214 protein-coding genes and 3 tRNA genes (1 of these 217 running past the window's edge) are annotated in these 226096 nt (G+C 64.9%); 113 read left to right on the top strand and 104 right to left on the bottom strand.

All coding sequences use genetic code 11. The features are described 5' to 3' along the window. Positions 1 to 180 precede the first annotated feature (180 nt). Positions 181 to 459, top strand: a complete 279-nt coding sequence (locus U5782_RS10860; RefSeq protein ID WP_322043809.1) for a hypothetical protein — start codon at positions 181 to 183, stop codon at positions 457 to 459. A gap of 25 nt (positions 460 to 484) precedes the next feature. Here U5782_RS10860 and fabI read toward each other — a convergent pair whose 3' ends face one another. Together fabI and U5782_RS10850 are read right to left on the bottom strand one after the other, a co-directional pair. Continuing rightward, entirely contained in the window at positions 485 to 1264 is a 780-nt protein-coding gene (gene fabI, locus U5782_RS10855) for an enoyl-ACP reductase FabI (protein ID WP_322043808.1), read from the bottom strand. A 180-nt stretch (positions 1265 to 1444) separates the two neighbouring features. After that, positions 1445 to 4360, bottom strand: a complete 2916-nt coding sequence (locus tag U5782_RS10850; protein WP_322043807.1) for a DUF3141 domain-containing protein — start codon at positions 4358 to 4360, stop codon at positions 1445 to 1447. A 523-nt stretch (positions 4361 to 4883) separates the two neighbouring features. Between U5782_RS10850 and U5782_RS10845 the strand changes: the two genes are divergently transcribed. Then, the gene (locus tag U5782_RS10845) at positions 4884 to 5825 is read left to right on the top strand and encodes a bifunctional enoyl-CoA hydratase/phosphate acetyltransferase (RefSeq protein WP_322043806.1); all 942 of its coding nucleotides are present in this window, start codon (positions 4884 to 4886) and stop codon (positions 5823 to 5825) included. Continuing rightward, complete coding sequence (locus U5782_RS10840; protein ID WP_322043805.1) at positions 5826 to 7112, top strand: acetate/propionate family kinase; 1287 nt, start codon at positions 5826 to 5828, stop codon at positions 7110 to 7112. Between the two features lie 30 nt (positions 7113 to 7142). On the opposite strand, the gene U5782_RS10835 is transcribed toward U5782_RS10840, so the two are convergent. Further along, entirely contained in the window at positions 7143 to 7805 is a 663-nt protein-coding gene (locus U5782_RS10835) for an alpha/beta hydrolase (protein WP_322043804.1), read from the bottom strand. Between the two features lie 234 nt (positions 7806 to 8039). Between U5782_RS10835 and U5782_RS10830 the strand changes: the two genes are divergently transcribed. From U5782_RS10830 to U5782_RS10805, 6 genes are read left to right on the top strand one after another with little or no spacing between them, the layout of a single operon-like run. Continuing rightward, entirely contained in the window at positions 8040 to 8990 is a 951-nt protein-coding gene (locus U5782_RS10830; protein ID WP_322043803.1) for a glyoxylate/hydroxypyruvate reductase A, read from the top strand. 40 nt (positions 8991 to 9030) lie between these two features. Then, a complete protein-coding gene (locus tag U5782_RS10825) occupies positions 9031 to 9975 on the top strand; it encodes a hydroxymethylglutaryl-CoA lyase (RefSeq protein ID WP_322043802.1) in 945 nt (314 codons plus the stop codon). A gap of 26 nt (positions 9976 to 10001) precedes the next feature. Then, positions 10002 to 10523: a YbaK/EbsC family protein gene (locus U5782_RS10820; RefSeq protein WP_322043801.1), complete on the top strand. Its 522-nt coding sequence runs from the start codon at positions 10002 to 10004 to the stop codon at positions 10521 to 10523. After that, positions 10520 to 10735 carry a DUF1289 domain-containing protein gene (locus U5782_RS10815; protein WP_322043800.1) on the top strand — a complete coding sequence of 72 codons (216 nt, stop codon included), beginning with the start codon at positions 10520 to 10522 and terminating at the stop codon, positions 10733 to 10735. Before U5782_RS10820 ends, U5782_RS10815 begins: the two co-directional genes overlap by 4 nt. Further along, entirely contained in the window at positions 10732 to 11190 is a 459-nt protein-coding gene (locus U5782_RS10810) for a MaoC family dehydratase (RefSeq protein ID WP_322043799.1), read from the top strand. The genes U5782_RS10815 and U5782_RS10810 overlap by 4 nt, the downstream gene beginning before the upstream one ends. Continuing rightward, positions 11187 to 12125 (top strand): MBL fold metallo-hydrolase, encoded by a 939-nt coding sequence (locus U5782_RS10805; RefSeq protein ID WP_322043798.1) that lies wholly within the window; start codon positions 11187 to 11189, stop codon positions 12123 to 12125. The genes U5782_RS10810 and U5782_RS10805 overlap by 4 nt, the downstream gene beginning before the upstream one ends. Before the next feature lie 228 nt (positions 12126 to 12353). Here U5782_RS10805 and U5782_RS10800 read toward each other — a convergent pair whose 3' ends face one another. Next, the gene (locus U5782_RS10800; RefSeq protein ID WP_322043797.1) at positions 12354 to 13655 is read right to left on the bottom strand and encodes a DUF445 domain-containing protein; all 1302 of its coding nucleotides are present in this window, start codon (positions 13653 to 13655) and stop codon (positions 12354 to 12356) included. 91 nt (positions 13656 to 13746) lie between these two features. Next, positions 13747 to 14649, bottom strand: coding sequence for a DMT family transporter (locus U5782_RS10795; RefSeq protein WP_322043796.1), 903 nt, complete (start codon positions 14647 to 14649; stop codon positions 13747 to 13749). A 131-nt stretch (positions 14650 to 14780) separates the two neighbouring features. Between U5782_RS10795 and U5782_RS10790 the strand changes: the two genes are divergently transcribed. Then, on the top strand, positions 14781 to 15251 hold the full coding sequence (locus U5782_RS10790) for an Lrp/AsnC family transcriptional regulator (protein ID WP_322043795.1): 471 nt from the start codon (positions 14781 to 14783) through the stop codon (positions 15249 to 15251). Positions 15252 to 15284: 33 nt separating this feature from the next. Here the strand turns inward: U5782_RS10790 and U5782_RS10785 are convergent, their stop codons facing one another. Further along, on the bottom strand, positions 15285 to 16178 hold the full coding sequence (locus tag U5782_RS10785; RefSeq protein WP_322043794.1) for an alpha/beta hydrolase: 894 nt from the start codon (positions 16176 to 16178) through the stop codon (positions 15285 to 15287). Between the two features lie 243 nt (positions 16179 to 16421). On the opposite strand from U5782_RS10785, the gene U5782_RS10780 reads away from it, so the two are divergent. After that, positions 16422 to 17381: a nitronate monooxygenase family protein gene (locus U5782_RS10780; protein ID WP_322043793.1), complete on the top strand. Its 960-nt coding sequence runs from the start codon at positions 16422 to 16424 to the stop codon at positions 17379 to 17381. A gap of 39 nt (positions 17382 to 17420) precedes the next feature. Here U5782_RS10780 and U5782_RS10775 read toward each other — a convergent pair whose 3' ends face one another. The 3 genes from U5782_RS10775 to U5782_RS10765 all read right to left on the bottom strand — a co-directional run bounded on the left by U5782_RS10775 (position 17421) and on the right by U5782_RS10765 (position 20871). Then, a complete protein-coding gene (locus tag U5782_RS10775) occupies positions 17421 to 18377 on the bottom strand; it encodes a LysR family transcriptional regulator (RefSeq protein ID WP_322043792.1) in 957 nt (318 codons plus the stop codon). A 207-nt stretch (positions 18378 to 18584) separates the two neighbouring features. Then, a complete protein-coding gene (locus U5782_RS10770; protein WP_322043791.1) occupies positions 18585 to 19694 on the bottom strand; it encodes a porin in 1110 nt (369 codons plus the stop codon). A 640-nt stretch (positions 19695 to 20334) separates the two neighbouring features. Further along, positions 20335 to 20871, bottom strand: coding sequence for a hypothetical protein (locus tag U5782_RS10765; RefSeq protein WP_322043790.1), 537 nt, complete (start codon positions 20869 to 20871; stop codon positions 20335 to 20337). Positions 20872 to 21489: 618 nt separating this feature from the next. Here U5782_RS10765 and U5782_RS10760 point away from each other — a divergent pair. After that, complete coding sequence (locus U5782_RS10760) at positions 21490 to 22533, top strand: bile acid:sodium symporter family protein (protein WP_322043789.1); 1044 nt, start codon at positions 21490 to 21492, stop codon at positions 22531 to 22533. A 49-nt stretch (positions 22534 to 22582) separates the two neighbouring features. Here U5782_RS10760 and U5782_RS10755 read toward each other — a convergent pair whose 3' ends face one another. Further along, entirely contained in the window at positions 22583 to 23521 is a 939-nt protein-coding gene (locus U5782_RS10755) for a DUF1828 domain-containing protein (RefSeq protein WP_322043788.1), read from the bottom strand. A gap of 114 nt (positions 23522 to 23635) precedes the next feature. Between U5782_RS10755 and U5782_RS10750 the strand changes: the two genes are divergently transcribed. Next, positions 23636 to 25558, top strand: coding sequence for an EAL domain-containing protein (locus tag U5782_RS10750; protein ID WP_415914297.1), 1923 nt, complete (start codon positions 23636 to 23638; stop codon positions 25556 to 25558). Positions 25559 to 25704: 146 nt separating this feature from the next. On the opposite strand, the gene U5782_RS10745 is transcribed toward U5782_RS10750, so the two are convergent. Further along, complete coding sequence (locus U5782_RS10745) at positions 25705 to 25860, bottom strand: DUF3309 family protein (protein ID WP_042296285.1); 156 nt, start codon at positions 25858 to 25860, stop codon at positions 25705 to 25707. 243 nt (positions 25861 to 26103) lie between these two features. Here U5782_RS10745 and U5782_RS10740 point away from each other — a divergent pair, with 243 nt between their 5' ends. From U5782_RS10740 to U5782_RS10710, 7 genes are all read left to right on the top strand, one after another. Next, positions 26104 to 27156 carry a LacI family DNA-binding transcriptional regulator gene (locus tag U5782_RS10740; RefSeq protein WP_322043787.1) on the top strand — a complete coding sequence of 351 codons (1053 nt, stop codon included), beginning with the start codon at positions 26104 to 26106 and terminating at the stop codon, positions 27154 to 27156. 7 nt (positions 27157 to 27163) lie between these two features. Next, positions 27164 to 28474, top strand: a complete 1311-nt coding sequence (locus U5782_RS10735; protein WP_322043786.1) for an AGE family epimerase/isomerase — start codon at positions 27164 to 27166, stop codon at positions 28472 to 28474. Positions 28475 to 28574: 100 nt separating this feature from the next. Continuing rightward, complete coding sequence (locus U5782_RS10730; RefSeq protein WP_322043785.1) at positions 28575 to 29543, top strand: carbohydrate kinase; 969 nt, start codon at positions 28575 to 28577, stop codon at positions 29541 to 29543. Positions 29544 to 29712: 169 nt separating this feature from the next. After that, positions 29713 to 29934 carry a hypothetical protein gene (locus U5782_RS10725; RefSeq protein ID WP_322043784.1) on the top strand — a complete coding sequence of 74 codons (222 nt, stop codon included), beginning with the start codon at positions 29713 to 29715 and terminating at the stop codon, positions 29932 to 29934. A 140-nt stretch (positions 29935 to 30074) separates the two neighbouring features. Continuing rightward, complete coding sequence (locus U5782_RS10720) at positions 30075 to 30320, top strand: hypothetical protein (protein ID WP_322043783.1); 246 nt, start codon at positions 30075 to 30077, stop codon at positions 30318 to 30320. A 134-nt stretch (positions 30321 to 30454) separates the two neighbouring features. Then, complete coding sequence (locus U5782_RS10715) at positions 30455 to 31426, top strand: ion channel (RefSeq protein ID WP_322043782.1); 972 nt, start codon at positions 30455 to 30457, stop codon at positions 31424 to 31426. A gap of 197 nt (positions 31427 to 31623) precedes the next feature. Next, complete coding sequence (locus U5782_RS10710) at positions 31624 to 35238, top strand: indolepyruvate ferredoxin oxidoreductase family protein (protein WP_322043781.1); 3615 nt, start codon at positions 31624 to 31626, stop codon at positions 35236 to 35238. Between the two features lie 81 nt (positions 35239 to 35319). Here U5782_RS10710 and U5782_RS10705 read toward each other — a convergent pair whose 3' ends face one another. Then, positions 35320 to 36597 carry an EAL domain-containing protein gene (locus U5782_RS10705; RefSeq protein WP_322043780.1) on the bottom strand — a complete coding sequence of 426 codons (1278 nt, stop codon included), beginning with the start codon at positions 36595 to 36597 and terminating at the stop codon, positions 35320 to 35322. A 401-nt stretch (positions 36598 to 36998) separates the two neighbouring features. Here U5782_RS10705 and U5782_RS10700 point away from each other — a divergent pair, with 401 nt between their 5' ends. Then, positions 36999 to 38666: a Na+/H+ antiporter gene (locus tag U5782_RS10700; protein WP_322043779.1), complete on the top strand. Its 1668-nt coding sequence runs from the start codon at positions 36999 to 37001 to the stop codon at positions 38664 to 38666. 99 nt (positions 38667 to 38765) lie between these two features. Here U5782_RS10700 and U5782_RS10695 read toward each other — a convergent pair whose 3' ends face one another. The 6 genes from U5782_RS10695 to U5782_RS10670 all read right to left on the bottom strand — a co-directional run bounded on the left by U5782_RS10695 (position 38766) and on the right by U5782_RS10670 (position 45034). Beyond that, positions 38766 to 40070, bottom strand: coding sequence for a solute carrier family 23 protein (locus U5782_RS10695; RefSeq protein WP_322043778.1), 1305 nt, complete (start codon positions 40068 to 40070; stop codon positions 38766 to 38768). 484 nt (positions 40071 to 40554) lie between these two features. Beyond that, positions 40555 to 41193, bottom strand: coding sequence for a DUF2239 family protein (locus U5782_RS10690; RefSeq protein ID WP_322043967.1), 639 nt, complete (start codon positions 41191 to 41193; stop codon positions 40555 to 40557). An 81-nt stretch (positions 41194 to 41274) separates the two neighbouring features. Further along, positions 41275 to 42780 carry a sensor domain-containing diguanylate cyclase gene (locus tag U5782_RS10685; protein ID WP_322043777.1) on the bottom strand — a complete coding sequence of 502 codons (1506 nt, stop codon included), beginning with the start codon at positions 42778 to 42780 and terminating at the stop codon, positions 41275 to 41277. 349 nt (positions 42781 to 43129) lie between these two features. Beyond that, positions 43130 to 43918, bottom strand: coding sequence for a DNA-binding domain-containing protein (locus U5782_RS10680; RefSeq protein WP_322043776.1), 789 nt, complete (start codon positions 43916 to 43918; stop codon positions 43130 to 43132). Further along, on the bottom strand, positions 43915 to 44766 hold the full coding sequence (locus U5782_RS10675; RefSeq protein ID WP_322043775.1) for a DUF692 domain-containing protein: 852 nt from the start codon (positions 44764 to 44766) through the stop codon (positions 43915 to 43917). Before U5782_RS10675 ends, U5782_RS10680 begins: the two co-directional genes overlap by 4 nt. Before the next feature lie 19 nt (positions 44767 to 44785). After that, on the bottom strand, positions 44786 to 45034 hold the full coding sequence (locus tag U5782_RS10670; protein WP_322043774.1) for a DUF2282 domain-containing protein: 249 nt from the start codon (positions 45032 to 45034) through the stop codon (positions 44786 to 44788). Positions 45035 to 45310: 276 nt separating this feature from the next. Here U5782_RS10670 and U5782_RS10665 point away from each other — a divergent pair, with 276 nt between their 5' ends. Further along, positions 45311 to 45622 carry a DUF4148 domain-containing protein gene (locus U5782_RS10665; protein WP_322043773.1) on the top strand — a complete coding sequence of 104 codons (312 nt, stop codon included), beginning with the start codon at positions 45311 to 45313 and terminating at the stop codon, positions 45620 to 45622. A 508-nt stretch (positions 45623 to 46130) separates the two neighbouring features. Here U5782_RS10665 and U5782_RS10660 read toward each other — a convergent pair. The 6 genes from U5782_RS10660 to U5782_RS10635 form a co-directional block, all read right to left on the bottom strand. After that, positions 46131 to 46424, bottom strand: a complete 294-nt coding sequence (locus U5782_RS10660) for a hypothetical protein (protein ID WP_322043772.1) — start codon at positions 46422 to 46424, stop codon at positions 46131 to 46133. Positions 46425 to 46981: 557 nt separating this feature from the next. Further along, a tRNA-Ala gene (locus U5782_RS10655) sits at positions 46982 to 47057 on the bottom strand. A gap of 77 nt (positions 47058 to 47134) precedes the next feature. Further along, on the bottom strand, positions 47135 to 47458 hold the full coding sequence (locus U5782_RS10650) for a c-type cytochrome (RefSeq protein WP_322043771.1): 324 nt from the start codon (positions 47456 to 47458) through the stop codon (positions 47135 to 47137). Next, the gene (locus tag U5782_RS10645; RefSeq protein WP_322043770.1) at positions 47458 to 48246 is read right to left on the bottom strand and encodes a BON domain-containing protein; all 789 of its coding nucleotides are present in this window, start codon (positions 48244 to 48246) and stop codon (positions 47458 to 47460) included. The genes U5782_RS10650 and U5782_RS10645 overlap by 1 nt, the downstream gene beginning before the upstream one ends. Before the next feature lie 38 nt (positions 48247 to 48284). Next, on the bottom strand, positions 48285 to 48872 hold the full coding sequence (locus U5782_RS10640; RefSeq protein ID WP_322043769.1) for a phosphoheptose isomerase: 588 nt from the start codon (positions 48870 to 48872) through the stop codon (positions 48285 to 48287). A 162-nt stretch (positions 48873 to 49034) separates the two neighbouring features. After that, the gene (locus U5782_RS10635) at positions 49035 to 49547 is read right to left on the bottom strand and encodes a YraN family protein (protein ID WP_415914296.1); all 513 of its coding nucleotides are present in this window, start codon (positions 49545 to 49547) and stop codon (positions 49035 to 49037) included. Here U5782_RS10635 and rsmI point away from each other — a divergent pair. After that, a complete protein-coding gene (gene rsmI / locus U5782_RS10630) occupies positions 49546 to 50454 on the top strand; it encodes a 16S rRNA (cytidine(1402)-2'-O)-methyltransferase (RefSeq protein WP_322043767.1) in 909 nt (302 codons plus the stop codon). The two genes, U5782_RS10635 and rsmI, sit on opposite strands and share 2 nt — an antisense overlap. Positions 50455 to 50638: 184 nt before the next feature. Here the strand turns inward: rsmI and U5782_RS10625 are convergent, their stop codons facing one another. Beyond that, entirely contained in the window at positions 50639 to 51247 is a 609-nt protein-coding gene (locus tag U5782_RS10625; RefSeq protein ID WP_322043766.1) for a septal ring lytic transglycosylase RlpA family protein, read from the bottom strand. A gap of 772 nt (positions 51248 to 52019) precedes the next feature. Here U5782_RS10625 and U5782_RS10620 point away from each other — a divergent pair. The 3 genes from U5782_RS10620 to U5782_RS10610 all read left to right on the top strand — a co-directional run bounded on the left by U5782_RS10620 (position 52020) and on the right by U5782_RS10610 (position 53964). Further along, positions 52020 to 52688: an MBL fold metallo-hydrolase gene (locus tag U5782_RS10620; RefSeq protein WP_322043765.1), complete on the top strand. Its 669-nt coding sequence runs from the start codon at positions 52020 to 52022 to the stop codon at positions 52686 to 52688. Positions 52689 to 52743: 55 nt separating this feature from the next. Beyond that, on the top strand, positions 52744 to 53403 hold the full coding sequence (locus U5782_RS10615; RefSeq protein ID WP_322043764.1) for an exonuclease: 660 nt from the start codon (positions 52744 to 52746) through the stop codon (positions 53401 to 53403). A gap of 90 nt (positions 53404 to 53493) precedes the next feature. Next, entirely contained in the window at positions 53494 to 53964 is a 471-nt protein-coding gene (locus U5782_RS10610) for an Lrp/AsnC family transcriptional regulator (RefSeq protein WP_173816881.1), read from the top strand. A gap of 76 nt (positions 53965 to 54040) precedes the next feature. Here U5782_RS10610 and U5782_RS10605 read toward each other — a convergent pair whose 3' ends face one another. From U5782_RS10605 to U5782_RS10595, 3 genes are all read right to left on the bottom strand, one after another. Continuing rightward, positions 54041 to 55201, bottom strand: coding sequence for a cation diffusion facilitator family transporter (locus U5782_RS10605; RefSeq protein WP_322043763.1), 1161 nt, complete (start codon positions 55199 to 55201; stop codon positions 54041 to 54043). 274 nt (positions 55202 to 55475) lie between these two features. Further along, complete coding sequence (locus U5782_RS10600) at positions 55476 to 55784, bottom strand: H-NS histone family protein (RefSeq protein ID WP_322043762.1); 309 nt, start codon at positions 55782 to 55784, stop codon at positions 55476 to 55478. A 436-nt stretch (positions 55785 to 56220) separates the two neighbouring features. Beyond that, positions 56221 to 56889: a HugZ family protein gene (locus tag U5782_RS10595; RefSeq protein WP_322043761.1), complete on the bottom strand. Its 669-nt coding sequence runs from the start codon at positions 56887 to 56889 to the stop codon at positions 56221 to 56223. A 288-nt stretch (positions 56890 to 57177) separates the two neighbouring features. On the opposite strand from U5782_RS10595, the gene U5782_RS10590 reads away from it, so the two are divergent. Then, positions 57178 to 58404, top strand: coding sequence for an MFS transporter (locus U5782_RS10590; RefSeq protein ID WP_415914306.1), 1227 nt, complete (start codon positions 57178 to 57180; stop codon positions 58402 to 58404). Positions 58405 to 58534: 130 nt separating this feature from the next. Here U5782_RS10590 and U5782_RS10585 read toward each other — a convergent pair whose 3' ends face one another. Both U5782_RS10585 and U5782_RS10580 read right to left on the bottom strand, forming a co-directional pair. After that, positions 58535 to 59680: a branched-chain amino acid ABC transporter substrate-binding protein gene (locus U5782_RS10585; protein ID WP_322043760.1), complete on the bottom strand. Its 1146-nt coding sequence runs from the start codon at positions 59678 to 59680 to the stop codon at positions 58535 to 58537. A gap of 572 nt (positions 59681 to 60252) precedes the next feature. Then, positions 60253 to 61353: a nitronate monooxygenase gene (locus tag U5782_RS10580; protein ID WP_322043759.1), complete on the bottom strand. Its 1101-nt coding sequence runs from the start codon at positions 61351 to 61353 to the stop codon at positions 60253 to 60255. Positions 61354 to 61616: 263 nt separating this feature from the next. On the opposite strand from U5782_RS10580, the gene U5782_RS10575 reads away from it, so the two are divergent. Both U5782_RS10575 and U5782_RS10570 read left to right on the top strand, forming a co-directional pair. After that, complete coding sequence (locus tag U5782_RS10575) at positions 61617 to 62315, top strand: dienelactone hydrolase family protein (RefSeq protein ID WP_322043758.1); 699 nt, start codon at positions 61617 to 61619, stop codon at positions 62313 to 62315. Between the two features lie 117 nt (positions 62316 to 62432). Continuing rightward, positions 62433 to 63947: an amidase gene (locus U5782_RS10570; RefSeq protein WP_322043757.1), complete on the top strand. Its 1515-nt coding sequence runs from the start codon at positions 62433 to 62435 to the stop codon at positions 63945 to 63947. A 48-nt stretch (positions 63948 to 63995) separates the two neighbouring features. On the opposite strand, the gene U5782_RS10565 is transcribed toward U5782_RS10570, so the two are convergent. From U5782_RS10565 to U5782_RS10555, 3 genes are all read right to left on the bottom strand, one after another. Beyond that, positions 63996 to 64307: a high-potential iron-sulfur protein gene (locus U5782_RS10565; protein WP_103702669.1), complete on the bottom strand. Its 312-nt coding sequence runs from the start codon at positions 64305 to 64307 to the stop codon at positions 63996 to 63998. Positions 64308 to 64507: 200 nt separating this feature from the next. Further along, complete coding sequence (locus U5782_RS10560) at positions 64508 to 65614, bottom strand: NAD(P)/FAD-dependent oxidoreductase (protein ID WP_322043756.1); 1107 nt, start codon at positions 65612 to 65614, stop codon at positions 64508 to 64510. Positions 65615 to 65872: 258 nt separating this feature from the next. Continuing rightward, positions 65873 to 66115, bottom strand: a complete 243-nt coding sequence (locus U5782_RS10555; protein WP_322043755.1) for a DUF4148 domain-containing protein — start codon at positions 66113 to 66115, stop codon at positions 65873 to 65875. A gap of 620 nt (positions 66116 to 66735) precedes the next feature. On the opposite strand from U5782_RS10555, the gene U5782_RS10550 reads away from it, so the two are divergent. From U5782_RS10550 to U5782_RS10535, 4 genes are all read left to right on the top strand, one after another. Continuing rightward, a complete protein-coding gene (locus U5782_RS10550) occupies positions 66736 to 67188 on the top strand; it encodes a hypothetical protein (RefSeq protein ID WP_322043965.1) in 453 nt (150 codons plus the stop codon). Positions 67189 to 67252: 64 nt separating this feature from the next. After that, entirely contained in the window at positions 67253 to 68056 is an 804-nt protein-coding gene (locus U5782_RS10545; protein ID WP_415914295.1) for an endonuclease/exonuclease/phosphatase family protein, read from the top strand. Between the two features lie 151 nt (positions 68057 to 68207). Then, positions 68208 to 68861, top strand: coding sequence for a LysE family translocator (locus U5782_RS10540; protein WP_322043754.1), 654 nt, complete (start codon positions 68208 to 68210; stop codon positions 68859 to 68861). 603 nt (positions 68862 to 69464) lie between these two features. After that, positions 69465 to 70235, top strand: a complete 771-nt coding sequence (locus U5782_RS10535) for a ferredoxin--NADP reductase (RefSeq protein WP_322043753.1) — start codon at positions 69465 to 69467, stop codon at positions 70233 to 70235. Positions 70236 to 70250: 15 nt separating this feature from the next. Here U5782_RS10535 and U5782_RS10530 read toward each other — a convergent pair whose 3' ends face one another. Then, positions 70251 to 70421, bottom strand: coding sequence for a hypothetical protein (locus U5782_RS10530; RefSeq protein ID WP_322043752.1), 171 nt, complete (start codon positions 70419 to 70421; stop codon positions 70251 to 70253). A 250-nt stretch (positions 70422 to 70671) separates the two neighbouring features. Here U5782_RS10530 and U5782_RS10525 point away from each other — a divergent pair, with 250 nt between their 5' ends. The 10 genes from U5782_RS10525 to U5782_RS10480 all read left to right on the top strand — a co-directional run bounded on the left by U5782_RS10525 (position 70672) and on the right by U5782_RS10480 (position 82019). After that, complete coding sequence (locus U5782_RS10525) at positions 70672 to 71667, top strand: sensor histidine kinase (protein WP_322043751.1); 996 nt, start codon at positions 70672 to 70674, stop codon at positions 71665 to 71667. Next, positions 71664 to 72320 (top strand): response regulator transcription factor RqpR, encoded by a 657-nt coding sequence (gene rqpR, locus U5782_RS10520; protein WP_322043750.1) that lies wholly within the window; start codon positions 71664 to 71666, stop codon positions 72318 to 72320. The genes U5782_RS10525 and rqpR overlap by 4 nt, the downstream gene beginning before the upstream one ends. A 345-nt stretch (positions 72321 to 72665) precedes the next feature. Beyond that, positions 72666 to 74069: an amino acid permease gene (locus tag U5782_RS10515; RefSeq protein ID WP_322043749.1), complete on the top strand. Its 1404-nt coding sequence runs from the start codon at positions 72666 to 72668 to the stop codon at positions 74067 to 74069. 394 nt (positions 74070 to 74463) lie between these two features. Then, entirely contained in the window at positions 74464 to 74979 is a 516-nt protein-coding gene (locus U5782_RS10510) for a (2Fe-2S)-binding protein (RefSeq protein WP_322043748.1), read from the top strand. Between the two features lie 14 nt (positions 74980 to 74993). Beyond that, entirely contained in the window at positions 74994 to 77390 is a 2397-nt protein-coding gene (locus tag U5782_RS10505; protein ID WP_322043747.1) for a xanthine dehydrogenase family protein molybdopterin-binding subunit, read from the top strand. A gap of 13 nt (positions 77391 to 77403) precedes the next feature. Continuing rightward, on the top strand, positions 77404 to 78201 hold the full coding sequence (locus U5782_RS10500) for a xanthine dehydrogenase family protein subunit M (RefSeq protein WP_322043746.1): 798 nt from the start codon (positions 77404 to 77406) through the stop codon (positions 78199 to 78201). 92 nt (positions 78202 to 78293) lie between these two features. After that, on the top strand, positions 78294 to 79181 hold the full coding sequence (locus tag U5782_RS10495) for a MoxR family ATPase (RefSeq protein ID WP_322043745.1): 888 nt from the start codon (positions 78294 to 78296) through the stop codon (positions 79179 to 79181). Positions 79182 to 79186: 5 nt separating this feature from the next. After that, positions 79187 to 80461, top strand: a complete 1275-nt coding sequence (locus U5782_RS10490; RefSeq protein WP_322043744.1) for a VWA domain-containing protein — start codon at positions 79187 to 79189, stop codon at positions 80459 to 80461. Further along, positions 80452 to 81024 (top strand): carbon monoxide dehydrogenase subunit G, encoded by a 573-nt coding sequence (locus U5782_RS10485; RefSeq protein WP_322043743.1) that lies wholly within the window; start codon positions 80452 to 80454, stop codon positions 81022 to 81024. Before U5782_RS10490 ends, U5782_RS10485 begins: the two co-directional genes overlap by 10 nt. Then, positions 80997 to 82019, top strand: a complete 1023-nt coding sequence (locus tag U5782_RS10480) for an XdhC family protein (protein ID WP_322043742.1) — start codon at positions 80997 to 80999, stop codon at positions 82017 to 82019. The genes U5782_RS10485 and U5782_RS10480 overlap by 28 nt, the downstream gene beginning before the upstream one ends. A gap of 12 nt (positions 82020 to 82031) precedes the next feature. On the opposite strand, the gene U5782_RS10475 is transcribed toward U5782_RS10480, so the two are convergent. The 4 genes from U5782_RS10475 to U5782_RS10460 form a co-directional block, all read right to left on the bottom strand. Continuing rightward, a complete protein-coding gene (locus U5782_RS10475; RefSeq protein ID WP_322043741.1) occupies positions 82032 to 83405 on the bottom strand; it encodes a DUF308 domain-containing protein in 1374 nt (457 codons plus the stop codon). A gap of 171 nt (positions 83406 to 83576) precedes the next feature. After that, positions 83577 to 83717 carry an MFS transporter small subunit gene (locus tag U5782_RS10470; protein ID WP_322043740.1) on the bottom strand — a complete coding sequence of 47 codons (141 nt, stop codon included), beginning with the start codon at positions 83715 to 83717 and terminating at the stop codon, positions 83577 to 83579. A gap of 13 nt (positions 83718 to 83730) precedes the next feature. Then, positions 83731 to 85134 (bottom strand): OFA family MFS transporter, encoded by a 1404-nt coding sequence (locus U5782_RS10465; protein ID WP_322043739.1) that lies wholly within the window; start codon positions 85132 to 85134, stop codon positions 83731 to 83733. 299 nt (positions 85135 to 85433) lie between these two features. Further along, the gene (locus tag U5782_RS10460; protein WP_415914305.1) at positions 85434 to 86138 is read right to left on the bottom strand and encodes a PepSY-associated TM helix domain-containing protein; all 705 of its coding nucleotides are present in this window, start codon (positions 86136 to 86138) and stop codon (positions 85434 to 85436) included. A 354-nt stretch (positions 86139 to 86492) separates the two neighbouring features. Between U5782_RS10460 and U5782_RS10455 the strand changes: the two genes are divergently transcribed. Beyond that, positions 86493 to 88457 carry a DUF3857 and transglutaminase domain-containing protein gene (locus U5782_RS10455; protein WP_322043738.1) on the top strand — a complete coding sequence of 655 codons (1965 nt, stop codon included), beginning with the start codon at positions 86493 to 86495 and terminating at the stop codon, positions 88455 to 88457. Between the two features lie 33 nt (positions 88458 to 88490). Here U5782_RS10455 and U5782_RS10450 read toward each other — a convergent pair whose 3' ends face one another. Both U5782_RS10450 and U5782_RS10445 read right to left on the bottom strand, forming a co-directional pair. After that, complete coding sequence (locus U5782_RS10450) at positions 88491 to 89540, bottom strand: serine/threonine protein kinase (protein WP_322043737.1); 1050 nt, start codon at positions 89538 to 89540, stop codon at positions 88491 to 88493. Between the two features lie 188 nt (positions 89541 to 89728). Beyond that, a complete protein-coding gene (locus U5782_RS10445) occupies positions 89729 to 89941 on the bottom strand; it encodes a hypothetical protein (protein WP_027815839.1) in 213 nt (70 codons plus the stop codon). Between the two features lie 683 nt (positions 89942 to 90624). Here U5782_RS10445 and U5782_RS10440 point away from each other — a divergent pair. Next, complete coding sequence (locus tag U5782_RS10440; protein ID WP_322043736.1) at positions 90625 to 91866, top strand: MFS transporter; 1242 nt, start codon at positions 90625 to 90627, stop codon at positions 91864 to 91866. Between the two features lie 171 nt (positions 91867 to 92037). Continuing rightward, positions 92038 to 92223: a hypothetical protein gene (locus U5782_RS10435; RefSeq protein ID WP_322043735.1), complete on the top strand. Its 186-nt coding sequence runs from the start codon at positions 92038 to 92040 to the stop codon at positions 92221 to 92223. A gap of 76 nt (positions 92224 to 92299) precedes the next feature. Here the strand turns inward: U5782_RS10435 and U5782_RS10430 are convergent, their stop codons facing one another. Both U5782_RS10430 and mgrA read right to left on the bottom strand, forming a co-directional pair. Continuing rightward, on the bottom strand, positions 92300 to 93319 hold the full coding sequence (locus U5782_RS10430) for a fatty acid desaturase (RefSeq protein WP_322043734.1): 1020 nt from the start codon (positions 93317 to 93319) through the stop codon (positions 92300 to 92302). Positions 93320 to 93494: 175 nt separating this feature from the next. Then, entirely contained in the window at positions 93495 to 94538 is a 1044-nt protein-coding gene (gene mgrA, locus U5782_RS10425; protein WP_322043733.1) for an L-glyceraldehyde 3-phosphate reductase, read from the bottom strand. Positions 94539 to 94809: 271 nt separating this feature from the next. Between mgrA and U5782_RS10420 the strand changes: the two genes are divergently transcribed. Further along, entirely contained in the window at positions 94810 to 95016 is a 207-nt protein-coding gene (locus tag U5782_RS10420; RefSeq protein WP_027815843.1) for a DUF3185 family protein, read from the top strand. Positions 95017 to 95063: 47 nt separating this feature from the next. Here the strand turns inward: U5782_RS10420 and U5782_RS10415 are convergent, their stop codons facing one another. Beyond that, positions 95064 to 95828 carry a phytanoyl-CoA dioxygenase family protein gene (locus U5782_RS10415; protein ID WP_322043732.1) on the bottom strand — a complete coding sequence of 255 codons (765 nt, stop codon included), beginning with the start codon at positions 95826 to 95828 and terminating at the stop codon, positions 95064 to 95066. Between the two features lie 524 nt (positions 95829 to 96352). Between U5782_RS10415 and U5782_RS10410 the strand changes: the two genes are divergently transcribed. Beyond that, entirely contained in the window at positions 96353 to 96712 is a 360-nt protein-coding gene (locus U5782_RS10410) for a hypothetical protein (protein ID WP_322043731.1), read from the top strand. Positions 96713 to 96840: 128 nt separating this feature from the next. On the opposite strand, the gene metK is transcribed toward U5782_RS10410, so the two are convergent. Beyond that, the gene (gene metK / locus U5782_RS10405; RefSeq protein ID WP_322043730.1) at positions 96841 to 98028 is read right to left on the bottom strand and encodes a methionine adenosyltransferase; all 1188 of its coding nucleotides are present in this window, start codon (positions 98026 to 98028) and stop codon (positions 96841 to 96843) included. Positions 98029 to 98306: 278 nt separating this feature from the next. On the opposite strand from metK, the gene U5782_RS10400 reads away from it, so the two are divergent. Next, on the top strand, positions 98307 to 99191 hold the full coding sequence (locus tag U5782_RS10400) for a lipid A biosynthesis lauroyl acyltransferase (RefSeq protein ID WP_322043729.1): 885 nt from the start codon (positions 98307 to 98309) through the stop codon (positions 99189 to 99191). 89 nt (positions 99192 to 99280) lie between these two features. Then, entirely contained in the window at positions 99281 to 99619 is a 339-nt protein-coding gene (locus U5782_RS10395; RefSeq protein WP_322043728.1) for a YggL family protein, read from the top strand. 53 nt (positions 99620 to 99672) lie between these two features. On the opposite strand, the gene U5782_RS10390 is transcribed toward U5782_RS10395, so the two are convergent. The 3 genes from U5782_RS10390 to U5782_RS10380 are packed head-to-tail and all read right to left on the bottom strand — an operon-like array spanning position 99673 to position 100917. Beyond that, the gene (locus U5782_RS10390) at positions 99673 to 99885 is read right to left on the bottom strand and encodes a hypothetical protein (protein ID WP_322043727.1); all 213 of its coding nucleotides are present in this window, start codon (positions 99883 to 99885) and stop codon (positions 99673 to 99675) included. Continuing rightward, entirely contained in the window at positions 99885 to 100367 is a 483-nt protein-coding gene (locus U5782_RS10385) for a hypothetical protein (protein WP_322043726.1), read from the bottom strand. The genes U5782_RS10390 and U5782_RS10385 overlap by 1 nt, the downstream gene beginning before the upstream one ends. A gap of 25 nt (positions 100368 to 100392) precedes the next feature. Further along, positions 100393 to 100917 carry a PAAR domain-containing protein gene (locus U5782_RS10380; RefSeq protein ID WP_322043725.1) on the bottom strand — a complete coding sequence of 175 codons (525 nt, stop codon included), beginning with the start codon at positions 100915 to 100917 and terminating at the stop codon, positions 100393 to 100395. Between the two features lie 357 nt (positions 100918 to 101274). Here U5782_RS10380 and dapF point away from each other — a divergent pair, with 357 nt between their 5' ends. The 8 genes from dapF to hslU all read left to right on the top strand — a co-directional run bounded on the left by dapF (position 101275) and on the right by hslU (position 109847). Beyond that, complete coding sequence (dapF, locus tag U5782_RS10375; protein WP_322043724.1) at positions 101275 to 102141, top strand: diaminopimelate epimerase; 867 nt, start codon at positions 101275 to 101277, stop codon at positions 102139 to 102141. Between the two features lie 163 nt (positions 102142 to 102304). Then, positions 102305 to 102988, top strand: coding sequence for a DUF484 family protein (locus U5782_RS10370; protein WP_322043723.1), 684 nt, complete (start codon positions 102305 to 102307; stop codon positions 102986 to 102988). 45 nt (positions 102989 to 103033) lie between these two features. Then, the gene (gene xerC / locus U5782_RS10365; RefSeq protein WP_322043962.1) at positions 103034 to 103978 is read left to right on the top strand and encodes a tyrosine recombinase XerC; all 945 of its coding nucleotides are present in this window, start codon (positions 103034 to 103036) and stop codon (positions 103976 to 103978) included. 100 nt (positions 103979 to 104078) lie between these two features. Further along, positions 104079 to 105281, top strand: a complete 1203-nt coding sequence (locus U5782_RS10360; RefSeq protein WP_322043722.1) for a class I SAM-dependent rRNA methyltransferase — start codon at positions 104079 to 104081, stop codon at positions 105279 to 105281. 188 nt (positions 105282 to 105469) lie between these two features. Then, a complete protein-coding gene (locus tag U5782_RS10355) occupies positions 105470 to 106576 on the top strand; it encodes a CobW family GTP-binding protein (protein ID WP_415914294.1) in 1107 nt (368 codons plus the stop codon). A 599-nt stretch (positions 106577 to 107175) separates the two neighbouring features. Beyond that, positions 107176 to 107595, top strand: a complete 420-nt coding sequence (gene dksA, locus U5782_RS10350) for an RNA polymerase-binding protein DksA (RefSeq protein ID WP_322043721.1) — start codon at positions 107176 to 107178, stop codon at positions 107593 to 107595. A 333-nt stretch (positions 107596 to 107928) separates the two neighbouring features. After that, positions 107929 to 108465, top strand: a complete 537-nt coding sequence (gene hslV / locus U5782_RS10345; protein WP_103702740.1) for an ATP-dependent protease subunit HslV — start codon at positions 107929 to 107931, stop codon at positions 108463 to 108465. A gap of 29 nt (positions 108466 to 108494) precedes the next feature. Further along, positions 108495 to 109847 carry an ATP-dependent protease ATPase subunit HslU gene (hslU, locus tag U5782_RS10340; protein WP_322043720.1) on the top strand — a complete coding sequence of 451 codons (1353 nt, stop codon included), beginning with the start codon at positions 108495 to 108497 and terminating at the stop codon, positions 109845 to 109847. A 105-nt stretch (positions 109848 to 109952) separates the two neighbouring features. Here hslU and U5782_RS10335 read toward each other — a convergent pair whose 3' ends face one another. Together U5782_RS10335 and U5782_RS10330 are read right to left on the bottom strand one after the other, a co-directional pair. Beyond that, positions 109953 to 110495, bottom strand: coding sequence for a response regulator transcription factor (locus tag U5782_RS10335; RefSeq protein WP_322043719.1), 543 nt, complete (start codon positions 110493 to 110495; stop codon positions 109953 to 109955). A 76-nt stretch (positions 110496 to 110571) separates the two neighbouring features. Continuing rightward, positions 110572 to 111918 carry an ATP-binding protein gene (locus tag U5782_RS10330; RefSeq protein WP_322043718.1) on the bottom strand — a complete coding sequence of 449 codons (1347 nt, stop codon included), beginning with the start codon at positions 111916 to 111918 and terminating at the stop codon, positions 110572 to 110574. Between the two features lie 128 nt (positions 111919 to 112046). On the opposite strand from U5782_RS10330, the gene U5782_RS10325 reads away from it, so the two are divergent. Then, entirely contained in the window at positions 112047 to 113681 is a 1635-nt protein-coding gene (locus U5782_RS10325; RefSeq protein WP_415914293.1) for a hypothetical protein, read from the top strand. Between the two features lie 16 nt (positions 113682 to 113697). Here the strand turns inward: U5782_RS10325 and U5782_RS10320 are convergent, their stop codons facing one another. Beyond that, entirely contained in the window at positions 113698 to 113910 is a 213-nt protein-coding gene (locus U5782_RS10320; RefSeq protein ID WP_322043717.1) for a cysteine-rich CWC family protein, read from the bottom strand. Between the two features lie 366 nt (positions 113911 to 114276). Between U5782_RS10320 and argB the strand changes: the two genes are divergently transcribed. The 8 genes from argB to U5782_RS10280 all read left to right on the top strand — a co-directional run bounded on the left by argB (position 114277) and on the right by U5782_RS10280 (position 122324). Further along, on the top strand, positions 114277 to 115176 hold the full coding sequence (argB, locus tag U5782_RS10315) for an acetylglutamate kinase (RefSeq protein ID WP_322043716.1): 900 nt from the start codon (positions 114277 to 114279) through the stop codon (positions 115174 to 115176). A gap of 158 nt (positions 115177 to 115334) precedes the next feature. Continuing rightward, positions 115335 to 116102 carry a pyrimidine 5'-nucleotidase gene (locus U5782_RS10310; RefSeq protein ID WP_322043715.1) on the top strand — a complete coding sequence of 256 codons (768 nt, stop codon included), beginning with the start codon at positions 115335 to 115337 and terminating at the stop codon, positions 116100 to 116102. 173 nt (positions 116103 to 116275) lie between these two features. Beyond that, positions 116276 to 116968, top strand: coding sequence for a nucleoid occlusion factor SlmA (gene slmA, locus U5782_RS10305; protein ID WP_322043714.1), 693 nt, complete (start codon positions 116276 to 116278; stop codon positions 116966 to 116968). A 61-nt stretch (positions 116969 to 117029) separates the two neighbouring features. Next, entirely contained in the window at positions 117030 to 117614 is a 585-nt protein-coding gene (locus U5782_RS10300; protein WP_322043713.1) for an HdeD family acid-resistance protein, read from the top strand. 265 nt (positions 117615 to 117879) lie between these two features. Next, positions 117880 to 119025 carry a homoserine O-succinyltransferase MetX gene (gene metX / locus U5782_RS10295; RefSeq protein ID WP_322043712.1) on the top strand — a complete coding sequence of 382 codons (1146 nt, stop codon included), beginning with the start codon at positions 117880 to 117882 and terminating at the stop codon, positions 119023 to 119025. Further along, entirely contained in the window at positions 119022 to 119630 is a 609-nt protein-coding gene (gene metW / locus U5782_RS10290) for a methionine biosynthesis protein MetW (RefSeq protein WP_322043711.1), read from the top strand. The genes metX and metW overlap by 4 nt, the downstream gene beginning before the upstream one ends. 67 nt (positions 119631 to 119697) lie before the next feature. Continuing rightward, a complete protein-coding gene (locus U5782_RS10285; RefSeq protein ID WP_322043710.1) occupies positions 119698 to 121134 on the top strand; it encodes an AmpG family muropeptide MFS transporter in 1437 nt (478 codons plus the stop codon). Further along, entirely contained in the window at positions 121131 to 122324 is a 1194-nt protein-coding gene (locus U5782_RS10280; protein WP_322043709.1) for a M48 family metallopeptidase, read from the top strand. Before U5782_RS10285 ends, U5782_RS10280 begins: the two co-directional genes overlap by 4 nt. A 21-nt stretch (positions 122325 to 122345) precedes the next feature. On the opposite strand, the gene U5782_RS10275 is transcribed toward U5782_RS10280, so the two are convergent. From U5782_RS10275 to gatC, 5 genes are all read right to left on the bottom strand, one after another. After that, complete coding sequence (locus U5782_RS10275) at positions 122346 to 123128, bottom strand: exodeoxyribonuclease III (protein ID WP_322043708.1); 783 nt, start codon at positions 123126 to 123128, stop codon at positions 122346 to 122348. A gap of 46 nt (positions 123129 to 123174) precedes the next feature. After that, the gene (locus U5782_RS10270) at positions 123175 to 124011 is read right to left on the bottom strand and encodes a PPK2 family polyphosphate kinase (RefSeq protein ID WP_322043707.1); all 837 of its coding nucleotides are present in this window, start codon (positions 124009 to 124011) and stop codon (positions 123175 to 123177) included. Between the two features lie 105 nt (positions 124012 to 124116). After that, positions 124117 to 125592: an Asp-tRNA(Asn)/Glu-tRNA(Gln) amidotransferase subunit GatB gene (gene gatB, locus U5782_RS10265; RefSeq protein ID WP_322043706.1), complete on the bottom strand. Its 1476-nt coding sequence runs from the start codon at positions 125590 to 125592 to the stop codon at positions 124117 to 124119. A 3-nt stretch (positions 125593 to 125595) separates the two neighbouring features. Next, a complete protein-coding gene (gene gatA / locus U5782_RS10260) occupies positions 125596 to 127086 on the bottom strand; it encodes an Asp-tRNA(Asn)/Glu-tRNA(Gln) amidotransferase subunit GatA (RefSeq protein ID WP_322043705.1) in 1491 nt (496 codons plus the stop codon). A 168-nt stretch (positions 127087 to 127254) separates the two neighbouring features. Then, the gene (gene gatC, locus U5782_RS10255) at positions 127255 to 127554 is read right to left on the bottom strand and encodes an Asp-tRNA(Asn)/Glu-tRNA(Gln) amidotransferase subunit GatC (protein WP_322043704.1); all 300 of its coding nucleotides are present in this window, start codon (positions 127552 to 127554) and stop codon (positions 127255 to 127257) included. Between the two features lie 382 nt (positions 127555 to 127936). Here gatC and U5782_RS10250 point away from each other — a divergent pair, with 382 nt between their 5' ends. The 5 genes from U5782_RS10250 to rodA all read left to right on the top strand — a co-directional run bounded on the left by U5782_RS10250 (position 127937) and on the right by rodA (position 134527). Next, the gene (locus tag U5782_RS10250) at positions 127937 to 128980 is read left to right on the top strand and encodes a rod shape-determining protein (RefSeq protein WP_004189550.1); all 1044 of its coding nucleotides are present in this window, start codon (positions 127937 to 127939) and stop codon (positions 128978 to 128980) included. Positions 128981 to 129221: 241 nt separating this feature from the next. Continuing rightward, positions 129222 to 130331, top strand: a complete 1110-nt coding sequence (gene mreC / locus U5782_RS10245) for a rod shape-determining protein MreC (RefSeq protein ID WP_322043703.1) — start codon at positions 129222 to 129224, stop codon at positions 130329 to 130331. Next, complete coding sequence (gene mreD, locus U5782_RS10240; RefSeq protein WP_322043702.1) at positions 130331 to 130843, top strand: rod shape-determining protein MreD; 513 nt, start codon at positions 130331 to 130333, stop codon at positions 130841 to 130843. Before mreC ends, mreD begins: the two co-directional genes overlap by 1 nt. 105 nt (positions 130844 to 130948) lie before the next feature. Then, positions 130949 to 133351, top strand: a complete 2403-nt coding sequence (mrdA, locus tag U5782_RS10235) for a penicillin-binding protein 2 (protein WP_322043701.1) — start codon at positions 130949 to 130951, stop codon at positions 133349 to 133351. Between the two features lie 9 nt (positions 133352 to 133360). After that, positions 133361 to 134527 (top strand): rod shape-determining protein RodA, encoded by a 1167-nt coding sequence (rodA, locus tag U5782_RS10230; protein WP_322043700.1) that lies wholly within the window; start codon positions 133361 to 133363, stop codon positions 134525 to 134527. 98 nt (positions 134528 to 134625) lie between these two features. Here rodA and U5782_RS10225 read toward each other — a convergent pair whose 3' ends face one another. The 14 genes from U5782_RS10225 to def all read right to left on the bottom strand — a co-directional run bounded on the left by U5782_RS10225 (position 134626) and on the right by def (position 147733). Then, entirely contained in the window at positions 134626 to 135285 is a 660-nt protein-coding gene (locus tag U5782_RS10225) for a tetratricopeptide repeat protein (RefSeq protein WP_322043959.1), read from the bottom strand. Positions 135286 to 135353: 68 nt separating this feature from the next. After that, positions 135354 to 136136 carry an HpcH/HpaI aldolase family protein gene (locus U5782_RS10220; protein WP_322043699.1) on the bottom strand — a complete coding sequence of 261 codons (783 nt, stop codon included), beginning with the start codon at positions 136134 to 136136 and terminating at the stop codon, positions 135354 to 135356. Between the two features lie 283 nt (positions 136137 to 136419). Further along, a complete protein-coding gene (gene queD, locus U5782_RS10215; RefSeq protein ID WP_027815874.1) occupies positions 136420 to 136863 on the bottom strand; it encodes a 6-carboxytetrahydropterin synthase QueD in 444 nt (147 codons plus the stop codon). A gap of 29 nt (positions 136864 to 136892) precedes the next feature. Beyond that, complete coding sequence (queE, locus tag U5782_RS10210; protein WP_322043698.1) at positions 136893 to 137525, bottom strand: 7-carboxy-7-deazaguanine synthase; 633 nt, start codon at positions 137523 to 137525, stop codon at positions 136893 to 136895. A gap of 276 nt (positions 137526 to 137801) precedes the next feature. Then, positions 137802 to 138536, bottom strand: coding sequence for a 7-cyano-7-deazaguanine synthase QueC (gene queC, locus U5782_RS10205; RefSeq protein WP_322043697.1), 735 nt, complete (start codon positions 138534 to 138536; stop codon positions 137802 to 137804). A 261-nt stretch (positions 138537 to 138797) separates the two neighbouring features. Beyond that, positions 138798 to 138873, bottom strand: a tRNA-Phe gene (locus U5782_RS10200). Between the two features lie 106 nt (positions 138874 to 138979). Further along, on the bottom strand, positions 138980 to 139669 hold the full coding sequence (gene esaR / locus U5782_RS10195) for a response regulator transcription factor EsaR (RefSeq protein ID WP_322043696.1): 690 nt from the start codon (positions 139667 to 139669) through the stop codon (positions 138980 to 138982). Further along, positions 139670 to 142111 carry a PAS domain-containing sensor histidine kinase gene (locus tag U5782_RS10190; RefSeq protein WP_322043695.1) on the bottom strand — a complete coding sequence of 814 codons (2442 nt, stop codon included), beginning with the start codon at positions 142109 to 142111 and terminating at the stop codon, positions 139670 to 139672. Then, positions 142101 to 142691 carry a DUF4390 domain-containing protein gene (locus tag U5782_RS10185; RefSeq protein ID WP_322043694.1) on the bottom strand — a complete coding sequence of 197 codons (591 nt, stop codon included), beginning with the start codon at positions 142689 to 142691 and terminating at the stop codon, positions 142101 to 142103. Before U5782_RS10185 ends, U5782_RS10190 begins: the two co-directional genes overlap by 11 nt. Next, positions 142688 to 144148, bottom strand: coding sequence for a 16S rRNA (cytosine(967)-C(5))-methyltransferase RsmB (gene rsmB, locus U5782_RS10180; protein WP_322043693.1), 1461 nt, complete (start codon positions 144146 to 144148; stop codon positions 142688 to 142690). The genes U5782_RS10185 and rsmB overlap by 4 nt, the downstream gene beginning before the upstream one ends. Before the next feature lie 204 nt (positions 144149 to 144352). Continuing rightward, a complete protein-coding gene (gene htpX / locus U5782_RS10175) occupies positions 144353 to 145210 on the bottom strand; it encodes a zinc metalloprotease HtpX (RefSeq protein ID WP_322043692.1) in 858 nt (285 codons plus the stop codon). A gap of 150 nt (positions 145211 to 145360) precedes the next feature. Beyond that, positions 145361 to 146005, bottom strand: a complete 645-nt coding sequence (locus tag U5782_RS10170; protein ID WP_322043691.1) for a LysE family translocator — start codon at positions 146003 to 146005, stop codon at positions 145361 to 145363. Between the two features lie 174 nt (positions 146006 to 146179). Next, entirely contained in the window at positions 146180 to 147178 is a 999-nt protein-coding gene (gene fmt, locus U5782_RS10165) for a methionyl-tRNA formyltransferase (protein WP_322043690.1), read from the bottom strand. A gap of 51 nt (positions 147179 to 147229) precedes the next feature. Continuing rightward, positions 147230 to 147733: a peptide deformylase gene (def, locus tag U5782_RS10160; protein ID WP_322043689.1), complete on the bottom strand. Its 504-nt coding sequence runs from the start codon at positions 147731 to 147733 to the stop codon at positions 147230 to 147232. 315 nt (positions 147734 to 148048) lie between these two features. On the opposite strand from def, the gene dprA reads away from it, so the two are divergent. The 3 genes from dprA to U5782_RS10145 all read left to right on the top strand — a co-directional run bounded on the left by dprA (position 148049) and on the right by U5782_RS10145 (position 152707). Beyond that, the gene (gene dprA / locus U5782_RS10155) at positions 148049 to 149248 is read left to right on the top strand and encodes a DNA-processing protein DprA (protein ID WP_322043688.1); all 1200 of its coding nucleotides are present in this window, start codon (positions 148049 to 148051) and stop codon (positions 149246 to 149248) included. 134 nt (positions 149249 to 149382) lie between these two features. Continuing rightward, entirely contained in the window at positions 149383 to 149760 is a 378-nt protein-coding gene (locus tag U5782_RS10150; RefSeq protein ID WP_322043687.1) for a thioredoxin family protein, read from the top strand. A 280-nt stretch (positions 149761 to 150040) separates the two neighbouring features. Then, a complete protein-coding gene (locus tag U5782_RS10145; RefSeq protein WP_322043686.1) occupies positions 150041 to 152707 on the top strand; it encodes a DNA topoisomerase III in 2667 nt (888 codons plus the stop codon). A 116-nt stretch (positions 152708 to 152823) separates the two neighbouring features. On the opposite strand, the gene U5782_RS10140 is transcribed toward U5782_RS10145, so the two are convergent. After that, positions 152824 to 153954: a LysR family transcriptional regulator gene (locus U5782_RS10140; protein WP_322043685.1), complete on the bottom strand. Its 1131-nt coding sequence runs from the start codon at positions 153952 to 153954 to the stop codon at positions 152824 to 152826. Between U5782_RS10140 and U5782_RS10135 the strand changes: the two genes are divergently transcribed. Next, positions 153946 to 154290: a hypothetical protein gene (locus U5782_RS10135; protein WP_322043684.1), complete on the top strand. Its 345-nt coding sequence runs from the start codon at positions 153946 to 153948 to the stop codon at positions 154288 to 154290. The genes U5782_RS10140 and U5782_RS10135 overlap by 9 nt on opposite strands. A 29-nt stretch (positions 154291 to 154319) precedes the next feature. Here the strand turns inward: U5782_RS10135 and U5782_RS10130 are convergent, their stop codons facing one another. Beyond that, positions 154320 to 156170, bottom strand: a complete 1851-nt coding sequence (locus tag U5782_RS10130) for a phosphoenolpyruvate carboxykinase (GTP) (RefSeq protein ID WP_322043683.1) — start codon at positions 156168 to 156170, stop codon at positions 154320 to 154322. 428 nt (positions 156171 to 156598) lie between these two features. Between U5782_RS10130 and U5782_RS10125 the strand changes: the two genes are divergently transcribed. Further along, on the top strand, positions 156599 to 157612 hold the full coding sequence (locus tag U5782_RS10125; RefSeq protein ID WP_322043682.1) for a D-2-hydroxyacid dehydrogenase family protein: 1014 nt from the start codon (positions 156599 to 156601) through the stop codon (positions 157610 to 157612). A 78-nt stretch (positions 157613 to 157690) separates the two neighbouring features. Here the strand turns inward: U5782_RS10125 and U5782_RS10120 are convergent, their stop codons facing one another. Together U5782_RS10120 and U5782_RS10115 are read right to left on the bottom strand one after the other, a co-directional pair. Then, positions 157691 to 158572, bottom strand: coding sequence for a patatin-like phospholipase family protein (locus tag U5782_RS10120; protein ID WP_322043681.1), 882 nt, complete (start codon positions 158570 to 158572; stop codon positions 157691 to 157693). 36 nt (positions 158573 to 158608) lie between these two features. Beyond that, the gene (locus tag U5782_RS10115) at positions 158609 to 159013 is read right to left on the bottom strand and encodes a PaaI family thioesterase (RefSeq protein ID WP_322043680.1); all 405 of its coding nucleotides are present in this window, start codon (positions 159011 to 159013) and stop codon (positions 158609 to 158611) included. Positions 159014 to 159265: 252 nt separating this feature from the next. Between U5782_RS10115 and U5782_RS10110 the strand changes: the two genes are divergently transcribed. Further along, positions 159266 to 159341, top strand: a tRNA-Lys gene (locus U5782_RS10110). 109 nt (positions 159342 to 159450) lie between these two features. Here U5782_RS10110 and U5782_RS10105 read toward each other — a convergent pair. Continuing rightward, a complete protein-coding gene (locus U5782_RS10105) occupies positions 159451 to 159735 on the bottom strand; it encodes a hypothetical protein (protein ID WP_322043679.1) in 285 nt (94 codons plus the stop codon). Positions 159736 to 160023: 288 nt separating this feature from the next. Between U5782_RS10105 and U5782_RS10100 the strand changes: the two genes are divergently transcribed. Continuing rightward, complete coding sequence (locus U5782_RS10100; RefSeq protein ID WP_322043678.1) at positions 160024 to 160341, top strand: hypothetical protein; 318 nt, start codon at positions 160024 to 160026, stop codon at positions 160339 to 160341. A 26-nt stretch (positions 160342 to 160367) separates the two neighbouring features. Here the strand turns inward: U5782_RS10100 and U5782_RS10095 are convergent, their stop codons facing one another. Beyond that, positions 160368 to 160553 carry a hypothetical protein gene (locus U5782_RS10095; RefSeq protein ID WP_322043958.1) on the bottom strand — a complete coding sequence of 62 codons (186 nt, stop codon included), beginning with the start codon at positions 160551 to 160553 and terminating at the stop codon, positions 160368 to 160370. Positions 160554 to 160925: 372 nt separating this feature from the next. On the opposite strand from U5782_RS10095, the gene adh reads away from it, so the two are divergent. From adh to U5782_RS10080, 3 genes are all read left to right on the top strand, one after another. Then, positions 160926 to 162446, top strand: a complete 1521-nt coding sequence (gene adh, locus U5782_RS10090) for an aldehyde dehydrogenase (RefSeq protein ID WP_322043677.1) — start codon at positions 160926 to 160928, stop codon at positions 162444 to 162446. Positions 162447 to 162517: 71 nt separating this feature from the next. After that, on the top strand, positions 162518 to 162898 hold the full coding sequence (locus U5782_RS10085) for a DUF779 domain-containing protein (protein WP_322043676.1): 381 nt from the start codon (positions 162518 to 162520) through the stop codon (positions 162896 to 162898). A 123-nt stretch (positions 162899 to 163021) separates the two neighbouring features. Continuing rightward, positions 163022 to 163501 carry a GyrI-like domain-containing protein gene (locus tag U5782_RS10080; protein WP_322043675.1) on the top strand — a complete coding sequence of 160 codons (480 nt, stop codon included), beginning with the start codon at positions 163022 to 163024 and terminating at the stop codon, positions 163499 to 163501. A 498-nt stretch (positions 163502 to 163999) separates the two neighbouring features. Here the strand turns inward: U5782_RS10080 and gyrB are convergent, their stop codons facing one another. From gyrB to dnaA, 3 genes are all read right to left on the bottom strand, one after another. Then, positions 164000 to 166474, bottom strand: coding sequence for a DNA topoisomerase (ATP-hydrolyzing) subunit B (gene gyrB / locus U5782_RS10075; protein WP_322043674.1), 2475 nt, complete (start codon positions 166472 to 166474; stop codon positions 164000 to 164002). A 114-nt stretch (positions 166475 to 166588) separates the two neighbouring features. Further along, positions 166589 to 167692, bottom strand: coding sequence for a DNA polymerase III subunit beta (gene dnaN, locus U5782_RS10070; protein ID WP_322043673.1), 1104 nt, complete (start codon positions 167690 to 167692; stop codon positions 166589 to 166591). A gap of 242 nt (positions 167693 to 167934) precedes the next feature. Further along, a complete protein-coding gene (gene dnaA, locus U5782_RS10065) occupies positions 167935 to 169560 on the bottom strand; it encodes a chromosomal replication initiator protein DnaA (RefSeq protein WP_322043672.1) in 1626 nt (541 codons plus the stop codon). A 445-nt stretch (positions 169561 to 170005) separates the two neighbouring features. Between dnaA and rpmH the strand changes: the two genes are divergently transcribed. From rpmH to yidC, 4 genes are all read left to right on the top strand, one after another. Continuing rightward, positions 170006 to 170140, top strand: coding sequence for a 50S ribosomal protein L34 (gene rpmH / locus U5782_RS10060; RefSeq protein WP_004198824.1), 135 nt, complete (start codon positions 170006 to 170008; stop codon positions 170138 to 170140). A gap of 62 nt (positions 170141 to 170202) precedes the next feature. After that, positions 170203 to 170694: a ribonuclease P protein component gene (gene rnpA, locus U5782_RS10055; protein WP_415914292.1), complete on the top strand. Its 492-nt coding sequence runs from the start codon at positions 170203 to 170205 to the stop codon at positions 170692 to 170694. Positions 170695 to 170801: 107 nt separating this feature from the next. Next, positions 170802 to 171032 (top strand): membrane protein insertion efficiency factor YidD, encoded by a 231-nt coding sequence (gene yidD / locus U5782_RS10050; RefSeq protein WP_322043671.1) that lies wholly within the window; start codon positions 170802 to 170804, stop codon positions 171030 to 171032. A 30-nt stretch (positions 171033 to 171062) separates the two neighbouring features. Next, complete coding sequence (gene yidC, locus U5782_RS10045; RefSeq protein WP_322043670.1) at positions 171063 to 172733, top strand: membrane protein insertase YidC; 1671 nt, start codon at positions 171063 to 171065, stop codon at positions 172731 to 172733. A 192-nt stretch (positions 172734 to 172925) separates the two neighbouring features. On the opposite strand, the gene U5782_RS10040 is transcribed toward yidC, so the two are convergent. Beyond that, on the bottom strand, positions 172926 to 173348 hold the full coding sequence (locus tag U5782_RS10040) for a transcriptional regulator (protein ID WP_322043669.1): 423 nt from the start codon (positions 173346 to 173348) through the stop codon (positions 172926 to 172928). 356 nt (positions 173349 to 173704) lie between these two features. Here U5782_RS10040 and mnmE point away from each other — a divergent pair, with 356 nt between their 5' ends. From mnmE to U5782_RS10020, 4 genes are all read left to right on the top strand, one after another. Continuing rightward, positions 173705 to 175105 (top strand): tRNA uridine-5-carboxymethylaminomethyl(34) synthesis GTPase MnmE, encoded by a 1401-nt coding sequence (gene mnmE, locus U5782_RS10035; protein WP_322043668.1) that lies wholly within the window; start codon positions 173705 to 173707, stop codon positions 175103 to 175105. 191 nt (positions 175106 to 175296) lie between these two features. Then, positions 175297 to 175503: a hypothetical protein gene (locus U5782_RS10030; RefSeq protein ID WP_322043667.1), complete on the top strand. Its 207-nt coding sequence runs from the start codon at positions 175297 to 175299 to the stop codon at positions 175501 to 175503. A 217-nt stretch (positions 175504 to 175720) separates the two neighbouring features. Next, a complete protein-coding gene (locus U5782_RS10025) occupies positions 175721 to 175939 on the top strand; it encodes a hypothetical protein (RefSeq protein ID WP_322043666.1) in 219 nt (72 codons plus the stop codon). Between the two features lie 427 nt (positions 175940 to 176366). Beyond that, positions 176367 to 177392 (top strand): S1C family serine protease, encoded by a 1026-nt coding sequence (locus tag U5782_RS10020; RefSeq protein WP_322043665.1) that lies wholly within the window; start codon positions 176367 to 176369, stop codon positions 177390 to 177392. Positions 177393 to 177445: 53 nt separating this feature from the next. On the opposite strand, the gene U5782_RS10015 is transcribed toward U5782_RS10020, so the two are convergent. From U5782_RS10015 to U5782_RS10005, 3 genes are all read right to left on the bottom strand, one after another. Beyond that, positions 177446 to 177793, bottom strand: coding sequence for an ecotin precursor (locus U5782_RS10015; RefSeq protein WP_322043664.1), 348 nt, complete (start codon positions 177791 to 177793; stop codon positions 177446 to 177448). A 406-nt stretch (positions 177794 to 178199) separates the two neighbouring features. Next, a complete protein-coding gene (locus tag U5782_RS10010; protein WP_322043977.1) occupies positions 178200 to 178547 on the bottom strand; it encodes a hypothetical protein in 348 nt (115 codons plus the stop codon). Further along, positions 178526 to 179152, bottom strand: a complete 627-nt coding sequence (locus tag U5782_RS10005) for a LysE family translocator (RefSeq protein ID WP_322043663.1) — start codon at positions 179150 to 179152, stop codon at positions 178526 to 178528. The genes U5782_RS10010 and U5782_RS10005 overlap by 22 nt, the downstream gene beginning before the upstream one ends. Before the next feature lie 315 nt (positions 179153 to 179467). Between U5782_RS10005 and sap1 the strand changes: the two genes are divergently transcribed. Then, positions 179468 to 179809: a surface attachment protein Sap1 gene (sap1, locus tag U5782_RS10000; protein ID WP_322043662.1), complete on the top strand. Its 342-nt coding sequence runs from the start codon at positions 179468 to 179470 to the stop codon at positions 179807 to 179809. A 150-nt stretch (positions 179810 to 179959) separates the two neighbouring features. Next, on the top strand, positions 179960 to 180514 hold the full coding sequence (locus tag U5782_RS09995; RefSeq protein WP_322043661.1) for a YaeQ family protein: 555 nt from the start codon (positions 179960 to 179962) through the stop codon (positions 180512 to 180514). 31 nt (positions 180515 to 180545) lie between these two features. On the opposite strand, the gene U5782_RS09990 is transcribed toward U5782_RS09995, so the two are convergent. Further along, positions 180546 to 180947, bottom strand: a complete 402-nt coding sequence (locus U5782_RS09990; protein WP_322043660.1) for a VOC family protein — start codon at positions 180945 to 180947, stop codon at positions 180546 to 180548. A gap of 466 nt (positions 180948 to 181413) precedes the next feature. On the opposite strand from U5782_RS09990, the gene ada reads away from it, so the two are divergent. The 5 genes from ada to U5782_RS09965 all read left to right on the top strand — a co-directional run bounded on the left by ada (position 181414) and on the right by U5782_RS09965 (position 187161). Beyond that, positions 181414 to 182589, top strand: coding sequence for a bifunctional DNA-binding transcriptional regulator/O6-methylguanine-DNA methyltransferase Ada (gene ada, locus U5782_RS09985; protein WP_322043659.1), 1176 nt, complete (start codon positions 181414 to 181416; stop codon positions 182587 to 182589). Beyond that, positions 182586 to 183599, top strand: coding sequence for a DNA-3-methyladenine glycosylase family protein (locus U5782_RS09980; protein WP_322043658.1), 1014 nt, complete (start codon positions 182586 to 182588; stop codon positions 183597 to 183599). The genes ada and U5782_RS09980 overlap by 4 nt, the downstream gene beginning before the upstream one ends. A gap of 281 nt (positions 183600 to 183880) precedes the next feature. Continuing rightward, positions 183881 to 185503, top strand: a complete 1623-nt coding sequence (gshA, locus tag U5782_RS09975) for a glutamate--cysteine ligase (protein ID WP_322043657.1) — start codon at positions 183881 to 183883, stop codon at positions 185501 to 185503. A gap of 224 nt (positions 185504 to 185727) precedes the next feature. Next, complete coding sequence (locus U5782_RS09970; RefSeq protein WP_322043656.1) at positions 185728 to 186210, top strand: hypothetical protein; 483 nt, start codon at positions 185728 to 185730, stop codon at positions 186208 to 186210. Positions 186211 to 186444: 234 nt separating this feature from the next. Further along, entirely contained in the window at positions 186445 to 187161 is a 717-nt protein-coding gene (locus U5782_RS09965; protein ID WP_322043655.1) for an OmpA family protein, read from the top strand. Between the two features lie 43 nt (positions 187162 to 187204). Here the strand turns inward: U5782_RS09965 and U5782_RS09960 are convergent, their stop codons facing one another. Both U5782_RS09960 and U5782_RS09955 read right to left on the bottom strand, forming a co-directional pair. Beyond that, positions 187205 to 188773 (bottom strand): DHA2 family efflux MFS transporter permease subunit, encoded by a 1569-nt coding sequence (locus U5782_RS09960; protein WP_322043654.1) that lies wholly within the window; start codon positions 188771 to 188773, stop codon positions 187205 to 187207. Positions 188774 to 188970: 197 nt separating this feature from the next. Continuing rightward, positions 188971 to 189483 carry a MarR family transcriptional regulator gene (locus U5782_RS09955; RefSeq protein ID WP_322043653.1) on the bottom strand — a complete coding sequence of 171 codons (513 nt, stop codon included), beginning with the start codon at positions 189481 to 189483 and terminating at the stop codon, positions 188971 to 188973. Positions 189484 to 189653: 170 nt separating this feature from the next. Here U5782_RS09955 and U5782_RS09950 point away from each other — a divergent pair, with 170 nt between their 5' ends. Further along, complete coding sequence (locus U5782_RS09950; RefSeq protein ID WP_322043652.1) at positions 189654 to 190127, top strand: hypothetical protein; 474 nt, start codon at positions 189654 to 189656, stop codon at positions 190125 to 190127. Between the two features lie 163 nt (positions 190128 to 190290). After that, positions 190291 to 191862, top strand: coding sequence for an efflux transporter outer membrane subunit (locus tag U5782_RS09945; RefSeq protein ID WP_322043651.1), 1572 nt, complete (start codon positions 190291 to 190293; stop codon positions 191860 to 191862). Between the two features lie 55 nt (positions 191863 to 191917). Here the strand turns inward: U5782_RS09945 and U5782_RS09940 are convergent, their stop codons facing one another. The 8 genes from U5782_RS09940 to gspG form a co-directional block, all read right to left on the bottom strand. Further along, positions 191918 to 192697, bottom strand: a complete 780-nt coding sequence (locus tag U5782_RS09940) for a type II secretion system protein N (protein WP_322043650.1) — start codon at positions 192695 to 192697, stop codon at positions 191918 to 191920. 23 nt (positions 192698 to 192720) lie between these two features. Then, positions 192721 to 193260: a type II secretion system protein M gene (locus tag U5782_RS09935; protein WP_322043649.1), complete on the bottom strand. Its 540-nt coding sequence runs from the start codon at positions 193258 to 193260 to the stop codon at positions 192721 to 192723. Beyond that, a complete protein-coding gene (gspL, locus tag U5782_RS09930) occupies positions 193236 to 194606 on the bottom strand; it encodes a type II secretion system protein GspL (protein WP_322043648.1) in 1371 nt (456 codons plus the stop codon). Before gspL ends, U5782_RS09935 begins: the two co-directional genes overlap by 25 nt. 46 nt (positions 194607 to 194652) lie before the next feature. After that, positions 194653 to 195771, bottom strand: a complete 1119-nt coding sequence (gene gspK / locus U5782_RS09925; protein ID WP_415914290.1) for a type II secretion system minor pseudopilin GspK — start codon at positions 195769 to 195771, stop codon at positions 194653 to 194655. After that, entirely contained in the window at positions 195768 to 196445 is a 678-nt protein-coding gene (locus U5782_RS09920; protein ID WP_322043646.1) for a type II secretion system protein J, read from the bottom strand. Before U5782_RS09920 ends, gspK begins: the two co-directional genes overlap by 4 nt. A 7-nt stretch (positions 196446 to 196452) precedes the next feature. Beyond that, positions 196453 to 196866: a type II secretion system minor pseudopilin GspI gene (gspI, locus tag U5782_RS09915; RefSeq protein WP_322043645.1), complete on the bottom strand. Its 414-nt coding sequence runs from the start codon at positions 196864 to 196866 to the stop codon at positions 196453 to 196455. 1 nt (position 196867) lies between these two features. Then, on the bottom strand, positions 196868 to 197380 hold the full coding sequence (locus tag U5782_RS09910) for a GspH/FimT family pseudopilin (protein WP_322043644.1): 513 nt from the start codon (positions 197378 to 197380) through the stop codon (positions 196868 to 196870). 116 nt (positions 197381 to 197496) lie between these two features. Next, positions 197497 to 197973, bottom strand: coding sequence for a type II secretion system major pseudopilin GspG (gene gspG / locus U5782_RS09905; protein WP_322043956.1), 477 nt, complete (start codon positions 197971 to 197973; stop codon positions 197497 to 197499). Between the two features lie 234 nt (positions 197974 to 198207). On the opposite strand from gspG, the gene U5782_RS09900 reads away from it, so the two are divergent. Next, the gene (locus U5782_RS09900; RefSeq protein ID WP_322043643.1) at positions 198208 to 198621 is read left to right on the top strand and encodes a hypothetical protein; all 414 of its coding nucleotides are present in this window, start codon (positions 198208 to 198210) and stop codon (positions 198619 to 198621) included. Positions 198622 to 198650: 29 nt separating this feature from the next. On the opposite strand, the gene gspF is transcribed toward U5782_RS09900, so the two are convergent. Genes gspF through gspD form a run of 3 tightly spaced genes read right to left on the bottom strand, consistent with a single transcriptional unit; the run spans position 198651 to position 203690 of the window. Then, on the bottom strand, positions 198651 to 199868 hold the full coding sequence (gene gspF, locus U5782_RS09895; protein ID WP_322043642.1) for a type II secretion system inner membrane protein GspF: 1218 nt from the start codon (positions 199866 to 199868) through the stop codon (positions 198651 to 198653). A 22-nt stretch (positions 199869 to 199890) separates the two neighbouring features. After that, positions 199891 to 201369 carry a type II secretion system ATPase GspE gene (gene gspE, locus U5782_RS09890; protein ID WP_322043641.1) on the bottom strand — a complete coding sequence of 493 codons (1479 nt, stop codon included), beginning with the start codon at positions 201367 to 201369 and terminating at the stop codon, positions 199891 to 199893. Continuing rightward, on the bottom strand, positions 201366 to 203690 hold the full coding sequence (gene gspD, locus U5782_RS09885) for a type II secretion system secretin GspD (protein WP_322043640.1): 2325 nt from the start codon (positions 203688 to 203690) through the stop codon (positions 201366 to 201368). The genes gspE and gspD overlap by 4 nt, the downstream gene beginning before the upstream one ends. Before the next feature lie 571 nt (positions 203691 to 204261). On the opposite strand from gspD, the gene U5782_RS09880 reads away from it, so the two are divergent. Next, entirely contained in the window at positions 204262 to 204705 is a 444-nt protein-coding gene (locus U5782_RS09880) for a lytic transglycosylase domain-containing protein (RefSeq protein WP_322043639.1), read from the top strand. A 196-nt stretch (positions 204706 to 204901) separates the two neighbouring features. Next, a complete protein-coding gene (locus U5782_RS09875; protein WP_322043638.1) occupies positions 204902 to 206275 on the top strand; it encodes a GTP-binding protein in 1374 nt (457 codons plus the stop codon). A gap of 118 nt (positions 206276 to 206393) precedes the next feature. Here U5782_RS09875 and U5782_RS09870 read toward each other — a convergent pair whose 3' ends face one another. Together U5782_RS09870 and U5782_RS09865 are read right to left on the bottom strand one after the other, a co-directional pair. Next, positions 206394 to 206672 (bottom strand): HU family DNA-binding protein, encoded by a 279-nt coding sequence (locus tag U5782_RS09870; protein WP_027815965.1) that lies wholly within the window; start codon positions 206670 to 206672, stop codon positions 206394 to 206396. Between the two features lie 20 nt (positions 206673 to 206692). Then, on the bottom strand, positions 206693 to 207001 hold the full coding sequence (locus U5782_RS09865) for a hypothetical protein (RefSeq protein WP_322043637.1): 309 nt from the start codon (positions 206999 to 207001) through the stop codon (positions 206693 to 206695). 63 nt (positions 207002 to 207064) lie between these two features. Here U5782_RS09865 and mnmC point away from each other — a divergent pair, with 63 nt between their 5' ends. From mnmC to U5782_RS09830, 7 genes are all read left to right on the top strand, one after another. Then, positions 207065 to 209041, top strand: a complete 1977-nt coding sequence (gene mnmC, locus U5782_RS09860) for a bifunctional tRNA (5-methylaminomethyl-2-thiouridine)(34)-methyltransferase MnmD/FAD-dependent 5-carboxymethylaminomethyl-2-thiouridine(34) oxidoreductase MnmC (protein WP_322043636.1) — start codon at positions 207065 to 207067, stop codon at positions 209039 to 209041. A 979-nt stretch (positions 209042 to 210020) separates the two neighbouring features. Continuing rightward, on the top strand, positions 210021 to 211226 hold the full coding sequence (locus U5782_RS09855; protein ID WP_322043635.1) for a cation:proton antiporter: 1206 nt from the start codon (positions 210021 to 210023) through the stop codon (positions 211224 to 211226). Positions 211227 to 211343: 117 nt separating this feature from the next. Beyond that, on the top strand, positions 211344 to 212459 hold the full coding sequence (locus tag U5782_RS09850; RefSeq protein WP_322043634.1) for a YbdK family carboxylate-amine ligase: 1116 nt from the start codon (positions 211344 to 211346) through the stop codon (positions 212457 to 212459). Between the two features lie 696 nt (positions 212460 to 213155). Beyond that, positions 213156 to 213794, top strand: a complete 639-nt coding sequence (locus tag U5782_RS09845; RefSeq protein WP_322043633.1) for a MarR family winged helix-turn-helix transcriptional regulator — start codon at positions 213156 to 213158, stop codon at positions 213792 to 213794. Between the two features lie 248 nt (positions 213795 to 214042). Beyond that, positions 214043 to 214780, top strand: a complete 738-nt coding sequence (locus U5782_RS09840) for a glutamine amidotransferase (protein WP_322043632.1) — start codon at positions 214043 to 214045, stop codon at positions 214778 to 214780. A gap of 138 nt (positions 214781 to 214918) precedes the next feature. Beyond that, positions 214919 to 216031, top strand: coding sequence for an NADH:flavin oxidoreductase/NADH oxidase (locus U5782_RS09835; protein ID WP_322043631.1), 1113 nt, complete (start codon positions 214919 to 214921; stop codon positions 216029 to 216031). 289 nt (positions 216032 to 216320) lie between these two features. Next, on the top strand, positions 216321 to 216821 hold the full coding sequence (locus U5782_RS09830; protein ID WP_322043630.1) for an SET domain-containing protein: 501 nt from the start codon (positions 216321 to 216323) through the stop codon (positions 216819 to 216821). A 115-nt stretch (positions 216822 to 216936) separates the two neighbouring features. On the opposite strand, the gene U5782_RS09825 is transcribed toward U5782_RS09830, so the two are convergent. Together U5782_RS09825 and U5782_RS09820 are read right to left on the bottom strand one after the other, a co-directional pair. Continuing rightward, positions 216937 to 218514 (bottom strand): sensor histidine kinase, encoded by a 1578-nt coding sequence (locus U5782_RS09825; protein ID WP_322043629.1) that lies wholly within the window; start codon positions 218512 to 218514, stop codon positions 216937 to 216939. Between the two features lie 227 nt (positions 218515 to 218741). Then, positions 218742 to 219428, bottom strand: coding sequence for a response regulator transcription factor (locus U5782_RS09820; protein WP_091999860.1), 687 nt, complete (start codon positions 219426 to 219428; stop codon positions 218742 to 218744). 123 nt (positions 219429 to 219551) lie between these two features. Between U5782_RS09820 and U5782_RS09815 the strand changes: the two genes are divergently transcribed. Beyond that, positions 219552 to 219782, top strand: coding sequence for a DUF3717 domain-containing protein (locus U5782_RS09815; protein ID WP_322043628.1), 231 nt, complete (start codon positions 219552 to 219554; stop codon positions 219780 to 219782). A 151-nt stretch (positions 219783 to 219933) separates the two neighbouring features. Here the strand turns inward: U5782_RS09815 and U5782_RS09810 are convergent, their stop codons facing one another. Both U5782_RS09810 and phhA read right to left on the bottom strand, forming a co-directional pair. After that, the gene (locus U5782_RS09810) at positions 219934 to 220266 is read right to left on the bottom strand and encodes a 4a-hydroxytetrahydrobiopterin dehydratase (protein ID WP_322043627.1); all 333 of its coding nucleotides are present in this window, start codon (positions 220264 to 220266) and stop codon (positions 219934 to 219936) included. Between the two features lie 142 nt (positions 220267 to 220408). Beyond that, positions 220409 to 221305 (bottom strand): phenylalanine 4-monooxygenase, encoded by an 897-nt coding sequence (gene phhA, locus U5782_RS09805; RefSeq protein WP_322043626.1) that lies wholly within the window; start codon positions 221303 to 221305, stop codon positions 220409 to 220411. A 140-nt stretch (positions 221306 to 221445) separates the two neighbouring features. On the opposite strand from phhA, the gene U5782_RS09800 reads away from it, so the two are divergent. After that, positions 221446 to 221937 (top strand): Lrp/AsnC family transcriptional regulator, encoded by a 492-nt coding sequence (locus U5782_RS09800; protein WP_027815978.1) that lies wholly within the window; start codon positions 221446 to 221448, stop codon positions 221935 to 221937. A 32-nt stretch (positions 221938 to 221969) separates the two neighbouring features. On the opposite strand, the gene U5782_RS09795 is transcribed toward U5782_RS09800, so the two are convergent. Together U5782_RS09795 and U5782_RS09790 are read right to left on the bottom strand one after the other, a co-directional pair. Next, positions 221970 to 222497: a class IV adenylate cyclase gene (locus tag U5782_RS09795; RefSeq protein ID WP_322043625.1), complete on the bottom strand. Its 528-nt coding sequence runs from the start codon at positions 222495 to 222497 to the stop codon at positions 221970 to 221972. A gap of 216 nt (positions 222498 to 222713) precedes the next feature. Beyond that, positions 222714 to 223601 (bottom strand): LysR family transcriptional regulator, encoded by an 888-nt coding sequence (locus U5782_RS09790; RefSeq protein ID WP_322043624.1) that lies wholly within the window; start codon positions 223599 to 223601, stop codon positions 222714 to 222716. 149 nt (positions 223602 to 223750) lie between these two features. On the opposite strand from U5782_RS09790, the gene U5782_RS09785 reads away from it, so the two are divergent. After that, positions 223751 to 225274: a CoA-acylating methylmalonate-semialdehyde dehydrogenase gene (locus tag U5782_RS09785; RefSeq protein WP_322043623.1), complete on the top strand. Its 1524-nt coding sequence runs from the start codon at positions 223751 to 223753 to the stop codon at positions 225272 to 225274. Positions 225275 to 225289: 15 nt separating this feature from the next. Beyond that, positions 225290 to 226096: the 5' end (the start) of a GMC family oxidoreductase gene (locus tag U5782_RS09780; RefSeq protein ID WP_322043622.1), read on the top strand. 897 nt of this gene lie beyond the right edge of the window; the window shows 807 of its 1704 coding nt (coding positions 1–807); the start codon lies at positions 225290 to 225292; the stop codon falls past the right edge of the window.

Below are 226096 nucleotides of genomic sequence, written 5' to 3'. Positions count from 1 at the left end.
GAAAACTTCCATCAAATGACATTTCCCCCTTTATTTGCGGGGTTTTATCGAATATCGAGGCACCACTCTTCTCTTACTGAATTGATTCAGGTCGAGATCATTGTTGCAGATTCGTAATTCAGAGCGAGACAGCCCGGGCTAGATTGGAACCATTCCTTGATCGAACGCCAGGAGGCTCGAATGAACAAGAAACTCATCGCCGCATTGGGTGCAGGCGCAACGATTTTCGCCATTTCGCAAAGTGCAATGGCCGGTGTATCCGTCGGTCTCGCCATCGGTGCGCCCGCGCCGATGTATGCGGCGCCTGCGCCGACCTATGTGGACTGGCACGACGATCGACGCTGGGAAGAACGCCGCTGGCACGAGCGTCAATGGCGCGAACGCCATTGGGACGATCATCGTTGGGGTGGCGACCGTCGCTGGGACGATCGCCATGACGATTACGGCTATCGCCGCTAATCAGCAGACGGCGTGAGTTGAAACCTTACGCCATGATGTGCGCGCCGCCGTCCACATAGACCGTGTTGCCGGTCAGGCGGCGTGCGTAGCGCGTCGCCAGATAGGCGGTGGCGTAGCCGACATCCATGATGTCGACCAGTTCGCCGAGCGGCGCGCGATCGACGGCATCGGCAAGCATGCGGTCGAAGTCGGGCAACCCGGAAGCCGCGCGCGTCTTGAGCGGCCCCGGCGAAACCGCGTGCACGCGAATGCCCAACGGCCCGAGTTCGTAGGCCAGATAGCGGCATGATGCTTCGAGCGCCGCCTTCACCGGCCCCATCAGGTTGTAGTTCGGCACGACGCGATTCGCACCGTCATAACTCATCGCGAACAACGTGCCGCCGCGCGGCATCAGCGGCACGGATCGCTTAGCCATCCGAATGAATGAATGGCACGACACGTCCATCGCATAGGCAAACCCTTGCGCAGATGATTCGAGCAGACCGCCTTGCAGATCGGCTTTCGGGGCATAAGCGATCGAGTGCAGCACGATGTCGACCGAGCCCCAGCGATCGCGCACGGATTCGAATACGGCATCGAGCTGCGCATCGTCCTCCACGTTCAGCGGCAGCAGCATCGTCGCGTCGAGTTCATTGGCGAGCGGTTCGACGTAAGGTTTGGCCTTGTCGTTGAGATAGGTGAGCGCGAGTTCCGCGCCGAGTTCTGCGAACGCGCGCGCGCAACCGTAGGCGATCGATTCGGCATTCGCCACGCCGGTCACGAGGGCGCGCATACCGGCGAGCGGGCGGTCGGGTGGTGTCTGCATGGCTTACCTCGTTGACGATGAGTGATGGCACTTGCATGAACTGCGGCATGGACTTTGGCACCTACCGCGCGGGGCGTTTTCTCTCAGGTTCCGGCTTGTCGTGTTTCTCATGTATGACGCTGCCCGCGCGAACGATGCTGTTGCGTGTCGCTGCCCATGCTACCCGTGCTGCGTGGCGGCTTACTCCCCTGCGCGCGAAGCCCGGCGACGCGCCGCCGTGGGTCGCGCCGTACGCGTAGCCGACGGCGTGCTCGTGGCGCGCGCCCCGCGCGCAGCGGAGGCCTTTGTCGCGGGGGCTTTCGCCACGGGCGCATCCACCGCATGCGCCGCAGCCGCGGCGGCCGCCTTCACCTTCGAGGCCGGGCGCGCCGCGCGCTTGGGCTTTTCCAGGGGCGTAGGCGTCGCTGCTACGGCGGAGGCTTTCGTCGTCTTCACAGCCTTCGCACGAGGACGCGCGGGCGTGACGGCGGGCGTTGCGACCGGCGCCTCGACGTGCGCTGCCGAGGCTGAAGGCGCCGATGCAGCGCTCTGCGTGCCGCTCGATGCCGTTTGCGATCCTGCGTCCGGCTTTCCACCTGCACCGCCCGCACCACCGCCTGCACCACCCGCACCGCCACTTCCCGGCGGCGGCGGCAACGCTTCCTTCTCGCTGCCAGGCTTCAGCCCCAGCACGCGCTGCACTTCGGCGAAGCGCTCAGCACGCCCGCCTTCCAGCGGCCCGTAAGCGGTCGCAACCTGATACACCACCGCAAGCAACGTATGACGCGTGCGTTGATCCGGCACGAGTTGGGGCAGCGCCTCGATCGCGGCAGCCGGGTCGAGCTGCACGATCGCGCCCTGGCGGCGCGCCGCGTCCTTGAGCTCGGCGATACTCGGCTGCTTGTCGCCCATATACTCGCGCGCCAGTTCGCGCATGCGCTGGAACGGCCGGTACTGCACGACGTGCATTTCGTCGGCGAGGTAGGCCGTGATGCGCATGAAGGCATCGACGAGCGTGCCCGTGTGCAGATGCGCGCGCGCCGCGCGCAAACGCGTCTGCGCCAGTTCCTTGCGCAGCGCGCTGAGCGGCGGCGCAATCGGATCGAGCGGCGTGTTGGGCGCAACGCCCACCCACGCCTGAACCCACGGCGCCGTGTAGAGACTGTAGAAGGTCCGCTCGACCCACGCGTCACGCGCATCGCGGTACGCGTCCCACGCGCCTTCGATCGTGGCCGATACCTGCTTTTCGATCAGCGTGAACGGATTGTCGGGTGCCGCAGGTTTGCGATGCGTGCGCACCGCCTCGGCGATCGCAGGCAAGACGCCCAGCGCCGGGTTCGCATCGCTGAACATGCTGCGCTCCACGCGCGACGGATGCGTCTCGCGCAACACATGCGCCGTGAGCGCGTTGCTCGACGCGCGCACGAGCGGCGAGACATACAGATCGTAGATGCGCTGATTGTTTTCGGCAAAACGGCGCACGACTTCGAACGGCTGTTCGTCGTCGCGACCGTCGTCGAGCGCCAGCACGTCGTCGATTGTGCGGCGCTCGAAGCGGATCTCATAGCGCCCTTCGAGCGCTTCCAGCCGTCCCGCTTCCGGCGTCGAGTCGGTGATCTTCGCTTCGTAGAGGCCCGGCGGCAGCACGTCGATCAGGTCGAGCGCGGAAAATAGTTCGGTGTGCTCCTTATTCGCCACACTCGCCGAAACGAAGATACCCAGGTGCCCCACCTTGTCGTGCAGGCAATACACGATCACCTGCTCGTTGGCGACGATCTCGTCCACGCTCGCGTAGAGATCGGGAATCCAGTTGAGCGCCTGTTGCGGCGGCGTGATGTTGTCGCCCCATGAAGCCAGCACGATGATCGGCGTGCGGATATTGCGCAGGTCCACCGGCGCACGCGCGTTCTTCGCGTACACCTCGTTGCGCGTGAGGTGATTGCCAACGAACAGGTTCTGCACGATCCAGTCGATTTCGGCGCGGTTGAGCTGGAAGTGACCGCCCCACCAGCGCTCGAACTCCAGGAAGCGCTCACGCTCCGTATCGACCTTCGCGTAGAGGCCATAGAGCTTGCCCCAGAACGTGTTGGCCGGATTCAGGTTCTCGAAGTTCTGCACGAGATACGCGCCGTCGAAGTGACCGTCGCCCAGATCGGCGGCCAGCGACGACGCCCACGAACCGCCCAGCATGCCGCCCGAGTAACGCATCGGGTTCTTGCCGCGCACGCCAGCCCAGTACGAGAGCGGCGAGCCGGCGAGCATGAGCGGGCCGACCAGCGAAGGCGCGGATGCCGCGAGCAGCGCCGCGGCCCAGCCGCCCTGGCAGTTGCCGATCACGAAGGGCAGTCCATCGGATTCGGCGTGCAGTTCGCGCACCTTCCGCAGAAACACGGCTTCGGCCTTGCCGACCGATTCGATCGTCTGCGTTTCAGTCGGCACCGGGAAGAAGGTCACGAAGTAGCACGGATGGCCCTTGCGCAACGCGATACCCACTTCGCTGTCCATCTTGAAGCCCGCAATGCCGGGGCCGTGGCCCGCGCGCGGATCGATCACGACGAACGGACGCATACGCGCATCGGTCTGCACGCCGGGTTCGGGCTTGATGCGCAGGAGTGCGTAATTGCACGGGTCGTCCAGCTCGCGGCCATCGACGATCACATCGTATTCGAACGCGAGCACCGGCGGCATGCCGGCCTTTTCGTGCATATAGGTCTGATTGCCGCGTTCGCGCAACACGTCGAGGAACAGCACGCTGCGCTGCCACGCGTCGAACAGGTAGTCGAACAGCGGCTGGATTGCGGCGGGCGCGGCCGCGGGCAGCTTCGGCGCGGCAGGCAGGCTGGCCCAGGCCGAAGGTTCGCGCGTCGGCGCAAATCCGCTGAACGGCGCGGCGGCATGCGTCAAGGCCGAGTGGGCCGACTGCCAGGCGTTGCTGAACGCGGATTGCGCAGCTTCGGCCGACTCCGCGAACGCGTTGGCGATGGGCTGGAACGGTGGCAGCGTCTGGAATGCGGGGAGGGACGAGAGCGGCCAGAGGGGCCAGAACGGGGACGCCGGATCAGCGGAAGTCGACGAGGTTGCGGGCGAGGATGCAGGCGAGAGGGTGGAAACTGCCACGACACGAATCTCCTTTAACGAGGCGCGCGCGGCCACGTGGAGTGCGGCGGCGCGGGCAGTGCGGCCCGTCTGCCCGATCACGCCGATCGGGGAGAGCCGCTCCGGTGTCATGCAGCATGTGCGGCGCGCGCCGTGCAACAGGCGAGCGCGCACGGCAGTCATGCTGCACTGCAAAAGTCCAATCTAGGCAGCGCCTCGCCGAAAGTCAAGGCGGGCCGGATCGCGCTGCCGCTTCATGATCGCCCCGCGCCGTGAAGACGACGTGACAGAAACACGCAGACGCGCGCGGCGCTTTGCTGCATGGCCCACGCAGCGCGGGCAGGCGATCATGCGCGATGCATGCGGACGACGCGCGGCGCGCACTTTACGCGCTGCGCCGCGCGCGCTGGCATACACTATTGGCGCTTTGCGCGGCGCAACATGACCGCGTAGTGGCGCGGTCCTGGAGGCGGCTAGCGTGCCTGCCGCCGGGGCCTTTGCGTGGTCGACTTCGTGTTCAAGCCTGCTTTGCGTGGAGCCTGAAATGACTGCAACGCCCGACAAATACTCGGTCCTGCTGACGCGCTGCGCCGGCCTTCCCCCGGTGCCCACGGCGGTGGCGCATCCCTGCGACGTCTCGTCGCTCACGGGCGCACTGGACGCCGCCAACCTCGGCCTGATTTCGCCGATCCTCGTCGGCCCGGAAGAGAAGATCCGTTCCGTCGCGCAGGAAGCGAACCTCTCGCTCGACAATGTGGTGATCGTCGATGCGCCGCACAGTCACGCCTCCGCCGAGCGCGCCGTGCTCGCGGTGCGTTCGGGCGAGGCCGAACTGCTCATGAAGGGCAGCCTGCACACCGACGAGTTGCTGCACGAAGTGGCCTCGGGGTCCAATGGCCTGCGCACGGAGCGCCGCCTCTCGCACGTGTTCGCGATGGACGTGCCCACGTACCACAAGCCGCTCTTCATCACCGACGCCGCCGTCAACATCTTCCCCAAGCTCGCCGACAAGGCCGACATCGTGCGCAACGCAATCGACCTCGTGCAGGCGCTCGGCATCGCCACGCCGAAGGTGGCGATCCTCGCGGCAGTCGAAACGGTCTCCGACAAGATGCCCTCGACGATCGAAGCCGCTGCGCTGTGCAAGATGGCCGACCGAGGCCAGATCGTAGGCGGCCTGCTCGACGGGCCGCTCGCCTTCGACAACGCCATCAGCGCCGAAGCGGCGCGCATCAAGGGCATCCACTCGCCGGTCGCGGGCGACCCCGACATCCTGCTCGTGCCCGACCTCGAAGCGGGCAATATGCTCGCCAAGCAGCTCACCTTTCTTGCGGGCGCGGAAGCGGCTGGCATCGTGCTGGGCGCGCGCGTGCCCATCATCCTCACGAGCCGGGCCGACACCGTGCGCTCGCGCATCGGCAGTTGCGCGATCGCCGTGCTGCTCGCTCATGCGCGGCGCGCGCGCCAGAACGCGGAGGTGCTGTAAATGAGCGCCGACCTGCCTCGCGAGATCCATGCGCAAAGCGCTTCAGCCGCCCAAAACGAAGGCCAGATCGTGCTGGTCGTCAACGCCGGGTCGTCGAGCATCAAGTGTTCGGTGTATCGGGTGATCGACGATCCGCATGTGGAAGGCGGCATACGCGCAGGCGGCGCGCGCGCGATTCATGGCGCGGGCGGCCAGATCGAAGGCATCGGCGTGGCGCCGCGCGTGGAAGCGCATATGGCCGATGGACGCCTGATCGTCGACGAAAAATTTCCCGTGGCCCAGGTCGCCGATCACGACGCCGCGTTCCGCCTGCTGCGCCTCGTGCTCGCCGTGGGTTTGCGCGACACGCCGCCCGCCGCGATCGGCCATCGTGTCGTGCATGGCGGCGCGCATTTCAAGGACGCCACGCTCATCGACGACAAGGTGATCGAAGCGCTCGACGCGCTCACGCCGCTCGCGCCGCTGCATCAGCCGCACAACCTCGCGGCGATCCGCGCGGTGCGCGTCGCCGCGCCGGAGTTGCCGCAGGTGGCCTGCTTCGACACGGCGTTTCATGCGGGCAACGACATCATGGCGCAGCTCTTCGCGCTACCCTATCACTACTACGAGGAAGGCATCCGCCGATACGGCTTTCACGGCCTCTCGTACGAGTACATCGCGCACCATCTGCATGCGGTCGCGCCCGATATCGCACGCGGGCGCGTGGTGGTCGCGCATCTCGGCAACGGCGCGAGCCTGTGCGCGATGAAGGACGGCCAGAGCGTGGAAACGACGATGGGCCTCACCGCGCTCGACGGCCTGCCGATGGGCACGCGTTGCGGCGCGCTCGACGCGGGCGCGGTGCTGTGGATGCTGGAGCACGGCATGGGCCACGACGAGATCCAGAAGCTGCTGTATCACGACTCGGGGCTCAAGGGGCTATCGGGCCTGAGCAGCGACATGCGCGATCTGCTCGCGAGCGACAGTGCGCAGGCGAAGCTCGCCATCGACTTCTACACGTACAGGATCGCGCAGGAAGTGGGCAAGCTCGCGGTGGTGCTCGGCGGGCTCGATGCGCTGGTGTTCACAGCGGGCATTGGCGAACATGCGCCGCAGATTCGTGCGCAGGTGTGCGAGCGCCTCGCGCCGCTATTCGGCATCGTGCTCGATGCGGCGGCCAACGACGCCGGCAAGGAGCGCGTGGCCGCACGCGAGAGTCGCGTGCCGGTATTCGCGACCCGCACCGATGAAGAAGGGATGATCGCGCTGCACACCGCGCGGCTGCTGCGCGACGCGAAGCCTCATTGAGCGCGAGGTCTGGCGCGCCGATCAGGCCAGTCAGGCGTATTTGAGGCGCGCTTCGATCGACTCCGCGCGTTCGCGTACGGGGTCGCCAGCCGATTTATCGATGCCATCGGCCGCATCGCCGTCCTCATCGCGCAGACGGCGCGGCGCTTCGCAATGCACGAGCGTATCGACGAAATACTTCGCGCGCGGCCAGGGGCCAAAGCCCGCCGCCGTGTTGATATGGCCCGCGTCGCCGAGGTTCACGAACGCGCTGCCGAGTTGCTGCGCGAGACGCTGCGCACCATCGAGCGACATCCAAGGGTCCGTTTCGCTGCCGATCAGGATCGACGGCACCGGCAGGCGGCGCGGCTCGAACGGCCCGGCAAAACGGAACTTCTCCGGGCTCGCGGGCGCGACGAACAGCACGCCGGTCACATCGGCGCTCAACAAGCCTTGTTGCAGCGCATAAGCGGTCACGAGGCAGCCGAAGCTGTGCGCCGCGAGCAGGAACGGCCCGCGCTCGCGCGTGAGCAACTGCGCGAGCGCACGGCTCCAGATCGCCAGATCGGGGGCGTCCCAGTCTTCCTGTTCGACTCGCAACGAGCGCGGAAACTGGCGCTCGAGCCAGCTCTGCCAATGCGCCCCGTCGCTGCCGTGCAGGCCCGGCACGGTGACGAGTCTCGGCGGCCAGCGGGATTGTGCGCACGAAAGCATGATTTTTTCCTCGCTTCGACGGATCGTGAAGGGATTGTGATCCGCTCCCCATGCTCGCCGAACCAATTTTTTTTGCTTTGCTTTTTCGCGGCAGCCGCACGGCGTGGTGCGCGCGGAGAAAGCGCGGCGGCTTCCGGCACGAAAAAGTAGAATGTGTCCCACGAATCTTGCTAGCTTCGGCGGCCAACTTTGGTGACTCAATTCGCCAGGCGATTTCGAGGGACACGTAGCACGATGAAAATTCTGTTCTGGCTCCCACAAGCCGACGCTTCCACCTGGCTCGCAGGCCTGCGGCACGCGCTGCCCGGCGCCGAACTTCGCGAATGGCAACCCGGCGACACGGCCCCTGCCGACTACGCGATCGTCTGGCATCCGCCACGCGAGCTATTCGCCGCGCCGCGCGGCCTGTGCGCGGTCTTCAACCTGGGCGCGGGTGTCGACGCGATCCTCGCGCTCGAACGCGAGCATCCGGGCACCTTGCCGCAGGACGCGCTGCTCGTGCGTCTCGAAGACTCGGGCATGGCCCCGCAGATGGCCGAATACGTGCAGCATGCGGTGCTGCGCTATCTACGCCGCTTCGACGAATACGCACTGCAACAGGCGCGCCGCGAATGGCATGTGCTCGCGCCGCATCCGCGCGAGAGCTTTACCGTGGGCGTGCTGGGCCTTGGCGTGCTGGGCGCGCAGGTCGCGCAAGCCGTGGCCGCGCTCGGCGTGCCGGTGCGCGGTTTTTCGCGCAGCGCGAAAACCATCGACGGCATCGAGACCTTCTCGGGCGAATTGCGCGGCCCGCAATTCAACGCCTTTCTCGACGACGTGAATGTGCTCGTGAACCTGCTGCCCGCCACGCCGGATACGGAGAACGTGCTCAACGCTGCGACCTTCGACAAGCTCGCGCGCGGCGCCTATCTCGTGAACGTCGCGCGCGGCACGCATCTGGTCGAACAGGATCTGCTTGACGCACTCAAACACGGCACGCTCGCGGCGGCCACGCTCGACGTGTTCTACACCGAACCGTTGCCGCCCGAGCATGCGTTCTGGCGCGAACCGCGCATCACGATCACGCCGCATAGCTCGGCGCTGACGCTGCGCGAAGAAGCGATCTCGCAGATCGCAGACAAGATCGAGGCGCTCTCACGCGGTAAAACCGTGAGCGGCGTCGTGCATATCCAGCGCGGCTATTGAAGCGATTGACCCGCTGAAAAGATAAGGACAGGAGACAGGCATGGCAGCAACCGTACTTCAAAATGGACTTCCCGCAGCAGTCAAAATCGTCGAAGTCGGGCCGCGCGATGGTTTGCAGAACGAAAAGGAATTCGTGCCAACGGCGGTGAAAATCGAATTGATCGATCGCCTCACGAAAGCGGGTTTTCCGAATATCGAAGCGGCATCGTTCGTCTCGCCGAAATGGGTTCCGCAGATGGCCGACGGCGCCGACGTGATGGCCGGCATCGCGCGTCGCGAAGGCACGATCTATTCGGCGCTCACGCCTAATTTGCGCGGCTTCGAAGGCGCACTCGCCGCGCGCGCCGATGAAATCGTGATTTTCGGTGCGGCAAGCGAAGCGTTTTCGCAGAAGAACATCAATTGCTCGATTGCCGAAAGCATCGAACGCTTCGTGCCCGTGGCCGAAGCGGCAAAGGCCAACGGCCTGCGCATTCGCGGCAGCGTATCGTGCTCGCTCGGCTGCCCGTATCAGGGCGAAGTGCCGGTGGAATCGGTGGTAGACGTGGTGCAGCGTTTCGCGGCACTCGGCTGCGACGAAATCGATATCGCCGATACGATCGGCGTGGGCACCGCGAAGCGCGTGCACGAAGTATTCGACGCGGTGACGAAGGTATTCCCGCGCGAGCGTCTTTCGGGCCACTTCCACGACACCTACGGCCAGGCGCTCGCCAACATCTATGCAGCGCTCGAAGAAGGCATCGCGATTTTTCACGCCTCGGTGGCGGGCCTTGGCGGTTGTCCTTATGCGAAGGGCGCAACCGGCAACGTCGCGACCGAAGACGTGCTGTACCTGCTCAACGGCCTCGGCATTCATACGGGCGTCGATCTCGATCAGGTCGTGGCCGCCGGTGATTTCATCTCGCGCGCCATCGGCCGCAACAATGTCTCGCGCGCGGGCAAGGCGCTGCTCGCCAAACAGCAGAACGCCACCGCGTGCGCATGATCGGTAGTACGAAGGAAAATGAAGCTATGACGGATACCCTCATCAACTCCGAAAAAGACGGCATCGAAGCTCTGCCCGAATCCGCCCGCCGCGTGGCTCTGCTGCTGCGCGATCACGGCCATGCGAAGCCGGTCGTGCTGCTGCCCGAAACCGGCAAGACCTCGGCGGAAGCGGCAGCGGGCCTTGGCTGCGAAGTCGCGCAGATCGCCAAGTCGATCCTGTTCCGCCGCCGCAAGGACGACGCGCCGATTCTCGTGATCGCGAGCGGCGCGAACCGTGTCGACGAAAAGAAGGTCGAGGCGCATGTCGGCGAGATCGGCCGCGCCGACGCGAAGTTCGTGCGCGAAATGACCGGCTATGCGATTGGCGGCGTGTGCCCGATCGGCCACGCAACGCGCCCCGTCACGCTGATCGACGCCGATCTCTTCGCGCTCGACAGCCTGTGGGCAGCGGCGGGCCATCCGCATGCGGTGTTCAATCTGTCGCCGCAGGAACTCGCGGCGATGACCGGTGCGCCCGTCGTGGATGTCGCGCTGCGCGACGCATGAGCACGCCCGCGTCCACGTCCACACCCTCGCCCTCGCCCTGCATCAACGTGTGCCGCATGCACGAAGCGAGCGGCCTGTGCGAAGGCTGCCTGCGCACGATCGACGAGATTGCGTCGTGGTCCACGCTCGACGATGCAGCGAAGCGCGCGGTTTGGGAGGCGATCGAAGTGCGGCATTCGCAGTGGCTCGCCAGACGCGAGGACGCGCAATGACCGCGCCCGCACGCATCGTCGAGATCGGCGAGACGTTCAGCGACACGCTCGCGCTCTCGCCCGACTCGGTGAAAACGTTCGCGACGCTCGTGAACGACATGAACCCGCTGCACCATGACGAAGCCTATGCCGCGCAAAGTCGCTTCGGCGGCCTGATCGCGTCCGGCACGCAGCCAACCGCGCACTTCATGGCGCTGCTGGCGACGCACTTTTCGCAGTATGCGCAACCGCTCGGACTCGAATTCGACATGAAGCTCAAGCGCGCCGCCCATGCGCGCGATGTGCTGACGTTCGAATGGCGCGTCGTGCAGGCGTACTGGAAAGCGAGTCTGAACGGCGACTTGGTGAAGCTCGAAGGCACGGCGAAGAATCAGCACGGCGACACGCTGATCGTGGGCCACTCGACGATCCTCGTGATGCCAAAGCCGCAAGCGGTTGAGGTCGCCAACTCATGAGCGAAGCAGCCGCAGTCGTATTGCCCGCTTCGATACGCGTGTTCGAGCGCGGCTGGCTGTCGTCGAACAATGTGCTGCTGGTCGATCAAGAACGTGCAGCACTCGTCGATACGGGCTACGCAACGCACGCCATACAAACCGTCGCACTCGTTCGGCATGCGCTCGCCGGCCGCGCGCTCGACCTCCTCATCAACACGCATCTGCATTCGGACCATTGCGGCGGCAACGCGCAATTGCAGGCGCACTGGCCGTGCGGAACGCTGATTCCCGCCGCCAGCGAGCGCGCCGTGCGCGAATGGGACGAAGCACGGCTCACTTTTGCCGCGACGGGGCAGACCTGCGAGCGCTTCGGATTCACGGGCACGCTCGCGCCGGGTGCGCGCCTGACGCTGGGCGGCTTCGACTGGGACGTGATTGGCGCGCCGGGTCATGATCCCGACTCGCTGATGCTCTACGCGCCCGAGCCGCGCGTGCTGATCAGCGCCGACGCGCTCTGGGAGCACGGCTTCGGCGTGATCTTCCCCGAACTCGACGGTGAAAGCGGTTTTGCGGAGCAGCAGGCCGTGCTCGACGCGATCGCGAAGCTGGACGTGGCGACCGTGATTCCGGGTCATGGCGCACCGTTCGCGAACGTCGGCGCGGCGCTCGAGCGCGCGTATTCGCGCCTCGCCTGGCTGCGCGCCGATCCCGCGCGCAACGCGAAGAATGCGCTCAAGGTGCTGATCGTGTTCAAGCTGCTCGAAGTGCGCGCGCTACGCTTCGCGACCCTGGAAGCGATGTTGGCCGACGCCGCGGCGATGCGCGCGGCAGCGCAGCAACTGGCGCCCGAAACGGCGTGGCCCGCGCTGCTGCGCGAGCTGGCCGGGGAACTGGCGAAGAGTGGCGCGCTCGTGCTGCACGAGGATGGCATCGAAGCGCCGGCCCATGCGGCGTGAATGCCGAAAAAAAACGCTCGTCCTTTTTCGAGGACGAGCGAGAGTATCTTGCTCTGACGTGATCAACGTTCGAGCCGATCATACTCGTGCCTGATTACACGTCGCATCGGTGATTTCCCTACAGACTGTCAGCGCTGCAAGAAGGCCTGACTTACGTAAGGAAACCACGCTCACGTCATCGAATTTACTTCGATATCCGAATTTAACTGGAATGCATCTGCGACGCTTTCACATTGCGATTTGCAGACGCAACCACTCGAACAGATTCGAACAGAGATAGAGGCCCAAGCCGATCGTGCCGCCAATCAGCGTGCCGTTCACGCGGATGCGTTGCAGGTCTTTACCGATCTTCAACTCGATCAGGCGCGCGGTCTCGCGCGTGTCCCAGTTGCGCACCGTATCGCGGATGTGATGCGTGAGGTAACGCGAGAACTCCGGCGCCATCGCGCGCGCGGCGTCCTCCAGATGACCGTTGAGCGAGGCGCGCAAATCCGCATCGGCGGCGAGCGCTTCGCCTAGCCATTGCCCCGTCGCCGCCACTTTCTCGTGCAGCGTCGAGTCGGGTTGTTCGAGATCGTTGCGCAGCCACGCGCGCAGGCTATTCCAGAGTTCGCGCGTGTAGTCGTTGAGCGCGCTACCTTCGCGCAGGCTCGCCTTCAACTCCTCGCCCTTGCGCAAAAAGGCCGGATCGCTCTTCAACTGCACGATGAGCTTGTGCATGACCTCGTCGAACTTCTGTCGCAGATGATGTTCGCGATCCTCGCTTACCTGTAGCAGCAGGCGGCTCACGGCGCTCTCCAGCACGCGCGCGCCGGTATCGCCGAGCCATTCCGACGGGAGAATCTTCTCGAACTTCGGAAACTCGCCCTTGAGGCCATCGACGATGCGCGACGCCACGAACGTGCGCGTGCTCTCCTCCGCCAGCAGCAAGCCAAGCTGATCGAGCATGCGGTCGAGTAGTTCCTGATGACGGCCGTCCTTCGTGAGCGTGTCGAGGATCGCGCCCGCCGACTTCGAGAGATCGACCTTGTCGAGCGCCGCGTACAGGCCGTCGCGGATGAAAGCCTGGATACGCGTGTCGTCGGTGAGGCCGAGCAGGCCCGACATCAGGCGTACGGCGTAGTCGCCCAGGCGCTGTGCATTGTGCGGCGCGGTGAGCCAGCCCGAGAACCGCTCGACCGGATCGTGACGGCGTATCAGCCCCACCAGTGAATTCACATCGAGAAACCTCTCCTGCACGAACACGGCCAGCTGGTCGGCGATGCGATCCTTGTTGCGCGGAATCACGCCCGTGTGGGCAGCGACGAAGGGAATCGGCACGCGCCGGAACAGCGCGACCACGGCGAACCAGTCGGCCAGCGCGCCCACCATCGCGGCTTCGCTCATGGCCTTGATGGCGCCGACGATCAGGCCCGGCGGCGAGAGCGCCGTGACGACGAACACCACGGCGGCGCCAATCAGCAGTAAGAGCGCGCGGCGTTTAGCCGTGGTGAGTTCGGCTTCGTCGCGGCTGAGTTCAGTGGGGGTCATGCTTTCGGTCGAGGTCCGGGGTCACAGGTCCGCGACATTATGCGGGGAGTCCGCGCGCGACGCGCCAGGACAGACCACCTCACCCACGCCCTCAAACCGACGGCGCTTTCACCCTCTGCGGCACGATCCGCCAGCCCAGGTTCACGCCTGCGGCCGCGAGCAGAATGAGCGCCGCGCCCGCCACCTGGATCCAGGCGAGACGCTGGCCGAAGGCGAACCAGTCCACGAAGATCGCCATCACCGGATAGATGAACGAGAGCGCGCCCGTCATCGCCGTCGGCAGTTTCTGGATCGCGCCGTACAGCAGCACGTACATCACGCCGGTATGGACGATGCCGAGTGTGACGATCTGCGCCCAGTGCACGGGCGTGTCGGGCAGCGTGCCGTAGCGCACGAACGGCGCGAGCGCCAGCGCGCCGAAACCCAGTTGCACGAGCGCGAGCAGATGCGGCGGCGTGCCCTTCAGATGCCGCGTGATGATCGCCGAGATTGCGTAGAGGAAGGCCGCGCCCGCCGCGCACGCAACGCCCACGAGGTATTCGCCCGGCACGGCGAGCACGGCGGGCGGCACTTCGACCACGCCCACGAGACCGACAAAGGCGAGCGCAAGCCACGCGACGGTGGAGGCGCTCACGCGCTCGCGCAGCAGCAGCGCGCCCAGACCGACCAGCATGAAGGGTTGCGTGTTGTAGACGGCCGTGGCCATCGAAATGGAGGCGCGCGAATAGGCCGCGAACAGCAGCACCCAGTTCGCGACGATGGCCGCGCCGCCCAGCACGGCGAGACCAAGCGTGCGCCACGGCAGCAAGGCGCGGCGATAGAGGCCAAGCGCCGCGCAGACGAGCGCGAGCGTGGCGCCGCCCAGCACACAGCGCATGAACACGACGTTGAGCGCGGGTTGCTTCGACGCCACCACGAGCCAGCCGATGGTGCCGGACATCAACATGGCGATGGTCATTTCGGCCGCGCCGCGGCGCACTTCAGGTGAAGCCATGACTTATTTCCTCGTAGCAATCTGCGAGTCAGTTTACTGACTGCGCAGCGAGGAATACATAGCTAAACCAAGGCGAATGCTTACACCCGCCTTAGAATCGAAGGTGACATCTTCCGTTGACGAGCGAAATCATGAACAAACGTCCCAGCGCGCCCGCACCTGCCCCGCTCGACGAGATCGACCGCGCGCTACTCGCCGCGTTGGCCGAGGATGCGCGCGCGAGCGTGAGCGAACTGGCCCGCCAGGTTGGGCTATCCGCGCCCAGCACATCCGAGCGGATGCGGCGGCTCGAAGCGCAAGGGGTGATCGGCGGCTATACGGTGCGCATCGACCCGCGCGCGCTAGGCTACACGCTGCAAGCCATCGTGCGCGTGAAGCCGCTGCCGGGTCAGTTGCATCTGGTGGAGGAAATGTTGCGGCGCATTCCCGAATTCATCGAATGCGACAAGGTGACGGGCGACGACTGCTTCATCGCCCGCGTCTATCTGCATTCGATCGAGCAGCTCGACGACATCCTCAACAAGGTCACCGAGCGCGCGGAGACGAGCAGCGCCATCGTCAAATCGACGCCGGTGCCGCGCCGGCTGCCGCCGCTCGCGTGAGTGCGTGAGCGCTAGTAAGCGCTCACGCCAGCCTCAGCGCTCGGTGGCCTCGAAGAACGCCAGCATTTCGGCGACGAGCGCTTCGTTCGCTTCCTCGGGGATGTAGTGACCGCAGGGCAGCGCGCGGCCGCTCACGTCGCGCGCGACCTTGCGCCATTCCCCGAGCGGATCGAAGCAGCGCGCGATCACGCCATGTTCCCCCCACAGCACGCGCAGCGGGCAACCGACCTTGTGGCCGCGCTCGATATCGGCGCGATCGTGTTCGAGGTCGATGGTCGCCGAAGCCCGATAGTCCTCGCACATCGCGTGCACGGCGCCCGGCTGGCGCAGCGCCGCGCGATAGGCGCCGAGCGCCTTGGGCGCGAACGGCGCGAGACCCGCGTGGCGGCTGCCCATCACGCGCTCGATATAGGCATCGGGATTCGCGCCGATCAGGGCTTCGGGCAGCGGCTCGGGCTGGATCAGCAGGAACCAGTGGAAGTAGAGCGTGGCGAACTCGCGATCGGTCTGCTCGTACATGGCGAGCGTCGGCGCGATGTCGAGCAGCATCAGCCGCTCGACGGCGTCGGCGTGATCGAGCGCCATACGGTGCGCCACGCGCGCGCCGCGATCATGCGCGCACACGAGAAAACGCTCGAAGCCGAAGTGGCGCATGACCTCGACCTGATCGGCGGCCATCGCGCGTTTCGCATAGGCCGCGTGCGTGGCGTCGCTCGCCGGTTTCGACGAGTCGCCGTAGCCGCGCAGGTCGGTGGCGATCACGGTGAAGTGCTTCGCCAGATCGGCCGCGCAGCGATGCCAGATCATGTGGGTCTGCGGGTGGCCATGCAGGAGCAGCAGCGGCGGACCTTCGCCGCCGCGCATCCCGTTGATCTCGACGCCACCCGCAGTGCGGACGGTGAAAGGCGTGTATCCCTCGAACGGCATGATGTCTCTCTCGCTTGTCCCTGTTGGTTGTACCTGCTGGTCTCCTGACATTGTATGAGGCGAGCGCAAGCGCACACCGTGGTTTGGGGCCCATAGCCGTAGAAACCGAACACTCCCTCGAATCCCGCACGCGCCGTGCTCGGGTCGCCCCGTTGCCTATAATCGAACGACCGTTTTGCTGCCAATCACGCTGCCGGGCGTCGGACGAATCCGACGTGGCTGCGCGCTCAAGGAGACAAACTCATGGCCCTGCCCGCCGTCCTGCAAAACCTGTCGTTGCCCGTCGTCGGCTCGCCGATGTTCATCGTGAGCTACCCCGAGCTCGTGCTCGCGCAGTGCAAGGCGGGCATCGTCGGCTCGTTCCCGGCGCTCAACGCGCGCCCCGCCGAACTGCTCGACGAATGGCTCACGCAGATCCAGGAGCAACTGGCCGCGCACAAGGCCGCGAATCCGGACGCCGTGATCGGCCCGATCGCCGTGAACCAGATCGTCCATCAGTCGAATGCGCGTCTGGAGCACGACATCCACGTATGCGTGAAGCATCGCGTACCGATCTTCATCACGAGCCTGCGCGCACCGCCGAAAGAACTGCTCGACGCCGTGCACAGCTATGGCGGCATCGTGCTGCACGACGTCATCAATCTGCGCCATGCGGGCAAGGCGCTCGAAGCGGGGGTGGACGGTCTGATTCTCGTTGCGGCGGGTGCGGGCGGTCATGCGGGCACGACTTCGCCGTTCGCGCTGGTGGGCGAAGTGCGGCGTATCTTCGACGGCCCGCTCGTGCTGTCGGGCGCGATCGCCAATGGCGGCTCGATCCTCGCCGCCCAGGCGATGGGCGCCGATCTCGCTTACATGGGCACGCGCTTCATCGCCACCCAGGAGGCGCACGCCGTCGAGGGTTACAAGCACGCGATCCTCAACGCCAAGGCCGCCGACATCGTCTACACGAACCTCTTCACGGGCGTGCACGGCAACTACATCCGCGAGAGCATCGTCAACGCGGGGCTCGATCCGGACGCACTGCCCGAGTCCGACAAGACGGCGATGAACTTCGCCGGCGACAAGGCCAAGGCCTGGAAGGAAATCTGGGGCGCGGGCCAGGGCGTGGGCCTGATGGACGATGTGCCGTCAGTGGCCGAGCTGGTTGCCCGCTTGAAGGACGAGTACGAAGAAGCGAAGGCGAAGCTGGGGATCGCGCGCTAACGCAGGCCGCTCGCTCCGGGCGCGCCCTGCCTTCAACGCTCAGGCTTTGACGCGCTGCGCGGCCCGCACCGCCAGCGCGCGGATTTCATCGGCGTTCGGCCAGAGCGCGCGCTCGCCGAAACGCGCCGCGAGGAAGTCCACGAACGAACGTACTTTCGCGGAGAGATGACGGCGGCTCGCGTAGACGGCGTAGATCGGCAACTCGCGCGGCGGCAGCGCGTCGACGAGCAGCGGCACAAGACGGCCTTCGGCAATGTCGTCGCCGATCACCTCGGTGCCGAGCATTGATAACCCACCGCCTTGCAACACCACCACCCGCAGCGCTTCCAGGTGATTGACGATCAGGTTGCCGCCAGGCTTCGGGCGTGCGCCCGCTTCCGAGAACGGCGCCAGTTCCGCCGCCGAAGCGCCCGCGTAATGCACGAACTTGTGCTTCGCGAGATCGGCGACCGTTTTGGGCACGCCGTGGCGGCGCAGATAGTCAGGCGAGGCGCACAGCACGATATGGGCGGTGGCAAGCGGCCGCGCGATCAGCGAGGAAGACTTCAGCCCCGAAGGCGAGGCGCGGATCGCCACGTCGAAGCCCTCGTCGATCAGCTCGACCACGCGGTCCGACAGCGTGATATCGACCGTCACCTGGGGGAAGTCCGCCGCGTAGTCGGCCACGGCGCCCATCACATGGCGCAGCCCGAAAGCGGTCAGCGACGACACGCGCAATCGCCCTTGCGGCACTACACTCGCCGCGCCCACGGCCTGGCCCGCTTCGTCCAGTTCGGTGAGCGCCTGGGCCACCCGTTCGTAGTACTCGCGACCGGCCTCGGTGGGCGCGACGCGGCGCGTCGTGCGGTTCAAGAGACGCGCGCCCAGTTGCTGTTCGAGATGCATCACATGCTTGCTGGCCATCGCCGCCGACATTTCCATGCGCTCGGCCGCCGCGACGAAGCTCCCCGCTTCCACCACCTGCCGGAATACTTTCATGCTGACGAGGGTATCCATCGCGCTACTCTTGCTCGTATCGGTTAATCAAAATCAGGAAACAATCGCCGATATTGTGCTCGCTTTATCAATTCCTGGTAGCCAAATGCGCAGGCGTTGGCCTTACTTCTCATTGCCTCCTCTGTGCACCGCCCAAAAGAAAAACCCCGCGCTGCAAGCAGCGCGGGGTTTTGCGTGGCCATGCTGCGGCTGGACAGCCGCGGACGTTTAGAACTTCGTACGCACGCCCACGCCGTAGGTCATGCCCGTCGACATGTTGTCGTAGTGGTCGTACATATACGCCGCATACAGGTCGGTGCGCTTCGAGAGCGGGTAGTCGTAGCCGAGCGCCGCCGTGTTGTGCGTCTGGTTCAGGCCGCCGGTGTCGCGCGAGTACGCATACGACGCCATGATCGTGCCGGGACCGGCCGGCACCGATACGCCGCCCTGCGCCGTGTTGACGTGCCAGCTGTTGATCTCGCTGTTGTTGTTCGTGTACATGTACTGGCCGAAGAACTTCACGTACTTCAGGTCGTACGAGAGGCCCACCTGCGCGACGCTCTGGCTGCGCAGACCGACGACGGTCGTGTCGCCGCTCAGGATGCTGCCGATGTCGCCCGGCGAGTCGTTGAAGTTCACGTACTGATAGACCGCCGTCGCCGCGAACGGGCCGTGGAAGTACAGCGCCTGGGCGCTCCACTTCTTCTTGCCGTTTTCGCCGGCCGTGTTGCCGAGCGCATACATCACCGAACCCGACAGGCCGTTGAAGTTCGGCGTCGAGTACTGCACCGCGTTGTTCCAGCCCGAGTCGCCCACCACGCCCTGGTCGGTCGTGTAGGTCGGGAAGGTCGAGAGGCCGAGGTACACGTGGTACACCATCGGCGAGAAGGTGTACGAATCGATGAACGGGTTGAACAGGATCGTCGAGACGAACAGTTGCGTCGTCAGGCGACCGGCCGTCACCGTACCGTAGGGCGATTCGATACCCACGTACGAGTTACGCGCGAAGAACGTGTCGCCCGAGAAGCGCCCGTACTGGCCGTTCTGCGCGCGGAAGAAGCTTTCCAGCGTGAAGATCGCCTTGTAGCCGCCGCCCAGATCCTCGGAGCCCTTCAAGCCCCAGTAGGACGTGGACATACCGCCGCCGCCGACATTCCATGCGGTCTGGCTGCCCGGGAAGCGCGTGGCGCCGACCCATTCGTCGACCTGACCGTAAAGCTGCACGCTCGACTGCGCAAAGGCCGACGACGAAGCGGCGGCAAGCAAGGCGGCGACGGCGCCTGCCTTGAGGGACGTACGCAGCGGGTGACGCAGCGCGCGGCTGACGGCTGTATTCATGGGTTCTCCTGTCTTTGTCAAAAAAAGGTGTGACTGGCGGCTGTGGCGCTCGCGCAAACCGTTTGTTTTTCGTCGTTCGCAGGCGTGGCCGTTCTGGGCGGATCCATCTTTGCGGACCATTTTTATGGACAAAAATATCGGTTGTTATCGCCGGTATATCGGCCCGATTAGTTTGCTATCCGCAAAACCTGTCTCGATGGCATCCGTCGCTCTTTTTGCCGCATCGCAACACGATCGACGTTGGGCTCATGGCCCGCATGGGCGGGGCTTCTGCCCCGTTTTCCCGCACTTTGGCGAAGCCGTTGACGCACTGCCACAGCGAAGCCGAGATTTGATGACGAAAGGGTTCTGTATGACGAGGGATTTCCAATAAAGTGTGGTATCCACGCGTCAGTTTTTTGCGGAAAAAAGGCTTGCCGCGAGAAACGGGCAAGACGAGCGTGTTTTTGGCGCAGGAGGTGCGCAAAAAGCGTCGATGGGCTTTGGGGAGTGCTGCGGGGAAAATTACCGATTACTACCGTCGATCAGGAGATCGACGAACGGTTGGTGGATAAGCCAGGACTGCAAACAGAGTCTCACCGCGCTGGATGCGCCCTTTCGTGGACGCGGGTCGGCGCGGGCTGCGAGTTGGGAGTTGCGATTAATTACGATAGGGCGAGGGCATCGGCGGGCGCGGGACGTCGCCGCCGTTGCGCGGGAACGGACGGAAGGTGCCGCGCTCCTCGTTATAGCGCGCCACGTCCTCGCGGATCGAGCCGGCGCGCACCGGCGAATCGGCCGGCGGATGCGGGACCTGGCGCGTTTCCGCGCTCACGGGCTGAATCGGGCCACGGTAATTCGAATAGCCGTTGCCGAAGCCGTTGCCATAAGGATTGCTGCTGTAACCGGGCGTCTCGCGGCGCTCCGGCTGACGATTGCTACCCGGGCCACCCGGGCCGCCGGAGCCACGCGGACCACCGGGACCGCCGCGCTCGCGCCAGCCGCCCTGGTCGGCCACACGCATGGGCGTGGGACGCTCGCCGTAATGTCCGCCTGGGCCACCCGCAGCGCCCCAGTGCATGGAGGCAGCCGCGCGCATCATGGGCGCACGCCCGAAGCCGCCGCCCCCGCCGCCATGAAAACCACCATGAGGCGCAAAACCGGGCTGGGCGTGGGCGAACGCAAAGAGGGCCGTCAACCCGGCCCCCAAGACCCATCGTCCTATCCGTAACAACCCTGCGCGCATTATGTCGATCACCTGCCCGACGTTCAGCATGACGACTCGCCACTCGGGCCGTGGCGAGCCAGCTCCCGGAAAGTGAGAGCCGCGAGGCGCAACGATTGCTGCCGCAACGGTCTACTAACATTCCTTGACGGTAATTTATGGGCGCCCGGTATGGGTGTCGAGCCAAAAAGTGTTATGCCCTCGGAAGGGTTGTAACACCATGTTACTGCTCGATTTTTCGGGTTTTGGAGGGTTGTCGCACGGGTCGGTTTCGTGCTCCTGCGGCACATGCTGGCGCGGCTTCGCGCACGATTCTGAAGAGGGTATTTCGTCGTACTTGAGGTGGGGTGTTTGGGATGACGAATGAGCCAATAAACGGTAATCAACAGAGGGAAATGACGCCCGCCAGCCGCACAGTGCGGTCGATGTGAAACCTGCCCCATCATGCGCAACACTCATTAATCAATTCTTCAAATGAATTTGCTTTTTCAATGAGCTTGCGCCGACAATAGGGACTTCCGATGATCCGCGGTGCCCGCGTCCCGCGACGCACATCGCCCAGGCGCCGACGCGCGCACTTGAGATTGACCGATGGCACGTCCGAAATTTCTACCCGATAACTTCACGCTTTGCCTCATCGGCACGGTGACCCTCGCGAGCCTGTTGCCCGTGCATGGCCAGGCCGCCGCCTCGTTCAACTGGCTCACCAATATCGCGGTCGGGCTGCTGTTCTTCCTGCACGGCGCCAAGCTCTCGCGCGAAGCGATCGTGGCGGGCGCCACGCACTGGCGTCTGCATCTCGTCGTGCTGGCCAGCACCTTCGTCCTCTTCCCGGTGCTCGGGCTCGCGCTCAAGCCGGTGCTCTCGCCGCTCGTCACGCCGGCGCTCTATATGGGCGTGCTGTTCCTCTGCACACTGCCGTCGACCGTGCAATCGTCCATCGCTTTCACCTCGATCGCGCGCGGCAACGTGCCGGCGGCCGTGTGCAGCGCCTCGGCGTCGAGCCTGATCGGCATCTTCGTCACGCCCGCGCTCGTGAGCCTCGTGGTGACGAACCAGACGGCCGGCGGCACTTCGGCGTGGCACACCGTCTGGAACATCGTGCTGCAACTGTTGGTGCCTTTCGTCGCGGGCCAGCTGCTGCGCCCGGTGATAGGCGGCTGGATCGAGCGCAATCGCGGCGTGCTCAAGTTCGTCGATCAGGGCTCGATCCTGCTGGTGGTGTACGGCGCGTTCTCCGAAGCAATCAACGAAGGGCTCTGGCATCACACGCCGCTCGCCGCGCTGGGCGGTCTGCTGGTCGTGAATGCGGTGCTGCTGGCGCTCGCGCTTGGCATCACGATCTTCGCGAGCAAGAAGCTCGGCTTCTCGCGCGCCGATCAGATCACCATCATCTTCTGCGGCTCGAAGAAGAGTCTCGCGGCAGGCGTGCCGATGGCGAAGGTGATCTTCGCGTCGAACGCCGTGGGCGCGGTCGTGCTGCCGCTCATGCTGTTCCACCAGATCCAGCTGATGGTGTGCGCGTCGCTTGCGCAACGCTGGGGTGCGCGCGACATGAGCGCGGAACGCGCAGCCGAAGCAGGCGATGAATCGCGCGGCGGCGAGCGTGGGGCGGCTGCGGCGGGTCGGCGGTAAGGAACCGCTTCGATTATCGATTGAGAGGGCGGCGCGTTGGCCGCCCTTGCTACACCACCACGCGCAGCTTTCTTTCGAAAGCCTCGTCCGCATCGAGCGACGAGATCATCTCGTTAGCCGCATTCATCAGCCGGCTAACGTCTCGTGCCGGCATCTCCGCCGAATTCTGAAACACCACCATTGACCGGAAATCCAGCTTCGCCGCATTCAGGTGTTGCAGGATGATGGTCGTCAACATGGCCTTCTCTCTCGTCGGGACACCGAAAAGATAGAGCGGTCGCGCAAAACCTTCCACAAAGAAGTCGACGGGATAGTTTCCCGCGTCCATGAGATCCGGCACGAGATACTGCTCGTGAATGGCGGCTGCCTGTACGTACGCGCCGAGCTTGTGCCGCAAGTCCTCGTAGAACGTACTTTTTGCCCGCGCCTGATTGAGAAAGTTCAGGTCGTGAATGCGCGTGAGAGCCTGCCCGAAGCGAAAAATGCTCGCGCCCAGCCGGTCGGCAGCGCTATCCAGGTAGAACTCGCCATCGCTTTCCTGGAGATCGAGCTCGGCCAGAATCTGCCGGAACACCTTGCCACGCGTGCCCTCGCGCAATTTCGCGAGGTCGTTCTCGTAGCTGAGGTGCATCAGCGTGTTACCGAGATCGGTAATGCGCAAGCCGACCGTCGGCAAGGCTTCGAGGTAGATCGAATACGCATCGCCGTCGCCGAACGCGAACGGCGTAGTCACGCAAAGCAGGCCCTCCTCCTGCGCCACGACCCTGATGTCGGCGCATAGCGAAGCACAGATGGCTTTCTGGATTGCCTCAACGTTCATGGTCATGACTAGAGCAGCCTGAGCTGGGGATCGTTGCGGCGAAATGTGTGTCCAGTCCCGCCGCGCGTCCGTTTCCTGTGGCCGGCAAACGCCAGCCCTCCCCGATTGTCCAGGCGATCCGGCGTGTATGACGTGACGCACATCAGCCACAGCCGTTTCGATGCGCAAACGTTGCCCTCCCCCCTCCCAGCCCTTATTCTTCAAACTGTCATTAAAGGTTCATTTAATTGGCAGAGGCTTCTGCGGTTATTCCCGTCGTTCAAGCCATCCTTGGCTCTTTACATGTCAGCACGCGCGTCCATGCCGTCCGCCGGGACGGCCAACCTGGCCTCCACGGCCCCGACCGGCATCGAGGACCTGATCGCCCAGCGCCAGTTGCGCGCCGTCTTCCAGCCCATCGTCGATTTCGATGATGGCGCGATCCTCGGCTACGAGGGCCTCATTCGCGGTCCGGCCGGCTCGCCGCTCGAGTCGCCCGCCGCGCTGTTCGCGCAGGCCAACGAGGCGGGCTGCGCGACCGCGCTAGAACGCGCCGCTGCCGATGTCTGCATCGACGCCTTCACGCAGCTCGGCTGCAACGGCAAGCTGTTCCTGAACTTCAGCGCGGGCGCGCTGTGCCAGTTGGCCAGCACGGGCGTCGACGCCCTGTTCGCGCGCATCGACGCCCGCCGCGTCGTAATCGAGCTTACCGAGCAGAGCGCCATCGCCGACTTGCGCGATTTCGCGCCCGTGGTGGCGGCCTTGCGCGCAACGGGCGCGCAGTTCGCGCTCGACGACTACGGCAGCGCCAACGCCAGCATGAACGTCTGGGTGCAGTTGCAACCCGACGTGGTGAAGATCGACCGCTTCTTCATCCAGGACATCGCGCAGACGCCGCTGAAGTTCGAGGCCGTGCGCGCCATGCAGCATTTCGCGCAGGCGAGCGGCGCGCGCCTCGTGGCCGAGGGCATCGAGAACGAAGCCGATCTGATCGTGCTGCGCGACATGGGCATCGAGAGCGGCCAGGGCTTCTTCTTCGGCCGCCCCGAGGCGCAGCCGCCGCGCAAGCTCGACGAGAGCGCGCGCGCCGCGATCCGCACGCATCACATCGCCGTGTTTCCGGAGGCCACGCACAGCAGCGGCGCGCTGGCGAGCGCAGCGGGCATCGCGCCCGCGCAAAAGATGATGGTGCACGCGCCCGCGGTGCCACGTCAGGCGACCAACAACGACGTGCTCGACCTCTTCACCCGCATGCCCGACCTGCACGCCGTGGCCGTGGTCGAGGACGCGTCGCCCGTCGCGCTCATCAACCGGCGCGCGTTCATGGACCGCTACGCGCTGCCCTACCACCGCGAGCTGTTCGGCAAGAAGGCCTGCCTGCAGTTCGCCAATGCGCAGCCGGTCGTGATCGAGCAATCGATGAGCGTCGAGCAGATGGCGGCGCTGCTCGCGAGCGACGATCAACGCTACCTCGCCGATGGCTTCGTCATCACCGACAACGGCCGTTACGCGGGCCTCGGCACGGGCGAAAGCCTTGTGCGCGCCGTCACCGAAGTGCGCATCCAGGCGGCGCGCTACGCGAATCCGCTCACCTTCCTGCCGGGCAATATTCCGATCAGTTCACACATCGAGCGCCTGCTCTCGCGCGACGCGGGCTTCCATGCCTGCTATGTCGATCTGAACCAGTTCAAGCCGTTCAACGATCAGTACGGCTATTGGCAGGGCGACGAGGTGCTCAAGTTCGCGGCGCAGGTGCTCGCCGACGCCTGCGAGCCCACGCGCGACTTTCTCGGCCACGTGGGCGGCGACGATTTCCTGATCCTGTTCCAGAGCGAAACGTGGCGCGAACGCGCCTGCCGCGCGATCGACTCGTTCAATGCGGGCGCACTGCGTTTCTACGCAGCCGCGGACCGGCTCGCGGGCGGCATTCACGGCGAGGACCGGCAAGGCAATCGCACCTTCTTCGGTTTCGTGACGATGGCGATCGGCTGCGTGCAGATCGCGGCGGGACACAACACGCAGCACGGCGCGCAACACGGCAGCGAGGCGATTGCCTCGCTCGCCGCGCTCGCCAAGCGGCGCGCGAAACAGGAGGCGACCGGGCTCGTCGTGATCGACGGCAGCGACAGCGCCGCACTGCTGCCCACGCTCGCGCACGGCGAGATTTATGCCGAAGCACAACTGGCGATTCCCATGGCGCTATCCGCGCGCAAGGTACGCGAATAACGCCGCGCCCGACCACGCATCGTCATCATCGAGCGCAAACGACAAAGGCCGACGCGGACTCTCCCGCATCGGCCTTTGTCGTTTTCTGCGACGCTTGAACGTGCGCGTCGATCCGTGGATGTATGGCGGCTCAACTCGCCGCCACCCTAGATCGTCCCCATCAACACGAGCACGACCACGACGATCACGACGATCCCCAGCGTCCCGGATGGCGCATAGCCCCACGACCGGCTGTGAGGCCAGGCAGGGAAGGCGCCGATCAGCAGCAGGATCAGAATGACCAGAAGCAAGGTGCCGAGCATGATGCCTCCGAATAGTTCGAATGATGACGAGCTTGCTTGAGCAACCGGCGTACCCGGAGGGCTTGTTTAGTAAATTTTACTAAACAACAATGTTTGCGTTTATCTGAGCAATTACGGGTATTTACGGGGGATTTTCGACCCGACACAACGTTGTTCGACCGGGTTTTTACTATACAATCGCCGCACATCTGACCATAACGCCGCGTGTGCTGAATGCGGCGTCGGCGAGCGCAGACAGGAACCATGGGGACAACCATTCGCGATGTCGCGCAGGCGGCCAACGTGTCGATCGGCACGGTCTCCCGCGCACTCAAAAACCAGCCCGGACTTTCCGAGGCCACGCGCACGCGCATCGTCGAAGTCGCGCGCTCGCTCGGCTATGACTGCGCGCAACTGCGCCCGCGCATTCGCCGCCTCACTTTTCTGCTGCACCGCCAGCACAACAATTTCGCCGCCAGCCCGTTCTTCTCGCACGTCCTGCATGGCGTCGAAGACGCCTGCCGCGAGCACGGCATCGTGCCCGCGCTGCTCACCGCCGGTCCCGCCGACGACACCGTCCAGCAACTGCGTCTGCACGCGCCCGATGCGATCGCCGTGGCGGGCTTCGTCGAGCCCGAAATGCTCACCGCGCTGGTCGCCCTGCAGCGCCCGCTCGTGCTGATCGACCTGTGGTCGCCGGGCCTGCGCTCGGTGAACATCGACAACGCCGCGGGCGCCGCGCTCGCCATGCATCATCTGTTCGGCATGGGGCGGCGGCGCGTGGTCTTTATCGGCGGCTCGCTCGCGCACTACAGCATCGCGCAGCGCGCGCTCGGCTATCGCCGTGCGTTCTTCGAAGCGGGCCTGCTGTTCGACCCGTCGCTGGAGACCACGATCGACGGCGGGCTCGATCCCGACACGGGCGCCACGCTCGCCATGCAGCGTCTGCTCGACGCGGCGCGCGCGCGCGGCGACGCGCCGCCCGACGCCGTGTTCGCCTACAACGACGCGGCCGCGCTCGCCGCCCTGCGCGTGTGCCAGACGCGCGGCCTGCGTGTGCCCGAAGACGTGGCGATCATCGGCTTCGACGATATCGCGGGCGCCTCGCATGCCGCGCCTGCGCTCTCGACCATCGCCGTCGACAAGGAAGCGCTCGGTCGGCGCGGCGTCGAACTGCTGCTCGAAGAAACCCCCGAGACCTCTGAAATCGTGCTGCCCGTGCGGCTGATCGAACGCGCCAGCACGGCGGCATCCGCCGCCACGCCCGCACCCGCCGCTGTCGCCCAACCGTTCGCCACCCAAGCCCAGTCAACCTGAGAACGCCATGACGAAGCCCACTGCCCCTCTCCACGCCAGCGCCGAAGCCAGCCTCGCCGCGCCCGCCGTCGCGAGCTTTCGCGACCGCGCGTTCCTGCTCGGCCATGTCGAGGACACGCTGCGCTTCTACGCGCCCAACGTGTACGACGCTTCGGGCGGCTTCTTCCACTATTTCCGCGACGACGGCTCGGTCTACAACGCCCATTCGCGCCATCTGGTGAGCAGCTGCCGCTTCGTCTTCAACTATGCGATGGCGTATCGCGAGTTCGGCGACGCGCAGCATCTGGAGTACGCGCGCCACGGCCTGCAATTCCTGCGCGAGGCGCACTGGGACCCGCAGCATCAGGGCTACGACTGGGAGATCGACTGGCGCGACGGCAAGAAGCGCACGCTCGACGCCACGCGCCATTGCTACGGCCTCGCCTTCGTGCTGCTCGCCTACTCGCATGCGGCGATGGCCGGCATCGAGGAAGCGCGGCCGATGATCGGCGCGACCTTCGAGCTGATGGAGCACCGCTTCTGGGATGGCGCGGCGGGCCTCTACGCCGACGAGGCCAGCGCGGACTGGGTCGTGTCCGGCTATCGCGGCCAGAACGCCAACATGCACACCACCGAGGCGCTGCTCGCGGCCTACGAGGCAACGGGCCACCTGGTGTATCTCGACCGCGCGGAGCGCGTTGCGTCGAACATCACGCTGCGTCAGGCGAAGCTCTCGCAGGGTCTCGTGTGGGAGCACTTTCACGCCGACTGGTCGGTGGACTGGCACTACAACGAAGAAGACAGTTCGAACATCTTCCGTCCGTGGGGTTTCCAGCCCGGTCACCAGACCGAATGGTCGAAGCTGCTGCTGATCCTCGAGCGCCATCGTCCGCTGCCCTGGCTGCTGCCGCGCGCCATCGAGCTGTTCGACGTCGCCATGGCGCGCGCCTGGGACAACGATCACGGCGGCCTCTACTACGGCTTCGGCCCGGACGGCACGGTCTGCGACCACGACAAATACTTCTGGGTGCAGGCCGAAACGTTCGCGACCGCCGCGCTGCTGGCCAAACGCACCGGCAACGAGCGCTTCTGGGACTGGTACGACGAGATCTGGCGCTATAGCTGGGCGCATTTCGTCGATCATCGCTACGGCGCGTGGTATCGCATCCTCACCTGCGACAACCGCAAGTACAGCGACGAGAAAAGCCCCGCGGGCAAGACCGACTATCACACGATGGGCGCGTGCTACGAAGCGCTCAACGCGCTGCCAGGACGCGGCATGGCGCCCGCGATCGGACGCGAAGTCGCGCATGCAACCGGTACTGACGGCAGCGTCTGAACAGGCCGCACGAACGGCGCAATCAGCGACGCACAGTGAGAAGTAGAGCGAGAAGTTGACCGAGCAGCAGACAGAGAAGCACACAGCGAAGGATCAAGCGATGAGCACTTGCAGCACTGGCCCCGACTTTTCGTCCGGCTTCCCCGCCTTCATCTCGGCGGGCGACATCCTCACCGATCTCGTGCGCGGCGCAGCGCCCGAGGGGACGTCCGGCACCCCGGGCATGGACTCGCACTGGCGCGCGCATCCCGGCGGCGCGGGCTGGAACGTCGCGCGCGCGGTCGCGCGGCTGGGCCTGCCCACGGCCTGCGCGGGCGCGCTCGGCACCGACAACTTCTCCGACGAGCTCTGGAACGCGAGCGTCACCGCCGGTCTCGACATGCGCTTCATGCAGCGCGTCGAGCGCGCGCCGCTGCTCGCGATCGTGCATCAGACGCATCCGCCCGCGTACTACTTCATCGGCGACAACAGCGCCGATCTCGCCTTCGATCCGGCGAAGCTGCCCGCGGGTTGGCGCACGCACGCGAAATGGGCGCACTTCGGCTGCATCAGCCTCGTGCGCCAGCCGCTGGGCGAAACGCTCGCGACGCTCGCCGCCGAGCTGCGCGCGCAAGGCGTGAAGATCAGCTTCGATCCGAACTACCGCAACCTGATGGCGCACGGCTACGAGCCGATCCTGCACCGCATGGCCGCGCTCGCCGACCTCATCAAGGTCTCCGACGAAGATCTGCAGAAGCTGTTCGCCGACAAGAGCGAGCCCGAGGCCATCGCCGCGATGCGCGCGCTGAACCCGGCCGCGACGCTGCTGGTCACGCGCGGCGCGCAGCGCGCGACGCTCTACACGGGCGACGAGGTGTTCGAAGCCGCGCCGCCGCGCGTCGAAGTCGCCGACACGGTGGGCGCGGGCGACGCCTCCATCGGCGGGCTGCTGTTCAGCCTGATGAGCACGCCGCAGCGCACGTGGCCGCAGCATCTGGCGTTCGCGCTCGCCGCCGGCGCGGCCGCGTGCCGACGACCCGGCGCGCATTCGCCGACGCTCGACGAAGTCGTCGCGCTGATCGCGGATTGAGCAACGATCGGCAGCCGGTCCCTGGTGGATAGCGCGCGATTCGGGCGCGCGCGCCGTGCGGCGCGCGCCTGACACGAAAGCGCCGCGCCAGCGTCACGAGTGTGCCCCGCAGCCGTAGAGGCAACGTGCTAGCATGAGATTTCCTTCCACGAGGAGCACGGAGCACGCTATGGAAGACGTCACCTACACCAAGGGAATCTACACCGCAGTCGCCTCCGTGCGGCCCATGAACGCCGGCCAGTACCAAGGCCAGGTCGCGCTTGCGCGCGACGACGGCGAGGCGCTCGAAAACGCCCTCTACGAAGTCGATGCCGCTTCGGGCACGCCGGAAGAAGCGCTGGAAGAAGCCAAGGCGCTCGCCCATCGCCTGCTCGGCGAGCTGGAACTGTAAGGCGCGCAGCGGGCGCGCGAAGTTGCGCGGGGCGGCGATCCCCAATCCCCAATCCCGTCTCACGCGCTAGTCCTGCGCCGCGCGTACCACGTGCGGCGAGGTCTGGAAACAGGCCTGAACACAGCGGTCAGGAGGCCAACATGACCGAGCAACTTTTCCTCTACGGCGTCTACGCCATCCACGTTCATCCGCTCGAATTGCAGGGCGCGCGCTGGGACGCCGAATATCAGATCACCCATCGCGACCACGCGGTCCAGCCGTGGATCACGATCGGCGGCAGCAGCGGCTTTCCGGCCAGCGGCGAAGCCATCGACGCCGCGCACCGCCAGGCGATCGCCGATATCGAACACGGCGCAGGCATTCCGAAGCCGCGCACGTTTCCGTAACCCACGCATCGGGATCGACGCGCGCATCGCTCGCGGTTTGATGTCGCGCAGGCGTCCTGCGCGCGCGGCCGCTTGTCCCGCTTCATCGGCATTGCTACGCTTGCGGGCAATTCGACCCCGATGCAGGGACTGCCATGACCTCCGATAAGCCGGCGCAAGGCGACGCCAATACCGCCGCCAACGCCGCCTCCGACACGAATGGGCCCGCCGCCAGCCGGCGCGGCGCGCGCAAGGTGCGCATCGGCTCGCGCGACGTCTACGTCTACGGCATGCCCGTGCAGACCTGGGGCGACTTCTATCACGTCGCCCTGACGATGCGCTGGCCCACCTTCTTCGCCTCGCTCGCCGGCCTCTTCCTCGTCCTCAATACCGTGTTCGCGAGCCTCTATCAGCTCGGCACGGCGCCCATCGCCAACCAGTATCCGCACGGCTTCCTGGGCGCGTTCTTCTTCAGCGTCGAAACGCTCGCGACAGTCGGCTACGGCGACATGCATCCGCAGACTATCTACGCGCACCTGGTCGCGACGTTCGAAATCTTCGTCGGCATGTCGGGCGTCGCGTTGGCTACGGGTCTCGTGTTCGCGCGTTTCTCGCGGCCGCGCGCGAAGATCTGGTTCGCCAACCAGGCCGTCGTGCATCCGCTCGAAGGCCGCCTGACGTTGATGGTGCGCGCCGCGAACGCGCGCCAGAATGTGATCGCCGAAGCCTATGCGAAGCTGCGCCTGATCCGCATCGAGACGACCTCGGACGGCTACACCGCGCGGCGCATCCACGACCTCAAGCTCGTGCGCGCGGAGCATCCGCTCTTCACGCTCGGCTGGAACCTCATGCACATCATCGACGAAACCAGCCCGCTGCACGGCGCCACGGCCGACATGCTCGCGCGCCAGCACGCGTCGCTGCATATGGTGATCGAGGGCTCGGACGAGTCGACCGCGCAGACCATGCAGGCGCGCCACATCTGGAGCGACGCCGAAATCCGCTGGCAACACCGCTACGTCGATCTGATGACCGACACGGGCGACGTTAGCGTGATGGACTACTCGCACTTTCACGAGGTGGTGGCGTTCGACGAACTGAAGCCCTACGGCCCGCGCATGATCTGAGCCATTCGGACGGCCTGACGCGGGGCGAGGGAAAATTTCTCTCAGAATCGGCAGAACGTGGGCAGGCTATCGCGCGAATCGAGGACACGCCCGACCAGTTAGCAAAAAATTTCCGTCATTGGCGAGAAAAAATAGAGTCTCCAACGCAGCGCATCCAGCGATGTGCGAGCAATAGAAATAATGGAGACTCCCCCCACATGACCGCGCGCCCCGCCTTCGGTGACAGCCCCGCTACGCCGCCCCTCGCCGACTACCGCCTCACCGACAACCTCACCGCCACACGCGGCCGCATCTTCCTCACCGGCACCCAGGCGCTGATCCGCCTGCCGCTCATGCAGCGCGCGCTCGACCGCGCGCACGGCCTGAACACGGCGGGCTTCATCAGCGGCTATCGCGGCTCGCCGCTCGGCATGGTCGATCAGCAGGCCTGGAAGGCGAAGAAACTGCTCGAAGCCGCCGACGTGCGCTTCCTGCCCGCCATCAACGAGGAACTGGGCGGCACCGCCGTGCTCGGCACGCAGCGTGTGGAAGCCGATCCCGAGCGTACCGTCGAAGGCGTGTTCGCGATGTGGTACGGCAAGGGTCCGGGCGTCGATCGCGCGGGCGACGCGCTCAAGCACGGCAACGCCTACGGCTCATCGCCGCACGGCGGCGTGCTGGTGGTGGCGGGCGACGATCACGGCTGCGTGTCGTCGTCGATGCCGCATCAAAGCGACTTCGCGCTGATGGCGTGGCATATGCCCGTGGTGAATCCGTCGAATATCGCGGACATGCTCGAATTCGGCCTCTATGGCTGGGCGCTGTCGCGTTACTCGGGCGCGTGGGTGGGTTACAAGGCGATCTCGGAAACGGTGGAATCGGGCTCGACCGTCGATCTCGACGCAATCAAAACCGACTGGCAAGCGCCCGAAGGTTTCACGCCGCCCGCAGGCGGCCTGCACAACCGCTGGCCCGATCTGCCGAGCCTCTCCATCGAGCAGCGCCTCGCCGCCAAGCTCGACGCCGTGCGCCACTTCGCGCGCGCCAACAGCATCGACAAGTGGATTGCGCCGAGCCCGCACGCGAACGTGGGCATCGTTACCTGCGGCAAGGCGCATCTGGATCTGATGGAAGCGCTGCGCCGCCTCGATCTCACCATCGACGATCTCGAACAGGCGGGCGTGCGCATCTACAAGGTGGGCCTGTCGTTCCCGCTGGAGATGTCGCGCATCGACGCGTTCGTGTCGGGCCTCGACAACGTGCTCGTGATCGAAGAGAAAGGCCCGGTGATCGAGCAGCAGATCAAGGACCACCTCTACAACCGTACGAGCGGCGCGCGCCCGGCGATCATCGGCAAGCATGCAGAAGACGGCGCGTTGCTGCTCACCGATCTCGGCGAGCTGCGCCCCTCGCGCATCCTGCCGGTCTTCGCCGCGTGGCTCGCGAAGCACAAGCCCGCGCTCGACCGGCGCGAACGCGTGGTCGATCTGGTCGCGCCGCAGATCCTCTCGAACGTGGCCGACGCCGTGCGCCGCACGCCTTACTTCTGCTCGGGTTGCCCGCACAACACCTCGACGAAGGTGCCTGAAGGCTCGATCGCGCAAGCGGGTATCGGCTGTCACTTCATGGCGTCGTGGATGGAGCGCGACACCACGGGCCTGATCCAGATGGGCGGCGAAGGCGTGGACTGGGCCTCGCATTCGATGTTCACGAAAACGCCCCACGTATTCCAGAACCTGGGCGACGGCACCTACTTTCATTCAGGCATCCTTGCGATTCGCCAGGCCGTGGCCGCGAAGGCCAACATCACCTACAAGATCCTCTACAACGACGCCGTGGCAATGACGGGCGGCCAGCCGGTGGACGGCAGCATTTCCGTGCCGCAGATCGCGCGTCAGGTGGAAGCCGAAGGCGTCTCGCGTTTCGTCGTGGTGAGCGACGAACCCGAAAAGTACGACGGTCATCACGGCCTGTTCCCGAAGGGCACGACCTTCCATCACCGCAGCGAACTCGACACCGTGCAGCGCGAACTGCGCGAAACGTCGGGCGTAACCGTGCTGATCTACGACCAGACCTGCGCCGCAGAAAAACGTCGCCGCCGCAAAAAGGGCGAATTCCCCGACCCCGACAAGCGCCTCTTCATCAACGAGGAAGTGTGCGAAGGCTGCGGCGATTGCGGCGTGCAATCGAATTGTTTGTCGGTGGAGCCGGTGGAAACGGAGCTGGGCCGCAAGCGTCGCATCGACCAGTCGTCGTGCAACAAGGACTTTTCGTGCGTGAACGGCTTCTGCCCGAGCTTCGTGACGATCGAAGGCGGCAAGCTCAAGAAGGCCGCGGGCGCGGCGTTCGATCCGCAGGCGCTGGCTGCGCGCATCGCGGCACTGCCGGTTCCCGCGACGCATCTCGACAACGCACCCTACGACATTCTCGTCACGGGCGTGGGCGGTACGGGCGTGGTGACGGTGGGCGCGCTCATCAGCATGGCCGCGCATCTGGAAGGCAAGAGCGCATCGGTGCTGGATTTCATGGGCTTCGCGCAAAAGGGCGGCGCGGTGCTCTCGTTCGTGCGCTTCGCCGCGACCGATGCGCTGCTCAACCAGGTGCGCATCGACACGCAGCAGGCCGACCTGCTGCTCGCCTGCGACATGGTGGTGGGCGCGAGCGCCGACGCGCTGCAAACGGTGCGTCACGACCGCACGCGCATCGTCGTGAACACGCACCAGATTCCGAATGCGACGTTCGTTCAGAACCCCGAAGCGAACCTCCACGCCGACGCGCTGCTCGCGAAGATGCGTCATGCGGCGACGGGTGGCGCGGCTGATGCGAAGGATCCGCTTTCGGCGTGCGATGCGCAGGCGCTCGCGCAACGCTATCTGGGCGACACGATCGGCGCGAATATCGTGATGCTGGGATTCGCATGGCAGCTTGGCCTCGTGCCGGTGTCGCTCGCGGCGCTCACGCGAGCGATCGAATTGAACAACGTGGCCGTGCAATCGAATCTGTTCGCGCTCGCAATCGGTCGCATGGCTGCCGCCGATCCGGCCGCGCTCGAAGCGCTCGACACGCGTGCGGTCGCACAGGCGAAGGCGAGCACGCGCAAGCTCACGCAAACACTCGATGAACTGATCGCCGATCGCGAAGCGCGTCTGCTGGCGTACGGCGGTGCGAGCTACGTGAAGCGCTATCGCGCGCTGGCCGATGCCGCGCGCCATGCGGATCGTTCGACGGAACAGGCACTTTCACGCGCCGTCGCGACTACGTTCTACAAGCTGCTCGCGGTGAAGGACGAGTACGAAGTCGCACGCCTGCACGCCGATCCGGCTTTCCGCAGCGCGCTGGAAGCGCAATTCGAAGGTAAGGCGGGCAGCGACTTCACGGTGAAGTTCAATCTCGCGCCGCCGCTCATCGCGCGCGAAAAGCACGGCCAGGCGCCGCGCAAGATGCAGTTCGGCCAGTGGCTCTGGGGCGCGCTTGCGCTGCTATCGAAAGGTCGTGGCGTGCGCGGAACGTGGTTCGATCCGTTCGGCAAGACGCTGGAGCGCCGCATGGAACGCGCCCTCGCCGACGACTACGAGACGACGTTGCGCAGCGCGCTAGCGAAGCTCTCGGCCGACAACGCCGACGAGATCGCGAAGCTCGCGAACCTGCATCGGCGTGTGCGTGGCTATGGTCATGTGAAGCTCGCGAATCTCGCGGCGGTCAAGCGCAGCGAGCGCGACCTCGGCGCGCGCCTGAAGGTGGACGTGAAGACGAGCGCGGTCGTGCAGGAAGCCATCGACTCGTTCAAGGGCGCAGGCGCGCTGCGCGGGATTCCGGTGGTGGTAGCGAAATAAGGCCTTTTTTAAGGCATGAAACGAACGGCGCGAGTGATACACACTCGCGCCGTTTTTTTGTCCGCGAACCGGCCAGGCGATTCAGGCCAGCAATTCCGCCAGCCAGTCCACGTCGCCGCACAGCACGCACAGGCGGTCACCCACCTGCACCGCCATCGACAGCGTCACGCACGGCAACGCCTCGTTGATCGACAGATACGGCTCCGTCACATGCACACGCCCCGGCGCCACGAGCGCCGCACGGAAATACGGACGGCGCAGCCAGTTCGCGCCCTGGGCATCATCGAGCGGCAGAAAGCGCGCATCGTGCTCCGCACGGTCCACGCGCAGCACGACATTGCGGCCCGCCTGACGCCCATTCGCGTCGAGCAAAAAGCAACGCGCCGCATGATCGAGCGCGAGAAAATTCCAGCACACCTCTTCGAGCGGTTCGCCCGCACCAAGCCGCTCCGCCGCCCGCTCGAACGCACGCATATACGGCGCGAGCCGGCTCGCCGTGCCGCGCTCGCGCGCCTCGGTTTGCTGACGGAAACGATCGGTCGCCTCGCCGATCACGGTCTGCGCGTGCGGCGCGTCGGTCAGCCCCGGCGCGGGCCGCCCGAAGAAGAAACCTTGCACGAAGTCGGCGTTGCACGAGAGCGCGAGCTGCGCCTCCTGCTCCGTCTCCACGCCCTCGATCAGCACCAGCTTGCCCGCCTCGTGCAGCAGCGAGACGAGCGCGGGCAGCGTCGCGGCCATATCGGCGCGATGCGCGGCGTGCATCAGCATGATGCGGTCGAGTTTCACGATGTCGGGATTGAGTTGCCACACGCGGCCGATATCGACATGGCCCGCGCCGAAGTCGTCGAGCGCGATCAGGAAGCCACGCTCGCGGAACGCGGCGACCGCATGCGCGAGCGCGTCGAGATCGGTGGCGTCGGCTTCGAGTACTTCGAGCACCACACGGCGCGGCGGCAGGCCCAGACGCTTGAGATTGGCGAGCAGTGCAGCCGCGTGATACGGCTCGATCAGCGTGCCGGGGTGGACGTTGAGGAACAGCCACTCGCGCTCGGCGCCGAGCAGCGAGAAGTTCTCCAGATGCAACCCCTGCGCGAGCCGGTCGAGATGCAGCACCTCGCCCACGCGCGCGGCCTCGCCGAACACGTCGATCGGCGGAACGGGCCGGTCGAGCGCGTCGTGCGCGCGCAGCAACCCTTCGTAGCCGATCGCGCGCATGTGCGAGAGGCTGAAAACCGGCTGGAACACGCTCGTGAGCGTGAGCTCGCCATGTTGCGCGCTATAGCGCTGCAGCCCCGAGGTGACGCTCAAATCGAACCCGTGCGGCGCCAGCGCCGTCTTTTCCTGTTGCTCTGTGATCATGCCTTCCTCTTCGCGCAAGATGATCGCCGCGGCCTGTCTGCCGGCAGCCGATGCGTTGCGCCACACGAGGCGATAAAGCAAGGTCCGTGCACGCACGCATCTGGACCCGGTACGCATCGAAGCCTGCACCGCCGCACGCGCCTGTGCGCGCCCAGCGGGCACAACCCTGCCCCTCACGCACCAAAGTCGTGCACCCAGCCTGGACGCTGCGCGCGGCAGCCGACGGCCTGATGCGCGCTTCGCGGCCTCCTACACCGCCCTCGGGCTAAACTAAACGTAAGCTAGCCGCCTGCCTCGTCAGCCGCGCCTCCATTCGCAACGCTTCCGCATAAAGGGACACACTGAAGCCGCTCATCGCGCGCTTTGGCGCCCCGTCTATTGCCGCACCCTTTGCTTGATCGATGGAAACCCTGTTCACCGTTCTTATTCTGCTCCTGGCCGTCGCCCTTTCGGGCGTCATCGTGCGTCTTATTCCCATCAAGCTGCCGCTGCCGCTTCTGCAGATCGGCATCGGCGCCTTGCTGACTTTTCCGCGCGTGAATCCGCACGTCACCTTCGACCCGGATATCTTCATGGCGCTGTTCATCCCGCCGCTGCTGTTCGCGGATGGCTGGCGCATCCCCAAGCGCGAATTCTTCATGCAGCGCCGCTCGATCCTGATGCTCGCGCTCGGCCTCGTGCTGCTGACCGTGGTGGCTGTCGGCTACTTCGTGCACTGGCTCGTGCCGCAGATTTCGCTGCCCGTGGCGTTCGCGCTCGCGGCCGTGCTCTCGCCCACCGACGCGGTCGCGCTCTCAGCGATCGCGGGCAAGGACCGCATCCCCGCGCAACTCATGCACATCCTCGAAGGCGAAGCGCTGATGAACGACGCCTCGGGCCTCGTCGCGCTCAAATTCGCGGTGGCGGCGGCGCTCACGGGCTACTTCTCGCTGCGCGAGGCAACGCTGAGCTTCTTCCTGATCGCGGCGGGCGGGCTCGCCGTGGGGGCGATCATCGGCTGGGCGTTCAGCTTCATTTCAGAACGCTTCCTGAACCTCACCGAGGACGGCGACCCCGCGCCCGGCGTCGTCATGACGCTGCTGATTCCGTTCGCGGCGTATCTGTTCGCCGAGCACCTGGAAGTCTCGGGCGTGCTCGCCGCCGTGGCCGCCGGGATGATGATGAATTACACGAGCGTCGCGCACATGGGGCCGGTCTCGGCGCGCGTGCGCGCGGCGAGCACGTGGTCGATGATCGAGTTCGTTTTCAACGGCATGGTGTTCACGCTGCTCGGCCTGCAGTTTCCCGGCATTCTCGGCAAGGCGCTACTGGAGGCGCACCACACGAGCAATCTGCAGATGCTGCGCCTCATCATGTACATCGCCGCCGTGCTGGTCGCGCTCTACGCGATGCGCTTCGGCTGGGTCTGGCTGCTGCGCTGGGTCGCGAGCCGTCGCGCCGCGCGCGAGGGCGTGGCTAACGCGGTACCGGGCCTGCGTACCGTGGCGATCACAACGGTAGCCGGCGTGCGCGGCGCGGTCACGCTCGCGGGCGTGCTCTCGCTGCCGGTCGCGCTCGACAACGGCTTGCCGCTGCCGGGCCGCGACACTGCGATTTTCATCGCGACGGGTGTGATCCTCGCGTCGCTGCTGGTGGCGATCGTCGGCTTGCCGCTGTTGCTGCGCGGCGTGCGGCGCACCGGCGAATCGAAGCACGCCGCCGAGGAACGCAGCGCGCGCGTGCAGGCCGCGCAGGCCGCGATCCGCGCCGTGGACGCACACATGGAAGCGGCGACCAAGGACATGGACGAATCGGAATTCGCCCATGCCGCCGATACCACCGCACGCGTGATGGACACCTATCGCCGACGCCTCGCCACCCTCGACGCCGATCACGACCGCAGCAAGAACGCGCGCCAGGCGGAATCGCTCGAAGTGCAGATGCGGCTTGCGGCCATGCGTGCCGAGCGCGCGACGCTGCTCGACTTGCGCAACAAGCAGACGATCAACGACGAAACGCTCGCCAAACTCATGCGCGAGGTCGATCTCACCGAAACGGCGATGATGAATCGCGGGCGTAATCGTGGTTGAGCGCCGTTAAAGCTGCGTAGTACGCAGACGAAAAAAACGCGACGTCCTTCGGTTGAAGGCGTCGCGTTTTTTGTTGCGCGGTGAGACCTGATTCGAGACTTAAACCGCTGCCTGCTGAGCCGGCTTCCTGCGCAGCAGCGCGTAAAGAATGATCGCGCCGAACGTAGCGGTGCCAATGCCGCCCAGCCCGAAGTTGCCGAGCTTGAGCGAGAAGTCGCCCGCGCCGAGCACGAGCGTGACAGCCGCGACGATCAGATTGCGGTTATCCGAGAAGTCCACCTTGTTGACGACCCAGATGCGCGCGCCCGTCACCGCGATCAGGCCGAACACGACGATGGAGACACCGCCCAGCACCGGACCCGGAATCGTCTGGATCACCGCGCCGAACTTCGGCGAGAAACCGAGCACGAGCGCGATCACCGCGGCAATCGCGAACACGAGCGTCGAATAGATCTTCGTGACGGCCATCACGCCGATGTTTTCCGCGTAAGTGGTCACGCCCGTGCCGCCCGCGAAACCCGAAACGATCGTGGCCAGACCATCGCCGATAAACGCGCGGCCGACATAGCGATCGAGGTTGTGGCCCGTCATCGCGGAAACGGCCTTGATGTGGCCGAGGTTTTCCGCGACGAGAATCACGGCGATGGGCACGAGCAGCGTCATCGCGTGCGGATCGAACACGGGCGCGCTGAACTTCGGCATGCCGAACCAGGCAGCGTTGGCGACGATCGAAAAATCGATCGGCTTGCCCAGACCCATGCCGTTGGTGACGACCGCATAGATCGCGTAAGCGATCATCAGGCCGACGAGAATCAGCAGACGCTGCAACATGCCGCGCGTGAACACGGCCACGCCGCCCACGCAAAGCACGGTGACGAGGGCCATCCACGAATCGAACTGCGTGGCGCTCACGCCCTTCACGGCGATGGGCGCGAGATTCAGACCGATCACGCAGACGATCGCGCCCGTGACGACGGGCGGCATGAGCGTTTCGATCCATTTCGTGCCGATCACCGAGACGAGCACGCCGATCAGCGCGTAGACCACCCCGCACGCGATGATGCCGCCGAGCGCGACGGGGATATTCGTGTTCGGGCCGTGCCCGCCGTAGCCCGTGACCGCGATCACGAGACCGATGAAGGCAAAGCTGGAGCCGAGATAGCTCGGCACACGCCCGCCCACCACGACGAAGAACAGCAGCGTGCCGATCCCCGACATGAAAATGCACAGGTTCGGATCGAAGCCCATGAGCAGCGGCGCAAGCACCGTCGAGCCGAACATCGCGACGACGTGCTGCACGCCCATCGCGAACATTTGCGGCCAGGGCAGGCGCTCGTCGGGCGCGACGACGCTTTTCGCGACGCCCGTCTGGGTGCGCCAGCGGGGAAACCAGGTATCGGACATTGGGGCTCCTCTTTGGTGTGCCGTTGTGACCTGCGACCGCCGCCGAGCGGGTTGGCGTGGCTTGGCATGCCTTGGGCGCGGCGCTATCGAGCGGTTCGATGGGCGACGCGCGCTAGCCGCCGGCGTGGTCGGGTGCTGTTTTTTGGATCGGGGTTCGGGGCGTGGGCACGCGAGGCCTGGCCCGTCAGAGAAATCACGCGCGAGTGTACGGAGCCGCAATCCGCGTGGCAAGGCGAGTCTTCCTGCGTGTGGACAGGACGAAACAGCCGGCGCGCAACGGCTTCGAACCGGGCCGCGAGGAGTTTCGGACAACTCCTATATCAGCATGGCCACGCCGCTCGTAGACTCAATCTACTGCGTGACCCCATGACTGTTCATGCAGAGGTTGTAAGTTGTAAACTCTCCGACTTCCCGCTCATGCCGCCCTGGCTTGAGCGGCTTTTTTTTGGGGTGTCGTATCTTCACGGGTGACACCAACACAGCCTCAAGCAAACGCGCCCTGCGCCAGCTCCCGCACATAATCCCGCACGCCCTCCGGCCAATCCACACTCCACGCCTCGAAACGCGCCCGCTCGCCTGCATAGAGCGCGCGCAGCGCCTCTTCATAGCCCGGCAGATTGCCCGCCAGCGCCGTCATAAAACGATGCACGGCCTCGCGCGAGGTACGCACGCGGTCTTTCGCCTCGCTCGCATGGCGCGCGTTTTCCACGAGCTTGCGCAGCACCACCGATGCGCCACCCGGCTGCGCCGCCAGCCAGTCCCAATGGCGCGGCAACAGCGTCACTTCGCGCGCGACGACGCCCAGCTTCGGGCGGCCACGGCCGCGCGGGGCATCGTCGTTGATCTCGTCTTGCTGAGGCTCGCTCGCGCTTTCGGTGCGGGCCTGCCATGCGGCGTCGGCCGACAGTCGCGCGGCGACGTCGGCGGGCCGGCCGCGCAGATCGAACTCCACCTGGCTCGCGTCGCGGTCGTCGAAGATCAGCACCGACGCGGATTCCCCCTGCTCCAATGCCGCCTTCACCGCCAGCGCCACGTCGAGCGGCGTGCCGCGCCCGATCAGCCGGGTTCCCGCGAATGCCGTGACGCTTGCGCCATGCGTTGAATGGCTAGATGTCGCTGTCATCATGATTCTCCTGCTTCGAATGATGCAGCGAATATTACCCGGATAAATTTAGGCACGCAATATCACCCGGGTAAAATTTAGTCAAAGATCCGGACCGGCCCCGTGCGGCTCGCGCGCGAGACTCGGCTGCCAGACCGCCACGCGGTTACGGCCCGCGCGCTTGGCGGTATAGAGCGCCGCGTCGGCGGCCTCGACCAGCGCGCGCCAGCTTTCGAAACTGCTCGCCGACGTGCTCGCCACGCCCACGCTGGCCGTGAGCACGTTGTTCGGGCTATCCGCGTGCGGAATGTCCAGCGTCTCGATGGCCGAGCGCAGTTTCTCCGCGTGCGCGAGCGCCTGGGCCGCGTTCGTATCGGGCAGCATCAGCACGAACTCCTCGCCGCCGTAGCGCGCCGCGCAGTCGGCGGGCCGCCGCGCATGGGCGCCGATCGCGCGCGCCACGGCCGCCAGCGCACCGTCGCCCGCCGCGTGACCGTAGCGGTCGTTGAAGGGCTTGAAGCGGTCGACGTCGAGCATCATCACCGCAAGCGCCTGACCCGAGCGGCGCGCGCGCAGCCATTCGTGATCGGCGCGCGCCTCGAAGGCGCGGCGGTTGGCCAGCGCCGTGAGCGCATCGGTGCCCGCCAGCGCGCGCAGCTCGTCCTCGAGCAGTTCGCGTCGACGCAACTGACGCGAGAGCAGCACCGCGAGCGCAATCAGCGAAACATCGAGCAGCACCGTCAGCGTGCCGATGATCCACGCCCGCGCACGCCATTCCGTGTAGATATCGCCCGCCGCCACGGCCACGCTGAACACCAGCGGATAGCCATCGACACGGCGAAACGCGAACCAGCGCCGCACGCCGTCCACGGGGCCGATGGCGAAGAAACCGCCCTCCTGTTCGCGCTCGAAACGCTGGAACAGCGCCGAATCGGCGAGGCTCTTGCCGATCAGATCGGGCGCGTAGGGACGGCGCATGAGCAGCGTCCCGTCCGCGAGCGTGAGCGCGACCGCCCCATGCGCGCCGATCTCGATGCCGCTCATGAGACGCCGGAAATAGTCGAGCCGCATCGTGCCCACCACCACGCCCGCGAACGAGCCATCCGGCTTTTCGAGGCGGCGACTCAGGCCGATGGAGGCATCGGCGGGGCCTTCGCGCGGAATGAAAGGCCGGCTGACGTAGAGACCCGTGTGCGGCGAATCGCGCTGGGCAATGAAGTAATCGCGATCGGCCACATTGACCTCGCGAGGCGTCGACGCGCGCGAATCGAATACGACATCGCCCGTTGCGTTGGCCACGAGAATCGCGCCGAGATTCTTGGCCGTCGCCGAGCGGTCGAACAGCACGTTCTGGCGGATATCGGCGGGGAGTTCGGCGAGACGCGGATCGTCGATGGTGTCGATCACCGATTGCAAGGAAAGCGCGTAGACATCGAAGTTACGCTGCGTGTCGCGCTCGAACAGCAGCGCCATGTTGAAGGCCGCGGCACGCGCGCTCGCGAGCGCGTCCTCGCGCATCTGCGCCATGACCCAGCCCGCCACCGCAGTGAGGGCGGCAGCCAGCACGATGCTGATGATGATCATGACGTTCGGTCGGCGGGTCATCATGGCGGTGAACTCGCTTACGCGCGGGCGAAGAACGGCCATCCGGCGGCGTGACAAGCTTGCGGCGCGAGGCGATACGCGGCGCACGTGAAGTGCCGGTTTGCAATCGAGTGTACATCCTGAAATTGCGCCGCGCGTGGCGTTTATGTGGCGTGCATCACGCGGCGTTGCAATGATCGTAGCCCCGCGGACCGCGCGCGCGCCATGCGGGTTGGCACCGGGTTTGCATGCTGAAATTGCCTGACGATTTGCCTGCTTTTATCGCGCTTTCGATTTGTTCGGAATCCTGCTTTTTATCGGAGAATTTATTCGAGTATGCGGTGGGATTCTTCTGCTGTATGTGCGTTAGCCGCTAGTCAGAGGCACGCAATCCGATGATGGCATTCGTCTCGATCCACGTGCGCCATTGGCTCGCGAAATCGAAATTTTCGTCGATGGAGAAAGCGCGCTCCAGCGCTTCGTCGAGCGTCGCGCCACGTTGCAACGCGACGAAGGCTCCGTGCGCGGCCTGCGTGTGAGCGAGCGCGGCGCAACGCCATTGCGGACGCACGATCAGCGTCCAGTTGGGTACGTCGATACGCTCGGGCCACTGCGCATTTGCCGCGTCGCCCTGGCGATGCGCGCGCCAGATCTCAAATGCAGCAAAGCGCGACTCCAGCGCGACGCAGGCCGGATGCACTGCAAGCCCGGACGACATGAGGCGCTCCACGCCGATGGCTTGCCACTGCGCCGGTGCAAGCGGCGTGGCATTCGCAGCGAAGTTGGCGATATGCAGCGCCCATTCGAGACGCGCGACATCGCCGAAACAGGCGTAGCGTGCATCGGTTTCGTAACGTTCGATGAAGTCGGGCAAGGATTCGCCGAAGCGGTTCAGGTCCGCGTCGCGCGACGGATGAGCGCGCGCGTAGGCTAGTGCGAGTGCATCGAAGTAGGTGTCGCCGGTGAGTTGGGCGATTACCGGATACGCGCTCGCCAACGCTGAGCGACGCGCCGCGCGCACGTTGCCGCGATAGAGGCCGAGGCGATCGTGGATTGCCAATTCATTGGACGTTTGCAGATGCGCGACGAGCACGGTATCGGCTGCGGGATCGTCGAGGGCGTTGGCGAAGGCCGACTGCAAATCTTGTAGCGACGTGCTCATGCATGCGCCTGCGTGACTGTGTTCATGCGCTTGCGCGCGAGACGCGCTTCGTCGACCAGCACGTCGAGCGGCGGCACGTTGGTGTCCCACTCGATGAGCGTCGGCACCGCGCCGAAGCGACGCAACGCCGCCTCGTAGAGCGACCAGACCTCGGGCGCGACGCGCGAACCGTGATCGTCGATCACGGCCACATCAGTCACGCGATGGCCCGCGAGATGTAACTCGCCCACTACGTCAGGTGGCAGCGCTTCGATGGCGGCCAGCGCATCCTCGCCATGATTGCGCTGGTTCACGTAGAGATTGTTCACGTCGAGCAGCACGCCGCAGCCAGTGCGCCGCGCCAGTTCGGCGAGAAACGCGGCCTCGCCGTATTCGTCGTCGCGAAAGCGCACGTAGGTGGAGACGTTTTCGATCAGCACGCGGCGGCGCAACGTGTCCTGCATCTGCGAAACGCGCGCGCAGAGATGATCGAGCGCGGCGTGCGAGAGCGGCATCGGCAATAGATCGTGCAGCGCGGCGTGCGGTGTTGCGCCCCAACAAAGATGCTCGGAGACGAGCGCAGGGTCGATGCGCTCCACGAGGCGCGCAAGCCGCGCGAGATGGGCCGTATCAAGCGGCATCGCCGAGCCGAGTCCGAGACCCACGCCATGCAGGCTCACCGGCAGGTCGCGGCGCACCGTGTCGAGCACGTGCAGGTCGTAGCCGCCATCGCCGAAGTAGTTTTCGCTATGCACCTCGACCCAGCCGACGGGCGGCGTCGAATGCATGAAGGCCTCGAAGTGCGCGTGACGCAAACCGATGCCGACGCCCTGCGCCTGTGATGAACCTGCGGACGTGGGCGTCGTCATCGTTTGTCGTGCATGCGAGTTACTTTTCCGGCGTGCCGCCGAGCTTCGCGCAGGTGCCCTTCGGCATCGACTTGAAGTCGCCCTTGTCATGATCGACCTTGGCCTGGCCCGCGCAGTCGTGCACGCCGGTCTTGCTCGCACAGTCGTTCTGGCCAGCCTTGGCGACGCCGTAGCAGTTCACGGTTTCATCGGCATGCGCGACGCCCGCCGTCGCAAGACCCGCCAGCGCGGCAGCAATCACGGCCTGACGGCCGAGCGCGTTTTTCATGGGAAATCTCCTGGAAGTTGCGGATGGCGCGTGAGACGCGGCCTCGTGTGCCCTATTTTGCCTCAGCACCCGGCGGCGCCGATTTACGCGTTGGGGTGCGGCATTTCTGGTGGAGCGCTCTGGCACCGAATCTGGGTCGGAATTATCTCGTTTTCCGCAATGATGTTTGCCGTATCCCGATATTTATCTTTGATGTGCACCGCAATAAAGTCTCGTCAACGAATCGAACAAGCACATTGTTACGGTTCGAATGATAATTTTCGGAGGTTGTAGATCATGAAGTCCCTTATCGCCGCAGCGCTCGCCGCTACCGTTCTCGCCGCCCCGGCCCTGTCGTTCGCTCAAGCCAGCCAGCAGCCGCTGACCCGCGCCCAAGTGCGCGCCGAGCTCGTCCAGCTCGAAAAGGCCGGCTATCGCCCGGGCCTCTCGAGCCCGTACTACCCGGAAGACCTGCAAGCCGCGCAAGCGCGTGTCGCGCAGCAGAATGCTACGGCTGAAAACACGGCCTACGGCGCGTCGACCAATGGTTCGACCCAAGCCGGTAGCGGTACGACGGCTAATATCAAGCCGGTTTATTTCGGTCAGTAATCTGGCTGATTCGCGCGGTTAAGCGCAGTGAGGTGCCTAGCGGCACACGCTGCGGGAGCTACGCCAGACGGGCCCGCTCTCCTGGGAACTTGGGAGCGGGCCCGTTAGTCTTTTCGTCTTTTAGTCTCTTGTATTGAGACGTTAGTTTTTGTTGCTTTGCGCGTTGCGTCGCGCGAGGCACGCTCCAGGAAACCTCCGCCGCCGGATTTCCGGCGGCTTGCCCGGGCACTTTGGTGCCCGGGCCTTTTTCCTATCTTGTGGGCGCTGCACGGTCTGCTGTGTTGGTTCGCGCTGCGTTGGCGGCGTTGGGCAGGCCTGTCTTTTCTCAGCCTTTCTCTCGCCCTGTCTACTCCGTGGTGACGGTGTCTGCACGCATTTCGCTGTGTGCTGGCTGGATGCGCTTTAAACGCGCGAGGCGCGTCGGCATCGCTGTGACGGCGAGCGTGAGCGCGGCGTCCGCTTTTGGAGGTGGGTGCCGCGGCGCGTTTTGCGTGACAGTTAGTTGCGCTTAAAAGCCTTTGGTGACTAGCGACAGCACCGATAGGTCAGGATGCGTGCCGTCGATGATGCTCCGGCCTATATGCGCGGCCTCTTCTGTCGCTTCCTGTGGAGTTCGGAAGGTTTCTTCGCCGTCTGCGTGGTAGGTCACCGCGTGGCCCGGAAGCGCCGGATTAGCGCCCGGATGGCAGACGTAGGCCGTGTAGGTGTAGCGCGTCGCGTTTTCGTCTGTCGCGGCTGCCGTGACGTGAATCTCGAAGCCTTCGTAGTCGAAGCTTTTGGGCTCGGATTGAGGGGTGGGCATGGTGGTGGCCTCCTTCTTTTGGCGCTCAAGCGCTTGGTGGTGCGAGCGTATGCGAGAAGTTTAGGCGATGGGGTTTGGGGCGGAGATAGCGAGTTCGCTCCGGATGCCTGTATCTAGGCATGGCTGCTTAAGGCACTTCCGCCAATTAGCGATATCGTCTCGGCGACAGCGGTCACTTTAAGGTGCTGCCAACCACGTGGTCGAAAAGCTGGCTTCTGTTCTATAAACATCACCTGCCCCATCAAGCGCTGTCAAATGAAAAGCTCAGCTGAGGCATTCACCTTACCCCCTAGCTGCAAGGGTCAGTTTCACGCAGCTATTAGAAGATCTTCGGGGAGGCTTTCAACGGCACTGGAATTCGGTTGGGCGGAGGGGGATCGAACTCGCGACCGCAATACCAGTACACGCCCAAGCGAATCCGCCGACACGCCGTGTGCGATACAGCAGATTTCGACGTCATATGGAGCAACACTGATCGTCGGTGCCGAATGGAGTTACTCTGGCCTAACAAATGCAAAAGGGTTACAGGCAAATCACCTGTAACCCTTTGATATTCTTGGTGGAGAGGAGGAGGATCGAACTCCCGACCTTCGCATTGCGAACGCGACGCTCTCCCAGCTGAGCTACCCCCCCACTGCGTTTTGAGTGTAGCACACCTATTTTTCCGTGTGCCACCCCAAAACCGACGCCGCGACAGCCTCAGGCAGAGCCTACTTGGCAGCCCCCGCCCCAGCCAGCACCCATGCCACAATATCATGAATATCCCCGCTACTCATCCCAGGATGAGAAGGCATCGGAATAGCGCCCCAAACCCCAGCGCCCCCATCCCGCACCTTCTTCTCGAGCTTGGCCTGTGCCCCAGCATCACCCTTGTACTTAGCGGCAATATCCTTAAAAGACGGCCCAACGAGGCGCCGATCCACCGCATGACACCCCATACAAGCATTAGCCTTCGCAATCGCCAGCCCATCCCCAGCAAACGCCGACACAGCAGCGCCCATCAGCACGCAACCAACCACAAAACTCCGCACCATCACATCGCCGCCCCGGTAGACCCAGCAGCGGGCGCCGACTCCATCACCGGCGCGGGCGCTTGCTGATCAATCGGACGCGAGCTAATCCCCGAATCCGGCACCGCACCCACCGTCGGCGCATCGGCCACATTAGCCTGCGATTGCGCATTCGAAACCGGCGCAGTATTCGACGAAGCCATCGCCTGGTTCGGCTGAATATACTGATAGCACTTCACCACCTGCGCGACGCCCGAGACCGTGCTCGACGCATCCGCCGCAACGGTGCCTTCACGCTGCGTCACCAGCCCCATCAGATAGATATTGCCGCGCTCGGCCACCACCTTGAAGTTATTCGCCGAGATGTCCTTGTACATCACCAGCTCGCTCTTCACGCGCCCTTCCAGATACGAGTCATTGGCACGCGACGAGAACGAACTAGCCGGCTGCACCGACAGCTCATTCACGATCGACCCAACATTCGGAATGCCACGCACGATGCTCTCAGCCTTCTGCTTGGCGCCTTCATCAGGCACCTCACCCGTCAGCAGCACGCGCTGATTAAACACCGCCACATTCACATGCGCGGTATCCGGCAAGCCGCTCGTCACATTCGAAAGCGCCTTAACCTGGATCTCGCGATCCTCAGTCTGCGACCCCACCGTACGACGATCCGTAGCCACCAGTGCCGTGCCGCCCGCTGCGCCCGCGAGCGCGAGGAAGCAGCCCTGCAGGCTCGCGCACAGCGAGGCCGCGAAGCCGATCGTCAGCGTGGTCCGTGCCAGCGCGCGCGTCATGCTGTTTCTGCTCATCAACTCCCTCTCCTTGTTCCTTCGGTGTCAGTCCGGGATCAATCTTCGCCCAGCAGCATCGCGTCGATGCCGTCGCACAGGCAATGGATGGTCAGCAGGTGCACTTCCTGGATGCGCGCGGTCCGGTCGGACGGCACGCTCAGGTGAATATCCGTGTCCGCGAGCGTCTGGTTCGCCATGCCGCCGCCCTTGCCGGTCAGCGCGATCACGATCATTTCGCGTTCGTGCGCTTCCGCGATCGCGGCCAGCACGTTCGCAGAGTTGCCCGATGTCGTGATGGCGAGCAGCACGTCGCCGGGCTGGCCGAGCGCGCGCACCTGGCGCGCGAAGACCTGTTCATAGGCGTAGTCGTTCGACACCGCCGTGAGCACCGATGCATCGGTCGTGAGCGCGAGCGCGGGCAGGCCCGGGCGGTCGCGCTCGAAGCGGCCGATCAGTTCGGCGGCGAAGTGCTGGGCGTCGGCGGCCGAGCCACCGTTGCCACAGGCCAGGATCTTGTTGCCGTTCGCCAGCGCGGCGAACATCGTATCGACCGCGGCGGCAATCGGCACCGCCAGGGTTTCCATCGCGGCGAGCTTCGTGGCTGCGCTATCGCGGAAATGCTGTTGAATACGTTCGACGGACATCGACTCTCTAATCTGTACTGCGGGTTTCGCCAGTTTCCTCGCGAAAATCCCCTTGGTTGCGGCGTGCCGCAAGTTTAGCGCACTCGCAGGGGTTCTCTTCCGGCGTTCTTTTTCTGGGCCGCTATTACGCTGGCCGTTGCGCGACGCCTGCGTGCGGCGCGTTCAGCTTTCGTCCTCGCGAAACGCGTCGCGTAACCAGGCTAGCCGGCCGCCTTCGAACGTCACCACGTCGAAGCGGCACGCGGGCGGCAATGCGTCGTGCTCGCCCGCATACGCCAGCAGGTAGTGGCGCGCGGCGCGCAACACGCGCTGCCGTTTGTGCCAACCCACGCTCGCCGCCGCGCCGCCGTATGCGGCATTCACTCGCGCGCGCACTTCCACGAACACCAGCGTGCCATCCCGCTCGCGCATCACGAGGTCGAGTTCTCCGCCTCGGCAATGCACGTTGCGCGCGACGAGCACGAGTCGCTGGCGTTGCAGGTACGTCAGCGCATGGCCTTCGAAACGTGCGCCCGCCGCGCGGCGTTCCGCGTTGGACCGGGTGCGTGCAGAAAAGTTGTCGGCGCGGTTTGGCGTGCTCATGCGTCCTTCCCGCACGCGCGCAGGCGGCGTCGCGCTGTCCTCCACATGGCACAATGTCGGCCTCTTTGCTTGCGTTCGCGCGTTCCGTGTCATGACGTCGTCTCCTTTCGAACTCGCCCAGGCCCAGCAGTATCCGGCCGCCACGCTGTACGTCGTGGCGACGCCCATCGGCAATACGGCCGACATCACCGTGCGCGCGCTGCATGTGCTCGGTCTCGTCGATCGCATCGCCGCCGAGGACACGCGCAACACCGGCCAGTTGCTCACGCGCTACGGCATCTCGAAGCCGCTCATCGCCGTCCACGAGCACAACGAGCGCGAGGCCGCGCTGCGCGTGATCGAGCATCTGCGCGCGGGCGAGCGCGTGGCCTGTGTCTCGGACGCGGGCACGCCGGGCATTTCCGATCCGGGCGCGAAGCTTGTCGATGCGGTGCGCGCCGCCGGTTTCCAGGTCGTGCCGGTGCCGGGCGCAAGTGCGCTTGCCACCGCGCTCTCTGCGGCGGGCGACTGGGTATCGACGTTCACCTTCCTCGGTTTTTTGCCGCCCAAGGCGAAGCAGCGCGCGAGCGCGTTGCAGCCGCTCGCTACGCATGCGCACGCGATGGTCTTTTACGAAGCGCCGCATCGCATCGTCGAGACCGTGCAGGCGCTCGCCGATGCGTTCGGTCCTGCGCGGCGTCTGTTGATCGCCCGCGAGTTGACCAAGTTACATGAGGCGCTCTGGTGCGGCACCCTGGCCGAAGGGCCAACGTGGCTCGCCGCCGACGCAAACCGTCAGCGCGGCGAGTTCGTGCTGGTGGTTGAAGGCGCGAGCGCGCCCGAGTCCGGCGAGGCGGATCACGATGCGCTGTTGCGCGTGCTGCTGCAGGAGGTGCCGGTGAAGGGTGCGGCGAAGATCGCGGCCGCGCTTACGGGTGCGTCGCGCAATGCGCTCTACGCGCGCGCGCTGGAACTGAAGCAAGGCGACGGGGACGAAGACGGCGAGGATGAGGCGGACTGAGTCGCCGCTAACCTTCTAGCCGACAGAAAAGCCGAAGGGCCGCCCAGCATCATCTGGGCGGCCCTTCGTACATCAGACATAAAGAGCTTCGGGACGTACATCGTCCGGCGCGCGCAACGCGCCAACACGGACGAAAAACGCGGACGAATCACTCCGATCCATCCCTCGCCCGAAGTTCAGGCAATCACTGGTTCGTGTTCGACGCCAGCATTTCGGCCTGCTCAGCCTGAGCGGCCTTCGCTTCCTGACGCGAGAGTCCTTCGATGTTCACCTTCGCGGTGCCCGCGTGTTGCAGGCCCAGCATCTTTGCCGCTGCGTAGGAGAGGTCGATCACGCGGCCGTGTACGTACGGGCCACGATCGTTGATCTTCACCACCACCCAGCGCGACGTTGCCGGAATGCTCACGCGCACGTAGGAGCCGAGCGGCAGCGTGCGGTGCGCGGCGGTCAGCGCTTCCATGTTGAAGCGCTCGCCACTGGCGGTCTTGCGACCGTGGAACGCGCGGCCGTACCACGAGGCGCGGCCGATCTGGTGGAACGAGCCGGCGTCAACCGCGCCGTCGTCGATCGCATCAGCGTCGGCGAGCGAGCTGCCCTTGCCGGTGCCCGAGGCGGGCAGCGCGGCCAGCGCCGAGCCGTAGCTCTGCGGCGCGGCAAACGCGGTGTGCGCGTCCTTCGTGCTCAGCGCGTTGCCCTGGGCCTGGTCCTGCGAGCTGGGCGGCATGGCACAACCGGCCAGCACGGACACGGCGGCGAGACTCCCGAGTCGTCGTCGAGTTAGTCCAAATTTCATAAGTTAGCCTTCACATGTCGAGGCCGTCCTGCACCTTGTTGGTGCATTTGTGGATGACCCCGGCGGTCGCAGGCAAAAGGACGCCCAGCGCGCCTTGTCGTATGAACAAAAGGCGTGCAAGTGCCAATACCCGGATGCGGCACCTTTTGCCGCTAACCGCTGGTTTTCTTTCACGTCTGGCGCAACCTGTCCCCGGCAGCTTGACCAGACCCCACATGCCGCCATCGAACGATGACCACGTTCTGGCGCGCCGGATAACACACGGCGCACAGGAACGGCGGCGTAGGCCCCACCCAACGTCACGGAAGCAAGTCCGTTGCAGGCGCGTGGCGCCTGGCTGGGCAAGACGTGCGGTGCCGAACGGATCGGCACCTGATTTGCCGTCTTGTAAGGCAGCCTGTTTAGCTAGCCTCGGTAGACGGCACTGCTTGACGGCGGTGTATCGAGACCCATTTTTTACTGCGGGTCACACCGCCCAGTGAATGCACGCGAAAACGTGCTTGATGGGTCGCATTATACCTAAAAGTAATTGTTGTCATGCTCGCCGCCCGCAAAAAGCCATGATTTCTAACTATTGATGTAATAAAGCCGTTTAGCGAGCGCCCCGCAGCCCTTGTCTGACAAGGGCTGCGGCGATCTGTCCGCGAGCGCGGGCGGGGGCGGGCGGCCCCCGGTACAATCGTGTTTTGGGTCCGGCTTCGGCGCTTTTGCGAGGCTGGACCCCACGAAAGCAAACGTCCTCCCCACTCCTCGATCCTGTCCGACCGCGCGCATGAAAGTCACGCTGATCCCCGTCACGCCGTTCCAGCAAAACTGCTCGCTGCTCGTCTGCGAAGCGACGCAACGCGCCGCCGTCGTCGACCCGGGTGGCGACCTCGATCGCATCGAAGCCGAGATCGAGCGCCAGGGCGTGAAGCTCGAAAAAGTGCTGCTCACGCATGGCCATCTCGATCACTGCGCGGGCGCGAAGGCGCTGGCCGAGAAGTTCGGCGTGCCCATCGAGGGTCCGCAGGAAGACGAGCGCTTCTGGATCGAGCAGCTGCCGCAGCAGAGCGTGCGCTTTGGCTTCGGCCACGCGCAGGCCTTCGAGCCGGATCGCTGGCTCTTGAACGGCGACACCGTGCGCTTCGGCAACGAGGAGATGGAGGTCTATCACTGCCCCGGGCACACGCCGGGTCATGTGGTCTTTTTCAGCCGCGAGCATCGGCTCGCGATCGTCGGCGATGTGCTGTTTGCGGGCTCGATCGGCCGCACGGACTTTCCGCGCGGCAATCACGCGGATCTGATCCGCTCGATCCGCGAAAAGCTCTGGCCGCTGGGCGACGATGTCACGTTCGTGCCGGGTCACGGCCCGGTGTCGACGTTCGGTGAGGAGCGCCGCTCCAACCCCTATGTCGCCGACGGCGTGACCGGCGGCCCGAGCCAGGCGCAGTGGGGCTGAACGCCCTGCCCGACACTCTACGAACACGCGCCACGCGCGCCATCTACAGGAAGCGATGACTCAAGCCGCCATCGAAGAAATCTATGTGAGCACCGACGTCGAGGCCGACGGCCCGATTCCCGGCCCGCACTCGATGCTCAGTTTCGCCTCGGCCGCCTATACGGCCGACAAGCGCCTGATCGCCACGTTCTCGGCGAATCTCCAGACGCTGGAGGGCGCGGCGCCGCATCCGGTGCAGGCCGCGTGGTGGGAAACGCAGCCCGAAGCGTGGGCCGCCTGCCGCAAGGACTTGCAGGACCCGGCTGCGGCGCTGGTCGCCTATGTCGAATGGGTGGAGAAGCTGCCCGGCAAGCCGGTGTTCGTGGCCATGCCCGCGGGCTTCGATTTCACCTTCATGTTCTGGTACATGATGCGCTTCACGGGGCGCTGCCCGTTCTCGTGGTCGGCGCTCGACATCAAGACGCTCGCTTTTGCGATGACGGGCCTGCCCTATCGCAAGTGCATCAAACCGCGCTTTCCGAAGCACTGGTTCGACGATCATCCGCACACGCACGTGGCGCTCGACGACGCCATCGAGCAAGGCGCGCTCTTCTGCAACATGCTCGCCGATCTGCGCGCGCAGCAGGCAGCAAATCAGGCTGCAAACCAGGCCACGTCGCGCGCCGACGCCACGCCCGATGATGGGGACACGTCAGGGCAAAACGCCGCGAGCTGAATGCGAAATTAGGCAATCTCCCTCGTCATCTGCGGTTTGCATTGCGTTTCGTTTTCCCGACCTCTAACATTCGGGAATACGGCGACGCACATGGAGGCGCATTTGACACTCGATACGTTCTCTCAGAAGATCCTGCGCCTGTTGCAGCTCGACGCGCGCCGCTCGGTGCAGGAAATCTCGGATCAGGTAGGGCTGTCCAGCACGCCCTGCTGGCGCCGCATCAAGGACATGGAGCAGTCGGGCGTGATCCAGCGCTACACGGCGCTGCTCGATCGCGAAAAGCTCGGCCTGCACGTCTGCGCGCTCGCGCATATTCATCTCACGCGCCACACGGAAGGCGGCGTCGAGGCGTTCGAGCGCGAGATCGCCACTTGCCCGGAAGTGACCGAGTGCTACAGCACAACGGGCGAATCGGACTACATCCTCAAGATCGTGGCGCCCGACATCAAGTCCTACGACACCTTCCTGCACGAACGCATCTTCCGCATTCCTGCCGTCGCGCAGGTGCGCACGAGCGTGGTGCTGCGCGAAATCAAGTTCGACACGCAGTTGCCGCTCTAGCGCACTCGCCCACCGTCATCCCGCACGCCGCGCTCGCCGCCGAAGGCCGCGCGGCGTTGTTCTATCCGGCGAGCGATCAACGCGACGACTGCGTTTGCGTATCCGCCGTCATCTGCACGGCTTCCAGCCGGCTCGCGCCGAGCTTGCGCCGCAGCGCGTCCAGATCGACATCGGCGAGACGACGCGCATCGTCGCGCGCGGCCAGCACGAACTGGATCTCCAGACCCGTGCTCAGGTAATGCAGCGTCACAGCCTCCACATGCACATCGTGCGCGGCGAGCGCCTCGCGCAGCGCGCTCGCCACTTCGTCGCGCGCCGGCAGGTTCGACACCGAGCGCACATGCATGTCGTCCTCGGGATCGACGTGGATCAGCGCGTCGAGCACGCGCGAATCGGTGAGCAGGCGCACGCGCGCCATCTCGGCGATGTAGTGTCCTTCGGACACCGAGATAAACGGATCGACGAGGATATGCGCGTCCACGAGCGCGAGGTCGCCAGTCTTGCGCGTGCGCATCTCATGCACGTCGAGCACGCCCGGCGTGCCGAGCAGCAGCTTGCGCAGATCGGCGGCGGCCGACTCGTCGAGCGCGCGATCGGAGAGATCCTGTAGCGCATCCCAACCGAACACCCAGCCCATGCGCGCGACCATGAAGCCAACGATGGCGGCGGCGATCGGATCGAGCAGACGCACGCCCGCGAGACTGCCGACAATGCCGATGGCCACCACGAGCGACGACGCCGCATCCGAGCGCGCATGCCACGCATTGGCGATCAGCATGGCCGAGCGCACGCGTTGCGCCTCGCGCAGCATGTAGCGAAACAGCGCTTCCTTCGAAACGAGCACGAGCACGGCGACCGCGAGTGCACTGGCGTGCACGGGCGGAATATCGCCGAGATTAGCCAGACGCGTGCCGGCGCGCGCGAGCATGCCCACGCCGACAGCAATCAACAATGCGCCGAGAAATAATGAAGCGACCGTTTCATAACGGCTGTGACCGTAATTGTGATCGGCATCGGGCTTTGCGCCGCTATGCCGATTGGCAATCAGCACGACGAAATCGGAAACGAGATCGGAAAGCGAATGCACGCCATCGGCGATCAATGCCTGCGAATGGGCAAACACGCCGACGACAATTTGCAGGACGACAAGCACTGAATTCAAGGCAACGCTTACTAACGTTGTCTTGCGTGCGACCTGCTGTTTATCTGATAACGCGGCGGCGGTGGAAGAGGACATGCGGATCCAGGCAAATTGAGAATTTTCTTGGATTGTATGCGCCACGCCGTCCCCAATTGGAGATAACCCTGAAATCTTCTTTTAAATCAGACGACTACAAGAACCCTTCTTATTCGCGTTCAATGCGTGCTGCACAAGCGTCTCAGAACGCATAGTCACACCACGGTAAGGAGGAGAAAGCCACAGTAAGGAAGGCAACAAAAAAGCCGCGCGTCTCCCCGAGACTGCACGGCTTCTTTTACCGATGGGCGCAAAGCCCATCTCATTACTGCAATTACTTCTGGATCAGGTATTTCTCACGATCCTTGCCAGCGATCCAGCGCGGCGGCTTGCCACGGCCCGACCACGTGCTGCCGCTGTCCGGATCACGGTACTTCGGCGCGACGCTGGCGCGCGAGCGGCTAGCGGCCTTCGCTGCCTTGCCTGCGGCGCGGCTGCCGCCGAGTTCGGCGATCGTGATGCCGTAGTCGGCCATTTTCTGCTTGATTTCGTCGAGGACCTCAGCGTATTCACGCTCCTTCGCCTCTTCAATCTGCTTTTCCAGCTTTTCTCGCTGAGCGAGGAGTTCCTTGTATGACGACATGACTATGGGTGCCCAGTGGTTGTTGATAATGGCTACCGATCTGATGCCAGTATGCCGATTGACAGGTGAATTGCCTCGGAAATTGGAGGCGAGATTAACACAGAATCGAATGTCGGGAAAAGAAAGAGGCAATAAAAATAATCGGAATATTTTACGAAACGTTTGCCGGGCGATTGCCCCGCCTGAGGCCGGCGTTTGTTACGCGAAGAAATGGAAAGAATCTTTCATATCGTGCAAATCGGTATTTTTACTAAATACTCAATTTGCCGCATAAATCCGTTTCTCATAAATCGCAAGGGATGAAAATTAATCGACTAAAAACCGACGAACATTTCATCGCATGATAACTTCTGACGAAACCGGTCAATTATCCTGGAATTGCGCGCTGCACCATTTACAGCGGCGCGCTCGCGGCGCCGCCGTTTAGAGAAGATATTCAGTTTGCGTGGCGCGCAAGACAATCGGCTAGCACGGCATGCAAGGATGCCGAATCGAGTTGCGGTGTCTCGAATACCTCACGCTGACGCTGACCGTCTATAAGAAGATCGGCGCCGTATCGATCGACGCCGAGTAGCGTGAGGCCATCGCGCCGTGCCGGGTGCGTCTCGACGAAACGGATCAGCGCACCCTCTTCTTCATCGGATAGCGGATCGAGCGTGTCGAGTTCCGCGCCGTCGAGCCAGCCCATCGCGCCGAAACCGCCGATGTAGCGCAGCCGCTCGACGTGCATCGCCCAGAAGGTGAAGTCGCCGAGCGCGAGATAGCGCGCGGCGTCCGGGTGATAGCGCAGATAGCGGCGCGCGAGCGGCGAATCCGCGTCGGCATCCAAGGGCTCGAACAAGCCGAGCAGCGTCATACGCGGCGCACTGAGCACGTCCTCGCCGCTCGTCTGCGCGACCAGCAAGCCCGCACGCGGATCACCCTGGAGATTGCGCGTGTGCTCGGCAAGGCGACTCACGAGAATCACCGGGCGATGCTGCGCATCCGTCGCGAAGGGCAACAGCGTCGGGTACGGGAAACCGTGCGGCTCGCGCGCGTGCGTGGCGAGCGTGCCGGTGGACACCTGGTGCAGCAGGTTAAGCGGAGCGTGAGCAGGAATCTTCAAGGAAACGTCCTCGGTCGATGGAGTGGGCGGCGGGCCTGGGCGCATCGCTAGCTCTATTAGAGCAGGCCGCGCGGCAAAGCGATTCGCACGGCGCGCGCCCGTTGGTCCATGTCGCGCAGGCGTAAGCAGGACCCGCGCGCCTTCGCTAGAATCATCGCTTGCCTTTCAGACGGCTTGTGCCGCCGGCTTCGACCGCGTGGCGCCGTCGCGTTCCGTATCCGCTCTGCTCGCCGCAACCAACGCGCGCGCAGCCTCTCTTCGACGGGATTTTCCGTGTCCGACCGCTCCATCGATCCGGCGCTTTCAGCGTCGCCCGCCGCGCAATCTTCTGCGTCACCTTCGGCCGCCCATCGCGCGTTGCCCGCCGCCACGCGCCAGCGCGCCCGTTACGCGACGATGGCCTTATTCTTCATCGCCGGGATGATGTACGCCTCCTGGGGCGTGCACGTGCCCACGGTGCGCGACAAGTTCCACCTGAGCGCGGCGATGCTCTCCTACGCGCTCTTCGCCGTGGCGGGCGGCTCGATCGCCGCGATGACGACGATCGGCGGCTGGATCGCGCGCGTGGGCTCGCGACGCGCCTGCCTGACCGGTGGACTCACGATGGCCGTGTGCGGCGCGCTGATCCTCGTCGTGCCGTACTACTGGATGCTGCTGGTCGTGCTCGCAGTGTTCGGCATCGGCATGGCGACGCTCGATGTGTCGATGAACGCGGAGGCGAGCGCCGTCGAGGAAGCCATCGGACGGCCCATCATGTCGGCGCTGCATGGCATGTTCAGTCTCGGCGGCATGGCCGGCGCCGCGATCGGCGGCGCGCTGCTTGCGCGCGGCATGGCGCCCGCGCTGCATCTGTTCCTCGCGTCGGCGCTGGCTGCGCTGGTGCTGTGGGTATCGTGTCCCGCCGTGCTGCCTCATGTGCCGCACGCCGCCCACGGCGAGCACGCCAAGACCGGCAACCGCTGGCGCACGCCCGCGCTGTGGGCGCTGGGCGGCATCGCGCTGATCGCCTTGATCGCCGAAGGCGCGATGTACGACTGGGCCACCGTCTATATGCGCGACGTCGTGGTCTCGACACCCGCGCTCGCGAGCGCGGCCTACGCGGCGTTCTCGGGCGGCATGGCCGTGGCGCGCTTCGCGGGCGACGCCGTGCGCGCGCGCTTTGGCGCGCCGCAACTGGTACTCGCGAGCGCCTCGCTGGCTTGCGCAGGGATGATCGGCGCGCTGCTGTTGCCGTACTCGTTCACGGCGCTCACCGGCTTCACGCTGATGGGGCTCGGCCTCGCCAACATGATGCCGGTGCTGTTCGCCGCCGCCGCGCGCGTGAAGGGCATCCACGCGGCCGAAGGGCTCGCGCACGTCGCGGGCATCGCGTACTTCGGGCTGCTGTTCGGGCCGGTCGTGATCGGCGCGATCACACAGGTGACGAACCTCACCGTGGGCCTCGCCGTCGTCGCGCTGTGTGCGGCGCTGGTGGCGTTCGCGGGGCCACGGGTGTTGCGGTGGCTGGGGATTTGAAAGAGGCGTGAGCGCTGCGCCCGAACGCAAATAGAAAAGCCCGCGAACACAAAATCCGCGGGCTTTTTCCCATCGTCGTCGGCGAGCGCGCCACCCGCAGGCGGCACGCCATCCAACGTCGAATCGAGACTTACATCTTCACCACGTCGAGCAGCGACTTCTTGCCTGCCTTGTAGTTGTACAGCGAGATCACGCCGTGCTTGAGGTCGCCCTTCGAGTCGAAGGTCGTCTCGCCAATCACACCCTTGTAGTCGGTGGTCGGCATTTCGGCGAGGATCTTGGCCGGATCGGTCGAGTTGGCGCGCTTCATCGCGTCGACGATGATGTACACCGCGTCATACGTGAACGGCGCGTAGATCTGGATCGGCTGACCGAAGCGCTTCTCGTACTTCGCTTCGAAGGCCTTGCCGCCCGCCATCTTTTCGAGCGCCATGCCGGCTTCCGAGCACACGATGTTGTCGGTTGCGTCGCCAGCCAGGTCCGAGAGCTTGTCGGTACAGACGCCGTCGCCTGCCAGCACCTTGGCGCGCAGGCCGAGCTGCTTGGCTTGCTTGGCGAACGGGCCGCCGGTGGCGTCCATGCCGCCGTACATGATCGCGTCGGGGTTTTCGCCCTTGATCTTCGTCAGAATTGCGCGGAAGTCCACGGCCTTGTCGTTGGTCGCGTCATGCGACAGCACGTTGATGCCGAGCGACTTGGCGGTCTTCTCGAATTCGTTCGCGAGGCCTTGACCGTAAGCGGTCGAGTCGTCGACGATCGCGACGCTCTTGACCTTCAGGTTCTTGGACGCGTAGTTCGCGAGCGCCGGGCCTTGCTGGGCGTCCGTCGCCACGACGCGATACGTCGTCTTGAAGCCTTGTTGCGTGTAGGCCGGGTTCGTGGCCGACGGCGAGATCTGCACGATGCCCGCATCGCTATAGATCTTCGAAGCCGGGATCGAGGTACCCGAGTTCAGGTGACCCACGACCGCGACGACCTTGTCGTCGACGAGCTTCTGCGCAACCTGCGTCGCCGTACGCGGGTCAGCCGCGTCGTCTTGTGCGTCGAGCGCGAGCGTGACCTTCTGGCCGCCGATCGTCAGGCCCTTCGCGTTGATCTCTTCGACTGCGAGACGTGCGCCGTTTTCGTTGTCCTTGCCGAGGTGAGCGATACCGCCCGTCAGCGGAGCAACGTGGCCGATCTTGACCGTTTCGTCCGCGCTCGCTGCCGTTGCGAACGACGCGAACAGTACGACTGCCGCGCTAATCGGCAACAGCTTGTGAAGCTTGATATTCATGTAAGTCTCCAGTTTCGAACCCAAAAGCAACGTAATCGCCCTGTGCCCCCGCGCCCCGAACGTGTCGCTCCCCGTGCGGACGACCACGCAGGATGCATCCTTGATGCACCTGGCCAGTATGGCGAAAAGCCCGTTTATGGCGAGCCGCCCATCCATACTTGCGCGCAAGTGTAGGTGATCAAATTAATTTGAGGGACTTTTTTCAGATATCGGGGCGAGTACCAATAGGCTTTCACCCGAGTGCTTCGAAACCCTGATCAATTTGCCTGCAAGCCTTACCCAGTAAGGCGCAAAAAAGATGTTTGCAATCTTGTAGAAAGCCTTCTACAAAGTACATCCGAATATTTTTCGGGATTTTTGGCGAGTTATGCGAAGCATCTGCAAGGCACTCGGTAACGTTTGCTTTTTGCCTTATGTAGCCGAATTGAAGATCAGGAGATTGGGTGGAATTAAAGTCAGTCTTCGGTTAATTCCTGGCGCGCCCAACTATCGCGAATCGCGCCAGGGGTTTGTGCTTATGCGCTTTGCTGTAGACGTATTCGTCTATCGCCAGGCGCCTTCGCGCATCGGCTTCAACCTTGAAGACTACGCAGCGTGGCGCGCCATTCAGCGTCGAGCGCATCGACGAGTTGCGCGGCACCCATGTTCGCGTGACGCACGCGTGACAGCGGCGCACCCTGCCCTGACCACAACGAGAGAAAGTCGCCGTCGTTCGCACGCGCCGCGCGCTGGCGCAACTCCTGGGTGAGCGCGTTCTGCACCGGATACGGCGCGACGTCCTGCACATGCGCTTCGAGTTGCGTCATCAACGTGTTGCGGATGCCGCGCGCGTGACGCCCCGTGATGGCACGCGTAACCGACGTGGCCGTATCCGCCGATGCACGCAGGCGCGCTTTCCAGTCGGCGGGAATCGCACTCTCCGCGCAGCCGAGAAACGCCGTGCCCATCTGCACCGCCTGCGCGCCCAGCGCGAGCGCGGCGGCAATGCCGCGTCCATCCATGATGCCGCCCGCCGCCAGCACGGGCAGGCCAGTAGCGTCGGCGATCTGCGGCACGAGCGCCATCGTGCCGATCAACGCCTGCGCCACCTCGCCGATGAAGGTGCCGCGATGACCACCCGCCTCTGCACCCTGCGCGACGATCGCGTCCGCGCCCGCGTCACGCCAGGCGAGCGCCTCGGCCACGTGCGTCGCCGTGCCGATCACGTAGCTGCCCGCCGCATGCAGGCGCGCCACGTCGTCCTTGCCGAGCAGCCCGAACGTGAAGCTCACGACTGGCACGCGCAGTTCCACGAGCGTGTCGAGCTGCGCGCGGAAGTCGGGCGCGTAAGCCGCGAGCGGGCCGCCCGGCGGGAGATCAAATTGCGCGCGCAACGGGTCGATTGCGCTGAGCGCACGGCGCACGGTGGCCTCATCGGGATGGGCCGTGTCGAGCACGAAGAGATTGACGCCAAACGGCCTCGCCGTGAGCGCGCGAATCGCGGCGACTTCGCTCGCGATCTTCTCCGGTGCGAGCGCGGCGCCCGCGAGAAAACCCAGGCCGCCCGCATTCGATACCGCAGCGACGAGCGCAGGCGTGGTCGGCCCGCCCGCCATTGGACCTTGCACGAGCGGCAAGCGCAGATCGAAACGGCGGCTGAACGGTGTGGAAGGCGATGCGGAAGCAGAAGTCATGGCGTTGTCCTGGCTGATCTATCTATACGAAGGAACGCCGCGTACACGACGCCCTGCCTGCCAACAACTCTAGCGAAGCCCCTCGCGCCCGATAAATGAATAATCGAGATCATTACGATCCGCTTGCGAGAACGAACGTGAGCGAACCTGAGAGCGAACGCGAAAGCGGAGGTGAGAACCCGTCGCTGCAAGCTGACACCGGCCTATGGCAAACTGGCTCCCCGTTTTGGCAGTAACCCCCATTCGCGAAGAAGGAGAGCAACGTGAGCGTAACGACCAAGTGGATCGACATTCCCGCCGGCAAGGACAGCTTCGGCGCCTATCTCGCCCTGCCCAAGGGCGGCAAGGGCCCGGGCATCGTCATCCTGCAGGAGATCTTCGGCGTGAACGGTCATATCCGTGACGTCGTCGAGCAGTACGCACTGGATGGCTATGTGGCGATCGCCCCGGACATCTTCTGGCGCAGCGCGCCGCGCGTCGAACTGGAATACACGGGCGCCGACCGCGACCGCGGCATCGAGCTGATGAAACAACTCGACTTCAACAACGTGATCGCCGACATCGGCGCCACCGCCGACACGCTGCGCAAGCTGCCCGAGTGCACGGGCACGGTTGCCGCGATCGGCTATTGCCTGGGCGGACGTCTCGCCTATATGGCGGCGGGCAGCGGCTCGGTCGATGTGGCCGTGTCGTACTACGGCGGCGGCATCCACACGCAGCTCGATCTGGCCGACAAGATCAAGCAGCCGATCCTGTTCCACTACGGCGAGCTCGATCACGGCATTCCGCTCGACGCGGTCGGGCAGGTGAAGGAGCGCTTCGCGGGCCGCGACAACGCCGAAGTGCACATCTACCCGGGCGCCGATCACGGCTTCAACTGCTCGGTGCGCGCGTCGTACAACCAGAACGCGTCGGCGCTCGCGCATGGCCGCACGCTCGCGTTCCTCGCCGAGCATCTGTAAATAGCGGCGCGCGTGCACAACGCGTGAGCCTCCGAAAAACGGCCATTGCGGCAGAATCGCTGCAATGGCCGTTTTTTTCGTCTGTCGATTTCCCCACGCCTACAAGGAGTGCGCGACTTGCAGTCCGACTATCTGGATTACGACGCCATCGGCCTCGCCGACCTCGTGCAGCGCCGCGAGGTGAGCGCGCGCGAGTTGCTCGACGATGCGATCGCGCGCGCCGAGGCCACGAATCCCGCGATCAACGCGGTCGTGCTCAAGGACTACGACGTGGCGCGCAAGCGCGCGCTGCGGATCGAGGCGGGCGGCGACGGCTTCGAAGCGCTCGCGCAGGGCCCGCTCGCGGGCGTGCCATTTCTGGTCAAGGATCTGGGCGCGGCGGTCGCGGGTCTGCGCATGACGCTCGGCAGCCGCCACTATCGTCATTACGTGCCCACGGTCGATGCGCCGATCGTCGAGCGCTTTCGCGCCGCGGGCCTCAACATCTTCGGCAAGACCAGCGCGCCTGAACTCGGCCAGATGCCCTACACGGAGCCGGAGCTGTTCGGCGCGTGCCGCAATCCGTGGAGTCTCGATCACACACCGGGCGGCTCCAGCGGCGGCGCGGGAGCGGCGGTCGCGGCCGGCATCGTGCCGATCGCCCATGCGTCGGACGGCGGCGGCTCGATCCGCATTCCCGCGTCGTGCTGCGGGCTGTTCGGCCTGAAGCCCTCGCGCGGCAGACAACCGCCCTCGAACCTGCCGCCCCCGCCGGGCGCGCTTGGCGTCGATCTCGCCGTGTCGCGCAGCGTGCGCGACAGCGCGCTCATGCTCGACCTGCTCGCGGGCGACCCAGCGCTGGCGCCTGGTGCGCCGGGCACCTGGCTCGCGGCAGCGCGCGAACCGCTCGACGGCGGCAAGCCGCTCGCGATCGCCTATATCGCAGAACCCTTGTTCGCCGATGTCCTCTCGCCCGACGTGCGCAGCGCGCTCGACGACGCCGCCGCGTTGCTCACGTCGCTGGGCCACAACGTGGAGCCGGTGAAACTCGGCATCGATTTTTCGGCGGCGCGCGAGGCGTTCCTGATGCTGTGGTCGGTCGTCGCCGAGCAATACGTGCTCAACGCCGACACCATCACCGGCACGAAGCCGCGCCGCCAGGACTTCGAGATTTCGACCTGGGCGATGGCGCATATCGGCCGCAAATTCGGCGAGCGCGAGTTGCCTGCGGCACTGGAAGTGCAGCAGCGCATCACGGCCCAACTCGCCGATCTGATGACGCGTTTCGATGTGATCCTGTGCGCGACGCTCGCGGGGCCGCCGGTGAAGATCGGCGAATTGAAGCCAACGCAATCGGAGCGCATGCAGATGCGCGCCGTCACGGCGATGCCGGTGGAAGCGCTGATGAGAAAACTGCTGACGGAAGCCTCGAACAAGGCGTTCGCGTGGGCGGGCTGCACGGAGCTATTCAGTCTGACCGGACAGCCGGCGATGTCGGTGCCGCTTGCGTGGAATGCGCGCGGTCTGCCGATTGGCGTGCAGTTCGCGGCGCGCGAGGGCAACGATGCCTTGCTGCTGCGCCTCGCCGCGCAACTCGAAGCGGCGCGCCCGTGGTTCGCGCGACGTCCGCCTCTGTTGATGGCGCGGGTGTGAAGCCTTTCTTAAGACCTGAAACCGGCGCGCCGCGACAACGATAAAGGCTTAAGCCTTCTTGTTATACGCGCTGCACCAGCCCTTGCCTGCGACCTGCTTGCCGCCGAACATCGGGCACGGTGCGAAGGCGTCGGTGGCCTTGCCCTGATAGAAGGTGCAGTTGCTGCAATCCTGGCCAGCGGCGTACTTCGCGAACTTGGCCTTGTCGACCTTGGTGGCGTCGAGCTTGTAGCCGAGCGCCTGCGAGGTGGGATCGGATTCGGCAGCCTTCGGCGCGTCGGCGAAAGCCTGGCGCGACAGCGCAACGGTCGTGGCGACGCCAAGGCTCGTGATCAGAAAGCTGCGGCGGGACGATTTCATGGGACGTACTCCAGTATTGTGGGGCACACCGTTCTGACGACGGCGTGGCGTGAAGGATAGCAACGCAGCCACGGCAAGTGCGCCCGAAATTCCGGAGATAAGCGCAGCGCATCTTGCGGACGATGCGCTTTGATCAGGAGAAAATGGGGTCTGCCACGGCAAGCGCGGCTAATCGACGCAAGGACGCACCCCGGCAAGACCTAAGCGCGCCCCGACACCTCGCACACGCGCTGCGCGATCGCCAGCGACGCCGTGAGTCCCGGCGACTCGATCCCAAAGAGATTCACGAGCCCGCGCACGCCATGCGCGGCGCTGCCCTGGATGACGAAATCGGCGGCGGGCTCGCCCGGGCCCGAGAGCTTCGGCCGGATGCCCGCGTAGGCTGGTTGCAGCGCGCCATCGGGCAGGCCTGGCCAGTAGCTGCGAATCTGCGCGTAAAAGGTTTCGGCGCGACGCGGATCGACGTCGTAGTCGATCGACTTGATCCACTCCACGTCGGGACCGAAGCGCGCCTGACCGCCCAGGTCGAGCGTGAGATGCACGCCTAGCCCCGCTTCGTTCGGCATCGGATAAATGAGCCGCGAGAACGGCACGCGCCCCGACACACTGAAGTAATTGCCGCGCGCGAGATAGAGCGGCGGGATGTGACGCGGATCGAGCCCGCGGATGCGTTTGGCGAGTTGCGTGGCGTGCAGGCCCGCGCTGTTGATGAGGCAGGCCGCGCGGATTTCGGTGGGCGCGTCGCCACCCGTGCGGATCAGGAAGCCGTTGGGCGTTGCGTCGATCGTGTCGACGGGCGACTTGAGCGCAATCACCGCGCCATCGCGTTCGGCGTCGCCTTGCAGGGCGAGCATCAACTGATGACTATCGACAATGCCCGTTTGCGGCGAGTACACCGCCGCCACGCATTCGAGCGCCGGCTCGAGTGACAGCGCTTCCGTCGCGCTGATGCGGGTCAGGTCGAACACGCCGTTTTCCTTGCCGCGCGCCAGGATCGCCTCCAGTTGCGCGACCTGGGCGGGCGCCGTCGCCACGAGCAGCTTGCCGCAACGCGCGTGCGCCACGTTGCGCGACGCGCAGTAGTCGTAGAGCATCTCGCGCCCGCGCACGCACAGCGTCGCCTTGAGCGAGCCGCGCGGATAGTACAGGCCCGCGTGAATCACCTCGCTATTGCGCGAACTGGTGCTGGTGCCGATGGCATCGGCGGCCTCCAGCACGATCACTTCGCGACCACGCGCCGCCAGCGCGCGCGCCACGGCGAGGCCAACCACACCCGCGCCGATCACTACACACTCGATCTGATCCATGTCGCTGCGCCCGCCTCCGGCGAATGCGGCGGCGCTGTCTGCACTCAGTGCGCCGTCCGCGTCTATGCGTGGGGCGCGGCGCCGTGCATCGGATCGAATCCGCTCGAATCGCCGATTTCCCTGCGAATCGAATCGACATAACGCCAGCGCCGCCTCACGAAAATTGTACGCCGTGGGCGACGCCAGGCCCGAAGCCCGTTCGTCAGCGAAGGCGTGCTGGCGAACATGCGGCGCCGGGAAGCGCGGGGAGCGAGGGGTTTAGTTCTGGGTGCGCGGCGTGGCGATCTGCACGCGCGGCACCGTGTAGCCGCCGGTGGCGAACTGTTGCGGGTAATCGGGCGCGTTCGGGTTCTGCATCTCGCCGCTGGCGCGGGCTTGGGCGAGTTCCGCCTTCACCTCGGCGCGGGTCTTGGGTGCATTGGCCGAGGCAAAAGCCGGGGCGGCGGCGAAGGCGGTAGCGGCGGCGAGAACGAGCGCGGCGATCGAAGCAGTCTTCTTCATGGCGAATCCTTTATCGGTGACTTTTCGGTGTTTTATCGGGGATAAGCACGTGCAAATCTGGCCGTTGATGCCGGCATTCGCGCGTGACAGGCGAATCGAACTGAATTCAGTGTAAACATCTACTATCGATTGATCATTCCGATAAACAGCAAGTCACCGTTGCAACGGAGACAACAATACGATCAATCCACTCATTCAAAATGCACCATCGTTGCGCATGCATCGTCAATTCAGATATGCGCTCTGGTTGAACCGCGGGCTCGGCGTCCCCATCTGCAATGGACTGTTGCGGTCCGGCATTTGCGAACCCGGTATAGGATCGAAGGTCATAAGGAACCCGCCCGCCGCTGCGAACCGACCCCGTCGCCTCGCGCGGCAAGCGTGCATGGAGCCTCTATATGACGTTGTGGAACCCGCGCTGGAACCCGCTGAAGCCTTACCTGGCAGCCGCGCTGTGCACCGCCGCCAGCCTGTTGACCGCGAGCGCTCACGCGCAAGGCACGCAAGCCGCACAAACCACGCAGGCCTCGGCGCCCAACGGATTCACGGACGCAGCCGCCAGCGCGGCGCTGGCGAAAGCGGCCTCGCAGGCAGCGCCAACGCAGCCGGCGTCATCAACGCTGCCGGCCACGCCCGGCGGCACGCCGCCCACGGTCCAATGGACGCTCCAGGTGATGCGCGACGGCCAGCAGATCGATTCGTTCGAGGGCACCACCACGGTCGGCCAGGCGCGCACCGACACGCATCACAAAGTCACCGCGCACAACGTCGGCTGCAAGGATCAGCCCGCGGGCAGCATCGACCTGCAACGCACCATCACCGTTTCCCCCCTGCAGGCGAACGCGAGCAACGCGATCCTGCAGATCGAGGCTCAGGAAACGCTCGAAAACCCCGTCGCCCCCACCACCACCGATGGCTGCAAGCTGCCGCCGCAGCCGCGCCAGGTGGGTGCGAGCCACCCGGGCCTGAACGTGCCCGCGGGGCAGTGGGTGAACTGGACCATCGTGGACAAGGACCCGACGATCGTCTACCGCGTGCACGCAGGCCTCGCGCCGCCGTCCGCGCAACCGTGATGCGCATTCGAATGCGCGCCCTGACGTTCGATCGAAACCGTCTCAAGAACCCGTCGTAACCAGCATGCGAAATTTCGAACAACCTCTGATCGACATGGACCCGGCCCACGCCCGGGACTTCGTCGCGGTGAGCTGGAACCTGCATAAGGGCCGCTCACCGCTCGGTTTTCAGGCCTGGGAGGCGATGCGCCGCTGGGTGCAATCCACTCACGCCGACGCCTGGTTTCTCCAGGAAGCGATGGCGCGGCGTCTGCCGCAGCCCTTGCTGGCCTCGACCTTCGGCGCGCCGCTCGGCGATCCGCTCGACGATGTCTGGCAGTGCCAGGCGACCGAAATCGCACACGCGCTCGATCTGCAAATTGCTCTCGGGCCGAACGTGTTCAAGCCGTCGTGGCGGCACGGCAACGCGATCCTCTCACCGCATCCGCTCGATCTGGGCGGGCGCTGGGACATCTCGGCGCATCGCTTCGAGCGGCGCGGCCTGCTGGTTGCGCGCGCAAGCGTCGCCGGGCAGTCGGTCACGCTGCTGTGCGCGCACCTCGCGCTCACGCGCAGCGCGCGCATGCGGCAGATGAGCTGGATCGCGCACTGGATCGCCAAGGAAGCGCCCGTTGGCCCGCTCGTGCTCGCGGGTGACTTCAACGACTGGCGCAACGACTCGGTGCCGCTCTTCGCGGAGCACGGCCTGCAGGAAGTGGCGACGCTGCTCGGCGAGCCGGCGCGCACCTTTCCGGCCTTCTCGCCGGCGCTTGCGCTCGACAAGATGTTCGTGCGCGGCCTCAAGCCCGTCGAGCTGATCCAGCCCGCGCAGGAAACGGCGTGGCTCTCCGATCACCTGCCCTATATGGCGCGGCTGCGGCTCGAATGAGGCGCGCGGGCGTGGTGGCCCGGGCAGCGCTGACGTACGTACGCAACGCCACGTCCGCAACATCGGCAGGACACCGATGCAATCGCGCTACTATGTCGCGTCGCGCGCCATGAATCGGTAATGGCGCGCTTTTTCTTCGCCGCCTGCCGCCATGCACCATCTCGCCACACTGCTCCAGATCGCCGTCGTCTACCTGTTCGCGCTCATCAGCCCAGGCCCCAACTTTTTCATGGTGACGCAGCTTTCGCTCGCGGGGCGGCGCGGTCTGGGGATTGCCTCGGCGTTCGGCGTCGGCGCGGGTTCCACGCTCTGGGCCGCGCTCGCCATGCTCGGCTTCGCCGCGGTGCTGCAGCAGATCGACTGGCTCTATCAGGGCGTGCGCGTCGCGGGCGCGCTCTATCTGCTGTGGTTCGGCCTCAAGCTGCTGCGCTCGGGCATGCGCAAGGAATCCGCCGATGCCAGCCCGGTGCCCGCCACGCCCGTCGCGCCGCTGCCGCCGCCCGATCGCCGCACCTGGCTGCGCACGTGGCGCGCGGGCTTTCTCACCTGCCTGACCAACCCGAAGTCCTGCGTGTTCTGGACCAGCGTGTTCGCGGCGGTGTTTCCCGCTCATCCGCCCACGTGGTTCTACGGCGCCGCGCTAGCTCTTGTCGCGTCGATGTCGTTCGGCTGGCACGCGAGCCTCGCGCTGCTGTTCGCCGATCACCGCACGCAGCGCGGCTACAAACGCCTGCGCCGCCCCATCGACGCCTTCTGCGGCACGGCGCTGATCGGTCTCGCGGCCAAGCTCGCCGCCGATCGATAACGCCAATCCAGCCGCCTCAGCCGCTTTAGCCGCGCATCCGGCGTCAAAGCGGCAAAACCCGCCGAAACAGCGGTAAAACGCCGCGCAAAGCGCGCCGAATCTACCTCGGCAGCAGGGTCTATGCTGCGGCCTGTCAGACGTTCCGGTATCATTGAAGGTGAACTATCGCCGGTGTGCGTCGATATTCGGGTATCGATCCCGTGTTGAGCGCCCACCACTTGCGGCAAGCGCGCCCCGTCCTGGCGCCGTCTTCCCGGCCAATGCCAGCGATCCCCGTCACGCCCTGCGTGCGGGTGCCAGCAAGACGCCTCGCCGCCAGGCGGGCCTCCTTCCCCTTTCGACGCGGCGGCGCCCAAGAGGCGCGCTCGCGGTAAAATGGCGGATTGCGCTTCGTGCGCCACAGCACGGCTGGCCGGCGGTCCCCGGAAACAGGCAACACCGGGTGAAAGAACGTACTGCGGACGTACTGTGGGGCGCACTGCGGCACCCCGCTGTGCAAACTGCGCGCGCCGCGCATCGTCAGAACCGCGCCCGTCATGCCTCGCATGCGCGGCCGGAAGGAACGCCCCGTTTGGCGGACCTTGTTTCGCACCTTCAGGAACCATGAGCAAATTCACCGAAGAAACCGTTCTGAGCGTCCATCACTGGACCGACACGCTTTTCAGCTTCACCTGCACGCGCGACCAGGCTCTGCGTTTTGACAACGGCCAGTTCACCATGGTCGGCCTGGAAGTGGACGGCAAGCCGCTGATGCGTGCGTACTCGCTCGCGAGCGCCAACTACGAAGAGCATCTCGAATTCCTCAGCATCAAGGTGCCGGACGGCCCCCTCACGTCGCGCCTGCAGCATCTGAAGGTCGGCGACAAGGTTCTGATCGGCAAGAAGCCGGTCGGCACGCTGGTCGCGGACAACTTGCTGCCCGGCAAGGTCCTGTGGATGCTGTCGACCGGCACGGGCCTCGCCCCGTTCATGTCGATCATCAAGGACCCGGACATTTACGACCGTTTCGACAAGATCGTCCTGACGCACACCTGCCGTTTCGTCGATGAACTCGCGTACAAGGAATTCATCACCGAAGAGCTGCGCGAACACGAATACCTCGGCGAGATCGTGCGCGAGAAGCTGGTCTACTTCCCGACCGTCACGCGCGAAGTGTTCGACAACCGCGGCCGCATCACCGAACTGATCGAAACCGGCAAGCTGTTCACCGACCTCGACCTGCCGCCGTTTACGCCCGAGCGCGACCGCATCATGCTGTGCGGCAGCACGCACATGCTGCGCGACACGGTCGAACTGCTCGAAAAGGCCGGCCTGAAGGAAGGCAGCAACAACGAGCCGGGTCACTACGTGATCGAAAAGGCATTCGTGGGCTAAGCCTTGCAGCCAGTTTCAGGCTGACGCCGCCCCCCAAAAAACCGGAGCTTCGCGCTCCGGTTTTTTTTTGCCGCTTGCGCGCCGCATGGTCGCTTGAGAATATGCGCGACGGTTACATGTTTCACGGAATTCGCGTAGGTTGCGTGTCAGCGTTTTTCCTACAAAAATTTCAGGATAAAACTTCATGCAGGCTCTGAGGGTTGTGTCGCCAAGCCTTGTCCAGACTGAATATTTTCGGTTTTTGGGATAATATCGCGGTGCAGCATCGGACCTGTAGATGTGCCTGGTGGTGTCAGTGCCAGGTTGTTACTGCATGTAAATTTCGTTACGCTGCGCCGTGCCGTGGGACCACGCCGGCTTTCGCCGCGCTGGCTTTGACGGCGTACGCAGAAGAAAAGCAGGGAACCGATTCCTTTTTGGGATTAACGGGGGATTGATGGATACGTCGACTTACGCCGCGTTCGACGCGCGTACGCCTCGCGCGGACGCGCCCGGCACGCGCGCCACGCATGCGGCCGGCGGCCTTTCCTTCCTTGCCGACGCCGAAGGCGCGCGCGCAGCGCTCGACGCCATTGCGCGCGTGCAGCGGCAGATCGTCGCGGCAGGCGCCGCACGCGTGCATGCCGACGAGGCGGCCCGCCGCCGTCTCGCGCGCGAACTGCACGACAGCGTGGGCGCTGAAATCGCGGCGACGCGCTTCGCGCTGGCCAACGTGCAAACGTGGCTGCCCGCCGACTCGCCGCCGCAATGCGAGCAAGCACTCGCACTGGTGGTGCAATCGCTCGACGCGGCCGCCGAGGCCGTGCGCCAGGTGCTCGACGGACTCCATGCGCCAGAACTCGACGAAGGCCTGACGACGGCGCTTGCGAACTGGACACGCGGCTTCGGTGCGCGCACGGGCCTCGCTGCGCGCTTCACCACCCGCTCGTCCGGCGACTGCAGCGACGACGGCCACTGCGCCGACGACGCGGCACGTCTCGCGCGCCTGCCCGCCGAGGCGGGCCTCGCGGTATTTCGCATCGCGCAGGAAGCGCTCACTAACGTCGCGCGCCACGCCCAGGCGTCGCACGTCGAGGTGCGCCTCGCCTGCACGCCGCACGAACTGGTGCTGAGCGTGATCGACGACGGCGTCGGCCTGTCGCGCGAAGCCGCACGGCGCGCCAAACGGCATGGCGCCGCGCGCGATGAAACTGCGCAGTCGTCAGAGGACGGCACCAATCGTCGCGGCGCTTATGGCATCGCCGGCATGCGCGAACGCTGCGCCGCTTTTGGCGGCACCTTGCGCGCCGCCGCCAATCCGCTTTCCAGCACAGCAACGAACGCCCCCGCGCGCGCCGGCACGACTGTCGAAGCGCGCTTCCTCTGGGACACGCTGCTCTCGCGCACGCCCGCCGACCTCACCCCGACTCACGTGAAAGGCCAACGCCTATGACCCTGCGCATCCTGCTCGTCGACGATCATGCCGTGGTGCGCCAGGGCGTGCGCCAGCTGCTGCTCGACCGCGGCATCGCCAGCGAGGTCATCGAGGCGCAGACCGGCACGGAAGCGCTAGCCGCCATCACCCGCCACGCCTGCGACGTGGCCCTGCTCGACATTTCGCTGCCCGACATGAGCGGCATCGAAGTGCTCAAGCGCGCGAAGAAGAAGGCGCCGCGCGTGCCGGTGCTGATGTTTTCGATGTATCGCGAGGATCAGTACGCCGTGCGCGCGCTCAAGGCCGGCGCATCGGGCTATCTCTCGAAGACGGTCGATGCCGCGCAAATGGCCGCGGCGATCCAGCAGGTCGCGAGCGGGCGCAAGTATGTGAGCCCGGCGATGGCCGAAGCGCTCGCCGACTACGTGCTGATCGACGGCGAGCAGTTGCCGCACGAAAAGCTCTCCGACCGCGAGTACCAGACGCTCTGCATGCTGGCCTCGGGCAAACGTCTGACCGACATCGCGGTGTCGCTCTCGCTCTCGGTGAAGACCGTGAGCGTGTATCGCACGCGCCTGCTCGAAAAGATGAAGCTCGCCAATAACGCCGAGCTGACCTTCTACGTGATGAGCAATCAGCTCATCGACCTGTCGCCGGCTCCGGCCGTCTGAGCACAGCCCTCACACCGGCACCAGCACGCCACTAAGGCGGCCTTCACGCCATAAGCCCTTGATGCGGAAATGAATTCCGCCGTTTGCGACGCGCGCGGGCAAGGATTGCGCGCGCCCAACGCGCTTTGGCGCGGAATCGACCACACTATCTGGCCGGTTTCCGGCGCAATCCGACCCGATTCGGCCAGTCCTGGCGCCGCGATCCGCTAAAATTATGGGTTTCCCCCGACATACGGCACGCGAGCCCGATCCTGTCGATCCCTGCGCTTTAGATCACCTTCGATCCGAACGTGGATCCGATAGATCGATCGCCGCCCGCGCGTTACACCTGGAGTTCCCCGCCAAATGTCCCTCTTTCGCAAGAAGAACGTCGAACACATGCTGCAGGCGAGCGCCAAGGGCGCCGGCCTGAAGAAGGCCCTCGGCGCACTGGACCTCACCTTTCTCGGCGTCGGCGCGATTATCGGCACCGGCATTTTCGTGCTGACCGGCACGGGCGCCGTGCAGGCCGGTCCGGCGCTGATGATCTCGTTCCTGATCGCCGCCGCGGCCTGCTGCTTCGCCGCGCTTTCCTACGCCGAATTCGCCTCGACCATTCCCGTGGCCGGCTCGATCTACACCTACTCGTACGCCACGCTCGGCGAAATGATCGCGTGGATCATCGGCTGGGATCTGATGCTCGAATACGGGCTCGCCAGCTCCGCCGTCTCGGTGGGCTGGTCGGGCTATCTGCAGTCGCTGCTGTCCGGCTTCGGCGTCTCGCTGCCAGCGGCGCTGACCGCCGCGCCCGGCGCCCTGCCCGGCGTGCACACGCTCTTCAACCTGCCCGCCTTCCTGGTGATGATGGGGATCACCGCGCTGCTCTCGATCGGCGTGCGCGAATCCACCCGCATCAACAACATCATGGTCGCGATCAAGGTCACGGTCGTGCTGCTGGTGATCGCCGTGGGCGCGTTCCACGTCACGCCCGCCAACTGGCATCCGTTCATGCCCAATGGCTGGAGCGGCGTGTTCGGCGCGGCGGCAGTGATGTTCTTCGCGTTCATCGGCTTCGACGCGGTCTCCTCGGCCGCCGAGGAAGTGAAGAACCCCAAGCGCGATCTGCCGGTCGGCATCATCGCCTCGCTGGTCGTGTGCGCGGTGCTGTACGTGTCCGTCGCGGCGGTGGTCACGGGCATCGTGCCGTGGCGCCAGTTCGCCAATATCGGCCACCCGGTTTCGTACGCGCTGCAGGTGGCGGGCGAGAAGTGGGTCGCGGGCTTCATCGACCTGGGCGCCGTGCTCGGCATGCTCACCGTGATTCTCGTGATGAGCTATGGCCAGACCCGCATCATCTTCGCGATGTCGCGTGACGGCCTGCTGCCCGCCAAGCTCTCGAAAGTGCATCCGCGCTACGCCACGCCGTTCTTCACGACCTGGCTCGTGGGCATCTTCTTCGGCCTGATCGGTGCGCTGGTGCCGCTGAACGTGCTCGCCGAACTGATCAACATCGGCACGCTCGCGGCGTTCTCGATGGTGTCGATCGCCGTGCTGGTGCTGCGCAAGACCCACCCGGATCTGCCGCGCGCGTTCCGCTGCCCCGGCGTGCCCGTGGTGCCGATTCTCGCGGTCGCGTCGTGCCTGTTCCTGATGCTGAACCTCGCGTGGCTTACCTGGGTTGCGTTCATCGTCTGGCTCGTGATCGGTCTGTCGATTTACTTCCTGTACTCGCGCCGTCATTCGCGTCTCGCGCATCAGCCACATAAGTAAGACGCGGCGTTTTTCGCTGCACTGCAACGGCCCGCCCGGTTTTCCGCGTGGGCCGTTTTTTATGGCGCGGCATCGCCCGACGCCGGGTAAAAGTCCGCGCAGCGCCAGGCAGAGATTTGTGCTTTACTGATCGGGCTTATCGCAATATTTCTCGCAGTACGCAAAAAGACTCCAGGCATTCCAGGCATTACTGAACAGCAACGCACCAGCCGGACCCTCGGCCTCGGGCGATGGATAGCGCGAGGCAAATGGTGGCAAGCGGGCCCAGGCCGGTCTCTACCCCATAACCTTGTATGGGACCGGAGCAACGCGCAGCGCGACTTCAGGCGACGCCCTACGGGCGTGGGGCCAGAGTAGGCGCAAAAGCGCCACCTCTGCCCGAAGGAGACAGTCCATGACGATCAGTCTCAGCCTGACGGTCAACGGCAAGCCCGTGACCGCCCAGATCGAACCCCACACGCTTCTCGTCCAGTTCCTGCGCGAACAGCAACGTCTCACCGGCACGCACGTCGGCTGCGACACCGCTCAGTGCGGCGCCTGCACCGTCCACCTGAACGGACGCGCGGTGAAGTCGTGCAACACGCTCGCCGTGCAGTGCGAAGGCATGAGCGTGACGACGATCGAAGGGCTCGCCGCTGCGCAGGGATATGCGAGCAACGGCAACGGCGCACTGCATCCGATGCAGGCGGCCTTCCGCGAGTGTCACGGCTTGCAGTGCGGGTTCTGCACGCCCGGCATGGTGATGAGCGCCACCGCGCTCGCCGCCGACAAGCCAAACCTCACCGAAGCCGACGTGCGCGCGAATCTCGACGGCAATCTGTGCCGCTGTACGGGCTATCACAACATCGTGAAGGCCGTGCTCGCGGGCGCAGAAGGCATGCAGGCGGCGCAGCCCGCCGCTGCGGCGTGAAGGAGGAGACGGCCATGAACGCACCCGACTCCGCTACGCCGCACATGATCGGCGCCTCGATCAAGCGCAAGGAAGACTACCGCTTTCTCACCGGCGCAGGCCAGTACACCGACGACGTCGTCCTGCCCGCGCAAACCTGGGCCGTGTTCGTGCGCTCGCCGCATGCGCACGCGCGCATCAAAAGCATCGACACCACCGCAGCGAAAGCCGCGCCCGGCGTGGTCGCCGTGTTCACCGGCGCCGATCTCGCGGCGGAAAACGTGGGCGGCCTGCCGTGCGGCTGGCTGATCCACAGCATCGACGGCACGCCCATGCACGAGCCGCCGCATCCCGTGATCGCGCACGAGAAGGTGCTGCACGTGGGCGACCAGGTCGCGCTGGTGATCGCCGAATCGTTGAAGGAGGCCAAGGACGCGGCCGAACTCATCGAGGTCGATTACGAAGCATTGCCCGCCTCGATCGACACCGCCCGCGCGTCCGACGACGGCCAGCCGCTCGTGCACGACGGCGTGCCGAACAACACCTGCTACACGTGGGGCCACGGCGACAAGGCCGCTACCGACGCCGCCTTCGCGCAAGCCGCGCACGTCACCACGCTCGACATCGTCAACAACCGTCTGGTGCCGAACGCGATCGAGCCACGCGCCGTCAACGCGACTTACACGCAGCACGACGACAGCTACACGGTCTACGTATCGAACCAGAACCCGCACGTCGAGCGTCTGTTGATGGCTGCGTTCGTGCTGGGACTGCCTGAGACGAAACTGCGCATCGTCGCGCCCGACGTGGGCGGCGGCTTCGGCTCGAAGATCTTCCTTTACGCCGAGGACGTGGCGCTCACCTGGGCCTCGAAGAAAATCCGCCGTCCGGTGAAGTGGACCGCCGAACGTTCGGAATCCTTTGTTTCCGATGCACATGGTCGCGACCACGTCACGAAGGCCGAACTCGCGCTCGACAAGGATGGCAAATTCCTCGCCATGCGCGTGCACACCACGGCGAACATGGGCGCGTATCTTTCGACCTTCGCGTCGAGCGTGCCGACCATCCTCTATGCGACGCTGCTCGCGGGCCAGTACACCACGCCCGCGATCTACGCCGAAGTAAAGGCCGTGTTCACGAATACCGTGCCCGTCGATGCCTATCGCGGCGCGGGCCGCCCCGAGGCCACCTATGTGGTCGAACGCCTCGTGGAAACCGCCGCGCGCGAACTGAACATCGACCCGCCGGAGCTGCGCCGCCGCAACTTCATCACGACCTTCCCGTATGCGACGCCAGTTGGCCTCACCTACGACACTGGCGATTACGAAGCGTGCCTCTCGCGCTCACTCGAACTCGCCGACGTCAAAGGCTTCGCCGCGCGTCGCGATGCCTCGAAGGCGCGCGGCATGCTGCGCGGCCTCGGCTACTCGTGCTACATCGAAGCGTGCGGACTTGCGCCGTCGAATATCGCGGGCGCGCTGGGCGCGCGGGCGGGCCTCTTCGAAGCGGGCGAAATCCGCGTGAATCCTACGGGTTCCGTGACCGTTTTCACGGGCTCGCACAGCCATGGCCAGGGACACGAAACGACCTTCGCGCAGGTGGTTTCCGAGCGCTTGGGCGTGCCCATCGAGCAGATCGAGATCGTGCACGGCGACACCGCACGCATTCCGTTCGGCATGGGCACGTATGGATCGCGCTCGATCGCCGTGGGCGGCTCGGCGATCATGAAGGCGCTCGACAAGATCGAGGCAAAGGCGAAGAAGATCGCCGCGCACATGCTCGAAGCGAGCGTCGATGACATCGAATTCGCGAACGGCATCTTCCGCGTCGCGGGCACCGACCGCACCAAAGCCTTCGCGGAAATCTCGCTCGCAGCCTATGTGCCGCACAACTATCCGCTGGAGACGCTAGAACCCGGCCTCGACGAAAGCGCCTTCTACGACCCGACCAACTTCACCTACCCCTCGGGCGCGTACATCTGCGAAGTCGAAATCGATCCCGATACGGGCGAGACGCGCATCGAGCGCTTCACGGCCGTCGACGACTTCGGCAACGTCATCAATCCGATGATCGTCGAAGGGCAGGTGCATGGCGGGCTGGGCCAAGGCATCGGCCAGGCGATGCTGGAGCGCTGCGTCTACGACAACGAAAGCGGCCAGTTGCTCTCGGGCTCGTACATGGACTACGCGATGCCGCATGCGTCCGATGTGCCCTCGTTCACGGTGGAAACGGCGAAGGGCACGCCTTGCACGCACAATCCGCTCGGCGTGAAAGGCTGCGGCGAGGCAGGCGCGATCGGCTCGCCGCCTGCCGTCATCAACGCGATCCTGGATGCGCTCTCGCCACTCGGCGTGAAGGACATGCAGATGCCGGCGACGCCGCATCGCGTATGGCAGGCGATTCAGGCCGCGAAGTCGTCCAACCAACCTTGAGCGGAGGCGCACCATGTATTCGTTCGACTACCAACGCGCCAGCGACGCACAAGGCGCGGTCAAGACCCTCGCCGCCGACAGCGACGCCAAATTCCTCGCGGGCGGCCAGAGCCTGCTTGCGGCGATGAAACTACGCCTCGCGCAGCCGTCCACGCTCATCGATGTCACGCGCATTCCCGAACTCAAGACGATCCAGGTGGACGGCAACGTCGTGAGGATCGGCGCGGCGGTCTGCCATGCCGATGTGGCTGCGAACCCGCAGATTCTCGCCACCTTGCCCGGCCTCGCGCAGCTTGCGGCGCATATTGGCGATCGCCAGGTGCGCGCGCTCGGCACGCTCGGCGGCTCGCTCGCCAACGACGACCCCGCCGCCGACTATCCCGCCGCCGTGCTGGGCCTGAACGCGACAGTCGTGACCGATCGCCGCCGCATCGCGGCCGACGACTTCTTTCTGGGCATGTACGAAACCGCGCTCGAACCCGACGAGTTGATCGTAGCCGTCGAGTTCCCTGTTCCCAATCGTTCGGCCTACGAAAAGTTTCGCAACCCCGCCTCACACTTCGCGTTGACGGGCGTGTTCGTCGCGCAGTTCGCCGACCACGTGCGCGTAGCGGTGACGGGCGCAGCGCCCTGCGTGTTCCGCGCAAGCGCGCTGGAAGATGCGCTCAAGGCCGACTTCACGCCCGCCGCCGCGCGCGCGGTGAGCATCGCGCCCGACGACCTCAACACCGACCTGCATGCGAGCGCCGACTATCGCGCGCATCTGATTCCCGTGTTGGCGGCGCGAGCGGTGACGAAGGCGCTCGGCTAGCGGCGCTCGCTCACGCTACCCGCGCTCGCCGCATTAAGGCACAGCGCGGGTAGCGGTGTTTTCTGGCTCCGTTCGCATCCGACAGGCCCGCCATGCTCCCCGCCACCATCGACGACACCCTCGCGCAACTCGAAGCGCACCGCTATTTCGCGAGCCGCGAACTGGCGACGGCGCTCTTTCTCGCGCTCAAGATGGAACGCCCGCTCTTTCTCGAAGGCGAGCCGGGCGTGGGCAAAACCGAACTCGCGAAAGCCGCCGCCGCACTCGCCGGCACGACGCTATTGCGCCTGCAATGCTACGAAGGACTCGACACGGCGAGCGCGCTCTACGAGTGGGACTACCCGCGCCAGATCATGGCGCTGCGCCTCGCCGAAGCCGCCGGAGAAAAGCCGCGCAGCGACACGCTCTATCGCGACGAATTCCTGTTGAAGCGCCCGCTTTTGCAGGCGCTTTTGCCTGACCCACAGCAGCCCGACGCACGCCGCGTGCTGCTGATCGACGAGATCGACCGCGCGGATGAACCGTTCGAAGCCTTCCTGCTCGAACTTCTTTCGGATTTCCAGGTGTCGATTCCCGAATACGGCACGGTGCGCGCGAACGTACCACCGCTCGTGATCGTCACGTCCAACCGCACGCGCGAAGTGCACGACGCGCTCAAGCGGCGTTGTCTTTATCAGTGGCTCGGTTATCCGGAGCGCGATAGAGAACTGGCGATCGTCGCCGCGCGTGCGCCGGAAATCAGTGAGGAATTGCAGCGGCGCGCCGTGGCTTTCGTGCATCAGCTACGGACGATGGATCTCTTCAAGGCGCCCGGCATTGCGGAAACGATCGACTGGTGCCGCGCGTTGTCTGCGCTCGCAGTGACGGAACTCGACCCGCAATCGGTACAGGACACGCTGGGCGTGCTGCTCAAGTATCAGGACGATCTCGCGCAGCTCGACGCGCAACGGATCGCCGAAACGCTCGCGCTCGCCGAGTAACGCCGATGCCGATCAAGCATGCAAACGCATCAGCCGACGACAGCGCGCCGCCCATGCTCGCGCGCAACGTCGTGCATTTCGTGCGCGTCCTGCGCGGCGCGGGCCTGCCAATGGCAAGCGCGCGCGCCGTGGATGCGCTCGAAGCGCTCAGCCATATCGACCTCGCCCGCCGCGCCGACGTGCAGGCGGCGCTCGCCGCCGTCCTCACCGCTGCGCCCGACGAGCGCGAGCTGTTCGACGCGGCGTTCGCGCTGTTCTGGCGCGACCCCGACTGGGAAGGCAAGCTGCGCGCGCTGCTGTTGCCGAAGGTGCAAGGCGGCCTGCCGCCCCCGCGCCGCAATAACCGCCTGGCCGACGCGCTCGCCGCGCGCCCCGCCGCACGCGCGGGCACGCCGCCACCCGCCAGCCACGAACAACACGAGCTGCGCGCGCACGCGACCTTCAGCGCCGAAGAACGCCTGCGCCAGCGCGATTTCGACACACTCTCCGCCGACGAATGGCGCACGCTGCGCCATCTGATCCGCGCGCGCCGCCTGCCGCTCGCCACCGCGCGCACGCGCCGTTTAAAGGCTGCCTCGCACGGTACCCACGCCGACCTGCGCGCGAGCGCGCGCCAGGCCGTGCGCGCGGGCGGCGACTGGACCGTGTGGAAATACCGCGCGTGCGTCGAACGCAAGCTGCCGCTCGTCCTGCTGCTCGACATCTCCGGGTCGATGAGCAGTTATTCGCGCGCGGTGCTGTACTTCTGCCACGCCCTGCTGCAATCGCGTGAGCGCCTGCAGGTGTTTCTGTTCGGCACGCGCCTCACGCACGCCACGCGCGCGCTGCGCGAACGCGATCCCGATGTGGCGCTCGCCCAGTTGAGCGTGCAGGTGGCGGACTGGTCGGGCGGCACGCGTATCGGCGAGACGCTCGCGCAGTTCAACCGGCGCTGGGCGCGCCGCGTACTCGGCGGGCGCGCCACCGTGCTGCTCGTCACCGACGGACTCGACCACGATCCGGGCGGCGCGCTCGAAGCGGAAATGGCGCGGCTGCATCGCTTCGCGCATCGCGTGGTGTGGCTCAATCCGCTGCTGCGCTTCGGCGGCTTCACGCCGAAGGCGCGCGGCGTGCAGGCCATGCTGCCGCACGTCGATGCCCACTACCCCGTTCACAACCTGGACAGCCTCGAAGCGTTCGGGCGCAGCCTGCGCCAGGCGCCACCGGGCCGCGCGCCGTTGCAGACGACGCAACGTGGCGCTGCGCGTGCCACAACGCAAGGAGCGATACGATGGAGCTGACTGAAAGCCACACGTTGCCGGTACCACAGCAGCGCGCGTGGGAGGCGCTCAACGATACGGCAATCCTTAAGGCCTGTATTCCGGGCTGCGAGAGCATCGAAGCCGATGGCGAAAACGCTTATGCTGTCGCGCTGACTGCTGCCGTGGGCCCCGTGAAGGCGCGTTTTAAGGGCCGCATGCAGCTCGCCGATATCGACGCGCCGCGCAGCTACACGATCCAGTTCGAAGGCCAGGGCGGCGCGGCGGGCTTCGGCAAGGGCGACGCGCGCGTGACGCTCGAACCCGCGGGCGAGGAGGCGACCACGCTGAGCTACACCGCCACCGCACAGGTGGGCGGCAAGCTCGCGCAGATCGGCTCGCGGCTCGTGGATGGCGCGGCGCGCAAGATCGCGACGGAATTTTTCAAGCGCTTCGGTGAACAACTCGGCGCGGGCGCACAAGACGATGACGCCTCCGCCGATACCGAAGCGCCGCAAGACACAACCGATACACAAGCCGCCGACGGCGGCGAAGAACCGCAAAAGAGGAAACGATCATGGACAGCGTGGATCTCGAAGTCCTGAAATCCAGCGTACGCTGGCTCGACGAAGGTCACCGCGCCCTGCTGGTGACGGTGGTGAAGACGTGGGGCTCGTCGCCGCGTCCGGAAGGGGCGATGCTCGTCGTGCGCGACGACGGTCTCGTGGTCGGCTCGGTGTCGGGCGGCTGTATCGAAGACGACCTCATCGACCGCGTGCGCCGCGAGGGCATTCACATCGTCAAACCCGAAGCCGTGAAATACGGCATCACCGCCGAAGAAGCGCACCGCTTCGGCCTGCCTTGCGGCGGCACGATCCAGCTCGTGCTGGAGCCGCTCGTCGAGGCCTCCGGCATCCGCGCGCTGCTCGAAACGGTCGAACGCGGCGAGCTGGTCGCGCGCACGCTCGACGTCGCCTCGGGCCGCGCCACGCTCGGCCCCGCGAGTGCCACCGACGGCGTGGACTTCGACGGCGAGCGCCTGCTCACGATTCACGGCCCGCGCTATCGCATGCTCGTGATCGGCGCGGGACAGCTCTCGCGCTATCTCTGCCAGATCGCCGTGGGCCTCGACTACCAGGTGACCGTGTGCGATCCGCGCGAGGAGTACACCGATACGTGGGACGTGCCCGGCACCGCGCTCGTGCGCACCATGCCCGACGACACCGTGCTCGACATGAAGCTCGACGAGCGCTGCGCCGTGATCGCGCTCACGCACGACCCCAAGCTCGACGATCTCGCACTGATGGAAGCGCTCAAGACGCGCGCGTTTTATGTGGGCGCGCTCGGCTCGCGGCGCAACAATCAGGCGCGCCGCGAACGCCTCAAGGAGTTCGATCTGAGCGATGCCGAACTTGCGCGCCTGCATGGGCCGGTGGGCATCTATATCGGCAGCCGCACGCCGCCCGAGATCGCCGTGTCGATCCTTGCCGAAGTCACGGCCGCGAAGAACGGCGTCTCGCTACCCACGATTCTCAAGGTCGAAGGCGCCAAGGCCGCGCGCGAGCAGGCCGCGAGCGTGGGATCGAGTTGCGACGTTTGAAACGCGAAGGCTTCATATCTCCCGCTTCGCTTCACGCGCGCGGCGCGGCCTGACAATCCGCCCCAGCCGCGCGCGTGCCATGCGCAACGCGCGTGTCCAGCCCGAGGGGCGCGGGTCCGCCAGCATGCTCAAGGCGCGCGCGTAATCGAGCGTGAGGCCCGGCGTCCATGCCATCGTCTGGCCGCGTTTGCGTAGCTGCGCGGCCACCCAGAGTTCGGGCGTCGAGAGCATGCGCGCGAAGGCGAGCCAGCCGCCGCCCCACACGCGCGGCGTCGCGCCTTCGAGCGCCGCCTCCAGCGCCTGCGAGACCGTGCTCGAACAGTTGCGGTGCGTGAGGTTGTAGGTCGTATCGGCGCGATAGTGCTGCCAGAAGCGCGCGAGCCGCTGCGGATCGTAGTTGCGGATGCGCACCTTGCGCGTCGACGGACACCACGCCGCCGATTCGGTCGCGTAGTCGGGCTGGAAGAGGCCCGGCACATCGTTCTCTTGCGTTGCGCGCAGCAGGCGCGAAAAGTCGTCGGGCGAGCGGTCGATCTCCACGGCCGGATACAAGCTGATGTAGATAGCCTCGGGCGACTCCAGGGCCGCGTGGCCCGTCGAGATCACACCGTTGCGATCCACCGCCGCGATATAGCGGTCGATCACGGGCTGACGCCGCGCTTCGCTTTTCGAGGTGCCCACCGGCGTCCACACATGGACGGTCAGCGCCGCCTCGTGATCTTCGGGCGGGCCGTCGAATACCGTCTGTGCGAGCCTCGGGCTCACGCTGCCTGTCACCCCTACGGCGCTCGCCGCGAGCGCCGCCGCACCGCCCTGCGCCGCCGCCGGATTCACGCCCAGCCGCCGCGCGCGCAGCGCGAGCAACAGCAGGTTCCAGCCCGCGAAAATCAGCACGAGGCCAAGGCAGTACGGCACGGTGCCCTTGTAGTGCGTCGGATACGGCTGATAGAGAAACACGGCGATGGCGATTTCCAGCGCACCGCCCGCCACCGCGAATTTCCAGGTGCGATAGCGCACGACCCAGGCGGAGACGATCTGCAAGAGGCCATCGGCGAGAAAGAGCGTCGCGAACCCCATCGAGATGATGAAGGACGCGTGCCGGTAGCCGGACAGCAGCAGCGTGGCGGAGAGGCAAAACGTCAGCCCCTTCACGTAGCGCAACGTGCGCTGCCCGCCCATGCCGGTCCAGGCGACGGCCAGCGTCGCGAGTCCTTCGATCAGCAGCAGCCACGCAAACGGCGCGATGTGGAAATACAGCACGCCGTCCAGCGCGTCGATGAAGAGCGCCGCGCCGGTGAGCGCACTCAACGCGCCCGCGATCAACACGCCGCGCCAGCGCGCGCGCAGGTAATCGACGCCCAGCAGGATCATCATCAGCCGCACCATCGCCACGCTCCGTCGTTCGCCGTGTCAACAGAATGCGATGCTACGCCCGAGCGGCGCGACGTAGCGCGATGCTGCGCGCGCCAACGAAAAACGGGCCGCGGCATGACGCCTGCGGCCCGTTTTTTGTCATCGATGAGCACGCGGCGTCACCGCCGCGCTAGCGCTGACTCATCAGCCAAACAGCTTCATCGCCTGTGCGATCGTGTTGGTCACGCCCCACACGAGCGGCACCAGCACGTAGAGCCAGAAAACGGCCATCAGCGCCTTGTTAGAGGACTTCGCCGTGGTCGCAGCGTTGCTTGCGTTCGTCATGATCGTGCGCTCCTTATTTGCCGGCGGCCGCGAGTTGCGCGTCGCTCATGTGATGCTTCTCGTGCACGCGGCGCACCAGAAGGTTGCAGACGAAACCCACCACCAGCAGCAAGACCATGATGTGGACGGTCATCGTGTAGGCATCGGCCTTGGCCACGCCGTGCGCCACCTGATAGGCGCGCACGTAGTTCACGAGCACCGGGCCCGCGACGCCCGCCGCCGCCCAGGCGGTCAGCAGACGGCCATGAATGCCGCCGACGAAAGCGGTGCCGAACATATCCGCGAGATAAGCGGGCACGGTCGAGAAGCCGCCGCCGTACATCGAGAGAATCAGGCAGTAGGCCAGCACGAACAGCACGATATTGCCGCTCTGCGCGAACTGCGGCACCGCGTAATAGAGCAGCGCGCCGGCCACGAAGAAGATGAAGTACGTGTTCTTGCGGCCCACCCAGTCCGACGCCGACGCCCACACGAAGCGCCCGCCCATGTTGAAGAGCGAGAGCAGGCCGACGAAGCCCGCCGCCGCGCCCGCGCTCACGGTGTTCTTGAAGCTCTCCTGGATCATCACGGAGGCCTGGCCGAGAATGCCAATGCCCGCCGTCACGTTGAGGAACAGCACGAGCCAGATGAGATAGAACTGCGGCGTCTTGAGCGCCTGGTCGATATGCACATGCGCGCGCGACACCAGCTTGCCGGTGGTCGCGGGCGGCGTCCAGCCTGCGGGCTTCCAGCCCGGCGCGGGCACGCGGATCGCGATCGAGCCGATCGTCATCGAGATGAAGTAGGCGATGCCGAGCACCACGAAGGTCTGCGCGACGCCTGCGCTCGTGTCGCTCGCGAAGTGCTTCATCAGCATCACGGAAAGCGGCGCGGCGATCATCGCACCGCCGCCGAAGCCCATGATCGCGAGGCCCGCAGCGAGACCGCGGCGGTCCGGGAACCAGCGGATCAGCGTCGAAACCGGCGAGACGTAGCCCAGCCCGAGGCCAATGCCACCGATCACGCCATAGCCCAGATACAGCAGCACGATCTGATGCAGATACACGCCGAGCGCGGAAACCAGAAAGCCACCGCCAAAACAGCAGGCTGCCGTGAACATGGTGCGGCGCGGGCCGACGCGTTCGAGCCACTTGCCGCCGAACGCAGCCGAGAGGCCCAGAAACACGATCGCGAGCGAGAAGATCCAGCCGAGCGAGGTGAGCGTCCAGTCGTCGGGCGCGGACTGCGTGATGCCGATCACTTTCGTGAGCGGCGCGTTGAACACGGAGAAGGCGTAGGCCTGGCCGATGCACAGATGCACGGCGAGCGCGGCGGGCGGCACCATCCAGCGCGAAAAGCCGGGCGGCGCAATGGTGGCCTCTTTAGAAAAGAAAGGCGCGGCTGTTCCGCCGCGCGTCGTATCCGCAACGCTGCTCATTGGTCGGTCTCCCTGGGAAGCGTAGGTTCGTCATCACGTGCAGGCGCGCGGGTTGTTATAAAGACCAGCCGCGAAGGCGGTTTTGAACGCGTGGGCGCGCTGCTGCACGAAGCACTTACGTGCCGGAAATCCGGCACGCCCGAACGTTAGTGCGACAACCGGGCACTTGGCAATATGAGATGGCGATGCATATGGGGCTGACGTGGCTGCGTCGCATCGTCCGGGCGGCCACGGCGATCCGTAGAGGAGAGCGAAACGAAACCAGCCCCGCTGCGCATGCGCAGGAGAAAAACAGCGTGTTAAAGCAGACCGATTGCGAACGCCGCCGCGACCGAGCCGACCACGAGCACCACGCCCACGGTCTTTCTTCGATTGAGTTCGGTCCAGAGCAGCACGCCGGTCAGCGACAGCAGAATCAGACTGCCCGCGATGGTGTCCATCAGCAACACCCAGCCGATGCCCATCCCCACGCCGCGATGGAGATTGTTGAGCGTGGCGAGGAACGCGCTCTGCGTGCGCCGCACGGACACCGCGTTGTTGCCCACCCAGTACTCCACCGCGATGCTCTCGTGCGGTCCCATCAGCGCGAATTGCCAGGACTCGGGTTGCACGACGCTGCGATCGCCCCACGCCACCGGATGCGCTTTCTCGCGGCGAATCTTGCCGGGTTTGCCGTCGAAGGCGAGGGTCTGCTGGAGCCAGCGCGCCAGCGCCTCGGGTGTGGCCGGACGTTCTGCCGGCAGCGCCACCTGCATCTCCTTGACCTGCGCCGTGCCCGAGGAAATCTTCATCGGCCCGGCGCGATGGTTGAGGAGGAAACCGGTCACGCCGAACAGCAGGCCCAGCACCGCGCCCCACAAACCCACCCAGCCATGCACCTTGCGCAGCCATTTGATGAAGTTCGCGCGGCGCGAGCGCTTGCGGCGCGCGGCGAGATCGGCGGCGTCGAGGGGCTGGCCCGCGCGGCGCGCGAAGTCGGCTACAGGGGCGTTCGGGGACTCGATCAAGGGCTCGTCAAGACGGGCGTTCAAGGCACAACTCCAGACACGGCAAGCGCCGGTCGAGCCGCGCGCTCAGCTTACAATTGAGAATGGTTATTATTACATAGCAGAAAGGTGCTTGACGGTTTGCGGCGCAAGCACAACGAAAGACGCCCGCAAGTCGTCGCGAAGAAAGCGCGTGAAATGGGCCAAAACGTGTTGAAAATGCCCCCTTAAAGCGTGGCAAAGCGGCATTCCACACGTCTACGCAGAGGACTTGCTTGACAAGCGAATAGCATGACTTTTAAGTGGGAGGATTGCGCCAGACACTCGAAAGCCGTCCCCCCACAACCGTCGCGCCGCCAACGGAATGCCGCTATGCGCCACGTCCTCGTCCTTTGCATCGCCCTGATCGGCGCGGCGCCCAGCTTCTGCGCGCAGGCGAGCGGCGACCTCAACGCCGCGCAGTCGGCCTCGCTATCGGCCTCGCAGTCCGCCGCGCTGTCCGCCGCCAGCCAGGCGCCCTATACCAACGAAGCGGAAACCCAGACCTTCACCGTCAACGCGGATGGCTCCTACACCAAGCTCGACACGCTCACCCTGCGCGTGAACACCGAAGCCGGCGTCGCGCGCGCGGGCCAGTATTACGTCTGGTTCAACCGCGAGATGGCGCACGTGGAGATCCTCGACGCCTGGACCGAGGACGCCCAGGGCGGCCGTCACGAAGTGCGGCCCGATCAGATCCGCGACGTGCAGGAGGTTCGCTCGTTCGATGCGCCGATGTTCCAGGACGTGCAGGACAAGGTGATCGTATTCCCCGCCGTCGAACCCGGCGCGCGCGTGCATCTCACGTGGCGCAAGACCCAGCGCGTGCCGCTCGTGCCCGGCTGGTTCAGCGACTTCACGCCGCCCGACATGGCGCCCACGCACAACTTCCGCGTGATCTACGATCTGCCCGCGAACGTGCCGCTTTACGCCGATGCGCGCGGCTTCACGGCGCTCAAACCCGTCGTGGCGAACAGCCGCACGCGCTATGAATACCGCTACGACAAGACGAATTTCGATCGGCTCGAATATGGTTCGGTTTCCTATGTAAGTTACGGCGACCGGCTGATGGTTTCCACGTTCCCCGACTACGGCGCGTTCGCGCAAGTCTATCGGGATGCGTCTGCCGACCCCAGCACGCGCGACCACGCCATCGTCCAGCTCGCACAATCGCTCACCGCGCACGACGCCACGCCGCGTGCGAAAGCGCAGACGCTTTACGACTGGGTCCGCCGCAATATCCGCTATGTGGCGATCAATGTCGGGCGCGGCGAGATCGTGCCGCATCGCGTCACCGACGTGCTCGCGAACCGCTACGGCGACTGCAAGGATCACGTGGCGCTCTATGGCGCGCTGCTCGACGCCGTGGGTGTGCGCAACGTGCCCGCACTCGTGAATAGCGGCACGATCTACACGCTGCCTGCCGTGCCCGGCTTCGGCGTGATCAATCACGTCATCACCTGGCTGCCCGATCTACAGATGTTCGCGGACTCCACCGCGAACAATGTCGAGTTCGGCTATCTGCCCTCGACCGACATGAACCGTGAAACCGTGCTGGCCGGCGACGGCACGCGCCTGCGCACACCCTCGACGGCCAGCACCACGCGCGATAGCGATCTCGACATCACGGTCGCGCCCGATGGCTCGGCGCGCTTCGTCTACCGGCTCGAATCCACCGGCTGGGCCGCCGAGCAGACGCGCAGCGTGCTGCGTCTGCAAACGCCCGCGCAGCGCGAGGAATCGCTGCAATGGGAGTTGCGCAATGCCAATCTGCGCGGCTACGCCACGCTCGCGTCGAGCCCGCTCGAGGCCACGGCGGGGCCGCTCGTGGTGACGCTCACGGGCACGCTGGACGGCTTCGTCGATCCGGAGATGACGACGCCCGTACCGACGCTCACGAGCCTCGTAGGCGGTCTGGATGCAAGCCTGCGCTATTGGCTGGGCGAGCCGCGTCGCACGCAGCCGTTCGTGTGCCGCAACATGGAAGTCACCGAGCGCGCGCGCATCGTGTTGCCGCCGGGCCTGCACGTGCTCGACATGCCTACGCCGCAACACGCGGGCAATGCGTTTATCGACTTCAGTTCGAGCTATGCGCTGGATGCGAAGGCCAACGTGCTGCGCGTGACCCGCACGGGGCGCACGCATTTCGCGAGCGACGTGTGCAGCGCCACGGATTTCGCGCAGATGCGGCCCGCGTTCGAGACGATGGCGCGCGACCTGCGCGCCCCGTTGATCGTGAAGCCCGAAGCGAAGACGGCCTCGGGTGTGAGCGCGCAAGGGAACATCACGCGCGATTGAAGTTTGCTGTGCAGCCGCAGAAAAGCGCCGCGCTCAAACCGGCCAGAGCGGCCCTTCCTGCATCGCGCCGACTTGCTCGCGCAATTCGAGAATGCGCTCTTCCCAGTAACGCTGCGTGTTGAACCACGGGAACGCGGCCGGGAAGGCCGGATCGTGCCAGCGTCGCGCGAGCCACGCCGAGTAGTGAATCAGTCGCAGCGTGCGCAGTGCTTCGACCAGATGCAGCTCGCGCTGATCGAATTCGCAGAAGTCCTCGTAGCCGGCGAGCAGATCCGCGAGCGCGCGCGAGGCATCCGCGCGGTCGCCGGGCAGCAGCAGCCACAGATCCTGGATGGCGGGACCCATGCGGCTGTCGTCGAAGTCGACGAAATGCGGGCCCGCATCGGTCCACAACACGTTGCTCGGATGGCAGTCTCCGTGCAGGCGCAGCTTGCGCACATCGCCCGCGCGCTCGAATGCCGCTTCGACGCCTTCGAGCGCGAGCCCGACCACAGCCTTCCACGCATCGAGCAGATTGGCGGGCACGAAACCGTGTTCGAGCAGATAGGTGCGCGGCTCGTAGCCATAGCTTTCGATGTCGATCGAAGGCCGCGAAAGATACGGCTGCGCTGCGCCAACCGCATGAATGCGGCCGATAAAGCGGCCGATCCATTCGAGCGTGTCGCTGCGATCGAGATCCGGCGCACGGCCACCGCGCCGCTCGAACAGTGCGAATCGAAAACCCTCGTGCTCGTGCAGCGAGCGGCCTTCGAGCACCAGGGCGGGCACAGCGGGAATTTCGCGCGCGGCCAGATCGGCCACGAAGGCGTGCTCTTCGAGAATGGCTTCGTCGCTCCAGCGCTCGGGCCGATAAAACTTGGCGACGATCGGCGCCTCGTCCTCTACGCCGATCTGATACACGCGATTTTCGTAGCTGTTGAGCGCGAGCATGCGCCCGTCGGTGCGTCGGCCTGCGGGCATCAGCACGCCATCGACGGCATCCAGGACGCACTCGGGCGTGAGACGCGCATAGGGCGCCAACGTATCGCCGTTCGCGCCGGATTCGTCAGACGTATCGAAAGAGGAAGAGGTGTGATCGTTCATCCCCGCATTGTGCATCGTGCGGGCCGCGGCGGCGAGTTGCGCGCGCGTCGCTCAATGCCATCGCGGATGGTGCCTGGCAGGACACGGCGTGCGGGGCGCACACGCCGCGCGCGGGCGCTGCGGGGATGAGGCGGCGCGCGAGGCGCACGCCGGGGTCGGAGCGGAGCGTGATGCCGCTCTGTGCAATCTCAGTGGACTTTCGCGCCGGCGGGCATGACCTGCTCGCCCGTGTCGATCAAATCCTCCAGAAAAAAGGGCTCGGTGTTGAGCTGTCTGGACGCGCCAGGCTCGCCGATGTACCAGGTAACCATGGCCATGTCGCCGAGAATGCGCATCACGATTCCGCGCGCGCCATGGGGCACGGCGATGTGTACAGTGCGGACAATAGAACCGATTTGCATGATGTTTCCCCGTTCCCGATGCCGGCTTACCCGCAGGAAAGGCCGGTCAGTGTACTGACAAAAACCCGTGCGCACACGAGGTTGCGCACACATTCAACCTGCCCCGGCGGCCTGCCCGCGCACTCCATTGCATCGTTGCCGATACCCGCTCGAGCGCACGTGCGTGCTAAACCGGTTTACGCATTGTTGCCTTTTTGGCCGCTCGCGCAAAGCAAAAAAATAGGGGGGACGATCCACACGCAACACGGTGCATGACACCGCTCGCGCACGCGTCCCCGCCACCACTTTCGCATGAAGCCGGCCCGGTTGCAGTGATTTCCGCAGACGGCACCGGCTTGGCGAAACGCTGACTGTACCAGATGGTGAATCGGCGCCAGAAAGTTCAGCATGCTGACGACCGCTCCCCGGAGCGCAGACCATAGCGCATTCCAGCGACATTTCTGTGACCATGATCGGGCGCGAGGCGTGCGTCGTCGAGGCTCGATTACCGCAACGAAGTCGATTCGCTCAGTTGCGCACACAACGATGCGATTGCACAACTGTGCAGAACGCTGAGCACGCCTGAATCACGATTCGCGCGCAAGCAACACGAAAAATAGCCCTCGAATTGCAAGGCAAGACGGCAAGGATCGCGCAACAGGCGTATCGTTTCGCCTTTGCAATTTCCGTGAGGAGTACCTGTCGTGACTGCATCACCGGGCGCCGGCAGCAAGGCCGCCCCTTCGGCCATTCCCTATATCGAGCGCGGCACGCGCCCCTTCTGGCGCGCAAGCCTTGCGCTGCTGTTCGCGGGCTACGCCACGTTTTCGCTGCTCTATTGCGTGCAGCCGCTGTTGCCCGCGTTCTCGCAAACGTTCGGCGTGAGCCCCGCGCAAAGCAGTCTCTCGCTCTCGTTCAGCACAGCGGCACTGGCCTGCGCGATCTTCGTGGCGGGCTTCGTCTCCGAAGGCTGGAGCCGCCGCACGATGATGACGGCGTCGCTCACGGCTTCGGCACTCCTCACGCTTGCGGTGGCGTTCGTGCCCCACTGGCAGACGCTGCTCGTGCTGCGCACGCTCGAAGGCATTGCGCTCGGCGGCGTGCCCGCCGTCGCGATGGCCTGGCTCGCCGAAGAGATGCACCCCGACGGCCTCGGCCTTTCGATGGGCCTCTACGTGGGCGGCACGGCCATCGGCGGCATGGCCGGACGTGTCATCACCGGCATCTGCACCGACCTGTTCGGCTGGCGCGTGGCCATCGCCGTGATCGGCGTGCTCGGGCTCGCTTCGATGTTCGCGTTTCGCTCGCTGTTGCCGCCCTCGCGCCACTTCGTGCCGAAAAGCGGACTCGGCTTCGCACATCATCGCGCGGCCCTGCTGCGCCATCTCGCGCGGCCGGGACTGCCCGTGCTGTTCGCGCTCGGCTTCGTGCTGATGGGCAGCTTCGTCACGCTCTACAACTACATCGGCTACCGGCTGATCGCGCCGCCCTACAACATGAGCCAGGCGGCCATCGGCGCAATCTTCCTCGTCTATCTGACCGGCGTGGTGGCCTCGCCGTGGTCGGGGCGCATGGCCGATACCTTCGGGCGCGGCCGCGTGCTGATCGTCAGTCTCGCGTGCATGCTCGTGGGCGTCGTGCTCACGATGTTCGCGCCGATCGGTGCGATCGCGGCGGGCATCGCATGCCTCACCATCGGCTTTTTCGCGGGCCATTCGGTCGCGAGCGGCTGGGTTGGGCGCCTCGCGCGCGAAGCAAAGGGCCAGGCCGCGGCACTGTATTTGCTCAGCTATTACCTGGGTTCGAGCATCATGGGCTCGGTCGGCGGCCACTTCTGGGCGGCCTGGGGCTGGGGCGGCGTGGCGGGTCTCGTGAGCGCGCTGCTGATCCTGGGGCTGGCAGGCGCGGCGCTGCTGCGCAAACGCGAACGGGCGGGCGCGGCCTGACAACACCGATCGACGAAAGGTGTTCGTAACATTGTAGGCAATGCCGATACAACCGCCGCCAGGTTGGCAGGCCTCGCCTATACTCGATTCAGGGCCGAAGCCGCAGCGCCGCGCGCGACGCGATGGCGGCATGGAGCGTACTCGCCGGCCCTTAAAGATAAGGAGACGAGCATGTCAGGTTATTTCACGATCGGCGACTTCGTGATGATCATCCCGATGGCCCTTGCCGGCGCGCTCTTTCTCGGCGCCGTGCCCTGCGCGACCGAATTCAGACACAACTCGTTGCGTATCGTCGGGGCGCTGATCGGGGCGCTCGCGGCCGTCGCGCTCGTCGAAACGTTGCCGGCGTTGATGTAGCGATCGAGCGACCCTTTAGTCTTCATTTCCAGCCGTGCCCAATGCGCCCGTTACGGGCGCGTGGGTAAGCGTGTGTTCAGCGCACACCGACGCCTGGCTGCAAACCGCGAAACTGCCTCAATACGGCTCGCCAGTACGCTTCGCGTGTTGGCGCGGGCGCAGCCATGTCAGCGGCTGCGAGTTCAGGAAGCGCCACCCACGGCGACGTCGGATGCAGATGATGCTGACGATGCAGATGGTGATTCATCAGCACGATGCCGACACCGCGCGGCACGCGAAAGTCGCGCGCTCGTCCCGGCTCGTCGAGCGCGACACCGTAATGCGGCAGATTATCCGCGAGCGACAGCCACAAGCCGCGCAGATACATCGCCAGCACGAGCACCGGCCAGGCCTTCCCATAGAGCGCGAACGCGCCCGCGTAAAGCACGCAGGAGCCCAGCCAGTCGCGCCGCGCGCGGCGTCGTTTGACGGGGTCCTGCACGTGATTCGCGAAGAGCCGCTGCACCTGCTGGCCTTCGGCGCCGTGCGCGCCCACGCCGCGCTCGATCACGCTGCGCGCAAGACGCACCGGCACGAACGCGAGCAGCGGCGCAAGCAGTTCACCCACATACAAGCCACCCAGCAGGCGCACGTACCACGCAATGCGGCGCAGCCAGCGCGGGCCGCTCGCATCGTCGACATCGGGACGGTCGAACGCTTCGCGTGTGAAGCGGTGATGCATCAGGTGTCCGAAACGTACTGCGTCGAATGGCATCGCCATTCCAATCGCAAGCGCGCGCGCGAGCGCTTCGTTGGCGCGCCGCGAGCGCAGCAACTGGCCGTGAATGCCTTCGTGGATCAAGCCCCAATGAATCGGCGTAGCGAGCACGACGGGCGCAAGCGATGCCAGCAGCACGAACGACAGACCACCCTGTGCACGCAATAGCAAGGGCAAGCCGAACAACTGCCAGGCAAGCGCCAGCACCGCCACGCCGATGAGCACAGCATTCGCACGCGCATGCGGCTCGCGCTGCGTGGCAGGCTTCGTGGATGGCGCGGCATGGGGGACGGCGGCTTCGGGACGAACGGCAGAACGAACGGCGCTCGTGGACTCCATCGGCATTCCTCGCGGCTAAGACTGCCGCGAAAATAGCAGCGCCGCGTGACAGCGCGAAGACGCGTATCTTGCGCCGCGTTACGCGCGCGCGAGCGTCATCGACCACCCAAATCGTGGCGACGAAAAAAAACCGCCTCGCGCGAAGCGAGACGGTTTTTCATGCGATGCACGGCAATCAGATCGCCTGATCCGTCGACGGTTTTTCCCACAGATTGATGCCGCCTTCGGTCGCGTAGCGGTCGATCTCGGCCAGCTCTTCCGCCGAGAACTCCAGGTTCTTCAGCGCGGCGACGTTTTCGCGCACCTGTTCCGCGCGGCTTGCACCGATCAGCGCCGACGTCACGCGCCCGCCACGCAGCGTCCACGCGATCGCCATCTGCGCGAGGCTCTGGCCACGGCGCTGGGCGAGCTCGTTCAACTTGCGTACGTGCTCGATGTTCTCGGCGCTCAGATGCTCGCTCTTGAGCGAGCCGCCGCCCGGACGGTTCACGCGCGCGTCTTCCGGCACGCCGTTCAGATACTTGTTCGTCAGCAGGCCTTGCGCGAGCGGCGTGAACGCGATGCTGCCCGTGCCGATGTCTTCGAGCGTATCGAGCAGTTCATGCTCGACCCAGCGGTTGAGCAGGTTGTACGCCGGCTGATGGATCAGCAGCGGCACCTTGTACTCGGCCAGCAGCTTCGCCATCTCGCGCGTTTTCTGCGCGGAATACGACGAGATGCCGACATAGAGCGCCTTGCCCTGCTGCACGGCCGTGGCGAGCGCGCCTGCGGTTTCTTCCAGCGGCGTTTCGGCGTCGAAGCGGTGCGAGTAGAAGATATCGACGTAATCGAGACCCATGCGTTGCAGGCTCTGGTCGAGGCTCGCCAGCACATACTTGCGCGAGCCGCCGCCCTGACCGTACGGACCCGGCCACATATCCCAGCCCGCCTTCGACGAGATCAGCAGCTCGTCGCGGTACGGACGGAAATCGTCCTTGAAAAGGCGGCCAAAGTTGGTTTCGGCGCTGCCGTAGGGCGGGCCGTAGTTGTTCGCGAGGTCGAAGTGCGTGATGCCGAGGTCGAAGGCCGTGCGCAGGATTTCACGCTGCGTCGAAATCGGCGTGGTGTCGCCGAAGTTGTGCCACAGGCCGAGCGACAGTGCCGGCAGCTTGAGTCCCGACTTGCCGCAAAAGCGGTATTGCATCTCCGAATAGCGTTCAGCAGCTGCTTCGTAGGCCATCGTTTGAATCCTCGAACGGGAACAGGTTTCAGAAAGTCCGGCGGCGGCGTGCTTATCGGCACATACGCTGCACATAATCCGCGCATATCGCGTAAAAAGCGCAGCAATAGCGCCGCAAAATCGCCCAATGTGGCGATGTGGCGCACCGCGCGGCCTGCCATGTTAGCCAATCCGGGCGCTTCGTGCAGATGCCCATCATGTGGGACAGGGCAATGGACGTTGCCGCCTTGCTCGCCTACACTGCGGCGTCCGTCCCCTGCATGAGGTCTTTATGGTCAAAGCGCTTTCGTTCGCGCTGATCGCCTGCGGCGTCGCGCTGCTCTACTTCGGCGGTCAGTCGTTTCACTCGTTCTCGAATGACGTTTCGCGCCTCGTGACCGGCGCGCCCACCGACCGCACGATGATCCTGATCGTGGCCGGCGCGGCCGCGACCGTCGCCGGGCTCACGGGTCTCGTGGTCTCGGGGCGCCGGCGCTAGGCCGACGCTTTCCCCGCGACTTCCTCGCGCTCCCGGCTCGCCGTCGCTCAGACGAGCTTCACCTCGGGCACCGACGCCGAGCGCGTGCCCGGCAGCGGCACGTTGCTCGCGCCGTGGTAGGTGTAGACGAGCGAGAACTTCACGTCGTCGCTCTGGTTCTGGCCCGCCGAGTGCAGCGTGTTGCAGTGGAAGAACACGACATCGCCCTTTTGCAGCGTGGGCGAAGTCGCGCGGTCGATCCACGCCTGGTTCTCGGGCACATCGGAGCGGAAAAATTTGGCGTTGTCGAAGCTGCCCGAGGTGAACGGCGCCGTATGCGAGTTCGGCACGAACCACAGGCCGCCGTTCTCGATCGTCTCCGGTCCGAGCGCGAGCCACACCGACACCAGATCGTCGCGTTCGAACGACCAGTAGCGCACGTCGCGATGCCAGCCCGTGAGGCTGCCGTACGCGGGGTGCTTCGTCATCATGCAGTTGTGATGCGCGCGCGAGAGCACGGGCTCTTCGCCGAAGTACAGCTCCATCCAGCCGGCGATCTCGGGCGAGGTCGCCCATTGGCGGAAAGACGGGTGGCGCGAGTAGGCGTCGAGCAGACGCCGCACCGTATGGCCGCCAGGCGCATCCTTTGAGTCGGGCGCGCCGGGGTAACGCAAATCGGCTTCGAATTCCAGCGGCGCGGCGGCCGCCTCCAACTGCTCCTGCGCAACGCGCTTGATCTCGTCGCAACGTTCGGGCGAAACAAGCCCCGGCACCACCACGAAACCGCGCTCGCGCAGCGCCTGCACCTGTTCCTTCTTTGACTGGACTGACATGGGACTTCCGTTATTCGAGGCCTGCGTGGTCCGCGGCCATCCGGACCGCGGCTGCGGCGCCGCGCTAGCGCGCGCACCGTCTGTTCCGATTGTAAGAGGGCGCGCACGCGGCTGGAAGCGGGGCCGCACTGGCTTCGCGTGGACTTTGCACCAACATCGGCGCGCACTTCCTTGAAGCAGGCCGCACCGGCGTGGCGACAAAGGGTGCAATCGCATGCATCAGGAATGCGCAGGGCCGGGTATTCCGGGTATTAACCGACTTTCGGGCGTCATGATTCGCGTGTAGTCTGCCGGCATGTTGTTTTCCCACCCAGAACATCTATCGCGCGGACGGACCGCCGCCCAGCCCTTGCCCAGCAAGGGCGCGGCTCCGAGAGGTCCATCCCGGCGCGCCCTCCCCAGCCCTGCGCACGCCTCACGGCCTGTCCTGCATTTCCTTTTATTGTGACCACGCTGCAAACAGGCACGCTTGCTGCTCGAATCGATGCGCCGCGCGGCGCGCTTCGAACCTGATACCCAAAACCATGCACACCATTTCCGATACCCAACGCGTGACTCATGCCGCCCTGAAAGCGGCGCGCCCTGCCCGCCGTCATGTCGTGCGCGCCCTGCGCCACCATGCCGCGCGCACGCGCGCGCTCGCACAGCAGGTGCGTGCCGCTCATCCGGTGGACAGCATGCGCTCGTGGTTCCATACGTTCTTCTCGGTGCTGCGCCAGCGCGCAGGTTCACGCCACTTCTCACTGCGCACGCTGCTGTATCGCCCGAACGCGACGCTGCGCGCGCTTGCCGCGCCGTCGACCGTGCATACGGCGCGCAATCCGCGTCGGCCGCGCCGCATCACCGCGAGCAGCGAAGGCTGGTTCGGCTTCGCCATTCGTTAAAGCGCAAGCGGAACGCGTCACCGCCGCGCGCTGGCACGCTGAATACAAAAACCCCGCCAGGGCTTGCGCTCTGGCGGGGTTTTTATTGGCTGAGGACCGGCGCTAACGCCGGCCTTCGCGCGGCAGCTTTAAGCCAGCGCGCCCACCGGCTCCGTGCCGGCGGCTTCGGCCAGCGCGAGTGCGCGGTCGGTCGCTTCCCACGAGAATTCCGGCTCTTCGCGGCCGAAGTGGCCGTAAGCAGCGGTCTTTTCGTAGATCGGGCGCAGCAGGTCGAGCATCTGGATGATGCCCTTCGGACGCAGGTCGAAGTGCTCGCGCACGAGCTTCGTGATGGTGGCGTCCGAGACCTTGCCCGTACCGAACGTGTTGACCATCACCGAAGTCGGCTCGGCCACGCCGATGGCGTACGAAACCTGGATCAGGCAGCGCGACGCGAGACCTGCGGCGACGATGTTCTTCGCCACGTAACGGCCAGCGTAGGCAGCCGAACGGTCCACCTTCGACGGATCCTTGCCCGAGAACGCACCGCCGCCGTGCGGGGCTGCGCCGCCGTACGTGTCGACGATGATCTTGCGGCCCGTGAGACCGCAATCGCCCTGCGGGCCGCCGATCACGAAGCGACCGGTCGGGTTGACGAGGAACTTGATGTCGCCCTTGATGAGCTCGGCCGGGAGCACCGGCTTGATGACTTCTTCGATCACGGCTTCGCGCAGCGTGGCCAGATCGATGTCCGGCGAGTGCTGCGTCGAGAGCACGACCGTGTCGATTGCGTGCGGCTTGCCGTCGACGTAACGCACGGTGACCTGCGACTTCGCGTCCGGACGCAGCCAGGGCAGACGGCCGTCACGGCGCAGGTTCGACTGGCGCTCGACCAGACGGTGCGAGAGGTGGATCGGCAGCGGCATCAGTTCGGGCGTTTCGTCGCACGCATAACCGAACATCAGGCCCTGGTCGCCCGCACCTTGATCGAGGTTGTTGTCGTGCGCACGGTCCACGCCCTGGGCGATGTCCGGCGACTGCTTGTCATAGGCGACGAGCACCGCGCAACCGCGGTAGTCGATGCCGTAGTCGGTGTTGTCGTAGCCGATGCGCTTGATCGTGTCGCGCGCGACCTGGATGTAATCGACGTTGGCCGTCGTGGTGATTTCACCGGCGAGCACGACGAGACCCGTGTTGCACAGCGTTTCCGCTGCAACGCGCGAGTACTTGTCTTGCGTGAGGATGGCGTCGAGAATCGCGTCCGAGATCTGGTCCGCGACCTTGTCCGGATGGCCTTCCGAAACGGATTCAGAAGTGAAGAAATAGTCGTTTGCCACGTGTAAGGCTCCTTGTAGCTGGTGACGGTTGAATTTCACGTAGCCAGCTTCGGGAGCTTTGAAGCGGCGACGCTTTAGCGGATTACATGCCCGGCTAGCTCATGCACGCACACTTAGCTCCTTGGCGCGATACATGACAAACCGGCTTCGCCCCGCAAGTTGTCTATTAACTCGGCGAAGCCCTTATTATAGCGACTTCCCCAATTTGTCGCAGAGTCACGCCGAGTGTTGTCAATCGTTTTCTCCACCGTTCACTGGCACATCGCGGGAGCCGCCCTATGCTAGGCAAGCTCGGCTCACGTTTCGCCATTGGTCTGCTGAAACTTTTCGCGATCCTACCCTATGGCTTCGTCGCCCGCCTGGGTGACGGCCTGGGCTGGCTGCTCTACCAGATCCCGAGCCGCCGCAAGCGCGTCGTGCACACCAACCTGCGCCTGTGCTTCCCCGAATGGAGCGAAGAAAAGCGCGAGGAAGTGGCGGGCCAGCATTTCCGCCAGGCCATTCGCAGCTATATGGAGCGCAGCGTGCAGTGGTTCGGCTCGGCGAAGAAGCTCGAAAAGCTCGTGCAGCTCGACAGCGAGATCGACCTCACCGACCCCAATCTGCCGCCCACGCTGTTCCTCGGGCTGCACTTCGTCGGCATCGAGGCGGGTTCCATGTTCCTCAACTATTCGCTGCATCGCCCGTGCGGCTCGCTTTATCAGCCGTTTTCGAACCCCGAATTCGAAGCCGCCGCGAAAGCCGGGCGCAGCCGCTTCGGCGCCGAAATGGTGAGCCGCGCGGACAGCGCGCGCGCCGTGCTGCGCTGGCTGCGCGACAAGAAGCCCGTAATGCTGGGTGCGGATATGGACTACGGCATGCGCAATTCCACCTTTGTGCCGTTCTTCGGCGTGCCCGCCTGCACGCTCACAGCGGTCGGCCGCCTGGCGAAAGTGGGGCATGCGCAGGTCGTGCCGTTCATCGGCGAAGTGCTGCCCAATTACAAGGGTTATCGGCTCAAGGTGTTCAAACCTTGGGAGAACTATCCCACCGGCGACGATGAACAGGACGCGCGCCGCATGAACGCGTTTCTCGAAGAGCAGATTCCGCGCATTCCGGAGCAGTATTACTGGGTTCACAAGCGCTTCAAGACGCGTCCGCCGGGTGAGCCGGGGGTTTATTGAAGCGGATCCATCGGGACGCCGCCTGCGATGGCGGCAGGCTCCAGGATCCATGATGTTTTTCTCACGTTGACGCTTTATAGAGGTTGCAGATGGCAGCACGCCACAACCAACGCCAGCGCAAGAAACTGCGTCTGGGTGAGTTTCAGGAACTGGGGTTCGCTGTGTCCGCAGCGCTTCACCGCCCGCTCGATGTCGAGCAGCGCGACATCCTGATCGACGCCTTCATCGAGGAGTGCGTCGAGGCGAGCGGTTTGTTGTTCGGCGGTGGCATGAGTTCGACGCTGAGCGGCTATCTCGTCGCGGACGGCATTCGCGCATCGGCCACCGATGCGCAGCGTGAAGCCGTACGTGCGTGGCTCGACGCGCGCGCCGAAGTAGAGTCGGTCACGGTCGAACCGCTAAGCGACGCGTGGCACGGGCACGCTTGAAATCGGTGCTGCCGGGATAGAAAAGCCGACTCGCGAGGGTCGGCTTTTGCGTTCTAACCGGTCGGATCCGGATCACCAACGGTTTCGTCGCCCGAAAGCAACCCGGATAGCTCTTCGGGGCGCAGCCGTCGCATCGTCTTCTCAATCTTGTGGTCGTATCGCCGGTCGTTGGGATCAAGGCCGCCGGCGCGCGCCTTTCGCGCGTACTGCTGAACGAAGCAACCCAGCGCTCCGGCCAGACGGGCGCGCTTTCGACCGTCGCTCACTAGCGGGACTCGCGGGCGATCGTACCGCCCTCAATCACCAAATGTCGGGCATCGCGTTGCCTCTCGAAGAACCGCCAGCTCTCGTCATCCGATGTTGCGTCTGTGGCGATCACCAGGCGGAGTGCTTGCGACAAGGAAACGACGAGACCGCAATCCGGGCTGGCAGATAGTCGCTCGACAACAATCGGTTGACGCCGCGCCAACATCTGCTGCAACCGCATGACGAACGCGTTTGCCTCTTCATCAGAGCACGCGAGCGACTTCTCGGTTGCGATGATATTTCCCTCTTCGCTTAAGGCCCATGGGCACTGAACATGCAGTGCCCATGCGCTGACCTGCCTCGGAACACCGTAAAAATTCTTCTCCTCACGTTTTGGACCAAAACCTAACGTGAGCATATCCGCCGCGCGACTGATGCCGCTCCACTCCAGTCCGACAAGGATGGACAGGCGGCGCTCAACTTCTATTTGATCGTTGATCATCAGAACTTCCTCAAGCCGTCTGGCGTTACCACAAGTTGAACATGTCTTTGGCCCGCTCCATGATCTCGTGAAATCCCATAGGAGGTTCGCCGCCGAGTTCATAGTGAAGCTGCTGGGCCTGCTCTGGAGTCAGGCGCAAAATTCTGGCAACGTCATTGGTCTGTTTGTTCTGCGCGAGATGGTTGCGCGGTCGTCCCTCGCTACCGGCTAACTGCATCTCGTCGCCACTGACAGGAGCGGGCACGTATTGATACGACTGGACCCCACTTGCTGGATTCAATGACGCGATGCCCTGTGAGGCCACCAAGGTCGAAGGCTGGCAATTGCAGATGCACTTGTCCCCAGCTTGAACGAGCTGCCGGCCATTAATCGTCACCGTTGCCGAACCCTGAGGTAGGCTCTGGGCATATCCGATCGCCCCGCACTCAGGGCAAGACACGCGCGCGCCGATGAACGACAGCGGCCGACAGTCCATTGAAACGCCGCCAGCACCGTCGAGAACCACGCCGCCGACCGTCGTTCTATCGCCTGCACGGATGAAGTTGCTCATTTGATCCTCTTCGCGTCGCTGGGGCCATGTACGTAGCACGCTTACCGACGGCCGACCTTGCGCTACATTGACCAGCTAGCATTCGATGCAAAAAGCATACTTTCGCCGCTTCAAAACGTTGCCCGTAAGAGCGCGTATGAGAGCGAAAGCCCTGCCTGGCGGCCCATAAGAAATGCCCCGGTTTCTTCACCGCCCCGCCCGCATCCTTGGTGCGACCGCAAAGCCAACACTATCAACGTGTATCATTCGATTTCAGCCCAGCGCGGCCCAAATGGGTCGCCACTCGGGTCGCCACGCGAGTTTTCCATCCCCGACCACGACGGAAAACCCTTGTGCAGCAAGGAAAAGAGAGAACACGTGAAGCTTAGATTCACCAAGATGCACGGCGCGGGCAACGACTTCGTCGTGCTCGACGGCTACACCCAGACGCTTTCGCTCACGCCGGAGCGCGTGCGCGCGCTCGCCGACCGCCACTTCGGCGTCGGCGCGGATCAATTGCTGCTGGTCGAGAAACCGACCATCGACGGCGTCGATTTCCGCTATCGCATCTTCAATTGCGACGGCGGCGAGGTCGAGCACTGCGGCAATGGCGCGCGCTGCTTCGTCAAGTTCGTGCGCGACCAGAAGCTCACCGACGCGCGCCGCGTGCGCGTGCAGGTCCAGAAGGGCGTGATCACGCTCGTCATGCAGGAAAACGGCGAAGTCGTGGTCGACATGGGCAGCCCGGTGTTCGAGCCGGTCGAGGTGCCGTTCGACGCCAGCGGCCTTGAAGGCCGTCGCGAAGGTAACGACACGCTCTGGCCGCTCGAGGTGAATGGCCAGACGCGCTGGATCTCGGCCGTGTCGATGGGCAATCCGCACGCGGTTCAGGTGGTCGACGACGCCGAAGCCTTCGCGGTCCTCCAGGACGGCCCCGTGATCGAGAAGCACGCGCGCTTCCCGAACAAGGTCAACGCGGGCTTCATGCAGATCGTCTCGCGCAACGAGGTCAAGCTGCGCGTATTCGAGCGCGGCGCGGGCGAAACGCTCGCGTGCGGCACGGGCGCGTGCGCGGCGGTGGCGGCAGGGATTCGCCGCGGCCTGCTCGACTCGCCGGTGAAGGTCCATACGCACGGCGGCATGCTCACGATCGCCTGGGACGGCGCGCGTGACGAAAGCACCGCGCTGACGATGGCGGGCCCCGCCACGACCGTCTTCGAAGGCGAAATCGACATCGCGGATTGAAGCAGGCAACAACGCAGCAAACCTGGTAATCGCAGCACCCAGCACTACGCAAGACCTTGAGCGCCGCGAACGTATCCGCGGCGTTGTCACGATAGATCGCCTCATCCGGCGTGCAGCTGCGCGCCGCTTCCTGACCGAACGCGCTTATTGACGTATTAACGACATGACCGATCGCGAAGTCGCCGATTATCTGCTTGCCAACCCCAACTTCTTCGTCGAGCACGCCGAACTGCTGGTCTCGCTCAAACTGGGCAATCCGCACGGCAAGGCCGCCGTGTCGCTCCAGGAGCGCCAGATGGAAATGCTGCGCGAGAAGAACAAGCATCTGGAGCTGCGCCTGTCCGAGCTGCTGCGCTACGGCCACGAGAACGACAGCATCGCCGCGAAGATGGTCCACTGGACCTCGCTCGTGCTCGCCGAGCGCGATCCGCACGCGTTGCCGCGCATGATCGCCGAGCGCCTGCGCACGGAATTCGACGTGCCGCAGTCGGCGCTGCGCGTCTGGGATGTCGCCGAAACCCATGCGCAGGCGAGTTTCGCGAAGCACACGGGTGAGGAAGTGCGTCTCTTCGCCAATGGCCTCGAAACGCCGTATTGCGGCGCGAATACGGGCTTCGAAGCGGCGCAATGGCTCGACGGCGCCGAAGGCGAGCCGCAATCGGTCGCGATCATCGCGCTGCGCAAGCGCGCATCGGATGAAGAACGCGATCCGACCGGCGAGGCGTTCGGCCTGCTCGTGATGGGCTCGCCCGATCCGCGCCGTTTCCACGACGGCATGGGCACCGATTTCCTGCGCCAGATCGGCACGCTCGCGAGCGGTGCGCTCGCGCGTCTGTTGCCGCATTGACCCCACCCTGAAGCTGTTGTGACCCGTACCGAAGAAGCCGTCACCGTGAACCCGACCGATCCGATCGCCGACTACCTCGACACCCTCGAGCACGTGCGCCGGCTCTCGGCGCACACGCTGCGCGGCTATACGCATGAGCTCGACGAGCTGAAAAAGCTCGCCAATGGCCGGCCGCTCGAACAGGTCACGCCCGCCGATGTGCGCGGCGCGGTGGCGCGCGCGCACGCGGGCGGCCTCTCGGCGCGCTCGATCGCGCATCGGCTCTCGGCCTGGCGCGCGTTCTATCGCTGGCTCGCGGGACGCATCGAACTCGACGCGAATCCGGTCGCGGCGATACGCGCGCCTAAACGCGCGAAGACGCTGCCGAAAGCGCTTTCCGTCGACGACGCCACGCGGCTCATGGAAGCGCCCGGCGCAGCCAGCGAAGCCGCCGCGGGCAGCCTCGAAGCGCTGCGCGATCAGGCGATGCTGGAGCTGTTTTATTCGTCGGGCTTGCGTCTCGCGGAGCTCGTGGGCCTCGATGTGCACTACATGCGCCGCGATGGCTACGAATCGGCTGGCTGGCTCAAGCGCGACGCCGCGGAAGTCGAAGTGCATGGCAAAGGCGACCGGCATCGCGTCGTGCCCGTCGGGCGCAAGGCGCTGGACGCGCTCGATGCGTGGCTCGCCGTGCGCCACACCTGGGTCAAGCACGACGACGCCCCGCTCTTTCTGTCCGTGCGCGGCAATCGCATGGCGCCGGGCGTCGTGCGCGAGCGCGTCAAGCGCGCCGCACTGCTGGCCGGCATTCCGGCGAACGTCCATCCGCACGTGTTGCGGCACTCGTTCGCCACACATCTGCTGCAATCGAGCGGCGATCTGCGTGCGGTCCAGGAACTGCTCGGCCACGCCAGCATATCGGCCACGCAGGTGTACACGTCGCTCGATTTTCAGCATCTCGCGAAGGTGTACGACAACGCGCATCCGCGCGCGAAGAAGCGCGAAGAGTAAAAACTCTTAAGACCTTCGCCCGCATTCACCGTTTCTTGCGCGTCCGGCGCCCTCGCACAGGGCCTGCGGACGCCGCCGCATCACTGGCATCGCATCCATCATGAATATCGTCACTCTCAAGCCGTCGAAAGAAAAATCCCTGCTGCGCCGCCATCCGTGGGTCTACGCCAACGCGATCGATCGCGTCGACGGCAAACCCGCGCCCGGCGCCACGGTGATGGTGCGCTCGCACGATGGCCGCTTTCTTGCGCGCGCCGCGTACAGCCCGCATTCACAGATCCGCGCGCGCGTCTGGAGCTTCGACGAAAACGAGCCGATCGACCATGCGTTCTTCAAGCGCCGCGTGCAGCGCGCGCTCGCGCATCGTCAGGCGATGGTGAAGGACACGGGCGCGGTGCGTCTGATCTTCGGCGAGGCGGACGGCCTGCCGGGTCTGATCGTCGACTGGTACACGGAAGACGCGCAGAATCCGCGCGGCCAGCTGGTCTGCCAGTTCATGGCGGCGGGTGTGGAAGCGTGGAAAGACGCGATCGTGAACGCGCTGACCCAGGCGACGGGCTGCCCGAACGTCTACGAACGCTCGGACGTGTCGATCCGCCAGAAGGAAGGGCTCGAGCAGATCACCGGGCTTTTGGCCGGCGACGAGCCGCCCGCGACGATCATCGCGAACGAGAACGGCGTGCGCTATCACGTCGACGTGCGCAACGGCCACAAGACCGGCTTCTACGTCGATCAACGCGATAACCGCGCGCTGGTGCAGACCTACGCCGAGGGCCGCGACGTGCTCAACTGCTTCTGCTACACGGGCGGTTTCTCGCTCGCGGCGATGAAGGGCAACGCGAAACGCGTGGTGTCGATCGACTCGTCGGGCGAGGCGCTGGCCACGGCGCAGAAGAACGTCGAGGCCAACGGCTTCGACGCCGAACGCGCGACCTGGCTCGACGCCGACGCCTTCAAGACGCTGCGCCGCCTGCACGAAGAAGGCGAGCGCTTCGACCTCGTGGTGCTCGATCCGCCCAAATTCGCGGCCTCGCGCGAGCACGTGGATCGCGCCGCGCGCGCCTACAAGGACATCAACCTCACGGGCTTCAAGCTGCTGCGCCCGGGCGGTCTGCTGTTCACGTACTCGTGCTCGGGCGCGATCGACGCGGAGCTGTTCCAGAAGATCGTCGCAGGCGCGGCCGCCGACGCGAAGGTCGACGCGCGCATCATCAAGCGCCTGGGCGCCGGGGTCGATCACCCGCTGCTCACGGCCTTCCCCGAGGGCGAATACCTCAAGGGCCTGCTGTTGCAAATCGCCTGATACGGCCTTATCTGCATGCGATTCGCGTCGCGGCGCACGCTAGCGATTCGACCCCGAAACGGGTCTGCGCAAGCATGCCCTGCGCACCTGCCGCAGATATGATTCAATAGATAGTTATGTTGTAACACTGGCGACAGGGCGCGCGGACCGCGCGCCGCGCCCTCACCGACATTCACCAGGCAAAGAGCATGGCAAACAGCATGATTCCCGTCACGATCCTGACCGGCTTCCTCGGCAGCGGCAAGACCACGCTGCTCAAGCGCATCCTTAACGAGAACCACGGCATGAAGATCGCCGTGATCGAGAACGAGTTCGGCGAAGAGAACATCGACAACGAAATTCTCGTGCAGGACAGCAACGAGCAGATCATCCAGATGAGCAATGGCTGCATCTGCTGCACGATCCGCGGCGACCTCGCACGCGTGCTCGGCGACCTCGCGCAGCAAAAGCGCGACGGCAAGCTCGACTTCGAGCGCGTCGTGATCGAAACGACCGGCCTCGCCAATCCGGGCCCGGTCGCGCAGACCTTCTTCATGGACAACGAGATCGCCGACACCTTCCTGCTCGACGCGATCATCACGCTGGTGGACGCCAAGCACGGCAACAAGCAACTCAATGAGCATGAAGTGGTGCAGCGTCAGGTGGGTTTCGCCGACCGCATCTTCATCACGAAGGCCGATCTCGTCGATGCGAAGGAAGTCGCCGACCTGCGTCACCGCGTGCTGCACATGAACCCGAAGGCGCAAGTGCGCGAAGTGAACTTCGGCGAAGCGGACATCAAGGAAGTGTTCGATCTGCGCGGCTTCAACCTGAACGCCAAGCTCGAAATCGACCCCGACTTCCTCGCCGAAGACGAGCACGATCACGCGCATGACCATGCGCACGCTCACGATGACCACGGCCACGCGCACGGCGATCATGCCGACTGCGATCACGATCACGGCCAGTGCACGCACGAAGGCCACGACCACGGCCATCATCACCACGCGCACCACGACGACAAGATCAAGTCGTTCGTGTACCGCAGCGACCGCCCGTTCGATCCGAACCGCCTGGAAGACTTCCTCGGCGGCATCCTGCAGATCTACGGCGAGCATCTGCTGCGCTACAAAGGCGTGCTTTACATGAAGGGCGTGGACCGCAAGGTCGTGTTCCAGGGCGTGCACCAGATGATGGGCAGCGACCTGGCCGCCAAGTGGCTGCCGATCGAAAAGAAGAACAGCAAGATGGTGTTCATCGGCATCGAACTGCCGACGGATCTGATCACCGACGGTCTCGACGCCTGCCTCGTCTGAAATCCGTGACGACGCAACCAACGGCGCACGCGATACGCTGAATTCGCGATCCCGTCGCCTTGACGCCCGGCCTTGCGCCGGGCGTTGTCGTTTTTGGCGCCCTTGCGAAGCGCGCAATTCGGTCTTTCCGTGCGCTGCACATCAAATAACGTACCCGACCATCGCTTTTTCACGATTGGCGCGTTATATTTTCTGGATATCGAACGTAAGCCGATGCCGTCATTGCAGGGATTTCCCGCTTGCGGCGCGAGTTTGCGGTTCGGTTACAATACGGCCCCACTGGAAGAGAGGCGCCCCGGAGTCTCCCAATCACCGGTCTCCGGCAGGATTTCATTTCCCCGGCTACGCATCGCGCGTCTCAGCGCGCAGCCGGTACGAAATATGCCTCTTTGCATCTGAACGACGGTTTCCAGAGGAGTTCGGCCCCGCAGCGGCGCTCAGGCGTCACGACAATTCACCGTCCGTGCCCGCCGGCGCGCACCTTGGCGCGAAAAAAGCGCGCGCATATCGCGGTTTTGGGTGGTAAGGCCACTGCGGGCAACACAAAAGTGCAGGCAAGATGTGCCAGTTTTGCCTCACTCATTGAAGAAGCAAGCCAGATGACGACGACACGACTCTTGACCGAAGCCGAAATCCTGAAGATGAGCGACAAGGATTACATGAACGAGGATCAGCTCGCCTTCTTCAAGAACCGGCTCGAACAGCTGCAAGCGGAAATTCTCCGTAATGCGGGCCAAACCACCGAGAATCTGCGCGAAACCGTGATCGTTCCCGATCCGGCCGACCGTGCGACGATCGAGGAAGAGCATGCGCTCGAACTGCGCACGCGCGACCGCGAACGCAAGCTGCTGAAGAAGGTGCAGCAATCGATCGCGCGCATCGAATCGGGCGATTACGGCTGGTGCGAAGAGACCGGCGAGCCGATCGGCATCCCGCGTCTGATCGCGCGCCCGACCGCTACGCTCTCGCTCGAAGCGCAGGAGCGCCGCGAACTGCGCCAGAAGCTGTTCGGCGACTGAGCGGCTCCCGGCGGCGCCACGTTCTTCGTAGGCGCGTGCCGGATCGACTGCCTTCCTTGTCGAAGCGCACGGAGTCCCGTGCGCTTTTTTTATTGCGCGCACCGGGCCCCCGGCACGCCACCGCCTCGTTCCCCTTATCCCGTTTTCTGCGCAGCGAGCCCTTGAACTGCCCGCTGCCGCCCTAAACTTCTACCGACACGCCCGCTCGCGCAGCCCGCAGTAAAGTCTGCGGACCCGCGCGGCGCGTACCGAATCCCGACGGCGCGGCGCAACGGCATCAACTGCGCCGCCGCGCCTGTCCCTACCTGGCATCAACGGTAAAAAGGAACGCACATGGAGCAATTTCACGGCACGACGATCGTATCCGTGCGTCGCGGCGACAAGGTCGCCCTCGGCGGCGACGGTCAGGTGACCCTCGGCAACATCGTCATGAAGGGCGGCGCCAAGAAGGTGCGACGCATCTACGGCGGCAAGGTGATGGTGGGCTTCGCGGGCGGCACCGCTGACGCGTTCTCGTTGCTCGACCGCTTCGAAGCCAAGCTCGAAAAGCATCAGGGCAATCTCACGCGCGCCGCTGTCGAGCTCGCCAAGGACTGGCGCACCGACCGCATGCTGCGCCGTCTCGAAGCGATGCTGATCGCCGCGGACGCCACCACCACGCTCGTCATCACCGGCAACGGCGACGTGCTCGATCCCGAAGGCGGCATTTGCGCGATCGGCTCGGGCGGCTCGTATGCGCAAGCCGCCGCCAAGGCGCTCGTCGACAACACCGACCTCTCGCCGCGCGAGATCGTCGAGAAGTCGCTCGAGATCGCCGGCGACATGTGCATCTATACGAATCACAACCGCGTGATCGAGACCATCGAGTAACCCGCCTCCCAGACGACAAGGAATCAAGGATGAGCACCATGACCCCCGCCGAGATCGTCTCGGAACTCGACAAGCACATCATCGGCCAGGCGAAGGCGAAAAAGGCCGTGGCCGTCGCGCTGCGCAACCGCTGGCGCCGCCAGCAGGTGGCCGAGCCGCTGCGCCAGGAAATCACGCCGAAGAACATTCTCATGATCGGGCCGACGGGCGTCGGCAAGACCGAAATCGCGCGCCGCCTCGCCAAGCTCGCGGACGCGCCCTTCATCAAGATCGAAGCGACCAAGTTCACCGAAGTGGGCTACGTGGGCCGCGACGTCGACAGCATCGTGCGCGATCTCATCGAAATTTCGGTGAAGCAGACGCGCGAAACGGAAATGCGCAAGGTGCGCAGCAAGGCCACCGATCAGGCCGAAGACCGCATCCTCGACATCCTGCTGCCGAGCGCACGCCCCGTGGGCTTCGGCTCGACCGATGCGGCCGCCACGACGGGTGAAGGCGACAACGCCACGCGCCAGACTTTCCGCAAGCGTCTGCGCGAAGGCCAGCTCGACGACAAGGAAATCGAGCTCGACGTCGAACAGCCGCAAGCGGGCATGGACATCATGGGGCCGCCGGGCATGGAAGACATGACCGAGCAGATCCGTTCGATGTTCGCCAATCTGGGCGGCGGCAAGAAGACGCGCCGCAAGGTGAAGGTCAAGGAAGCGTTGAAACTGCTGACCGACGAAGAAGCGGCGAAGATGCTCAACGACGAAGAGGTCAAGCAGAAGGCCGTGCAGAACGTCGAGCAGAACGGCATCGTGTTCCTCGACGAGATCGACAAGATCGCTTCTCGCAACAACGAAGGCAGCGGCGGCGGCGAAGTGTCGCGTCAGGGCGTGCAGCGCGATCTGCTGCCGCTCGTGGAAGGCACCACCATCAACACGAAGTACGGGATGATCAAGACCGATCACATCCTGTTCATCGCGAGCGGTGCGTTCCATCTTGCGAAGCCGAGCGATCTGATTCCCGAACTGCAAGGCCGTTTCCCGATCCGCGTGGAACTCGACTCGCTGTCTGTGAAGGACTTCGAAGCGATTCTGGTCGCCACCGACGCGAGCCTCGTCAAGCAGTATCAGGCGCTGCTCGCAACCGAAGACGTGCAGCTCGATTTCGCCGAAGACGGCATCCGCCGCCTCGCGGAAATCGCTTATTCGGTGAACGAAAAGACCGAGAACATCGGTGCGCGCCGTCTCTATACGGTCATCGAAAAGCTGCTGGAAGATGTGTCGTTCGCCGCGGGCAATCACGCGGGCCAGAGCGTGCGCGTCGATGCCGCTTACGTCGACAAGGCGCTCGGTGAAGTCGCGCAGGACGAAGATCTGTCGCGCTACGTGCTGTAAGCGCAGGCGACGCTGATCGTCGCTTAAAGCCACATCAAACAAAAAGCCCTGCAAACGCAGGGCTTTTTTCATTACAGCGGCATTAAAGCGGCGAAGCGCGCAGCGTCACTGCTTGACCGGACGCTTCGCGAGCTTGCGTTGCAGCGTGCGTCGATGCATGTTGAGCGCTCGCGCCGTGGCCGAGATATTGCCGCCGTGTTCGGACAGCACGCGCTGGATGTGCTCCCACTCGAGGCGCGCGACCGAAAGCGGCGCAGGATGCTCGATGGCCGCATCGGCCTGCAGTGCGCTCGCGTCGCCTTGCAGCGACGTGAGGATCATTTCGACGTTGGCGGGCTTGGCAAGATAGTTGTCCGCGCCATCCTTCACGGCCTGAACCGCCGTGGCGATGCTCGCGTAGCCCGTGAGCACGAGCATGCGCGCGTCGGGCTGGAGATCGCGCAGCGGCGCGATCAGCGTGAGGCCCGAATCGTTGCCCAGATGCAGGTCGACCGTGATCTGCCCGAACTTCTGCTGGTTCGCGAAGCGGATCGCTTCTTCGGCGTTGTGCGCCTGCTCCACCTGGTAGCCGCGTCGCGTGAGACCGCGCGCGAGGATGTCGGAGAAGACTTCGTCGTCGTCGATCACCAGAAAATTCATATCGCTCATGCCACTTTCTCCGTGTTTCACCGATGTTTGTTCAGGCCGCGCCGGGGTGGGTCGCCCCCTGGCCTGATGCCATGTCCTAACGTGTTGCCGCCGCGCTGTCGTGCGAGCCCGCGGTCGAGGTCGCCTCGCCGGCCAGCGGGCCCTCGCTCACCGGCACGCGCAGCACCGCGCGCGTGCCGCGCGCCTTGCGCGGGCGGGCGCCGCCGGCCGTGCCGTTTGCCGGGCTTGCGGCCGGAGCGTCCGTGAGATCGATCGAGCCGCCAAGACGGGCCGCCGAGGAAAACGCGAGATACAGGCCCACGCCATGACCGCCCTGCGTGCTGTCCACGGGCGCCGCGCCCAGCGACGCGCGCAGCGACGGCGGGATGCCCGGCCCCGCGTCGCAGACTTCGAAATCGATATACCCCGGAAGCGGCAGCGCGCGTAGCGTCACAAAGTCGCGGCTCGCGCGCGCGGCGTTGTCGAGCAGGATGGTGAGGATCTGCCCGACCGCCACGGTGTCGTCGAGGCACAGCTCGTTTGGCGTATCGCCAAGCAGTTCGAAATGCACATGCGGATGACGCAGACGCCACTGCTCGACGAACGGTCCGAGCCATTCGTTCACCGCCTGACGGCTGCCCGTGGACGACGCGCGGCTCCTGAGCCGCGCAAGCGCCGACGTGCACAGCGTGATCTGCTTGTCGAGCAGCTCGAGATCGGCGGAATACGGCGCGAGCCCCTTGTCGCTGCGCGCGATGTCGCGCAGTTCCTCGGTAAGCATGGCGATACTGGAAAGCGGCGTGCCGATCTCGTGCGCGACGGTCGCCGCCTGCACGCCGAGCGCCACCGCGCGTTCGTCGCGCAACAGGCGCTGCTGCGCGTCGGCGAGCGCGTTCTCGCGCTGGCGCAGCGCGCGCGACATGCGCGCCACGAACCACACGATCAGCGCGACGCTCACCATGAAGTTCACCCACATGCCCGCGCGATAGTAGTCGAACAGATTCGCCGGGTTGTCGAGATTGAGCGGGACGTTGTCGAAGCCGAGCAGCACATAGCAAACCACGGCGAAGCACGCGAGCCACGCGGTGAGATACCACGGCAGCACGGCGGCCGCGATGGCCAGCGACGGCAGGTAGAGCGAAACGAACGGATTGGTCGTGCCGCCCGAGAGAAATAGCAGTGCGGAAAGCGCGCCCAGATCGACCCATAGTTGACCGAACAGTTCGAGATCGGACTCGGGACGGTCCTGGGTGACACGCAGCCAGGTGACGCCGTTGAACGCCACTTCGAGGGCGATCACGAACAGCATGGCGGGCAGCGGCAATTGCACGCCGAAGAAGAATTGCACGAACGCAATCGTGCACAGCTGGCCGATGATGGCGAGACTGCGCAGCCAGAACACATGGCTGAGATTGACGCGGGCACTGACAGTGATGCGATGCATGGTGTCAGTTTACCTGTTCGTGCTTCCTGTTCGGACTTGTCTGATTCATCGTCTTGAAAAGGTTTGATTCAATGTCTGTCATCCGCCGACAGCAAGTTGGCGACTATTTCTGACAAGGCAGGCAGCAGATGACTTCCGTTACGCACGATCCCGTCCAGAAGACGCGCGACCTCTTTCTCGATTTCGTCGACGCCGCCTGCGGCGATATGTCATCGGTGAACACGCTGCTGGACGCCACCCGCGCAGCGCTGCGAGATCTCAACGACGATGCGCTCATGCTCACGGCCGCGCGTGCCCAACAACCCGAACTGGCCAACGAGGCAATCCGCCTCTGTGCCGCGATTGCCCGGCTCGAACCGCAACGGGCGGCGGCGTGGTTCGCAGCCGGCCTTGCGCTCCAACTCGCAAATCGCCACGCCGACGCCGTAGCACCTTACCGCCGCGCACTCGCAATCGATCGAACGTTTCCAAATCTGCGCAACAATCTTGCGACCGCCTTGATGCAGATCAATTCAAACAACGATGAGGTCGCGGATCTGCTCGGGGAAAGCATTGCGGCGCATCCCAACGACGTCAACGCATGGATCAATCTCGGGCGCCTGCGCCCCAACGAGATGGATACCGCACGGCCGCTGGAGGCAAGCCGTCGGGCCGTGGCGCTCGCCCCGCACAACGCGCTCGCCCTCAACAATCTTGCGATGGCCTGCAAGGAAGCCCAGCACTGGGACGAAGCGGAGCGCACCGCCCGCGCCGCCTGTCAGTATGCCCCCAATGACGCTTCGATACGCCTGAACCTGTCGATGACGCAGCTGCTGCGCGGCAACTTCGCTGATGGCTGGGCCGATCATGAGTTGCGCTGGCAAGGGGCGAGTGAGCTGGCTTCCGGCCGCCCGGTCTTCCCGAAGCCCCAATGGCTGGGCGAACCGCTCGCGGGACGCACGCTGCTGGTCTGGGGCGAACAAGGCATGGGTGATCTGCTGCAGTTCTGCCGCTACATTCCGCTGCTGGCCGAACGCGTGCACCGCGAAGGCGGGCGGCTCGTCTGGAACTCGTTTCCGCAGATGGGCGAGCTGCTCTCGCGCAGCCTGGGCGGCCATGTCGATGTCTATAGCGCGGGCGGCGGTGTCGAAAACCTGCCGCCCTACGACTGCGAGATCTCGCTGCTGAGCCTGCCGCTCCTCTTCGGCACGACCGAAGCGACGATTCCCGGCCCAACCGGTTATCTCGCGCCCGCCAGCAACGCCGCCGCGCACTGGCGCGAACGGCTCGCGAGCGAGCCGCGCCTGAAGGTCGGGCTCACCTGGACGGGCAGCCTCATGCACAAACGCAACCCGTTCCGGCGCGTCGGGCTGGAGCGGTACGCGCGCCACTTCGGCGGAGTCGAGAACGTGGCGTTCTACTCGCTGCAACCCGGCGCGCAAGCCGACATCGAAGCCGCGCGCGCAGCGGGCTTCGAGGTGCACGACTACACGCAGGAGTGGAAAACCTTCGACGACACCGCTGCATTCGTCGACGCGCTCGATCTCGTGATTTCGGTGTGCACGTCGAGCGCCCACCTGGCCGGTGCGCTCGGCCAGCGCACGTGGGTGCTGCTGGACGTAAATCCGCACTGGGTCTGGATGCTCGATCGCAAGGACAGTCCGTGGTATCCGAACACCACGCTCTATCGGCAACAGCACTTCAGGGAATGGGAGCCGGTGCTCGACAACGTCAGCGCCGATCTGGCGAAGCTCGCCGCCACGCATCGGGCGAAGGCGGTCTGAGCGCCGGGCGCGAGCGTCAGCGGGTCGCCCCGCCCGCAGCAACAGCGGCGGCGAGGCATTCGGGGCACAGACAACGCCCGCGCGGGTCGAGCTGGTTCGCGGGCACGGCGGGCAGCGCCTTGCACCAGCAGTCGAATGGCTCGGTGTTGCGGCCGCAGTCGAAAGCGGTGCCGCAGCGCGGACAGCGCGCGCGCTTGAGGGCGTCAGCAGATGGGGCGGAGGCGGTCATGGCGGCGCGCTCCCTGGAAAGCCGGCCAGGCGATGAAGAAATGATGCCACAGTGCGAGCCGTATCCAGGCACCCGCACGGGTCCCGCGCTGACGCCCCTATTCACAGCAACTGCACGCCACCCGCTGCCATGTCACGAGCAATTCACGAAGATTGACGCAATATCAGAGAAGATGCGCCATGATGACGCCGCAGCGCCGCCTGCTGTCGCGTCGTTGCATCGCCACCCGCCCGACCTATCGAAAACCCTGTTGCAGCGCGCCAGTCCTGTACAATTCGCCCTGTTTCCGGCCTGATTGGCCCGCGCTTTCGCTAGTGCGCCCGTTCAGGTGTTTTTCGCCCCGTTTTCCTGTCCAGTCCCGCCGCCATGTCCGAGCCCATCGACCTCTCGCAGATCGCGCCTACCCTGAAAGCCGAAATCCTGGCCGAAGCCCTGCCGTATATCCGCCAGTACCACGGTAAGACCGTCGTCATCAAATACGGCGGCAACGCCATGACCGAAGAGCGTCTCAAGCAAGGCTTCGCGCGCGACGTGATCCTGCTCAAGCTCGTGGGCATCAACCCGGTCATCGTGCACGGCGGCGGCCCGCAGATCGACACGGCGCTCAAGAAGATCGGCAAGCAGGGCACCTTCATCCAGGGCATGCGCGTCACGGACGAAGAAACGATGGAAGTCGTCGAGTGGGTGCTCGGCGGTGAAGTGCAGCAGGACATCGTCACGCTGATCAATCACTTCGGCGGCCACGCAGTCGGCCTGACCGGCAAGGACGGCGGCCTGATCCACGCGCGCAAGCTGATGATGCCGGATCGCGACAATCCGGGTCAGTACATCGACATCGGCCAGGTGGGCGAGGTCGAGGCGATCAACCCGGCGGTCGTGAAGGCGCTCCAGGACGACGCGTTCATTCCGGTGATCTCGCCGATCGGCTTCGGCGAAGACGGCCTGTCGTACAACATCAACGCCGACCTCGTGGCGGGCAAGCTCGCCGTCGTGCTGAACGCCGAAAAGCTCGTCATGATGACGAACATCCCGGGCGTGATGGACAAGTCGGGCAACCTGCTGACCGACCTCTCGGCGCGCGAAATCGACGGCCTGTTCGAAGACGGCACGATCTCGGGCGGCATGCTGCCGAAGATCTCGTCGGCGCTCGACGCGGCCAAGAGCGGCGTGCGTTCGGTGCACATCATCGACGGCCGCATCGAGCACTCGGTGCTGCTGGAAATCCTGACCGAGCAACCGTTCGGCACGATGATCCGCTCGCACTAAGCGTGCGACCCGCCGGCGGCGCCCCTCGCGCTGCCGCCGGCGTTGCGTCTGTCCGGCAACGGTTTCGTAGCAGTGCCCCCGCGCGCGGCGTCCGCGTTGTTTGCCGCCTTCCTGCCCGCGCCTTGATTGCATCAACGCAGCTCGATGAACGCAGCACGATGAACGTCTCCCGCCCGCTTCGCCGCCGGCCGCATGCCGCACGCGGTTCACGCGGCGCCTGTGCCCCCGGCCGCCACACGCCCGTCTGGCTCTTCGATCTCGACAACACGCTGCACGGCGCGTCGCGCGCGATCTTCCCGGCCATCAACCGGGGCATGACGCAGTACATCATCGACGCGCTCGGCGTGAGCCGCGACGTCGCCAATCATCTGCGCATCAGCTACACGCAGCGCTACGGCGCGGCGTTGCTCGGCCTCACGCGCCATCATCCGATCGATCCGCACGACTTCCTCAAGGTCGTGCACACGTTCCCCGATCTGCCCAACATGGTCCACGCCGAGCGCGGTCTCGCACGCACGCTCGCGGCGCTGCCGGGCCGCAAGATCGTGCTGACCAACGCGCCCGAGGTGTACGCGCGCGCCATGCTCGCGGAGCTGGGCATCGAGCAGTTGTTCGAGCGGGTCGTGGCGATCGAGCACATGCAGTCGCGCGGCCGCTGGCGCGCCAAGCCCGACCACGGCATGCTGCGCGCCGTGCTGCGCGAGGCGCGCGCGCCGCTCGCGGATGCGATCCTCGTCGAGGACACGCACGGGCATCTGAAGCGCTACCGGCGCCTGGGCATCCGCACGGTCTGGATCACGGGGCACCTGCCCGCGCACATGGTGCGCGGCGGGCGGCCCCACTATGTCGATCACCGCATTCGTTCGTTAAAATCCCTCCAGCGCGGCCTGCAACACGCGCCGTTGCGGGGCCGGCCGCGCGTCTGAAGCGCCTGAGGCGCCTGACGACGGCAAGCGCGACGCCCGACGGACCACGGGCGCGGCCTGCGACACACCCATATTCACCCGGAGCGCATGCGCATCCGGTGCGACGATAAACGGCAAGACTCAAGCGGCGCGGCGGCATGACAGTCCGCCAGCCGCACTCAGGGGCGACATTCATGCAGCCGAGCCAAACGCGTGACGCAGTCGTAGCAGCCGCAGCACCCGACTCACCCGATGCACCCGAAGCCGCACCGCGCCGCAGCCGCCCGAAGCCGGGCGAGCGGCGCATCCATATCCTCCAGACGCTCGCCGCCATGCTCGAAACCCCGCGCGGCGAGAAGATCACCACGGCAGCGCTGGCCGCGCGCCTAGGCGTTTCCGAAGCGGCGCTCTATCGCCATTTCGCAAGCAAGGCCCAGATGTACGAAGGCCTGATCGACTTCATCGAGCAGACGCTGTTCGGCCTCATCAACCAGATCGTCGAAAAAGAGCCAGGCGGCGTGCTGCAGGCGCGCGCGATCGCGCTCATGCTCGTCAACTTCGCCTCACGCAATGCCGGCATGACGCGCGTGCTGACCTGCGAGGCGCTGGTGGGCGAGCACGAACGCCTGGCCGAGCGCGTGAACCAGATGCTCGATCGCGTCGAAGCGTCGCTGCGCCAGTGCCTGCGCGTGGGTCTCGCCGAGGACCGTGAGGCCGGTGCGCGCACGCCCGGCGCAGCGGCCTTGCCGAACGGTTACGATCCGGCGGTGCGCGCGAATCTCGTCGTACGTTATGTGATCGGCTGCTGGCACCGCTATGCGCAAAGCGGCTTCACGCGCTTGCCCAGCGAGCACGCCGACGAACAGATTCGCGTGATCCTGCAATAACGCAGCCGCTCGTTGTGCGCGTTGTCTGAGAAGGGCGGCCATCAGCACGGAGCGACCGCGCATGAACCGTCCCATCCCGCCCATCGGCCTGCCGCCGCTGCTCACCAGTCTGTCCGCCCACTGGGGATGGCTGCTTGCGCGCGGCGTCGCTGCCATCTTGTTCGGTCTGCTTGCCTTCGCGTGGCCCGGCCTCACCGTGCTCACGCTCGCCATCGTCTGGGGCGCCTATGCGATCGTCGATGGCGCCTTCGCACTGATCTACGGCGCGCGCGGCGGCGGCACGCGGCGCTGGGCTTATATCGTGGTCGGACTGATCGGTCTGATCGCCGGCCTCGTGGCGTTCTTCTGGCCTGGCGAAACGGCCATCGTGCTGGTGATGATCATCGGCTTCTGGGCACTCGCCGTGGGCATCTTCGAGATCATCTACGCGATCCAGTACCGCCATGCCATTGCGCATCCGTGGGCGGTCGGCCTCTCGGGTTTGCTCTCGGCGGCGGTGGGCTTTTTCATCGTCATGTTTCCGGGCGCGGGCGCGCTCTCGCTAATCTGGGTAATCGCCGCCTACGCCGTCTTCTACGGCATCCTGATGATCGTCGCGGCGCTGCAATTGCGCCGCTGGCGCCACGCGCATCCGGCCACGCGCTGAGCACGCACCGACTACGTGTGCGCATGGGCGAGCCACGGCCCTGGCTTGCCCGAACGGTTCCTTTGCACTTTTTCCGATATACTCTGCGTTCCTTTTGCTATACCCACGCGCCGATTTGCTGACTCGATTGCGGGCGCGTGAACTCCAGGACGGTCAGTCCGGGGTTCGATATAAATGCGGCTAAAGAGGTCGTCAGCTGCGCCAATCCTTTCGCACTCCGCGCTCGCCGACGCCGTTTAGCCGCCCGAAAACCAAGGCGGAACGAATGGAATCGATCGGCATCGTCGCTCCTCAAACACTGCATTTCGACGAGCCCCTGCAACTGCAGAACGGCACGGCACTCGCCGGGTACGACCTCGTGGTCGAAACCTACGGCACGCTCAACGCCGCGCGCAGCAACGCGGTGCTCGTCTGTCACGCGCTCAATGCGTCGCATCACGTCGCGGGCGTCTACGCGGACAATCCCAAAGACGTGGGCTGGTGGGACAACATGGTCGGGCCGGGCAAGCCGCTCGACACCAACCGCTTCTTCGTGATCGGCGTGAACAATCTGGGCTCGTGCTTCGGCTCGACCGGCCCGATGAGCATCGACCCCGCCACGGGCAAGCCGTGGGGCGCGCGCTTTCCGGTCGTGACCGTGGAAGACTGGGTGGACGCCCAGGCGCGGGTGGCCGATCGCTTCGGCATCGAGAAGTTTGCCGCGGTGATGGGCGGCAGCCTCGGTGGCATGCAGGCGCTCGCGTGGAGCCTGCGTTATCCCGACCGGCTCGGCCATTGCATCGTGATCGCCTCCACGCCCAAGCTCTCGGCGCAGAACATTGCGTTCAACGAAGTGGCGCGCTCGTCGATCCTCTCGGACCCCGACTTCCACGGCGGCGACTACTACGCGCACAACGTGAAGCCGCGTCGCGGCCTGCGCGTGGCGCGCATGGTCGGCCACATCACCTATCTCTCCGACGACGACATGGCCGAGAAATTCGGCCGTGCACTGCGCCGCGCGGAGGGCGCCGAAGACGCCTACAACTTCAACTTCGACGTGGAATTCGAAGTGGAGTCGTACCTGCGCTACCAGGGCGACAAGTTCGCGGACTACTTCGACGCCAACACGTATCTGCTCATCACGCGCGCGCTCGACTACTTCGATCCGGCGAAGGACTTCGACGGCGACCTCACGCTCGCGCTCGCCGGCACCAAGGCGAAGTACCTCGTGGCGAGTTTCACAACCGACTGGCGCTTCGCCCCCACGCGCTCGCGCGAACTGGTGAAGGCGCTGCTCGATCACAAGCGCCAGGTGACCTACGCGGAGATCGACGCGCCGCACGGCCACGACGCGTTCCTGCTCGACGACGCGCGCTATCACAACGTCATGCGCGCCTATTACGAACGTATCGCCAACGAGGTGGGCGCATGAACCAGAGCGCTTTCGACAGTCTTTCCGCCCGTCCCGACTTTCGCACCATCGCGCGCTGGATCGAACCGCGCTCGACCGTGCTCGACCTCGGCTGCGGCGACGGCGCGCTGCTCTCGCTGCTCGGCGAGGAGCTGGAGTGCACCGGCTACGGCATCGAGATCAACGACGCGGGCGTGCTCGCCTCGACGAAGAACGGCATCAACGTGATCCAGCAGAATCTGGAAGACGGCCTGCGCCTGTTCGAGGATGCGAGCTTCGACTTCGCGATCCTCTCGCAGACGCTGCAAACCATTCACCAGACCGCCGCGATCCTGCGCGAGACGGCCCGCGTGGGCAAGGAATGCATCGTCTCGTTCCCGAACTTCGGCTACTGGCCGCATCGGCTTTCGGTACTGGGCGGGCGCATGCCGGTGTCGAAATCACTGCCCTACCAGTGGCACAACACGCCGAACGTGCGGGTGCTGACAGTGAAGGATTTCGAGGCGCTCGCGCCCGAAGTCGGCATCGAAATTCTCGACCGCGCCGTGCTGCATGGGGGCCAGACCGTTCGATGGGGCGTGAACTGGCGTGGTAGTCTTGCGGTCTATCGCGTGAAGAAACGGTGACGCCGGCAGCGGCGTCGCGCGTTCTGCCGTTTTCAAACACACCACCGCGCCGCCGCTACCCGCCGACATGCCGATCCCACCCCAAGAGGCCACGACCCAAGAGGCCCACGACGTCCAGGACGCTCACAACGCCCACGACGTCAACGCACACGAAGAACACCCCGGCTGGCGCGCGTATCTGAACACGCACATGCTGATCTGCGTGTTCCTCGGCTTCACCTCGGGGCTGCCGCTCTTCACGCTGGTCTATCTGGTGCAGGCGTGGCTGCGCTCCGAAGGCGTCAATCTCAAGGAAATCGGCCTTTTCGCGCTGATCCAGTTTCCCTATACGTGGAAATTCGTCTGGGCGCCGCTGATGGACCGCTACGTGCCGCGCCTGCCGGGCTGGAAGCCGGGCCGCCGGCGCGGCTGGATGCTGGTCACGCAGATTCTCGTCGCGGGCGCCATCGCCACGCTCGGTTTCGTCTCCCCTAAAGACTCGATCTGGACCGTGGCCGCGCTCACGGCGCTGGTGGCCTTTTTCGGCGCGAGCCAGGATATCTCCGTCGACGCCTACCGGCGCGAACTGCTCAAGGACACCGAGCAGGGCTTGGGCAACGCCGTGCACGTGAACGCCTATAAGATCGCGGCGCTGGTGCCGGGCTCGCTCGCGCTGATCCTCTCCGATCACCTGCCGTGGAGCACGGTGTTCGTCGTGACGGCGGCGTTCATGATTCCCGGCATGATCCTCTCGCTCGTGGTGCGCGAGCCCGAAGTGCACGGCGCGCCGCCGAAGAATCTGCGCGAAGCCATCGTGCAGCCGTTCGCCGAATTCGTGGGCCGCGACGGCCTCGCCGCCGCGTTGTTCGTGCTGGCGTTCATCTTCCTGTACAAGCTGGGCGACACGATGGCGACGACGCTCTCGACGTCGTTCTTCCTCGATATCGGCTATTCGCGCACGGAAATCGGCGTGATCGCCAAGATGACCGCTTTTGGCGCGAGCCTCGCGGGCGGCATTCTCGGTGGCATTGCGCTGGTGAAGATCGGCATCGGGCGCGGGCTGTGGATCTTCGGCTTTCTGCAGATGGTCTCGACGCTCGGTTTCGCGTGGCTCGCCCAGCTTGGACCCGGTTCGCCCTCGCTCGCGCTGATCTATGACGCCGTCGTGGCGGTCAGCCACGGTGTCTCGCAGATCGCGGGAGTCTTTGGCGCGAGCGCGCAACTCACGCTCGATCCTCGCGCCGTCGCGCTCGCGCTCGTGTACGGCTTCGAGACCTTCGCGACCGGCCTGACGCTCGCCGCTTTCACCGCGTACATCGCCAGCACCACCGACCCGCGCTACACGGCCACGCAGTTCGCGCTGTTCACGAGCCTCGCCTCAGTGCCGCGCACGCTCGCGTCCGCCGCCAGCGGTTATGTCGTCGCGAAAATCGGCTGGTTCGACTACTTCGTCGCCTGCACGCTGCTCGCTCTACCGGGTATGCTCCTGCTCATTCGTATCGCCCCCTGGAGAAACCGGTCGTGACCCCGCCTCAGCATGCTGTTTCCGCTTCCCGCCCGACACGTCGCCGTGCGGGAGCAAGCGGTTCGCGCGCCGTGGGGCCACAAGGCGATCGGCGCGGTACAACGCTACGCACCACACTGCGCACGCTCGCGCTGACGCTGGCTGCCGCGCTGCCTGCCGCACTCGCCGGCCTGCTCCCTGCAAGCTTTGCGCAAGCTGCAGAAAACCCCGCGGCCAATCCAGGCAATGCGGTGAATTCCGCCTCCATGCCCACGCCAGCCGCAGTCCCGAACGCCGCGGAAACGGCAGGCGCGGCGTCCGCGAACGCCTCGACCGCGCCACCGGCGGGCAATGCCGCCTCGTTCAATCCTAACGCCGCGCAAAACAGCGGCCCGAACACGGGCCGCGTGGTGCGCTTCGGCAATATCGGCGTGTTCCGCAATCTGATTCCGTCGCCCACGCTCGAAGCCCAGGCCGCCGCCGAGTACAACGAGATCGTGCGTGGCGCCAACCATTCGAAGCTGCTCTACGCCGATAACGATCCCCACGTGCAGCGCGTGCGCCAGTTCGTGGACCGGCTCGCGCCCTACTCGCTCAAATGGAGCGATCGCGTCAAGAACTGGAAGTGGGAAGTGGCGGTGATCCGCTCGCCCGATATCCGCATGTACTGCCTGCCGGGCGGCAAGATCGTGGTGTATGGCGGCCTGCTAGACCGCGTGAAGCTCAACGACAACGAACTGGGCATGTTGCTCGGCCACGAGATCGCGCATGCGGTGCGCGAGCACGTGCGCGAGCGCCTGGGCGAGCAGCAGGCCGCGCAGATCGAATCGGGCGTGGTGCCGCAGCTATTCGGTCTCGCCGATCTCGGGATGTTCCCGCTCGGCATCGGCTCGCGCCTCATGGAAATGCATTATGGCCGCGCCGACGAAACCGAGGCCGATGTGATCGGCAGCGACATCGCCGCGCGCGCGGGCTTCGATCCGCGCGCCGCGCTCACGCTCTGGGACAAGCTCGCGGCGGCCACGAAGTCCGACCACGATCAGGGCTTCATCTACGTCCATCCGTACACGCCCGCGCGGCGTGCGGACATCGCCAAGCGCCTCGCGGACATGATGCCGATCTACGCGAAGGCCATCGGCAAGCCGCTTAACGAGTTGCCCGACTACCAGGGCATCCCGGCCGTGCAGCGGCGCAAGGTGGCGGCGCCCTGACTCCAGGCACCGCGCTTCCGATCAGCGCTTCTTGACCTTCCAGTCGTAGTCGACGGTCAGCGGCGCGTGGTCGCTGAACTTGATGTCGCGGAACACCGACGTGCTCTTCGCCGTAGCCGCGACGCCGGGCGTGGCGATCTGGTAATCGATACGCCAGCCCACATTCTTCGCGTAGGCCTGGCCGCGGTTGCTCCACCAGGTGTACTGCTCGGGGCGCTGGTCGAGCGTGCGGAATACGTCGACATAACCCACCTCGTCGAAAAGCTGCGTAAGCCACGCGCGCTCTTCGGGCAGGCAGCCGGAGTTCTTCTGGTTGCCCTTCCAGTTCTTGATGTCGATTTCCTTGTGGACGATGTTCACGTCGCCGCACACGATCACTTCGCGCTCGCGGCTGAGTTCGGCCAGATGCGGCATGAACACGTCCATGAAGCGATATTTGGCCTGCTGACGCTCGTCGCCGCTCGAACCCGACGGCACATACACCGAGATCACCGACAGATCGCCGAAGCGCAGTTCCACATAGCGGCCTTCGGCGTCGAACTCCTCGCTGCCGAAGCCGATGATGACTTCATCCGGCTCGCGGCGCGCATACACGCCCGCGCCGCTGTAGCCCTTCTTCACCGCATGCTGGAAGTACCCCTTGAAATCGTGCGGCGCAAGGAATTCGGGCGTCATGTCGTCCTGCGAGCACTTGATTTCCTGCACGCAGAGCACGTCGGCGTTTTGCTCGCCGAACCATTCGAAGAAGCCCTTCTTCGCCGCGGAGCGGATGCCATTGAGGTTCGCGGTGATCACACGCAGCATTTTTTCAGTCCTTTTGGAGTGTCATTGACGGGCAGAGCATCGAGTCTCACTCGATCTTCATGCCTTCGAGTTCGGGCTTGGCAGGCGGAAATTCGAGCTTCAGGTCTTCCATCAAGCGCAGCAGCAATTCGGCGACCATCACGTTGCGATGGGTCTTCGAATCGGCGGGAATCACGTACCAGGGCGCATGTTCGCTCGAGGTGGCCGCAAGCGCGTCGCGGTACGCCGCCTGATAGGCGTCCCAATGCTTGCGCGCTTCGAGATCGGAGAGATCGAATTTCCAGTGCTTGGAGGGATCGTCGATACGCGCCTGAATGCGGCGGCGCTGCTCGTCCTTCGAGATGTGCAGCCAGCACTTGATGATGGTCGTGCCGTTTTCCGCGAGCATGCGTTCGAAGTCGCGGATCTGCGCATAGCGACGCTCGCATTCCGCCGCGTCGATCTGCTCCATCACGCGCGGCACCAGCACGTCCTCATAGTGGCTGCGATTGAAGATCGCCAGCTCGCCGGCGCCCGGCACCTGCATGTGCACGCGCCAGAGGAAGTCACGCGAGGCTTCGATGGGCGTCGGCGCGCGAAACGGCACGATGCGCAGACCCAGCGGATCGACCTCATGGAACACGCCGCGAATGGTGCCGTCCTTGCCGCTCGTGTCCATGCCCTGCAACACCAGCAGCACGCGCTGATGACGCTGCGCGTGCAAACGCTCCTGCAACACATCGAGCTTGTCGCCGATCGCGGTCAGCCGGTCGCGGTCGCCCTCCTTGCTGCCCGTGGAGAACGGTTTCGCCGATGGGTCGATCGCCTCGGGCGAGAACTTCTCGGCCTTCTTGTCGCCGAAATACGGCACGCGGAAATCGTCGAGACTCGGGGACTTTGCCATCGCTATTGCTCCATATGAGTTCGGCCGCCTGAAGCGGCGAGGCGGCGTCGCACACCTTGCACGACGCCGCCTCGCCAGCCTGGCCCTTCAACAGCCTGAAGCGTATCAGCCCAGCTTCTTTTTCAGCAGTTCGTTGACCTGCTGCGGGTTCGCCTTGCCCTTGGTGGCCTTCATGGCCTGGCCGATCAGCGCGTTAAAGGCCTTTTCCTTGCCCGCGCGGAATTCCTCGACCGACTTCGCGTTCGCGGCGAGCACCTCGTCGATGATCGCTTCGAGCGCGCCGGTATCGGAAATCTGCTTGAGACCCTTGGCGTCGATGATGCGATCGACCGCGGCTTCGTCCGTGGCCTTCTCGTCCCACATCGCCTGGAAGATTTCCTTGGCGATCTTGTTCGAGATCGTGCCGTCGGCGATACGCGCAAGCAGCAGCGCGAACTGCGCGGCCGAGACCGGCGACGCGCCGATATCGAGACCTTCGCGGTTCAGTTGCGACGAGACTTCGCCCATCAGCCAGTTGGCGGCGGCCTTGGCTTGCGCCGGACCCGCCTTCGCCACGACGGCTTCGAAGTACGCCGCCATCGCCTTGCTCGACGTGAGCACGTTCGCGTCATACGGCGTCACGCCGTATTGCTCGACGAAGCGCGCCTGCATCGTCGCGGGCAGCTCGGGCATTTCGCCCTGCACGCGCGCGATCCACGCCGCGTCGATCACGAGCGGCATGAGGTCGGGGTCGGGGAAGTAGCGGTAATCGTGCGCGTCTTCCTTGCTGCGCATCGAGCGCGTTTCGCGTTTGTCAGGATCGTACAGACGCGTTTCCTGCACCACCGTGCCGCCGTCTTCGATCAGCTCGATCTGACGGCGCACTTCGTACTGGATGGCCTCTTCGAGGAAGCGGAACGAGTTCAGGTTCTTGATCTCGGCACGCGTGCCGAATTCCTTCTGGCCGACCGGACGCACGGAGACGTTCGCGTCGCAACGGAACGAGCCTTCCTGCATGTTGCCGTCGCAGATGCCGAGCCACACGACCAGCGTGTGCAGCGCCTTCGCGTAAGCGACCGCTTCCGCGGCGCTGCGCATTTCAGGTTCCGTGACAATTTCGAGCAGCGGCGTACCCGCGCGGTTCAGGTCGATGCCCGTCATGCCCGCGAAGTCTTCGTGCAGCGACTTGCCCGCATCTTCTTCCAGATGCGCGCGCGTGAGATTGACGGTCTTCTCGTAGGCTTCCTTGCCGGCCTTTTCGTTGGCGGGCACCTGGATCGTGATCGTCCCGCCCTGCACGACCGGAATCTCGTACTGGCTGATCTGATAGCCCTTCGGCAGATCGGGGTAGAAGTAGTTCTTGCGCGCGAAGATGCTGCGCGGCGCGATCGTCGAGCCGATCGCCAGACCGAACTGGATCGCGCGCTCGACGGCGCCGCGGTTCATCACCGGCAGCACGCCCGGCAACGCGAGATCGACGGGGCAGGCCTGCGTGTTGGGGGCCGCGCCGAACTGCGTCGATGCGCCCGAGAAGATCTTCGACGCGGTGGACAGCTGCGCGTGCGTTTCAAGACCGATAACGACTTCCCATTGCGTAGTCATGCTTTACACCCCTGCCGGCGCCTTGCGATGCCAGTCGGTCGCGCGCTGGAAAGCGTCGGCGACCTGCAGCATGCGGGCCTCGTTGAAATAGTTGCCGACGATCTGCAGACCGACCGGACGTTGTGCGTTCGCGCCCGCGCCGAAACCGCACGGCACGCTCATGCCGGGCAGGCCCGCGAGGCTGGTCGACAGCGTGTAGATGTCTGCGAGGTACATCTGCAAAGGATCGTCGCCCTTCGCGCCGATGTCCCATGCCACGCTCGGAGCGACCGGGCCCATGATGACGTCGCACTGCTTGAACGCTTCCTGGAAATCTTGCGCAATGATGCGGCGGATCTTCTGCGCCTGCAGGTAGTAGGCGTCGTAGTAGCCGTGCGAGAGCACGTACGCGCCCACCAGAATCCGGCGCTTCACTTCGGGGCCGAAGCCTTCCGCGCGCGACTTCTTGTACATGTCGAGCAGGTCGGTGTACTGGTCGGCGCGATGGCCGAAACGCACGCCGTCGAAGCGCGAGAGGTTCGACGAGGCTTCCGCCGGGGCGATCACGTAGTACACGGGAATCGACAGCTCGGTCTTCGGCAGCGTGACTTCCACGAGCGTGGCGCCGAGCGATTCGTACGTCTTCAAAGCGGCGTCGATGCTCGCGCGCACGTCGTCGGCGAGACCCGCGCCGAAGTATTCCTTCGGCAGGCCGATACGCAGACCCGCGAGCGGCTTGTCGGCCGAGGCGTCGGGCGTCCAGCTCTGGCCGAGGTGGCGCGTGTAGTCTTCGTTGTCGCGTTGCAGGCTGGTGGAATCGCGCTCGTCGAATCCGGCCATCGCGTTGAGCAGCAGCGCGCAGTCGGCGGCGCTTTGCGCCATCGGGCCGCCCTGGTCGAGCGACGAGGCGAACGCGATCATGCCGTAGCGCGACACGCGGCCGTACGTGGGCTTGATGCCGGTGATGCCCGAGAACGAGGCGGGCTGACGGATCGAGCCGCCGGTGTCGGTGCCGGTCGCGGCGGGCGCGAGGCGCGCGGCCACGGCCGCGGCCGAACCGCCCGACGAGCCGCCCGGCACAGCCTTCGTGTCCCACGGGTTCTTCACCGCGCCGAAGTGCGAGTTCTCGTTGGACGAGCCCATCGCGAATTCGTCCATATTGGTCTTGCCGAGCGTGACCATGCCGGCGCGCTCGAGGCGCTCGACCACCGTGGCGTCGAACGGGCTGACGTAGTTTGCAAGCATTTTCGAGCCTGCCGTCGAGCGCCAGCCGCGCGTGACGAACACGTCCTTGTGCGCGAGCGGAATGCCGGCGAGCGGGCCGGCGTGGCCCGTGTGCAGGAGCGCGTCGGCGGCTTTCGCCTGGGCGAGCGTCAATTCGGGATTGACGTCGACAAACGCGTTCAGGTCTTGATGTGCCTCAATCCGGCCGAGAAAATGCTGGGCCAGTTCGACGGCGGAGCACGCCTTCGCGGCCAGTGCGGCGCGCAGTTCGGTCAAACTTTTGTCATGCATTGCGTGATTCCTGGAAGATCGTAGCGGCGCGGTCACAACGACCGCCCCACCCGGAGCGCCTCGCGCATGCGCGGGCCGCGCCCCGCCAATTCGGGGGTGGCGGCGTTTTCGGGAGTTAAGTTCAGAAGACTCGAACTTCTTCGAAAATGCCGCTAAATGCGCGTCTGTTTACTCAATCACGCGCGGTACGAGGTAAAGTCCGTCCTGTACCGCGGGCGCGGGGCGCTGGTAGGCGTCGCGATCCACGGTTTCGGTTATCGCGTCCTCGCGCAGTCGCAGTGCGACGTCTTCGATCTGTTCGATCGGATGGGCGAGCGGCGCAATGCCCGTGGTGTCGACGGCCTGCATCTGCTCGACGAGCCCGAAGAAATTATTCAGGCGCTCGAGCGTATTGCCGGCCTCGGCTTCGGCCAGTTCGAGGCGCGCGAGATGCGCGATGCGCTTCACATCGGTCAGGGTCAGGGCCATGCGGTCACCGGAAAAATTTTGAGGCTGAAGCAGTCCGAAAAAAACGGTGCTGTAACAGCGGTTTATCGCGCCGGATCCGAGGTTGGAAGAAAGCTTCGACGAGGTCAAAAACTGGCTTTCGGATCCTGCAAAACAGGCAAAATTATAAGGTATCATTACGCGTTCGACTCAAACCCGGACCGCCTTGCGCCCGCCTTTCAGCCCTGATCGCTGCAATTTGCGTTCAGCTGGCACATAGCGGGGCCGCCTCCGGTCACCATTCCCGCAGTTTCAGGCTCCTCGCGGCGGCGCTTTCCGCCCGTCCTGAGGCTGTTATTTTTTCCGCTGCCGCCCGTGACCCGCTCGTCTCGTAGGTCGGCCACAAGCGAGACAGGATTTTTGAATGTTCGGTTTTCTGCGTAGCTACTTCTCCAACGATCTCGCGATCGACCTCGGCACCGCCAACACGCTGATCTACATGCGCGGCAAGGGCATCGTCCTGGATGAGCCCTCGGTCGTGTCCATCCGCCAGGAAGGCGGCCCGAACGGCAAGAAGACGATCCAGGCGGTCGGCAAGGAAGCCAAGCAAATGCTCGGCAAGGTGCCGGGCAACATCGAAGCCATCCGCCCGATGAAGGACGGCGTGATCGCCGACTTCACCGTCACGGAACAGATGATCAAGCAGTTCATCAAGACTGCACACGAATCGCGTATGTTCTCGCCGTCGCCGCGCATCATCATCTGCGTGCCGTGCGGCTCCACCCAGGTCGAGCGCCGCGCCATCAAGGAAGCGGCACACGGCGCGGGCGCCTCGCAGGTCTACCTGATCGAAGAGCCGATGGCCGCTGCAATCGGCGCCGGTCTGCCAGTCTCGGAAGCCACGGGCTCGATGGTCGTCGACATCGGCGGCGGCACGACCGAAGTGGGCGTGATCTCGCTCGGCGGCATCGTATACAAGGGCTCGGTGCGCGTGGGCGGCGACAAGTTCGACGAAGCCATCGTCAACTACATCCGCCGCAACTACGGCATGCTGATCGGCGAACAAACCGCTGAAGCCATCAAGAAGGAAATCGGTTCGGCTTTCCCGGGCTCCGAAGTCAAGGAGATGGAAGTCAAGGGCCGCAACCTGTCGGAAGGCATTCCGCGCAGCTTCACGATTTCGAGCAACGAAATTCTCGAAGCGCTCACCGACCCGCTGAACCAGATCGTCTCGTCGGTCAAGATCGCGCTCGAACAAACGCCGCCGGAACTGGGCGCCGACATCGCCGAACGCGGCATGATGCTCACGGGCGGCGGCGCACTGCTGCGCGACCTGGACCGCCTGCTCGCCGAAGAAACCGGCCTGCCGGTGCTGGTCGCCGAAGATCCGCTCACCTGCGTCGTGCGCGGTTCGGGTATGGCGCTCGAGCGCATGGACAAGCTGGGCAGCATCTTCTCGTACGAGTAAGCGCACCGCTGCGGGCGCGGTCGATGGAGCCGGCGCCGATGCAACCGGCGCGGCCGGGTTGCCGGCAAATCCGCTACCATCGACGCGCAACGAATGTGGGGCGGCAGGCATGCCGCCGCGCGCAGCGGGGTGTGCACGCGATGTCCCCGGGATTGCCTTGAGGTTTCCCGAGTGATGCCGCTGCTGCACCTCACGTTTCACCGTTAGTTTCACCGAACCGCACACGCCCCCGGCGCCGACCATGGAATACAGTCCGCCGCCTTTGTTCAAGCAAGGCCCCTCGGCACTCGCACGGCTGCTCTTCTTTGTGGTGCTGTCGATCGCGCTGCTGATCTCCGACGCGCGTTTCAAGACGCTCGAAATCGTGCGCGGCGTGCTCGGCGCTGGCCTCTATCCGTTGCAGCGCGCCGCTCTCGTGCCGCGCGACCTCTTCATGGGCGCCGCCGATCTGGCTGTCACCAGCGCTTCGCTGCGCCAGGACAACGAGCAGCTTCACACGCGCAACTTGCAGCTTTCGCAGCAGGCCAATCAGGCCGCCTCGCTCGCGGCCGAGAACACGCATCTGCGCGCGCTGCTACAGCTTTCGCAGCGTATCGGCGCACCGACCACCCCGGCCGAGATCCAGTACGACACGCGCGATCCGTTCACGCAAAAGGTCGTGATCGGCGGCGGTTCGCAGCAGGGCGTGCAGAACGGCTCGCCCGTGCTCAGCGAAGACGGTGTGATCGGCCAGGTCACGCGTGTATTTCCGATGCAGTCCGAAGTGACCCTCGTGACCGACAAGGACCAGGCTGTGCCGGTCGAAGTCGTGCGCACGGGTCTGCGCAGCGTGATTTATGGCACCGCCAAGGGCGATCTGCTCGATCTGCGCTTCGTGCCGATCAGCGCCGACTTGCAGGCCGGCGATGAACTCGTGACGAGCGGCCTCGACGGCGTCTATCCGCAAGGCTTGCCGGTGGCGAAGGTGCTGCGCGTGGACAAGCAGGCCGACACGGCGTTCGCACGCGTCGTATGCGCGCCGCTCGCGGCCGTGCGTGGCGCGCGTCAGGTGCTGGTGCTGCACTTCACACGGCCCGTGCCGCCGAATCCGGTCGAAGCCGCGGAGGCCGCCGCAGCAGCGGCTGCCGCCGAAGCCAAGGACGCGAAGAAAAAGGCCGCCAAGGGCGGGGACAAGAAGGCCGACGACAAGTCGAAGGCCGCCGCCGCACCGGCCAAGCCTGCCGCGAATGCGCCACAAGCCGCGCCGCAGGCCGCACCGCAAGCCGCACCGGCCAAAGCGCCCACCGCCAATGCGGGCACCAGCGCTGGCAACACCGCAGCCGCGAAGCCCGCAGCCCAAGGGGGCCATTGATGGCGCGTCCGCAATACATCCTCCAGCCGGTCAATCCGTACTTCATCGCGTTCAGTCTCGCGGCGGCGTTCCTGCTGAACCTGCTGCCGTGGGGCAAACTGCCGGGCGTGCCCGATTTCGTCGCGCTCGTACTGCTGTTCTGGAACATCCATCAGCCGCGCAAGGTGGGCATGGGCATCGCCTTTTGCCTCGGCCTGCTGATGGACGTGCATAACGCCAACCTGCTCGGCGAGCACGCACTGGCCTACACGCTGCTCTCCTTCGGCGCGATCACCATTCACCGCCGCGTGCTGTGGATGTCGATCGGCGTGCAGATGTTTGCCGTCATGCCGATGCTGGTCGGCGCGCAGGTCGTGCCGTTCGTGATCCGCCTTCTGATGGGCGCATCCTTCCCCGGTTGGGGCTATCTGATCAGCGGTTTCGCCGAAACCGTGCTGTGGCCGATCACCAGCCTGTTGCTGCTGCTGCCGCAGCGCCGCCCCGTCGACCCCGACGATACGCGGCCCATCTGAGCGGCCGCGCGCCGCTCACCGTTGAAAGTCGCAACCGATGACCACCTCTTCCTACCGGCCCGCCGCAGCGCTTAGCGCCTGGCGCGGGCCTCGGCGTCTGAGCGCATGACCGAATTCAAGGACACCCAGCAGCAGCTCACGAAGTTCCGCCTGCGCGTCGCGGCGGCGGGACTGTTCGTGTTCGTCTGCTTCGGGCTGATCGCGTTCCGCTTCCTCTATCTGCAGGTCTGGAACCACAGCAAATACTCGCTGCAAGCCGACGAAAACCGCATTTCGGTCGCGCCAATCGTGCCGAACCGCGGCATCATCACGGACCGCAACGGCGTCGTGCTCGCGAAGAACTACTCCGCGTACACGCTCGAAATCACGCCCTCGAAGCTCACCGACACGCTCGACAACACGATCGACCAGCTCTCGACCGTGGTGCCGATCGACGCGCGTGACCGCCGCCGCTTCAAGAAGCTGCTCGAAGACTCGAAGAACTTCGAGAGCCTGCCGATCCGCACGCGCCTGTCCGACGACGAAGTCGCGCGCTTCACCGCCCAGCGCTTCCGCTTCCCCGGCGTGGAAGTGCGCGCGCGTCTGTTCCGCCAATATCCGCTCGGGCCGACGGCCGCACACGTGATCGGCTATATCGGCCGCATCTCGCAGCGCGACCAGGAGCGCATCGACGACGCCAGCGACCAGAACGACAACGATCAGGAGCATTACGATCCACGCCTGGACGCCAACAACTACAACGGCACCGACTACATCGGCAAGATCGGCGTCGAGCAAAGTTACGAAACCGAGCTGCACGGTCTGACCGGCTTCGAGGAAGTGGAAGTCACGGCAGGCGGTCGCCCGGTGCGCACGCTCTCGCGCACCCAGGCCACGCCCGGCAACAACCTCGTGCTGTCGATCGACATCGGTTTGCAGCAGGTTGCCGAGCAGGCCTTCGCGGGCAAACGCGGCGCGCTCGTGGCGATCGAGCCGTCGACGGGCGACATTCTCGCCTTCGTCTCGGCGCCAAGCTTCGACCCGAACTCGTTCGTGGACGGCATCGACCAGCAGACCTGGGACGAGCTGAACAACTCGCCCGATCACCCGCTGCTGAACCGCCCGCTGCACGGCACCTACCCGCCGGGCTCGACCTACAAGCCGTTCATGGCGCTCGCCGCGCTCACGCTGCACAAGCGCACGCCGGGCTGGGGCTTCTCCGACCCCGGCTACTACATGTTCGGCGGCCACCGCTTCAACAACGACGTGCGCTCCGGCCAGGGCTGGGTCGACATGAACCGCGCGATCATGGTGTCGAACGACACCTACTTCTTCATGCTCGCGCACGACCTGGGCGTGGACAACATCGCGAACTTCATGAAGCCGCTCGGCTTCGGCCAGTTGACGGGCATCGACATCGCGGGCGAAGCGCGCGGCATCCTGCCCTCCACCGAATGGAAGCGCAAGGCGTACCGCAAGCCCGAGCAGCAAAAGTGGTACGAGGGCGAAACGGTCAGCCTGGGCATCGGCCAGGGCTACAACTCGTTCACGATCCTGCAACTCGCGCACGCCACGGCCACGCTCGCCGACAACGGCGTGCTGATGAAGCCTCACCTCGTGAAGGAAATCGAAAATCCGATCACGAAGGAAGAGCATCTGACCGTGCCGAGCGAGAGCGGACGGCTCGACGTCAAACAGGCCGACATCGACGTCGTGAAGCGCGGCATGGAAAACGTGACGATGAATCCGTCGGGCACGGCGTTCAAGATCTTCCAGAACGCGGCCTACACGTCGGCGGGCAAGACCGGTACGGCCCAGGTGTATTCGCTGCAAGGCGCGAAGTATCAGGCGCATGCGGTCGCCGAACATCTGCGCGACCACGCGCTCTTCATCGCCTTCGCGCCCGCCGAGAAGCCGCAGATCGCCATCGCGCTGATCGTCGAAAACGGCGGCTGGGGTGCGCAGTCCGCAGGCCCGATCGCGCGCCGCGTGCTCGACTATTACCTCGTCGATCGCCTCAAACCCGGCGCCCAGCAGGCCGCCGTGGCCGCGGCGGCGTCGGCGACCCAGGACGCGTCCGCACCGGTGATCGGCCAGCCGCCCGAAGGCGCCTCGGATGCGGTCAGCACCGTCTCGCAGCCGGTCAAGATCGCGATGGGCTTCACGCCGTTGCCGATTCCGGGTGCGGCATCGGCCGCCGAAGCGGCTTCGGCAGCGGCGGCGGCATCGGCGGCTTCAGGTGCGAACGCCGCCTCCAGTCCTGCTATAAGCACCGCGACGCCCGGTAAGGCACCCGCGAATGCGGCGCCAGCCGCCAGGGCCGCGACGCCCGCCGCCCCCACCGACGCCGTGAACGGCGGCACCTCGGTGAACGGCAGCACGGACGATGACGCCCCGGCCCAGCGCCCCGCCGCCGCCTCCTTGCCGCGCCACTTCGGCCCGCCGCATCGTCCGCACCGCCCGCCGAGTGCGCCCGCGGCCACGCTCGCGCCGCCGCCCAAGCCCGCCACGGGCGGCATCGACGAGTAAGGAATCACCATGCCTCTCCTACAGTTCGACAAGATCGACAAGCGCGCCGTGCTCGACACGCTGCGCAAGATGTTCCTCGGCTTCGACCGCCCGCTCGCGCTCACCGTGTTCCTGCTGCTCTGCGTGGGCATCGTCACGCTGTACAGCGCGAGTCTGGACGTGCCGGGCCGCGTCGAGGATCAACTGCGCAACATCATGCTCACCTTCGTGCTGATGTGGGCGCTCGCCAATGTGCCGCCCAATACGCTGATGCGCTTCGCGGTGCCGATCTACTCCTTCGGTATCGCGCTATTGATTGCGGTGGCGGCATTCGGCCTCACGCGCAAGGGCGCGAAGCGCTGGATCAACGTGGGCGTCGTCATCCAGCCGTCGGAAATTCTCAAGATCGCCACGCCGCTCATGCTCGCGTGGTACTACCAGCGCCGTGAGGGCGTGATGCGCTGGTACGACTTCCTGGTGGGCTTCGTGATCCTGCTGGTGCCCGTGGGACTGATCGCCAAGCAGCCGGACCTCGGCACCGCCGTGCTCGTGTTCGCCTCGGGCTTTTTCGTGATCTATTTCGCCGGGCTGTCGTTCAAGCTGATCGTCCCGGTGCTGATCGCGGGCGTGATCGCCGTGGCCTCGATCGCCGCGTTCCAGGACAAGATCTGCCAGCCGCAGGTGAACTGGCCGCTCATGCACGACTACCAGAAGCACCGCATCTGCACGCTGCTCGATCCCACCTCCGACCCGCTCGGCAAGGGCTTCCATACGATTCAGGCGGTTATCGCGATCGGCTCGGGCGGCCCGCTCGGCAAGGGCTGGCTCAAGGGCACGCAGTCGCATCTGGAATTCATCCCCGAGAAGCACACCGACTTCATCTTCGCGGTGTTCTCCGAGGAATTCGGCATGGCGGGCGGCATCGTGCTGCTCACCCTCTACATGTGTCTGATCGCGCGGGGGCTCTATATCGCGGCCAACGGCGCAACGCTGTTTGGGCGATTACTGGCCGGCTCGCTCACGATGGCGTTCTTCACCTACGCGTTCGTGAATATCGGCATGGTGAGCGGGATCCTGCCAGTGGTGGGCGTGCCGCTGCCGTTCATGAGCTATGGCGGCACCGCGCTCACGACGCTCGGCATCGCCATCGGCCTCATCATGAGTGTCGGGCGGCAGAAGCGGCTCATGCAGAGCTGACGTTCCTGTATCGCCCGATTGCAGGGAATCGCAGAAAGCAAAACGCGCCGGCTTCGACCGGCGCGTTTGCGTTTTGAACCAGCGCTTTTGAACGACACTTATTGCGGCTGCGCGGGCGCAGACTTCAGCAATTGCGCGCTCAACTGCTGAAACTTGAGGCGCGCCACCGGATCGCCCTGCGCCGCCGCCGCTGCGTAGTACGCGCGCGCGACGTTGAGGTTCTTGGGCACGCCGTCGCCGCCGCGCTCGTAGAACGAGCCGGTCACGTACTGCGCCGTCATGTCGCCGCCTTCCGCGGCCTTCTTGTACCAGTAGAAAGCCTGCTTGTTGTCGCGCGTGGTGCCGCGTCCGTCGAGGAACTGGTTCGCGAGCGCCAGCTCCGCCTGCACGTGGCCCTGCTTCGCGGCCTTGAGGAACCACTGGTGCGCTTCGGCCGGATTGCGGTCGACGAAGTCACCATCGTCGTACATCTTGCCGTACACGTACTGCGCGTGGGACATGTTGGCGTCGGCGGCCTTGTGCAGCCACTTGCGGCCCTCGCTCACGTCGGCCGCGCCGCCCTCGCCGTTGAGTAGCATCATCGCGTAGTTGAATTCCGCGAGACGGTTGCCGCGCTGCGCCGCGCCCTGAAACTCGGTGCGCGCGACCGCGAGATTGCCGGCGTTGTAGTCCGCGACGGCACTGGCCGTCTGCGGATCGGACTCCGCACTCACCGAAGGCTGACCGCCCGTGCCGCCCGTACCTTCGGCGTTCGCCATCTGGCTCACACTTGCCGAAGCCAACGCGATGGCCAATGCCAACGCAAAGCGCCCTGTTTTCGACACCCTCATGCCCGTGCCTCCTGCAACGCCTGGCGCGTGGCGCGCACGAGCCAGATCACGTCGGCGGCCAGCGCGATAAAGCTGAAGCCCATCTCGCGATACTGCTTCGCCTGGGCCGCATCCATCGCGAAGATGCCCGACGCCACGCCCTTCGCACGCGCCGCCGCGACGATGCGTGTCATCGCATTCGTGACGTCGGGGTGCTTCGAGTCGCCCAGATGGCCAAGGCTCGCCGCCAGATCCGCTGGACCGACAAAGAGGCAATCGACGCCCGGCACCGCCGCGATTTTCTCGACCTCGGCAAGCGCCGCCGCCGATTCGATCTGCACGATCGACGCGATCTGCGCATTCGCGCCTTGCAGATAGTCGCGCCGCATGCCGTAGGCGGCCGCGCGCACCACGCCCGCGACGCCACGCTGACCATTCGGCGACTTCGCATCGGGGTACTGCGTATAGCTGACCGCGCGCGCCGCTTCCTCAGCGGAGGCGATGTTGGGGAACATCACGGTGCGCACGCCTGCGTCGAGGACGTGTTTGACGAGCCACGGCTCATTGGCCGGCACACGCACGACCGGCTCGGTCGGCAGATGGGCGGCCGCGATCGCGCGCAGTTGCGCGATGGTGTCGCCGCTATCGTTGGGCGTGTGCTCCATGTCGATCAGGAGCCAGTCGAAACCGGCATGCGCCAGCGCTTCGGCGGCCGTCTCGCTGCCCATCGACAACCACAGGCCGAACAGCGGCTCGGCCAGATTGAGGCGTTCCTTGAGGGGATTGGTGAAGGTGCTCATCGCCGTGCTCCCGGCGAGCCTGCGGGACACGTGCGTCCCGCGCGGGCCGCGTGGCCCGGCAGCGCCACGGCCGGCATGTCTCGCTTTCGTTATGCGTCGTTATATGAGGACCGCGCCAGAGACGGCACGGCCTTGCGGCAACGATCATACCGCGCCAAAAGTACGCGGGCCGGGCGGAAAACCCGGCCTTGCGCGGCGCAGAAAACGTGGGGGCGGCGGAGTGGCCGCACTCGATGGAGCGCGGCGCGGGGTGACGCGGGGTGACCCTGTATGACTGAACGCGTCAGTCGCGGATGACTTCGGCCCAGCAGTTCGGCGTTTCGTACAGACGCACCTTGTGCAGCTGCAGATTCACGCCATAGTGCGCGTCATAGACGTTCGCGAGGATCTCAAACGCGATGGCCGCGAGATTTTCCACGGTCGGGATACGGTCGATCACGACGGTCTTGTGGCCCGGCAACGTTTCGAGGAAACCGCGCACCTGCGTATCGCCTTCGAAGACGAGGAACGCGTGATCCCACAGATCGACGAGATGCTGGTTCGCCAGCGCCTTCACGTCGGCGAAATCCATCACCATGCCGCGGTCGGGCGCGCCTTCCGTCTCGACGGTGTCGCCTTGCAGCGTGATTTCGAGCACATAGCGATGGCCGTGCAGATTCCTGCACTGGCTGCGGTGGTCGGGAATGCGGTGGCCCGCATCGAATTCGAGTTTTCGGGTGATCGTCAGCACGGCTGCTTCAGCGGAAAAAGACAAAATCAGGGAATGTTCAGGTACTTGTGCGTCTGCATCGACAGGCGCCATTGCGGATGGCGCTTGCACCAGTCGATCGCGAGCTTCGTGTTCAGGTCGCGCGAGGGACCGTCCATCGGCTGCACCAGGAAATACTCGAAGTCGAGCTTCGCGTAATCGGCCAGACGCTGGTTGTCCTGCGGCACCACGACCTTTAGCTCGTTGCCCTTGGTGACCACCAGTTCCGCGTCGGCCTTCGGGCTCACGCAGATCCAGTCGATGGTCTCCAGCACCGGCAGCGAGCCGTTCGTTTCGATGGCGATCTCGAAGTCCGCCGCATGCAGCGCATCGACGAACGCCTGGTCGATTTGCAGCATCGGTTCGCCGCCCGTGCAGACCACGAAGCGGTTGCCTTCGCCTTCGGGCCAGAGCGACGCGATCTTCGCGACCAGCTCTTCAGGCGTGCGGAACTTGCCGCCATTCTCGCCATCGGTGCCGACGAAATCGGTGTCGCAGAAGCGGCACACGGCCGCCTCGCGGTCTTCCTCGCGGCCCGACCACAGATTGCAGCCGGCGAACCGGCAGAACACGGCCGGACGCCCGGCGTTCGCGCCTTCGCCCTGCAACGTGTAGAAGATTTCCTTTACCGCGTAAGTCATGCTGCTGCCTGGTTTCTGGCTGGTTTCTGGCGGATCGTTAGCGGCCGGTTAGCGGCCTGCTCACTGCGTGCTGTCGGATCGCGCCTGCCAGGAGTCGACGGGAGGTTCGTGGGGAACCGGTTCTTGCGGGCGTTATTGTGTCGTGTTTGCGGCGAATCTGCTCGATTCCCGCTTGCTTGTCACGCTCTTTCGTCACGAAGGGCGCTGCCCGTGCGCCACTTCGTCTTGACTGCACAGCCTCGATGGCCTGCGCGATCGCCTCGCGGCGGCGCGCTTTCAGACCGGTGCTTCTGTGACCTGCTCGCCCGCCAGATACGCCTCGTAGCCGCGCTTGCGCAGCTTGCAGGCCGGGCATTCGCCGCAGCCAAAGCCCCAGGCGTGCAGTTCGGCGCGCTCGCCCACGTAGCACGTATGCGTTTCCACGCGCACCAGCTCGACCAGCGCTTCGCCGCCCAGTTGCTCGGCGAGTCGCCACGTGTCGCCCTTGTCGAGCCACATGAGCGGGGTTTCCAGCACGAAACGCGTGTCCATGCCCAGATTGAGCGCGACTTGCAGCGCTTTCATGGTGTCGTCGCGGCAGTCGGGGTAGCCCGAGAAGTCGGTTTCGCACATGCCGCCCACCAGCACCCGCAGGCCGCGCCGATAGGCGATGGCGGCTGCGATCTGCATGAACATCAGGTTACGGCCAGGCACGAAGGTGTTCGGCAGGCCGCTCGCGGCCGTTTCGATCTCGATTTCGCGCGTCATGGCGGTATCGCTGATCGAACCAAGCACCGACAGGTCGATCATGTGATCTTCGCCGAGGCGCTCGCTCCACTCGGGAAATTCGCGGGCGACGGCGGCGCGAAAGCCTTCGCGGCACTCCAGTTCGACGCGATGACGCTGGCCGTAGTCGAAGCCGAGCGTCTCGACGGTCTCGTATCGGTCGAGCGCCCATGCGAGGCAGGTTGCCGAGTCCTGGCCGCCGGAAAACAGCACGAGCGCGCCGTTCCTGGTTTCTGTTCGAGTCACCGTGAAACTCCGTGTTGAGAGGTTCCGCGCGGTCGCAAGCCTTCGAAACCTGCCGGGCGGACCGGCCCGGGCTTGTCGCCGGCCGGCCCATGCAGTATAGGCCGCGGCTCTGGAGCCGATATCGGCGCCACTTTATACCGCTGATATCCGGATGCCGGCATCGCCTGGACTGAGCCCGCCCACACGGGCGGACCTGCAAAGACAACGCAGCCCCAATGAAAAAGCCCCAGGAATCGAACGATCTCCTGGGGCTCTGCATTCTGGTGGCCTGGGTCGGAATCGAACCAACGACACGCGGATTTTCAATCCGCTGCTCTACCAACTGAGCTACCGGGCCAACGAAGAAGGCAAAGTATAGGGGCTTTTTCCGTACTTGGCAAGCCCCTTTCTCAAAACTTTGCGAAAAGATTCGCGATGCGCTTCAGTCGAGCGCACCGGTCGCATCACTCGCCCTTGCCCTTGCCGAGATCGACGCCGAGTTGCTTGAGCTTGCGATACAAGTGCGTGCGCTCGAGACCGGTCTTTTCGGCCACGCGCGTCATGCTGCCGTTTTCGCGCGCGAGGTGGTACTCGAAGTAGGCGCGCTCGAACGCGTCGCGAGCGTCGCGCAGCGGAATGTCGAACGAAATCGATGCCGTCTGCGCGGCGTTCATGCCCGGCGTGCCGTCGCCGCCCAGCACCGGCAGCGCCGCCGCCGAGGCCACCACGGACGGACCGCCCGCAGCAGGCTTCGCACCCGGCGCACCCGACGCGGACACGGGCGCAGCCGTACCGCGCGCAAGACCCTGCTCGACAGCCTTGAGCAGCTTTTGCAGCGCGATCGGCTTTTCGAGGAAGTTGAGCGCGCCGATCTTGGTCGCCTCGACCGCCGTGTCGATCGTCGCGTGGCCCGACATCATGATGACGGGCATCGAAAGCTGTCCCTGCGCGGCCCACTCCTTCAGGAGCGTGACGCCGTCGGTGTCCGGCATCCAGATATCGAGCAGCACCAGGTCCGGCACCTGACGCTGACGGAATTCGCGCGCCTGTTGCGCGTCCTCCGCAAGTTCCACGACGTGTCCTTCGTCGCTCAGGATCTCCGAGAGCAATTCCCGGATGCCCATTTCATCGTCTACCACCAGGATGGTCGCCATTTACGCTGCCCTTGTCTGCACTGTTGCTTTTGTTCCTTGCTCCGCTGCCGCGCGCGACGTCCCACTGCCTGGTCGGCCGGGCGTTTGCGCATCCGGGGTGGTGTCCCCCGCCAGCTGGAGAAAGAGAATCGAGATCTGCGCGCCTTCTATCACATCGCCCGCTTTCATGCGATTGCGAATGTCGATACGCGCGCCGTGCTCGTCGACGATCTTCTTGACCATCGCAAGCCCGAGTCCTGTTCCTTTGGCCTTGGTCGTCACATAGGGTTCAAACGCGCGCGTGAGAATGCGCGCGGAAAAACCCGGCCCGTTGTCGGAGACGGTGAGGCGCACCGCGACATGCGTGCGGCCCTCCGCATCGGGATCGCCGTATTCTACGGCCCGCGTCTCCAGCGTCACGCGAGGCACAGCGACGTCGGCCACCGCATCCTGCGCGTTTTGCAGCAGGTTGTGGATCACCTGACGCAACTGCGTGGCGTCGCCGCGTATCACGGGCAGATTGGAGAGCTCGACCTTGATCGCACTCTTGCCTTCTTCCGCGCCGTAAAGCATGAGCACTTCGCTCACGAGGTCGTTCAGTTGCAGGCTCGCGAGCACGGCCGGCGGCGTGCGCGCGTAGTCGCGGAAGTTGTCCACCATCTGCTTCATCGCCGCGACCTGATTGACGATGGTCGTCGCGCCGCGCTTGAGCACTTCGGCGTCGGCGGGCGCGAGCTTGTCGGTGAGCTTCATCTGCAAACGCTCGGCCGAAAGCTGGATCGGCGTGAGCGGGTTCTTGATCTCGTGCGCGAGACGTCGCGCGACTTCGCCCCACGCAACCGAGCGCTGTGCCGAGATCACATCGGAGATATCGTCGAACACCACCACGTAGCCCGAGGTCTGCATGTCGCCGGCGTCGCGACCGGTGTCGGAGACGAGCCGCGCGCCGCGCACGAGCAGCGTGAGCGGATCGGTTTCGCCTGCAATGGGCACGGAGAACTGCTGCTGCCAGTGGCCGCGATCCACGCCATCGCCTTCGCCGTGGCTGCGCGAGGCTTCCTGATCCGCGAAGGCCTTGCGCACCATCGCCGCAAAATCGCCGAGCGCCGCCACATGATCGATGGGCAAGCCCAGTTGCGTCTCGAACGGATGACGGAAGATGCGCTCCGCGCCGGGGTTCGCCGTGGTCAGGCGGAACTGCCGGTCGAACACGAACACGCCCGCCGTGAGGTTGGCGAGAATGCTTTCGAGGTAGGCCTTCGAGTGTTCGAGCGCGACGCGATTCTTCTCCACCGCGAGACGCGCTTCGGAGAGCTGGCGCGTCATCGCGTTGAAGGACTGCGTGAGGAAGCCCAGTTCGTCGCGCGACTTGATTTCGCGCTTGGGCGTGTAATCGCCCTCGGTCACTTCCTTCGTGCCCTGCGCGAGCAGGAACAGCGGCCGCGCGAGCTGGTTGCCGAGCGCGAGCGCCAGCATCATCGCCACGAAGGTCGCGAGGAACAGCGCGAGCGTAAGCGTGCCGATGTACATCTTGCGCAGGCCCGTGCGGCCCAGCGCCTTTTCCTGGTACTCGCGATAGGCGCGTTGCACGGCGTCGGCGTTGCGCGCGAGCGCGGCCGGCACCGGCTGCTCCAGTTGCAGGAAGCGCTCGGAGGGTTGCAGATCGGTCGTGATCGAATCGGGGATGCGCGTGACGACGCGCAGCCGCAGCGCACCCTTCGGGCCATGCAGGTGCGGGTCGCCATCGACCTCGCCTTCGATCGCCGCGTAGCCGCGTCCCCGCGCCTGATCGATCATCAACGCCGTGGGCAGATCGGACGGCATCAACGAGGAGAAGTTGCTCGATGCCTGCGCCACCACGTGCATGTCGGGGGCCGCGCCCGACATGCTGCGCACCGGCTCGACGATGGTCGCATCCTGCACGCCGAACTGGTCGCGCGCACGCAGCAGCGTGAGCGTCGTGCCCGCCGAATCGCCGCTTGCGATCTGCTCGGCCATCAGACGGCCTTTGGTCTGCAGGTCGGAGAGCGAGGCGTCGAGCATGCCGCGGCCGAGATTGAGGCCGGCGGTGAGCGCGGTTTCCACGTTCACGTCGAACCACGACTCGATCGAGCGCGAAACGAACTGATACGAAACGATGTAGATGATGCCGCCCGGCACCACGCCCACGAGCGCGAAGAAGAACGCGAGCTTGGCCAGTAATCGCGTGCCGAACTTGCCGCGCCGCAATCGCACGGCGATCACGATCACGAGCGCGGTCACCACCGACAGGAAGATCAGCGCGACGCCGATGTTGGCCGCGTAGAGCCAGCCGTAGTAGCGGTCGAAGAATTCGGTATTGGCGCTTGCGGCGGCAAGCAGCACGAGCAGCAGCGTCGCGGTGAGCGCGACGGTCGAGACCAGCAGCCTGACGACGAAGCTGCTGAAACTGCCTCCGGTGGCGCGGCGCACTTTATTTAGCACGATCGGTCACCGTGAAGCTGAAGCGCTTCCAGTCGGAAGCGAGATTCCAGTCGCGGTTGTTGACCGCGTCGATCTGGAAAGGCTTGGGCATGAGCGCAACGTCGAGTTGCATGCGCACGGACGCCGTGTAGGTCTCGCCCGCGTGGACCTGGTTGCGCTCGATCACGTGCCACGAGGTCACGTGCTTGATGACGGCGAGCGCTTCCGCAAGCGTCGGAAAGCCGAGTTGCAGGCCGCCGCTGGACACGCGGTACTCGCGCGTGAGCGGCTGGAACGACAGGCGGATGCTTTGCGACACGCTCACGGGCTGTTCGTCGAACCAGTACCAGCGCGGGCGCGTGAGTTCGAAGTCGGTGGTGAAGTAGAGCGGAATGCCCTTGTTGACCGCGTCTTCCAGGCTGCTGTTGAGCTCGAAATCGAAGCGGGCGTCGAGGCTCCAGCCGGTGCCATCGGCTTGCACCGATGCGCGCTGGACCGCGATCGAATCGGCGCGCGCCGACGCGGCGGCCAGAAAGCCGAAAGCCAGCGCAAGCCAGATCAGAGCCGCGAAGCGCAGCGGGAAGAAGCGTTTAAGGATCACCGTTTCTGAAAGCGCGCGTAGAAGAAGCCGTCGTGATCTGCGTTGCGATCGGTAACGGCGCCGGCGTTCGCGCCGGTTTCGGCGGCACGCCCAGCAGGCAGCAGTTGCCCCGGCGCGTCCAATCGTACCGCATCCGCGTGGCTGCTTTCAAACCAGCGCGCCTGCGCCTCGCCCTCTTCGGGGAAGATCGAGCAGGTCACATAGAGCAGTTCGCCGCCCGGCTTGAGCAAGCCCCACAGGGCGTCGACGATGCGGCGCTGTTCGTCGGCGAGCGCGGCGATGTCGGTCACGCGGCGCAGCCAGCGAATGTCCGGATGGCGGCGCACGATGCCCGAGGCAGAGCACGGCACGTCCGCGAGAATACGGTCGAACGGTTGACCGTCGTACCACGCGTCGGGCACACCGGCATCGCCGATCACAACGCGCGCCGTGCGGCCTTCGACGTCCTGTGCAAAGCCCAGGCGCGCGAAGTTCTCGCCGATGCGCGACGCGCGCGCGGCATCGCTTTCCAGCGCGATCAGGTCGATATTCGCGAGTTCGAGCAGATGGCCGCTCTTGCCGCCCGGCGCCGCGCAGGCGTCGAGCACGCGCATGCCGTCGCGCACGTCGAGCAAGGGCGCCGCGAGTTGCGCACCCGCGTCCTGCACGGAGACGTCACCCGCCATGAAGCCCGGAATGCGATCGACGGGCATGGGCGCGGCGAGGCGCACGGCGTATTCACCGATCTGCGTCGCCGCGATGTGCGCGGCGGCGAGGCGTTCCACGTAGTCGGCGGCGTTCGTGCGGCGCGCGTTCACGCGCAGCGTGAGCGGCCCGTGCGTGTTGCCCTCTTCGAGGATCGCCTGCCACTGATCGGGCCACGCGCGGCGGGTCGCGTCGATCCACCATTGCGGATAGTTCCAGCGCGCGACTTCGTCGGCCTGAGCCGCCGCGAGCGTGCTGTTGCGCTCGCGCAGGAAGCCACGCAGCACGGCGTTCACGAGGCCCTTCGCGAAGGCCACTTCGCGGTGGGCGCCAATCGCGCGCACGGCCTGATCGACCACGGTGAAGGGCGTGTAGGCTGCGTGCGCGTCGTCATCGACGAGCAGCGCCAGCGCGCACGCGAGCAGGTTCGTCACATGCGCCGGCGGCGCCTTGCTCACGCGCTGCCGGATCAGCCAGTCCACGGTCCCGAGGCGGCGCATCGTGCGGTAAGCGATGTCCTGCACGGCGCCGCGCGCCGTTTGGGCGAACTCGCCCGGCAAGGCGGCGAAGACGCTCGCGAGCGCCGCCGGCAGCGCCGCGCCCGCACGAACCGCACCGACGGCCTCGGCGGCCTGATTGAGCGCGTAGCCGAGCGAGTCGGGGGCGAGGCGTACGACCTGACTGGCCGCGGACTCTTTTTTCCGACGGACGGGCGAAGCGGGACGTTTGGCGCTAGCCGGACCGGACGGGCGGCGGGAGTTACTGGATGTCATGGAGAAACCGGGAGCTGGCCGCGCCGTGACGCGGCGGATGGAGCACAAGCGAACCATTGTAGCGTGGCGCGGGCGCAACGCTCAGGGGCCGAGACAAAGGAAGCCGCATCGGTGCACGCGGGCATGGGCAAACGAGGCGCGTAGAAAAAAGGGCAGACCGTGGTCTGCCCTTTTGTGCCTTTACGCTTGCGGCTTGCGTGCGCCTCAATCGAAGCGGCCCGTGCGCGCCATCTCCATCAGGCGCGCGATGCGCTCTTCGGTAGCCGGGTGCGTCGAGAACAAATTGGCGATCGCCCCGCCCGCCAGCGGATTCATGATCATCATCTGCGCCGTGGCCGGATGCTGCTCGGCGGCCGGGAACGGGATGCCCTGCGCGTAGCGATGGATCTTGTCGAGCGCCGTGGCCAGCGACTGCGGATCGCCCGAGATCTGCGCACCGCCACGATCGGCCTCGAACTCGCGCGCACGCGAAATGGCCATCTGGATCAGCGCGCCCGCGATAGGCGCCAGCAAGGCAACGGCGATGCCTGCGATCGGATTCGAAGGGCGACCGTTCTCGTCGCGACCGCCAAAGAACATCGCGAAGTTGGCGAGCGCCGAGATCGCGCCGGCCATCGTCGCCGAGATCGTCGAAATCAGGATGTCGCGGTGCTTCACGTGCGCCAGTTCATGCGCCATCACCCCGCGCATCTCGCGCTCGGATAGCACGCGCAGGATGCCCGTGGTCGCCGCGACCGCCGCGTGCTCGGGATTGCGGCCCGTGGCGAAGGCGTTGGGCGCATCCTCGTTGATCAGGTAGACGCGCGGCATGGGGATATTCGCGCGCGTGGCCAACTCACGGACCATGCGATAGAACTGCGGCGCCGTGGTCTCGTCCACTTCCTGCGCGTTGTACATGCGCAGAACCATCTTGTCCGAGAACCAGTACGAGAAGAAGTTCATGCCGAGCGCGATCAGCAACGCGAGCATCATGCCGCTGCGCCCGCCGATCATGCCGCCAATGACGATGAAAAGGGCCGTAATCGCGGCCATCAACATCGCGGTTTTGACCCAGTTGAACATGTTCTGTGCTCCTTCACCCATCAATAATCGAATCGGGAATCAAATCACCGGATGCCCACCGCCAGCCCTGGCGTTATGCCGTAGACTCCGGCGACAGCGAGCGCATTGTAAGCGATTTGTTAGATATGGGCAGGTCGGAAAAATTCAATCTCAACGCGTGCTGGTCGCGAGCTTCAAACCGAGGCCGACGAACGCCGAGCCGACGGTGCGGTCCAGCCACTTGCGCACGCCCGGCTTGCCCGAGAAACGCTGCGTGACACTGCCCGCGATCCACGCGACGAAGCTGTTCCAGACCGTGCTCATCAGCACGAACACCGCGCCCAGCGTGAGGAAAGCCAGGATCTTGTGCGAACTCGTCACGCTCACGAACTGCGGGAAGAACGAGACGAAGAACAGCACGACCTTGGGGTTCAGCACGTTGGTCCAGAAACCCGAGAGGAACAACTGGCGCAGCGGGCGCGGCGTGACGGCGCTCGGTGCTGCGCTGTTCCCGGCAGCAGGTGCCGACTGCTTCGTGAAGATCAGCCGCACACCGAGATAAACGAGATAGCACGCGCCCACGAGCTTGATGATGGTGAACGCGGTGGCCGACGCCGCCAGCAGCGCGGTGAGCCCGAACGCGCAGGCCAGCGCGTGCACGCAGCAGCCCGCGGAGATCCCCAGCGCCGACACGAGCCCGGCGCTGCGCCCTTGCGCAACGCTGCGCCCGACGATGTAGGCCGTATCGGGGCCCGGCGTGACGTTCAGAAGTAGAACGGCGACGAGAAAAAAGCCGAAATGGGAAATACCAAGCATGACGTTCTCTGCAAAAGACTCGAAAACGGCGGCGAGCCGTTCTGTGTAGGCGTCTCGACAACCTCTTCGATTCTAACGCGCGCCGTGTGGCGCACGTGAGCAGCGCGAACTGGCCGAACGGCCTGGTGGCCGAGTGGCCGCCAGGCGCGCCCCTGCCGGAGCGCTCAGGCTGAATCAGGCAGTGGCGGAATCGTTGAGCGCAAATTGCTGCCCGGCGGCCAGCGCCATACCCGCGAGGAACTCGCGCGCAGGCAGGCGCTTGCCGCCCGGTTTCTGCAACTGCGTGACGCGCAGCGCGCCCTCGCCGCACGCCACCACCACGCCAGCAGGCGAGACTTCGAGGATCTGGCCGGGCGCGGCGTGCGCGGGCACGCTCGCGTCTTCGGCAACTTCGGCGGCCCAGAGCTTGATCAGCGCGCCGTCCAGCGTGGCCGCGCCGCCCGGGAACGGGTCGAACGCGCGAATCTGGCGCGCGAGCGCGGCAGCGGGGCGACGGAAATCGAGCGCCGCTTCCTGCTTGCCGATTTTTTCGGCGTAGGTCACGCCGTCGGCGGGCTGCGGCGTGATCGGCAACTGGCCCGTGCGTTCGAGCTGGGTCAGCCAGTCCACCACGAGTTGCGCGCCCAGCTTCGCGAGGCGATCGTGCAGCGTCGCGGTGGTATCGGTCGCCGCGATCGGCGTGCGCACTTCCGAGATCATCGGGCCGGTGTCGAGTCCCGCGTCCATCTGCATGAGCGTGATGCCGGTCTCGGTATCGCCTGCCTCGATCGCACGATGGATCGGCGCGGCGCCGCGCCAGCGCGGCAGGATCGACGCGTGGATATTGATGCAGCCGCTCGGCGGAATATCGAGCACTTCCTGCGGCAGGATCAGGCCATAGGCCGCCACCACCATGACGTCGTGCGGCGTCGCGTGCAGCAGATCGAGCGCGGCGGCAGCCTCTTCGGGATATTTGCCCGCGCGGCGCAGCGAAGTCGGCTGTGCGACGGCGATGCCGTGCTCTTCGGCGTAGCGTTTGACGGGGCTCGCCTGGAGTTTCATCCCGCGTCCGGCAGGACGGTCGGGCTGGGTCAGCACGAGCGGCACGGGAAAGCCCGCCTCGTGGATCGCGGCAAGCGCGGCGGCGGCGAATTCCGGCGTACCGGCAAAAATCACGCGAAGGGAATGGCTCATGGGCACGGGCAGATCAGCTATCGAACAGGAAAAAGACGCGGCGCGCCGACATTACATCGCGCGTTCGAGCTTCTTCATCTTGCTCTTGATGCGCGTCTGCTTGAGCGACGAGAGATATTCGACGAACACCTTGCCCATCAGGTGATCCATCTCGTGCTGGATGCATACCGCCAGCAGCCCGTCGCAGTCCACCTCGTAGCTCTCGCCCTTTTCGTTGAGGGCGCGCACGCGCACTTTCTCCGCACGCTCGACTTCGTCGTAGATGCCCGGCACCGAGAGGCAGCCCTCTTCGTGGATTTCCGTTTCCTTGCTCGACCAGACGATTTCCGGGTTGATGAAGACCTGGAGTTCGTTATGGTCATCGGACACGTCGATCACGACGACGCGCTCGTGCACGTCCACCTGGGTGGCCGCGAGACCAACGCCGGGCGCCGCGTACATGGTGTCGGCCATGTCGGCGACGAGCTTGCGAATGCGGTCGTTGACGACCTCGACCGGCTTGGCGACCTTGTGCAGGCGCTTGTCCGGGTAATGAAGAATGTTCAGTAGAGCCATGATTCGACAGGTTTCTCGTTGGGCGCCGCGGGGGCGTGCGCTGTTTTCTGGCGCTCTTGCGCGCGCTGGCCGTTCGGCCAACTGGTGAGCCCTACGCGGAAAACAGAAGATGTACGGACGATATACGGACAAATCGACCGGAATCAACGCAGCGACGCCATCCGTGCGCGCACGGGCAAAACGGCGCGCACACGGCAGGCCGGCGCCATGCCGACAGCCCGCGGTGACGATGCGTCACAGCGCCGCAAATGAATTTCGGATCGTGAAAATTTTATCACGACGGGCCCGGCTTCGCCCGCCGACGGAGAAACGCCCATGCCCGCTCCCTTGCCGCTCGCGGCCGACGAACTCGACGCCTGGCTGCGCCTCGCCCATGCGCGCGGTTTGAAGCCTGCCGCGTTGCGCGCGCTGCTCGGCGCATTCGGGCTGCCGCAACAGGTGCTGGCGCAGCCGTTCAGCGCCCTTGCTGCGGTGGCGGGCACCGTTGCCGCGCAAGCGGTGCTTGCCCCGCCAGAGGCCGATCTCGCACAGCATCTCGCAAACATCGAGACGTGGCGCGCGCAGCCGGGCAACGCGCTCGTCACGCTCGCCGATCCTGCCTATCCGCCGCGCCTGCTGACGATGCCCGACCCGCCGCCGCTGCTTTACGTGAAAGGCCGCTTCGAGCTGCTGCACGCACGCGGCGTGGCGATCGTCGGCAGCCGCAGTGCGACGCCGCAGGCACTGGAAGACGCGCGACGCTTCGCGCGCGTGCTCGCGGCGGCGGGCATCACGGTCGTTTCAGGCCTCGCGCTCGGGGTGGACGGCGCGGCGCACGAGGGCGCCTTAGCCGAGCCTGGCGGCACGGTCGCTGTGACCGGCACAGGTGCCGATCTCGTCTATCCCGCCGCCCATCATGGACTCGCCCGGCAGATCACCGCGCAGGGTGCGATCGTCACCGAATGGCCACTCGGCACGCCCGCGCGCTCCGCAAACTTTCCGCAACGCAATCGCGTGATCGCGGCGCTCGTGGAAGGCGTGATCGTGGTCGAGGCCGCGATGCGATCGGGTTCGCTCATCACCGCGCGGCTCGCGAACGAAATGGGCCGCGACGTGTTCGCACTGCCCGGATCGATCCATGCGCCGCTCTCGCGCGGTTGTCATCGGCTCATCAAGGAAGGCGCGCAACTGGTCGAAACGCCCGAGGAGGTGCTGGAGGCGCTCGGGCTTGCGCAACCCGTGCAACCGAAGGCACCCGCCTCACTCGCGACGCGCGGACGCAGTGCGAAAGATTCACAAACGCTGCCGCTGACGTTCACTGTCCCAGAGGCGGAGGCCGCCAACAGGCCAGCTCTGGAGCCGCAGGCCGAAGCCCTGCTTGCCGCACTCGGTCACGCGCCCGCCACGCTTGAAATCCTCGCGCAACGCACCGACATGGCCGAAGCGGTGCTGCAAGCCACGCTGCTCAGGCTCGAACTGGCCGGGCATGTGAGCGCACTGCCGGGTGGCCGCTTCATGCGGGTGTCCCACTGCTAGCGTGCGAGCGTGTTACATTCGCGCCAAAAGCACGTTTGGCACCATCCACATGATCAGCACCCTCGAGCCCGCTGGCGCCAGAAGCCAGCGCGAACACCACCGCCTCTATATATATGAGGCCGCAAGGAACGACCATGCCCGCGCTTGACCTCGACACCGACGCCGACAAGATCGCCGAGCGCGTCAGCGACCGCGACACGCTGTTCGTCGCGTGCCTGTGCGCGCAGTGGTGCGGCACCTGTCGCGACTATCGGGCGACCTTCGACCGCATCGCAGACGCGCATCCCGAAATCTGCTTCGCATACATCGACATCGAAACGCACGCCGACCGCTTCGACGATCTCGATGTGGAGAATTTCCCCACCATCCTGATCGAAGACAGCAAGGCCACGCGCTTTTTCGGCACCGTGCTGCCGCATGGCGCAGTGGTCGAACGCATGCTTTCGGATCTGACGGCGCTACCCGGCGTCGCCGATGCGCCGAAGCTGCGACCCGCGCTGATCGAAGCCTGAAACGCAGCGCGCACGGGCGATTCCAACCCGCCAGCCGCATTGCGGGGCCTGATCGGCTCGCTTGCCCCGCGTTGCGTCGCGCCTTTATTATTGGCGCCCTGACCAAGGGCGCCAAAATCGACCCGCGGGCTGCCAAACCGATGACAAGAAAATCGCCGCCTGCGCGCCATGTGCTATAAAGCGGTCGTTAACGAGGCGCCCGACGGCGCGCCCGCCACGCGGCGAATCCAGACGGCATAACCGCGGGCGCCAACCCGGATACACCCACACACAACCAGTCATGTCCAAAGCTCTGATCATCGCCGAGAAGCCATCCGTCGCGAACGACATCGCGCGCGCGCTGGGCGGATTCACCAAGCATGACGAGTACTACGAAAGCGACGACTACGTGCTGTCGTCGGCGGTCGGCCACTTGCTGGAGATCGCTGCGCCCGAGGAGTACGAAGTCAAGCGAGGCAAATGGAGCTTCGCGAACCTGCCGGTCATCCCGCCCCACTTCGACCTGAATCCGATCGCCAAGAGCGAGTCGCGGCTCAAGGTGCTGACGAAGCTGCTCAAGCGCAAGGACGTCACGAAGCTGATCAATGCCTGCGACGCGGGGCGCGAAGGCGAGCTGATTTTCCGCCTGATCGCGCAGCACGCGAAGGCGAAGCAGCCGGTCCAGCGCCTGTGGCTCCAGTCGATGACGCAGCAGGCGATCCGCGACGGTTTCGCGAACCTGCGCAGCGACGACGACATGCTGCCGCTCGCCGACGCCGCACGCTGCCGCTCGGAAGCCGACTGGCTCGTGGGCATCAACGGCACGCGCGCGATGACGGCCTTCAACAGCAAGGGCGGCGGCTTCTTCCTCACGACCGTCGGTCGCGTTCAGACGCCAACGTTGTCGATCGTCGTCGAACGTGAAGAGAAAATTCGTCGTTTCGTGCCGCGCGATTATTGGGAAGTGCGCGCCGAATTCGTCTGCGCGGGTGGCTTCTACGAAGGCCGCTGGTACGACCCGAAATTCAAGAAGGACGAGCACGATCCGGAAAAGCGCGATTCGCGCCTCTGGAGCCTGCCGGCCGCCGAAACCATCGTCGCCGCCTGTCACGGCCGCGAAGGCACCGTCACGGAAGAATCGAAGCCGTCCACCCAGCTCTCGCCCGCGCTCTTCGACCTGACGAGCCTGCAACGCGAAGCCAACGGGCGCTTCGGCTTTTCGGCCAAGAACACGCTCGGCCTCGCCCAGGCGTTGTACGAAAAGCACAAGGTGCTCACCTACCCGCGTACCGACGCACGTGCGCTGCCCGAGGACTACATCGACACCGTCAAAGAGACGATGGCGATGCTCAAGGAAAGCAACAACTACCTGCCGTTCGCCAAGCAGGCGCTCGACAAGGGCTGGGTGAAGCCGAACAAGCGCATCTTCGATAATTCGAAGATCAGCGACCACTTCGCAATCATCCCGACGCTGCAGGCGCCGAAGAATCTGTCGGAGCCGGAGCAGAAGCTGTACGACCTCGTCGTGAAGCGTTTCCTCGCCGTGTTTTTCCCGGCAGCGGAATTCCGCGTCACCACGCGTATCACCGAAGTCTCCGGCCATCATTTCAAGACCGAAGGCAAGGTGATGGTCGAACCGGGCTGGCTGCAGATCTATGGCCGCGACACGACCGGCGAAGACGCCAACCTCGTGCCGGTGCAGAAGGACGAGAAGGTCAAGACCGACAAGATCGCCCCGCATCAACTGGTGACCAAACCGCCCGCACGCTACAACGAAGCGACGCTGCTCTCGGCGATGGAAGGCGCGGGCAAGCTCGTCGACGACGAGGAACTGCGCGAGGCGATGGCCGCCAAGGGTCTCGGCACGCCGGCCACGCGCGCGGCCATCATCGAAGGTCTGCTCGGCGAAAAGTATCTGGTGCGCGAAGGCCGCGACCTGATTCCGACCGCCAAGGCGTTCCAGCTCATGACGCTGCTGCGCGGCCTGGACGTGAAGGAACTCACCGCGCCGGAATTGACCGGCGAGTGGGAGTACAAGCTTTCGCAGATGGAGCGCGGCAAGCTCGCGCGCGACGCCTTCATGCAGGAAATCGCCCGCATGACGCAGACCATCGTGAAGCGCGCGAAGGAATACGACTCGGACACCATCCCCGGCGACTACGCGACTCTGGCAACGCCGTGTCCGCATTGCGGCGGCCAGGTGAAGGAAAACTATCGCCGTTTCGCGTGTACGAAGTGCGAGTTCTCGATCTCGAAGATTCCGGGTGGCCGCCAGTTCGAAATCCCCGAAGTCGAAGAGCTGCTGCAGAACAAGACGATCGGCCCGCTTTCGGGTTTCCGCAGCAAGATGGGCCGGCCGTTCTCGGCGATCCTCAAGCTCTCGTTGGACGACGAGATCAAGAACTACAAGCTCGAATTCGATTTCGGGCAGGATTCGGGCACGGAAGACGGTGAAGCGCCGGACTTCTCGCAGCAGGAAGCCGTGGGTGCCTGCCCGAAGTGCAAGGGCCGCGTGTTCGAGCACGGCATGAGCTACGTCTGCGAGAACTCGGTCGCGAATCCGAAGACTTGCGACTTCCGCTCGGGCAAGGTGATCCTCCAGCAGGAGATCGCACGCGAGCAGATGGCCAAGCTGCTGACGGAGGGCCGCACGGACCTGCTGACGAACTTCAAGTCGTCGCGTACGGGCCGCAACTTCAAGGCGTTCCTCGTCAAGCAGCCGGACGGCAAGATCGGCTTCGAGTTCGAGAAGAAAGAGCCGAGCGCGAAAACGGCCGCCAAAACGGCGAAGAAGAGCACTGCGAGCGCGGATGCGGACGATGCCGCGAACGACGCGGCCAACGACGCCGCCGAGGTCAGCGCCAAGCCGGCGCGCAAGACCGCAGCGGCCAAGACCACGGCCGCCAAGGCCGCTCCGGCCCGCAAGACCGCCGCTCGCAAGACGCCGGCGCGCAAGACCGGGTCGTGATGCTCGCTTGATCGCGGTTCGTCCGCGAATCGCGCTTCAACAAAAAGGCGCAGCTTCTTTCGAAGCTGCGCCTTTTTTATCGCCGTAAATTGCGTCTTTGCGACGCACTAAGCCATTTACAACGGCGAAACTGCCGAACTACGCCCGCGTCCTGCGGAAGCACGTGCCGCCTTCGGGGCACGCTCGACGTCCACTGCGTTGCCGTGAGCGTTGTCGAGCAGTTCGGAGACCGGCTCCGCACCGTCGAAGGCCTCAGGTACCACCGGGTGATGCGCTGCGCCATTGTGCGCCGCCGCCAACGGCTCGGCCGGACGCGCCTGTCCATCCTTGACCCATTGCTCGCCGAGCTGACTGTTCGGCGTCTGGCTGAAATGCTCGACCAGATGGTCGATGAACGTACGCACCTTCGCCGGCAAATGGCGGCGGCTCGGATACGCGACGTTGATCTCGACCTGCGGCAGGCGGTAGTCGCCCAGCAGACGCACCAGACGGCCGCGCGTCATGTCGCGCCCGATCAGGTAGCTCGGCAGGATCGCGATGCCCATGCCGAGCAGCGCGAACTGGCGCAGCATCTCGGTATTGTTCGCCACGATCACATTGCTCGGGCGCACGCGCACTTCACCATCCGGCCCCGTGAACACGCGCTCGTCGCCCCAGTATTCCGAGGGCAGCGACAGCGACGGATGCTCCATCAGATGCTCGGGGCGCGTGGGCGTGCCGTGCTTTTCCAGGTAGGCGGGCGTCGCGCAGACGGTCATGCAGCCGGTCGTGAGGCGGCGCGTGACGATGCTCGCGCTGCGCATCTGGCGCGCGGTCACGACACCCAGATCGAAGCCCTCTTCGACCAGATCGACCTGGCGGTCGACCAGCGTGACATCGGGAATCACCTGCGGATAGCGCTGCGTATAGGTTTGCAGCACGGGCGCGAGGTTGTGCAGGCCGAAAACGACTGGCGCGACGATACGCAGCGTGCCGACGGGCTCGTGGTTGCGCGCGACCACCATCTGCTCGACATCTTCTAGCTCGTCGAGAATCTGGCGGGCGCGTTCGAGATAAACCTGACCGGATTCGGTGAGGGAAAGGCTGCGGGTCGTGCGGTTGAGCAGACGCGTGCCAAGCCGGCCTTCGAGGTCGGCGACGTGACGCGTTGCAACCGCATTCGAGATATCCATCGCCGAAGCGGCCCGGGCGAAACTGCCGAGGTCTGCCACCTTGACGAATACTCGCATCGACTGCAAATGATCCATGAGACAACTCCTGCCTGTTACTGTCCGCCGAAAACCGGCGGAGGAAACCGGGAATTCTCCTACGACATCGGAATTCGTGCAGAAGTTGCCTCCACAACCCTGAATTTCTTCAAAATTTTCGCGACTGTCGCTGAATACGCATTGGTCATGCGTCTATTGTTTCCTGTGGCGAAACAATTTTGCGCGATGCAGCGAAACCGCGCACTCTGCTACGAACAGACGAATGGCGCGATGTGCGCTAAATCGCGCAATTACTGCGACCCCAAAAATAAAAAAGGCCGCTCGAAAGCGGCCCTATTTTCAAATCGTGCTCAAAAACGTGGGTTATTTTGTTAGTGAGCACTTACATTTTCAGCTTCGCCGAATTACAGACGCCCTTCCAGCGCCGTGCGCGCGTCGCGTAACGCCTGCGGCAAGCCCTGTGCGAGCGTTTCGAACAACTCGGTGTGCAACGCGAGTTCGTCACGCCACGCCTGCGCATCGACGGAAATCACCTGCTCGAACTGCGCGGGCGTGAAATCGAGGCCACGCCAGTCGAGATCGTCATAGCGCGGCGAAACGCCGAATGCATGCCCCTCGCCTTGCGCATCGCCTTCGATGCGACGCACCATCCATTCGAGCACGCGCATGTTTTCGCCAAAGCCCGGCCACACGAACTTGCCGTCTTCGCCCTTGCGGAACCAGTTCACGCAGAAGATGCGCGGCAGCGTCGCGCCCAGTTGCGTCAGGCGCTCGCCCATCTTGAGCCAGTGACCGAAGTAATCGGCCATGTTGTAACCGCAGAACGGCAGCATCGCGAACGGGTCGCGGCGCACCACGCCCTGCTGCCCTGCCGCTGCCGCCGTGGTCTCCGAGCCCATCGTCGCCGCCATGTAGACGCCTTCGGTCCAGTCGCGCGCCTCGGTGACGAGCGGCACCGTCGTCGAGCGCCGGCCACCGAACAGGAACGCGTCGATCGCCACGCCCTTCGGGTTCTCCCAGTCCGCGTCGATCGACGGGCATTGCGAAGCGGGCGCCGTGAAGCGCGCGTTCGGATGCGCCGCCTTGCGCCCCGTTTCCTTCGCGATCTGGGGCGTCCAGTCGTTGCCCTGCCAGTCGATCAGATGCGCGGGCGGCGTGTCGGTCATGCCTTCCCACCAGACATCGCCGTCGTCGGTAAGCGCGACGTTCGTGAAGATCACGTTCTCCTTGAGCGTCGCCATGGCGTTGAAGTTGGTCTTCTCGCTCGTGCCCGGCGCGACGCCGAAGTAGCCCGCTTCCGGGTTGATCGCGTACAGACGGCCATCGGCGCCCGGCTTGATCCAGGCGATATCGTCGCCGATCGTGCTGATTTCCCAGCCGTTCATCGCCGGCGGCGGGATCAGCATGGCGAAGTTGGTCTTGCCGCAGGCCGACGGGAACGCCGCCGCCACGTGGTACTTCCGCCCCTGCGGCGAGCGCACGCCCAGAATCAGCATGTGCTCGGCGAGCCAGCCTTCGTCGCGGCCCATCGTCGAGGCGATGCGCAGCGCGAAGCACTTCTTGCCGAGCAGCGCGTTGCCGCCATAGCCCGAGCCGTAGCTCCAGATCTCGCGCGTTTCCGGGAAGTGGACGATGTACTTGGTCTTGTTGCAGGGCCACGGCACATCCTGTTCGCCGGCTGCCAGCGGCGCGCCCACGCTATGCACGCACGGCACGAATTCACCGTCCTCGCCCAGCACGTCGTACACGTCGCGCCCCATGCGCGTCATGATGCGCATGTTCACGGCCACGTAAGGACTATCGGACAGCTCCACGCCGATGTGCGCGATAGGCGAGCCGAGCGGCCCCATCGAGAACGGCACGACATACATCGTGCGGCCGCGCATCGAACCGGCGAACAGGCCGTCGAGCGTCGTGCGCATCTCGGCCGGTGCGATCCAGTTGTTGGTCGGGCCCGCGTCTTCTTCCTTCTGTGAGCAGATGAAGGTGCGATCTTCGACGCGCGCCACATCCGAGGGATCGGAGCAGGCAAGATACGAATTCGGGCGCTTTTGCGGATTCAGGCGACGCATCGTGCCGGCATCGACCATCTGCTGGCACAGGCGGTCATACTCCTGCTGCGAGCCGTCGCACCACACGATGCGCTCGGGTTGGGTGTGCGCGGCAACGCTTTGCACCCACTCCACCAGTTTTCGGTGGCGTACCCAGGCCGGCGCCTGGGCGGCGGCCTGTGCGGGGAAATCGGGGTGATTCATAGTGTCTCCATCTGGGCTGATAAAAAATCTGTTCAGGCCCTTTCGACGCTGCTAGCGAGAGGCGCAACCGCGGCGAGGCATGTATTTCGGACACCCTGGTTCGCGCGGTTGGGCAGGTCGTCAAGGCCTTATCGGCGAGGGATCGCAACCGTCTGTAAAGCGGCTTGCATCGCGGCCCTTCAAACTGATAAAAGTGAAAAATTCTCGTTCAAACTGCATCCAGCCGTATTGAGCGCCGTCGCAAGAAACGCAAATCGAATGCCTGCATGTTCCGTGCAACGGGATAACGAAACGCACCCTTGTATTCATACCAGCCTTCCCGACGCTGCATAGTGGGATAACCACCAGATGAACACCGTGTTGCACCGCGTCGAACGGCTTCGCGACGTGTCTCAACCCGAACTGCCTCACCCTTTACCCAAGCTGCCATGAAAATTGCCATCCTTGACGACTACCAGGACGCCGTCCGCAAGCTCGACTGCTTTGAACTGCTCGCCGAACACGAGGTCAAGGTCTTCAACAATACGGTGCGCGGCCTCGGCCAGCTCGCCAGCCGCCTCTCGGAAGTCGAAGCGCTCGTCCTGATTCGCGAACGCACGCGTATCACCTCGCAACTGCTCGACAAACTCCCGCATCTGCGCATGATCAGCCAGACCGGCAAAGCCGGTCCGCACATCGACATCCCGGCCTGCACGGAGCGCGGCATCGCCGTGCTCGAAGGCACCGGCTCGCCCGTCGCGCCCGCCGAACTCACGTGGGCGCTCATCATGGCCGCCCAGCGACGCATTCCGCAGTACGTCGCCAACCTCAAGCAGGGCGCGTGGCAGCAGTCGGGCCTGAAGACCTCGGCGATGCCGCCGAACTTCGGCCTCGGCCAGGTGCTGCGCGGCCAGACGCTCGGCATCTGGGGCTACGGCAAGATCGGGCGTCTGGTGGCCGGCTACGGCAAGGCGTTCGGCATGCGCGTCATCATCTGGGGCCGCGAGCACTCGCTCGAAGCCGCGCGCGCCGACGGCTATGAAGCCGCCGCGAGCCGCGAGGCGCTGTTCGAGGAAAGCGACATCCTCTCGCTGCACCTGCGCCTGCACGACGACACGCGCGGCATCGTCAAGCAGGAAGACCTGATGCGCATGAAGCCCACGGCGCTGCTCGTCAACACGAGCCGTGCGGAATTGCTGGAAGAAAACGCCCTGCTCGGCGCGCTCTCGCACAATCGCCCGGGCATGGTCGCCATCGACGTGTTCGAAAGCGAGCCGATCCTTCAGGGCTACAGCCTGCTGCGCATGGAGAACGTGATCTGCACGCCGCACATCGGCTACGTGGAGCGCGAGAGCTACGAGCTGTACTTTGGTGCGGCGTTCCGCAACATCCTCGGCTTCGACGCGGGCGATCTCTCGCACGTGGCGAATCCGGATGCGTTGCAGGGCGGTCGTCGCAAGTAAGCGGCAGAGCGCCTCCAGGCGAGCATCTCAAGCAAAAAGGCGGCTTTGGGCCGCCTTTTTTCGTTTTGATTCGCAGGTTTATGCGTGCGCCGCAGCCTCGAACACGTCGTGCACCCGTTCGAGAAAGCGCTGACCGTCCTCGTAGCCGAGGTTGTAGGCGTGCTGCATCTGCTGTGGACTCGTGTAGTCCCAGCTCGAGATCGGCACCTTGGCCGACGGCTGCACGTAGAGGCGCTGCTGTTCGCCGCCCGCCTGGGTGCGGTGCTTGACCACGAACATCTGCGGGCGCGGGTAAAGACGCGTGACCATCACGAGCACACGGCCCGGCGTATCGTCGAGCGCGCCCACGGGCACGTTGTCGACCATGCCGCCATCGAGCACCGCGCGGCCATTGCGGCGCAGGACCGGCGTAAATGGCGGCGTGCACGACGATTGCAGGATGAGATCGGCGAGATCATCGACGCGCTCGCAGGATTGCGCCGTGACGAACTCCGGATGGAAGCCGAGCTTCTGGCCGAGCGTCGGATGCAACGTCTTGCGGATGTGTTTTTCGATGTTGTAGGCAATCAACCCCGCCGCGACGGCGCTGCGCGCGCCGAGCCAGCGCGGCAGATGCGACACGCCGATGCGAATCTCAGGCGCGTCCTTCAGCTTGCCGAAACGGGGACCGTAGATGTCGAGCAGCGCCTGCCGATAGATGCGGTAGTGCGGAAACACCGACTCGCTGCGCAGGAGATTGCCCCAGTAGGCATTGCGCTTGTTGTGCTTGAGCGCTTCCTCGTAATAGCGCATGACCCACTGCGAATCGCGCGTGTAGATCATGCAGGCCGTGGCCGCACCCGCCGAGATGCCCGTGATGACGCGCGGACGGATCTGCAACTGCGGCTGCACCACGTCCCAGAACCCCGCCTGCCACCAGCAACGATTGCCGCCGCCAGCAAAGACCACCTGATCGAACATGTCCTTCGTCTCGTTTCGAATACCGAAGGCGTTAGCTTAGTCGAGCAGCGCGTAAGTCGAGGTGGCGTGAACGGCCATCCGGCCCTCTTCGTCGTAGAGTTCTATTTCGCCGAACACCAGATTGCGGCCCATGCGCAGCACGCGTGCCGTGATCGTCACATCGCCCTTGCGCACCGCACGCATGAAACTGGTGTTGAGCGCGACTGTGGTCATCGGCTTGAATTCGCCGAGCGCCGCAGCGATCGCGACGATCATCGCCGTATCGGCAGCCGCCATGAACACCTGGCCGCAGATCACGCCGCCCGCGTGGCGCAGTTCGCCGGAAAACGGCAAGCGCAGCGTGGCGCTCTCGTCGGTGACTTCAACGGGCCTCAACCCAAGCGCCTTCACCCACGGCGCCAGCACGCGCTCCAGCAGCGCGTCGATTGCCTTCTCGTCCATCGTCTGTCTCTTGCCTGTTCTAGCCTTATAGGGATTGAGCGCCGAGCGGCGGGGCATACGCGCCGCGTAGCGTCGCCACATGATACCGGCAGGCAACGTCGAGGGCGGATAAGCGGCGGCGAAACGGCAGGCGATAGCGGTTCGGGAGGGCCGGCCGATCTGGCCGCGAATCACCCTCCGAAGTATTTTTAGGAATTTTGCGAAAAGGACTTGCCAAGACTCAAAACGACAGGCATAATCTTTCTTCTGTTGGGGGCGTTAGCTCAGTTGGTAGAGCAGCGGACTCTTAATCCGTAGGTCGAGTGTTCGAGTCACTCACGCCCCACCAGCTAATTCATGTGAAAAGCCCGGTCGAAAGACCGGGCTTTTTGCTTTTCTGCGTCCGTTTCGCGCGACGCGCGTGAACCCATTCAGCGCGGTTCAATCCAGACGCAACCTCACACCGCCACCGGCGCACGACTATCGCGTCGCGTGCGTACCGTCAGCCGCTTCACTTTCTTCGGTTGCGGCATCCAGCGGCCGAGCGCCTCGAAGCCGTCGAGCTGGCGCAGCAGCGTATCGACCGTTGCGAGTTGCACGTGTGTCAGGTGATTCTGCTTGAGCAACGTGAATAGCCGACGGCGCCAGTAGCCCGCACCCATCACAGGCATCTCGAAGTCGCCCGCCAGCGATTGCGGCATCACCCGCGCGATGTGCGCGATTTCCTGTTCAACGAAGTTCATGGCCCAGCCCCCGGTATGTGTCTGACAAGTCCTACACGTCCCACAGTGTTTCTTATCGTATGACGTAACTGTAGGACGCCCGGGCGGCCTCGCCAGCCTACTCGAACGGATAGGGGAAAAGCACCCCTCCAGGAGCGCCTTGGGCACGCGCGATGCTCACCGCGCCGCACCCGCCTGTGTCAGCCCGACCTCATCCGTTTTCGGACTGCTCCGATAGGTCTTTTCTGACGGAAATCAGATCATGGCCTGTCTATCGCAGCACCCGAACTCTTTCCTGAGGTAATCCCTATGCACGAGCATCCCACCGACAAGCTCGTCGCCGGCTCGATCGTCGGCGCCATTCTCACCGCACTACTCGTCGTCCTGATGGCCTGGCTCGACTTTCCGTCCGACCGCCATTACAGCGCGCCGATCCGGCTGGCCGTACCGGCGCTCGTCTCCGCCTGCCTGCTGTTCCCGCGTCCCCTGCTGCACCGAACGGTACTGCACGAGAAGCGCGACCCCAACCTGCTCGACGAAGACCTGAATCTGATGCTGCTCGGCCGCGCGCTCGGTCTGATCGGCGGCATCATCTTCGGCATTTCGCTCGCCTCCGAGATCCTTTGAGGACCGCGACGGCGCGCGCCGTCGGCTCAGAGGAAGGGCTTGCCGTCCACCTGTTCATAGACGACGTTGCCGTCGTCGTCCTGGAACTGCTCCAGATAATTACGGGCGCCACACATCGGGCAGCGGAACAGCGGCCCCTGGCCCTCGTTCTTGATCACGACTTCGCTTTGTTCCCACGGGGTGCCGCACGATTGATTGCGGCAGACGAACATTTCTTCGGACATTGCAGATTCTCCTTGCTGTTACGGGTGCAAAGCCTACCGTATGCGCGCCCTGCGCGGCGTTTTTTTCCCGTTGCACCCTTCATGTGCCCTCCACTGCGCTGATCCACACGCTGTTCATTTTCTGAGCACGCGCGCCGCGGACTGCGCCACGGCGATACAGCCCGAACGCGCGGTTTTTCGATTTCGCGCGGCTTCCCGGCGTCCCTCCTCTATCGCGTTTTCCCGCCAACGCCCGCCGCACCGTGCCCGCGCGCCCATTGGCACGCTTCTGGCGTAAGCGTGCACCGGCCCCGCGCCATGCAGCCGTCTTGCAGAACGCGCCCAACCATATCTAGACAGAGCACAACGAGGAGCACGCAGATGAATCACGCGGACATGCAGTTTCTGACGACCGAGTTCCCCTACAAGAAGCAGTACGGCAATTTCATCGGCGGCGAATGGGTGGCGCCGCTCGGCGGCGAGTATTTCGACGACATTTCGCCGATCACTGGTCATCCGTTCACGTCGATTCCGCGCTCGCGCGAAGCCGATGTGGAACTCGCGCTCGACGCCGCCCACAAGGCGAAGACCGCATGGGGCAAGACCTCGCCGACCGATCGCGCCAACATCCTCAACCGCATCGCCGATCGCATCGAGCAGAACCTGCACAAGCTCGCCGTGGCCGAGACGATCGACAACGGCAAGCCGCTGCGCGAAACGCTCGCCGCCGACATCCCGCTGTCCGCCGACCACTTCCGCTACTTCGCGAGCTGCGTGCGTGCGCAGGAAGGCGGCATCTCCGAAATCGATCACGACACGGTCGCCTATCACTTCCACGAGCCGCTGGGCGTGGTCGGCCAGATCATCCCGTGGAACTTTCCGATCCTGATGGCCGCGTGGAAGCTCGCGCCCGCGCTGGCCGCCGGCAACTGCGTGGTGCTCAAGCCGGCCGAACAGACGCCCGCTTCGCTGCTGGTGCTGGTCGAGGTGATCCAGGACCTGCTGCCGCCGGGCGTGCTCAACGTGGTCAACGGCTTCGGGCTGGAGGCTGGCAAGCCGCTCGCGTCGAACAAGCGCATCGCGAAGATCGCCTTCACCGGCGAGACGACCACCGGCCGCCTCATCATGCAGTACGCGAGCCAGAACATCATCCCGGTGACGCTGGAACTGGGCGGCAAGAGCCCGAACATCTTCTTCGCCGATGTGCTCGACCACGACGACAGCTATTTCGACAAGGCGCTCGAAGGTTTCGCGATGTTCGCGCTCAATCAGGGTGAGGTGTGCACCTGCCCGTCGCGCGTGCTGATCGACGAGAAGATCTACGACCGTTTCATGGAGCGCGCGATCAAGCGTGTGGCCGCGATCCAGCAGGGCCATCCGCTCGACACGAAGACGATGATCGGGGCCCAGGCCTCGCAGGAACAGCTCGAAAAAATCCTCTCGTATATCGATCTGGGCAAGCAGGAAGGCGCGCAATGTCTGATCGGCGGCGAGCGCAATGCGCTGTCCGGCGAACTCGGCGATGGCTACTACGTGAAGCCCACCGTGTTCCGCGGCCACAACAAGATGCGCATCTTCCAGGAAGAGATCTTTGGGCCGGTTGTTTCCGTGACGACCTTCAAGACCGAAGAGGAAGCGCTGGAAATCGCCAACGACACGCTCTATGGCCTCGGTGCGGGCGTCTGGACGCGAGATGGCACGCGCGCCTATCGCTTTGGCCGCGCGATCCAGGCGGGGCGCGTGTGGACCAACTGCTACCACGCCTATCCGGCGCACGCGGCATTTGGCGGCTACAAGCAGTCGGGTATCGGCCGCGAGAACCACAAGATGATGCTCGATCACTATCAGCAAACCAAGAATCTGCTGGTGAGCTACAGTGAACAACCGCTAGGCTTCTTCTAAGCGCGAGGCGGCTACGCGGGCGCCGCACCAGGCGGCGCCCCGCTCTTTTCATTCGCCCAGGAGCATCGGACATGGTCGAACGCGTCACCGCCACCCCCGCCGCGCTCACGCTGATCGAGCAACTCGCGCGTGAGCATGGCTCCCTGCTCTTTCATCAATCCGGCGGCTGCTGCGACGGCAGCGCGCCCATGTGCTTCCCCGCTGACGAGTTCATGGTCGGCAACGCCGACGTGCAGCTCGGCGAAATCGGCGGCGTGCCGTTCTACATGACCGAATCGCAGTTCGAGTACTGGCAGCACACCCAGCTCATCATCGATGCGGTGCCGGGCAACGGCGGCATGTTTTCGCTCGAACGGCCCACTGGGCTGCGCTTTCTCACGCGTTCGCGGCTTTATAGCGACGAAGAAAACGCGTGGCTCGAAAGCCATCCGGTTACGCGGGTCAGCCTCTGACGGGGCACGGCCGGGCTTCGAACGTCTCCAGGAGCGCAGTGCTATCTTGAGGCACATCCTCAAGCGCTTTCGCGCGCCCAAACCTGTGCGGCCTCCCGCTGCCGCCGAATCTGGAGACCCATCATGCAAGACCGCGACGTGAAACTCCTCACCCTCGAACCGATGGATCTGCTCGCCGTCGGTCACGTGGGCCCGTACATGAAGATCGGCGATGCGTTCTACACGCTCGCGCAGTGGCTCAGCGAGCGCAACGTGCGTACGGCAGGCGCGAAGATGGTCGGCGTTTATTACGACGATCCCAATACCGTGGAAGCGTCGAAACTGCGCTCGAAAGCGGGACTGCATCTGGAAGAGGAAACCGATGCGGAGATCATCTCGCCGGTCGAGAAGCTCCAGCTGCGTGGCGGCGAGCACGCGGTGGTGCTCCACACGGGGCCTTATCAGGGGCTGCAACAGGCGTGGATGTGGTTCTACAACGAAGGTTTGCAGAAGCTCGGGCGCCAGCCGGATTTTTCGGCGCCTTCGTTCGAGGTGTATCTGAATACGCCGGATGAGGCCGCGCCTGAGGATCTCAAGACGGAGCTTTATATTCCGCTGGCTTGAGGGCTGGGTTTGTATCGTCTGATCGAAGCCGCTGGAGAGGTTTTCCAGCGGTTTTTTGCGTTTACGGAAATGGGTTCTAAGGTTTTAATAATTTATGTATACGTAAACGTAGTAATAGTTAACAAGCCCCTGGGTAATCTGTGGATAACCCCAGAAAACCATTGAGTAAACAAGGCTGTGGAAAATTCATAAGTCTGCGGGCGTAAACGGGAAAAACCCAGGCAGCCTGGGACAACTTTTCCACAGTTTTTCCTGGGTCGAAGTTATCCCCAATGCGTGCACAGTCATTTCCTGGGGTTTTCCGGGGGTTATCCGCTGGGTGGTGTGGATAGGTTTGGGGGGGAGTCGGCTTGGCAGCAGTTTTTCGGCCCATAGAACGACACGGCGGCCCTGAACAATCTGGTGCCCTCGCCTTGGGCGTCGCGGGTGAACCAGAAACGAAAAAGGCTCCGTGAAGGAGCCTTTTTCAGTGACTACGCGATACGTGAGACTTGACGCTCAAACGTCAATATTCCCCGCCCGCAGCGCATTGCTCTCAATAAACGCGCGACGCGGTTCCACATCGTCACCCATGAGCGTCGTAAAGATGCCATCGGCTGCAATCGCGTCCTCGATCTGCACGCGCAGCAAACGGCGCACAGTCGGGTCCATCGTCGTTTCCCAGAGCTGACCAGGGTTCATCTCGCCCAGCCCCTTATAGCGCTGCTTCGACACATTGCGCTCGGCATCGGCGATCAGCCACTTCATCGCGCTCTTGAAGTCGTTCACAGCCATGCTGCGCTCGCCGCGCTTGATGAAGGCGTTCTTGCCGATCAAACCCTTGAACGTATTGGCCGTATTCACGAGCTGCTGATAATCGGCGGTGAGCTGGAACTCCTCGTCGATCACCGACACCTTCACGTTGCCGTGATGGCGGCGCTCCACGCGCAGCGAACGCTGCTCGCGAACCTGGTCGTACATCGGCACCACGGTCACTTCCGGCTTCAGCGGATCGTCGCGCAGTTGCGCTTCGAGCGCACGCGCCGAAGCCTCGGTCGATTCTTCGCTCGACAGATCGATCGACACGCCGTCCATGATGGCTTCAAGTGCACGCACGTCATACAGACGCGAGAGACGATCCACCACGCCACGTGCGAGCTGATACGAGCGCGCGAGTTCGCCCAGCGCGTCGCCGGCGATCGGCGTTGCACCTTCGTTCGGTACGAGTTCCGAGCCTTGCAGCGCAAGACGCAGCATGTGCGCGTTGAGATCGGCGTCGTCCTTCAGATAGCGCTCGTCCTTACCCGCCTTGAGCTTGTAGAGCGGCGGCTGCGCGATATAGACGTAGCCACGTTCGATCAGCTCCGGCATCTGGCGATAGAAGAACGTGAGCAGCAGCGTGCGGATGTGCGCACCGTCCACGTCAGCATCGGTCATGATGATGATGCGGTGATAGCGCAACTTCTCGAGGTTGTAGTCTTCCTTGCCGATGCCGCAGCCCAGCGCGGTGATCAGCGTGACGATCTGCTCGGACGACAGGAGCTTGTCGTAGCGCGCTTTCTCGACGTTCAGCACCTTGCCGCGCAGCGGCAGGATCGCCTGGAACTTGCGGTCGCGGCCTTGCTTGGCCGAGCCGCCTGCCGAGTCACCCTCGACGATATAGACTTCCGACTTCGCCGGATCCTTCTCCTGGCAGTCCGCGAGCTTGCCCGGCAGACCCACGCCGTCGAGCACGCCCTTACGGCGCGTCATTTCGCGCGCCTTGCGGGCGGCGTCGCGCGCGCGCGCGGCATCGACGATCTTGCTGCAGATGGTCTTGGCGTCGTTCGGCGTTTCCAGCAGGAACTCTTCGAGCGCCTTCGCCACGACGTCTTCCACGGGCGCGCGCACTTCCGACGACACCAGCTTGTCCTTGGTCTGCGAGCTGAACTTCGGCTCCGGCACCTTCACGGACAGCACGCACGACAAGCCTTCGCGCATGTCGTCGCCCGAGGTTTCGACCTTCGCCTTCTTGGCGATTTCGTTGTCGGCGATGTACTTGTTGATGACACGCGTCATCGCGGCGCGCAGGCCGGTCAGGTGGGTGCCGCCGTCGCGCTGCGGGATGTTGTTGGTGAAGCACAGCACGCTTTCGTTGTAGCTGTCGTTCCACTGCATCGCCACTTCGACGCCCACGCCGTCCTTCTCGCCCGAGATGTAGAAGATGTTTGGATGCAGGACGGTCTTGGCCTTGTTGATGTACTCGACAAAGCCCTTCACGCCGCCTGCAAAAGCGAAATCGTCTTCCTTGCCCGAGCGCTGGTCGGTCAGGCGGATACGCACGCCATTGTTCAGGAACGAGAGTTCGCGGATGCGCTTGGCGAGAATGTCGTAGTGATACTCGACGTTGCCGAAGATGGTCTCGTCGGCCATGAAGTGGACTTCGGTGCCGCGGTTTTCCGTGTCGCCGAGCACTTGCATGGGCGAGATGGTGTGGCCGTCGCGCTCTTCGACGATGCGGTTCTGCGGCACGCCACGGTGGAACTCCATGAAGTGCTTCTTGCCGTTGCGGCGCACCGTGAGGCGCAGGACGCTCGACAGCGCGTTCACGCACGAGACGCCCACGCCGTGCAGGCCGCCCGAGACCTTGTAGCTGTTCTGGTCGAACTTGCCGCCCGCGTGCAGCTCGGTCATCACGATTTCGGCGGCGCTGCGCTTCGGATCGTGCTTGTCGTCCATCTTCACGTCCGTGGGAATGCCGCGGCCGTTGTCGGTGATCGTGATGGAGTTGTCGGCATGGATCACGACATGGATGTCGTTGCAGTAGCCTGCCAGCGCTTCGTCGATGGAGTTGTCCAGCACTTCGAAGACGAGATGGTGCAGACCGGTGCCGTCCGACGTGTCGCCGATGTACATCCCGGGCCGCTTGCGCACGGCTTCCAGACCTTCGAGGATCTGGATCGACGAGGCGCCATAGCTGCTGTTATCGGGTTGCGAGTTGTTCGTATCAGTCATGGATTTTTTCCGGTTCTGCGTACTGCCTGTGTTGCTGCTCTAGACTTTTTCGAAAAGCCATAAAAACGCCAAAGGGGCGCAGCGCCCCCTGGTGTTCTTCTTCTGTTGCGCTTTTTAGATGCGCATCGGCATCACCACGTACTTGAATTCCTCGTTCTCGGGAATCGTCAGCAGTGCGCTGGAGCTGGCGTCGCCAAGGCTCACTTGAAGCGTGTCGACCTTCAGGTTCGCGAGGACGTCGAGCAGATACGTGACGTTGAACCCGATGTCGATGGTGTCGCCCTGGTAGGCGATTTCCAGCTCTTCCTGCGCCTCTTCCTGGTCGGCGTTGGTCGACATGATCTTGAGCTGGCCCGGCTCGATGATGCAGCGCACGCCCTTGAACTTGTCGGACGTGAGAATCGCCGCACGTTGCAGCGAGCGTTGCAGCTCTTCGCGGCCGATCTCGAAGGTGTTCTTGTGCGCCTTCGGAATCACGCGCTGGAAGTCGGGGAACTTGCCTTCGACCAGCTTCGAAACCAGTTCGACCTGACCGAAGGTGAACTTCACCTGGGTCGAGCCGATGTCGATCTTGAGCGAGTCGTCGATGTCTTCGAGCAGGCGTTGAAGTTCGAGAATGGTCTTGCGCGGGATGATGACTTCCTGGCGCGCGAACGAGCCTTCGATCTTCATCGACGAGAACGCGAGGCGGTGGCCGTCGGTGGCGACTGCCATCAGCTGGTCGCCGTCCACCACGAGCAGCATGCCGTTCAGGTAGTAACGGATGTCCTGCTGCGCCATCGCGAAGTAGACCATGCCGAGCAGTTGGCGGAAGGTCTTCTGCGGCACTGCGAGATTCGCGCCGAAGTCCTTGGCCTGGGCCACCGTGGGGAACTCGTCCGCGGCAAGTGTTTGCAGGGCGAAGCGGCTCTTGCCCGACTGCACCGTCAGGCGCTTGTCGGCGAGCGTGAGCGTGACCTGGCCGTCGGGCATCGCGCGCAGGATGTCCAGCAGCTTGCGCGCGGCGACGGTGGTGGCCACCTGGTCGTTGCCCACGCCGAAGTCGGCGGTCGTGGTGATCTGCAACTCGAGGTCGGTCGACAGGAACGAGACGTCGGGACCGTTTTTGGTGATCAGCAGATTGGCGAGGATCGGCAACGTATGGCGGCGTTCGACAATGCCGCTCACCGTTTGCAGCGGCCTCAGCAGGTTATCGCGTTCGGTCTTGACCAGTTGCATAGAGTTCCTTCGTTGATGTGGCGGTCTGCGCATCCCGTCCAGGGCTCGCACGCAATTCACCGATGCACGGCGGCAAGCCCTGGCGCCGCCCTGCAGCGCAGGCCGCGGCGTGAAATCCGCAGACGGTCGCACCGCCCGCGGTTAAACCCATATTGTGCCTGAAAACCGACCACTTCCCTAAATTGGGGGCGATCCGCGAAATAAACAGGTCTTCGGTCGCGCAAGGGCGCGCCAGCGGCGCATCAGCCCTTGAGCGTCTGCTCCAGGACGTGCAGCTCGTGGTTGAGCTGGGCGTCCTTGGTGCGCTCGTCGGCGATCTTGCGCACGGCGTGCAGCACGGTGGTGTGGTCGCGCCCGCCAAACAGCTCGCCGATTTCCGGCAGGCTCTTCTGCGTGAGCTCCTTGGCCAGGTACATCGCGATCTGGCGCGGCCGCGCGATGTTCGCGGGGCGCTTCTTCGAGTACATGTCGGCGACCTTGATGCTGTAGAAGTCCGCCACCGTTTTCTGGATGTTTTCCACCGAAATCTGGCGGTTCTGCACCGTCAGCAGATCCTTGAGCGCTTCCTTGGTCAGCTCGATCGAGATCTCGCGGCCGTGGAACTTCGAATACGCGAGGATCTTGCGCAGCGCGCCTTCGAGCTCGCGCACGTTCGAGCGCAGATGTTTGGCGACGAAGAACGCGACGTCTTCGTTCAGTTGCACGTATTCCGACTGCGCCTTGCGCATCAGGATCGCCACGCGCATTTCCAGCTCGGGCGGCTCGATCGCCACCGTCAGACCGGAGTCGAAGCGCGAAATCAGGCGATCGTCGATACCCGAGATTTCCTTCGGATACGTATCGCTCGTGATGATCACCTGCGCCTTGTTGGCGACCAGCGCCTCGAACGCATAGAAGAACTCTTCCTGGGTGCGCGACTTGCCCGAGAAGAATTGAATATCGTCGATCAGCAGCAGGTCGAGCGAGTGGTAGTAGCGCTTGAAGTCGTCGAATGCCTTGCGCTGATACGCCTTCACCACGTCCGAGACGTACTGCTCAGCGTGGATGTAGCGAATGCGCGCGCCCGGCTTGTCCACCAGCAACTGATTGCCGATTGCGTGGATCAAGTGGGTCTTGCCGAGACCCACGCCGCCGTACAGGAACAGCGGGTTGTACGAGATGCCGGGGTTGTCCGCGACCTGGATGGCCGCCGCGCGCGCAAGCTGGTTCGCCTTACCGGTCACGAAGTTATCGAACGTGAGCACGGGGTTGAGCTTGGAGCGCTCGTAGGTCGGATCGGGTTCGTTGCCGTTCGCGCTAGCGGCTGCCGCCGCGCTCTGGCCCGGACGCCAGCTGCGGCGACCGGCCGCGGCTTCGTTGGCGTCGAGGCTCGGCAGGTCGAGGTCGGCGGCGTCTTCGCCGGCTGCCTGGGCGGCAGCAAGGGAAGCGGCTGCGGCCGCGGCGTTGGCTTGCGCAAGCTGGGCAGCGGCCAGCGCTGCCGAACCCGGACCGGCCGGATTCGCTACATTAGCCTGATAAGCCGGCGCTGCCTGGAATGCCGGTTCGGCCGCCTGCGCAGGCGCCAGCGGCGCGCGCGGCGCCGCGGGGGCAGCCGGGGTGGCGTGAGACGCGCGCATGCCCGCCTTCGGATCGAGGACGAACTGCACGTCGACGGGTGCCTGCCAGAAGTCGCGCGCCATATCGGTGATACGGCCCGAGAACTGGCTCTTCACCCAGTCGAGTTTGAAGCGGTTGGGGGCAGCGATCTGCAGCGTGTTCGCCGCAGCGTCGAAGGCAACCGGGGCCAACGGCTTGATCCACGTTACGTACTGCTGGGGCGTCAGCTCGCGCTCCAGTAGTGCGGAACAGTGTTGCCAGAATTCGTTCATCGAGTTGCTGTGGTCGTTTTGTTTGCAGGCATTGCGGTCGCGTGATGCGTGTCGCACAAATGCAACGAGGCCCTGATGGGGCGACGGCAAATGCTCCGGAAGCCCGCGCGGCAAAGGGTTTGCGGCAAGCAGGCGGGCCGGAGCGGCATGCAGGATTCTTGGGATAGGCGAGATTCTAACGCTGATTTCTCCTGGCCTGGGAGTTATCCACAGGGACGGATCAACACACCGAACGTTCGTGCCCCATCGTCCAGACCAGGCTGCCAGGGAATGGGGTCGGGGTGGACCCAGGGTAAATTCATGCGTTCTGAAACCCTAACCTATTGACGACCAAAGAAAAACGGGATTAAATAGAGGGTTCCGCGAAAACCAATCCCTTGTACCACCGGCCATTGCTTTTTTCCGCGATGCTCGCCGCGGTCATTTCTCAACAAGTGAGAGCAACATGAAACGTACTTACCAACCTTCCGTTACCCGTCGCAAGCGCACCCACGGCTTTCGCGTGCGCATGAAGACCGCCGGTGGCCGCAAAGTGATCAACGCACGCCGTGCGAAGGGTCGCAAGCGTCTCGCGATCTAAGCGCCGCTTCAAGTGTTGTCGATAGCATCGCTATCCGCACGATCGACGATAGCGGGCCTGACGTGACACTGCCTGAAGAAACGGGTAAGGCGGACGATGTGTGCGCAGCTTCGCTGCGAACGCAGGCCGCTTTCCCGAAAGCCGCAAGGCTACTGAAAACGGATGAATTCTCATCCGTTTTTCGTTTGCGTCCCTGGCGTCGCTCCGCGCACTTCGTGGTGTACGGCCGGCCCACGGGCGAGCCCGCGCGGCTTGGGCTCGTGATCGGCAAGAAGTACGCGCCGCGCGCGGTCACGCGCAACCTGGTGCGCCGCATCGCCCGCGAGGCGTTTCGCGTGCGCCGCGCGCAGTTCGAAGGTTTCGATCTGCTGCTGCGTCTGCACACGAAATTCGATCGCAAGGCCATGCCGGGCGCCTCGTCGCCGCCGCTCAAGACGCTGTGCCGCACCGAAATCGAGTATTTGCTCGAAAAAGCGGCACGTGAGGTCGCACGGCGTAATGTTGCAACTGCGACTGCAACTACGGTTGCCCCGCAAGCGCCCTCTGCTTCATGAGCGCGTCGCGCGAACCGCATGTTTGCGCCGCGCCCGCCAAGCCCGCAGCCCTCGTGGGTGCGGCACGATGTCCGTCTTTCCACGCGGTGCTGTCTGGCCGCCACGCCATGCAAACGGTACTGATCGCTTTACTGCGTTTCTACAAGCTTGCCGTGAGTCCCTTCCTCGGCAACCGCTGCCGTTTTTATCCTTCCTGTTCGGATTACGCACGCGAGGCAATCCAGTATCATGGCGCCGCGCGCGGGACTTACCTCGCCGCCCGGCGGCTGTGCCGCTGCCACCCGTTTTCGGCGGGCGGCGTCGATCCGGTCCCGCCTGTACCTCCGAAAAAGCGCTGATGCGCCGTTCCATCGACACTGAGACAACGCATGGATATCAAACGCACCGTCCTATGGGTCATCTTCTTCATGTCAGCGGTCATGCTGTACGACAACTGGCAGCGCGACCACGGACGTCAGTCGATGTTCTTCCCGAGCGCGACGCAAACGCAGACCGCCGCCAGCGGCACGGCCGCCGCGAGCGCGCCTGACGCCGCTTCCGACCTGCCGGCTGCCGCCGCAGGCCAGGCGCCTACTGGTTCGGCCCAGCCGGCTGAAGCCGCCGCCCAGCTCGTGCACTTCCACACCGACGTCTACGACGGTGAGATCGACACGCGCGGCGGCACGCTCACGAAGCTTTCGCTCGTGAAGGAAGGCGACGGCAAGCAGCCCGATCAGTACATCACGCTGTTCGATCACACCAAGGATCACACGTACCTCGCCCGTACGGGTCTGCTCGGTGGCGATTTCCCGAACCACAACGACGTCTACACGGCCACGCCCGGTCCGCGCGAACTGAGCGGCGACGCCAGCTCGTTCCAGATCAGCCTCGACTCGCCCGAAAAGGGCGGCGTGAAGGTCACCAAGACCTACACGTTCACGAAGGGCAGCTATGTGATCGGCGTCGACACGAAGGTGCAGAACGTTGGCAGCACGCCGGTGTCGCCCACGCTCTACCTGGAGCTCGTGCGCGACAGCCAGCCGGTCGAAACGCCGCGCTTCTCGCACACCTTCATCGGCCCGGCGGTGTACTCGAACGAGCATCACTTCCAGAAGATCTCGTTCAGCGACATCGACAAGAACAAGGCCGATTTCGTGAACCAGGCCGACAACGGCTGGGTTGCGATGGTTCAGCATTACTTCGCAACGGCGTGGATTCCGCAGCAAGGCGCCAAGCGTGACATCTACGTCGAGAAGTTCGACAACTCGCTCTACCGCGTGGGCGTCAAGCAGCCGCTTGGCACGATCGCGCCGGGCGCGACCGATAACGTGCAGTCGCGTCTGTTCGCGGGTCCGGAAGAAGAGCGCATGCTCGAAGGCATCGCGCCGGGTCTGGAGCTCGTGAAGGACTACGGCTGGGTGACGATCATCGCCAAGCCGCTCTTCTGGCTGCTCGAGAAGATCCACGGCTATGTGGGCAACTGGGGCTGGGCGATCGTGCTGCTCACGCTGCTCATCAAGGCTGTATTCTTCCCGCTGTCCGCCGCGAGCTACAAGTCGATGGCGCGCATGAAGGAAATCACGCCGCGCATGCAGGCGCTGCGCGAACGCTTCAAGAGCGACCCGCAGAAGATGAACGCGGCGCTCATGGAGCTCTACAAGACCGAGAAGGTGAATCCGTTCGGCGGTTGTCTGCCGGTGGTGATCCAGATTCCGGTGTTCATCTCGCTGTACTGGGTGCTGCTGTCGTCGGTGGAAATGCGCGGCGCGCCGTGGATTCTCTGGATTCACGACCTTTCGCAGCAGGATCCGTTCTTCATCCTGCCGGTGCTGATGGCAGTGTCGATGTTCCTGCAAACGCGTCTGAACCCGACGCCGCCGGACCCCGTCCAGGCCAAGATGATGATGTTCATGCCGATCGCGTTCTCGGTCATGTTCTTCTTCTTCCCGGCGGGTCTCGTGCTGTACTACGTCGTGAACAACGTGCTCTCGATCGCGCAGCAGTACTACATCACGCGCATGATGGGCAAGGGCAAGAAGAAGGAAAAGGAAGCCGCCTAAGGGCATGGCTTTCGGCGCAAGGCGGTGCTGATGCCGCCTTCGTCTGCGCCTCTTCAGGGTCGCAAAAAACAAAGCCGCCTGGCAGATGCCAGGCGGCTTTTTTTATGGCTCTTGAGAACGGGATGCCGCTGGCCTGACCTGCGGCGTCTTGTCCGATTGCCGCCTCAAAGCGTGACCAGGCGATACTGGCGGCTAGTTCTTCTCGGCGCCGCCGTAGAACTGTGTCACCAGTTCTTCCACGAGGTAACGGTGATGCGCGCTCAACGACTCGATCTTCGAAGCAAGCTCGATGGTTTCTTCGGAAAGCGGGTACTTGTCGTCGGGCTTGCGCGGTTTCGGCACCGCCGGCGTGGCGGTGCCAGGTGACGGTCCGTAGTGGAGCCAATGCACATTCACGTCGAACCACTCGGCCAGTGTCTCCAGCTTGTCGTTGGTCGGAATGGTGCGACCGCTCAGCCACTTGTGAGCCGTTTGTGGCGAAACCGGTTGATCGCCGCGATGACGCAGGTTGAACCGGTTTGCGAGGTCGGTGCTGCCGCGCAGTTTTTCGGGCGCGCGCTTCATGGCGAACTTGAGACGTTCGGCGAAGGCGGCTTTTTCTTCAGGGGTTGGCATGACGCTGATTGTGCAATCGGCTTTCGTCGAAGTTGACAACCAGATGGGCTACATATAGCTTATGAAAGCTACAAATCGCCTAAAAACGCAACTACCTCAACAATCTTGCTGATAGTCGAAAAGGCGTGCTGGCTGGTTATTTCCCCTTCTTCAAGGGACTTTCACTCCTAGATTGAGTTGTTAAGTTTAAGACAAAGCTTATCTAATTCGAGATAAATTAAGACGAGTTGCCCCCGCGCCGCCGGATAGATCGCGCAACCCCTCGCGTTACAATTCCCGCACCATGCGGTTTGCACGACTGCACAACCGCACGGCATCACGCTCAATCTCACCGAATCACCTCGAATCTGCCCGCCATGCTCGCCACCGATACCGATCCCATCGTCGCCATTGCCACTGCGCCCGGTCGCGGGGGAATTGGCGTGGTTCGGGTGTCGGCTGGCCGCGCCGGTGCGGCCGCCGCCGAAGCGCTCATGCAGGCGCTGACCGGTCAGACGCTGAGCGCGCGCCACGCGAGCTACGTGCCGTTTCTCGACGGAGCAGGCACCGTGCTTGATCGCGGCATCGCGCTTTATTTTCCGGCGCCGCATTCCTACACCGGCGAGCATGTGCTCGAACTGCAAGGTCACGGCGGCCCGATCGTGCTGCAACTGGTTTTGCAGCGCTGCATCGAGGCGGGCCGCGCCTTCGGCCTGCGTCTCGCCGAGCCCGGCGAATTCACGCGCCGTGCGTTTCTCAACGACAAGCTCGATCTGGCTCAGGCCGAGGCCGTCGCCGATCTGATCGAGGCCAGTACCGAAGCCGCGGCGCGCTCCGCGGGGCGCTCGCTGGACGGTGCGTTCTCGCGTGACATCCACGCGCTGGTCGACGACGTGGTGACGCTGCGCATGCTCGTGGAGGCGACGCTCGACTTCCCCGAGGAAGAGATCGACTTTCTCGAAGCCGCCGACGCGCGCGGCAAGCTCGCGGCGATTCGTGCGCAGCTCGATCACGTGCTGTCGGAAGCACGCCAGGGCGCGCTGTTGCGCGAAGGGCTTGCGGTCGTGCTCGCGGGTCAGCCGAACGTCGGTAAATCGTCGCTGCTCAATGCGCTCGCGGGCGCGGAGCTCGCCATCGTCACGCCCGTGGCCGGTACGACGCGCGACAAGATTTCGCAGACGATCCAGATCGAGGGCATTCCGCTGCACATCATCGACACGGCAGGCTTGCGGGAAACCGAGGACGAAGTCGAGAAGATCGGCATCGAGCGCACCTGGAGCGAGATCGGCCGCGCCGATGTGGTGCTGCATTTGCTCGACGCGCGCGTGGGGATGACGGCGGAAGATGACGTCATTGCAGCCCGCTTTCCAGCGGGCGTTCCAGTCGTGCGTGTGCTCAACAAGACCGATTTGACGGACGTCGCGCCCAAAGTGGCAATGCGCGCGCCGGAGCACGGTAGCGAGCTTTGCGAAGTGCGGCTTTCGGCGAAGAAGGGTGATGGTGTTGCGCTCCTGCGCGCCGAATTGCTGCGTATCGCCGGCTGGCAGGCTGACGCGCAGAGCGTCTATCTGGCGCGCGAGCGCCATCTGATTGCGCTGCGCGCAGCGCGCGAGCATCTCGCGCAGGCGGCGGATCACGCGGATCAGAACGCGCAGTCGCTCGATCTCTTCGCGGAAGAGTTGCGGCTCGCGCAGGAATCGCTGAATTCGATCACGGGTGAGTTCACATCCGACGATCTGCTTGGCGTGATTTTCAGTCGGTTCTGTATCGGCAAGTAAGCAGGAAACCGAACTAAATACACCAATAGCGAATGCGTGGCGTCGGACACGGAGGCTGAATCGGTTGCCTGCCGCTTCTCGCAGGCCTCAGCGAGGCTGGGCGGCAAACTTTACCGTTGTAACCAGCCGTCACACATCGTTTCGTTTTCAAACCTCGCCATTGCCGACAATAGAAGCATTGGGAGAACGCCATGAAAACGATTCGACTCTTCTGCGCCTTGATTATCGCCGCCGGTCTCGCGAGCCTGAGCGGTTGTATTGTCGCGCCGCCTTATGCCTACGCGCCGGCGCCGGCCTATGGTTATGGTTACGGTTATGCGCCGGGATATTACGCAACGCCTTCAGTCGATATTGGGGTCGGCGTCGGCGGCTATTATGGTCACGGCTGGCGACATTAAGTACAACGTCACAGTACCAGGATATCTCCTGACTCAAGCGTGTCAACCGCGCGGCGAGTACGCTGTAACCGCCTCCTGGCGGGCCTCCCGCGCGTTTTCTCCGCGACCCTCCCTTCGCCCTATCAATTGTGATAGCTAGGCACCTGCCGCCAGCGAACTAGAGTGACACCACGGATCCGATAAATGAGATCCGAACTTGTTCCGGGGGCCTAAACACATGAAGTTTATCGATCAGGAAATCGCGCACATCATGCGCGTCATGGTGCCGTCACTGCTGACTGAAGGAACGGTTCCCATCCTCTCGTTCGACTACTGGCACCGCCGCCTCTCGAACCTGCTCGATACGGCCCAGCTCTCGCAAGCCCAATTTCGTACGATCGACTCACTGATGACGCAACTCGAACGTCTGCAATTTCAGACGCGCCTTGCCGCCTGACGAGCCGATTGCCGCGTAGCCCTCAAGTAAAAATGGGCGCGCACTGCCGATTCGATTTACCTCGCCATGTAACCCGAGCATGGATTAGCCCGCCATAGTGCGGGCTTCTTTCTTTTTGCGGCACAGTCCGGGCCTGCCGGATTTTCGCCACCCAAAAAAATAGCCGCGGCAGGGGCCGCGGCGAAAGAGCTTGCCAACTACTGACTACACGGCGCGAGGGGACGTCGCCGCGAAACCATTGTCGTAGCTCCTTCGTGGCGCTTCAATGATCACGCGGTCGATCTGACAATCGTTAACTTTCGCGCTCAGAAATCAATCTGCCCCTCATAGCCAGGCCGCCCCACGGCTCGTACGAAACAGACGCGCCTCTTGAAATCGTTCGGCGTCCCCTGCATGTACGGCCCACTTTCATCGGAGAATTCTGATCGTGGGAAGCCGTCCATCCTTCATCGACGATCTCGCGCGCGACCTCTCAGCCGATAGCGCAAGTACTCGTCCACATGGCGACGCAGCTTTGCTCGACGCCTATTCGCAAACCGTCATCGGCGCGCTCGAACGCGTGCAGCACGCCGTTGCCCATATCGCCGTCGAACATCGCGCGCCCGCTTCGGGCCAAGGCGCCGCTCGCGGCGGCAGCGGCTCGGGTTTTCTGTTCACGCCCGACGGTTATCTGCTCACCAATAGCCACGTCGTACACGGCGCAAGCGCGTTGCGCGTGACGCTCGCCGACGGCTCGACCTATGACGCCGACCTGGTCGGCGACGATCCCAGCACCGATCTCGCGGTGCTGCGCATCGGCGCATCCGAGGCTCTACCGCACGCCGAGTTCGGCGAATCGGCGAAGCTGCGCGTCGGGCAGATTGCGATCGCCGTGGGCAGCCCGCTCGGCCTCGCGCAGACCGTCACGACGGGCGTGGTGTCGGCGCTCGGCCGCTCGCTGCGTTCGAACTCGGGACGCATGATCTATGACGTGATCCAGACCGACGCCGCGCTCAATCCTGGCAACTCGGGCGGCCCGCTCGTGAATTCGGCTGGGCAGGTCATCGGTGTGAATACGGCGATTATTCCGGGCGCGCAGGCCATCTGTTTTGCCACGGCGATCGACACCGCCAAGTGGGTCATCACGCAGCTGTTTGCGCATGGACGGGTACGCCGCGCTCACGTGGGCATCGCGGGCACCAATGTGCCGATCGCGCGCAAGGTGCAGCGCTTTTTCGAGCTGAACTCGACGAGCGGCGTACGTGTGATGGAGGTGGTGAAGGGCAGTCCCGCCGCATTGGGCGGGTTGCGTGTAGACGATACGGTCGTGGCCGTCGACGGTGTGCCTGTCGACGGAATCGACGCGCTTCAGCGCTTGCTCGACGCCTCGCGCATCGGTCGTGTGGTCGAATTCACCGTCGTGCGGCTGACGAAAAAGCTCGATCTGCGGATCACGCCGATCGAGCAGGTCTGAGCGCAGCAGCGGCAAACCCGCCCCAGATCGTTCGACGTGACAAACACGCCGGATTACCAGCCCGGCTGCGCGTAGCCGTCGTACGGTGCGGGCGGCGGCGCGCAGGGCACGTAGCGGCCCGAATACTGGTCGTAGCAACCGCGCGGCGCCGGGGGCGGTGCGGCGACATAAACGGGAGCCGGCTCGGCATAAACCGGCGCGGGCGCCGGGGCCGGTTCCGCATAGACGGGCGGCGCCTGGTAGACCACTGCCGGCGCGCTGTTGATTGCGGTACCCACCACGGCGCCAATCAGCGCGCCGCCCACGAGCGCACCGACGATGTCGCCACCATCGTGCGCGCTGGCCGGCACGGCCGTCACTGCACATCCTGCCAATACCAATACGGCTGCAATCTTACGCATGACGTTCTCCTCGAGAACCTTTGAAAACATGCGAGCGATTGTCGCCGCGAAGCGTGATTACAGGTGCTGCAAGTGGTAACGACGAATTACGCAGCCGATGAATTACGGTGCGCGGTGCTGGGAACAGTGCTGGGAAGCACCATTTGCGCGAGGCCTGGCACCCGATTGGGGCTCGGGATCAGGCTCGTCATGCTCTGTATCACGACGCCTGCCGGCGCCGGGACAGAGCAGGGAAAGGGCGATGGAGCAGACCATCAGCGCGAACAGGGCGACGAAGTACGTCATCCAGGAGAACTCGAATTCCACGAGTGCCTCCCTCGGTCGAACGAATCGGACGCGTCGCCCCGCGCGGCGCGAGCAGCATTAGCCCGGCGTCAAGATGCCGAGCCGTCATGCATGGCGCGAATCAGTGGTGCAGGATGCTGCGCAACGGATGACGCCAGTCGATATGAGGTGCACCCGCTTCCACGCGCTGCCTATGCTCCTCGAGGATTTCGTCCGAAAACAGGAAAACGACAATGACGAGGGGAATAACCAGAAACGCGCCCAGTATTACGTGCTCGATCACGATAACCTCCTGGTTGTCAAGCGATTGCGACTTCATTGTAGCTGGAAAGCTACAGCTTGTACTGGGGGCGATTACTGATTCGTCGGAAACAGGGTGCGCCGCCGCACGCAGACCTTCAAGCAGGCCGCGTGCCCGGAAATCGACGTGTCGAGACTGGCGCGCCGTCAGGCCGCCGATTTCTTCCACACCGCCGCAAAGAGGCCTGCGCAGATCAGCAACGATCCGCCGGTGCGATTGACCACGCGCTGTACGCGCGGGCTGCGCACCGCCTTGCGTGCGGCCGCCGCGAGCAGCGCGTAGCCGAACGCGTTGAGCGTGGCGAGCACGAGGAAGGTGATCTCGAAGATGACGATTTGCGAGAGAGGGGCGGCGTGCGCGTCGATGAACTGCGGCACGAACGCGACGAAGAAAATGATGCTCTTGGGGTTTAGCGCCGTGACGGCGTAAGCGTGGGCGAAGATCCGGCCAGTGCGTGTCTCGGAGGTGTCGGGGGAGTCGGCGGCCATGACGGGCGCGCGCCAGAGCTTGATGCCCAGATAGATCAGATAGGCGGCGCCGACCCATTTGAGCATCGCGAAGAGCGACGCGGAGGCGGCGAGGATCACGCCGAGGCCAAGCATCGAGGCTGTCATCGCGGTGAAGTCGCCAAGCGCGACCCCCGCGGTGGTCGCGAGCGCATAGCGGCGGCCGTGGCCGAGCGCATAGGACACGACGAGCAGCACCGTCGGCCCGGGAATGGCAACGAGGATGGCCGACGCGATCGCAAACGGCAGCCAGTGGGCAAGAGTCATGACGTTCTCCGGTAGGGATGCCTGATTTATCCACGAAGTTTTCGGTGGCGCAAGAGGGTTGCTGGCATTGTTTTTCTTCTGCGGCTGGCGAGTAATCGCGACGGCTTTGGCGCGTACGCGCGTGAGGATTGTGTGCGCCGCGTCAACTCATTCTGAGCGCACGAATAACCGCAGAGCCTTGGTCCTGCTGCGCTCGCACACAAGAACCTCTTGTAGTCCGCTCACGGTCTCCTAGATTGAAAGATGTGCGTCCAGCGTGGAAGTTAAATACATAGCTAACCTGAATAACGCGCCAGCCCAAGCCAGGAGACAAACATGAACATGCTGTCCGCAGTGGCCATGCTCACCCTCGGTCTCGCCAGCGCCGCTTCCGTGCAGGCGCAGGACGCCGCTGTCCAGCCGCAGCAGACCGTGCAGCTCAAGCCCGGGGCTTACGGCTGTCTGTCCAAAGATAAGCTCGATGCCGTTTCCCAGCATGAGCAGGCTGGCGAGCGTCAGCAGATGCAGGAATACTTCGCCGATTTCCGCTGCCTCTCGACGCCGGAAAACCAGACTTTTCGCGTTGTGCGCGTGGTCGGTCACGATGTCGAATTCGTGAACGCCGCGAACGCCGACGATCAGGGACTCTGGACCAGCGACCGCTTTATCAGGCAGTGACAGCGGATCGAGCGCCTGGGCGTCACGGCGCCGTCATTTTCGTGTCAGACCATTCCGGATGATCCGGCACGCCGCAAGCTGATGAATGCGGCACAGAACGTGCTGGAAACTCGCTATCATGTGCGGCTTTTGCGCGGCGCGGGATCCGGTATGGCACTCAAATCGACCATCTTCAAGGCAGAACTCCAGATTGCGGACATGGACCGGCACTACTACGCCGACCATGCGCTGACGATCGCCTGCCATCCCTCCGAAACCGACGAGCGCATGATGGTGCGCATCGCCGCCTTCGCGCTGTTCGCGAGCGAGCGACTCGAGTTCTGCAAGGGCCTGTCGGACGCCGACGAGCCGGATCTCTGGTGCAAGGACTATACGAACGCCATTCAGACCTGGATCGAAGTGGGCCAGCCGGACGAGCGCCGTATCGCCAAGGCCAGCGGACGCAGCGAGGAAGTGATTGTGATCGCCTACGGCGGCCGCACCTCGGACATCTGGTGGCAAGGCGTGCGCGGCAAGGTGGAGCGCCTGCGCAACGTGACCGTCTGGTCGCTCGGCGAGGGCGTGGCAGCGGCACTCGGCAAGCTCGCAGAGCGCACCATGCGGCTGCAATGCACCGTCCAGGACGGTGCAGCGTGGATTGGCAGCGAGACGAGCGAGCCGGTCGCCGTCGAATGGACCGTCCTCAAGGCGCCCGAGAACGTCTGACCCTCGGCATCGCGAAGGACGCGAAGGGCCGTCAGGCAGCGGGAGGGCCTTTCAGCTCGATCATGTTGCCCTCCGGATCGAACAGGTACAGCGACGGCCCGAATCCTTGCGCGCCGTAGCGCCCGACCACCTCGCCCGGCCGCGCACCGGCCTGCGCGAGCCAGGCCTTCAGCGCTTCGCCGTCGAACGGCTCCACGCGCAGACACAGATGATCCATATTTCGGCCTGCGCCAGCTTCGGCGTTTCGGTCGAGCGGGCCGCCCGCCGTGATGAGATCGACGAGCGAGCGGCCCGCGCGCAATTGCACGAGCCCCAGTTCGCGCTCCTCACGTTCGACACGACAGCCCAGCACGTCGCAGTAGAAACGCGTCATGGCCGCCGGATCCGCGGCGCGGATCACCACATGGTCGATTTCGCGAATCTGGATCTGCATGGCGTGCCTCTGCGAGTCGCGTTGGGGGCGATGCAGGCAGTGTAGAAGGAAATCGGGATACGAACGCGGGAACGGAAGGCGACGCGCGGCGAGGGCAAAGTACGCCTGCAAAACCGCTGGACGAAAAAAAGCCCGCTGCTGTGAGCGGGCTTAATCCATATCAGGAGGAGACATGGAGGAGACAAGAACCACTATACACAGCGGTCTGACGCGTTGCAACAAGTTTTTAAGGGAAAACCCGCAATCGGGCCAAATTGTCGCAGGCGGAGTTTGACGCGCGGCAGCGGACCCGTACCGGCGCCGGATCACTGGCCAATTCGCCCGGTTTAAAAGGGCAGAATGTCCGGTCGACCTTGCCAAGAATCCCGCCAGCGGCCCGGAATGGCAGCGCAAGATCCGGCGCGCCCGCGTGCCAGCGAGCGGCTACAGTGGGACCATCGAATCCGCACTCACCGGGAGTCATGACATGAACGCCGCTCCGTCCACCGCTGCAAACATCCTCGACACTGGCGATGACGCCGCGCGCTGGGCCGCCATCGCATCGCGCGATGTCCGCGCCGATGGCCAGTTTTTCTACGGTGTACGCACGACCGGCGTGTTCTGTCGCCCCTCCTGCGCATCGCGCCTGCCTCGGCGCGAAAACGTCGAATTTTTCGCCGATGCAGACGCGGCGCGCGCAGCTGGCTACCGTGAATGCAAGCGCTGCCGCCCCGGCGGCCTGCCGCGCGAGCTGGAAATCGTGCGCCGCGCCTGTGCCGCGCTCGACGCCGACCCGCAAGCGCGCCTCACGCTCGCCCAACTCAGCGACGCTGTCCACCTGAGCCCGTTCCACCTCCAGCGCCTCTTCAAGCGCGTGCTGGGCGTCTCGCCGCGCCAGTATCAGGCCGCGCGTCGGGGCGCCGTGCTGCGCGATGCGCTCGCACAAGGCGCCGACGTCACGCGCGCGAGCGCCGACGCAGGCTTCAATTCGTCGTCGCGGCTCTATGAGAGCGTTGCGGGCGAGCTGGGCATGGCGCCCTCGGCGTTCCGGCGCAAGGGTGCGGGCCTCACGATCCGCCATACCGGCGCGCTCACGCCGCTCGGACGCGTAATCATCGCGGCCACCGACAAGGGAATCTGCCGGATCGCCTTCGGCGACAGCGCGAATGCGCTCAAGGAGAGTCTGCGCGCCGATTTCGCAAACGCGCACTGCATCGAGGACCCCGAGGGCCTGGCGCCTTTCGTCGCGCAGATCGACGCCTATCTGCACGGTCGCAGCGAGCGTATCGAGCTACCGCTCGATATCGCCGCGACGGCGTTCCAGCAACGCGTCTGGGACGCACTCCAGCGCATCCCCTATGGCGAAACCCGCAGCTACACACAGATTGCCGAAACGGTGGGCTCGCCGCGCGCGGTGCGCGCCGTGGCGACCGCGTGCGCGTCGAATCCGGTGGCGCTGGCGATTCCGTGCCATCGCGTTGTCCAGAAGGGCGGCGCGCTCGCCGGCTATCGTTGGGGACTTGCGCGCAAGGCGGCGCTTATCGATGCAGAAGCGCGGGCGGGCGAAGTGCTTGTGGCACAGGACGCGCCGGAACCCACTGCAAAGTCCCTAAAATCGGACGGGCGCGCCCGCGCCACCACCACGCCGGAGACCCCTGCTTGAGCGCCGTCCAGCAATCCATCCCCTCATCCGACGCCGCGAGCACCACGTTCGAACTGCCGTTTCGCGCACCCTACGACTGGCCACGCATGCTGCGCTTCCTCGCGGGTCGCGCGACGCCCGGCGTCGAAGCGGTGGAAGACGGCGCATGGCTGCGCGCCATCGACTTCAATGGCGCGAGCGGCACGCTCGCCGTCCGTCGCCATGCGCGCAAGCACTGCCTGGTCGCGCAAATCGACGGGCCGGTGAGCGTCCACGCGCACGCACTTGCCGCGCCGCTTGCGCGCCAGTTCGACGTACACGCCGACCCAGCGGCGGTCGGTGCGAGCCTCGGCGTCGATCCGTGGCTTGCGCCACTCGTAGCCGCCGCGCCTGGACTGCGCGTGCCGGGCGCGTGGTCGGGCTTCGAGCTGGTGGTGCGCGCGATCGTCGGGCAGCAGGTCAGCGTGAAGGCTGCGACCACGATCGTCGGTCGCCTCGTCGAGCGCGTGGGCCGACCCATCGAAGGCCACGCGCATGCACGCACGGCGTGGCGCTTTCCCACGCCCGCCGCACTCGCTGCCGCCGATCTTGCCGGTATCGGCATGCCGGGCAAGCGCGTCGCGGCGCTACAGGGGTTCGCGGCGGCTGTGGCGAGCGGTGCGGTCGCCGTCGAGCGGGCGCCTGCGCCATTGGACGTGTCCGGCAAGCGCCGCAGACGTGTCGATGCAACCGATACCGATGCCGCCACCGAACGCGCGACGCTCGACACCATGCGCGCGGGGTTGCTCGCGTTGCCAGGGATTGGCCCGTGGACCGTCGAATACGTGGCGATGCGCGCCTGGCGCGATGCCGACGCCTGGCCCGCCACCGACCTCGTCCTGATGCAGACCATCGCCGCGCGCGATCCGAACCTCGTGCGCGCGACCCAACAGCGTGCCCGCACCGACGCCTGGCGCCCGTGGCGTGCCTACGCCGCCATGCATCTCTGGAACGAAATCGCCGATCGGGCAGGCGCGGCGCGCGGCGGCTAACGCGCAATAGCAGCGGTTTGGACGTTGGGGCAGCGCCGCGCGCTTGAGGGGCGCGCGAAGCATCGCCGCAGCGCGGACACACGTGTCCAGGGAGAATCGGCAGAATCGGGCAAAGCCGCGCCAGCAAAGGCTTCGGACGATAGCGAACAGGCCGCAAAAGCGTGCCCGAAGTGGCCTCAAGCAGGTCTTTCGGCGAGATGTTAAAGTGCCCGCTACCGAAAAAATCCCTGTCGACGGCGCGTGCAACGTCTCGCCGCCGGCCAGTGCCCGACCTGCCCTCAATGCCAGACACGACCTCTACACGCACGAACGACGTTCTCACGCAGCGCCTTTCCGTGCTGAGCGCCGGGCCGCATCGCGACGCGCTCACGCGCGGTCTGCGCGGCATCGAAAAGGAAAGCCTGCGGGTGACGCGCGATGGCCATCTCGCCATGACGCCGCATGCAGCGGCGTTGGGCTCGGCGCTCACGCATCCGTCGCTCACAACCGACTATTCGGAAGCCTTGATCGAGATCATCACGCCGGCCGAGCACGACGCATCGATCACGCTCGACAAGCTCGACGAGCTGCATCGCTACGTCTACAGCGTGCTCGCGCGCGACGGCGAAATGCTCTGGAACGAGTCGATGCCGGGCCAGTTGCCGGCCAGCGACGACGGCATTCCCATCGCGCGTTATGGCAGCTCGAACATCGGGCGCCTGAAGTACGTCTACCGCATGGGTCTCGCGCTGCGTTACGGCCGCACCATGCAATGCATCGCGGGCATCCACTACAACTATTCGCTCAACGAAGAAGTGTGGCGCGTGCTGCATGCGCACGATCAATCGACGGCCACGCAGACGGACTACCAGTCCGAACGCTACCTCGCACTGATCCGCAATTTCCGCCGCACGAGCTGGTTGTTGATGTATCTGTTCGGCGCCTCGCCCGCGCTCGACGCGCGTTTTCTGCGCGGCGGCGCGCACGCGCTCGAGAGCCTCGACGCCGACACGCTCTATCTGCCGTACGCGACGAGCCTGCGCATGAGCGATCTCGGCTACTCGAACACGACGGGCCAGTCCGCACTGCGCGCCGACTACGACACGCTGCCGGGCTATCTCGACGCGCTCGCCCAGGCGGTGAGCCAGCCGTATCCGCCTTACGAGGCAATCGGCACGCATCGCGACGGCGAGTGGGTGCAGATCAACACCAACATCCTGCAAATCGAAAACGAGTTTTACTCGACGATCCGTCCGAAGCGCGTGACCTGGCCCGGCGAGCGGCCGCTGCATGCGCTTGCCGCGCGCGGCGTGCAGTACGTCGAGGTGCGCTGCATGGATATCGACCCGTTCGAACCCACCGGCATCTCGCTCGAAACGGCGCGTTTTCTTGACGCCTATCTGCTCGCCTGTGCGCTCGACGACAGCCCGCTGCTGCCCGAGGCCGAATACGCGGAAGCCAATGAGAACTTCGGCCTCGTGACCAAGGAAGGCCGCAAGCCGGGTCTTGCGCTCACACGCGGCGGCCAGCCTGTCGCGATGCAGGACTGGGCGACGGAGTTGTTCGCGAAGATCGAGCACACGGCTGCCGCGCTCGACGCGCTACACGGTGGCGACGCCCATGCGCGAGCGCTCGCTGCCCAGCGCGCGAAACTCGCCGACGCTTCACTCACGCCGTCGGCACGCGTGCTGCAAACCATGCGCGACCAGCAGCAGACCTTCATGCAATTTGCCCTCGCGCAAAGCGAGCGTCACGCGGCGGATTTCCTCGCACGCCCACTCGATGCGCAAACGACGGCGCATTTCGAGCAACTCGCGCGCCAATCGCTCGACGAGCAGGCCAAGCTCGAGCGCGAGGAGGTCGGCTCGTTCGACGCCTTCGTGGCTGCCTACCGCGCCTATACGCTCAATCGCTTCAGCGTCTGACGCAGGCCTCGACACAGCAGGCATCGCAATTGCGGGAAACGCCATCGGGCGGGCACGGTCCAAGTCCTTATGGGCCTGGCGCCACGCTGCCCGATGGCGCCCGCCGCGCTTTCATCCCTTATAGTCACGCAGTCGCTCCCACGAGCCACGCCAACGACAAACTGACGGGCCGCGCTGCATGCGAAGCGCACGAGCGCCGGCCAACACAGGGAGGAACCCAAGCGATGAAACGAATCCTGCCGATCCTGCTTTGCGCGGCGCTGGCTGCCTGCGCGCCGCGCGGTCAGGTCAACCCCGACGTCATGCAGATCGCCACCGCACCGCTCACCTGCGGCGACAAACCTCAGTGCGACATCTGGTGGCAACGCGCCCAGGACTGGGTGCGCGGTCATTCGAAATACGAAGTGCAGACCGTCACCGACACGCTGATCCAGACCTCCGGCCCCGGCGGCGGCAAGCGTGCGCTCGCCTACGAGATCACGAAAACGGTGAACGGCGACGGCACCACGACCATCGGCTTCGCGGCGCACTGCGACAGCTCGATCGGCTGCAAGCCCGATCCCTGGGCCGCAGGCGCAGCGTTCAAGCAGTACGTGCGCACCGGTATCGAGCAGTCGATCCCGGGCGCCAGCGATACGAGCGACACCAGCGACGCACCGTTGCCCGCCTCGGCGGCGGCACCGACTGCATCGGCCTCGGCACCTTGAGTTTGTACTGACAGATTCTGTGGCCGCTAAGCCCCGTTGCGACGGCGCGTAGCGGTCATTCACCACGATTTGTCTTAAAGACGACCGAGAACAATAAGATGGACTCCGAATCGAATCATTCCGATTGAGGATTTAAGCATTTTCTGATTGGGCGAACCATCGAGGAAACGTATCGTGGCCGTGCTTCGGCGTGCGCCGGACGGTTTCATTCCTCTTCAATCATTCGAATCCAAAATGAAAATGCGACTTCTGCCAGCCAGCGTGCTGGCCTTCCTGATCGTCGTCGCCGCAGGCTGCACCACCGCGTCGGGGCCCATGCACAATCTCGACATCGTGACGCTCGCCAACGGCACCCAGGCCTATCGCGTGCAGTGTCTCGGGCTGCTTGAAAGCTCGAAGGCGTGTATGAAGAAGGTCAACGAGATCTGCGGCGACAAGCAGCCGCTGCGTGTCTCGTCGGTCGATCGCGCCGCTGCGGGCTTCAAGCCGGAAAACGATCCGCGCGAAATCCTCTTCGTCTGCCAGGCGCCGCAGCCGGTGGTCCAGGAGACCGCTCCGCCGCCGCCGCCGCCCCCGCCGCAGGTCAACACCCAGCCGCGTACGATCACGCTGAACGCCGACGCCAACTTCGCGTTTGACAAGTCCGATCTGCTGCCTGGCGGAAAGCAGACGCTCGACAAGTTCATCGCGGACAGCGACGGCGTGAACATTGGCAGCGTCGTCATTGACGGCCATACCGACTCGGTCGGCTCGAAGGCCTATAACGAACGCCTCTCGCAGCGCCGCGCGCAAACCGTGCGCAACTATCTGCAGTCGCACGGCCTGCATGCTGGCCAATACGAAGTGCATGGCTATGGCGCGTCGAAGCCTGTCGCCTCGAATGCCACGGCGGAAGGCCGCGCGCAGAACCGCCGCGTAGAGATCCAGACCAACGGCGTCACCGCTCGTTAATCCTTCGCTTCGCTACCCACACGCGGGACCGTCCTTTGGGCTTTCAGTGACCCAGCGACGGTCCCGCGCCTTTTCTGGGCTTCGTAATCCACACCAGCACGGCAAGAACGAGAAACACGCCGCACGATATACGGAAGAAGTCGTTCGTCGCCATCATGTAGCCCTGGTTCGTCACCACGTCGTTGAGCTTCGCGGTCATGCTTTGACCCGCGTAGCCGATGTTCGCCAACGCGTCCTGATACGCGATGGTGTTGGGCGAATACACGTTCACCGACTCCGACAGCACCGCATGGTGGTAGATCGCGTCGTCCTCCCAGAACGTCGTGCTGATGGCCGTGCCAATCGCGCCGGACAGCGTGCGCATGAAGTTCGACAGGCCCGAGGCGCTGGCAAGACGATCGTCGGAAATACTCGACAGCGTGATGGTCGTCATCGGCACGAAGAAGCCGGCCACGCCGATACCCTGCACGAGGCGCGGCAGGATCACGTGACTGAACGGCACGTCGAGCGTGAAGGTGGAGTTCCAGATCGACACGAACGCGAACACGAGGAACGCGATACTCGCCACCATGCGCAGATCGAGCCGATGCATATTGCGGCCGATCAGCGGCGATAGCACGAGCGCGAGCAATCCGACCGGCGCGGTCGCAAGACCGGCAATGCCGGCCGTATAGCCCATCACGGTCTGGAGCCACAGCGGAAAGATCACAACCGAGCCGAAGAACGCCATGAAGCCGAACGAAATGATCAGCGCACCAAGGGCGAAGTTGCGGTCACGAAACAGCGTGAGATCGACAACGGGCTCTTTTTCCGTGGCTTCCCACGCGAGCATGAAGGCGAGCGAGACCGCCGCGATGACCGCGAGCGCGACGATGAACTTCGAGCTGAACCAGTCGCGGTCCTTGCCGAGGTCGAGCATCATCTGCAGGGACGACACGCCGATCACGAGCAGCGCGAGGCCCACGGCGTCGATACGCTGCTTCGTGATCTTCGTTTCACGGCCGCGCAGCAGCATGAACGCGCATACGCCTGAAAACAGGCCGATCGGCACGTTGATGTAGAAGATCCACGGCCACGTGTAGTTGTCGGTGATATAGCCGCCCATCACCGGGCCGAAGATCGGCGCAACGATCACCGTCATCGCCCATAGTCCCAGCGCGAGTCCGCGTTTTTCGGGCGGATAGGTGCGCATGAGGATGGTCTGCGACAGCGGCACCATCGGGCCGGACACGAGCCCTTGCGCGAGGCGGAAGGCGATCAGCGTCTCGAAGTTCGTCGCGAAGCCGCAAGCCGCCGAGGCGATCGTGAAGAGAATCACCGAAAGCGTGAAGAGGCGCACTTCGCCCACGCGGCGCGCGAGCCAGCCCGTGAGCGGCACGGCGATCGCCGAAGCCACGGAGTACGACGAGATGACCCAGGTGCCTTCGCTGTTGGCCACCCCCAGATTGCCCGAGATGGTGGGCACGGCGACGTTGGCGATCGAGGTGTCGAGCACCTCCATAAACGTGCCGAGCGCGAGACCCACGGTCAGCAGCGCGAGCGCTCCGCCGGTCAGGGGCTTCGGTTCGGCGCTGGCCGGAGGGGCGGCGGGCGCGGCGCTGGTGGCGTCCATCTGCGGGTCCTTGTTCAGGATCGTTGATCGGTCTTGCTCGGGTGGAACCGTTGACGATGCAATCAGCTGCACGCGCACGGTCGTTCTAATTTATATGCCAGGGCATTGTCTGCCCAGACAGATATTCCACTGCAATGAGGCCGCTGTCCAGCCGCGGTCTTTACGCTGCGCAAACCACCGGATCGGCGGCCCGGTGATTACTCAGGGGTGCAGGGAAGCGCGTCCGCCTGGCTTTCGGCGTGACCGCAGACTGCTTGCGTTTGCGCATCGTTAGCGATGAAACGCTGCAACAGGCTGATGAGCATCGTGACTTCATCGGCGCTGAAACCCTGTAGCTGCTCGTTCATCACCGCGGCGATCAGATCCGGCAATTGCTGCGCCGCATGGCGCCCGAGCGGGGTGAGTTCGAGTTCCACGACACGGCGATCCGCGTGGCTGCGCTTGCGCTCGAGAAAGCCTTTCTTCTCCAGCCGGTCGAGCATACGGGTCATCGAACCGGTGTCGTACGAGAGCACGCGCGACATCTCATTGGGCGTGCGGGCGCGCTCGAACCAGAGCAGCAGGATCACGCCGATCTGCGACGACGTCAGCCCGAGCGGCGCGACCGCGCGATCCATGCGCGTCGCCAGCACGTTGCGGGCGGTCGACAGGAAATAGCCGAGACTCGGCACGACGCCGACCTTGCCTGGCACGTAAGGGCCGTCACTCATGGGAAAGACGTTCTCATCCATCGCGTAAACAAGCGCATTCTAGCCGGTTATTTTTCTGCCTGGGCAGTGAAATCAATTCCGGATCGGGTCGTATCGCGCGCTGCCGTCATGGATCTGTCGCTATCGCAGCGTAAAAACAACACCGGAAATGATGCAGCGCAAAGTATCTTGTGATTTGGTTGCATAGTCAATATTATTACCGGCAAGCACTTAAACTCATCGGATTCCCGAATTTCTTCTTTGGTCGCGCCATGCTGTACCTCAAAAACGCGCTCGGCGGCATTGGCCGCTCGGTCACCTGCACAGCAAGACATGCCTTTGCGCATGCCGGCGGTGCCGCGCGTTGGCGCAAGATCGCTCTCTATGCGGCCATGTTCGTGCTGCCGGGTGGTTCGATCGCTGTCGTGCTCATGATGTGGGCCGATCGGCGCCGCACTCAGCGCGGCGGCCAGAGCGTGAGCGTCGCGATCGACACCCCGGCAACTCAGGCATCGGCAACCGCAAAATCTGCCTGCACCAGCGCCCAGCGTGCTTGCCGTCCCGCATGCGCAGGGATTGCGCGCAACGCGCGCCTGCGTGCCCACGACGCCCTTCATGCGCTGCGCCGCTTGCGTGGCAACGGCGCACGCAGTAACGGCGCGTAAACTGCGTCTTACGCGCCGTAACACATCCGTCCCCGTTCCCCGCTTAACCTTACAGATTGCGCGCCGCGCAACGCGCGTGCGCTACCATTGCCGCAGTCCGTCAGCCGCGTCGTTCGCTCCGCCGTTTATTCAATCGCCAGCCGCCTCGACAGGAATTCCTCGCATGTCCCGCCGTCTCGTTGTCCCCGGTCGCCTTTCCGCTCCGCTGCGCCGTCGCGCGCCCACGCTCGCGCTGATCGGCGCGGCGGCCGCGCTGGCGTTTCAGTTGAGCGGCTGTGCGGTCGGCCCCGACTATCATCGGCCCGATACGGCGGTGCCCGCGGCCTACAAGGAAGCGCCCGAGGGCTTCAAGGTCGCGCAACCCGCCGATACGGCCGATCGCGGCGCCTGGTGGCTGATCTACGACGACGCGCAACTGAACGGGCTGATGGATCAGCTCAACACTAACAACCAGACCGTCGCGCAGTACGCGGCGGCCTATCGTCAGGCGCGCGCGCTCGTGGGCGAAGCGCGCGCGGCTTACTTCCCGGTGGTGAGCGCCTCGTTCTCGGGCACGCGTTCGAGCACGCCCACGCGCGTATCGAACGCGAGCAGCAACATCACCAACAACGTCAATCTCGGCCTCGACGCCACCTGGGAGCCCGATCTCTGGGGCAAGGTGAGCCGCACCGTCAGCGCTGAAGAAGCGGGTCAGCAGGGCGCCGCCGCCGATCTGGCCAACGCGCGCCTCTCGGCTCAGGCCACGCTCGCGCAGACCTACTTCACGCTGCGCGCGCTCGATTCGCAGCAAAAGCTGCTCGACGATACCGTTGCGGCCTATCAAAAGTCGCTGACGCTCACGCAGAACCAGTACGCCCAGGGCGTGGCGGGCCGCGCGGACGTGATCCAGGCGCAGACGCAATTGCAATCCGCCCAGGCCTCCGCGATCGACAACGGCGTGGCGCGCGCCCAGGACGAACACGCCATCGCCGTGCTGGTCGGCCAGCCTGCGTCGTCGTTTGCGATTGCGGCTTCGCCGCTCACGGCCACGCCGCCCACTGTACCGCTCACGATGCCCTCGGCGCTGCTCGAGCGGCGGCCCGATATCGCCTCGGCGGAGCGCAAGGCGGCGGCGGCCAACGAGCAGATCGGCGTGGCGATTGCTGCGTTTTTCCCGACGCTCACGCTGTCCGCGAGCGGCGGCTTCGAAAGCTCGGTGTTCTCGCAACTGCTGCAAATGCCGTCGCGCTTCTGGACGCTCGGGCCGTCGCTTGCGGCCACGGTGTTCGATGCCGGCCTGCGTCGCGCGCAGACCGAAGCCGCCCGCGCAGCTTACGACCAGCAGGTGGCGACCTACCGTCAGACCGTGCTGGCCGCGTTCCAGGACGTCGAGGACAACCTCGCCTCGCAGCGCATCCTTGCGCAGGAAATCGTCGTGCAGCAGCAGGCGGTCGACTCGGCGCAGCACGCGCTGCTCATCGTCACGAACGAGTACAAGGCCGGCACGACCGATTATCAGAATGTGTTGTCCGCGCAGACCACGGCGTTCACGGCCCAGCAAAAGCTCGCGAGCATCGCAGGGCAGCGCATGGTGTCGTCGGTGGGGCTGGTGAAGGCACTCGGCGGTGGCTGGGACACCACGCAAATGACGCGCGAAAGCGGCGGCGTGGCGGCGCCCGCGCCGACGGCATCGGACGTAGCGGCAAACACCGCTGCCGCCACGACGCAAAGTGCGCAGAACGCACGAGCGCAATAACGCGCGCGCCGGACGCGGCCGCAACGGCTCGCGCCCGGTGTTCGACTGATCAGATTCAGTGCATGAAGGTCAGCGCGACCGTTCCCGGGCCAACTGGCCGCCCCAGCAGGTTCAGCAGCCCCGCGAGGTTATCGCGCTGATCGGCCGTGGCGCTCGCGGTGCCGTTGAACATCGCCGAGTTGCGCGAGAACGTGCCGTGACCGTCCAGCATCAGCGGCCCTTTCTGCGTACTCAGATCGAGCGTCGACGACGCGCCCTGCGCCTGCAACACCGCCTCATACGAACCCAGCGGCTTCACCAGCGAAACGCGCGAACTCATGTCGCCGAGCGTGACCGTGAGTCGCCCGAACGCATCGGTGCCGAACACGCGCCACGGGCTCCACGCGAGCCGCACATTGCCATCCAGGTCGAGCGTATTGAACGGCGCGCCCAGCCCCGCGAGCAGCGAGGCCGGCACCGCGATCGCACCCGCCGTCACCGTGGCGGCGCGCGGCGTCGCCTCGACGTCGATGGGCTCCGGCATCGCTTCGGTCTGACGCATCTGCATGCGCACGCGGCCCGTGAAGAGCGTCCAGAACGACGTACGCCATTCGATGCGGCCCGGCAGCAGCGTCGCGCCTTGCACGTCACTGCCCGCGGCGAGCATGAGCGTGGCCGAGCCCTGCCACAGCGAGCCCTGCGGATCGACGAGATTGACGTGGCCTTGCGTCGCGCGCGCGAACAGCGGCGCGATCCACGCGGCGGGCAGCCGCACCAGCAGCACGGCGCCCACGGAGAGCACGGCCACCAACAGCCAGGGAAGCGCGGCGCGCACGCGCCGCATCCAGTAAGACATGCGATCGACCTCTGGCTTTAAGTTCAGCGCGCGTTCGCGCTCTGCAGCGACGCGGTCAGATCGACCTGGCCGTCGGCCTTGAGCGCCGTAATGTGCGCCTCGACGACCTGCACCTTGAACTGCTTGCGCACATCGTCGAGCCAGCCTGTCCAGACCGGAAACGAAGCGTTCTTCATCTGCACCTGCGCGGTCGTGCCGATCAACTGCACTTGCGCGCCCGGCATGCCGTGATCGGCGAGCGACGCCGTCAGCGCGTCCTTGAGCGCCTGGCCGCCCGGGGCGACACTCGCCGCCGCGCCCGCGAGCGCGCGTGCCTCGTCAGCTTGAGCCGTCATCTGCGCAAGTCCGCGCTGCAAGGCGGGCAGGCTCTCGCGCAGCTTCGCGCGGCCATCCGCCGCCGGCTGCCACAGCACCGAATAACCAATCGCCAGCGCCAGCACCGCGCCGCCCCAGGTCAGCAGGACCTTTTCGCGCGCCGTGCGGCCTTCCCAAAAGTTATTCCAGGTTTCGGCCCACGCGCCGCTCAATGCCGAGGTCTTCATGACGCGCTCCTGATGGTCCATTTGCCGGTGCTGGTGTCCTGCGTGCCCGTGAGGCCATTGCGCGCGAGGCGCTGGGTCAGATCGGCATCGACATTGACGCCCGGTTTGAAGGTCACGTCGAGACGCCGGTCGTGATAGTCGAGCGCCGCGATTGCATTCGCGGGCACGGGGCCGAGCGAGCGCGCGACGCCGTCGGCGAGCGCGAGGAAATCGTCGGGCGAAGGCTCGCCCGCGGCCACGCGCAATTGCGAGAGCTGGCGCGCCATCTGGCCGGCCGGATCGAGCACCACGGTGGTCTTGGGAAACGCGTTGAGCAGCAACTCCGTCATCTGTGCGTTGATCGCGTCGCGCTGACGCGCGAGCATCAACCACTGCACATTCGCGCCGATGATCGCCACCACGAGCGAAGCCGCGACCAGCACGATCGGCACGCGCAGACGGCGCAGCGTCGCGCGGTCGAGACGCCACGGCTGCGCGGCGAACTCGAACTGGCAGAGGTCGAACTTGCAGGCGAGCGCGCGCTGCGCGAGCGTCTCGAACGCGAGCGGCTGCGCGCCGGGCAGGGTGGCGGCGAGCGCGGCCTTGTCGGCGGCGCGGGTGGGCTCGCCGGGCAGACCGGTGAGGACGTAGCGCGTCACATCGGCATCGCCGGCGAGGGCGGCGACCGTCGCGGCCACGCTCGTCGCCGGGACAGCGAAGCCTTCGGCCGATGCGCCGCGCACGATCGCGAGTTCGAGCAGCGCGGCGGGCGTCGTGGGCGTCACCGCCATGTCGGGCAGCAGCGCGGGCGCCGTCGACATGACCTGGCCGAGCACGCAAGCGGTCACCGGTTCAAGCGTGGCGGCGGTAGCGGGTGCTGCCGGCGCCTGAGCATGCTCACCCGCCACGACCGGCTCGGCCTCCACGGGTGCGGCCGCGCCTTGCGCGGCGACGGGCAGGCAGCGCGCCACCGGCACTGCGCGCAGGTTGCGATGCCCGGCGCCCGTGAAGCCCTCGACGATAAAGCGGAACCAGCCGCGATCGATCGCCGCGACCGTCTGCCGTCCGTCAGGCAGGCGCGCGGGGTCGAGTGCGAGATGGCAGGTTTGCGGGTCCTGGATCAGGTGATCCTCGACCACGTTCGGCAGTGCCTGACGCAGCCGCGGCCCCTTGAGCGGCGGCACGCTGGCCGCCACCATCAACAGGTCGCGAGCGGCAATCAGCAGCACGGTGGCCGACGCTTTCGGCAAGAGGCCGAGCGCCGCGCGGCCCGCGCGCTGTGTACGGCCTGCCTTGTCGAGCAGCACGAACGGCAGTTCCGGCAACTGCCATTCCTGCGAGTGAACCGCCGGATCGCGCGGCGGCATCAGGACGATCAGCGTGCTCACACGCACCTCTTTTCGATGTTGGACTGGTACGGTTTCATGATTCGCTTCAGGATTCATCCCGCACGCGCACGATGCGCGTCGTATGGGTGAGCGGGTCGCGCCACACGAGCGTGGTGCGCTCCACCACGGCGCGCTCGTGCTGCACGCGCCCATGCACCAGAAAATAGCTCGTATTGACGTCGCAGAGCGTCGAGTCGATGCTCGTCTGCGCGCTGCCGGCGCCGGTCAGCGCCAGTTGCACATCGCTCAGATTGCGGAAAAACACGGTCTGACGCCGTGCCACGAAGGCCTGCGCGCTCGACAGGCTCATGCCTTGCACGATCGACGCGATCACTTCGGCCGGCGCCGTATTCATGTTGACGGGCGTCGTGGTGGGCAGGATCGTCACGAAGGGGCGCAGTCGCGCAACGATGTCGGACGTGAAGCCGGGCACGTCGAGCAAGGCATCGACGCTCGTCATGAGGATCGGCGCAGCCGTGCTGCTGCCGTCGCCATCGGCCATGCCGGGGTTGTCGGCGAAGTTCGCCCCGCCGCCCGAGCCGCCCGCTAGCTGCTGGGTCGCGGCGGTGCCGCTGGCCGTCATGCCGGGCGCTGCGGTCTGAAAACGCGTCACCGAAAATGCGAGCCCCGAGCGCAGATAGACCGCGGCGCTTTTCGCCAACTGCCCGTCTATGCCGAGCAGTTGCAGCAGCCGCGCGAACGCCTGGATCTGCGTTAGGTTGAGTTGCAGCGCGCCGGGCGCGGAGGCCGACACCAGATTGCGCAGATTGAAGCGCGCCTGGGCGTCCTCGATCGAGCCGGACAGCCAGGTGTCGGCGCCCTGTTCGGCGCGGACCTCGCCGATCTGGCCGAGGAAATCGGAAAGCCGCGTTTTCGCGACCGGCATGCCCCAGGCGCCGCCCAGATAGGTCACGCCCGCCGAAGTATCGGCCTCCGAGCGCAGGATGAGACGCGTCCAGTCGAGCGCCGCGCGCGAAATCCACTGCGCCTGGGCGAGCAGGCGCTGATTTTCGATGCGGCGCAACTGAACCTGCTGACGCCAGAGCATGCCTGAAACCAGAATGGCCGACAGCGCGACCACCAGCAGCGCGCTGATGATCGCCGCGCCGCGCTGTCGCGCGGTCGTGCGTGGGGTACGCGGTGAGGAACGGAAGCGCATGCTCATTCCCCCACCAGGAAAACACGCGTCACGGGCCGCGCGAGCGCGCGCGCGCCCACGCTCACTTCCAGCCCCGTCACGGCGCGCGGCACCGGCGCGTTGCCGATCTGCGGCACCTTCACGCCGTTGTTGTTCGCGTCGAGTTGCGCGCGTACGTCGCCCATGTCCGAGGTCCAGCCGACCTTCGGCACATACAGGCGCGCGCTGATCGAGCCTACTCCCTGCATCATCGGCAAGGCGTTCCAGGCGCCGGTTTCGCCGCCGCGCTGCGCCCGCCGCAATGCGCCGACCGTGGCGAGCGGCGGCGAGGCGTAGCGCACCACTTGCCCATTGGTCACGCGGTAGCGCACCACCTGCAAACGCGGCGGCGCACCGGGCGGTACGGCGAAGACGCGCACGATCTGCAGCGCGCCGCCGTCGATGGCGATCGCGGGCGCACCGGCTTCGTCGTCGCTCGCGGCCTGGCGCGTGTCGATGCGCATCTGGTCGAACATCTGCGCGAACACGCGCTCCTCGGCCATCGAATGCGTGATGATGTTGCGCCCGCGCACGATCTGGTCGAGGCCGCGCCAGGAGAGCAGCGCCACCACGGCGAGAATCGCGATGGCCACCAGCAGCTCGATGAGCGTGAAGCCGGCGGCGCGGCGCATGGGCGCGCGCGGTCTGGGTGGCGTACTCATCGCGAACTCACAGTGACCGGTTCGTCTCATTGCCGAGCACCGTGACGAGTTGCGCGAGATTGCCGTCGCGGCCCGGCGTCGTCACCGAGACCTCCACGCGGCGAAAGATAGGGTTGGGCGTGGCCGCGACATGCTGCGTGCAGGTCAGGCGCAGATTGCCCTGCGAGCAGTCGAAGCTGCGCTCGCCGAGGTCGGGCCACGCATGCGCCAGGTGCAACTGCGCGAGCGCATTGTCGGCGCTCCAGCCCGCGAGCAGGCGGTCGTGCAGATCGGCCTCGCTGGTGGCGAGACTGCCCACCGCGCGCAGCGACGCCGCGAGCGCGATGGCCACGATGGCGAGCGCAACCAGCACCTCGATCATGGTGAAGCCGCGCGCACGGGCGCGGCGTTCGGAACGCGGCTGCGGGGCGCGAACGCGCATCTCAGCGGACCTCATAGCGGCCCGCGCCGGTGCCGATGATGGTGGCACGGCCCGCCGCGGAGAACAGCGTGATTTCGACCGGCTGCTCGACCGCCTCGGTGCCGAACACCAGCCGGTCTGCATGGTAGTCGTCGTCGCCGCCGGGATAGGTGATTGACACGCCGGTCACGCCGCCTTCCCACTGGCGCGGGCCGAGCAGGTCGTCGCGCAGCGGGCGCCAGCCGTCCTCGGTGCGCACGTCGAAACGAAAGCCGCCCGAGATCGGCTGCCACGCGATCGGGCGCGCGCGCACCTGCGCCTCGTCGCCGGCCGATTCGAACAGCAGCGCGAGGCGCTGCGCCTCTTCGTTGAGGTCGGTGCGCGGATTGCGCGTGAGCGAAAGCGATGCGAGCGACACCAGCAGCCCCGCGATCAGCAGCACCACGAGCATTTCGAGCAGCGTGAAGCCCGCCGAGCGCGCAGGCGTCGGCGCGCGATCAAGGCGGCGCGGGGTGCGAAGAGTGCGGGGGCGCATGAGCTGGAAGAGCGTGGAGCGGGAGAAGAAAGCGAACCTTCAGGGCGAGGTCTCGCGGCGCGGTGATCGAGTGTGTTCGACCGGCGCGCGCCGCGCGTGACATCGCCCGTGCGGGACTACTGCCAGGAGCCGACGTCGGCGTCGTTGCCTTCGCCGCCGGGCTTGCCGTCGGCGCCGTAGCTAAAGACGTCGATCTCGCCATGCACGCCCGGGTTCAGATACTGGTACGGATTGCCCCACGGATCGTTGGGCAGGCGCTCGAGGTAGCCGCCATCCTTCCAGTTATTCGGCACCGGGTCGGTGGTCGGCTTCTGGACCAGCGCCTGGAGGCCCTGATCCTGGGCCGGATAGCGGCCGTTGTCGAGGCGATAGAGCTTCATCGCCTGCATGATCGTGCCGATGTCCTGCTTTGCCGCGACACGGCGCGCTTCGTCGGGACGGCTCATGATCTTCGGCACGATCAGCGCGGCGAGAATGCCAAGGATCGCGATCACGACCATGATTTCGATCAGCGTGAAGCCGCGTTGACGGCGCGTGCGCTGGCCTTCGATGACGTCGCGGCTGAGTTGCCCACGGTATTTGGCGGCCCACATGGACATGACTTGCTTCCCTCCTGATGATGATCGTTGCTCGTTTTCGCGGCACATCCGCGCGCATGACGGGTCATTGTAATGTCACACGATGACGCCTTCGCGACCCGCTTTTCGAGCGTGTGCTCTGACCGCTCGCTGGTTGTGCTTTGGTCTCGCTCTGGCAGCCGTTTCTAGAGCCTTTCGACACCACGGACTGCCATCAAAACGTTCACATTACTCCGTACAATGGGGCACATGAACCCACTACAAATCCGACTCCTGTCACTCGCTGCCTTCGCGGCGTTCTGCGCCACGGCCGCGTGGTGGACACTCGAAATCGCCACCACCCGCGCCGCGCCCGTGCAGGCCGCCGCCGCTCAGGCGCCGGTCTCGCTCGACCAGGCCGGCACGCTGTTCGGCGGCAAGCTCGAACACAACGTTGCGCAGGACATCCATCTGTTCGGCATCCTCGCGCTGTCGCAGGGCGCCGCGGCCATCGTCAGCGTGGGCGGCGAGCCGTCCCGGGCGATCTCGCTCGGCGGCCCGATCGGCCAGGATTCGAAACTTGCCGAAGTGCGCGCACGCTCGATCGTGATCGACCGTCATGGCGTGCACTCCGAAATCTTCCTGCCCGCCAACGCCGGCGGCCCCACCATCTACGTGCGCTAAAGCCGTTGCGCTGAGACTCAACCTCGTGCTTACTGCACGAGGTTGTTCAGTTCGATGATCGGCAGCATCACCGCGAGCACGATCACCAGCACCACGCCCCCCATCGCCAGAATCAGTAGCGGCTCGAGCAGGCTCGTGAGGAACATCGTGCGCCGCTCCAGCTCGCGCGCCTCGCCTTCGGCGGCGCGGTCGAGCATGGTCGTGACGTCGCCGGTCGCTTCACCCGAGCGGATCAGATGCACCAGCACGGGCGGAAACGTCTTCGTATTGCCGAGTGCGCGCGACAGCGACGTGCCTTCGCGCACGCGCACGATCGCATCGTCGATATTGGTGCGCATCGCGCGGTTCGAGAGCGTCTCGCCCGCGGCCTGCAACGCGCGTAGGATCGGCACGCCCGCGGCGCTCAGAATGCCGAGCGTGCTCGCGAAACGCACCGTGTTGTAGCCGCGCACGAGCTTGCCGGCGAGCGGTGCGGTGAGAATCCAGCGATCGAACGCGAGACGCGGACCGGGCCGTCGCAAGGTGGTGCGCACGAACCACGCCACCACCGCCACGACGATCAGCACCGCCCACCACCATTGCCGCACGAACGACGAAAGCGCCATCATCACGATGGTGAGAAACGGCAATTGCTGCTTGGTGCTTGCGAACACGTTCACGACTTGCGGCACCACGTAGCTCAGCAGAAACGTGACGATGCCGAACGCGATGATCGTGACGATCGTCGGGTACGTGAAGGCCAGCACGATCTTCTGCTTGAGCGCGTTGCGCTGCTCGATGTAGTCGGCCAGACGCGAGAGCACGATGCCGAGCTTGCCGGTGTGCTCGCCCGCCGCGACCAGCGCGCGGTAGATGTCGGGAAAATCGCGCGGATGCTGGGCGAGCGCGTTGGCGAGCGAATGGCCGCCGAGCACTTCGGCGCGGATCGCGGCCATCAGTTCGCGGATGTAGTCGCGCTCGGATTGCTCGGTCAGGACTGCCAGTGCCTCGCCGAGCGGCAGGCCCGCGATCAGCAGGCTCGCGAGCTGGCGCGTGAGGATCGCCTGCTCGCGCTGCGAGAGCTTGCGGCCCAGCGCGAGACGCTGCTGGCGCGCGCCGCGCGTGCGGCTCGCCGCCGGTTCGACGACAAGCGGCGTGAGACCCTGGCCGCGTAGCTGCGCGCGGGCGCCGCGGGCGCTGTCGGCGTCGAGCACGCCTTTCTGCGCTTTGCCCGAGGCGTCGATGGCTTCGAAACGGAATGCCGGCATGGTGCTGGATTGCCTCGGTTACTCAGGTGCCGCCGGTCACGCGCAGCACTTCTTCTAGCGAAGTCGTACCCGCGTCGAGCCAGCGCTCGCCGTCGTCGCGCAGCGTGCGCATGCCTTGCTCGCGGCCTGCCGCGAAGATGTCGGCGTCGGCGGCGTTGCGGTGGATCAGTGCGCGGATCGGTTCGTCAATGAGCAGCAGTTCGTAGACGCCGCGCCGGCCCGCATAGCCCGAATTCCCGCAGCGCTCGCAGCCCACCGGGTGGTAGCGCATGCGGCCGTCCTCTTCCGCGCGCGCCTCCTTGCAGTGCGGGCAAAGCTGGCGCACGAGACGCTGCGCGAGCACGCCGAGCAACGAGGACGCGAGCAGATAGGGCTCCACGCCCATGTCGGTCAGACGCGTGACGGCGGAGGCCGCGTCGTTGGTGTGCAGCGTGGCCAGCACGAGGTGGCCCGTGAGCGACGCCTGCACCGCGATCTGCGCGGTTTCCAGGTCGCGGATTTCACCGATCATGATGATGTCCGGGTCCTGACGCAGGATCGAGCGCAGCGCACGCGCGAAGGTCATGCCGATGCGCTCGTTCACCTGGGTCTGGCCGATGCCCGAGAGGTCGTACTCGATCGGGTCTTCGACCGTCATGATGTTGGTCGTGGCGGTTTCGAGCCGCGACATCGACGCATAAAGCGTGGTCGTCTTGCCCGAACCGGTCGGCCCGGTCACGAGCACGATGCCGTGCGGCTTGGCGATCAACTGGTCGAACTGGCGCAGCGTGTCGGACGCCATGCCGAGCGCTTCGAGATTCAGGCGCTGCGCGTCCTTTTCGAGCAGACGCAGCACCGCGCGCTCGCCGTGGCCCGTGGGCAGCGTGGAGACGCGCACATCGACGGGACGCCCGCCCACGCGCAGCGTGATGCGACCATCCTGGGGCAGACGTTTTTCGGCGATGTCGAGCTGCGCCATGATCTTGATACGCGAGATCAGCGCGCCATGCAGCGCCTTCTTCGGGCGCACTACGTCGCGCAGCGTGCCGTCGACGCGAAAACGCACCACCGACGCATTCTCGAACGGCTCGATGTGAATGTCCGAGGCCTGCTCGCGCGCCGCCTGGGTGAGCAGCGCGTTGATCATGCGGATGATAGGCGCGTCGTCTTCCGACTCCAGCAGGTCTTCCACTTCGGGAATGTCCTGCATGAGGCGCGAGAGATCGACTTCGCCTTCCACTTCGCCCACCACCTGCGCCGCGCTGCCGTCCTGGCGCGCGTACGCCTGGTTGATCGCCTGCGCGAGTTCGTCGGCGGGAACGCGCACCAGTGTGAGCGCGCCGAAGTTACGCGCGACCTCGGCGATCGACGCCCCCGAAGTGCGATCGCTGATCCACACCTCCAGACCTTCGGCGTGCTGCTGCGCGACGAGGATCTGGCCGCTGCGCGCGAAGCTGTACGGCACGAGCCGCGCGGCCAGCGGGGAGGGCGCAGCGCGCGACGTGTCGGCTGCTGCGCTCAAGGCTGCACCCGCGTGCCGGTAAGCGGCTGCTGATCGGCCGGCGTCGTCTGCAGCGGTGCGGCTTGCACGGGTGCGGTTTGCACCGGCGCCGTCTGCACGGGGGCAGCGGGCTGCATCTGCGCGGCATTAGCAGGCAGCGAACGCACCACCTGCTCGCGCCGCATCTTGTCGAGATCGAACAGGTTCAGCGCCGAGCCGCCCTCGGCCGGACCCACCGGCATCGGCGGCACGACCGGGTCGTCCTTGTCCTTGATCAGGTTGTTGTCGGACTTGTACGCGCCCGTCACGCCCTGGATGTAGTCGTAGCGGTTCGCGGTGACTGCCTGTGCCGTGTCGCGGTCGCTCACGATCACGGGGCGCAGGAACACCATCAGGTTGGTTTTCTGGCGCGTCTTGTTTTCCGAACGGAACAGCTGGCCGATCCACGGAATGTCGCCGAGCAGCGGCACCTTGCTGTTGCTGACCTGATAGTTGTCCTGCATCAGGCCGCCGAGCACGATGATTTCGCCGTTGTCGGCCAGCACGGTCGACTGGATCGAACGCTTGGTGAAGTCGGGGCCGGCCGGGTTGGTCGACGCGTTGGTCGTACCCGTCACGATCGCCGAATCTTCCGTGTACAGCTGCAGCTTCAGAATGCCGCCTTCGGTGATCTGCGGCTTGATGTGCAGCGTCAGGCCCACGTCGACGCGATCGTAGGTGTTGAACGCTGAACTCGTGGAGCCGCTCGTGAGGTTCGAGTACGAACCCGTCTGGATCGGCACGTTGGTCCCGACAACGATCTTCGCTTCCTGGTTGTCGAGCGTGATCAGGTTCGGCGTGGACAGCACGTTGGCGTCGTTGGTCTGCGACAGCGCCTGCAGCAGTGCGCCCAGACCCTGCACGCCAAAGAGGTTGTGCACCCAGCCCACGTTCAGGCCCTGCTGCAAGCCGCCGAGCGCGCTGACGAGCCCACCGGTCGAGGCATTGGCTGCCGCGGTCGCCGTCAGATTGATGATGCTGTTGCCGCCGCCAGTGGAGAGGTTGGTGCCCGCCACCACATTGCCGCTGCCGATTTGCCACTGAATGCCGAGATTGGCGTTCGTGTTCGAGTTCAGCTCGACGATCAGCGCTTCGATATAGACCTGGGCGCGGCGCGCGTCGAGCTGGTCGATCACGGTGCGCAGATTGCGATACAAGGCGTCGGGCGCGGTGATGATCAGCGAATTGGTGGCCGCATCGGCCTGGATCATGCCGCCCGACGAATTGTCGTCGCTCTTGTCCTTGTCGTTGCTGCCGAGGAAATCGCTGTTGTTGCCGGAGGACGCACCGCCCGACATCGGATTGCTCGACGAGCTATTGCTGCCGAGCGAGCTGGGCAAGGGCGGCGTGCCCGACATGCCCGTCGAGTTGCTGCCACCGCCGCCGCTGGCGTTCTGGTTGAACGAGTTCGCGCTGTTGCCGGACGACGACGAATCGTTGCCGCCCTTGCCCAGCATACCGCGCAGGGTCTTGGCCAGTTGCACCGCATCGGCGTTGCGCAGCGAGACCACGTGCATATTTCCCGGCATGCTGGTGGGCGCGTCGAGCTCCTTCGCGAGCTGCTTCGCCGCGGCGAGACGCTGCGCGTTCGAGGCGCGCAACATGATCGAGTTGGTGCGCGCATCGGCCAGCACCGAGACCTTGAGCGTGGGGTCCGAGCCGCCGATCGCGCCCGGATCGAGCATCTTCGATAGCGTGGGCGCGACGTCGAGCGCGTTGGCGTTGTGCAGCGGCACCACCTGCACCTGCTGCCCGGCGGCCGTATCGACGCCAGCGATGATCGCCGCGATGCGCCGCACGTTGTCCGCGTAGTCGGTCACGACGAGCGCGTTGTTGCCCGGATAGGCCGCGATGGTGTTGTTCGGCGAAATGAGCGGGCGCAGCACCGGCAGCAGGTTGTTCGCCGATTCGTTGCGCAGCTGGAAAACCTGAGTGATGACCTGATCGCCGCGCGCGGCCGGCGCGTTGCCGACATAGGTGGGCACGCCCTGGAGTTTGGCGTCGGCCTCGGGCACGACCTTAAGTACGCCATGATCCTGCACGAGCGAAAAGCCCTGCATGCGCAGCGCCGATTGCAGCGTCTTGAGCGCCTGATCTTCCGGCACCGGGTTCTCGGAAACGAGATTGAGCTGCCCCTTCACGCGCGGATCGACGATGATCGTTTTGCCAGTGGCCGCGCCAATTGCCTTTGCCACCTGGTCAATATCGGCATTGACGAAGTTGAGCGTGACCTGGGCGTGCGCGAGCTGCGCCGTTATCAGTCCGCTCACGAGCAGCGCCGTGGCGACGCGACGCAAAGCCATACGATTTCTTCTCATGGGTGTCATATCGAAGCCTGCGGCGGACACCGCGGCTAGTCGTACTTATCGTGCTCAATGTGCGCATCGTGTCCGTGCGAACGGCCCCGCTGGATGCATGCGACATGCATATACAAGGCTTCCCAAAAACCGCTGCGGACTGCCGATACTCCTCCCCCGGCAATCGATGCTCACCAAAAGGGGAAACAGTAGCAGCTTTTCGTGTCGAATTTGTCACAAAGACCAAACGTCTGGGGATTTCTTCTAATGTGCGACCCGGAATCAAGGTATTTGTAAGAAACCAGAGATCTGGCGCCAGCTTTCCGCGCCAGTTCCGTTTGTATGACACCGAACATGCAGGCCGTTTGGATAGTTTGACGCGTCATCGGCTGCCGGTATCATACGGACGGCGCAAACCTTGGGCATCCGTGGGTTGCGCAAGAAAGACGCGGGTTTTCCCCAGACCGGGTGTCCGGTGCGGCAGGTTCGGCGACTCCTGTTCCGGGTCCCGTTGCGTGCCGGAAATGGCTTGCCTCCCGCGTCCTACAGACTGTTTCGCACTCCACTCCACGTTGCAATGAAAAAGGTTGCGTCCGCCACGATCTCGCTGGTTGTCACTCTCGCCGCAGTAGCGAGCGCGCCGGCGCGTGCCGATTGCTTCGACGAGGCCGCCCGCTATCAGAAGGTGAATCCGCTGATTCTGCGCGCCATCGCCTGGCAGGAATCGCACAATACGCCCGACGCACTGCACAGGAATGCGAACGGTTCGATCGATTATGGCGTCATGCAGATCAATTCGATCCATCTGCCCGCGCTCGCGCAATACGGTATTTCGCAGAGCACGCTGATGGAGCCATGCAAGAACGTCTATATCGCCGCGTGGCATCTGCGCCAGAAGATGAACAAATACGGCAATAGTTGGGCGGCCGTGGGCGCCTACCATTCCGAAACACCCGCGCTGCGCGACCAGTACGCGCAACAGATCGCCGCCATCCTGCGCAAGTGGAAGCTCATGCCCTGACAGCCGGGGGCCGCACGCTCTGACGTCACGCGAAGCCGCTATGCTGCCGCCTGTCAGCGCAGCACGCCCGCATGGTGCAAAATGCAGGCTTGCGCCGCCGGAATGCCCACGTGGCCCGCACGGCCCCGTTTTTTCTGTTGCCTCTTCCAGCCGCTCTTTCCAGCGCTTTCTCCTGCATTTTTTACTGCACACTGCGATGAACCAGACGCCACTGCCCGTCACCGTGCTCTCCGGGTTTCTGGGCGCGGGTAAGACCACCTTGCTCAGCCACGTCCTCGCGAACCGCGCCGGCCTGCGCGTGGCCGTGATTGTCAACGATCTTGCCGCCGTCAATATCGACGCCGCACTGGTGCGCGACGCCTCGGCGCTCTCGCGCGTCGAGGAGCGCCTCGTCGAGCTGTCCAACGGCTGCATCTGCTGCACCCTGCGCGACGACCTGCTCACCGAAATCCGCCGCCTCGCCGACCCGGCGCAGGCCGGCCAGCGCTTCGACGCCATCCTGATCGAATCGACCGGCATCGCCGAGCCGATGCCCGTGGCCGAAACCTTCACCTTCACCGACAAAGACGGCGGCTCGCTCGCCGATGTCGCGCGCCTGGACACGATGGTCACCGTCGTGGACGCCTTCAATTTCCTGCGCGACTACGCGAGCGCCGACCCGCTCGCCGAGCGCGGCGTGACGGTGGGCGAGGGCGACGATCGCACCATCGTCGAATTGCTGATCGAGCAGGTGGAGTTCTGCGACGTGCTCGTGCTCAACAAGGCCGACCTCGTGAGCGCCGACGATCTCGCGCGCCTGCAGCACATCCTCGCGCGCATCAATCCGCGTGCGGTGCAGGTGGTAAGCCGCTTCGGCGAGGTGCCGCTCGAGGTGGTGCTCAACACGGGCCGCTTCGATTTCGACGCGGCCGCGAGCGCGCCGGGCTGGCTCGCCTCGCTCCATGAAGACGATCACGCGCACGAGCACGATCACGCGCATGAGCATGAGCATCACCACGATCACGGCGATGCTTGTGGCGCACATTGCAGCCATCCCGATCACCAGCATCGCAGCGAAGCCGACACCTACGGTATCGGCAACTTCGTCTATCGCGCGCGCAAACCCTTTCATCCCGAGCGTCTGTGGGCGTTGCTGAACCAGGAATGGACCGGCGTGCTGCGCTCGAAGGGCTTCTTCTGGCTCGCCACGCGCAACGACGTGGCCGGGCAACTCTCGCAGGCGGGCGGCGTGTGCCGCCACGGCCCGGCGGGCACCTGGTGGGCCGCGCAGCCGCGCGAGGAATGGCCGCAGGACGCCGAACTGGAACAGGAGATCGCCCGCGACTGGTTCGGCGATACGAGCGACACGCGTATCGGCGACCGGCGCCAGGAACTGGTGATGATCGGCGTCAATCTCGATCACGCGGCGTGGCGCGCGAAACTCGACGCCTGCCTCGTCACCGACGACGAATACGCCGCGGGCCCCGACGCCTGGCAGGCATTTTCCGACCCGTTTCCGGCATGGGATTTCGAAGACGAAGACGATCATGAGCACGACGGCGAAGGTGAGATCGTCCATCGTCACGGCTGATCGCCGCTGAAAAAAACCGCCTGAAAATAGCGAAGGCGCCGTGCAATGCGGCGCCTTCGGGCGAAAAAAAACCCGCCAGGGGCGGGTGTCAACTTAAAGCGGTATTGCTTGACTTGCCTTAGCGCTTGTTGACGGCGTCCTTGAACGCCTTGCCAGCCGTGAACTTGACGGTCTTGGCTGCCGGAATCTTGATGGTCTCGCCGGTCTTCGGGTTGCGGCCCGTACGTGCCGCACGCTTGCCCGAGCCGAAGCTGCCGAAGCCGATCAGTTGAACCGCGTCGCCTTTCGACACAGCCTTCTTGACCACTTCGAGGAGCGTATCCAGCGTTTCACCGGTTTGAGCCTTGCTAGCGCCCGTCTGTGCTGCGACGGCGTCGATCAGTTCCTGTTTATTCATTGAGATATTCCTTTCTGTGTTTAGGTTGACACGAACAGCGCGAACGCGCCGATTATACGGACGCGTGCCGCGCCGTCGAGCAGCGCGGACCCGGAGCACCCCGGGGATTTGCGTCGCGGCGTGAGGCGCATGCGCCATCCCGCGACGTCCGTGCTGCCGCTTCCCTGGGCGGCGCTTGCTATGATAGCGCAGCGCAAACCCAATAACGACAAGGGTTTCGAAGATTTCGAGGGGTGCGCGCCGGTTTTTTTGCGCGCCTCACGGTTTTTGATGTGCACCGCGTGCAAAACGCCATCGGCGCGCATCGTTTTAGCCTTCACGCGTTGCATTCCGCCAACGCTTTGCAGCCGCAAACCCAGACCCCACGGGCGTTTCCCGCCTTCGCGCCAGTCATGACCGCCACCCTCATTCCCGCCACGCCCGCCTTTCGCGAGGACGGCACGCCGTTTTCGCCGCTCTTTGACGACGTCTATCACAGTCCTTCCGGTGCATTCGCACAGGCCGATTTCGTCTTTCTGAAGGGCAATGGCCTGCCCGGACGCTGGCAAAAGCGGCGCATTTTCACCGTGCTGGAGACCGGTTTCGGCATGGGCGTGAGCTTTCTCACGACCTGGGCGGCATGGCGTGACGATCCGGATCGTTGCGAGCGCCTGCATTTCGTCTCGGTGGAAAAGCATCCTTTTACGCGTGACGATCTGCGGAGGGTGCTCGATGGGGTGATCGCCCACGCGCCGCAAACGGAGCTGGCCACACTCGCGCGCGAACTGGTCGAGGCGTGGCCGATGCTCGTGGCGGGCACGCACCGGCTCGAATTCGAGGGTGGACGCGTCACGCTCACGCTCGTGTTCGGCGACGCCGTCGAGGCGCTTCCCAAAATGTGGTTACGCGCCGACGCGATCTATCTCGACGGCTTCGCGCCCGCGAAAAATCCCGAACTCTGGTCACCGGCGATCTTCAAGGCGCTCGCGCGCGTCGCGGGCGAGGGCGCCACCTTCGCAACCTGGAGCAGCGCCGGCGACGTCAAACGCGCGCTCGAGCAGAACGGCTTTGAATTTCGCAAGACGCCGGGTTTCGGCGGCAAATGGACCATGCTGACCGGGCGCTTCGCGCCGCGCTGGCGCGTACGCCGTCACGAACCGCCGCTGCCGATGGCGCTGGCTGAACGGCACGCGGTGGTGATCGGCGCGGGTCTTGCGGGCAGCGCGCTCGTGGAGCGGCTCGCCGCACGCGGCTGGCGTGTCACCTTGCTGGAGCGCCATCCGGCGCCCGCGTGCGAAGCGTCGGGCAATCCGGCGGGCGTCTTTCATCCGTTGATTTCGCGCGACGACAGCAGTGCCTCGCGCATTACGCGCGCCGGGTTTCTCTATGCTCTGCAACGCTGGGCGGCACTCGAGGCACAGGGCCACGCGCCGAAGCGCAGTCATGCAGGACTCCTGCATCTTGCCGCGGACGACGAATCGCGCGCCGTGGCCGCAGCGCTCGCATCGTTTGGTTATCCCGACGAATTCGTCCACGGGGTCGATCGCGAACAAGCCCAGCAAATCGCTGGCGTCGCGCTCGCGCAGGGCGGCTGGTTCTATCCGCGCGGCGGCGCGATCGACCCGGCTTCGCTTTGCCGCGCGCAGATCGCGGTAGCCAGCGAATACAGCGGCGCGCAGGTGGACGTGCGTTATGGCGTGCAGGTCGGCCGCCTCGCGCGGTCGGGCGACGTGTGGCAGGTATTCGACGACGCAGACGCGTTGATCGCAGAAGCGGGCGCGGTGATCTTCGCCAATGCGCACGATGCCGCGCGGGCGGCCGCGCTCGAGTTCGCGCCCACGCGCAGCGTGCGCGGCCAGCTCACGCTAATCGACGACAGCCCGCTTGCCGCGCTGCGCGTTCCGGTGATCGGCGACGGCTACGCGGTGCCGCTCGACGGCGGCGTGACGCTCGCGGGCGCCACCTACGAAGTCGACGATACGCGTCTCGATCTGCGCGCTCCCGGCCACGTGGAGAACCTGGAGCGCGTCGCCCTGATGCTGCCGGAGCTCGCCACGGCAAGCGAGCCAGCGACGCTCTGGCGCGGCCGCGTCGCACTGCGCTGCGTCACGAGCGACCGCATGCCGATGCTCGGCCAGCTCGGCGACGAGGCGGCCGCTCGCCGAGATGCCCAGCGCCTCGCGGGCGCCTGGCCGCTCGACTTGCCGCGCGCGCCGGGCCTCTTCGGCGCATTCGCTTTCGGCTCGCGTGGGCTGGTCTGGGCCGCGCTGGGCGCGGAACTGATCGCTTCACAGCTCGAAGGCGAACCGTGGCCAATCGAGCGCGAACTCGCCGACCAGATCGATCCCGCCCGCTTCCTGCAACGCGCCTTGCGCCAGCGCAGTCTCTGATTCGCCCGAACCTTACAACAAACCTTGCAACGCGACCAATACAGTTATCCCCGTGGATATGTGGATAACTGCGCGAGTTGTGGACAAGTTTCGTGTGGGCGCGATGTGGGCGTAAACGGGATAACTTGCGACCTGCTTCGCGCCCTCAAAAAGTTGTTCTTTGTTGCCAGGCAAGGTGCCACACACTATGCGGAGGGTTGTGCGATCGCCAACCCAATGATTCACATAGGTATACAGGGGTTATCCACAGGAAAGAGCCGCCTTTGTTAACTTCTACTACGTATACATACGGTAAACCGTAAACCTGAAGCTGGCTCCATCGCTATCGGCCAACCAGCCCTGCGCAGCACTGTCGTGCTGTTTGTCGCCGCTTAGCACGTTGACGGCGATACGACGGTCATTTTTCCCACATCGTCAGACAAAACGGGCGCAATTACCGGCAACGCCTGGCTTCATCGTGGCAAGTGGGACAATTGCAAAAAAGCTATGGCACAATCGCCGTTCTTTTCCGCGTCATATGCCGTATCGACCCTGGCGAACGGCGGACGCGTCCACGGAACGGATGCCGCCTGACCTGAATCTGAATCCACAGGACAGCCGGCTGCGTTCGTTCATCCAACCCGGGCGCTGACAATCCATACAGAAAGCGCCTGGACCGGCTGTTCGCCGCGCAAGCGGTACCGGTAAGAGGTTTCCCGCTGTCGTCCGCCGCACACTGTCCGCCGCCGCTATTGGCTGGCAGCGGGCCCGCGCGTCCCCGGCGGATACCTTCCTGTACCGTGTGAGGCCGGCGTCTGGCTCGCCGCGCGTTCGCCACGCTTGTGATATGTCTGCGTGGCACGCGGCTTGCCCATGAGACTCGCCGTAGCGGTACGCGTACGTCGGACAGCTGGACTTGTCTTCTATGCCGGCCGGAGCGGGGCTTTCGTGCCTTGTCCGGTCCCCTGCAAGAAGGTGTAGCCAAGGAGAAGCCTTCACGATGAAGTCGGCGTTTTCGTTCTTTCCTGCGTGGCCGTTGCAACCTGACGGCATATTCTGGGCCGGGCTCGCGCTGCTCGCCGCCGGTCTGTGCGGCGAACTGTGTTATCGCGCCTGGCGGTTGCCGCGGATTTCCGGCTATGCCGTCATTGGCCTGATTGCCGGTTCGGCGGGCTTCGGCGTGATCGACATCGATACCGCCAATGCCGCGCGCCCCGTGCTCGATGTCGCGCTCGGCCTGTTGCTGTTCGAACTCGGCAGCCGGCTCGATCTGCGCTGGATCCGCCGCAATCCGTGGCTGATTCTGTCGAGCCTCGCGGAAGCCACGCTCACGTTCGTGCTGGTGCTCGGCGTCTTGCTGTTTCTTTCCGTGCCCGCGATGGTCGCGATCGTCGTGGCGTCGATCGCGATGGCCACGTCGCCCGCGATGGTGATCCAGCTCAAGACCGAGTTGCGCGCCGAAGGGCAGGTCACGCAGCGTCTCATCACGCTGACCGCGCTCAACAGCATGTATGCAGTCGTGATCGAAAAGCTCGCGTCCAGCTGGTTGCATCAGGAAATCTACGGCAACGTGTTTGCCACCATCCTGCAGCCGCTTTATCTGCTGGTCGGCTCGATCGTGGTCGCCTACGTGCTCGCGCGCGCCTGCACCTTGTTCTATCGGCGCCTGAGCCCGCAGGACGAGCATTCGTTCGTCGCGCTGTTCGGCCTCGTGCTGCTGGCGATCGCCGTGGCGCATCTGCTCAAGCTGTCGACCATCCTGAGCCTGCTGGCCGCAGGGATCATCGTGAAGAACCTGGAAGTGCGTCCGCAGCTCTGGCCGCAGCACTTCGGCACGGCCGGATGGCTGCTCACCGTGATTCTGTTCGTGCTCACCATGACCACTTTCCAGTGGCACGACATCCTCGTGGGCGGTGTGGCCGCGGCGGGGCTGATCGTCGCGCGGCTGGTGGCGAAGCTCGTCGGCGTGCTGATCTTCGCTAAGCCGAGCGGCCTCGAATGGAAGCAGGGCGTGGCGCTAGGGATCGCGCTCACGCCGATGTCCGCGCTCGCGCTGCTGCTCATGGAGGACACCTACGATCTTTATCCGACGTTCGATCCGAGCCTGCGCGCCATCATGATGTGCGCGATCGTCGCGCTGCAATTGATCGGGCCGTGGCTCGTGTACCGGGCGCTTGCGCTCGTGGGCGAACGCGGCGAAGAATGAAACCGGCGGCGCGCGCCCGCTGAGTGCGCGCCGCGACGAAACACCGCCCGCCGCGCGCTTCGCCGTCGCTTCATGTAGCCGACGGCCGCGCGCAGCGCGGCAGAAAGAGGGGACGTCATGTCACTGGAAACATTTGTCGATTCGAAGCCGTTCACCTTCGGTGTCGAGCTCGAAATGCAGATCGTCAACACGCACGATTACGATCTGACCAAGGCGGGCAGCGATCTCATGCGCCTCATCAAGGACCAGGAGATCCCCGGCAATATCACGCCCGAAATCACGGAGAGCATGATCGAGCTCTCCACGGGCATCTGCACCCACCATGAGCAGGCCGTGACCGATCTGCGCAAGATCCGCGACGTGCTGGTCGCGGCCGCGGACCGTCTGAATGTCGGTCTGTGCGGCGGCGGCACCCACGCGTTCCAGCAATGGAGCGACCGGCGCATCGTCGATACGCCGCGCTTTCAGTACCTTTCGGAGCTGTACGGCTATCTCGCCAAGCAGTTCACGGTGTTCGGCCAGCATGTGCACATTGGCTGCCCGGATGCCGATAGCGCGCTGTTTCTGCTGCATTCGCTCTCGCGCTTCATTCCTCATTTCATTGCGCTGTCCGCCTCGTCGCCCTATGTGCAGGGCGTGGACACCGGATTTCATTCGGCACGGCTGAATTCCGTGTTCGCGTTTCCGCTTTCGGGGCGCGCGCCCTTTGTGCTGAGCTGGGAGGAGTTCAAGGAATACTTCTCGAAGATGGTGCACACGGGCGTTGTCAACAGCATGAAAGACTTTTACTGGGACATTCGCCCGAAGCCCGGTTTCGGCACGATCGAAGTGCGCGTGATGGACACCCCGCTCTCGGTCGAGCGCGCGGCGGCGATCGCCTGCTACATCCAGACGCTCGCACGCCATCTGCTGATCGACCGGCCGATCCAGCCGCTCGAGGACGATTACCTCGTGTACACGTTCAACCGCTTCCAGGCGTGCCGTTTCGGCTTGGCAGGCACCTGCGTCGACCCGCAGTCGGGCGAGCGCCGCACCATTTCCGAGGACATTCTCGCCACCCTCGACAAGATCGCGCCGCATGGCGAGGCGCTCGGCTCGACCCGTGCGCTTGCGGAAATCGGCACGATCGCGCGCGCCCAGAACAACGACGCGAGCTGGTTGCGCAGCGTGGTCGCCGACGAAAAATCGCTGCACGAAGCGGTGCGGCAGCAGTGCCTGCGCTGGCGCGCGTGACGCCCAGCGCCGCGTAAACAGCGGTAAAAAGCCGTGCGAGAGGGCAGCCCGAGGGCTGCCCTCGTTGTTTTGGGCACGCCCCGGAGTCCGCCGGCGACCCATGCCAAAGCCCACAACTCACTTTTGCGCCGGCTCACGCAAATTTTTTTGTCCCAGGCAAGATACCAGGGGGTACGTATTTTTTTGATCTTTGCGCAGTTATGGGCAATAGTGTGCAGCAGGGGCTGCCTGTGACTGTGGGTAACCGCTGAAAAGCCTGCAAACTCAAGGGTCTGCGTGACGATCGCACAGTCCGGTTGTGCTTGCATCGCAGGCCTGAATGCGCGATAACCTGCATGCGGATCTAGCGAGGATTGCGCATCGTCAAGAATCTACCCACATATCATTAGTGCACTTACCAACGGGTTATCCACAATTCCCGCTTGATAAGTTAGCTGTGCGATTTGCCACTCTCGCATAGAATATCGGTTTGCTGCGCAGGCACGAGGTTACGAAGGAAACGTCGGGTCTGCTGAGCGAGACGAAATGACTGTACGCGGTACGTGCTTCGGGTAGTTTTTGGCGCGTGCGAAGCAGGAATTTTTTGAGATGGTGCGGATGATTCTCTGAGATCGTCCGCGAGGTTTCCCACAAAGCCGTCGGCGCATGCGGCGGCTGACGATGCAGCGCAAGCTGCCAATAAACCAGCGAAAGACTATGAGCGAAGGCGTATACGGAGAGCAGGCAGCCGGGCGGGTGACCCATAGCCTGCTGCGACTTAGCACGGCTATGCGGAGCCAGGCGTGGGACTGGGCCGAAGGCGCAGGACTGACGCCGACCCAGGGTGAAATTCTCGTGCTGCTGATGCAGCGTAAGGGGCCGATGCGCCTCGGCGAGATCGCCCGCGAGACGGCACTGACTGCCGCAACGACCAGCGATGCAGTGAGCACGCTCGAAACCAAGGGTCTCGTCGAAAAGCGCCGTGCGCTCGACGATGGCCGCGCGCTCGCGGTGCGTCTGACCGCGCGTGGCCGTACGGCCGCGAAGAAGGCCGCACAATGGCCTGACTTCCTCTCGAAGGCAGTCGGCACGCTGCGTGCGGACGAGCAATCGGCGTTCTATCGCACGCTGCTCAAGACCGTGTTCGTGCTCGAATCGCAGGAAGCCATGCCGCAACACCGCATGTGCCTGACCTGCTCGCATTTCGAGCCGAGCAAGAACCCGAAGAAGACGCCGCACAAATGCGCGCTGCTCGGCATCCAGATGGCCGACACCGATCTGCGTCTCGACTGCTCGGTGTTCGAACTGGCCGACGCGACGACCCAGAAGAAAAACTGGAAAATCTTCGCGGCCTAACGTCGCGTAGAGCCCTGCGAAACCGGCGGCTCATACGGAAGCGCCGTGCCGTCCCTTATGTGGGCGGCCGCGCATCCGGTGTGCCGGTCTAACGGTTTCGCCCAGCGCTCATGTGGCACACTGTGCCCGCGTTATGGCGTCGCACGCATTGGCGTGCGTTCAACGTGCTTGTCATGTATACCCGACGTGCGTGCGGCATCGTGTCCGCGGCGCGCGTCGAATTGTGTAGCTGACCCAGGGATTTGCCGATGAATCGCGAAGTATTGGCCGTTCGCCACGTATATTTCGAGGACCTCGGCAGTTTCGAGCGCGTACTCGGCGACCGCGGTCGGCCGGTGCGTTACGTCGACGTCGGCTTCGCCCGCGTCGGTGCGCTCAATCCCACTTCTGCGTCTCTGATGGTGATCCTCGGCGGTCCCATCAATGCCTGCGACGACGCACGCTATCCCACACTCGCACCCATCGCCACGCTGATCGAAAAGCGCATCGCGGCGGGCCTGCCCACGCTCGGCATCTGCCTTGGCGCGCAACTGATCGCGCGCGTTCTCGGCGCGCGTGTCCAGGCGGCGGGCTACAAGGAACTCGGCTGGACGCCGCTCACGCTCACCGATGCGGGGCGCGCCTCGCCGCTGCGCCACGTGGACGGCGCGTCGACCTCGATGCTGCACTGGCACGGCGACACCTTCGATCTGCCGCAGGGCGCCACGCGTCTCGCCTCGACGCCGCTGTGCGAAAACCAGGCGTTTTCGTGGGGCAACCACGTGCTCGGGCTGCAATGCCATCCCGAAGTGCGCGCGGACCGTTTCGAGCCCTGGCTGATCGGCAACGCGGGCGAGCTCGATGCGGCGGGCGTCGATATCAATGCGCTGCGCGCCGAAACCGCGCAGCACGGTCCGCGTCTGGAAGCGCAGGCGAGCCTGATGTTCCACGAGTGGCTCGACGCGCTCGACAATCAGGCGGCTACCGCTGCGTTGAAGCAGCCCTGAACCGGCTTCAAGGCGACACTTAAGGGTGGGCAGACACGGCCCGCCCATCCCCTTCAGCCCGACCGCAGGCGTAAAAAGCACCCTTAAAAAGCGCGTGCTATTCTCGGACGCTCCCACCACCGTCCGCATCTTCTCCCCATGAGCAAGCTCTTCACTCCGCTCGCGCTGCGTGGCGTGACGCTCGCCAATCGCATTGTCGTGTCGCCGATGTGTCAGTACTCGGCCGAGCGCGGCGAGGCCAACGACTGGCATCTGATCCACCTCGGTCATCTCGCGCTGTCCGGCGCGGCCATGCTGTGCATCGAAGCCACCGCCGTCGAGCCCGATGGCCGCATCACGCCAGGCTGTCTCGGCCTCTGGGATGACGCCACCGAATCCGCCCTCGAGCCGGTGATTGCCGCCATTCGCCGTCACTCGCCGATCCGTATCGCCATGCAGATCTCGCACGCGGGTCGCAAGGCGTCGAGCCACGTGCCCTGGGAAGGCGGCCAGCTGATTGCCGTCGCCGATGGCGGATGGCTGCCGCATGGGCCTTCGGCGCTGCCGCACAAGGACGACGAAACGCCGCCGCTCGCACTCGATACCGCCGGCCTGAACCGCGTGCGCAACGCCTTCGCGGCGACTGCGCGGCGCGCCGCGCGCCTGGGTATCGACGCGCTCGAAGTGCACTGCGCGCACGGCTATCTGCTCCATCAGTTCCTCTCGCCGCTCGCGAATCAGCGCACCGACGAGTACGGCGGCTCGCTCGAAAACCGCATGCGCTTTCCGCTTGAAATCTTCGATATCGTGCGCGCCGCGTTCCCCGAAGATCGGCCCGTGGGCGTACGCGTGTCGGCCACCGACTGGGTCGAGGGCGGCTGGACGCCCGAGGAGACCGTCGTGTTCGCGCAGGCGCTCAAGGCGCGTGGCGTGGACTGGATCGACGTGTCGTCGGGCGGCGTGTCGCCTTTGCAGAAGATTCCGCTCGAGCCCGGTTATCAGGTGCCGTTCGCGCGCAAGGTGAAGCAGGAAACTGGCGTGAATACGATCGCCGTGGGCCTCATCACCGACGCACTGCAGGCCAATCAGATCGTCGAGGACGGCGAGGCCGACATGATCGCGATGGCGCGCGCGATGCTCTACGATCCGCGTTGGCCGTGGCACGCCGCCGCGCAACTCGGCGCGAGCGTGAGCGCTCCGCCGCAGTACTGGCGATCGCAGCCGCGTGAGTTGAAGAAGCTGTTCGGCGATACCTCACTCGGGCAGCGTTGAGCGCAGTGAGTCGTGCAGCGTGCATACGTCGCGCGCGCATCGCACGCGCCAGGTTGAACGAAAGAGGCGCGAGCGTGTACGATGCCGGTTGTGGCGCGCCTCGCACTTCTCATGTTTCTCATGTGGTTCGATGCACGCACACGAGCGCGGCGCCGACATGGCGCCGCGTTTGCGTGGAGCGCGGCTTCTTCGGTATCGCGCGACGCGCAGGATGTGTCGCGGCCGTCCGGCGAATCAGCGGGCGCCGCGAGCGGGAACGTCTCTCCAGTACTTCACAAGGATTCCATCAATGAGTGTACGCAGGATCGTCGTGCGCCAATCGGGCGTACACGGCAAGGGCGTATTTGCGGCCGGCGAGATCGAGGCTGGCGAGCGGCTGATCGAATACAAAGGCGAGCGCATCTCGTGGAAGGAAGCATTGCGGCGTCATCCGCATAATCCCGATGAACCGAATCACACCTTCTATTTCGCGCTCGACGACGGCGATGTCATCGACGGCAAGATCAAGGGCAACAGCGCGCGCTGGATCAACCACTCCTGCGCGCCGAACTGCGAAGCCGAAGAGATCGAAGGCCACGTGTACATCCACGCGCTGCGCGACATCGCAGAAGGCGAGGAACTGTTCTACGACTACGGCCTCGTGATCGACGCGAAGCAGACCAAGAAGCTCAAGCGCGAATATGAATGCCGCTGCGGCGCGCGCAAGTGCCGTGGCACGATGCTTGCACCGCCCGACGAAAGCGAAGGCAAGAGCAAGGCCGCGAAGTCGAAGGGCAAGAAGAAGAAATGAACGGCGCACGCGTGTGAAACGCGTCATCGGAAAGCACATGGGCCGCAATTGCGGCCCATGTTTTTTGTCTGGCGATTCGTGCAACGCGGTGCAGCGAGACGCAACCAGCGCGCAATCAGAGATCGATCGGCGCCTGGTGTGAGGGCTTTTTCGCCGATGCCTGCGCGTGATGCGTGGCGTCGCGCGCGTCGGCGTGAGCATCGTCTTGCAGCGTGTTTTTGCGCGCCAGCGGATCGCTTGTTCCCAGGTCTTTGACTTCATTCAGACGCCGGTTGTTGAGCGGCACGCGCACGATGAAACGTGCGCCGCCTTCGGGCGCGTCCTCGTAATGCACGCTGCCGCGATGAAGCGACATGATGTCGTGCACGATCGCGAGACCCAGGCCCGCACCGCTATCGACACCGCTTTCGCTCTGGCCGTCGCCGCGGAAGAAGCGCTTGAAGAGATCCGCCTGCTGCCCTTGCGGAACGCCCCGGCCATTGTCTTCGACGACGATTTCCGCCATCGGCACGCCGTCCGCAAGAGTCTGCGAAACCGTCACCGTAATGCGTCCGCCATCGGCGCGCGCGGGCGGCAGGTACTTCAGCGCGTTGTCGAGCAGATTCGCGATCACCTCGTGCAGCAGCACGGGATTGCCGCGCACCATCAGCGGCGTGTCGTTCTCGGGATCGTCGAGGCGCTGGAAGCCCAGGTCGACGTGCCAGGCGAGCGCGCGCGGCACCCATTCGGCCCCGGTCTCGAAGGCGAGCGTGGCCATGTCGATCTCGACGAAACGCGCTGCCTGTTCACCAGGCTCGGCGCGCGCAAGCGAAAGGAGCTGGTTCGAGAGCCGCACCGCGCGGTCGGCGGCGGCGCGCAACTCGCGCACAGCGTCGTTGACCTTCTGCGGCTCGCGCGCGTTGACGGCCTGCTCGGCGTGCAGTTTCACGGCGGTGAGCGGCGTGCGCAGCTGATGCGCGGCGTCGGCGATGAATTTGCGCTGGCCTTCGAGTGCGGTCTTCAGGCGCCCGAGCAGGGCGTTGAGCGCGCCTGTGAGCGGACGGATCTCAACGGGGACGTAGGTCTCGTCGACGGGCTCGAGCGACGTGTGCGTCTGGCGATTGAGCGAATCGGCGAGATCGGTGAGCGGGTTGAGCTGCTGGTTCACGACGCGCCACACGATCACCCAGCCCGCGAGCAGCAACAGCAGCAGCGGCATCATGATCGCCACGAGGAATTCAGCCGCGATGCGAAAGCGATGATGCACGGGCTGACCCACTTCCACGACGATGGGGTTGCCGTGCGGCTGAGGCACGCGCACCTGGGCGACGCGCACGCTCACGCCCTGATAAACGGTCTCGAACACGTACGCGTAGTGCATGCGGCGCACGTTGGTGCCCTGGAGCGGCAGATCGTGATCGCCGGCGATTTCGGTTTCGCCGTTGCTGATGCGATAGACGAGATGCTCGACGGGGTCGGAGAACATCGCCTGGGCGAGCGGCGGCACAGTCACGGGCGCATCCGGCCCGGCGATCTGGATCTGTTTCGAGATTGCGGTGGCGAGATCGGCGAGCGATCGATCGACCACGTGCTGCGTGTACTGCCACGCGAGCCAATAGGCGATCAGGCCGCTCATTAGCGCGAGCAGCGAAAGTGGGGCGGCGAGGCGCCGCAGCAGCGTACGCCGCAGGCTCGTTGCGGCCGGAAGGGACATGATCGGTTCAGGCGAAAGGTGGGTCGTGGGCGCGGCGCTCGAAGGCGGTCCACGCGGGCCTGGATCATTTTACGCGGGTGGACGGGCGTGCGGCAGACGGTGGGGGCGTGCGGGTGCGCCGGCGGGTTTGCGCGGGGCGGGAAGCGGGTGTAGCGGGAGGGGAAGGCGAGAGGCGGGGTGCAGACGCCTCGCGGGAGTGCGAGGCGCCTGAGAGGGCGCTGGCAGCGTTAAGCGGCCTGGCGGATTTCCTGCAGCAGATAACCGAAGCCGCGCACCGTGACGATCTCGACACGGCAGCTTTCGAGCTTTTTGCGCACGCGGTGCACATAGACTTCGATCGCGGTATCGCCGAGATCGCCGCCGAAGTGCGTCAGGTGATCCTGAAGCTGTGCCTTGCTGACGACGCGGCCATGACGCAGCAGCAGCATTTCGAGCACGGCGAATTCGCGCGGCGAGAGTTCGAGCGGCTTGTCGTCGTTGAAGATGCGGCGATCGACGCCCGACAGGCGCACGCCGCCGAGCGAGACTTCGGGGCGCGGCACGTCGCCATGCGGGCCGCTGCGGCGCATCACGGCGCGAATGCGCGCTTCGAGTTCGGCCGGCTCGAACGGCTTGAGCATGTAGTCGTCGGCGCCCGAATTGAGGCCCTGCACGCGATCATTGAGCTCGTCGCGCGCGGTCAGCACGATCACGGGCGTATGACGGTTGCTCTGACGGAAGCGCGACAGCAAGGTCATGCCGTCGATGCCCGGCAAGCCGAGGTCGAGAATCACGAGTTCGTGACGGTTCTGCGTGAGTGCCTGTTCGGCGAAGATGCCGTCGTGGACCATGTCGACGGTGAAGCCGGCTTGTTCCAGGCTGGACTGGATACCGCGTGCGATGGGGCGGTCGTCTTCGATCAGAAGGAGTCGCATGGGATTCGCTCAAGTACAATGGGTTTAGCGTTTCAGGCACGCAGTTCGCGAAGCGCCGCTTGAGAAACAGAGGTACAGCGACTGAGCGGCGTCGCGTGCAACAGTTGCACGATCACGACCAACATGTCCGATATTTCGATCACCGAACTCGAAGACGCGATCAACTTCTGGCGCAACCGCTCGCCTTCGAGCGGCGACGAACTCACGTTGTGCAAGGAGGCAAGCGCGCTCTCCAAGCCATATGCGCTGCTGATTGTACAGCGTCAGAACGTCTTCTCACCGGATCGTTTAGACCCTATGGCACGGACTGCCTGGGAGTCTTACGTGTCCCTCAAGAAAGGCCTTCAAAGCTGAAGGTTTGGACGCCTGATACCCTGCATTATGCTTTCATTGCAGCGCATTTGCCGCCTGCGTGTCGTGCGTTCCCCGGCTTAACGCGCGACACGGGCATTGCGCTTACGCGCCGGCTCTCCGTATTTACCCAGCAAGCCCAGGACGTTTAACGTCAGGTCGCGAGCGGCCCCGGCGCGATCGAGTCGATGAAGCGCGCGAGTTCGATATCGCGCGTCGTGAGACCGTCGGCTTCGTGGGTCGACAGTGTGATTTCCACGCGGTTATAAACGTTGAACCACTCGGGATGGTGATTCATTTCCTGCGCCTTGATCGCCACGCGCGTCATGAAGCCGAAGGCCTCGTTGAAATCGGCGAAACGGAAATGACGCTGGATTGCGTCGCGGCCCGTGGCAGCCTGCCAGCCATGCAGCCCGGCGAGTTGCGTGGCGCGCTCTTCGGATGTGAGTCGGTTGATCATCGTGGCACCTGTATTCGCTATGTGCATTATGCGTTTCGGGCCCGGCAACGCGCCGGGCCGATGATTGATTCTTCCACGGATGGCCGGCGCGTGCAGAAGCGCTGCGGCAATCGGCGCCAGCCCTGTGGTACGTGTGTTGCGTTGCCGCAAGCGTGCGGCGCCTGGGCGTTCAGACGTCGCCGTCCGCAAGCCAGCCTTCGCGCGTGCCGCGTGTGTAGACCGTGTCGCTCGCGAGCACGTCGCCCGCGGCGTAAGGCTCAACGGCCATGAGCGGCGCAGGGTCGGCCAGACGTGCGGCAATGCCTGCGCCCAGCGCGTCGAACAGCTGCGCGAACGAGTCGATCACGAAGTAGCTCTTCTGGAACGTGTCGATGCGATAGCGCGTGCGCAGCACGCGATCGAGATCGAAGGCGAGCCGGTTGGGCGCGGCGCTTTCGACGCTGTAGAGCGATTCGCCTTTGCTCGACACGATGCCCGCGCCGTAGATTTTCACGCCATGCGGCGCTCGCGTATCACGCATCAGGCCGAATTCCACCGTGTACCAGTAGAGCCGCGCGAGCAGCGGCAGGGCGCGGTCCTCCACGGCAAGCGCGGCGCGACCATAGGCATGGATCGCATCGGCAAAAACGGGATCGGTGAGCAGCGGCACGTGACCGAACAGGTCGTGGAAGCAGTCCGGCTCTTGCAGATAGTCGAGCTGATCGGGACGGCGCATCCACCAGGTCACGGGAAAGCGCCGGTTCGCCAGATGCTCGAAGAAGATGCGGTCGGGCACGAGTCCCGGCACGGCCACGATGCGCCAGCCGGTTGCAGCCATCAGGCGCTCGCTGACGGCTGCGAAGTCCGGCACCTGCGCCACGTTCAGGCCGATGCGCTGCGCGCCTTCGATGAAGGCCTCGCAAACCCGGCCATCGAGCAACGCCATTTGCCGCCGGTAAAGCTGATCCCAAACCGCGTGATCGACCGCGCCATAGCGCTCGCGCGGTTGGTCGATGGTGAAATCTGCGCGGGTTTCGAGGCCCGCGTCGAACTGCTCCTGCAGTTTGGCGGTGGCGGCGATGGCCATGTTCTTAAAGCTCCACTAAGACAGTTTCTGTAAGGAAATTGTAGAGCGGAGTGCGCGCGGAATGTGCGCGTTTCAGGTGATCATTGGCTCATGCATGCGATAATCGTGCATCAATTTGCAATTTAATGCAGGAAATATTCATGCTCGAACTCGATCACTTCGATCTCGCGCTGCTCGACGTATTGCAGCGCTTTGGCCGCGCCACCCATCAGCAACTGGGCGAGCAGGTGCCGCTCTCGCCTTCGCAGATCGGCAGGCGCTTGCAGCGGCTGGAGGCATCGGGGGTGATCGACGGTTATCGCGTCGTGCTGCGGCCCGAGAAACTGGGTCTGGGCGTGACCGCATTCACGAGCCTGAAGTTGAAGCACCACGGCGACTCGATCATCGAGCAATTCCAGCAGCAGATCGACGTGCTGCCGGAAGTGCTCGAATGCCATGCCGTGGTGGGTGACGCCGACTATCTGCTGCGTATCGTGGCGCCGGATCTGAACGCGCTGTCGTCGTTCGTGATGAAGAAGCTGATGCGGGTGCCCGGTGTGGACAGCGTGCGCTCGAACATCGTGCTGACGACCTTCAAGCGCAATGGACCGCTGCCGCTCGGGCATCTGGAGCCAGGCGCGGCGCCGCTTTAAAAGCGTGCCGCACGCGGGTGGCGCAAAGCGCGTTACGCCGCCTGCGCGGGCGTATTGAGCAGGTCGACGTAAGCCACGGCCACGAGATCGCTCTCGTCCACGCCCAGCTTCTTGAAGACGGCGTGCGCCTCGGCTTCACCGCCTTGCTCGTCGTCCTCGGGGCCGAGCACCACTTCCAGCTCGACGAAATCGCCCAGACCGTCCACGCGATCCAGGTGGATGCGCGTGCGGCCCGCCAGGTACACGTGGCGTTCCTTCGAGACGATGCCGCGCGTGGTGAGCGCGGTGGCCAGCAGCGAGTGCATCGCTTCGGCGTTCGTCACCGGGCTGCGCGTGTAGTACGAGGCCTTGGGGCCGTCGCGGTCGTCGCGCTGGTAGAAGATCAGTTCGGGCGGCGTGCCGTCGTCGAATTGACGCAGCTTCAGGCGGCCGCGTGGCACGTCGTAGAAGAAGTCCTGCTGGCGAAAGATCAGCGGCGCATCGGTTGCGAGCTGGGCGGCGCGCTCGCGCAGGGTGTCGAATTGACGGGCGCGGGCTTTGATTTCGATGTTGCGGGCCATGCAAGGCTCCTGTTGGAACGAGGGAACGATCGGCGAGGCTCGGGACACGTCGCATCGACACGCAAGCGGTGAGCGTGCGAAAAACGCGGCGCGAATTCCGAATCTAGCAAAACTTGCGTGACCGCGTCGTTACAACGATGACAGTTTTTTGGCGTCCAATGCCCGGCGAATCATCCAGGCGTCACGCCACCACTGCAAAACGATCATGAGCGCGGCTCATATCGCCCACTGTGTTTCGATGGCCTTGAGCGCCGCCGCAATGGCGGGTTCCTCGCGGCGCGACGCGAGCGTGATGAAGGTGAGTTCGGTGGGCACCGTCACGCCTTCGACGATGGTGAGCGCGTGCGCGTGGGCCTCTGCAATCGCCGTGGCGTCGCGCGCGAGCGTGAGGCCCACGCCCGACTTCACGAGATCGAGCATCGACGGCTCCTGATCCACTTCCGCCACCTTGTTCGGTTTCGCCTGCGCGGCCTCGAAGAGTCCCGAGAGCAACCGGTTGTGCGCCGAGGCGGGCGGCGTCCAGATCCACGGCAGCGCCGCGAGCGCCCGCCAGTCGCGGGCTCCCTTCACACGATCCTTCCAGCCCGCGGGCGCCAGCACGCGGTACTGGAAATGCGTGAGTGTGAGCGTGTGGAACGCTTCGGGATCGGGGCTGGGCTGGCCGATGTAGTAGCCGACGTCCAGCTCGCGCGCGCGCACCTGATCGAGCACCCATCCCGACATGCCGTGGCGCAGCGCGGTTTCGATCAGCGGCCAGGTTTCCACCAGCTGGCGCAGAAAGCCGCCCAGACGCAGAAACGCCGGATCGAGGATGGTGCCGATGCGCAGCTTGCCGCGCACTTCATGTTGCAGCGCAGCAGCGGCGCGCTCGACGTCGGCGGCGGCCGCAAGCGCGCGCTCGGCGTGCGGCAGCAGCGCCTGGCCGTCGCGCGTGAGCGCAAGGCCGTGCGAGGTGCGGGTAAAGAGCGTGACGCCCAGGGTCTCCTGCAGATGCTTGATCTGCAGGCTCACGGCGGGCTGCGTGAGATGCAGATGGGTGGCCGCGCGCGTGAGATTGCCCTCGCGCGCGACCGTCGCGAACGCCCGCAACAAGGTCAGGTCCATGCGCTGATATTAACGCGCCTTATATCGCTGTTGAGGATTAATCATTGGATCGGCGCGGCGTCAGGCGATTACGCTAGGACGCAACGGCACAACCGTGCGCAGCGCGCGGAACCCGTCAGCACCAATAAACCTCCATCGAAGAGGGAAACATGAGCGAGACACATCGAAGCGAGGCGCCCGCGCGCGCCCTCACGCATTTCGTCAACGGCCAGGCGTTCGAGTCGACCAGCGGTCGTTACGCCGACGTCTTCAATCCCGCCACGGGCGCAGTCAGCGCGCGGGTGCCGCTTGCGAGCGTGGCCGAGGTCGATGCGGCCGTGGCCGCCGCCCACGCCGCCTTTCCCGCCTGGAGCGAGACGCCGCCCATCAAGCGCGCGCGCATTCTCTTCAAGTTCAAGGAACTGCTCGACCGCCATCACGACGAACTGGCCGCGCTCGTCACGCGCGAGCACGGCAAGGTGTTCTCGGATGCGAAGGGCGAGGTGATGCGCGGCATCGAAATCGTCGAATTCGCGTGCGGCATTCCGAATCTGCTCAAGACCGATTTCACCGATCAGATCGGCGGCGGTATCGACAACTGGAACCTGCGTCAGCCGCTCGGCGTGGTGGCCGGCGTCACGCCCTTCAACTTCCCGATGATGGTGCCGTGCTGGATGTTCCCGGTCGCGCTCGCGTGCGGCAACACCTTCGTGCTGAAGCCTTCGGAGCGCGATCCGTCCGCGTCGTTGCGGCTCGCGGAACTGCTCAAGGAAGCGGGCTTGCCCGATGGCGTGTTCAACGTCGTGCACGGCGACAAGGTGGCCGTCGACGCGCTGCTCGAGCATCCCGATGTCACCGCGCTCTCGTTCGTCGGCTCCACGCCGATCGCCGAATATATCTACACGGAAGGCACGAAGCACGGCAAGCGCGTGCAGGCGCTCGGCGGCGCGAAGAATCATCTCGTGGTGATGCCGGATGCCGATCTCGATCAGGCCGTCGATGCGCTGATCGGCGCGGCGTATGGGTCGGCGGGCGAGCGCTGCATGGCGATCTCGGTGGCGGTGGCCGTGGGCCATATCGCCGACGAACTGATCGAGCGTCTCACGCCGCGCGTGAAGGCGCTCAATATCGGCGATGGCATGAACGAGGCCTCGGAAATGGGGCCGCTCGTGACGGCGGCGCATCGCGCGAAGGTGCAGGGTTATATCGACGCGGGCGTGAATGCGGGCGCGAAACTCGTGGTGGACGGACGCGGCCACACGGTTGCGGGACACGAGAACGGCTTCTTCCTCGGCGGCACGCTGTTCGACGATGTGCGTACCGATATGTCGATTTATCGCGAGGAGATTTTCGGGCCGGTGCTCTCGGTCGTGCGCGTGCCCGATTTCGCGAGCGCGGTCGAGCTGATCAACGCGCACGAATTCGCCAATGGCGTCGCCTGCTTTACGTCCGATGGCGGCGTGGCGCGCGCGTTCTCGCGGCAGATCAAGGTGGGCATGGTCGGCATCAACGTGCCGATTCCGGTGCCGATGGCCTGGCATTCGTTCGGCGGCTGGAAGCGCTCGCTGTTCGGCGATCACCACGCGTATGGTGAGGAAGGCGTGCGCTTCTACACGCGCTACAAGAGCATCATGCAGCGCTGGCCGGACAGCATCGCCAAGGGCGCGGAATTCACCATGCCCGTGGCGAAATAAGCGAGGCTAGCCATCATGTCTGCAACACAGGACCTGGCAGCAGGCCGCCGCGTCGAGGGCGAATTCGATTACGTGATCGTCGGCGCGGGCACGGCGGGCTGCGTGCTCGCCAACCGCCTCACGCAAGACCCAGACGTCACCGTGCTGCTCATCGAGGCGGGCGGCAAGGACGACTATCACTGGATTCACATTCCGGTCGGCTATCTGCACTGCATCGGCAATCCGCGCACGGACTGGCTTTACAAGACCGCTGCGGAAAAGGGCCTCAACGGGCGCTCGCTTGCGTATCCGCGCGGGCGCGTGCTGGGCGGATCGTCGTCGATCAACGGCATGATCTACATGCGCGGCCAACGCGAGGATTACGACAACTGGGCGCGCGTAACGGGCGATTCGGGCTGGTCGTGGGATTCGGTGCTGCCCGTTTTCAAACGCAGCGAGGACTATCACGGCGGCGCGAACGAGTTTCACGGCGCGGGCGGCGAATGGCGCGTGGAGAAGCAGCGGCTCAAGTGGAAGATCCTCGAAACCTTTGCACAGGCCGCGCAGGAGCAGGGCATTCCCGCCACCAGCGACTTCAATCGCGGCAATAACGAGGGCGTCGGTTATTTCGACGTGAACCAGAAGCGCGGCGTGCGCTGGAATGCGTCGAAGGCGTTTTTGCGCGCGGCGATGAAGCGGCCCAATCTCACCGTCGTCACCGGCGCGCTCACCGAACGCGTGATCTTCGAGGGCAAACGTTGCGTGGGCGTGGACTATCGAGGCGATGTCGCGTACCGCGCGCGGGCGCGCTGCGAGGTGATCCTGAGCGCGGGCGCGGTGAAC

The sequence above is a fragment of the Paraburkholderia sp. J67 genome (assembly GCF_905220265.1).
Lineage (GTDB): Bacteria > Pseudomonadota > Gammaproteobacteria > Burkholderiales > Burkholderiaceae > Paraburkholderia.
The sequence above is the reverse complement of the archived record's forward strand: the minus strand, read 5'-3'. Positions and strand labels throughout refer to the sequence as shown.

Excerpts from the sequence above, each read along its gene's own strand:
- U5782_RS10810 (WP_322043799.1), top strand. The coding sequence starts at position 10,732 with ATGACCGCGCCCGCACGCATCGTCGAGATCGGCGAGACGTTCAGCGAC.
- U5782_RS10610 (WP_173816881.1), top strand. The coding sequence starts at position 53,494 with ATGGAGGCGCATTTGACACTCGATACGTTCTCTCAGAAGATCCTGCGC.
- U5782_RS09920 (WP_322043646.1), bottom strand. The coding sequence starts at position 196,445 with ATGAGTACGCCACCCAGACCGCGCGCGCCCATGCGCCGCGCCGCCGGC.
- U5782_RS10410 (WP_322043731.1), top strand. The coding sequence starts at position 96,353 with ATGCACACCATTTCCGATACCCAACGCGTGACTCATGCCGCCCTGAAA.
- sap1 (WP_322043662.1), top strand. The coding sequence starts at position 179,468 with ATGAACATGCTGTCCGCAGTGGCCATGCTCACCCTCGGTCTCGCCAGC.
- U5782_RS10220 (WP_322043699.1), bottom strand. The coding sequence starts at position 136,136 with ATGAGCACCTTCACCAATCCCCTCAAGGAACGCCTCAATCTGGCCGAG.
- slmA (WP_322043714.1), top strand. The coding sequence starts at position 116,276 with ATGCAGCCGAGCCAAACGCGTGACGCAGTCGTAGCAGCCGCAGCACCC.
- U5782_RS10645 (WP_322043770.1), bottom strand. The coding sequence starts at position 48,246 with ATGAGCAGAAACAGCATGACGCGCGCGCTGGCACGGACCACGCTGACG.
- U5782_RS09970 (WP_322043656.1), top strand. The coding sequence starts at position 185,728 with ATGAAACGAATCCTGCCGATCCTGCTTTGCGCGGCGCTGGCTGCCTGC.
- U5782_RS10140 (WP_322043685.1), bottom strand. The coding sequence starts at position 153,954 with ATGGATCATTTGCAGTCGATGCGAGTATTCGTCAAGGTGGCAGACCTC.
- U5782_RS10555 (WP_322043755.1), bottom strand. The coding sequence starts at position 66,115 with ATGAAGAAGACTGCTTCGATCGCCGCGCTCGTTCTCGCCGCCGCTACC.
- U5782_RS10300 (WP_322043713.1), top strand. The coding sequence starts at position 117,030 with ATGAACCGTCCCATCCCGCCCATCGGCCTGCCGCCGCTGCTCACCAGT.
- U5782_RS10700 (WP_322043779.1), top strand. The coding sequence starts at position 36,999 with ATGGAAACCCTGTTCACCGTTCTTATTCTGCTCCTGGCCGTCGCCCTT.
- argB (WP_322043716.1), top strand. The coding sequence starts at position 114,277 with ATGTCCGAGCCCATCGACCTCTCGCAGATCGCGCCTACCCTGAAAGCC.
- U5782_RS10790 (WP_322043795.1), top strand. The coding sequence starts at position 14,781 with ATGAACAAACGTCCCAGCGCGCCCGCACCTGCCCCGCTCGACGAGATC.
- rsmI (WP_322043767.1), top strand. The coding sequence starts at position 49,546 with ATGACGTCGTCTCCTTTCGAACTCGCCCAGGCCCAGCAGTATCCGGCC.
- U5782_RS10275 (WP_322043708.1), bottom strand. The coding sequence starts at position 123,128 with ATGCTGCGTGTGATCACCGCGAACCTCAATGGCATCCGCTCCGCGGCG.
- U5782_RS10475 (WP_322043741.1), bottom strand. The coding sequence starts at position 83,405 with ATGGTGCGGCTGATGATGATCCTGCTGGGCGTCGATTACCTGCGCGCG.
- dksA (WP_322043721.1), top strand. The coding sequence starts at position 107,176 with ATGACGACGACACGACTCTTGACCGAAGCCGAAATCCTGAAGATGAGC.
- U5782_RS10470 (WP_322043740.1), bottom strand. The coding sequence starts at position 83,717 with ATGACGAACGCAAGCAACGCTGCGACCACGGCGAAGTCCTCTAACAAG.
- U5782_RS10560 (WP_322043756.1), bottom strand. The coding sequence starts at position 65,614 with ATGGATCAGATCGAGTGTGTAGTGATCGGCGCGGGTGTGGTTGGCCTC.
- gspI (WP_322043645.1), bottom strand. The coding sequence starts at position 196,866 with ATGCGCGTTCGCGCCCCGCAGCCGCGTTCCGAACGCCGCGCCCGTGCG.
- U5782_RS10080 (WP_322043675.1), top strand. The coding sequence starts at position 163,022 with ATGCAAGACCGCGACGTGAAACTCCTCACCCTCGAACCGATGGATCTG.
- U5782_RS10715 (WP_322043782.1), top strand. The coding sequence starts at position 30,455 with ATGACCTCCGATAAGCCGGCGCAAGGCGACGCCAATACCGCCGCCAAC.
- U5782_RS10760 (WP_322043789.1), top strand. The coding sequence starts at position 21,490 with ATGGCACGTCCGAAATTTCTACCCGATAACTTCACGCTTTGCCTCATC.
- U5782_RS10650 (WP_322043771.1), bottom strand. The coding sequence starts at position 47,458 with ATGGTGCGGAGTTTTGTGGTTGGTTGCGTGCTGATGGGCGCTGCTGTG.
- U5782_RS09935 (WP_322043649.1), bottom strand. The coding sequence starts at position 193,260 with ATGGACCATCAGGAGCGCGTCATGAAGACCTCGGCATTGAGCGGCGCG.
- U5782_RS10100 (WP_322043678.1), top strand. The coding sequence starts at position 160,024 with ATGCACGAGCATCCCACCGACAAGCTCGTCGCCGGCTCGATCGTCGGC.
- U5782_RS09900 (WP_322043643.1), top strand. The coding sequence starts at position 198,208 with ATGAACCCACTACAAATCCGACTCCTGTCACTCGCTGCCTTCGCGGCG.
- U5782_RS09800 (WP_027815978.1), top strand. The coding sequence starts at position 221,446 with ATGCTCGAACTCGATCACTTCGATCTCGCGCTGCTCGACGTATTGCAG.
- U5782_RS10680 (WP_322043776.1), bottom strand. The coding sequence starts at position 43,918 with ATGAGCACGTCGCTACAAGATTTGCAGTCGGCCTTCGCCAACGCCCTC.
- U5782_RS10770 (WP_322043791.1), bottom strand. The coding sequence starts at position 19,694 with ATGAATACAGCCGTCAGCCGCGCGCTGCGTCACCCGCTGCGTACGTCC.
- U5782_RS10635 (WP_415914296.1), bottom strand. The coding sequence starts at position 49,547 with ATGACACGGAACGCGCGAACGCAAGCAAAGAGGCCGACATTGTGCCAT.
- U5782_RS10625 (WP_322043766.1), bottom strand. The coding sequence starts at position 51,247 with ATGAAATTTGGACTAACTCGACGACGACTCGGGAGTCTCGCCGCCGTG.
- fmt (WP_322043690.1), bottom strand. The coding sequence starts at position 147,178 with ATGAGCCATTCCCTTCGCGTGATTTTTGCCGGTACGCCGGAATTCGCC.
- gspF (WP_322043642.1), bottom strand. The coding sequence starts at position 199,868 with ATGCCGGCATTCCGTTTCGAAGCCATCGACGCCTCGGGCAAAGCGCAG.
- U5782_RS09785 (WP_322043623.1), top strand. The coding sequence starts at position 223,751 with ATGAGCGAGACACATCGAAGCGAGGCGCCCGCGCGCGCCCTCACGCAT.
- U5782_RS10270 (WP_322043707.1), bottom strand. The coding sequence starts at position 124,011 with ATGGCAAAGTCCCCGAGTCTCGACGATTTCCGCGTGCCGTATTTCGGC.
- U5782_RS09880 (WP_322043639.1), top strand. The coding sequence starts at position 204,262 with ATGAAAAAGGTTGCGTCCGCCACGATCTCGCTGGTTGTCACTCTCGCC.
- U5782_RS10130 (WP_322043683.1), bottom strand. The coding sequence starts at position 156,170 with ATGAATCACCCCGATTTCCCCGCACAGGCCGCCGCCCAGGCGCCGGCC.
- fabI (WP_322043808.1), bottom strand. The coding sequence starts at position 1,264 with ATGCAGACACCACCCGACCGCCCGCTCGCCGGTATGCGCGCCCTCGTG.
- yidD (WP_322043671.1), top strand. The coding sequence starts at position 170,802 with ATGCAAACGGTACTGATCGCTTTACTGCGTTTCTACAAGCTTGCCGTG.
- U5782_RS10250 (WP_004189550.1), top strand. The coding sequence starts at position 127,937 with ATGTTCGGTTTTCTGCGTAGCTACTTCTCCAACGATCTCGCGATCGAC.
- mnmE (WP_322043668.1), top strand. The coding sequence starts at position 173,705 with ATGCTCGCCACCGATACCGATCCCATCGTCGCCATTGCCACTGCGCCC.
- mgrA (WP_322043733.1), bottom strand. The coding sequence starts at position 94,538 with ATGGCCTACGAAGCAGCTGCTGAACGCTATTCGGAGATGCAATACCGC.
- U5782_RS10150 (WP_322043687.1), top strand. The coding sequence starts at position 149,383 with ATGCCCGCGCTTGACCTCGACACCGACGCCGACAAGATCGCCGAGCGC.
- mnmC (WP_322043636.1), top strand. The coding sequence starts at position 207,065 with ATGACCGCCACCCTCATTCCCGCCACGCCCGCCTTTCGCGAGGACGGC.
- U5782_RS10605 (WP_322043763.1), bottom strand. The coding sequence starts at position 55,201 with ATGTCCTCTTCCACCGCCGCCGCGTTATCAGATAAACAGCAGGTCGCA.
- U5782_RS10030 (WP_322043667.1), top strand. The coding sequence starts at position 175,297 with ATGAAAACGATTCGACTCTTCTGCGCCTTGATTATCGCCGCCGGTCTC.
- def (WP_322043689.1), bottom strand. The coding sequence starts at position 147,733 with ATGGCTCTACTGAACATTCTTCATTACCCGGACAAGCGCCTGCACAAG.
- U5782_RS10380 (WP_322043725.1), bottom strand. The coding sequence starts at position 100,917 with ATGAGCAACTTCATCCGTGCAGGCGATAGAACGACGGTCGGCGGCGTG.
- U5782_RS09850 (WP_322043634.1), top strand. The coding sequence starts at position 211,344 with ATGTCACTGGAAACATTTGTCGATTCGAAGCCGTTCACCTTCGGTGTC.
- U5782_RS10785 (WP_322043794.1), bottom strand. The coding sequence starts at position 16,178 with ATGCCGTTCGAGGGATACACGCCTTTCACCGTCCGCACTGCGGGTGGC.
- U5782_RS10725 (WP_322043784.1), top strand. The coding sequence starts at position 29,713 with ATGGAAGACGTCACCTACACCAAGGGAATCTACACCGCAGTCGCCTCC.
- mrdA (WP_322043701.1), top strand. The coding sequence starts at position 130,949 with ATGACCGAATTCAAGGACACCCAGCAGCAGCTCACGAAGTTCCGCCTG.
- gshA (WP_322043657.1), top strand. The coding sequence starts at position 183,881 with ATGCCAGACACGACCTCTACACGCACGAACGACGTTCTCACGCAGCGC.
- U5782_RS10600 (WP_322043762.1), bottom strand. The coding sequence starts at position 55,784 with ATGTCGTCATACAAGGAACTCCTCGCTCAGCGAGAAAAGCTGGAAAAG.
- U5782_RS10580 (WP_322043759.1), bottom strand. The coding sequence starts at position 61,353 with ATGACTTCTGCTTCCGCATCGCCTTCCACACCGTTCAGCCGCCGTTTC.
- dnaN (WP_322043673.1), bottom strand. The coding sequence starts at position 167,692 with ATGCAACTGGTCAAGACCGAACGCGATAACCTGCTGAGGCCGCTGCAA.
- U5782_RS10510 (WP_322043748.1), top strand. The coding sequence starts at position 74,464 with ATGACGATCAGTCTCAGCCTGACGGTCAACGGCAAGCCCGTGACCGCC.
- U5782_RS10730 (WP_322043785.1), top strand. The coding sequence starts at position 28,575 with ATGAGCACTTGCAGCACTGGCCCCGACTTTTCGTCCGGCTTCCCCGCC.
- queE (WP_322043698.1), bottom strand. The coding sequence starts at position 137,525 with ATGACTTACGCGGTAAAGGAAATCTTCTACACGTTGCAGGGCGAAGGC.
- U5782_RS10450 (WP_322043737.1), bottom strand. The coding sequence starts at position 89,540 with ATGAACGATCACACCTCTTCCTCTTTCGATACGTCTGACGAATCCGGC.
- hslU (WP_322043720.1), top strand. The coding sequence starts at position 108,495 with ATGAGCACCATGACCCCCGCCGAGATCGTCTCGGAACTCGACAAGCAC.
- U5782_RS10085 (WP_322043676.1), top strand. The coding sequence starts at position 162,518 with ATGGTCGAACGCGTCACCGCCACCCCCGCCGCGCTCACGCTGATCGAG.
- gspG (WP_322043956.1), bottom strand. The coding sequence starts at position 197,973 with ATGTGGGCCGCCAAATACCGTGGGCAACTCAGCCGCGACGTCATCGAA.
- U5782_RS10310 (WP_322043715.1), top strand. The coding sequence starts at position 115,335 with ATGAACGTCTCCCGCCCGCTTCGCCGCCGGCCGCATGCCGCACGCGGT.
- U5782_RS10710 (WP_322043781.1), top strand. The coding sequence starts at position 31,624 with ATGACCGCGCGCCCCGCCTTCGGTGACAGCCCCGCTACGCCGCCCCTC.
- U5782_RS10355 (WP_415914294.1), top strand. The coding sequence starts at position 105,470 with ATGGCAAACAGCATGATTCCCGTCACGATCCTGACCGGCTTCCTCGGC.
- U5782_RS10845 (WP_322043806.1), top strand. The coding sequence starts at position 4,884 with ATGACTGCAACGCCCGACAAATACTCGGTCCTGCTGACGCGCTGCGCC.
- U5782_RS09855 (WP_322043635.1), top strand. The coding sequence starts at position 210,021 with ATGAAGTCGGCGTTTTCGTTCTTTCCTGCGTGGCCGTTGCAACCTGAC.
- gatA (WP_322043705.1), bottom strand. The coding sequence starts at position 127,086 with ATGCATGACAAAAGTTTGACCGAACTGCGCGCCGCACTGGCCGCGAAG.
- U5782_RS10735 (WP_322043786.1), top strand. The coding sequence starts at position 27,164 with ATGACGAAGCCCACTGCCCCTCTCCACGCCAGCGCCGAAGCCAGCCTC.
- U5782_RS10500 (WP_322043746.1), top strand. The coding sequence starts at position 77,404 with ATGTATTCGTTCGACTACCAACGCGCCAGCGACGCACAAGGCGCGGTC.
- U5782_RS10670 (WP_322043774.1), bottom strand. The coding sequence starts at position 45,034 with ATGAAAAACGCGCTCGGCCGTCAGGCCGTGATTGCTGCCGCGCTGGCG.
- U5782_RS10480 (WP_322043742.1), top strand. The coding sequence starts at position 80,997 with ATGGACAGCGTGGATCTCGAAGTCCTGAAATCCAGCGTACGCTGGCTC.
- U5782_RS09835 (WP_322043631.1), top strand. The coding sequence starts at position 214,919 with ATGAGCAAGCTCTTCACTCCGCTCGCGCTGCGTGGCGTGACGCTCGCC.
- rsmB (WP_322043693.1), bottom strand. The coding sequence starts at position 144,148 with ATGACATCCAGTAACTCCCGCCGCCCGTCCGGTCCGGCTAGCGCCAAA.
- U5782_RS10330 (WP_322043718.1), bottom strand. The coding sequence starts at position 111,918 with ATGCATCGCATCACTGTCAGTGCCCGCGTCAATCTCAGCCATGTGTTC.
- U5782_RS10455 (WP_322043738.1), top strand. The coding sequence starts at position 86,493 with ATGCGCCACGTCCTCGTCCTTTGCATCGCCCTGATCGGCGCGGCGCCC.
- mreC (WP_322043703.1), top strand. The coding sequence starts at position 129,222 with ATGGAATACAGTCCGCCGCCTTTGTTCAAGCAAGGCCCCTCGGCACTC.
- U5782_RS09990 (WP_322043660.1), bottom strand. The coding sequence starts at position 180,947 with ATGCAGATCCAGATTCGCGAAATCGACCATGTGGTGATCCGCGCCGCG.
- hslV (WP_103702740.1), top strand. The coding sequence starts at position 107,929 with ATGGAGCAATTTCACGGCACGACGATCGTATCCGTGCGTCGCGGCGAC.
- metW (WP_322043711.1), top strand. The coding sequence starts at position 119,022 with ATGAACCAGAGCGCTTTCGACAGTCTTTCCGCCCGTCCCGACTTTCGC.
- rodA (WP_322043700.1), top strand. The coding sequence starts at position 133,361 with ATGCCTCTCCTACAGTTCGACAAGATCGACAAGCGCGCCGTGCTCGAC.
- U5782_RS10335 (WP_322043719.1), bottom strand. The coding sequence starts at position 110,495 with ATGAGCGATATGAATTTTCTGGTGATCGACGACGACGAAGTCTTCTCC.
- U5782_RS10525 (WP_322043751.1), top strand. The coding sequence starts at position 70,672 with ATGGATACGTCGACTTACGCCGCGTTCGACGCGCGTACGCCTCGCGCG.
- U5782_RS10820 (WP_322043801.1), top strand. The coding sequence starts at position 10,002 with ATGACGGATACCCTCATCAACTCCGAAAAAGACGGCATCGAAGCTCTG.
- U5782_RS09865 (WP_322043637.1), bottom strand. The coding sequence starts at position 207,001 with ATGCAACGCGTGAAGGCTAAAACGATGCGCGCCGATGGCGTTTTGCAC.
- U5782_RS10435 (WP_322043735.1), top strand. The coding sequence starts at position 92,038 with ATGTCAGGTTATTTCACGATCGGCGACTTCGTGATGATCATCCCGATG.
- U5782_RS09965 (WP_322043655.1), top strand. The coding sequence starts at position 186,445 with ATGAAAATGCGACTTCTGCCAGCCAGCGTGCTGGCCTTCCTGATCGTC.
- dnaA (WP_322043672.1), bottom strand. The coding sequence starts at position 169,560 with ATGAACGAATTCTGGCAACACTGTTCCGCACTACTGGAGCGCGAGCTG.
- U5782_RS09960 (WP_322043654.1), bottom strand. The coding sequence starts at position 188,773 with ATGGACGCCACCAGCGCCGCGCCCGCCGCCCCTCCGGCCAGCGCCGAA.
- U5782_RS09940 (WP_322043650.1), bottom strand. The coding sequence starts at position 192,697 with ATGTCTTACTGGATGCGGCGCGTGCGCGCCGCGCTTCCCTGGCTGTTG.
- U5782_RS10485 (WP_322043743.1), top strand. The coding sequence starts at position 80,452 with ATGGAGCTGACTGAAAGCCACACGTTGCCGGTACCACAGCAGCGCGCG.
- U5782_RS09955 (WP_322043653.1), bottom strand. The coding sequence starts at position 189,483 with ATGAGTGACGGCCCTTACGTGCCAGGCAAGGTCGGCGTCGTGCCGAGT.
- U5782_RS10025 (WP_322043666.1), top strand. The coding sequence starts at position 175,721 with ATGAAGTTTATCGATCAGGAAATCGCGCACATCATGCGCGTCATGGTG.
- U5782_RS10660 (WP_322043772.1), bottom strand. The coding sequence starts at position 46,424 with ATGCCCACCCCTCAATCCGAGCCCAAAAGCTTCGACTACGAAGGCTTC.
- U5782_RS10535 (WP_322043753.1), top strand. The coding sequence starts at position 69,465 with ATGAGCAAATTCACCGAAGAAACCGTTCTGAGCGTCCATCACTGGACC.
- U5782_RS09810 (WP_322043627.1), bottom strand. The coding sequence starts at position 220,266 with ATGCACATAGCGAATACAGGTGCCACGATGATCAACCGACTCACATCC.
- U5782_RS10285 (WP_322043710.1), top strand. The coding sequence starts at position 119,698 with ATGCCGATCCCACCCCAAGAGGCCACGACCCAAGAGGCCCACGACGTC.
- U5782_RS09790 (WP_322043624.1), bottom strand. The coding sequence starts at position 223,601 with ATGGACCTGACCTTGTTGCGGGCGTTCGCGACGGTCGCGCGCGAGGGC.
- U5782_RS10325 (WP_415914293.1), top strand. The coding sequence starts at position 112,047 with ATGACTTCCGTTACGCACGATCCCGTCCAGAAGACGCGCGACCTCTTT.
- rqpR (WP_322043750.1), top strand. The coding sequence starts at position 71,664 with ATGACCCTGCGCATCCTGCTCGTCGACGATCATGCCGTGGTGCGCCAG.
- U5782_RS10465 (WP_322043739.1), bottom strand. The coding sequence starts at position 85,134 with ATGAGCAGCGTTGCGGATACGACGCGCGGCGGAACAGCCGCGCCTTTC.
- U5782_RS10120 (WP_322043681.1), bottom strand. The coding sequence starts at position 158,572 with ATGTTCGATCAGGTGGTCTTTGCTGGCGGCGGCAATCGTTGCTGGTGG.
- U5782_RS10585 (WP_322043760.1), bottom strand. The coding sequence starts at position 59,680 with ATGAATATCAAGCTTCACAAGCTGTTGCCGATTAGCGCGGCAGTCGTA.
- U5782_RS10780 (WP_322043793.1), top strand. The coding sequence starts at position 16,422 with ATGGCCCTGCCCGCCGTCCTGCAAAACCTGTCGTTGCCCGTCGTCGGC.
- metX (WP_322043712.1), top strand. The coding sequence starts at position 117,880 with ATGGAATCGATCGGCATCGTCGCTCCTCAAACACTGCATTTCGACGAG.
- U5782_RS10805 (WP_322043798.1), top strand. The coding sequence starts at position 11,187 with ATGAGCGAAGCAGCCGCAGTCGTATTGCCCGCTTCGATACGCGTGTTC.
- U5782_RS10675 (WP_322043775.1), bottom strand. The coding sequence starts at position 44,766 with ATGACGACGCCCACGTCCGCAGGTTCATCACAGGCGCAGGGCGTCGGC.
- U5782_RS10685 (WP_322043777.1), bottom strand. The coding sequence starts at position 42,780 with ATGATGACCCGCCGACCGAACGTCATGATCATCATCAGCATCGTGCTG.
- U5782_RS10490 (WP_322043744.1), top strand. The coding sequence starts at position 79,187 with ATGCCGATCAAGCATGCAAACGCATCAGCCGACGACAGCGCGCCGCCC.
- U5782_RS10860 (WP_322043809.1), top strand. The coding sequence starts at position 181 with ATGAACAAGAAACTCATCGCCGCATTGGGTGCAGGCGCAACGATTTTC.
- yidC (WP_322043670.1), top strand. The coding sequence starts at position 171,063 with ATGGATATCAAACGCACCGTCCTATGGGTCATCTTCTTCATGTCAGCG.
- U5782_RS10840 (WP_322043805.1), top strand. The coding sequence starts at position 5,826 with ATGAGCGCCGACCTGCCTCGCGAGATCCATGCGCAAAGCGCTTCAGCC.
- U5782_RS10225 (WP_322043959.1), bottom strand. The coding sequence starts at position 135,285 with ATGGCGAACGCCGAAGGTACGGGCGGCACGGGCGGTCAGCCTTCGGTG.
- U5782_RS10170 (WP_322043691.1), bottom strand. The coding sequence starts at position 146,005 with ATGCTTGGTATTTCCCATTTCGGCTTTTTTCTCGTCGCCGTTCTACTT.
- rpmH (WP_004198824.1), top strand. The coding sequence starts at position 170,006 with ATGAAACGTACTTACCAACCTTCCGTTACCCGTCGCAAGCGCACCCAC.
- U5782_RS10420 (WP_027815843.1), top strand. The coding sequence starts at position 94,810 with ATGGTCAAAGCGCTTTCGTTCGCGCTGATCGCCTGCGGCGTCGCGCTG.
- U5782_RS10740 (WP_322043787.1), top strand. The coding sequence starts at position 26,104 with ATGGGGACAACCATTCGCGATGTCGCGCAGGCGGCCAACGTGTCGATC.
- gspK (WP_415914290.1), bottom strand. The coding sequence starts at position 195,771 with ATGAGCATGCGCTTCCGTTCCTCACCGCGTACCCCACGCACGACCGCG.
- ada (WP_322043659.1), top strand. The coding sequence starts at position 181,414 with ATGAACGCCGCTCCGTCCACCGCTGCAAACATCCTCGACACTGGCGAT.
- esaR (WP_322043696.1), bottom strand. The coding sequence starts at position 139,669 with ATGGCGACCATCCTGGTGGTAGACGATGAAATGGGCATCCGGGAATTG.
- U5782_RS10430 (WP_322043734.1), bottom strand. The coding sequence starts at position 93,319 with ATGGAGTCCACGAGCGCCGTTCGTTCTGCCGTTCGTCCCGAAGCCGCC.
- U5782_RS10115 (WP_322043680.1), bottom strand. The coding sequence starts at position 159,013 with ATGGACGAGAAGGCAATCGACGCGCTGCTGGAGCGCGTGCTGGCGCCG.
- U5782_RS09795 (WP_322043625.1), bottom strand. The coding sequence starts at position 222,497 with ATGGCCCGCAACATCGAAATCAAAGCCCGCGCCCGTCAATTCGACACC.
- U5782_RS10545 (WP_415914295.1), top strand. The coding sequence starts at position 67,253 with ATGCGAAATTTCGAACAACCTCTGATCGACATGGACCCGGCCCACGCC.
- U5782_RS09875 (WP_322043638.1), top strand. The coding sequence starts at position 204,902 with ATGAACCAGACGCCACTGCCCGTCACCGTGCTCTCCGGGTTTCTGGGC.
- adh (WP_322043677.1), top strand. The coding sequence starts at position 160,926 with ATGAATCACGCGGACATGCAGTTTCTGACGACCGAGTTCCCCTACAAG.
- U5782_RS10615 (WP_322043764.1), top strand. The coding sequence starts at position 52,744 with ATGACTCAAGCCGCCATCGAAGAAATCTATGTGAGCACCGACGTCGAG.
- U5782_RS10445 (WP_027815839.1), bottom strand. The coding sequence starts at position 89,941 with ATGCAAATCGGTTCTATTGTCCGCACTGTACACATCGCCGTGCCCCAT.
- U5782_RS10145 (WP_322043686.1), top strand. The coding sequence starts at position 150,041 with ATGTCCAAAGCTCTGATCATCGCCGAGAAGCCATCCGTCGCGAACGAC.
- U5782_RS10830 (WP_322043803.1), top strand. The coding sequence starts at position 8,040 with ATGAAAATTCTGTTCTGGCTCCCACAAGCCGACGCTTCCACCTGGCTC.
- U5782_RS10005 (WP_322043663.1), bottom strand. The coding sequence starts at position 179,152 with ATGACTCTTGCCCACTGGCTGCCGTTTGCGATCGCGTCGGCCATCCTC.
- U5782_RS09820 (WP_091999860.1), bottom strand. The coding sequence starts at position 219,428 with ATGCGACTCCTTCTGATCGAAGACGACCGCCCCATCGCACGCGGTATC.
- U5782_RS09910 (WP_322043644.1), bottom strand. The coding sequence starts at position 197,380 with ATGCGCCCCCGCACTCTTCGCACCCCGCGCCGCCTTGATCGCGCGCCG.
- U5782_RS10775 (WP_322043792.1), bottom strand. The coding sequence starts at position 18,377 with ATGGATACCCTCGTCAGCATGAAAGTATTCCGGCAGGTGGTGGAAGCG.
- U5782_RS10705 (WP_322043780.1), bottom strand. The coding sequence starts at position 36,597 with ATGATCACAGAGCAACAGGAAAAGACGGCGCTGGCGCCGCACGGGTTC.
- U5782_RS10530 (WP_322043752.1), bottom strand. The coding sequence starts at position 70,421 with ATGAAGTTTTATCCTGAAATTTTTGTAGGAAAAACGCTGACACGCAAC.
- U5782_RS10795 (WP_322043796.1), bottom strand. The coding sequence starts at position 14,649 with ATGGCTTCACCTGAAGTGCGCCGCGGCGCGGCCGAAATGACCATCGCC.
- U5782_RS10690 (WP_322043967.1), bottom strand. The coding sequence starts at position 41,193 with ATGACAGCGACATCTAGCCATTCAACGCATGGCGCAAGCGTCACGGCA.
- U5782_RS09845 (WP_322043633.1), top strand. The coding sequence starts at position 213,156 with ATGAGCGAAGGCGTATACGGAGAGCAGGCAGCCGGGCGGGTGACCCAT.
- dprA (WP_322043688.1), top strand. The coding sequence starts at position 148,049 with ATGCCCGCTCCCTTGCCGCTCGCGGCCGACGAACTCGACGCCTGGCTG.
- U5782_RS10540 (WP_322043754.1), top strand. The coding sequence starts at position 68,208 with ATGCACCATCTCGCCACACTGCTCCAGATCGCCGTCGTCTACCTGTTC.
- U5782_RS10720 (WP_322043783.1), top strand. The coding sequence starts at position 30,075 with ATGACCGAGCAACTTTTCCTCTACGGCGTCTACGCCATCCACGTTCAT.
- U5782_RS10320 (WP_322043717.1), bottom strand. The coding sequence starts at position 113,910 with ATGACCGCCTCCGCCCCATCTGCTGACGCCCTCAAGCGCGCGCGCTGT.
- U5782_RS09995 (WP_322043661.1), top strand. The coding sequence starts at position 179,960 with ATGGCACTCAAATCGACCATCTTCAAGGCAGAACTCCAGATTGCGGAC.
- gspD (WP_322043640.1), bottom strand. The coding sequence starts at position 203,690 with ATGGCTTTGCGTCGCGTCGCCACGGCGCTGCTCGTGAGCGGACTGATA.
- U5782_RS09825 (WP_322043629.1), bottom strand. The coding sequence starts at position 218,514 with ATGTCCCTTCCGGCCGCAACGAGCCTGCGGCGTACGCTGCTGCGGCGC.
- U5782_RS10360 (WP_322043722.1), top strand. The coding sequence starts at position 104,079 with ATGAATATCGTCACTCTCAAGCCGTCGAAAGAAAAATCCCTGCTGCGC.
- U5782_RS10370 (WP_322043723.1), top strand. The coding sequence starts at position 102,305 with ATGACCGATCGCGAAGTCGCCGATTATCTGCTTGCCAACCCCAACTTC.
- U5782_RS10640 (WP_322043769.1), bottom strand. The coding sequence starts at position 48,872 with ATGTCCGTCGAACGTATTCAACAGCATTTCCGCGATAGCGCAGCCACG.
- U5782_RS09815 (WP_322043628.1), top strand. The coding sequence starts at position 219,552 with ATGTCCGATATTTCGATCACCGAACTCGAAGACGCGATCAACTTCTGG.
- gyrB (WP_322043674.1), bottom strand. The coding sequence starts at position 166,474 with ATGACTGATACGAACAACTCGCAACCCGATAACAGCAGCTATGGCGCC.
- U5782_RS10105 (WP_322043679.1), bottom strand. The coding sequence starts at position 159,735 with ATGAACTTCGTTGAACAGGAAATCGCGCACATCGCGCGGGTGATGCCG.
- U5782_RS10040 (WP_322043669.1), bottom strand. The coding sequence starts at position 173,348 with ATGCCAACCCCTGAAGAAAAAGCCGCCTTCGCCGAACGTCTCAAGTTC.
- U5782_RS10135 (WP_322043684.1), top strand. The coding sequence starts at position 153,946 with ATGATCCATGAGACAACTCCTGCCTGTTACTGTCCGCCGAAAACCGGC.
- U5782_RS10395 (WP_322043728.1), top strand. The coding sequence starts at position 99,281 with ATGGCAGCACGCCACAACCAACGCCAGCGCAAGAAACTGCGTCTGGGT.
- U5782_RS10695 (WP_322043778.1), bottom strand. The coding sequence starts at position 40,070 with ATGTCCGATACCTGGTTTCCCCGCTGGCGCACCCAGACGGGCGTCGCG.
- U5782_RS10825 (WP_322043802.1), top strand. The coding sequence starts at position 9,031 with ATGGCAGCAACCGTACTTCAAAATGGACTTCCCGCAGCAGTCAAAATC.
- U5782_RS09945 (WP_322043651.1), top strand. The coding sequence starts at position 190,291 with ATGTCCCGCCGTCTCGTTGTCCCCGGTCGCCTTTCCGCTCCGCTGCGC.
- U5782_RS10015 (WP_322043664.1), bottom strand. The coding sequence starts at position 177,793 with ATGCGTAAGATTGCAGCCGTATTGGTATTGGCAGGATGTGCAGTGACG.
- U5782_RS10415 (WP_322043732.1), bottom strand. The coding sequence starts at position 95,828 with ATGTCAGTCCAGTCAAAGAAGGAACAGGTGCAGGCGCTGCGCGAGCGC.
- U5782_RS10665 (WP_322043773.1), top strand. The coding sequence starts at position 45,311 with ATGAAGTCCCTTATCGCCGCAGCGCTCGCCGCTACCGTTCTCGCCGCC.
- U5782_RS09830 (WP_322043630.1), top strand. The coding sequence starts at position 216,321 with ATGAGTGTACGCAGGATCGTCGTGCGCCAATCGGGCGTACACGGCAAG.
- U5782_RS10800 (WP_322043797.1), bottom strand. The coding sequence starts at position 13,655 with ATGACCCCCACTGAACTCAGCCGCGACGAAGCCGAACTCACCACGGCT.
- gatC (WP_322043704.1), bottom strand. The coding sequence starts at position 127,554 with ATGGCCCTGACCCTGACCGATGTGAAGCGCATCGCGCATCTCGCGCGC.
- U5782_RS10400 (WP_322043729.1), top strand. The coding sequence starts at position 98,307 with ATGCTAGGCAAGCTCGGCTCACGTTTCGCCATTGGTCTGCTGAAACTT.
- gatB (WP_322043706.1), bottom strand. The coding sequence starts at position 125,592 with ATGACTACGCAATGGGAAGTCGTTATCGGTCTTGAAACGCACGCGCAG.
- U5782_RS10505 (WP_322043747.1), top strand. The coding sequence starts at position 74,994 with ATGAACGCACCCGACTCCGCTACGCCGCACATGATCGGCGCCTCGATC.
- U5782_RS10095 (WP_322043958.1), bottom strand. The coding sequence starts at position 160,553 with ATGTTCGTCTGCCGCAATCAATCGTGCGGCACCCCGTGGGAACAAAGC.
- U5782_RS10125 (WP_322043682.1), top strand. The coding sequence starts at position 156,599 with ATGAAAATTGCCATCCTTGACGACTACCAGGACGCCGTCCGCAAGCTC.
- U5782_RS10385 (WP_322043726.1), bottom strand. The coding sequence starts at position 100,367 with ATGATCAACGATCAAATAGAAGTTGAGCGCCGCCTGTCCATCCTTGTC.
- U5782_RS09870 (WP_027815965.1), bottom strand. The coding sequence starts at position 206,672 with ATGAATAAACAGGAACTGATCGACGCCGTCGCAGCACAGACGGGCGCT.
- U5782_RS10815 (WP_322043800.1), top strand. The coding sequence starts at position 10,520 with ATGAGCACGCCCGCGTCCACGTCCACACCCTCGCCCTCGCCCTGCATC.
- U5782_RS10565 (WP_103702669.1), bottom strand. The coding sequence starts at position 64,307 with ATGAAATCGTCCCGCCGCAGCTTTCTGATCACGAGCCTTGGCGTCGCC.
- U5782_RS09840 (WP_322043632.1), top strand. The coding sequence starts at position 214,043 with ATGAATCGCGAAGTATTGGCCGTTCGCCACGTATATTTCGAGGACCTC.
- htpX (WP_322043692.1), bottom strand. The coding sequence starts at position 145,210 with ATGTTCAACTGGGTCAAAACCGCGATGTTGATGGCCGCGATTACGGCC.
- phhA (WP_322043626.1), bottom strand. The coding sequence starts at position 221,305 with ATGGCCATCGCCGCCACCGCCAAACTGCAGGAGCAGTTCGACGCGGGC.
- U5782_RS10835 (WP_322043804.1), bottom strand. The coding sequence starts at position 7,805 with ATGCTTTCGTGCGCACAATCCCGCTGGCCGCCGAGACTCGTCACCGTG.
- U5782_RS10750 (WP_415914297.1), top strand. The coding sequence starts at position 23,636 with ATGTCAGCACGCGCGTCCATGCCGTCCGCCGGGACGGCCAACCTGGCC.
- mreD (WP_322043702.1), top strand. The coding sequence starts at position 130,331 with ATGGCGCGTCCGCAATACATCCTCCAGCCGGTCAATCCGTACTTCATC.
- U5782_RS10515 (WP_322043749.1), top strand. The coding sequence starts at position 72,666 with ATGTCCCTCTTTCGCAAGAAGAACGTCGAACACATGCTGCAGGCGAGC.
- U5782_RS10745 (WP_042296285.1), bottom strand. The coding sequence starts at position 25,860 with ATGCTCGGCACCTTGCTTCTGGTCATTCTGATCCTGCTGCTGATCGGC.
- U5782_RS10620 (WP_322043765.1), top strand. The coding sequence starts at position 52,020 with ATGAAAGTCACGCTGATCCCCGTCACGCCGTTCCAGCAAAACTGCTCG.
- U5782_RS10495 (WP_322043745.1), top strand. The coding sequence starts at position 78,294 with ATGCTCCCCGCCACCATCGACGACACCCTCGCGCAACTCGAAGCGCAC.